The sequence below is a fragment of the Lysinibacillus sp. F12 genome (assembly GCF_057773605.1).
Genome location: NZ_JBYMLP010000002.1, coordinates 922,743 through 1,153,428 on the forward strand (window position 1 = coordinate 922,743; position 230,686 = coordinate 1,153,428).

226 protein-coding genes, 1 tRNA gene, 1 other RNA gene, 5 pseudogenes, 2 riboswitches and 6 other annotated features are annotated in these 230,686 nt (G+C 37.1%); of the genes and pseudogenes, 45 read left to right on the top strand and 188 right to left on the bottom strand.

Translation table 11 applies throughout. From position 1 onward, the window contains the following. Positions 1-159: 159 nt before the first annotated feature. Complete coding sequence (locus AC3CH7_RS11625; RefSeq protein WP_012295349.1) at positions 160-570, bottom strand: hypothetical protein; 411 nt, start codon at positions 568-570, stop codon at positions 160-162. A gap of 536 nt (positions 571-1,106) precedes the next feature. Here AC3CH7_RS11625 and AC3CH7_RS11630 point away from each other — a divergent pair. After that, complete coding sequence (locus AC3CH7_RS11630) at positions 1,107-1,436, top strand: hypothetical protein (RefSeq protein ID WP_031417072.1); 330 nt, start codon at positions 1,107-1,109, stop codon at positions 1,434-1,436. 568 nt (positions 1,437-2,004) lie between these two features. Here AC3CH7_RS11630 and AC3CH7_RS11635 read toward each other — a convergent pair. Together AC3CH7_RS11635 and AC3CH7_RS11640 are read right to left on the bottom strand one after the other, a co-directional pair. Continuing rightward, positions 2,005-2,316: a DUF2834 domain-containing protein gene (locus AC3CH7_RS11635; RefSeq protein WP_031417073.1), complete on the bottom strand. Its 312-nt coding sequence runs from the start codon at positions 2,314-2,316 to the stop codon at positions 2,005-2,007. 271 nt (positions 2,317-2,587) lie between these two features. Further along, positions 2,588-2,770, bottom strand: coding sequence for a helix-turn-helix domain-containing protein (locus AC3CH7_RS11640; RefSeq protein WP_324611252.1), 183 nt, complete (start codon positions 2,768-2,770; stop codon positions 2,588-2,590). Between the two features lie 102 nt (positions 2,771-2,872). Here AC3CH7_RS11640 and AC3CH7_RS11645 point away from each other — a divergent pair, with 102 nt between their 5' ends. Together AC3CH7_RS11645 and AC3CH7_RS11650 are read left to right on the top strand one after the other, a co-directional pair. After that, on the top strand, positions 2,873-3,037 hold the full coding sequence (locus tag AC3CH7_RS11645) for a hypothetical protein (protein WP_012295353.1): 165 nt from the start codon (positions 2,873-2,875) through the stop codon (positions 3,035-3,037). Positions 3,038-3,082: 45 nt separating this feature from the next. Next, positions 3,083-3,760 carry a hypothetical protein gene (locus AC3CH7_RS11650; protein WP_197149905.1) on the top strand — a complete coding sequence of 226 codons (678 nt, stop codon included), beginning with the start codon at positions 3,083-3,085 and terminating at the stop codon, positions 3,758-3,760. A gap of 538 nt (positions 3,761-4,298) precedes the next feature. Here the strand turns inward: AC3CH7_RS11650 and AC3CH7_RS11655 are convergent. Continuing rightward, complete coding sequence (locus AC3CH7_RS11655; protein ID WP_031416922.1) at positions 4,299-4,832, bottom strand: hypothetical protein; 534 nt, start codon at positions 4,830-4,832, stop codon at positions 4,299-4,301. A 594-nt stretch (positions 4,833-5,426) separates the two neighbouring features. Here AC3CH7_RS11655 and AC3CH7_RS11660 point away from each other — a divergent pair. Next, entirely contained in the window at positions 5,427-6,032 is a 606-nt protein-coding gene (locus AC3CH7_RS11660) for a hypothetical protein (RefSeq protein ID WP_031416923.1), read from the top strand. A 50-nt stretch (positions 6,033-6,082) separates the two neighbouring features. Here the strand turns inward: AC3CH7_RS11660 and AC3CH7_RS11665 are convergent, their stop codons facing one another. Further along, positions 6,083-6,340, bottom strand: coding sequence for a hypothetical protein (locus AC3CH7_RS11665; protein WP_197225079.1), 258 nt, complete (start codon positions 6,338-6,340; stop codon positions 6,083-6,085). A 248-nt stretch (positions 6,341-6,588) separates the two neighbouring features. On the opposite strand from AC3CH7_RS11665, the gene AC3CH7_RS11670 reads away from it, so the two are divergent. Both AC3CH7_RS11670 and AC3CH7_RS11675 read left to right on the top strand, forming a co-directional pair. After that, the gene (locus tag AC3CH7_RS11670) at positions 6,589-6,894 is read left to right on the top strand and encodes a site-specific integrase (protein WP_051800292.1); all 306 of its coding nucleotides are present in this window, start codon (positions 6,589-6,591) and stop codon (positions 6,892-6,894) included. A gap of 44 nt (positions 6,895-6,938) precedes the next feature. Next, on the top strand, positions 6,939-7,091 hold the full coding sequence (locus tag AC3CH7_RS11675) for a tyrosine-type recombinase/integrase (protein ID WP_012295360.1): 153 nt from the start codon (positions 6,939-6,941) through the stop codon (positions 7,089-7,091). 83 nt (positions 7,092-7,174) lie between these two features. On the opposite strand, the gene lepA is transcribed toward AC3CH7_RS11675, so the two are convergent. From lepA to gpr, 4 genes are all read right to left on the bottom strand, one after another. Continuing rightward, on the bottom strand, positions 7,175-9,001 hold the full coding sequence (lepA, locus tag AC3CH7_RS11680; RefSeq protein WP_031419709.1) for a translation elongation factor 4: 1,827 nt from the start codon (positions 8,999-9,001) through the stop codon (positions 7,175-7,177). A 258-nt stretch (positions 9,002-9,259) separates the two neighbouring features. Then, positions 9,260-11,143: an acyltransferase family protein gene (locus AC3CH7_RS11685; RefSeq protein ID WP_031419710.1), complete on the bottom strand. Its 1,884-nt coding sequence runs from the start codon at positions 11,141-11,143 to the stop codon at positions 9,260-9,262. Positions 11,144-11,557: 414 nt separating this feature from the next. Then, positions 11,558-12,400, bottom strand: a complete 843-nt coding sequence (gene spoIIP, locus AC3CH7_RS11690) for a stage II sporulation protein P (protein ID WP_012295363.1) — start codon at positions 12,398-12,400, stop codon at positions 11,558-11,560. 86 nt (positions 12,401-12,486) lie between these two features. Beyond that, entirely contained in the window at positions 12,487-13,503 is a 1,017-nt protein-coding gene (gene gpr / locus AC3CH7_RS11695) for a GPR endopeptidase (protein WP_012295364.1), read from the bottom strand. Positions 13,504-13,666: 163 nt separating this feature from the next. On the opposite strand from gpr, the gene rpsT reads away from it, so the two are divergent. Beyond that, on the top strand, positions 13,667-13,915 hold the full coding sequence (gene rpsT / locus AC3CH7_RS11700; RefSeq protein ID WP_012295365.1) for a 30S ribosomal protein S20: 249 nt from the start codon (positions 13,667-13,669) through the stop codon (positions 13,913-13,915). A 203-nt stretch (positions 13,916-14,118) separates the two neighbouring features. Here the strand turns inward: rpsT and AC3CH7_RS11705 are convergent. Together AC3CH7_RS11705 and holA are read right to left on the bottom strand one after the other, a co-directional pair. Beyond that, positions 14,119-14,551, bottom strand: a pseudogene (locus AC3CH7_RS11705) (transposase); the annotation flags it as partial. Positions 14,552-14,849: 298 nt separating this feature from the next. Then, positions 14,850-15,860 (bottom strand): DNA polymerase III subunit delta, encoded by a 1,011-nt coding sequence (holA, locus tag AC3CH7_RS11710; protein ID WP_031419221.1) that lies wholly within the window; start codon positions 15,858-15,860, stop codon positions 14,850-14,852. 275 nt (positions 15,861-16,135) lie between these two features. Between holA and AC3CH7_RS11715 the strand changes: the two genes are divergently transcribed. Next, entirely contained in the window at positions 16,136-16,273 is a 138-nt protein-coding gene (locus AC3CH7_RS11715; protein ID WP_004226902.1) for a YqzM family protein, read from the top strand. A 32-nt stretch (positions 16,274-16,305) separates the two neighbouring features. Here AC3CH7_RS11715 and AC3CH7_RS11720 read toward each other — a convergent pair whose 3' ends face one another. From AC3CH7_RS11720 to AC3CH7_RS11775, 12 genes are all read right to left on the bottom strand, one after another. Further along, positions 16,306-18,462: a DNA internalization-related competence protein ComEC/Rec2 gene (locus AC3CH7_RS11720; protein WP_230586139.1), complete on the bottom strand. Its 2,157-nt coding sequence runs from the start codon at positions 18,460-18,462 to the stop codon at positions 16,306-16,308. Between the two features lie 134 nt (positions 18,463-18,596). Continuing rightward, positions 18,597-19,166 (bottom strand): ComE operon protein 2, encoded by a 570-nt coding sequence (locus tag AC3CH7_RS11725; RefSeq protein ID WP_012295370.1) that lies wholly within the window; start codon positions 19,164-19,166, stop codon positions 18,597-18,599. 107 nt (positions 19,167-19,273) lie between these two features. Continuing rightward, positions 19,274-19,909, bottom strand: coding sequence for a helix-hairpin-helix domain-containing protein (locus AC3CH7_RS11730; RefSeq protein WP_031419224.1), 636 nt, complete (start codon positions 19,907-19,909; stop codon positions 19,274-19,276). Positions 19,910-20,101: 192 nt separating this feature from the next. Further along, the gene (locus tag AC3CH7_RS11735; protein WP_031419225.1) at positions 20,102-20,842 is read right to left on the bottom strand and encodes a class I SAM-dependent DNA methyltransferase; all 741 of its coding nucleotides are present in this window, start codon (positions 20,840-20,842) and stop codon (positions 20,102-20,104) included. Further along, positions 20,843-21,187 carry a ribosome silencing factor gene (rsfS, locus tag AC3CH7_RS11740; RefSeq protein WP_008180916.1) on the bottom strand — a complete coding sequence of 115 codons (345 nt, stop codon included), beginning with the start codon at positions 21,185-21,187 and terminating at the stop codon, positions 20,843-20,845. It lies immediately after the preceding gene. Continuing rightward, a complete protein-coding gene (gene yqeK / locus AC3CH7_RS11745; RefSeq protein ID WP_031419226.1) occupies positions 21,184-21,756 on the bottom strand; it encodes a bis(5'-nucleosyl)-tetraphosphatase (symmetrical) YqeK in 573 nt (190 codons plus the stop codon). The genes rsfS and yqeK overlap by 4 nt, the downstream gene beginning before the upstream one ends. Beyond that, on the bottom strand, positions 21,725-22,315 hold the full coding sequence (locus AC3CH7_RS11750) for a nicotinate-nucleotide adenylyltransferase (protein ID WP_012295375.1): 591 nt from the start codon (positions 22,313-22,315) through the stop codon (positions 21,725-21,727). Before AC3CH7_RS11750 ends, yqeK begins: the two co-directional genes overlap by 32 nt. 9 nt (positions 22,316-22,324) lie before the next feature. Then, on the bottom strand, positions 22,325-22,627 hold the full coding sequence (yhbY, locus tag AC3CH7_RS11755; protein WP_008180921.1) for a ribosome assembly RNA-binding protein YhbY: 303 nt from the start codon (positions 22,625-22,627) through the stop codon (positions 22,325-22,327). A 5-nt stretch (positions 22,628-22,632) separates the two neighbouring features. Next, on the bottom strand, positions 22,633-23,463 hold the full coding sequence (gene aroE / locus AC3CH7_RS11760) for a shikimate dehydrogenase (protein WP_447402463.1): 831 nt from the start codon (positions 23,461-23,463) through the stop codon (positions 22,633-22,635). A 36-nt stretch (positions 23,464-23,499) separates the two neighbouring features. Continuing rightward, positions 23,500-24,603, bottom strand: a complete 1,104-nt coding sequence (gene yqeH, locus AC3CH7_RS11765; protein WP_012295377.1) for a ribosome biogenesis GTPase YqeH — start codon at positions 24,601-24,603, stop codon at positions 23,500-23,502. Continuing rightward, the gene (locus AC3CH7_RS11770) at positions 24,600-25,121 is read right to left on the bottom strand and encodes a YqeG family HAD IIIA-type phosphatase (protein ID WP_008180927.1); all 522 of its coding nucleotides are present in this window, start codon (positions 25,119-25,121) and stop codon (positions 24,600-24,602) included. The genes yqeH and AC3CH7_RS11770 overlap by 4 nt, the downstream gene beginning before the upstream one ends. A 36-nt stretch (positions 25,122-25,157) precedes the next feature. Further along, positions 25,158-25,940 carry a phosphatidylserine decarboxylase gene (locus tag AC3CH7_RS11775; protein WP_031419229.1) on the bottom strand — a complete coding sequence of 261 codons (783 nt, stop codon included), beginning with the start codon at positions 25,938-25,940 and terminating at the stop codon, positions 25,158-25,160. Positions 25,941-26,075: 135 nt separating this feature from the next. On the opposite strand from AC3CH7_RS11775, the gene pssA reads away from it, so the two are divergent. Both pssA and sigK read left to right on the top strand, forming a co-directional pair. Continuing rightward, positions 26,076-26,576 (top strand): CDP-diacylglycerol--serine O-phosphatidyltransferase, encoded by a 501-nt coding sequence (pssA, locus tag AC3CH7_RS11780; RefSeq protein ID WP_051563351.1) that lies wholly within the window; start codon positions 26,076-26,078, stop codon positions 26,574-26,576. Positions 26,577-26,662: 86 nt separating this feature from the next. Then, positions 26,663-27,370: an RNA polymerase sporulation sigma factor SigK gene (sigK, locus tag AC3CH7_RS11785; protein ID WP_008180932.1), complete on the top strand. Its 708-nt coding sequence runs from the start codon at positions 26,663-26,665 to the stop codon at positions 27,368-27,370. Positions 27,371-27,698: 328 nt separating this feature from the next. On the opposite strand, the gene mtnN is transcribed toward sigK, so the two are convergent. The 16 genes from mtnN to recD2 all read right to left on the bottom strand — a co-directional run bounded on the left by mtnN (position 27,699) and on the right by recD2 (position 45,449). Beyond that, positions 27,699-28,391, bottom strand: coding sequence for a 5'-methylthioadenosine/S-adenosylhomocysteine nucleosidase (mtnN, locus tag AC3CH7_RS11790; RefSeq protein ID WP_012295382.1), 693 nt, complete (start codon positions 28,389-28,391; stop codon positions 27,699-27,701). Between the two features lie 59 nt (positions 28,392-28,450). Continuing rightward, positions 28,451-29,110 (bottom strand): YrrS family protein, encoded by a 660-nt coding sequence (locus tag AC3CH7_RS11795; RefSeq protein WP_197149847.1) that lies wholly within the window; start codon positions 29,108-29,110, stop codon positions 28,451-28,453. 154 nt (positions 29,111-29,264) lie between these two features. Continuing rightward, the gene (greA, locus tag AC3CH7_RS11800) at positions 29,265-29,753 is read right to left on the bottom strand and encodes a transcription elongation factor GreA (RefSeq protein ID WP_031419233.1); all 489 of its coding nucleotides are present in this window, start codon (positions 29,751-29,753) and stop codon (positions 29,265-29,267) included. A 175-nt stretch (positions 29,754-29,928) separates the two neighbouring features. After that, positions 29,929-30,567: a uridine kinase gene (udk, locus tag AC3CH7_RS11805; protein WP_008180943.1), complete on the bottom strand. Its 639-nt coding sequence runs from the start codon at positions 30,565-30,567 to the stop codon at positions 29,929-29,931. After that, positions 30,567-31,847: a peptidase U32 family protein gene (locus AC3CH7_RS11810; protein WP_012295386.1), complete on the bottom strand. Its 1,281-nt coding sequence runs from the start codon at positions 31,845-31,847 to the stop codon at positions 30,567-30,569. The genes udk and AC3CH7_RS11810 overlap by 1 nt, the downstream gene beginning before the upstream one ends. A gap of 15 nt (positions 31,848-31,862) precedes the next feature. Next, positions 31,863-32,795 carry a peptidase U32 family protein gene (locus AC3CH7_RS11815; protein WP_036162215.1) on the bottom strand — a complete coding sequence of 311 codons (933 nt, stop codon included), beginning with the start codon at positions 32,793-32,795 and terminating at the stop codon, positions 31,863-31,865. 5 nt (positions 32,796-32,800) lie between these two features. After that, positions 32,801-33,433: an O-methyltransferase gene (locus AC3CH7_RS11820; RefSeq protein WP_447402973.1), complete on the bottom strand. Its 633-nt coding sequence runs from the start codon at positions 33,431-33,433 to the stop codon at positions 32,801-32,803. 284 nt (positions 33,434-33,717) lie between these two features. Then, positions 33,718-34,845, bottom strand: coding sequence for an endolytic transglycosylase MltG (gene mltG, locus AC3CH7_RS11825; protein ID WP_031419239.1), 1,128 nt, complete (start codon positions 34,843-34,845; stop codon positions 33,718-33,720). 301 nt (positions 34,846-35,146) lie between these two features. Beyond that, positions 35,147-35,674: a DUF1292 domain-containing protein gene (locus tag AC3CH7_RS11830; RefSeq protein ID WP_031419240.1), complete on the bottom strand. Its 528-nt coding sequence runs from the start codon at positions 35,672-35,674 to the stop codon at positions 35,147-35,149. A 162-nt stretch (positions 35,675-35,836) separates the two neighbouring features. Further along, a complete protein-coding gene (locus AC3CH7_RS11835) occupies positions 35,837-36,145 on the bottom strand; it encodes a DUF1292 domain-containing protein (RefSeq protein WP_012295391.1) in 309 nt (102 codons plus the stop codon). An 18-nt stretch (positions 36,146-36,163) separates the two neighbouring features. Then, positions 36,164-36,580 (bottom strand): Holliday junction resolvase RuvX, encoded by a 417-nt coding sequence (gene ruvX, locus AC3CH7_RS11840; RefSeq protein ID WP_031419242.1) that lies wholly within the window; start codon positions 36,578-36,580, stop codon positions 36,164-36,166. Positions 36,581-36,582: 2 nt separating this feature from the next. Further along, positions 36,583-36,849 carry an IreB family regulatory phosphoprotein gene (locus AC3CH7_RS11845; protein WP_004226839.1) on the bottom strand — a complete coding sequence of 89 codons (267 nt, stop codon included), beginning with the start codon at positions 36,847-36,849 and terminating at the stop codon, positions 36,583-36,585. Positions 36,850-36,937: 88 nt separating this feature from the next. Next, entirely contained in the window at positions 36,938-39,598 is a 2,661-nt protein-coding gene (gene alaS, locus AC3CH7_RS11850; protein ID WP_031419244.1) for an alanine--tRNA ligase, read from the bottom strand. 146 nt (positions 39,599-39,744) lie between these two features. Then, positions 39,745-39,960 (bottom strand) — a binding site (T-box leader). 68 nt (positions 39,961-40,028) lie between these two features. Then, positions 40,029-40,994, bottom strand: a complete 966-nt coding sequence (corA, locus tag AC3CH7_RS11855; RefSeq protein WP_012295396.1) for a magnesium/cobalt transporter CorA — start codon at positions 40,992-40,994, stop codon at positions 40,029-40,031. A 244-nt stretch (positions 40,995-41,238) separates the two neighbouring features. Next, a riboswitch (M-box (ykoK) riboswitch) is annotated at positions 41,239-41,403 on the bottom strand. A gap of 57 nt (positions 41,404-41,460) precedes the next feature. Beyond that, on the bottom strand, positions 41,461-42,894 hold the full coding sequence (hpaB, locus tag AC3CH7_RS11860) for a 4-hydroxyphenylacetate 3-monooxygenase, oxygenase component (RefSeq protein WP_488381754.1): 1,434 nt from the start codon (positions 42,892-42,894) through the stop codon (positions 41,461-41,463). A 122-nt stretch (positions 42,895-43,016) separates the two neighbouring features. Next, positions 43,017-45,449, bottom strand: coding sequence for an SF1B family DNA helicase RecD2 (recD2, locus tag AC3CH7_RS11865; protein ID WP_031419245.1), 2,433 nt, complete (start codon positions 45,447-45,449; stop codon positions 43,017-43,019). Between the two features lie 189 nt (positions 45,450-45,638). On the opposite strand from recD2, the gene hisA reads away from it, so the two are divergent. The 3 genes from hisA (at position 45,639) to AC3CH7_RS11880 (ending at position 47,693) form a co-directional block, all read left to right on the top strand. Then, positions 45,639-46,418 (top strand): phosphoribosylformimino-5-aminoimidazole carboxamide ribotide isomerase, encoded by a 780-nt coding sequence (hisA, locus tag AC3CH7_RS11870; protein ID WP_012295399.1) that lies wholly within the window; start codon positions 45,639-45,641, stop codon positions 46,416-46,418. Next, positions 46,402-46,689: a hypothetical protein gene (locus tag AC3CH7_RS11875; RefSeq protein ID WP_012295400.1), complete on the top strand. Its 288-nt coding sequence runs from the start codon at positions 46,402-46,404 to the stop codon at positions 46,687-46,689. The genes hisA and AC3CH7_RS11875 overlap by 17 nt, the downstream gene beginning before the upstream one ends. Positions 46,690-46,955: 266 nt before the next feature. After that, positions 46,956-47,693 carry a GTP pyrophosphokinase gene (locus tag AC3CH7_RS11880; RefSeq protein ID WP_012295401.1) on the top strand — a complete coding sequence of 246 codons (738 nt, stop codon included), beginning with the start codon at positions 46,956-46,958 and terminating at the stop codon, positions 47,691-47,693. 96 nt (positions 47,694-47,789) lie between these two features. Here AC3CH7_RS11880 and AC3CH7_RS11885 read toward each other — a convergent pair whose 3' ends face one another. The 5 genes from AC3CH7_RS11885 to cymR form a co-directional block, all read right to left on the bottom strand. Then, a complete protein-coding gene (locus AC3CH7_RS11885; protein ID WP_447402464.1) occupies positions 47,790-49,232 on the bottom strand; it encodes an MDR family MFS transporter in 1,443 nt (480 codons plus the stop codon). A gap of 193 nt (positions 49,233-49,425) precedes the next feature. Continuing rightward, complete coding sequence (locus AC3CH7_RS11890) at positions 49,426-50,085, bottom strand: tetratricopeptide repeat protein (RefSeq protein ID WP_012295403.1); 660 nt, start codon at positions 50,083-50,085, stop codon at positions 49,426-49,428. Positions 50,086-50,159: 74 nt separating this feature from the next. Beyond that, entirely contained in the window at positions 50,160-51,284 is a 1,125-nt protein-coding gene (gene mnmA, locus AC3CH7_RS11895) for a tRNA 2-thiouridine(34) synthase MnmA (RefSeq protein ID WP_012295404.1), read from the bottom strand. Between the two features lie 75 nt (positions 51,285-51,359). After that, complete coding sequence (locus AC3CH7_RS11900) at positions 51,360-52,508, bottom strand: cysteine desulfurase family protein (RefSeq protein ID WP_031419253.1); 1,149 nt, start codon at positions 52,506-52,508, stop codon at positions 51,360-51,362. A 147-nt stretch (positions 52,509-52,655) separates the two neighbouring features. After that, positions 52,656-53,075: a cysteine metabolism transcriptional regulator CymR gene (cymR, locus tag AC3CH7_RS11905; protein ID WP_008181126.1), complete on the bottom strand. Its 420-nt coding sequence runs from the start codon at positions 53,073-53,075 to the stop codon at positions 52,656-52,658. A gap of 205 nt (positions 53,076-53,280) precedes the next feature. Here cymR and AC3CH7_RS11910 point away from each other — a divergent pair, with 205 nt between their 5' ends. Next, the gene (locus AC3CH7_RS11910) at positions 53,281-54,570 is read left to right on the top strand and encodes a replication-associated recombination protein A (RefSeq protein ID WP_036164345.1); all 1,290 of its coding nucleotides are present in this window, start codon (positions 53,281-53,283) and stop codon (positions 54,568-54,570) included. Positions 54,571-54,771: 201 nt separating this feature from the next. On the opposite strand, the gene AC3CH7_RS11915 is transcribed toward AC3CH7_RS11910, so the two are convergent. The 16 genes from AC3CH7_RS11915 to hisS all read right to left on the bottom strand — a co-directional run bounded on the left by AC3CH7_RS11915 (position 54,772) and on the right by hisS (position 69,225). Then, positions 54,772-55,290, bottom strand: a complete 519-nt coding sequence (locus AC3CH7_RS11915) for a hypothetical protein (RefSeq protein WP_012295406.1) — start codon at positions 55,288-55,290, stop codon at positions 54,772-54,774. Positions 55,291-55,502: 212 nt separating this feature from the next. Next, positions 55,503-55,889 carry a hypothetical protein gene (locus tag AC3CH7_RS11920; RefSeq protein WP_031419255.1) on the bottom strand — a complete coding sequence of 129 codons (387 nt, stop codon included), beginning with the start codon at positions 55,887-55,889 and terminating at the stop codon, positions 55,503-55,505. Positions 55,890-56,016: 127 nt separating this feature from the next. Next, positions 56,017-56,778 (bottom strand): tRNA threonylcarbamoyladenosine dehydratase, encoded by a 762-nt coding sequence (locus tag AC3CH7_RS11925; RefSeq protein WP_031419256.1) that lies wholly within the window; start codon positions 56,776-56,778, stop codon positions 56,017-56,019. A gap of 137 nt (positions 56,779-56,915) precedes the next feature. Then, positions 56,916-57,947, bottom strand: a complete 1,032-nt coding sequence (locus AC3CH7_RS11930) for an N-acetylglucosamine kinase (protein WP_230591282.1) — start codon at positions 57,945-57,947, stop codon at positions 56,916-56,918. A gap of 18 nt (positions 57,948-57,965) precedes the next feature. Further along, positions 57,966-59,048, bottom strand: a complete 1,083-nt coding sequence (locus AC3CH7_RS11935) for a DUF871 domain-containing protein (RefSeq protein WP_447402465.1) — start codon at positions 59,046-59,048, stop codon at positions 57,966-57,968. 24 nt (positions 59,049-59,072) lie between these two features. Then, positions 59,073-60,401: a PTS sugar transporter subunit IIC gene (locus AC3CH7_RS11940; protein WP_447402466.1), complete on the bottom strand. Its 1,329-nt coding sequence runs from the start codon at positions 60,399-60,401 to the stop codon at positions 59,073-59,075. A gap of 46 nt (positions 60,402-60,447) precedes the next feature. Further along, positions 60,448-60,768, bottom strand: coding sequence for a PTS lactose/cellobiose transporter subunit IIA (locus AC3CH7_RS11945; RefSeq protein WP_197149840.1), 321 nt, complete (start codon positions 60,766-60,768; stop codon positions 60,448-60,450). Between the two features lie 16 nt (positions 60,769-60,784). Next, positions 60,785-61,096, bottom strand: a complete 312-nt coding sequence (locus tag AC3CH7_RS11950; RefSeq protein ID WP_031419261.1) for a PTS sugar transporter subunit IIB — start codon at positions 61,094-61,096, stop codon at positions 60,785-60,787. 227 nt (positions 61,097-61,323) lie between these two features. Next, complete coding sequence (locus tag AC3CH7_RS11955) at positions 61,324-62,499, bottom strand: GNAT family N-acetyltransferase (protein ID WP_012295414.1); 1,176 nt, start codon at positions 62,497-62,499, stop codon at positions 61,324-61,326. A 108-nt stretch (positions 62,500-62,607) separates the two neighbouring features. Beyond that, positions 62,608-62,877 (bottom strand): HPr family phosphocarrier protein, encoded by a 270-nt coding sequence (locus AC3CH7_RS11960; protein ID WP_012295415.1) that lies wholly within the window; start codon positions 62,875-62,877, stop codon positions 62,608-62,610. Between the two features lie 17 nt (positions 62,878-62,894). Next, positions 62,895-63,614, bottom strand: a complete 720-nt coding sequence (locus tag AC3CH7_RS11965; protein WP_031419266.1) for a sugar isomerase domain-containing protein — start codon at positions 63,612-63,614, stop codon at positions 62,895-62,897. A gap of 4 nt (positions 63,615-63,618) precedes the next feature. Beyond that, complete coding sequence (locus tag AC3CH7_RS11970; protein ID WP_031419268.1) at positions 63,619-64,341, bottom strand: GntR family transcriptional regulator; 723 nt, start codon at positions 64,339-64,341, stop codon at positions 63,619-63,621. 26 nt (positions 64,342-64,367) lie between these two features. After that, positions 64,368-65,528, bottom strand: coding sequence for an N-acetylglucosamine-6-phosphate deacetylase (gene nagA / locus AC3CH7_RS11975; RefSeq protein WP_447402467.1), 1,161 nt, complete (start codon positions 65,526-65,528; stop codon positions 64,368-64,370). A gap of 259 nt (positions 65,529-65,787) precedes the next feature. Beyond that, a non-coding RNA gene (gene ssrS, locus AC3CH7_RS11980) (6S RNA) lies at positions 65,788-65,987 on the bottom strand. A gap of 138 nt (positions 65,988-66,125) precedes the next feature. Beyond that, positions 66,126-67,895, bottom strand: coding sequence for an aspartate--tRNA ligase (gene aspS, locus AC3CH7_RS11985; RefSeq protein ID WP_012295418.1), 1,770 nt, complete (start codon positions 67,893-67,895; stop codon positions 66,126-66,128). Between the two features lie 61 nt (positions 67,896-67,956). Then, entirely contained in the window at positions 67,957-69,225 is a 1,269-nt protein-coding gene (gene hisS, locus AC3CH7_RS11990; protein ID WP_012295419.1) for a histidine--tRNA ligase, read from the bottom strand. A gap of 213 nt (positions 69,226-69,438) precedes the next feature. Beyond that, positions 69,439-69,681: a binding site (T-box leader), on the bottom strand. Between the two features lie 164 nt (positions 69,682-69,845). Here hisS and AC3CH7_RS11995 point away from each other — a divergent pair. Continuing rightward, positions 69,846-71,426: an N-acetylmuramoyl-L-alanine amidase family protein gene (locus AC3CH7_RS11995; protein ID WP_447402468.1), complete on the top strand. Its 1,581-nt coding sequence runs from the start codon at positions 69,846-69,848 to the stop codon at positions 71,424-71,426. Between the two features lie 45 nt (positions 71,427-71,471). Here the strand turns inward: AC3CH7_RS11995 and AC3CH7_RS12000 are convergent, their stop codons facing one another. The 8 genes from AC3CH7_RS12000 to AC3CH7_RS12035 all read right to left on the bottom strand — a co-directional run bounded on the left by AC3CH7_RS12000 (position 71,472) and on the right by AC3CH7_RS12035 (position 80,960). Next, the gene (locus AC3CH7_RS12000; protein ID WP_012295421.1) at positions 71,472-72,878 is read right to left on the bottom strand and encodes a YfcC family protein; all 1,407 of its coding nucleotides are present in this window, start codon (positions 72,876-72,878) and stop codon (positions 71,472-71,474) included. A 143-nt stretch (positions 72,879-73,021) separates the two neighbouring features. Next, positions 73,022-74,329: a MarR family transcriptional regulator gene (locus tag AC3CH7_RS12005; RefSeq protein ID WP_447402469.1), complete on the bottom strand. Its 1,308-nt coding sequence runs from the start codon at positions 74,327-74,329 to the stop codon at positions 73,022-73,024. Positions 74,330-74,434: 105 nt separating this feature from the next. Next, a complete protein-coding gene (locus AC3CH7_RS12010; protein WP_488381755.1) occupies positions 74,435-74,650 on the bottom strand; it encodes a DUF2642 domain-containing protein in 216 nt (71 codons plus the stop codon). A gap of 71 nt (positions 74,651-74,721) precedes the next feature. After that, positions 74,722-75,162, bottom strand: a complete 441-nt coding sequence (gene dtd / locus AC3CH7_RS12015) for a D-aminoacyl-tRNA deacylase (protein ID WP_012295424.1) — start codon at positions 75,160-75,162, stop codon at positions 74,722-74,724. A gap of 27 nt (positions 75,163-75,189) precedes the next feature. Beyond that, the gene (locus AC3CH7_RS12020; RefSeq protein WP_012295425.1) at positions 75,190-77,385 is read right to left on the bottom strand and encodes a RelA/SpoT family protein; all 2,196 of its coding nucleotides are present in this window, start codon (positions 77,383-77,385) and stop codon (positions 75,190-75,192) included. Positions 77,386-77,590: 205 nt separating this feature from the next. Further along, a complete protein-coding gene (locus tag AC3CH7_RS12025) occupies positions 77,591-78,505 on the bottom strand; it encodes a pseudouridine-5'-phosphate glycosidase (RefSeq protein WP_012295426.1) in 915 nt (304 codons plus the stop codon). Between the two features lies 1 nt (position 78,506). Further along, positions 78,507-79,601, bottom strand: coding sequence for a carbohydrate kinase (locus AC3CH7_RS12030; protein ID WP_012295427.1), 1,095 nt, complete (start codon positions 79,599-79,601; stop codon positions 78,507-78,509). A gap of 99 nt (positions 79,602-79,700) precedes the next feature. Beyond that, positions 79,701-80,960: an MFS transporter gene (locus AC3CH7_RS12035; protein ID WP_031419276.1), complete on the bottom strand. Its 1,260-nt coding sequence runs from the start codon at positions 80,958-80,960 to the stop codon at positions 79,701-79,703. Positions 80,961-81,154: 194 nt separating this feature from the next. On the opposite strand from AC3CH7_RS12035, the gene AC3CH7_RS12040 reads away from it, so the two are divergent. Then, positions 81,155-81,613: a MarR family winged helix-turn-helix transcriptional regulator gene (locus AC3CH7_RS12040; RefSeq protein ID WP_036217245.1), complete on the top strand. Its 459-nt coding sequence runs from the start codon at positions 81,155-81,157 to the stop codon at positions 81,611-81,613. Between the two features lie 37 nt (positions 81,614-81,650). Here AC3CH7_RS12040 and AC3CH7_RS12045 read toward each other — a convergent pair whose 3' ends face one another. The 8 genes from AC3CH7_RS12045 to AC3CH7_RS12080 form a co-directional block, all read right to left on the bottom strand. Next, entirely contained in the window at positions 81,651-82,163 is a 513-nt protein-coding gene (locus tag AC3CH7_RS12045) for an adenine phosphoribosyltransferase (protein WP_447402470.1), read from the bottom strand. Positions 82,164-82,193: 30 nt separating this feature from the next. After that, a complete protein-coding gene (gene recJ / locus AC3CH7_RS12050; RefSeq protein WP_012295431.1) occupies positions 82,194-84,515 on the bottom strand; it encodes a single-stranded-DNA-specific exonuclease RecJ in 2,322 nt (773 codons plus the stop codon). Positions 84,516-84,701: 186 nt separating this feature from the next. Further along, positions 84,702-85,496, bottom strand: coding sequence for a tryptophan synthase subunit alpha (gene trpA, locus AC3CH7_RS12055; RefSeq protein ID WP_447402471.1), 795 nt, complete (start codon positions 85,494-85,496; stop codon positions 84,702-84,704). Continuing rightward, complete coding sequence (trpB, locus tag AC3CH7_RS12060) at positions 85,493-86,704, bottom strand: tryptophan synthase subunit beta (RefSeq protein ID WP_031419280.1); 1,212 nt, start codon at positions 86,702-86,704, stop codon at positions 85,493-85,495. The genes trpA and trpB overlap by 4 nt, the downstream gene beginning before the upstream one ends. Beyond that, on the bottom strand, positions 86,704-87,318 hold the full coding sequence (locus tag AC3CH7_RS12065) for a phosphoribosylanthranilate isomerase (protein ID WP_031419281.1): 615 nt from the start codon (positions 87,316-87,318) through the stop codon (positions 86,704-86,706). The genes trpB and AC3CH7_RS12065 overlap by 1 nt, the downstream gene beginning before the upstream one ends. After that, a complete protein-coding gene (gene trpC / locus AC3CH7_RS12070) occupies positions 87,315-88,106 on the bottom strand; it encodes an indole-3-glycerol phosphate synthase TrpC (protein WP_012295436.1) in 792 nt (263 codons plus the stop codon). The genes AC3CH7_RS12065 and trpC overlap by 4 nt, the downstream gene beginning before the upstream one ends. Then, positions 88,103-89,134 (bottom strand): anthranilate phosphoribosyltransferase, encoded by a 1,032-nt coding sequence (trpD, locus tag AC3CH7_RS12075; RefSeq protein ID WP_488381756.1) that lies wholly within the window; start codon positions 89,132-89,134, stop codon positions 88,103-88,105. Before trpD ends, trpC begins: the two co-directional genes overlap by 4 nt. Then, the gene (locus tag AC3CH7_RS12080) at positions 89,131-90,501 is read right to left on the bottom strand and encodes a chorismate-binding protein (protein WP_031419283.1); all 1,371 of its coding nucleotides are present in this window, start codon (positions 90,499-90,501) and stop codon (positions 89,131-89,133) included. The genes trpD and AC3CH7_RS12080 overlap by 4 nt, the downstream gene beginning before the upstream one ends. A gap of 114 nt (positions 90,502-90,615) precedes the next feature. Next, positions 90,616-90,880: a binding site (T-box leader), on the bottom strand. A gap of 319 nt (positions 90,881-91,199) precedes the next feature. Here AC3CH7_RS12080 and AC3CH7_RS12085 point away from each other — a divergent pair. After that, complete coding sequence (locus tag AC3CH7_RS12085; protein WP_012295439.1) at positions 91,200-92,888, top strand: methyl-accepting chemotaxis protein; 1,689 nt, start codon at positions 91,200-91,202, stop codon at positions 92,886-92,888. A gap of 98 nt (positions 92,889-92,986) precedes the next feature. Here the strand turns inward: AC3CH7_RS12085 and secDF are convergent, their stop codons facing one another. Continuing rightward, positions 92,987-95,254: a protein translocase subunit SecDF gene (gene secDF, locus AC3CH7_RS12090; protein WP_207889327.1), complete on the bottom strand. Its 2,268-nt coding sequence runs from the start codon at positions 95,252-95,254 to the stop codon at positions 92,987-92,989. Between the two features lie 346 nt (positions 95,255-95,600). After that, positions 95,601-95,909, bottom strand: a complete 309-nt coding sequence (locus tag AC3CH7_RS12095) for a post-transcriptional regulator (protein WP_031419286.1) — start codon at positions 95,907-95,909, stop codon at positions 95,601-95,603. 93 nt (positions 95,910-96,002) lie between these two features. On the opposite strand from AC3CH7_RS12095, the gene AC3CH7_RS12100 reads away from it, so the two are divergent. Beyond that, the gene (locus AC3CH7_RS12100; RefSeq protein ID WP_031419287.1) at positions 96,003-97,520 is read left to right on the top strand and encodes a putative polysaccharide biosynthesis protein; all 1,518 of its coding nucleotides are present in this window, start codon (positions 96,003-96,005) and stop codon (positions 97,518-97,520) included. On the opposite strand, the gene AC3CH7_RS12105 is transcribed toward AC3CH7_RS12100, so the two are convergent. Continuing rightward, the gene (locus AC3CH7_RS12105; RefSeq protein WP_031419288.1) at positions 97,517-98,152 is read right to left on the bottom strand and encodes a DUF421 domain-containing protein; all 636 of its coding nucleotides are present in this window, start codon (positions 98,150-98,152) and stop codon (positions 97,517-97,519) included. The two genes, AC3CH7_RS12100 and AC3CH7_RS12105, sit on opposite strands and share 4 nt — an antisense overlap. 157 nt (positions 98,153-98,309) lie before the next feature. Between AC3CH7_RS12105 and AC3CH7_RS12110 the strand changes: the two genes are divergently transcribed. After that, a complete protein-coding gene (locus tag AC3CH7_RS12110; RefSeq protein ID WP_031419289.1) occupies positions 98,310-99,149 on the top strand; it encodes a polysaccharide deacetylase family protein in 840 nt (279 codons plus the stop codon). Between the two features lie 89 nt (positions 99,150-99,238). Here the strand turns inward: AC3CH7_RS12110 and yajC are convergent, their stop codons facing one another. The 7 genes from yajC to AC3CH7_RS12145 all read right to left on the bottom strand — a co-directional run bounded on the left by yajC (position 99,239) and on the right by AC3CH7_RS12145 (position 105,634). Further along, a complete protein-coding gene (yajC, locus tag AC3CH7_RS12115) occupies positions 99,239-99,502 on the bottom strand; it encodes a preprotein translocase subunit YajC (RefSeq protein WP_012295447.1) in 264 nt (87 codons plus the stop codon). 263 nt (positions 99,503-99,765) lie between these two features. Then, complete coding sequence (gene tgt / locus AC3CH7_RS12120; protein ID WP_012295448.1) at positions 99,766-100,911, bottom strand: tRNA guanosine(34) transglycosylase Tgt; 1,146 nt, start codon at positions 100,909-100,911, stop codon at positions 99,766-99,768. Positions 100,912-100,967: 56 nt separating this feature from the next. Beyond that, complete coding sequence (gene queA, locus AC3CH7_RS12125; RefSeq protein ID WP_031419290.1) at positions 100,968-102,008, bottom strand: tRNA preQ1(34) S-adenosylmethionine ribosyltransferase-isomerase QueA; 1,041 nt, start codon at positions 102,006-102,008, stop codon at positions 100,968-100,970. Positions 102,009-102,025: 17 nt separating this feature from the next. Then, positions 102,026-103,030: a Holliday junction branch migration DNA helicase RuvB gene (ruvB, locus tag AC3CH7_RS12130; protein WP_031419291.1), complete on the bottom strand. Its 1,005-nt coding sequence runs from the start codon at positions 103,028-103,030 to the stop codon at positions 102,026-102,028. Between the two features lie 17 nt (positions 103,031-103,047). Next, positions 103,048-103,668, bottom strand: a complete 621-nt coding sequence (gene ruvA, locus AC3CH7_RS12135) for a Holliday junction branch migration protein RuvA (RefSeq protein WP_012295451.1) — start codon at positions 103,666-103,668, stop codon at positions 103,048-103,050. Between the two features lie 111 nt (positions 103,669-103,779). Further along, entirely contained in the window at positions 103,780-104,658 is an 879-nt protein-coding gene (locus AC3CH7_RS12140) for a phosphotransferase (RefSeq protein ID WP_308741248.1), read from the bottom strand. Beyond that, positions 104,648-105,634, bottom strand: coding sequence for a LysM peptidoglycan-binding domain-containing protein (locus AC3CH7_RS12145; protein WP_036162243.1), 987 nt, complete (start codon positions 105,632-105,634; stop codon positions 104,648-104,650). Before AC3CH7_RS12145 ends, AC3CH7_RS12140 begins: the two co-directional genes overlap by 11 nt. Before the next feature lie 141 nt (positions 105,635-105,775). Here AC3CH7_RS12145 and AC3CH7_RS12150 point away from each other — a divergent pair, with 141 nt between their 5' ends. Next, positions 105,776-106,309 (top strand): transcription repressor NadR, encoded by a 534-nt coding sequence (locus AC3CH7_RS12150; RefSeq protein WP_012295454.1) that lies wholly within the window; start codon positions 105,776-105,778, stop codon positions 106,307-106,309. Positions 106,310-106,386: 77 nt separating this feature from the next. On the opposite strand, the gene AC3CH7_RS12155 is transcribed toward AC3CH7_RS12150, so the two are convergent. The 22 genes from AC3CH7_RS12155 to AC3CH7_RS12260 form a co-directional block, all read right to left on the bottom strand. Continuing rightward, positions 106,387-106,779, bottom strand: a complete 393-nt coding sequence (locus AC3CH7_RS12155; RefSeq protein ID WP_012295455.1) for a thiol-disulfide oxidoreductase DCC family protein — start codon at positions 106,777-106,779, stop codon at positions 106,387-106,389. A gap of 21 nt (positions 106,780-106,800) precedes the next feature. Continuing rightward, a complete protein-coding gene (gene pheA, locus AC3CH7_RS12160; protein WP_099805926.1) occupies positions 106,801-107,679 on the bottom strand; it encodes a prephenate dehydratase in 879 nt (292 codons plus the stop codon). A gap of 181 nt (positions 107,680-107,860) precedes the next feature. Beyond that, on the bottom strand, positions 107,861-108,316 hold the full coding sequence (locus tag AC3CH7_RS12165) for an ACT domain-containing protein (RefSeq protein ID WP_004226679.1): 456 nt from the start codon (positions 108,314-108,316) through the stop codon (positions 107,861-107,863). A gap of 24 nt (positions 108,317-108,340) precedes the next feature. Beyond that, positions 108,341-109,630, bottom strand: coding sequence for a GTPase ObgE (gene obgE, locus AC3CH7_RS12170; RefSeq protein WP_036162247.1), 1,290 nt, complete (start codon positions 109,628-109,630; stop codon positions 108,341-108,343). A gap of 5 nt (positions 109,631-109,635) precedes the next feature. Next, on the bottom strand, positions 109,636-110,163 hold the full coding sequence (locus AC3CH7_RS12175) for a Spo0B domain-containing protein (RefSeq protein WP_031419294.1): 528 nt from the start codon (positions 110,161-110,163) through the stop codon (positions 109,636-109,638). Positions 110,164-110,505: 342 nt separating this feature from the next. Continuing rightward, entirely contained in the window at positions 110,506-110,805 is a 300-nt protein-coding gene (gene rpmA / locus AC3CH7_RS12180; RefSeq protein WP_004226673.1) for a 50S ribosomal protein L27, read from the bottom strand. Beyond that, complete coding sequence (locus AC3CH7_RS12185) at positions 110,802-111,158, bottom strand: ribosomal-processing cysteine protease Prp (protein WP_031419295.1); 357 nt, start codon at positions 111,156-111,158, stop codon at positions 110,802-110,804. Before AC3CH7_RS12185 ends, rpmA begins: the two co-directional genes overlap by 4 nt. 16 nt (positions 111,159-111,174) lie before the next feature. Continuing rightward, positions 111,175-111,483, bottom strand: a complete 309-nt coding sequence (gene rplU, locus AC3CH7_RS12190) for a 50S ribosomal protein L21 (RefSeq protein ID WP_012295462.1) — start codon at positions 111,481-111,483, stop codon at positions 111,175-111,177. Between the two features lie 14 nt (positions 111,484-111,497). Further along, positions 111,498-111,579 (bottom strand) — a sequence feature (ribosomal protein L21 leader region). A 45-nt stretch (positions 111,580-111,624) separates the two neighbouring features. Beyond that, positions 111,625-112,236, bottom strand: coding sequence for a zinc metalloprotease (locus AC3CH7_RS12195; protein WP_036217258.1), 612 nt, complete (start codon positions 112,234-112,236; stop codon positions 111,625-111,627). Further along, positions 112,226-112,780 (bottom strand): peptidoglycan DD-metalloendopeptidase family protein, encoded by a 555-nt coding sequence (locus AC3CH7_RS12200; RefSeq protein ID WP_447402475.1) that lies wholly within the window; start codon positions 112,778-112,780, stop codon positions 112,226-112,228. Before AC3CH7_RS12200 ends, AC3CH7_RS12195 begins: the two co-directional genes overlap by 11 nt. Before the next feature lie 88 nt (positions 112,781-112,868). Then, positions 112,869-113,666: a septum site-determining protein MinD gene (gene minD, locus AC3CH7_RS12205; protein ID WP_012295465.1), complete on the bottom strand. Its 798-nt coding sequence runs from the start codon at positions 113,664-113,666 to the stop codon at positions 112,869-112,871. Position 113,667: 1 nt separating this feature from the next. Next, positions 113,668-114,336: a septum site-determining protein MinC gene (gene minC / locus AC3CH7_RS12210; protein ID WP_012295466.1), complete on the bottom strand. Its 669-nt coding sequence runs from the start codon at positions 114,334-114,336 to the stop codon at positions 113,668-113,670. A gap of 27 nt (positions 114,337-114,363) precedes the next feature. Then, a complete protein-coding gene (mreD, locus tag AC3CH7_RS12215; protein WP_004226656.1) occupies positions 114,364-114,888 on the bottom strand; it encodes a rod shape-determining protein MreD in 525 nt (174 codons plus the stop codon). After that, positions 114,888-115,802, bottom strand: coding sequence for a rod shape-determining protein MreC (mreC, locus tag AC3CH7_RS12220; protein WP_031419298.1), 915 nt, complete (start codon positions 115,800-115,802; stop codon positions 114,888-114,890). The genes mreD and mreC overlap by 1 nt, the downstream gene beginning before the upstream one ends. A gap of 13 nt (positions 115,803-115,815) precedes the next feature. Beyond that, positions 115,816-116,835: a rod shape-determining protein gene (locus AC3CH7_RS12225; protein WP_012295469.1), complete on the bottom strand. Its 1,020-nt coding sequence runs from the start codon at positions 116,833-116,835 to the stop codon at positions 115,816-115,818. A 591-nt stretch (positions 116,836-117,426) separates the two neighbouring features. Then, the gene (gene radC / locus AC3CH7_RS12230) at positions 117,427-118,098 is read right to left on the bottom strand and encodes a RadC family protein (protein WP_012295470.1); all 672 of its coding nucleotides are present in this window, start codon (positions 118,096-118,098) and stop codon (positions 117,427-117,429) included. Positions 118,099-118,131: 33 nt separating this feature from the next. Beyond that, on the bottom strand, positions 118,132-118,725 hold the full coding sequence (locus AC3CH7_RS12235) for a Maf family protein (RefSeq protein WP_012295471.1): 594 nt from the start codon (positions 118,723-118,725) through the stop codon (positions 118,132-118,134). A gap of 97 nt (positions 118,726-118,822) precedes the next feature. Then, positions 118,823-119,467 (bottom strand): hypothetical protein, encoded by a 645-nt coding sequence (locus tag AC3CH7_RS12240; protein WP_012295472.1) that lies wholly within the window; start codon positions 119,465-119,467, stop codon positions 118,823-118,825. Positions 119,468-119,646: 179 nt separating this feature from the next. After that, complete coding sequence (locus tag AC3CH7_RS12245) at positions 119,647-120,897, bottom strand: bifunctional folylpolyglutamate synthase/dihydrofolate synthase (RefSeq protein ID WP_447402476.1); 1,251 nt, start codon at positions 120,895-120,897, stop codon at positions 119,647-119,649. Further along, positions 120,894-122,174, bottom strand: a complete 1,281-nt coding sequence (locus tag AC3CH7_RS12250; RefSeq protein ID WP_080717373.1) for a bifunctional folylpolyglutamate synthase/dihydrofolate synthase — start codon at positions 122,172-122,174, stop codon at positions 120,894-120,896. The genes AC3CH7_RS12245 and AC3CH7_RS12250 overlap by 4 nt, the downstream gene beginning before the upstream one ends. 137 nt (positions 122,175-122,311) lie before the next feature. Further along, positions 122,312-122,710, bottom strand: coding sequence for a hypothetical protein (locus tag AC3CH7_RS12255; RefSeq protein WP_031419303.1), 399 nt, complete (start codon positions 122,708-122,710; stop codon positions 122,312-122,314). A gap of 251 nt (positions 122,711-122,961) precedes the next feature. Then, positions 122,962-125,607, bottom strand: coding sequence for a valine--tRNA ligase (locus AC3CH7_RS12260; protein ID WP_012295476.1), 2,646 nt, complete (start codon positions 125,605-125,607; stop codon positions 122,962-122,964). Between the two features lie 72 nt (positions 125,608-125,679). Continuing rightward, positions 125,680-125,937: a binding site (T-box leader), on the bottom strand. 102 nt (positions 125,938-126,039) lie between these two features. On the opposite strand from AC3CH7_RS12260, the gene AC3CH7_RS12265 reads away from it, so the two are divergent. Further along, a complete protein-coding gene (locus AC3CH7_RS12265) occupies positions 126,040-126,234 on the top strand; it encodes a hypothetical protein (protein ID WP_080695224.1) in 195 nt (64 codons plus the stop codon). Here the strand turns inward: AC3CH7_RS12265 and AC3CH7_RS12270 are convergent. The 17 genes from AC3CH7_RS12270 to AC3CH7_RS12350 all read right to left on the bottom strand — a co-directional run bounded on the left by AC3CH7_RS12270 (position 126,211) and on the right by AC3CH7_RS12350 (position 148,312). Continuing rightward, positions 126,211-126,891 (bottom strand): hypothetical protein, encoded by a 681-nt coding sequence (locus tag AC3CH7_RS12270; RefSeq protein WP_012295477.1) that lies wholly within the window; start codon positions 126,889-126,891, stop codon positions 126,211-126,213. The genes AC3CH7_RS12265 and AC3CH7_RS12270 overlap by 24 nt on opposite strands. 174 nt (positions 126,892-127,065) lie before the next feature. Beyond that, the gene (locus tag AC3CH7_RS12275; RefSeq protein WP_012295478.1) at positions 127,066-127,512 is read right to left on the bottom strand and encodes an SRPBCC family protein; all 447 of its coding nucleotides are present in this window, start codon (positions 127,510-127,512) and stop codon (positions 127,066-127,068) included. 241 nt (positions 127,513-127,753) lie between these two features. Continuing rightward, positions 127,754-129,046, bottom strand: a complete 1,293-nt coding sequence (hemL, locus tag AC3CH7_RS12280) for a glutamate-1-semialdehyde 2,1-aminomutase (RefSeq protein WP_031419306.1) — start codon at positions 129,044-129,046, stop codon at positions 127,754-127,756. Then, the gene (hemB, locus tag AC3CH7_RS12285; protein WP_012295480.1) at positions 129,047-130,027 is read right to left on the bottom strand and encodes a porphobilinogen synthase; all 981 of its coding nucleotides are present in this window, start codon (positions 130,025-130,027) and stop codon (positions 129,047-129,049) included. It lies immediately after the preceding gene. Beyond that, positions 130,024-130,785 carry a uroporphyrinogen-III synthase gene (locus tag AC3CH7_RS12290; protein WP_012295481.1) on the bottom strand — a complete coding sequence of 254 codons (762 nt, stop codon included), beginning with the start codon at positions 130,783-130,785 and terminating at the stop codon, positions 130,024-130,026. The genes hemB and AC3CH7_RS12290 overlap by 4 nt, the downstream gene beginning before the upstream one ends. Next, complete coding sequence (gene hemC, locus AC3CH7_RS12295; RefSeq protein ID WP_012295482.1) at positions 130,775-131,707, bottom strand: hydroxymethylbilane synthase; 933 nt, start codon at positions 131,705-131,707, stop codon at positions 130,775-130,777. Before hemC ends, AC3CH7_RS12290 begins: the two co-directional genes overlap by 11 nt. 18 nt (positions 131,708-131,725) lie before the next feature. Further along, positions 131,726-132,553 (bottom strand): cytochrome C assembly family protein, encoded by an 828-nt coding sequence (locus AC3CH7_RS12300; RefSeq protein ID WP_031419310.1) that lies wholly within the window; start codon positions 132,551-132,553, stop codon positions 131,726-131,728. A 173-nt stretch (positions 132,554-132,726) separates the two neighbouring features. Then, positions 132,727-134,091 (bottom strand): glutamyl-tRNA reductase, encoded by a 1,365-nt coding sequence (gene hemA / locus AC3CH7_RS12305; protein WP_012295484.1) that lies wholly within the window; start codon positions 134,089-134,091, stop codon positions 132,727-132,729. A 196-nt stretch (positions 134,092-134,287) separates the two neighbouring features. Beyond that, positions 134,288-137,209, bottom strand: coding sequence for an S-layer homology domain-containing protein (locus tag AC3CH7_RS12310; protein ID WP_012295485.1), 2,922 nt, complete (start codon positions 137,207-137,209; stop codon positions 134,288-134,290). Positions 137,210-137,227: 18 nt separating this feature from the next. Further along, positions 137,228-138,676, bottom strand: coding sequence for an S-layer homology domain-containing protein (locus AC3CH7_RS12315; protein ID WP_031419312.1), 1,449 nt, complete (start codon positions 138,674-138,676; stop codon positions 137,228-137,230). Between the two features lie 205 nt (positions 138,677-138,881). Continuing rightward, on the bottom strand, positions 138,882-140,540 hold the full coding sequence (locus AC3CH7_RS12320; protein ID WP_036217267.1) for a hypothetical protein: 1,659 nt from the start codon (positions 140,538-140,540) through the stop codon (positions 138,882-138,884). Between the two features lie 145 nt (positions 140,541-140,685). Continuing rightward, positions 140,686-140,859: a YjfB family protein gene (locus AC3CH7_RS12325; protein ID WP_012295488.1), complete on the bottom strand. Its 174-nt coding sequence runs from the start codon at positions 140,857-140,859 to the stop codon at positions 140,686-140,688. A 135-nt stretch (positions 140,860-140,994) separates the two neighbouring features. Next, on the bottom strand, positions 140,995-141,576 hold the full coding sequence (gene yihA / locus AC3CH7_RS12330) for a ribosome biogenesis GTP-binding protein YihA/YsxC (RefSeq protein WP_031419314.1): 582 nt from the start codon (positions 141,574-141,576) through the stop codon (positions 140,995-140,997). Positions 141,577-141,580: 4 nt separating this feature from the next. Further along, complete coding sequence (gene lon / locus AC3CH7_RS12335; protein ID WP_031419316.1) at positions 141,581-143,905, bottom strand: endopeptidase La; 2,325 nt, start codon at positions 143,903-143,905, stop codon at positions 141,581-141,583. A gap of 229 nt (positions 143,906-144,134) precedes the next feature. Continuing rightward, positions 144,135-145,406 carry an ATP-dependent protease ATP-binding subunit ClpX gene (clpX, locus tag AC3CH7_RS12340; RefSeq protein WP_008180649.1) on the bottom strand — a complete coding sequence of 424 codons (1,272 nt, stop codon included), beginning with the start codon at positions 145,404-145,406 and terminating at the stop codon, positions 144,135-144,137. A gap of 513 nt (positions 145,407-145,919) precedes the next feature. Continuing rightward, complete coding sequence (gene tig, locus AC3CH7_RS12345; protein ID WP_012295491.1) at positions 145,920-147,209, bottom strand: trigger factor; 1,290 nt, start codon at positions 147,207-147,209, stop codon at positions 145,920-145,922. A 119-nt stretch (positions 147,210-147,328) separates the two neighbouring features. Continuing rightward, a complete protein-coding gene (locus AC3CH7_RS12350; RefSeq protein WP_031419319.1) occupies positions 147,329-148,312 on the bottom strand; it encodes a DUF3196 family protein in 984 nt (327 codons plus the stop codon). A 213-nt stretch (positions 148,313-148,525) separates the two neighbouring features. On the opposite strand from AC3CH7_RS12350, the gene AC3CH7_RS12355 reads away from it, so the two are divergent. From AC3CH7_RS12355 to AC3CH7_RS12385, 7 genes are all read left to right on the top strand, one after another. Then, positions 148,526-148,990: a hypothetical protein gene (locus AC3CH7_RS12355; RefSeq protein ID WP_012295493.1), complete on the top strand. Its 465-nt coding sequence runs from the start codon at positions 148,526-148,528 to the stop codon at positions 148,988-148,990. A 237-nt stretch (positions 148,991-149,227) separates the two neighbouring features. After that, positions 149,228-150,070: a DUF2785 domain-containing protein gene (locus AC3CH7_RS12360; RefSeq protein WP_036162262.1), complete on the top strand. Its 843-nt coding sequence runs from the start codon at positions 149,228-149,230 to the stop codon at positions 150,068-150,070. A gap of 818 nt (positions 150,071-150,888) precedes the next feature. After that, positions 150,889-151,794 carry a cytochrome aa3 quinol oxidase subunit II gene (qoxA, locus tag AC3CH7_RS12365; RefSeq protein ID WP_012295495.1) on the top strand — a complete coding sequence of 302 codons (906 nt, stop codon included), beginning with the start codon at positions 150,889-150,891 and terminating at the stop codon, positions 151,792-151,794. 60 nt (positions 151,795-151,854) lie between these two features. Then, the gene (gene qoxB, locus AC3CH7_RS12370) at positions 151,855-153,798 is read left to right on the top strand and encodes a cytochrome aa3 quinol oxidase subunit I (protein WP_031419321.1); all 1,944 of its coding nucleotides are present in this window, start codon (positions 151,855-151,857) and stop codon (positions 153,796-153,798) included. 1 nt (position 153,799) lies between these two features. Further along, positions 153,800-154,399, top strand: a complete 600-nt coding sequence (gene qoxC, locus AC3CH7_RS12375) for a cytochrome aa3 quinol oxidase subunit III (protein ID WP_012295498.1) — start codon at positions 153,800-153,802, stop codon at positions 154,397-154,399. Next, on the top strand, positions 154,399-154,680 hold the full coding sequence (gene qoxD, locus AC3CH7_RS12380) for a cytochrome aa3 quinol oxidase subunit IV (protein WP_012295499.1): 282 nt from the start codon (positions 154,399-154,401) through the stop codon (positions 154,678-154,680). Before qoxC ends, qoxD begins: the two co-directional genes overlap by 1 nt. Before the next feature lie 255 nt (positions 154,681-154,935). Next, positions 154,936-155,793, top strand: a complete 858-nt coding sequence (locus AC3CH7_RS12385; protein ID WP_031419322.1) for a DUF6612 family protein — start codon at positions 154,936-154,938, stop codon at positions 155,791-155,793. An 82-nt stretch (positions 155,794-155,875) separates the two neighbouring features. On the opposite strand, the gene AC3CH7_RS12390 is transcribed toward AC3CH7_RS12385, so the two are convergent. The 7 genes from AC3CH7_RS12390 to AC3CH7_RS12420 form a co-directional block, all read right to left on the bottom strand. Next, entirely contained in the window at positions 155,876-156,295 is a 420-nt protein-coding gene (locus tag AC3CH7_RS12390) for a universal stress protein (RefSeq protein ID WP_012295501.1), read from the bottom strand. A 50-nt stretch (positions 156,296-156,345) separates the two neighbouring features. After that, entirely contained in the window at positions 156,346-157,413 is a 1,068-nt protein-coding gene (locus AC3CH7_RS12395) for a PQQ-dependent sugar dehydrogenase (protein ID WP_036162264.1), read from the bottom strand. Between the two features lie 63 nt (positions 157,414-157,476). Then, positions 157,477-157,641 (bottom strand): hypothetical protein, encoded by a 165-nt coding sequence (locus AC3CH7_RS12400; protein ID WP_012295503.1) that lies wholly within the window; start codon positions 157,639-157,641, stop codon positions 157,477-157,479. 152 nt (positions 157,642-157,793) lie between these two features. Further along, positions 157,794-158,210, bottom strand: a complete 417-nt coding sequence (locus AC3CH7_RS12405) for a YugN family protein (protein ID WP_031419325.1) — start codon at positions 158,208-158,210, stop codon at positions 157,794-157,796. A 225-nt stretch (positions 158,211-158,435) separates the two neighbouring features. Beyond that, entirely contained in the window at positions 158,436-159,626 is a 1,191-nt protein-coding gene (locus AC3CH7_RS12410; protein ID WP_012295505.1) for a Ger(x)C family spore germination protein, read from the bottom strand. Continuing rightward, positions 159,623-160,720, bottom strand: coding sequence for a spore germination protein (locus tag AC3CH7_RS12415; protein ID WP_031419326.1), 1,098 nt, complete (start codon positions 160,718-160,720; stop codon positions 159,623-159,625). The genes AC3CH7_RS12410 and AC3CH7_RS12415 overlap by 4 nt, the downstream gene beginning before the upstream one ends. Then, the gene (locus AC3CH7_RS12420) at positions 160,698-162,368 is read right to left on the bottom strand and encodes a spore germination protein (protein ID WP_012295507.1); all 1,671 of its coding nucleotides are present in this window, start codon (positions 162,366-162,368) and stop codon (positions 160,698-160,700) included. The genes AC3CH7_RS12415 and AC3CH7_RS12420 overlap by 23 nt, the downstream gene beginning before the upstream one ends. 314 nt (positions 162,369-162,682) lie before the next feature. Between AC3CH7_RS12420 and AC3CH7_RS12425 the strand changes: the two genes are divergently transcribed. The 4 genes from AC3CH7_RS12425 to AC3CH7_RS12440 all read left to right on the top strand — a co-directional run bounded on the left by AC3CH7_RS12425 (position 162,683) and on the right by AC3CH7_RS12440 (position 167,227). Continuing rightward, a complete protein-coding gene (locus tag AC3CH7_RS12425; protein WP_099805928.1) occupies positions 162,683-163,690 on the top strand; it encodes a nucleoid-associated protein in 1,008 nt (335 codons plus the stop codon). Positions 163,691-163,972: 282 nt separating this feature from the next. Further along, positions 163,973-165,094: a hypothetical protein gene (locus AC3CH7_RS12430; RefSeq protein WP_488381757.1), complete on the top strand. Its 1,122-nt coding sequence runs from the start codon at positions 163,973-163,975 to the stop codon at positions 165,092-165,094. Between the two features lie 169 nt (positions 165,095-165,263). Beyond that, positions 165,264-166,760, top strand: coding sequence for a serine hydrolase domain-containing protein (locus tag AC3CH7_RS12435; protein WP_325881748.1), 1,497 nt, complete (start codon positions 165,264-165,266; stop codon positions 166,758-166,760). 275 nt (positions 166,761-167,035) lie between these two features. Beyond that, a complete protein-coding gene (locus AC3CH7_RS12440) occupies positions 167,036-167,227 on the top strand; it encodes a hypothetical protein (RefSeq protein WP_031419331.1) in 192 nt (63 codons plus the stop codon). 45 nt (positions 167,228-167,272) lie between these two features. On the opposite strand, the gene AC3CH7_RS12445 is transcribed toward AC3CH7_RS12440, so the two are convergent. Next, positions 167,273-167,590, bottom strand: coding sequence for a hypothetical protein (locus AC3CH7_RS12445; protein ID WP_012295511.1), 318 nt, complete (start codon positions 167,588-167,590; stop codon positions 167,273-167,275). 68 nt (positions 167,591-167,658) lie between these two features. After that, positions 167,659-168,087, bottom strand: coding sequence for an NUDIX hydrolase (locus tag AC3CH7_RS12450; RefSeq protein ID WP_036164375.1), 429 nt, complete (start codon positions 168,085-168,087; stop codon positions 167,659-167,661). A 190-nt stretch (positions 168,088-168,277) separates the two neighbouring features. Between AC3CH7_RS12450 and AC3CH7_RS12455 the strand changes: the two genes are divergently transcribed. Next, a complete protein-coding gene (locus tag AC3CH7_RS12455) occupies positions 168,278-168,742 on the top strand; it encodes a DinB family protein (RefSeq protein WP_012295513.1) in 465 nt (154 codons plus the stop codon). Between the two features lie 156 nt (positions 168,743-168,898). Here the strand turns inward: AC3CH7_RS12455 and AC3CH7_RS12460 are convergent, their stop codons facing one another. From AC3CH7_RS12460 to AC3CH7_RS12550, 19 genes are all read right to left on the bottom strand, one after another. After that, complete coding sequence (locus AC3CH7_RS12460) at positions 168,899-169,414, bottom strand: DinB family protein (RefSeq protein WP_289449646.1); 516 nt, start codon at positions 169,412-169,414, stop codon at positions 168,899-168,901. Between the two features lie 318 nt (positions 169,415-169,732). Beyond that, entirely contained in the window at positions 169,733-171,685 is a 1,953-nt protein-coding gene (ltaS, locus tag AC3CH7_RS12465) for a lipoteichoic acid synthase (RefSeq protein WP_036162269.1), read from the bottom strand. A gap of 336 nt (positions 171,686-172,021) precedes the next feature. Further along, positions 172,022-172,765: a LytR/AlgR family response regulator transcription factor gene (locus tag AC3CH7_RS12470; protein WP_031419338.1), complete on the bottom strand. Its 744-nt coding sequence runs from the start codon at positions 172,763-172,765 to the stop codon at positions 172,022-172,024. Between the two features lie 9 nt (positions 172,766-172,774). Then, positions 172,775-174,076: a sensor histidine kinase gene (locus tag AC3CH7_RS12475; protein ID WP_036162271.1), complete on the bottom strand. Its 1,302-nt coding sequence runs from the start codon at positions 174,074-174,076 to the stop codon at positions 172,775-172,777. Positions 174,077-174,185: 109 nt separating this feature from the next. Beyond that, positions 174,186-174,317, bottom strand: a complete 132-nt coding sequence (locus tag AC3CH7_RS12480) for a cyclic lactone autoinducer peptide (RefSeq protein WP_012295518.1) — start codon at positions 174,315-174,317, stop codon at positions 174,186-174,188. Positions 174,318-174,332: 15 nt separating this feature from the next. Further along, a complete protein-coding gene (locus AC3CH7_RS12485) occupies positions 174,333-174,923 on the bottom strand; it encodes an accessory gene regulator AgrB (RefSeq protein WP_012295519.1) in 591 nt (196 codons plus the stop codon). 157 nt (positions 174,924-175,080) lie between these two features. After that, a complete protein-coding gene (locus tag AC3CH7_RS12490) occupies positions 175,081-175,923 on the bottom strand; it encodes an ABC transporter permease (protein ID WP_200990576.1) in 843 nt (280 codons plus the stop codon). A 19-nt stretch (positions 175,924-175,942) separates the two neighbouring features. After that, complete coding sequence (locus tag AC3CH7_RS12495) at positions 175,943-176,674, bottom strand: SagB/ThcOx family dehydrogenase (RefSeq protein ID WP_227256817.1); 732 nt, start codon at positions 176,672-176,674, stop codon at positions 175,943-175,945. Positions 176,675-176,698: 24 nt separating this feature from the next. Further along, on the bottom strand, positions 176,699-177,532 hold the full coding sequence (locus AC3CH7_RS12500; RefSeq protein WP_289449647.1) for a thiopeptide-type bacteriocin biosynthesis protein: 834 nt from the start codon (positions 177,530-177,532) through the stop codon (positions 176,699-176,701). 11 nt (positions 177,533-177,543) lie between these two features. After that, on the bottom strand, positions 177,544-178,710 hold the full coding sequence (locus AC3CH7_RS12505) for a hypothetical protein (RefSeq protein WP_488381758.1): 1,167 nt from the start codon (positions 178,708-178,710) through the stop codon (positions 177,544-177,546). A gap of 20 nt (positions 178,711-178,730) precedes the next feature. Then, complete coding sequence (locus tag AC3CH7_RS12510; protein ID WP_488381759.1) at positions 178,731-180,404, bottom strand: YcaO-like family protein; 1,674 nt, start codon at positions 180,402-180,404, stop codon at positions 178,731-178,733. Continuing rightward, positions 180,404-181,828, bottom strand: a complete 1,425-nt coding sequence (locus tag AC3CH7_RS12515; protein WP_207890090.1) for a hypothetical protein — start codon at positions 181,826-181,828, stop codon at positions 180,404-180,406. The genes AC3CH7_RS12510 and AC3CH7_RS12515 overlap by 1 nt, the downstream gene beginning before the upstream one ends. A gap of 5 nt (positions 181,829-181,833) precedes the next feature. Then, a complete protein-coding gene (locus tag AC3CH7_RS12520) occupies positions 181,834-182,574 on the bottom strand; it encodes an ABC transporter permease (protein ID WP_488381760.1) in 741 nt (246 codons plus the stop codon). A 12-nt stretch (positions 182,575-182,586) separates the two neighbouring features. After that, entirely contained in the window at positions 182,587-183,312 is a 726-nt protein-coding gene (locus AC3CH7_RS12525; RefSeq protein ID WP_012295527.1) for an ABC transporter ATP-binding protein, read from the bottom strand. 11 nt (positions 183,313-183,323) lie between these two features. Next, positions 183,324-185,801: a lanthionine biosynthesis protein gene (locus tag AC3CH7_RS12530; RefSeq protein WP_036162274.1), complete on the bottom strand. Its 2,478-nt coding sequence runs from the start codon at positions 185,799-185,801 to the stop codon at positions 183,324-183,326. Next, positions 185,770-186,582: a hypothetical protein gene (locus tag AC3CH7_RS12535; RefSeq protein ID WP_422761800.1), complete on the bottom strand. Its 813-nt coding sequence runs from the start codon at positions 186,580-186,582 to the stop codon at positions 185,770-185,772. The genes AC3CH7_RS12530 and AC3CH7_RS12535 overlap by 32 nt, the downstream gene beginning before the upstream one ends. A 348-nt stretch (positions 186,583-186,930) precedes the next feature. After that, positions 186,931-187,104, bottom strand: coding sequence for a thiazolylpeptide-type bacteriocin (locus AC3CH7_RS12540; protein WP_012295530.1), 174 nt, complete (start codon positions 187,102-187,104; stop codon positions 186,931-186,933). Between the two features lie 77 nt (positions 187,105-187,181). Then, entirely contained in the window at positions 187,182-187,355 is a 174-nt protein-coding gene (locus AC3CH7_RS12545; protein ID WP_012295531.1) for a thiazolylpeptide-type bacteriocin, read from the bottom strand. A 72-nt stretch (positions 187,356-187,427) separates the two neighbouring features. After that, entirely contained in the window at positions 187,428-187,586 is a 159-nt protein-coding gene (locus tag AC3CH7_RS12550; RefSeq protein ID WP_080695225.1) for a thiazolylpeptide-type bacteriocin, read from the bottom strand. Positions 187,587-188,762: 1,176 nt separating this feature from the next. On the opposite strand from AC3CH7_RS12550, the gene AC3CH7_RS12555 reads away from it, so the two are divergent. From AC3CH7_RS12555 to AC3CH7_RS12565, 3 genes are all read left to right on the top strand, one after another. Continuing rightward, a complete protein-coding gene (locus tag AC3CH7_RS12555) occupies positions 188,763-189,125 on the top strand; it encodes a hypothetical protein (protein WP_447402478.1) in 363 nt (120 codons plus the stop codon). Positions 189,126-189,251: 126 nt separating this feature from the next. Continuing rightward, on the top strand, positions 189,252-189,617 hold the full coding sequence (locus AC3CH7_RS12560) for a hypothetical protein (RefSeq protein ID WP_230584482.1): 366 nt from the start codon (positions 189,252-189,254) through the stop codon (positions 189,615-189,617). Positions 189,618-189,737: 120 nt separating this feature from the next. Next, positions 189,738-190,271, top strand: coding sequence for a hypothetical protein (locus AC3CH7_RS12565; RefSeq protein WP_036162279.1), 534 nt, complete (start codon positions 189,738-189,740; stop codon positions 190,269-190,271). A gap of 142 nt (positions 190,272-190,413) precedes the next feature. On the opposite strand, the gene AC3CH7_RS12570 is transcribed toward AC3CH7_RS12565, so the two are convergent. From AC3CH7_RS12570 to AC3CH7_RS12605, 8 genes are all read right to left on the bottom strand, one after another. Next, positions 190,414-191,019 carry a hypothetical protein gene (locus tag AC3CH7_RS12570; RefSeq protein ID WP_036217306.1) on the bottom strand — a complete coding sequence of 202 codons (606 nt, stop codon included), beginning with the start codon at positions 191,017-191,019 and terminating at the stop codon, positions 190,414-190,416. A gap of 34 nt (positions 191,020-191,053) precedes the next feature. Beyond that, positions 191,054-191,668, bottom strand: coding sequence for a hypothetical protein (locus AC3CH7_RS12575; protein ID WP_031419351.1), 615 nt, complete (start codon positions 191,666-191,668; stop codon positions 191,054-191,056). A 314-nt stretch (positions 191,669-191,982) separates the two neighbouring features. After that, the gene (locus AC3CH7_RS12580) at positions 191,983-192,669 is read right to left on the bottom strand and encodes a DUF421 domain-containing protein (protein ID WP_012295540.1); all 687 of its coding nucleotides are present in this window, start codon (positions 192,667-192,669) and stop codon (positions 191,983-191,985) included. Positions 192,670-192,975: 306 nt separating this feature from the next. Further along, on the bottom strand, positions 192,976-193,374 hold the full coding sequence (locus tag AC3CH7_RS12585; protein ID WP_012295541.1) for a hypothetical protein: 399 nt from the start codon (positions 193,372-193,374) through the stop codon (positions 192,976-192,978). A 1,073-nt stretch (positions 193,375-194,447) separates the two neighbouring features. Beyond that, positions 194,448-195,365: a hypothetical protein gene (locus AC3CH7_RS12590; RefSeq protein WP_488381761.1), complete on the bottom strand. Its 918-nt coding sequence runs from the start codon at positions 195,363-195,365 to the stop codon at positions 194,448-194,450. Positions 195,366-196,077: 712 nt separating this feature from the next. Next, positions 196,078-196,686, bottom strand: a complete 609-nt coding sequence (locus AC3CH7_RS12595; protein ID WP_198696208.1) for a hypothetical protein — start codon at positions 196,684-196,686, stop codon at positions 196,078-196,080. Positions 196,687-197,873: 1,187 nt separating this feature from the next. Then, entirely contained in the window at positions 197,874-198,143 is a 270-nt protein-coding gene (locus AC3CH7_RS12600; protein WP_198696207.1) for a hypothetical protein, read from the bottom strand. A 105-nt stretch (positions 198,144-198,248) separates the two neighbouring features. Beyond that, positions 198,249-198,410, bottom strand: a complete 162-nt coding sequence (locus AC3CH7_RS12605; RefSeq protein ID WP_207889344.1) for a hypothetical protein — start codon at positions 198,408-198,410, stop codon at positions 198,249-198,251. Positions 198,411-198,938: 528 nt separating this feature from the next. Here AC3CH7_RS12605 and AC3CH7_RS12610 point away from each other — a divergent pair. Then, a complete protein-coding gene (locus tag AC3CH7_RS12610) occupies positions 198,939-199,199 on the top strand; it encodes a hypothetical protein (protein ID WP_426388412.1) in 261 nt (86 codons plus the stop codon). A gap of 452 nt (positions 199,200-199,651) precedes the next feature. Here the strand turns inward: AC3CH7_RS12610 and AC3CH7_RS12615 are convergent, their stop codons facing one another. The 3 genes and pseudogenes from AC3CH7_RS12615 to AC3CH7_RS12625 form a co-directional block, all read right to left on the bottom strand. Continuing rightward, positions 199,652-199,807 (bottom strand): hypothetical protein, encoded by a 156-nt coding sequence (locus tag AC3CH7_RS12615; RefSeq protein ID WP_155272993.1) that lies wholly within the window; start codon positions 199,805-199,807, stop codon positions 199,652-199,654. 78 nt (positions 199,808-199,885) lie between these two features. Then, positions 199,886-200,134, bottom strand: coding sequence for a hypothetical protein (locus AC3CH7_RS12620; protein ID WP_036164410.1), 249 nt, complete (start codon positions 200,132-200,134; stop codon positions 199,886-199,888). Positions 200,135-200,259: 125 nt separating this feature from the next. Next, positions 200,260-200,805 (bottom strand): annotated as a pseudogene (locus tag AC3CH7_RS12625) (ERCC4 domain-containing protein). 82 nt (positions 200,806-200,887) lie between these two features. On the opposite strand from AC3CH7_RS12625, the gene AC3CH7_RS12630 reads away from it, so the two are divergent. The 4 genes and pseudogenes from AC3CH7_RS12630 to AC3CH7_RS12645 form a co-directional block, all read left to right on the top strand. Continuing rightward, positions 200,888-201,073, top strand: coding sequence for a tyrosine-type recombinase/integrase (locus AC3CH7_RS12630; RefSeq protein ID WP_080717375.1), 186 nt, complete (start codon positions 200,888-200,890; stop codon positions 201,071-201,073). 364 nt (positions 201,074-201,437) lie between these two features. Beyond that, a pseudogene (locus AC3CH7_RS12635) lies at positions 201,438-201,689 on the top strand (tyrosine-type recombinase/integrase); the annotation flags it as partial. A 1,026-nt stretch (positions 201,690-202,715) separates the two neighbouring features. Beyond that, positions 202,716-203,147 (top strand): annotated as a pseudogene (locus AC3CH7_RS12640) (flagellin N-terminal helical domain-containing protein); the annotation flags it as partial. 1,287 nt (positions 203,148-204,434) lie between these two features. After that, positions 204,435-204,710, top strand: a pseudogene (locus AC3CH7_RS12645) (flagellin); the annotation flags it as partial. Positions 204,711-205,074: 364 nt separating this feature from the next. Here AC3CH7_RS12645 and AC3CH7_RS12650 read toward each other — a convergent pair. Further along, positions 205,075-205,287 carry a hypothetical protein gene (locus tag AC3CH7_RS12650; protein WP_036164411.1) on the bottom strand — a complete coding sequence of 71 codons (213 nt, stop codon included), beginning with the start codon at positions 205,285-205,287 and terminating at the stop codon, positions 205,075-205,077. A gap of 231 nt (positions 205,288-205,518) precedes the next feature. On the opposite strand from AC3CH7_RS12650, the gene AC3CH7_RS12655 reads away from it, so the two are divergent. After that, complete coding sequence (locus AC3CH7_RS12655) at positions 205,519-206,694, top strand: tyrosine-type recombinase/integrase (RefSeq protein WP_036164412.1); 1,176 nt, start codon at positions 205,519-205,521, stop codon at positions 206,692-206,694. A 94-nt stretch (positions 206,695-206,788) separates the two neighbouring features. Here the strand turns inward: AC3CH7_RS12655 and AC3CH7_RS12660 are convergent. Beyond that, positions 206,789-206,862: transfer RNA gene (locus tag AC3CH7_RS12660), tRNA-Arg, on the bottom strand. 223 nt (positions 206,863-207,085) lie between these two features. On the opposite strand from AC3CH7_RS12660, the gene AC3CH7_RS12665 reads away from it, so the two are divergent. Both AC3CH7_RS12665 and AC3CH7_RS12670 read left to right on the top strand, forming a co-directional pair. Continuing rightward, a complete protein-coding gene (locus AC3CH7_RS12665; protein ID WP_012295550.1) occupies positions 207,086-207,832 on the top strand; it encodes an SDR family NAD(P)-dependent oxidoreductase in 747 nt (248 codons plus the stop codon). A gap of 74 nt (positions 207,833-207,906) precedes the next feature. Next, positions 207,907-208,575 (top strand): hypothetical protein, encoded by a 669-nt coding sequence (locus AC3CH7_RS12670; protein ID WP_227256901.1) that lies wholly within the window; start codon positions 207,907-207,909, stop codon positions 208,573-208,575. A 24-nt stretch (positions 208,576-208,599) separates the two neighbouring features. Here the strand turns inward: AC3CH7_RS12670 and AC3CH7_RS12675 are convergent, their stop codons facing one another. The 13 genes from AC3CH7_RS12675 to AC3CH7_RS12735 form a co-directional block, all read right to left on the bottom strand. Next, positions 208,600-209,262: a YqjF family protein gene (locus AC3CH7_RS12675; RefSeq protein WP_031419368.1), complete on the bottom strand. Its 663-nt coding sequence runs from the start codon at positions 209,260-209,262 to the stop codon at positions 208,600-208,602. 59 nt (positions 209,263-209,321) lie between these two features. Beyond that, complete coding sequence (locus AC3CH7_RS12680; RefSeq protein WP_080695228.1) at positions 209,322-209,486, bottom strand: DUF2639 domain-containing protein; 165 nt, start codon at positions 209,484-209,486, stop codon at positions 209,322-209,324. Positions 209,487-209,595: 109 nt separating this feature from the next. Next, positions 209,596-211,056: a protein adenylyltransferase SelO gene (locus AC3CH7_RS12685; RefSeq protein WP_198695926.1), complete on the bottom strand. Its 1,461-nt coding sequence runs from the start codon at positions 211,054-211,056 to the stop codon at positions 209,596-209,598. 124 nt (positions 211,057-211,180) lie between these two features. Continuing rightward, positions 211,181-211,684, bottom strand: coding sequence for a metallophosphoesterase (locus AC3CH7_RS12690; RefSeq protein WP_012295555.1), 504 nt, complete (start codon positions 211,682-211,684; stop codon positions 211,181-211,183). 12 nt (positions 211,685-211,696) lie between these two features. Beyond that, positions 211,697-212,290: an XTP/dITP diphosphatase gene (locus AC3CH7_RS12695; RefSeq protein ID WP_012295556.1), complete on the bottom strand. Its 594-nt coding sequence runs from the start codon at positions 212,288-212,290 to the stop codon at positions 211,697-211,699. 1 nt (position 212,291) lies between these two features. Further along, positions 212,292-213,038, bottom strand: a complete 747-nt coding sequence (rph, locus tag AC3CH7_RS12700) for a ribonuclease PH (RefSeq protein ID WP_031419371.1) — start codon at positions 213,036-213,038, stop codon at positions 212,292-212,294. A 131-nt stretch (positions 213,039-213,169) separates the two neighbouring features. Continuing rightward, on the bottom strand, positions 213,170-213,967 hold the full coding sequence (gene racE, locus AC3CH7_RS12705; RefSeq protein ID WP_488381762.1) for a glutamate racemase: 798 nt from the start codon (positions 213,965-213,967) through the stop codon (positions 213,170-213,172). Between the two features lie 10 nt (positions 213,968-213,977). Further along, positions 213,978-214,430, bottom strand: coding sequence for a MarR family winged helix-turn-helix transcriptional regulator (locus AC3CH7_RS12710; protein WP_025114538.1), 453 nt, complete (start codon positions 214,428-214,430; stop codon positions 213,978-213,980). 74 nt (positions 214,431-214,504) lie between these two features. Beyond that, positions 214,505-214,726, bottom strand: coding sequence for a helix-turn-helix domain-containing protein (locus AC3CH7_RS12715; protein WP_004226437.1), 222 nt, complete (start codon positions 214,724-214,726; stop codon positions 214,505-214,507). A 187-nt stretch (positions 214,727-214,913) separates the two neighbouring features. Continuing rightward, complete coding sequence (locus tag AC3CH7_RS12720; RefSeq protein ID WP_031419375.1) at positions 214,914-215,378, bottom strand: acyl-CoA thioesterase; 465 nt, start codon at positions 215,376-215,378, stop codon at positions 214,914-214,916. Positions 215,379-215,631: 253 nt separating this feature from the next. Further along, positions 215,632-216,411 (bottom strand): succinate dehydrogenase iron-sulfur subunit, encoded by a 780-nt coding sequence (sdhB, locus tag AC3CH7_RS12725; RefSeq protein WP_012295561.1) that lies wholly within the window; start codon positions 216,409-216,411, stop codon positions 215,632-215,634. Between the two features lie 5 nt (positions 216,412-216,416). Then, positions 216,417-218,171, bottom strand: coding sequence for a succinate dehydrogenase flavoprotein subunit (gene sdhA, locus AC3CH7_RS12730; RefSeq protein ID WP_488381763.1), 1,755 nt, complete (start codon positions 218,169-218,171; stop codon positions 216,417-216,419). Between the two features lie 67 nt (positions 218,172-218,238). Next, positions 218,239-218,847: a succinate dehydrogenase cytochrome b558 subunit gene (locus AC3CH7_RS12735; protein ID WP_031419376.1), complete on the bottom strand. Its 609-nt coding sequence runs from the start codon at positions 218,845-218,847 to the stop codon at positions 218,239-218,241. 272 nt (positions 218,848-219,119) lie between these two features. Between AC3CH7_RS12735 and AC3CH7_RS12740 the strand changes: the two genes are divergently transcribed. After that, complete coding sequence (locus tag AC3CH7_RS12740) at positions 219,120-219,554, top strand: YslB family protein (RefSeq protein ID WP_012295564.1); 435 nt, start codon at positions 219,120-219,122, stop codon at positions 219,552-219,554. 90 nt (positions 219,555-219,644) lie between these two features. Here AC3CH7_RS12740 and AC3CH7_RS12745 read toward each other — a convergent pair whose 3' ends face one another. The 9 genes from AC3CH7_RS12745 to AC3CH7_RS12785 form a co-directional block, all read right to left on the bottom strand. Beyond that, positions 219,645-220,871 (bottom strand): aspartate kinase, encoded by a 1,227-nt coding sequence (locus AC3CH7_RS12745; RefSeq protein WP_036164424.1) that lies wholly within the window; start codon positions 220,869-220,871, stop codon positions 219,645-219,647. A gap of 131 nt (positions 220,872-221,002) precedes the next feature. After that, positions 221,003-221,181: riboswitch (Lysine riboswitch) on the bottom strand. A 95-nt stretch (positions 221,182-221,276) separates the two neighbouring features. After that, the gene (gene uvrC / locus AC3CH7_RS12750; RefSeq protein WP_012295566.1) at positions 221,277-223,067 is read right to left on the bottom strand and encodes an excinuclease ABC subunit UvrC; all 1,791 of its coding nucleotides are present in this window, start codon (positions 223,065-223,067) and stop codon (positions 221,277-221,279) included. Positions 223,068-223,185: 118 nt separating this feature from the next. Then, positions 223,186-223,497 carry a thioredoxin gene (gene trxA / locus AC3CH7_RS12755; RefSeq protein ID WP_008179170.1) on the bottom strand — a complete coding sequence of 104 codons (312 nt, stop codon included), beginning with the start codon at positions 223,495-223,497 and terminating at the stop codon, positions 223,186-223,188. Between the two features lie 119 nt (positions 223,498-223,616). Further along, complete coding sequence (locus AC3CH7_RS12760; protein ID WP_488381795.1) at positions 223,617-224,933, bottom strand: amino acid permease; 1,317 nt, start codon at positions 224,931-224,933, stop codon at positions 223,617-223,619. A gap of 95 nt (positions 224,934-225,028) precedes the next feature. Beyond that, positions 225,029-225,261, bottom strand: a binding site (T-box leader). Positions 225,262-225,410: 149 nt separating this feature from the next. Beyond that, positions 225,411-226,388 (bottom strand): electron transfer flavoprotein subunit alpha/FixB family protein, encoded by a 978-nt coding sequence (locus tag AC3CH7_RS12765; protein WP_031419381.1) that lies wholly within the window; start codon positions 226,386-226,388, stop codon positions 225,411-225,413. 37 nt (positions 226,389-226,425) lie between these two features. Further along, entirely contained in the window at positions 226,426-227,199 is a 774-nt protein-coding gene (locus AC3CH7_RS12770) for an electron transfer flavoprotein subunit beta/FixA family protein (protein ID WP_012295569.1), read from the bottom strand. 116 nt (positions 227,200-227,315) lie between these two features. Then, positions 227,316-228,089, bottom strand: coding sequence for an enoyl-CoA hydratase (locus tag AC3CH7_RS12775; protein ID WP_036217358.1), 774 nt, complete (start codon positions 228,087-228,089; stop codon positions 227,316-227,318). A 14-nt stretch (positions 228,090-228,103) separates the two neighbouring features. After that, complete coding sequence (gene fadR / locus AC3CH7_RS12780) at positions 228,104-228,685, bottom strand: fatty acid metabolism transcriptional regulator FadR (RefSeq protein WP_025114529.1); 582 nt, start codon at positions 228,683-228,685, stop codon at positions 228,104-228,106. Positions 228,686-228,833: 148 nt separating this feature from the next. Beyond that, entirely contained in the window at positions 228,834-230,528 is a 1,695-nt protein-coding gene (locus AC3CH7_RS12785) for an AMP-binding protein (protein WP_031419385.1), read from the bottom strand. Between the last annotated feature and the right edge of the window lie 158 nt (positions 230,529-230,686).

Below are 230,686 nucleotides of genomic sequence, written 5' to 3' on the forward strand. Positions count from 1 at the left end.
TTCCACTTTCCCGGAAAGATGAAGATATACTTATCTTCTATTATTTAAAAAACCCATATCGTTGTTCAACTAAACTACCCCATTAGTTGCATAGCAACCATCTTTTCGAAAACAGCCAATATTAAAAAAGCCACACCTTGTTAGATGTGACATATAGTTTTATTTAACTGTAATTCCAGCTTCAGATAGGTAACTATCAAAATTAAAGCCTATTTCATTTAAAAGTATATTCACGATTTTCCCAATGGAATACTGTTCACTAGTAATCGTCATATCTTTTCTATCCGGAAACGGAATGTAGCTTCTCCCTCCATCTACAGAAGCTGTGAAGAATGGTTCAATCATGTCTCCATTGTAGTTTAAGAAGAAAATTTGTTTTGTTGCTTTTTTATCAGAGTAATTAGTCACCCACGATTCGTAAAACTCTTCGTTAAAGCTTTCCTCACGTCTATCTGCTGTAATGGAAATACTGATGTCATTTAAGTAAATATATTTACCGAACTCATCATCATAGAGCCAATTCTGCGGTCTAGAGTTTACTATTGTTGATTTGAATTCTTCAAAGCTCATAATCCAATACCTCATTTCCGAATAATATATCCTATATTATAGTTTAAAGGGGATAGATTGTCATAAAAAAAGACTATCAATTTAGTAGTCTCAATTGCTTGTTTCCGACATACACGTACTAGCAAACGTGTATTAATTAGATTTTAAGTCATTTATTTTATGTGCTCACTCACGTTCAGCAGCCTCAATAATTTCTTCTAATTGAGCTCCATGGCTTTCTGAAGTTAATTTTACTTTTGTTAAATCGCCCTCCACCAAACGTTTCAATTTTTTTACAACGTTCTAAATTAAATTCGATGTCTGCAATTTCATCCTCTAATTTTTGATAGTTTACTAACCACTTGTAATGCATAGTCAGCACCTACCTTTTTTACTGAAATTTTATTTATTTCTCTTATTTACATGGCAGATATGAATTTACCACCATTAACAACCCAATAATTTACATAGAAATATTTTCTATTTATTGAAATTTAATTCCAATTATGTTAAAACTAAAACTACTAGGGGATATTACTAGAATGGAGGAAAAAATAATGTTAAAAAAGATTAAAAGTAATATTGGTATTAGTTTACTAACAGCTTTACTTCTTGCTTTATTCATCTATCCATCAGGTAACGCTTCGGCTGCAGAACTTACAATTCACAACCCTATTCCAACTATAGATCAATTTGCTTCTAACCCAAGTTCTTATTATGTCACAGTTAATAAAACGTTTAGTTCATTTCCGCCAGGAACTATTTATCATAGTGAGATGAGAGGTAGTTTCCTATATGGAGGAGACTTAAGTTTATTTAATTATGCTAAAGAGGGCGAATTTAATGTCTATTATGCTGTATACAAAGGTTATATTTACGCTAAATAATTTAGCTTAATAAAATCCTAATCCCCTAGTGTTTTTAACTGAGAAACTTTTCGCATTATCATCTTAAATTAAATTTCCAATCCACTAATGCCACTATTGCACTTACCACAGATTTTACATGTTCACTATGGTTAGAACGCCCTCTCTTTGGTGGGAAACCCCACCAATTTGATATAAAATCAATTGTTTAAAACCCCTATAAAGGCTGTCATACCAATATTACTTCGTATCATCCATCTTCAGTACAGCCATGAATGCCTCTTGAAGTATGGCAGTATTAAAATACGTTTTTTTATATCTTTTCATATCCGACAAACCTTTATTTTTCAAGGGTTTGTCGGTTTCTTTATACCATATTATATTTTTCTTTATCTCCTAATGTGTCACGTTTACTCTCTGAACACGGTGGCATGGAGGTGGCAAAAAACATCAAGACCACCCATCACGGAGTGGTCTTTTATGGTTTATTCAACTAAAGCCTTCGTTTGCCATCCATATAACGCAAAATCAACACTACACCACATAATATGTAAGATTTTTACGTTCTTTCATTGAAGTTTAACAACACTTATTTCTTTATGTATGGATGTCTGAAAAACAAAAATAACGGTAATGCCAATGATAAACCAACTGTAAACAAAGTTAATAGACATATCCACTTTTCTTTAATGTTATACTTTCTTGACTCATTGAACATAAAGATTATAAAAACAAAGCATGAAATAAAAAAGTCAACAGCGAAGAAGGTCGATATTGAGTTTATAAATAATAAATCTATTAATAACCCTAAATCAAATCCGTTTTCGTTCAAAAATTTCACTAAAAAATAATACGGAAATACTGTGCCAATAATCGCAAATAACAGGTACACTTTTCTCATTTAAAATAAACTCTCCTCTCTATGATTTTTACAAATATTATACCTCATAAAAAATTATTTTGAACAAATATTTCCATTTATCCTTCAAGCCATTTCCCTAAATTACTTGGTCTACTGCTTATCGATTATGGGAGGCTATCACGTTCCTTTAACCAGTTATAGAAAGGTACTGGACGTTCTTTATATGGGGTTTCTTCTATATAAGACGATTTATTCAACTTTCTATTAGAAAGCTCTACATCCATTCTATACGCCCCTACAAATACGGCTTTTAATGTACTGTACTAGTAACTGTCAGAACGCCTCGATAAACAGCTTTTGTGCTGATTTCCAATGAGGTAGCTATAGTACTCGCTTTCAAGTGGCATACACCTGTGTGTTCTAAGCTGTGTGATGCAAGTTTAAATACGATAGCTCGTTCTGATTCTGTTAAGTTGTAATAGTGACTAGCCATGTGATCTTCGACACTCTTGTTGATCAACTAGTAAATGTTTTCAACATTAATGATATGTACGAATTATTTAAGATTATGGATGACGAAAAAGAGGAAATCTAAATGAATAAATTAGAGCAAACAACCAAGGATTTGTTAGGAGCCGGTTATTCGATAGAAGAAATTAAAACAGCTTTTGAGGAACTCATTGAACAGGCAAACAAACCAACTCTGATTACAGGACAGATAACTAAAAAAGGTTGTCTGTTTTTTTGCATGTACTTTTAGTACATAATTTCCTAAAATAGAAATATAGAGAGGGGTTATTTACTAATGAAACAACTAGTATTTAGTACAGTGTTAGTTTTAAGTTTAGGTTTAGCTGCATGTGGTGAAGAAAAACAAGATAGTGAAATAGTAGGAGCCTATAGTCGTGAAATTACATCAGAAGAAAAAGAATATATTCAATTAGTAATGAATGACGATTTCGATACTTTAATTACTAAAACAGAAGAAAAAGCAAACGAAGTACAACAAGACTATAACAATCTTGCATTAGCATATGAAAAATTCAATGGTATAGATGAAGACCTACCGAGTGTATTCACAACAGCGACTCAACTAAAATACGTTTACGTAGTTGAGAGACTTGAGGAGATAAAATATATACCAGATGAGATTAAAGAAAAAGTTAATGAATTAAAAATTGTAGCAAAGGATAAAGAGGAAGAGTGGAGTGAGAAAATAGAAGAAAATAAAGCAATACGCAAAGCAGAATATGAAAAAAGCGTAGCTGAGTCTAATCTTAAATCTAAAATTAATGAGAGAACTATGTATCCTAAAGCAGTTTATATTGGAATGACAAAAGAAGAAGTTTTGGCAGAAGGATGGGGCAGACCAATAGATATTAACAAAACAACTACTACATATGGTGTAAGTGAGCAATGGATTTATTATGATTATAAATATTTGTATTTTGAAGATGGAATTTTAACTACTATTCAAGAGTAATATATAGGAGGCTAGGACAAAAGGTTTAGTCAATGTAAATTGTTTGAAGGGCAAGCGATTATTACAGCTATAATAGAAAACACAGATTTTCAAGAAGCTATATCTCCTTATAAAAAGTAACAGAATATATTGTAAATGATAAAATTGCCTTTAGTTTTTTTTATATCTTTTCATATCCGACAAACCTTTATTTTTCAATGGTTTGTCGGTTTCTTTATACCATATTATATTTTTCTTTATCTCCTAATGTGTCACGTTTACTCTCTGAACACGGTGGCATGGAGGTGGCAAAAACATCAAGACCACCCATCACGGAGTGGTCTTTTATTAATATAAATTACGCCTTTAACCTTGCTAGTAACAATCAAATATATAAGGAGGTAACGATTATTAGCTATTTTTCCTAAAAAAAGAGAAATCGAATACAATCGATTTCCCCTTTTCTTATCAAGAATGCTTTTTATAAATTGCTCAATATCAATCAACATAGAAATTATTTGTATTCACTTTCAACGAAGTTGCAACCATATCGGTCAAATTATTCAATATATCCAGAAAACGTATTTGGTCCAGTAAATTCAATGTAATAGTTAGAAGACTTATCCAATGTCAAATTAATAGTAGTATCTTTACCTAATGCTAGTTCGTATGATTCTACCGTGTTATCGAAAACAAGGTCCTTACGTTTTACTTTAAATTTCAATGAATATTGATGATCATTATTTCTTACATAAATTTTAACTGAACTTTTCCCAGTTAATAAATAATCTGTGTATAAAGTAGAACTGTTAGAGCTTCCGTTAAAAGAATATCTACCCTTTTTAGAAAGATTCCAAGTAGAAGTTGGCTTTGAAGTACCATAAGGTACAATTTGATTTGGTTCACCTACGCCTGGTCCTATATCATTTACACCTACATTTTCTTGTGTTTCATAAACTACTTCATTCTTAAATTCATTAGAATCTAGTGCCTGCGATTCTAATTCAGCAGCGCTTGCATTAACGCTAAATCCGCTACCTACAACAGCCGTAGCTAAAGCTAGTGAAGATAATTTAGTGAAAATTTTACTCATAAAATCGCTCCTTATTATTGTAAATATTAGAAATTGTATTTCCCAATTATTATCATAACATACTAAATCAGAAAATGGATAATTATTTACATTTTAACCTAAAATTACCTAATTAAAATAACCTAACTACAAATAAAGTCCTACAAATGAAACACTTAAAATATACGTTAGGTGTTGTTCAGAAACTCTAAAACGGTTAATTATTCCTGCCGCTCCATGTATTCAAAATGAGTCAATCTCCTTTTTGTTCTTGAAAATTCAGGTCAGTTAAATTTCAACCACTGACAATCTGTCCATAGTTGGAATACGATGACTTAGTTATATAGATGCCGTCACTATGACGGTACCTGCAATTTACAAGTACCTACATATTGTGTTCAGGTATCCCCTTTTCCGTGGGTACTGAATAAATTACCATTCAAGCCAGTTCTCTAACGATGGTTCACCTTGCACTATTGATTGTGGGAGGCTATCACGCTCATTAGCCGTTATTATTTCGATTACCATGTTTAGGTTTAATATCAGTAAATGTGGTTTAGCCTTTGTTCCCCTTCCATTTACTACATAGGATAAAGACAAAAAGGAGATAATCCTATGAATAACTGTGGATGTAATAATGAATCATCGACATTTAAATGCAATAGGCTCGGAACATTTACAGCTAATGATGTAAACTGTATAAACCCTCCCATTCCTGCTGATAGCTCAATAATTCCTTTTTCCTCTGGAATCTCACTATCTAGAATTACCGATAAATTTGGGAATAGAGAGGTAAGCTTGTTAGGGTTCGGGACCGCAACTCTCTTAATGTTGATGAAAAATAATACAATTGATTTAACTAACCTTTTCAATGAAGCCTTCCCAGTTCCATGTGATGGTAAAATCACAGCGATTTCAGCGTCATTTTTTCCATTTGATGAGTTTATTTTTGAAGGCTCTATTACGATTCGAGCGCAAATTTTCCTTGCACCTAAAGGTAGTAATATTTTTACTGGCACAAGTGCTAGCGTTGATTTAGCTCCACCTATAACAGATCCTTTTCCATTTGGACAAATAGCTTTTGCTTCAGCTAATATCCCACCGGTACCAGTAACTGTAGATGACCGTTTATTAATGGTATTTTATATTTCGTCGGCAACAGATACTTTTGGAATTGCTGATATTCTTGGCAAAGCAAGTGCAGCAATTAATATTGTTTAAACACAAATCCCCTTTCCTCTAACCAATAACAGAAAGGTACAGGACGTTCTTTAGATGGAGTTTCTTCTATAGATAACGATTTTACTTAATCGCTCTACAGCCCTACTATAAGCTCGCACAAATTCCGCTCTTAATGTACTTGCTACTGTTAAAGTACCCTCTTTAATATCCATAGCAATTTTAAATAGCACGTTTTTAGCTTTTACAAATTCCTTTGCACTTTGAACATGAGTACCTAATACAACCTTGTGCAATTCATCTATTAAATTATCTGCTAATGGTAGTGAGTTCATGAAATCAAATAGCATTCTCTAATACTCATTCATGTACTCTTTTTTCTTTTCAGCTTGCAAAGCTAATTCATTGCTAAGACTCTAATAATTAAAAATGCCCGCTGTTTGATTAGCGAGCACTAGTAGTAATGCGATTTATGACATCCAAAATTGCTTATGTTGAAGGCGTAATTTCCAGTTGATTTCTATATTTATAATTTCATTGTGGAGTTCGAGTCGGGGAAATATGTGGACTTGAATGGAAGTATATAAACTTCGATGAAATGACAGTAGCAATTGAACAGCAATTCATTAATAAAAAGATTACAGATGAAAATGGAATTGAATACTTTAAATGGGTTGTTGCTACTCCAAAATCTAAAACTGGATATCGTACTATTCCAGTTGGCAGAATTTTAATGGAGATATTAAAGAAAGCCAAAAAGAAACAAATTGAAAATCGATTAAAGTATGGAGAATTTTATCTTCAAGACCCTGATCATGATTTTGTTTGTAAAAAAGAAAACGGAGAACATTACACCCCTGCTGTTATAAAGTATCAAACAAGAGCTTTAATCAGAAAAAGTTAGGTATCGATTTCAATGATCATTCTTTACGACATACCCATGCAATGATGTTAATTGAAAGTGGACAACCAATAAAAACTGTTCAAAAAAGATTAGGACACAGCAGATCAGCAATTACTGAGGTCTGCTATGTCCATTTAACACAGAAGATGGCAAGAGATGCTGCCGATATATTTGATTCCATCGCTGAGGATTTATAAATTACTGGCAATTCGGTGGCAATCTCCACCCAACTGATACAAAACTATTTAATTAAACCCCTATAAACGCTGTTACATCAACCTTACTTCGTATCATCCATCTTCAGTACAGCCATGAATGCCTCTTGAGGGACCTCGACTGAACCTACTTGTTTCATACGTTTTTTACCTTCTTTTTGTTTATCAAGAAGCTTTCGTTTACGTGAGATATCCCCACCGTAACATTTTGCTAACACGTTTTTACGGATAGCTTTAATAGTTGAACGTGCCACAATTTTTTGTCCAACTGCTGCTTGAATTGGAACTTCAAATTGTTGACGTGGGATTAATTCTTTTAATTTTTCAACGATAATTTTACCACGATCATAGGCAAAGTCACGGTGTACGATAAAGCTTAGTGCATCGACTTGCTCACCATTTAGTAAAATATCCATTTTCACTAATTTTGATTGCTGGTAACCGATTAATTCATAGTCAAATGATGCATAGCCTTTTGTATTTGATTTCAAATAATCAAAGAAATCATATACGATTTCGGATAAAGGCATTTCATAAATAATACTTACACGAGTAGTATCAATATAATCCATTGTCATGAAATTACCACGCTTCATTTGACAAAGCTCCATGACCGCTCCTACATAATCATTTGGTACCATAATTGTAGCTTTTACATATGGCTCCTCTACTCGATCAATTTTTTGTGGATCTGGCATAAAGGAAGGATTATCTACTTTGATGGAAGAACCATCTGTCATATGAACTTCGTAAATTACCGAAGGCGCTGTTGTAATTAGGTCAATATTGAATTCACGCTCAATTCGCTCCTGTATAATCTCCATATGTAGTAATCCTAAGAATCCACAACGGAAACCAAAACCAAGTGCTTGAGATGTCTCAGGCTCATACTGGAGAGCCGAGTCATTTAACTCTAATTTTTCTAAAGCCTCACGTAAATCATTGTATTTGGCTGTATCAATTGGATATAAACCACAGTAAACCATTGGGTTTAAGCGGCGGTAACCTGCTAGCGGCTCAGTAGCAGGACGATTTGCAAAGGTTACTGTATCCCCTACGCGTGTGTCCCCTACATTTTTAATAGATGCTGTTAAATAGCCTACATCCCCAACTGTTAATTCAGTTTGTGGCACAACTTTTGGTGTATGTACCCCAACTTCTATCACTTCGAATTCCGCTCCTGTTGCCATCATGCGAATTTTATCTCCAGGCTTTACAGTCCCGTTGATAACACGAATGGAGATGATAACGCCTTTATAGGCATCATAAATTGAGTCAAAGATTAAGGCTTGTAGAGGTGCATCTGGATCACCAGTTGGTGCTGGTACCTTTTCAACGATTTGCTCTAAAATATCCTCAATCCCAATTCCTGCTTTAGCAGAAGCTAATACTGCTTCAGATGCATCTAACCCGATTACATCCTCAACCTCTTGACGTACGCGTTCAGGATCTGCTGCTGGTAAATCAATTTTATTAATAACGGGTAAAATTTCTAGATCATTATCAAGAGCTAAATAAACATTTGCAAGTGTTTGCGCTTCAATACCTTGTGCAGCATCCACAACTAAAATGGCGCCCTCACAAGCAGCTAAACTACGGGAAACCTCATATGTGAAATCGACATGTCCTGGTGTGTCGATTAAATGAAATGTATATACTTCACCGTTTTTCGCTTCGTACTTTAATTGAACTGCATTTAATTTAATCGTAATGCCTCGCTCACGCTCTAAATCCATTGAGTCGAGGAGCTGTGCTTTCATTTCACGGGATGTTAATGATTTTGTTTGCTCTAAAATACGGTCAGCAAGCGTTGATTTCCCGTGGTCAATATGTGCAATAATAGAGAAATTTCGTATATTCTCTTGTCGTTTTAAACGTGCTTCTCGGTTCATCTTTTCCACTCCTAATTAAACTATAATGAATTATACTATGAACGCTATGCAAAGTACAACAGCAACTAGACTAGAAAGCCTATAATATCAATACTTTCAATGTTTACGCCTGTTATTAAATTTCATAGTTTTAAGTATATAAATACAGTAGGATTGGACGCCTCATAAAGTATGGATGAAAAAATTTATTTTATTCTACAAAATAAAAAAAGTCAGTTACACAGACCGAAGCTGTATGTCCCGACTTTTTTCATTAGTTTAATTGTTGATAGATTGCTGAATAAGATTTGTTAAAACTTCTACACCTTTTTTCTCTAAATGAACACCGTCTGGAGCGAAGTATTCTGGATGATTAAGCGCTTCCGCATGCCAGTCAATTAGTGTAATATTTTCATGTTCCTCTGCCTTTTCAAGTAAAGCTGCATTCACTTTCCCTTCCCATGGACGAGGCACACGTGTATTCACTAAATAAATATCAGCATTGGCAAATGCAGCGAGAAGTGTATCTATTTGGTCATTGGTAAAATAGCCATTTGTCCCCAATTGGATAATTATCGCATTATTAGTTTGGTTAAAACTCGCATAATTTGGTGCTAGTTTAACAGCTTGTGAAACTTGACGACCTATCTTTCCATCAATTGTGATGTTTGGAAAAACCTTATGTAAGCTCGTTGCTATATCGATCATAACGGAATCACCAATTGCTAGTATGTTTTGATAAGTATCATCTTTCTCGGGCACAGCATTTGTTTCGTTTTCTTCTGGCTTTGGTGTTTCTATATTTGGCACTTCAACTACTTCTTCCTTACTAGGCGAAGGATTGTCAGTCGTCTTGTCTGGTTGCTTTATTTGATTAGCAGTAGGTTCATCACCATTAATTTTAACGGCAGTTGGATATGAATCCTTAGAAGTTTGCTGGCCTTCTCCCACGACCCCTGTAATCCCTGTGAAAAATACAAGAAGGAAAAGTGGAACGATGACAGTAGATACTTTTCTTAAAAATGTGAGGCTTTCCCATTTCTTTTTATTGAATACGAAATAGTTCCGATAATATGCCCAGAACCCATCTTTTCGGATTGGCATCTCAATGAAGCGATAGGAACATTCTGCAATTATCACAATCAGTATTATCTGAAGCACTATTCGCCAATAGGAGGGGTTTCCAATCTCATGTATAGGTGTGCCTAATACCATGACTGGGTAATGCCAAAGATAAATTCCGTAGGATCGTGAGCCAATCCAACATAGAGGTTTCCACGCAAGTATTCTTCCTAAGATACTAACGGGATGACAAATACAAGCAATTAATACGGCTGCATTCAAGCAAAACAGGAACATTCCGCCTCTATAAAGGAATGTTTGAAATTCATCCACATACATAATGCAGACAAGAAAAATAGTAAACGTAATAAAGCTAATAGCATTTAATTTGTTCATATGGCTTGTTGATAATTTTTGTGATGATAGTCTTTTCATTGGCCAAACAAGCGCTAACCAGCAGCCAATTAATAATTCAAAACAGCGCGTGTCCGTTCCATAGTAAACCCGACTTGGATCGGCACCTGGCTGGTAAAGTATCGCCATTAATAAGGCCGAGCAAATTGCCCCAATAAAAACAACCTTTGCTAATTTACTTTGCTTTTTTACAACATACAGCCCTATCATTAAAAGCAATGGCCAAATCACATAGAATTGTTCTTCAATGGCTAATGACCATAAATTTTTTATGGGTGATGGAGAACCGAAACTATCAAAATAAGAGAGTTTATGAAAGATGAACCACCAATTACTTGAATAGAAAATAGAAGACAGCGCATCTCCACGTAATGTATGAAGGAGCTCTTTATGAAAGAGCATTGCCCAAACAAATGATGTAATAATCATAACGTAGGCAGCCGGTAGTAACCGTCTAAATCGTCCAATCCAAAATTTCTTTAGACTGACTGTTAATTGGTTGCCCTTTAAAGGTAAAATGGTAGAGGTGATTAAATAGCCTGATAGTACAAAAAAGATATCAACTCCTAAAAAGCCACCTCTAGCCCAACTGAAGTTAAAATGATAAGCAATAACTGCTAATACGGCTAATGCTCGAATCCCGTCTAGTCCAGGAATGTAACGATGATTTAATGACTTGCCTGACATACTATTCCTTCCTTCAATAATCTATAAAACCTATTGTCAAGTAATAAGAAACCTTGATTGAAAACCATCCCCTCTCAAATGATTAGTTTGTTCACTTATATGTTTGACGTTTGAGAAACGATAAAAGTTTTAGAGAAATAGGGAGTGTCATTACTTTTCTAGTCTCTTATAAAATTCATTCTCTACATATGTATTTTCAAAAAGGCATTACCATAAATGGAAGATACTACAAAAGCTATTTTACCCTGTTACCATATGCCTTCATTCATTATAAAATCGTGAGCCAACTTGAAAATTATAAGGCAAGAATGGAGCAATGGAAAGCCCAATAATTAGATTTTTTTCTGGAAATTTTTATTATTAGAGAATATCAAAAAGTGAGCCAATATGAGACTCACTTTTTGAATAATATGTTTATTTTTTTGAATCATTAACAAATGCCTTTGATATGGCTTTCCCGATTACCGCAATCGTTCTATTTACCTCATCTTCTGTATTGCCAATCCCACCGATTTCAATAATCATCATTTGCTTTGCTAAATCTTGATTATATCTTCCATCGACACCATCTCCACTTTTGGAAATAACACCTTTTGATATTTTCGGAACGATGGCATTCAATGTCGATGATAAACTTTCTGCATAGGCTGTGTTCCAGCGATAATTAGGATGCTCTGCCCCAACAACGATAGCAATTTTCGCATAGTTTTCCCCATTATATGAGATCGTTGTAAGATCATGTTTTAAGGAATCACGATGTAAATCTAGTATTAAATCATAATTATTGGTTTCTAAATGTTTACTAAGAAAAGGTCTTATTACATCATAGGATTGATGATAGCCCTTTCCCTGTGCTTGTAATTCCTTCATCGTATCTACATCAAGAACATCAGTCTTTAAACCATTTACATTAAAATGATTCACAATCTTATCCTTCAAACTCATAATGTTAACCGTTTCATGAGAAGTCGCTACCTTACCACTCACAGCTTTCACCATCGGTTCGTATGCTTCATGGGTATGCGTAAATAATACTAACACCTTAAACGGATCTAAATCTGGTTCGGGCTCTTTCGTTTGTTCAAGTACATTCTGTTCTTCTAAATTAGTAGCGGCAAACACGACTTGTTTATCTTCAGGTTGTTTAATCGGAGTCGATGCTTGCTTGTTGAACGGAAGTTGCCCAGCAATGACAGGTAATACGAAAAAAAACAATAATATACCAAATGACCATTGTAGTTTTTTTAGCAAAGTCACACCCTCCTCCCCATATCGTATGGAGGGGGGGTGTCATTTAGAACGTAAAAATTTTTCTCGATTTATGCATATAGCTAGCTTATTTTTTATAAATCGCTTGCCCAGTTCATCAGCATTGAAGCAACTAAATTGGCGTAGCGATCTATCCAGTAGTCCGCTTCTTTAGGCGTTACCATCAATTGTCTATGTGAGGCTGCAAAGGTTTCTTCAAACAATTGTTGACGCTCTTCTCTTGTCCATGTCGCCCATTCACCGAAAATTGGTTCAACTAAGGACATGTCAAGCTCCTTGTCTATATTTGGCTGCCATGAGGATAAGGATAGCTTCGATGAAGGATTACTACGTTCAGCTACACGAGCCGCTATTGATCGCAGCATGACTTCTACCGCATCAGCAATTAATACAGGCGCATCTACCACTGTCGGTATACCAATGGCTGTTACAGGGATACCAAGCATTTCGTAGGAAATTTCTTGCCTTTGATTCCCTACACCTGACCCTGGATGTATGCCTGTATTCGTTAATTGAATGGTTTTACAAAGTCGATTACTAGCTCTTGTAGCAAGGGCATCCACGACAATGACTAATTTTGGCTTGAGTCGCTCTGCAATAGCAGCTACAAACTCTCCTGTTTCATAGCCCGTTTGTCCAGTAACGCCTGGGGCATACATAACAAACTTATCATCAATGACATCTAAACTATGCAAATGATCAATCAGATACGGACCAATCGCATCAGGTGTAATAGTACGATTGCCCAACCCAATTATTAAAATTTTGTCGTTCTCTTGCCAGGAGAGCGATTCATGCAATTTTTTAAAATTCACAAGCAATTCTTGCTCCAGCTGTTCAAATCCGTCCTGATCTTCTAATGTCAGTGTCGGAACAGAAAGTGTAATATATTGGCCTTCTTTTTTGCCAATTTGTTTCTCACCTTCTCTATCTACTAGCACATCCGTAATTTTCACGCGACCGGCTGTTCGATCTTCAATTTGAACGCCACTCGATTGTTTAAGCTTTTCTTTTTGCTCTTTCGTCTGATGGACAACTACCTCTTCAGATTCATCGATTAAATCTGTTCGATACCAGTTTAAATTTTGCATACAAATCACCTCAAGCAGTAGTTTGTTCAAACTGTCAAGTAAATATTCTTTGCATTTATCTATTGCAATTTAGCCTAGCGTTTGTTAAAATGATTTTTGTTGTATTAACACAAGAAATCAATGAGAAGATATCATCTCGTACCTAATTTAGGAGGTGAAATATATGCCAAACATTAAATCTGCGATTAAACGCGTAAAAGTTAACGAAAAAGCAAACATTGCTAATTCTCAAGCGAAATCTGCTATGCGTACTACAGTGAAAAAAGCTGAAAACGCTGTTGCTGAAAATGCTGAAAACAAACAAGAACTTTTACAAGCAGCTTTCAAATCTTTAGATAAAGCAGCTTCAAAAGGACTTATCCACAAAAACGCGGCGGCTCGTAAAAAGTCTCGCCTTGCTAAAAAAGCGTAATTGTTTAAAGGATCAGATGCTCTATTAAGAGTAGCTGATCTTTTTAATTTTTATAGAAATACAAAAGCTGTCGAGAAGTTCATTCTCGATGGCTTTTGTCATTTTTCTTTCTCTTTCATATTCATTATTTGGTATATCATTGCTGTATCCAACATCCTCTTCGAGCATAGATGCTCTCTTAAGCTGTCTGCCATGTCCAAGTAGCTAGTTTTAACATGCGTGGAATCGATAAATAAATGGTCTGCATGGAGGAGTCCTTGATGCATAATCTCTTTTAAAATACGATAGAAAATCTGCTCAAATATATCGGTGTCTTGAAAGCGACGGACATAATTTTTACTGAAGGTAGAGAAATGCGGGACTTCTGTATGGAAGCCAAATCCTAAAAACCAACGATACGCCATATTCGTTTCAATTTCTTTAATGGTTTGACGCATGGACCGAATACCAAAAACGTACTGAAGGATCAATACTAGGACGCCCATTAGGCAAATAGAGCTGTTCGACTAAAGGATAGATAAATGAAAAATCAATAGCAGCCTCTAGTTTTCGCACTAAATGATTGTTGGGAACTAATTGATCAATCGTTAACATTTCTAATTGTTCTCGTTCATTGGATGGATTCTTCGTCATCATCGTTTATCACCTCAAAAATTTACTTTTCAACACTCTATGTAGATAAAGTAAGTACTTTATGTAGAAGTTGATGGGAACGATGGGCGGCGACTCCTGCGGGATAAGCGGGAAAGTCGAGATCCTGGACTGAGCGAGGCGAGGGAAGCAGCTCGACCCCGCCCGCGGAAAGCGTCCGCCCGTAGTGAAAATCAACGACTTTACTTTATTTCATTGTAAAAGAAAAAAGACTGTAGGCAATCTCTCAAATTTTTTGAGTTTGTCTACAGTCTGAGCTGTCCTATAACGGACAGCTTTTGTGTTAAAGTTGACGAAGTAAAAAGAGCTCCAAATATCGTTCTCGATTGCCACCTGTGGATTTCAACTGTAAATCCACCTCTGCTAGTTGATATAATGCTCTCAATAAGCTTTCTTCTGATGGACGATTACGTTGCTCAGTCATTAATTTGACACGATACGGATGAATTTTTAAGTTTTTGGCGATTTGCTGCGGATGGTACCCTTTCTTCAACAAATAAAAAACATTCGACATCGTACGAACATTGGATGCAAGTAGTCCAACAAGCATAATAGGCTCTTGCTTTTGTCGCAATAAATCATGATAAATCGACAAAGCGCTGACCGAATCATTGGCCAAATAGGCGTTGAGCATTTTAAAGGCGTCCTGCTCCAATGTTTTTGCCACTAAATCCTCCACTAGCGATACCGTAATTTCTCCACCTTCACCAAGATAAAGGGTAAGCTTGTCTATTTCCATTTGTAATTGAAGCATGTTCGCTCCAACCATCGTCACAAGAAGTTCGATAGCATCCTGTGTGATGCTATTGCCCTGTCCCTTAACAATACTTTGGATCCAAACGGCTAAATCCTGCTCTTTAGGTGTTGCTGCTTCGATAAGTAATGCATGCTCTTTCATCATTTTTGTCACTTTTTTACGCTCATCTAGCTTTTCATAAGGAGCAATAAAAACGGTTACGGAAAAATCAGAAGGATTGGACAACCATGCCTCAAGTCGCTTCACATCATGGTCGATCTTTTCTTTTCCTTTCTCAGCTGCCTTTAAAAACGAAGCATTTTTGGCAATAATAAGCTTTTGTTCAGAGAAAAAGGGAATGGTATCTGCTTCATCCATAACAGCGTCCACAGGCACTTCATCTAAATCAAATGTGTTCATTTCCAGCTCTTCTTCTGGCCCCATTGCTTCTTTTATACGCTTAATGGTTTCATCTATAAAATAGCTTTCTTCACCAACAAGTAGATATACTGGTGCTAGCTCACCTTTTTTTATTGTTTTCCAAACCGTTGAAATCATAATTTTCCCTCCATCTAGCAATACTATAAGTATACATGATTTTGTCTGGATTGAGCAGGCTCCAACCTCGATAGATACCATGCTTATATGGCATTCATTTGGTAGGTCAATCCAAGATTTAATTTCTGTCGAGCAATATCCAAGCCATTTTAGTTGTCCTGTAGTGAGTTTGACCGAAATGTGTCGATTCCTTGCCAGACGGGGAATTCTCCTTTTGGATATAGCTTTTATGTACATGTTGTCTTATAATAAATAACAGAATTGGAGGGATAACAATGAATCCATTTGAAGGAAAAAACATACAATGTCGACGTAACGATGCAATCGATTCAGGTGTTGGTTTCGGTGTATCATTTGGCGTTTTCACACTAATGTTTATTATCGCGACAATAGTAGAGTTCGTATCACAGTAATCAGACTAAAATACGAAGGAAAAAGACCTTGCTCATTGGACAAGGTCTTTTTCTTTTGCTTTAACTGTCAAACGATTGCCCTGAATACGTATTTCGATCGTGCCATCCACCCCTGTTGTCCAAGTAGCTAAATTCCGATTGGCAAATCGCTCAACTACCTCTTCATGTGGATGACCATAACGATTTTGAAGCCCAGCACTAAAAACGGTGAATTGGGGTCGTACGAGCTCTACAAATGATTCGATACTAGATGTTTTACTGCCATGATGACCAGCCTTCAGAAGGGTTAGATTAGCTATTAGAGGTCCATAATACATCATTAGCTGTTGTTCGCCATATTTCTCTAAATCACCTGTAAATAGCGCTTTAAATGCCTTCTGTTGCATGTATAAAACAAGCGAGTCATCATTGCCTTCATAATGGGTATCCTGCGGCCATAAATAATAAAAGCTTGACTCACCCTTCTGCCATATAGTGCCCTTCATCTTTTCTTTTATAGGGACGTTATGTTTTTGGGCTTCCCTTAGTAAGTCCCTCATAATAGGCTGTTTCAACGATCCAGGTGTCACGTGAATTTCTTTCATCCCAATCTCCTGTAAAATTTCCTCAGCGCCTTCTACATGATCCGCGTCCGCATGCGTAACAATAAAAATATCGATGGTTCGTATTCCCTTCCCTTTTAGAAACGGAACCACAATTTGTTTCCCCACCTCATAGTCTTTATTTGCCTTCTTCCATTGCTCTTGTTCAAAGCGCAACAGTCCACCCGCATCAATGACGTATACAGCCTCCCTAAATGGCAATTCAATCACAGTGCAATCACCCTGTCCTACATTTAAAAACGTTATCTTTGTGTCGCTATAAAGCATTGGGGAAAGATGAATACAGATGGCCGGGAAGAGTAAAACCAAAATCGCATTCTTAAATCGTTTTGTTTCTAAGAAATAGAAACACGTGAGAACGCTTAGCATTGCTAAACAACAAAGCCAAACGGATGGTTTACCTGGGGACCATAATTGAAATGGTAGAGCTTGTATTAGATATATTACATTCGTTAGCCCATTTCGCAGAGGCTCGTAGCCTGCAAATAACAGGTTGGCTAATGGTAAGGAAATATAGGTTAGAGCTAAGGCCACAATATTAAAAGGTAAAATAACGAATGAAAACAAAGGAACGAAGATAATATTGACAAAAAACGAGGAAATGGAAAGTTCATAGAAATGATGAAGTAATAAAGGATAGACAAGTAGCTGACAGACGAATGTGACGAAAAAAGAACGGGATAACCAGTTGCTCGTCTGTGTAAAAATATAACTAGAATAAACAAGACTAGCCGCTGCTAAATAAGACAGTTGGAAACCAATTTGAAAGATTACTCCCGGTTCAAGTAAAACAAAGCCTGCAAAGCTAATAGCAAGTGCATCATCGATTGACAGCGTCCATTTCAAATAACGAAGCAACATCATTAATTCCACTACTGAAACGGCTCGCCATACAGATGGTGCCCCCCCTGCAATGACTCCGTAGATAGGGAGTAAGATGACCAAGGCAATAGTAGCCATCTCTTTGCGAATACCTATGCGTAGTAGACCTTCAATAAATAACCATGACACCAGTGCTACATGTAGACCAGAGATCGCAAATAAATGAGTGATCCCTAGCTTTTGATAGGCTCGTTGTAGCTCATTATCCATTTGATCCTGCTCTCCAATGAGAAGGGCTTGAGCCTCCGCTACTAATGGTTGGGGAAATGTCATTTCTATATGCTGTTTCATTTGTTGTCTTAGCTTAGCGAGAAATATGATGGGGGAATTGCGCTTCTCTATAAAGGTCCAACTAGTGATTTCAACAATACCGGTTGCTCCCTTACTCGTTAAATAATTGGACATGGAAAAGGCGTAATCATGGGCTGATGGAGAAGGGCTCACAAGCTCACCTTTCGCAAGATACGTCATTCCTGCCATAGATGTATGTTCATAATTAATTTTTTCTTGTTCAGAGGAAAATGTATACACTACATATAACTTTTGACCGTTTGTAGTTGTAGCAAAACCACGGAGCTTTTGACCGCTTATTTTATAATCGTTTGACCAAGTTAAAGGGAAAGAGGATGGTAGTGGGGAAGGTTGAACCAGTTGAATTGTAGCAAAAAATATATACGATAATAAGCCAATCGTTAATACTATCATTGCTAAGAACCGTGACTCACCCTTTACGATGAGCCACAGAGCTAAAAGAAGTACTAATAGGAGTAGCCAAGCCGACTTGTGAGCTGCTAAGGAAGCGACAAGTACAGCAAGCGCTAGAAAAATCCATTTTTGCCTTAAAGCTTTATACCGAATAGTGCACTCACCTTCTGTTCATACGGAAGCAATTTTTCGGATGGCAGTCCGTTCTCGCGAAGCTCATGAAGCATCTCTGTATATAAGGCTAGCTTTTCATCTCGTAGAAAATCGATTTTTCGTTCATCAAATGGTACATGAACGACTGTCACGCCTGCTTTTTCAAATAATTCCTGAGCATATGGATTATTTTTATAGTCAGTTGCATAATAAACTCGCTCAATGCCTGCTTGAATAATAGATTTGGTACAAGGGAGACATGGGAAGTGTGTCACGTATAAATCAGCACCTTTTGTTGGTGTACCGTATTTAGCACACTGTAGTAAAGCATTCATTTCAGCATGCACTGTACGGACACAATGGTTGTCCACCACATAGCAGCCATTTTCGATACAATGCTCATCACCAGTAATAGACCCATTATAGCCCCCTGCTATGATCCTCTTATCACGAACAACAGTTGCTCCTACTGCTAGTCTTGTACAAGTACTACGCAATGCGAGTAAATGGCTTTGTGCCATAAAAAATTGATCCCAAGTAATTCGCTCCATATGACTACCTCCAAAATTTTGCCTTACAAGTTTTCGATCTTGTTGCTTTTCTACTATAGTGTAGCTCTTTTGGAAAAGCGGCGTCAATATCTCATAAGCTATTAGCTTTACTTAACGGTAATAGAATCCTTTATTTTTTCAAATGTTTTATCACCTATACCATTAATATTTCTTACATCATCAATGGTTTGAAAGCGTCCTTTTTCCTCCCGATAACTAAGAATACTATGAGCTTTTGAAGGGCCGATTCCTGGTAATGTTGCAAGAGTCTCCGCATCAGCGGTATTGACATTAATCTTCTGACTCTTATTCTGGCTTTCCAAAGGTAACATAAGTAGATTACTAGATATATCTTCAAGCTGTTCTCCCTTGATGGGAATATAAATCACCATTTCATCCTGAACTTTTTGCGCATGATTAACAAGTTGCGTATCCGCATTCTCAATATAACCACCTGCAAGCTGAATAGCATCGAAAATACGCTTGTCTGGTTGAAGCTCATAAACGCCCGGATACATAACAGCACCCTTTATATCAACAAATACCTGCTGTTGAACCGCTTCCTCAGCAGTAGATTCCATGGGAATCGTTTCTTCAATAGGTTGGATGGTTTCGATGAGCTCTTCTTGGGGTCGTGAAGAGTCAGAACTCGATAAAGAGAAGTAAAAAAATAGTCCACTTATTATTAGTACGCCGGGGATTAGCATACTCTTTTTGTACTTTTGCCATAAAGATTGCAACATAGTACCATCCTTTCAATGCAAAAGGTCATCATATGGAGGTACATTCATCATACACTAACATCCATAGATTGCAAACCTGAAAGCGGGAACGAAAAGCTCCCAAGTAATCGGTTAATTTGACTGCACTTATCCACCATTCCGCGGCCTCAAAAAAATCCACACTGCCAATCAGCAGTGTGGTGCTTGCCATATTTATTTTACCGCACGGATAAAAATGCGTTCACTTTCATATTCTGGTGCTTCGTTTGTAAAATCTGCTGTTACTACCACATCACTAAAGCCGATAGCGCGAAGCCAATTCATATATTGTTCGATAGGATACGTACGTTGAATATGCTCCTCATCAAACCGTTCATATAAATCACTCTTTGTATCACGCACATAAAAGGTCATTTGATGAATAATGGAATGCTCGAATTCTCCTGGCTCTGTATGCCATACATAACTAATATCACCATTGTCATACGTAAATGGACCATCCAAAAAGATTTCCGTCATTTTAAATAGTGAATGGACATCAAAAAAAAGTTGGCCTCCATCACGTAATGCATGATAAATCCGTTCTAATGTTGTAAAGACTGCTTGCTCCTCTACAACATAATTCAGAGAATCTATGGCAATTGTGACCACATCTACTGCCTCAAAGCCATCTAGTTCGTCCATGGACATACAATAAAACGGAGCCTCGTATCCTGCACCAGTAAAACGTTCAGTCGCAATGGAAAGCATTTCTTCTGATAAATCAACACCGCTGACTTTGTAGCCAGCCTGTGCAAATAACAAGCTAAGTACACCTGTGCCACACCCAATATCTAATAGTTTTTTGTATTGGTTGCTAGGTGCATGCTGTACAATCCAATCTACATAAAGATTGTAAGGAATATCCGTTTGTAACTCATCATAGACATGGGCGAAGCGTTCGTAACTACTCACTTAGGCCTCTGGCATGTCTAATTGTGGTGCATCGCCCCATAGACGCTCTAAATTATAATAAGCACGCTCATCTTTATGGAATACGTGTGCTACTACATCTCCTAAGTCTACTAGAACCCAACGAGCACCATCAAAACCTTCGACACGGCGAATTTCATAGCCATCTTTTTCAGCTACATCCTGCAATTCGCGTGCAATGGCTTGCACCTGACGATCTGAGTTACCATGTGCAATGATAAAGTAATCTGCTAAAAGGGAAATTCCTTGCATATTTAAAACGACAATATCCTCACCATGTTTGTCGTCAATCGCTTTGTAAGCTGCTTGTAATAAAGTTGAAGTCATCCTTCACTATCCTCTCTGTTCATCATATCGTTATAACATTCTATTGATAACGGATAAATAGGCTGCTTTGTGTCGATTAAAAATGCCAATGTATGACGGACACATGCACTCATGGCCTTATCCAAATTTTTTTGCGCTTTTTTGCGCAGACGTTCCACACCATCAAATTGACGATTCGGTTCAATCATATCTGCGACAAAAATGATTTTTTCTAAACGACTCATATTAGGTCGCCCTGTTGTATGAAAACGAATAGCATTCAAAAGCTCATCATCTTTGATCCCGAATTCACTTTCTGCAATATATGCACCGACTGGGCCATGAAGTAGTTCACTGCCCCAGCCAATGAGTCGTGCATCTAACTTTTCCGTTCGGACGATGTTCTCCATCCACTCTATATCTGCATATTTTGCTATATCATGAAGGATTGCAGCTATTTCAGCCTTTTTCTCATCCTCGCCGTACTTTCGTGCTAGATTGATGGCCGTTTCCATAACACCGATTGTATGAATATAACGTTTTTCCGGCATTCTGGGCTTAATCGCCGCTAAATACTGTTCGCGTTCCATAAAGACCTTCCTCTCGTATGAACGTCTCTACCGCTTCTGGTAGTAAAAGTGTCACCGTTCCTCCAGTCGCCAGGCGTTCACGAATCAGTGTGGACGATAAATCGATTTGAGGCACCTCCACCATGCATATAGGGTACTCTGTAATGGCTGCTGTTCCTGGACGTTTCACACCAACAAATTGGACAAGTTCTACTAGGTCATCTATACAATGCCATGTATGTAGCGAATCAATCATATCGCCACCGATGATAAAGTAAAATTTGACAGTAGGTTCCTTCCTACATAATGCAGAAAGTGTCTCATAGGAATAGGATACGCCACCCTTGTCTACCTCATACGACTCCACTGAAAAATAAGGGAACGGGCGAATGGCACGCTTCACCATTTCAAGTCGTTCCACATTACTAGCATCAAATCGTGCATGCTTATGTGGTGGTATGGCATTCGGCATAAAGCGTATTTCATCGAGTTGCAATGCATGAAATACCTCATTCGCCATTAATAAATGCCCCATATGAGGAGGATTAAACGTGCCTCCAAGTAAACCGACCCTTTTCATCGTCTCACCTTATTTCGTTGCTTTTGGTAATACAATCTTTTTTTGATTGCGTGATTCTTTATATAAAACAACTGTCAGGCCGATTAATTGGACAAGCTCTGCATGTGCACCTTTTGCAAGTGCCTCTGCCACTTCATGTTTGTCCTCCTCACAATTATCTAAAATACGGACTTTAATTAGTTCACGTACTTCTAATGCCTCACGAATTTGTTTAGTCATTTCATCATTTACGCCACCTTTTCCCACTTGGAATATTGGTGATAAATGGTGTGCTTCAGCACGTAAAAAACGTTTTTGTTTACCTGTTAACATAAAAATTAGTTTCCTCCTAATTGCGCATTTAGCTGCACAATCATTGAATTTGTATTTGGATAGTTGCCTAACCAGTGCTCAAAAGCAATGGCTCCTTGATGCACAAACATCCCTAAGCCTGTCACAATTGTTGCCCCTTTTTCTTCAGCCGCTTGTAAAAAAGGCGTCATTAATGGATTATACACAATATCCGCAACAATTGCTCCTTTGGCAAGACGATTTAAGGAAAATGGCATTGAAAAATTGCCTGTAGCAAGGCCTGCCGAAGTCATTTGCACTATAATGCTGAAATGAGCTAATGTTTCTTCCGCTTCCTTTAATGAAATTGCACGGCCAATCCCCATTTCATCCACAATTGCTTGGGCATTGGCTACGGTACGATTGGTCATGGTCAAATCACTGTAGCCTTGCTGCTGAATGGCAAAGGCTATACCTCGGGCAGCGCCACCTGCGCCAACAAGTAACACAGGCTTGTCTTTATGAGACGAACCTACTGCTTCTTCTAGTGAACGCACAAAGCCAACACCATCTGTATTATAGCCTATCAGCTTTCCTTCTGTAGTTCGTACTACTGTGTTCACTGCTCCCATTTTTTGCGCCAACTCATCTAGCTCATCTAAATAGGGAATGATTGCTGTTTTATGAGGAATTGTTACATTCCAGCCACTTGCCCCTAAAGTTTTTAAGCCAGCAACTGCTGCTCCCAATTGCTCAGAAGACACATGTAGCGGAATATATGTTGCCTCTACGGACATTTCCTCAAACCAAGCATTGTGCATGGCTGGTGATTTTGAATGTTCAATTGGATCACCAATAACTGCAAACCACTTCTTCATTTCCTAGTCCCTCTTCTCTTCTCCATCCTTCACCCTCTATATAAGTGATGGACGTATCGAAACTTGTACACCTTTAGGCGCGTATGCTGCTACTACGACATTGGCATGCTGTACAGTAATCCAGCCTAGTCCAGAAAATACAACATCAGTTTTAGCTTCTTTAATGGAGAACTCATGACGAACTAAAGGCGGAAGTTGGTCAATAAACTCCGCAGTTGGCGGTGCCAAAAGGTCTCCCTTATGTTCTGTATACAGCGTATCTGCCTTCTCAAGCTTAGTTCGGTGAATTGGTAAGTCATTTGCCACATGGATTGTAAAGGCAGAACGGTCCCCTTGAATAAAATCAAATCTTGCCAATGCCCCAATAAACAAGGTTTGTCCCGCATTTTGTTGGTAGACCTTCGGCTTGATCTCTTTTTTTGGCATAATATATTTTAATTCACTTGAATCAATATGATGGGCCATTTGGTGATGATTAATAATACCAGGCGTATCAAATAATGCACTTCCATCATCCAAAGGAATTTCAATCATATCTAAAGTAGTACCTGGGAAATGGGATGTAGTAATAACTTCACCTTCCCCTGTTGCCTGCTTAATAATGCGGTTGATGAATGTGGATTTTCCGACATTGGTACAGCCCACCACATAGACATTTTGTCCTTGGCGATATTCATCAATGGCTTCCATTGCTTCAGCCATTCCCTTACCTTTATGTGCACTTACTAACAACACATCAACAGGCTGAAGCCCCAACGCTTTTGCTTCACGTTTTAACCAATTAATAACTTTTTTCGGTTTCACCGATTTCGGTAATAAATCAGCTTTATTAGCTATCAACAGCACAGGATTCTTCCCTACAAAACGGTGTAGGCCAGGTAGCCAGCTTCCATTAAAATCAAAAATATCAACAATTTTCACGATTAAGCCTTGCTGTGTACCAAGGCCATTTAAAATACGTAAAAAGTCGTCATCTGTTAATGACACTGGTTGAATTTCATTGTAATTTTTCAAACGGAAGCAACGTTGGCAAATGACCACATCCTTTTCTAGTGATGATGGGGGTGCATACCCAACTGCTGTTTTATCTTCTGTTTGAATTGTTGTACCACAGCCAATACAATTTGGCATTTCAATCATTCTTGTTCCTCCCAAGTTATAATTCCTTTTCGTTTCAAATCATTAAACACTCGACGTTCAATGAATCGATTCAATTTTGTTACTAACCCATCAGATTGTGCGACAGGTTTGACTAGCACGGTATGCAAGCCTAAGCGGTTCGCACCCATTACATCTGTAAGGAGCTGATCCCCTACCATTACTACTTCATTAGGGCGTAAGCCTAATTGAATAAGGGCATTATAAAAAGCATTTCGCAATGGTTTTTTTGCCTTATGAATGTATGGAATACCTAAAGGCTCTGCGAAACGTTTAACACGTGCCTCCTTGTTATTCGACGCAATAATAACACGAATACCGGATTCCTTCATGATGCGCAGCCAAATGATTAGTTCTTCTGTTGCATCCTCACGATCCCATTCCACAAGGGTATTATCTAGATCGGTAATGATCCCTCTTATCCCTAATTCTTGAAGTTTTTCAGGTGTAATTTCGAAAATATTCGTCACAAATTCGTTTGGTAATAAAAAATTATACAAAATAGCGACCCCTAATCTTAACGTATTATTCGACCATTATAGCATATTTGCAAAGGCTTCACCCATTCGAATTGGGTTGCCCTGTACAACATTTTCCGTAAACTCAATCGCATCCTTTTCAAACAGCATTACCACTGTCGAACCAAAGGAGAAATAGCCAACTTCCTGCCCTTTATACCAGTTTATTGTCCTGTTTGTGAGCACTATTGAATTTACGAAGGTCGCCCCCACTTTTATAAACGCCACTTGCTGATTATGGGCTGTTTTCAACTCTGTTACTAAACGGTAATTGTGGGAAATTGGCTTTTTACCGTATGTAAGGCCTATTTGATTCACAGGATAAGATTTCTGACCAAGCGTATACTGTCTTAGTACTTCTCCATCAATTGGACTGTGAATACGATGATAATCAGCAGGGCTTAAATAAAAAACAATAAAATGGCCGTCTGCATAGTTGGCAGCTCGCTCCGAATTACCAAGTAAATCTTCTAGTGCATAGGGCTTACCCTTTACAAGAAATGTCATATCCCATTCAATTCTTCCAAAGGATTCTACCTTGGCATCTACAGGACTTACATACACCATCGGATTTTTTTCAATCGGGCGTGCATCTTGTAAAAGCTCTCTTGTAAAAAAATCGTGTAAACTTGCAAATTGTTGTTGTTTTTTTGAAACTTCTTCAAGGTTTATATCGTATAACTTCATGTAGCTTGGAATTATACGTTTACTCCACTTGGCTTTCGCAATAGCTTGCAAAAGGTGAGAGGACTGCTTACCATTCGTTAGTTCTATCAAGCGTTGATATAGTTTTTCTTTCATCAGTAAAACCCCTATCCATTAATTTAGACTGTCAATTTTTTCGCATTCGAAGTATAATGGTACAATATCTTAAGTGCAAAGGAGTGATCCCCCTTGTTTTTTTATCACAAGTTGGTGGATACCACGGTTAAGAAAATGAAATCGCACGCAGCTAACTTCATTACAATTAGTAATATGTCCTTTGGAGGCGCGGCTATTATGGCCACTTTACATGAATACTATAGCTATAGTGTCTTGTTTATCTTTATTGCAGCTCTTCTTGATCGCTATGATGGTAAGGTAGCTAGAGCACTCGGACAAGTGTCTGAGTTAGGTAAACAATTAGATTCTATGAGTGATATTATATCATTTGGCGTGGCGCCTGCATTATTAATGTACGAAGTTGTTCTAGTTGATTTTGGTTTTGCCGGCATGATGATGGCCGTCCTGTTTATCGTTTGTGGTGCGATGCGATTAGCCCGCTTTAATATTAGTGAAGCAAATGGCTATTTCACAGGTTTACCTATTACAGCTGCTGGTACGTTCTTAACTTTAACGTATTTTGTAGCCACTACGTTCCATCCGGCCTTTTATCTTTTCCTTTTCCCAATTTTAGCTTTACTCATGATTAGTACATTTACGTTAAAAAAAGTGTAACAGCACAATTGCTGTTGCACTTTTTTCATTTCCCACAGCTTTGAAACATATACTGTCGAAAAATGGGGAAAGGATGAAATCATTCAATGAGCGGAATTTTTACATCAATGTTGCAGTTATGGCTTGAGATCCCAGCGTTACTTGGCTACTTAAAGGGGCAAACATTCCATAAACCCTTTTCAAAAGAAGAGGAAGCTGCTTGTATTGAACGATTTTTAGGTGGCGATGAGCAAGCACGCCTGGACCTAATAGAACGCAATATGAGGCTCGTCGCGCACGTCGTAAAAAAATTCCATCCAAAACATGAACAACTTGATGATTATATTTCCATTGGGACAATCGGGCTAATGAAGGCGGTAGAAAGCTATACCCCGGACAAAAAAACAAGACTTGCCACATATGCAGCTCGATGTATTGAAAATGAAATTTTAATGCATCTACGCACACAGAAAAAAGTGCAGAAAGACGTTTCCTTATTTGAGCCGATCGGAACAGATAAAGATGGCAATGCGCTTCAAATTCGAGATTTACTCCAATGTGATGAAGAAAGTGCAACCGAGAAAATCGAACATAAAGAACATGTGGCACAGCTATATCATTATTTGCATATGCTTGATGAACGCGAACTAGAAATTGTGACGCTTCGCTATGGATTAAATCAACAAGATGCCCTTACGCAAAAGGAAATTGCAGCTCGGCTAAATATTTCTCGAAGCTATGTATCTCGGATTGAAAAACGGGCACTCATTAAACTCTATCAATTATACAAACGAGACCAAAAGTCAATTGAGTAATATATTGTAAAATGTTCACTAGAAAAATTCAATGCATGTTTGCCGGAGAATGTGCCGATTCTATGGCATAAAAAAGTTCCTTTGCGATATAGCTAATGTCGCAAAGGAACTTTTTATACTCTATGAATGTGCTGATTCTGAAAGTTCTGCCGTAATCAATGTACCTATTAAAGTAGTGATAATCACTACACCTACTGTTAATACGAGCATCATGAATGCCTCCCATTCTATTATGAAGAGATTTATTACAGCTAGTGTAGCATTTATACCATTCATTCACTGTGATTTTTCTCACATAAGCAATAACACATTTTGACCGTTTTGTGTATTAAAGTGAGGCAATTGCTTTTAAGACAACTTGTGTCGAATGTTTTGCAGCAACTGGTAAAAACTCATCAAAGCTAATATTCGACTCTTTTCCTGCTATATCTGATAAAGCACGAATTACTACAAAAGGTGTGGCAAATTGATAACAAACTTGTGCAACCGCAGCCGCTTCCATTTCTACCGCCTTCATTTGAGGGAAATGATGACGAACAGCTTCTACACGCTCAGGATCATTCATAAATGCATCCCCAGAGCAAATTAAACCAATCCCATATTGATGCTCTCCAACTGCCTTAACAGCTTCCTCCGCTACTTTCATTAATCGTTCATCTGATTTATAAGCTGCTGGCATACCAGCCATTTGTCCAATTTCATAACCAAAAATTGTGACATCCACATCATGGTGACGAACTTCATCGGAAATGACTACAGCTCCCACCTCAAGGGCTTCATCATAACCACCAGCAGAGCCTGTATTAATAACAACATCCGGCTTAAACTCATGCAAAAGAATGGTAGTGGACATAGCTGCATTGACTTTACCAATACCACTTTTTAATAACACAACTTCCTTGCCTTCATAGGTTCCTGTTGTATATTCACTGCCTGCTATTGTTGTACGTTGTGCATTGTTTAAAGATGCTCGTAGTAATTCTACTTCCTCTTCCATTGCCCCAATTACTGCAATTTTCATGTAATGTTACTTCCCTTCTTTATCAACTCTATTAAAAATAATCAAAAGTGTGATTTTCGTCAATAGGCACCTTCTAAAGTATTCAGCTGCTCAAGCTTTACAGGTAACCATCCTTCATTGTCCACCCATTCCATACTTACACGGTACATCTGTGATTTATCTTTTGTTGACACTGTGGCTATTGAAGAATTAGGACCACCATTATTTTGCATACGCCAAATAATCATATTGTCTTGGTCGATACCCGTTACACCAGAAACAGTTGCTACCTTTTCAGACCAGTCTACTGATGAAGAATCGTAGGAAGACACATGTTGGCCTGTTTGAGTAGTAGCTGTTGGCTGCCAATTTTTATTTGTTATAACTTTCTCTACGTTTGGATTATCTGAAGTGGATTCTTCTGGTGTACCTTGATCCTGCTGCATTTCTTCAGGCTCTGATACATCCTCTTCCTCTGAAGCTTTATCTTCCTCTACAGCCAAATCCTTTTCATCCTCTTTCACAGGCTCTTTATCTACTTCTTTGTTGTCGTCTTTTTCCTCTTGAGCTGGTTCATCTTTCACTGTTTGTTCTGCATCATCTTGCCATTTAAACACATAAGTTGCTGTGATAATAATTAGTACAACCACTACACCAATTAAAACATTCAATAGTTTATCTAGCTTTTTATTACGAGATGGCTGCAAATGACGACTACTACGAGTTTGTCGTTCACTCATATTTCCTCCCCCTCTCTAGCAAATATTCTATCAAGTTCGGCAGTACTTGCAAAATAATTATACTCATTAATTTACTTCGTGGCACTTCAGCTCGAAAAATAAAAGCAGCTAGCCTCTCTAAATTAGAAAGACCAACTGCTTGTCCACTTACATTTTATTTAATTGAAACAATCTTAACTTTCATTTCACCACCAGGAGTTTGAACGGCTACTTCTTCGCCTTCAGCACGGCCAAGTAAGCCCTTGGCAATTGGTGATTCGTTGGAAATACGGAATTCCATTGGATCTGCTTCAGCCGAACCTACAATTGTATAAGATTCTTCTTCAGTTGATGGTTTCCCATTAATAATTTCTACAAATGTAACCGTTTTCCCAAGTGATACAACGCTGTTATCAGTTTCATCCTCAGAAATAATCACTGCATTACGGATCATTGATTTTAAAGTTGAAATACGCCCTTCTAAAAAGGCTTGTTCTTCTTTTGCTGAATCGTATTCAGCGTTCTCAGAAAGATCACCAAAATCACGAGCTATTTTTATACGTTCCACGATTTCTTTACGTGTTTCTGTTTCTAATTTCACTAATTCTTCTTCTAATTTACGTTTTCCCTCAGCTGTCATAGGGTACTGTTTTTCATTTGCCAAAGTCCTTCACTCCTTGTTTCTTCAATATAAAAACATAAAACTCGATTAAATGCTTGCAAGGTGCATTTAATCGAATTTTATTATTTTTAAACGTTTTTCAAATACGCTTTGACCTAATAGTATGCATGCCTTTTTAAAATATGCATGTAAATATTGTCAATACCACTCTATCTTATTACAATACGTTGTCGGTTTCAAGAATAGTTTTAATTTTCGTTACCATTAAATCGATGGCAACCTCATTATCCCCACCTTCAGGAATAATGATATCAGCATAACGTTTTGTAGGTTCAATGAATAAATTATGCATTGGTCGAACCGCTGATAAGTACTGATCAATGACTGAATCTGTAGTACGTCCGCGTTCTTTAATATCACGCATGATACGACGAATGATTCGTAAATCAGAATCGGTATCTACAAATAATTTAATATCCATTAAATCACGTAAATCAGCATCCTCTAGCACGAGAATCCCTTCTAGAATAATAACATCTACCGGTTCAACATGGATTACTTCTGCTGCTCTAGTATGCTGCACGTAATCATAAACCGGTTTTTCGATTGGTTGACGTACTAAAAGTTTTTTTATGTGCTGTATTAATAAATCATTATCGAATGCTAACGGATGATCATAGTTTGTTCCTAATCGCTCTTCAAATGTTAAATGACTTTGATCTTTATAATAAAAGTCTTGTTCAATCACAACAACTGAATGCTCTCGGAAAACATCATAGATGGCGCGCGTCACACTCGTTTTTCCTGAGCATGAGCCACCTGCTATACCGATAACAACAGGACGCTTCACTTCCATTAGTTATTCTCCTTTCGCATCATGTTATGCGGCATTAATGGTGTGTCACATTTAAATTTAACAATTTGTAATGGATGACGTGCTGCATCTAGGCTATTGCCATCTTCATCCCAAATTTCTCCCATTGTCAGACGGAAATTCTCAATTTCTGGGCCAAAGAACTCTACTTCGTCACCAGGTTTAAAATAATTTCGTTGCTGCATAGTGACCATTTTTGTTTCTGGATCATGTTCTAAAATTAAACCAGCAAATTCAAATGTAGTTTTTCGGCCATGTATACCAAACATTTGCTCCTCTGAGCCAGGTGCATCATGGAAGAATGCTTCAGCCGTATCACGGTTTGCACATTTATCTAGCTCCTCTAGCCATTCACGTTTAATTTTAAAATTATCTGGATCTGCGCAATAAGCATCGATAACTTTGCGGTAGACGGATACAACTGTTGCTACATAGTGAATCGATTTCATACGACCTTCCACTTTTAAAGAATCAATACCGAGCTCGATCATATGTGGAATCGCTTCAATTAACTTCAAATCTTTTGGGCTCATAGCAAAAGGTGCATGAGTATCATCAAACAGTGCTTTTTCTTCCCCATCTTCTAATTCATATAAATCGTAATCCCAACGACAAGATTGGCAACAACCACCACGGTTAGAGTCACGAGCAGTCATATGGTTAGATAATACGCAACGGCCCGAATAAGCAATACACATAGCGCCATGAACAAAGGCCTCGATTTCAATATCGACTTTTTCCTTCATCAATTTCATTTCTTCTCCGCCTACTTCACGTGCTAACACAACACGATGTAAGCCTTCTTCCTTCCAGTACTGCACTGCCTTCCAGTTGGACAATGACTGCTGTGTAGAAAGGTGAATTTCAAGCTTAGGAGCCGCTGTGCGGCATGTTTCAATAATTAGTGGATCTGCTACGATGATACCTGTAACACCTGCCGACTCAATATCTTTTAAATATCGCTCCAAGCCTTCCATATTTTCATTATGTGCAAATATATTTGTTGTTACATAAATTTTCGCACCATATCGATTAGCAAACTCTACACCCTCACGCATTTCTTCAATAGAGAAATTATCTGCATTGGAACGTAGACCAAACTCTTGTCCACCAATAAATACAGCATCTGCACCGTAATGCACAGCTACTTTTAATTTTTCTAAGCTACCCGCTGGGGCAAGTAGCTCTGGTTTTTTTGTAATGACACGTTTACCGTCGACAATGTCACGGATTTTGTCATTTTGTTCTAACGCTAATGCCATGTTATTGCCCCCCTCTTAGTAAACCGTTTCCTTGAAGATAAAGCCTGTATCTAATGGTCTAATGGCTGGTTGAATATCTTCAATTTTTGCTAATAATTCATCTTTTATGTCATCATATGCTTCTTCGGATTCGTCAAAATATGCATCGATGGCCTTGCGATAGGCCTCCGTCACAGTTACGACATACTCTGGGGTTTGTAGCACACCCTCAATTTTTAGGGCATCGATGCCGCCTTCGAATAATTCGCCAAGCTCATCAATAACACACATGTCATTAGGACTAAAAATATGCGTACCGTTTACATCTTCATAAATTGGATATTTATTATTGCGCTCATCATCATGTAGGAACATGTTTCGATTATCTTTACGATTTTCAATTTCCATCACTTTATCTTGATATAAGAAATAATGGCCAAGTAGCGGGCGTTTTGATTGGAACATACATGTCATACCATGTACTTGTACTTCAATTTCTAATTCCGCACTTTCTTTAATTTCTAATACCTCATCAAGAGAAAGCTCACGTGCTAACACTGCACGAGTCGCACCGCGTTTTCCCCAGTAATTAGCCGTAAACCAGTTTGTTGCAGTCGTCTCCGGATTCCAATGCAATGGAATCGTTACGCCTTGCTCACGACGAATAATTAATACTGCTGGGTCGCCATAAATTAAACGATCCACACCAATACGTTGCATGTCTTTTAAATAGTCGGCAAGTGCCTCCAGCTTTTCATTATGGAAAAGGGCATTCACTGCAACATAAACTTTTTTACCAGCTGCGTGAATGAGCTTCGTTGCCTCTTCCACTTCATCTACTGAGAATTCTCCTGCTAGACGTAGACCAAATTGTTGTTCACCAATAACAAAAGCATCTGCTCCAGCTTCTAAAAGTGCTTTAATATGTTCTAATGATTGTGGTGTCACAAGCAATTCTGGTTTTTTCATAGTAGTCACCTCTTCAAACATAGTAATAAACCGTCACCTACTGGTAAAAAAGCACTGGTATAATCCGGGTGCTGCATTATCCATTCTGTGAAGTTTTTTAAATTGCGGATCATTGTACGTTTACGACGTGGAACATCCTTCAAATCTAAATCTGACAAGCCATGCATATACATATTGTCGATATACAAGACTCCACCTGATTTCACGAGGGGAGCGTACTTTTCAAAGAAGCGCTGATATTGTCCCTTTGCGGCATCGATAAATACTGCATCAAACTCTGTGTCAATGGCCTTATCGTCTATCTCTAAAGCGTCGCCTTCAATGACCCTAATTCGATTAGATACGGTTGACCGTTCAATATAGGCCTTTGCTTTTGTAACACGCTCTATATCGCGTTCAATCGTAACGATCTGGACATTTGGCAAAGCTTCTGCCATCCGAATAGCAGAATATCCAATTGCCGTGCCAATTTCTAAAATTTTTTGCGGATTTTGAATGCGCAACAATTGATTTAATGCATCAATACCTGCAAGCTGCATAATCGGTACATGATTCTCCTCCGCATAGGCTTCCATTTCTAAAAGCAATTCATTACGTGGCTGTATAAATGATTGTATATATGCATCTGATAATTCCATTGTTCCACCCTCAATTAAATGGCAACGTGCATGTAGACGTTGTCCGTACTTCATCATTTATCAACAAAAAGAAAAAGACCAAACGTGATGTCTTGGTACTTTGCCATACAAAAATGAGCAATTGTTTTTTACATGCTCAAAACAATTGCCACCACGTATATTTGTCCCGAATAACGGATTGATCAAAAATCACACTTTATAATAGCATGAAAATAGAAGGAAAGCTATTTTTCTTTCCTTCTACTTTCTATGTTTGTTCTATGCAATTTTCTCTTCACATACGTCTATTCTTCTTTTTGTAAATATTTCGCTATTTTCTGTAAATGTTCATCATATGTTTTCGAGAAGTGGTTGACACCCTCTTTATCTGCTAAGAAATAGAAATAATCTGTTTGACTAGGGTTCAATGTCGCCTCAATAGAAGTCTTTCCAGCACCTGCAATTGGGCCTGGTGGTAAACCTTTATTTTTGTAAGTATTATAGGCATTATCTACTTCTAAGTCTTCATACAGCACACGATCTTTATGATCGCCAAGTGCATATAAAACAGTTGGGTCTGTTTGTAGTGGCATCCCTTCATCAATACGATTATAGAAGACACTTGCTATTGTTTCTCGATCTGTTTGAGCCGTAGCTTCTTCTTCTAATAATGAGGCAAATGTTAACAGCTGGTGAACGGACATTTGTTTTTCCACTAAAACATCACTATAATTTTTCACCACTTTGTTCATAGCCGCGATCATCTCTTCAACAATTGCTTCTAGAGATGGCTTTTCCTCATAGTACGAGTAAGTAGCTGGATATAAATAGCCTTCTAAATCATAGCGAATATTTTCAGCTAACACTGCATCTGTTACTAGTTCAGGATAGTTAGCCATCATTTGTTGAACAAATGTGTCACTCGTTACTAAATCCATAAATTCTTTTTGTGAATATGGCGTTTTCTTTTCAATCACTTTCCCAATTTGCTCAATGGTTAAGCCTTCGGGGATCGTCATCGTAAAGACAGGTTTTCGGTATACCTTCCCTGTTTTTAAGCTTTCGATGAGTTCATCAAATGTCATTGCTTGCGTTAAATCGTAATTACCTGCTTGGAATTGAGATTCGTTTTTAAATTTTGCATAGTATTTAAAAACACGCGCATCTTTAATAACACCTTTTTTCTCTAATAATGTTGAAATTGAACTCAAGCTAGAGCCGATTGGTACTTCTACTGCAATTGTTTTTGTCGCATCAGGATCCAATGGTTTTAAAGCACCTTTAACATAATTGTACCCAAATAAACCGACAATCCCTATTACGAGGACAAAAACAATTGCCACAATAGCAACGATTTTTCTCACGATTTTTACCTCTGATTTTTTTTCCTGCATTTTTGAAAACATTTCTTGTTTTTTAGTACCGTTATTCACGGGTTTCCCCCCTATCACTATCCAATATCATACTAGAAATCAACTATCACGACAAACAGAAATCGACAATTCAGGAGAATTTGCATATATAAAAAATCAACCAGCTATTTTTGCTGGCTGATTGGCTCGCTAAAAATTTTTACGCTTCAGTATCTTCCTATCGTTTGTTTCTAATTCGCTAGTATCTTATAGGCTTTTGGATCGCATAAATATAAACATTTTGCAATAATAACAGACTGTAATAGTTCCTTCTCTATCTAAAACAAAAAAACTCCGAGTGGCCCCTAACCACTCAGAGTTCTTACAGTTCGTTTAATATATCTTCAACGTACACCCATTCCTCATCTGTTTCAATGGGTAATAATTCTTCGATAGAACCGTCATTGCCAGCCAGGTATTGAGATGCGAAAATTTCACGTTCATCCATTGGTTCATCTGTCGCAGGCACATATAATACATACGATTTACCAAATTGCTCAGATGTAAAAGTATGAATCACCTCACAAACTTGATCGGTTCCATCTTCATTTATCACGGTAATAAGCTGTGGTTCTTCTTCAAATTCATCTAGGAGTGTTAATACCACCTCATTAATCATTTCCCATTCTGCATCCGTTTTGACAGGCTGGAGATTTGTCATCTCGCCATTGTTATCGTCATAATCGAAAGTCATGGCTGAAAGATCGCCTGGAATTTCTTCACCATTAGCATCTAGCATGGAGAATAGCACATAGGATTTATCCGCTGCATCAAATGTAAAGACTACATGACAATGTTGTTCCTTCCCATTTTCATCGATCATCATAAATTCTTGCGTTTCCTCATTCATTCGAATTGCTCCTTCTGACAGTTTTTTGTTATTTACCAAAAAGTTCCTTTAACCACTGTATAATCATTTTTCTAGAAATTTGTTGCCTCTATAAATACTTTCAATAAAAAAGGAACAAGGACTGCAAGCTGCGATCCTTGTTCCAAGCTTTAAGAAAGAAGATTAGTCTTCGTATTCATCTTCTAAAGCGTTTAATACGTCTTCTACCATATCCCATTCTGCTTCAGTTTCGATAGGTGTTAGTTCCCCATCTTCACCGTTATCAGATGGTACGAATGAAGAAACGAAAATTTCAACTGAGCCATCTTCATCTTCTTCTGCGCCTACCATTGAGTAAAATACGTATGATTTTCCAAACTCTGGAGATTCATGTACGTGAATCACTTCACAAAGCTGTTCATTTCCGTTTTCATCAATCACTGTAATGTGTTGAACGTGTAATTCTTCTTCATGGTTATGCTCGTTTGCCATGTATAGTCACCTCATCAATTAATTTTTGCTATCCAAATAGCCTTGTAAAATCATCACAGCCGCCATTTTATCAATGACTTGCTTGCGCTTTTTGCGACTCACATCTGCTTCGATTAGCATACGTTCTGCTGCCATCGTTGTTAAACGTTCATCCCATAATGTAACCGGTAGTGAGAACGTTTCTTCCAATAACTTTTTATAGTTTTCAGAAGCCTCTCCACGCGGTCCAACCGTATTATTCATGTTTTTCGGAAATCCTACAACAAATTGTGTTATTGCATATTCCTTTACTAGCTCAGCGATACGGTCAATGCCGAACTCGCCGTTAGCCTCATCAATTTTTACGGTTTCAATACCTTGGGCAGTCCAACCGAGTGCATCACTGACAGCCACTCCAACGGTTTTCGACCCAACGTCTAATCCCATAATTCTCATTTCTAGTCCTCGTTATTCTTTTTGATATAAAATTTAACAAGCTCTTCTAGAATTTCGTCACGCTCAAGCTTGCGAATTAAATTACGAGCATCCTGATGGCGAGGAATATACGCCGGATCACCAGAAAGTAAGTAACCAACAATCTGATTGATAGGGTTATATCCCTTTTCCTCTAACGAAGAATGAACTTTCAACATTACCTGCTTGACTTCCTGTTCCATTGATTCTTCTGGAAAATTAAATTTCATCGTTTGATCAAATGAACTCATGACCAGCACCTCGCTTTCAGAAATAAGGAGATGTGCGAACAAGCTCATCTCCAATTTCTCTTTATTATAACATGTTTTGGTGAATTAATTAAATGGATTTAACATAATCATACACAGAAAGTAGTGCTTCATCAAGTTTTGAAGCATCCTTTGCTCCTGCCATTGCCATATCTGGGCGACCGCCACCTTTACCACCACAAGCTTCTGCCACCATTTTCACGATATTTCCAGCATGGTAATTGCCACCAACTAATTCTTTTGATACCCCTGCACATAGCATCACTTTATCACCATCCACGGCTCCCAGGACGATGACAGCCTTTGGCATTTTTGCCTTTAAATCATCCATCATCTGACGCAGTTGGTTATTGTCTTTTGCTTCTACTTTTGTAGAAAGAACTGTGACATCTCCAATTGTTTGTGCTGCATCTACAATTGCCCCAGCTTGAGCATTGGCAATTTTTTGAGATAATGCTTCATTGTCACGTTGTAATTCTTTGTAGTCACCCTGTAATGCTTGTACTTTTGTTACGATATCTTTAGGATTTGCTTTTAACAATGCTGCTGCATCATTTAAAAGTGCTTCTTCTTCTTTTACGACTTCATAAGCCACTTTACCTGTAACAGCTTCAATACGACGAGTACCCGCACCAATTCCACCTTCTGAAACAATTTTAAAGAAACCTATTTCAGAAGAGCGTTTTACATGGATACCACCACATAGCTCGATGGAATAGTCTCCGATTGAAACAACACGGACAACGTCGCCATATTTTTCGCCGAATAATGCCATAGCACCCTTTGCTTTCGCTTGATCGATGGCCATTTCTTCAATAACGACCTCTATATCATCCCACACTTTTTCATTTACAATACGTTCAATTTGCTGTAATTCCTCTTTAGTCACTTGACCAAAGTGAGAGAAGTCAAAGCGTAAACGATCAGGACCTACATATGATCCTGCTTGGTTGACATGATCACCTAATACATCTTTTAACGCACGCTGCATAATATGTGTCGCTGTATGGTTTTTAATAATTAGATTGCGATCATCACGATGAACGATTGCTTGGACAGCATCTTCCACATGCATTTCACCAGATTCAACAATTACTGTGTGGAGCGGTTGACCATTTGGTGCTTTTTGAACATCCTTTACCACAGCAGTGAAGCTATCATTAGAAATGATACCGCTATCGGCAATTTGACCACCCATTTCAGCATAGAATGGTGTTTTAGCTAAAATAACTAAAGCTTCTTGGCCTTCAGATGCTACTTTTTCTACTTGACCATTCACAATCATTGCAGCAATTTCAGTATTGGCTACTAATGTATCAAAGCCAACAAATTCGCTGGCAACTGTTAAGTTTGCTAATACTTCATTTTGTACTTGCATAGAGTCAACATCTTGACGAGCCGCACGCGCACGTTCACGTTGTTCCTCCATTGCTGTTTCGAAGCCTTCATGATCGACTTTCATTCCTACTTCTTCTGCATATTCTTCCGTTAACTCGATTGGGAAACCGTAAGTATCATATAAACGGAAAGCATCTGCTCCTGGGATAAAATCATGACCAGCGGCTTTTTGTGATTCTGCCACTTCATTAAAGATTGCAAGACCACCATCTAATGTTTCATGGAAACGAATTTCTTCATTCTTAATCACGCGTTGGATAAATTCACATTTTTCCGTTACCTCTGGATAGAAGTCTTCCATAATTTTACCCACTGTTGGGACCAGTTCAAACATAAATGGTTTCTCAATGCCAATTTGTTTTGCATAACGTACAGCACGACGAAGTAAGCGACGTAATACATAGCCACGCCCTTCGTTTGAAGGAAGTGCGCCGTCACCAATAGCAAACGCTACAGTACGAATGTGGTCTGCAATAACTTTAAATGGCGTATTAATATCTTCTTCTGAGCCAAAAATTTCATTTAAATCCACTTCACTTGGTCGTTTGTATTTACGGTTGGCAAATTCCTCAATTTTTTCAATGATAGGCATAAATAAATCCGTATCAAAATTTGTTGGTACATTTTGAACAACTGAGACAATACGCTCCAGCCCCATACCAGTATCAATATTTTGCTTTGGTAGCGGTGTATACGTCCCATCAGGATTATGGTTGAATTGAGAGAACACTAGGTTCCAAATTTCTAAATAACGCTCATTTTCCCCACCTGGGTACATTTCTGGGTCATTTTCGTCTGAGCCGTATTCTACGCCCCGGTCATAGAAAATCTCTGAGTTTGGACCAGATGGACCTTCACCAATATCCCAAAAGTTCCCTTCTAAACGAATTAAACGTTCTTCAGGAATACCAATTTCTTGATGCCAAACATCATATGCTTCCTGATCTTCAGGATGGATTGTGATTGATAGTAATTCAGGATCAAAGCCCATCCACTTTTTATCCGTTAAAAATTCCCAAGCATAGTGAATAGCTTCTTTTTTAAAGTAATCACCAATAGAGAAGTTCCCTAACATTTCAAAAAAAGTATGGTGACGCGCTGTTTTCCCTACGTTTTCAATATCGTTGGTACGAATTGATTTTTGTGCATTTGTAATTCGAGGGTTGTCAGGAATAACACGACCGTCAAAATACGGTTTAAGTGTAGCAACACCAGAATTAATCCAAAGTAGGGATGGATCATTGATTGGCACTAGAGGTGCAGAAGGTTCATGGTGATGCCCCTTTTCTTTAAAAAATTCCAAATACATTTGACGAATATCTACTGCTTTCATTGGATAAATTCCTCCTAGTTTATATTGTAAAATCACGATATGAATCAAACCTTGACGACCCATCTATTCCCTGCCAGCAATAATTGGCATCAACCACTATAAATGGGTTTCTTTTACTAAATGAAAATAAAAAAGCCCTCATCCCAAAAAGGGACGAGGACTTATCAGCTGTCTCGCGGTACCACCCTAGTTGTAAGTAAAAGCTCTTACTTACCTCTTTAGCACTTGTAACGTCAGTGAACGGCAGGGATTAACTGCACTCCGGAGTAGCTTTCGGCATTTGCACTGTGAGGATTTTTCCAGCCTAGAAATCCCTTTCTACTACACGTGCAATTACGTACTTTTTCCATCATCGTGTTTACTTTTTCTAACGAAAATTATAAGAAAAATATATTCACCTGTCAATTAGCACTCGTATGACTAATTATAACTAGGCAATCATTTTTCTGAAGTATGCCCACATTCCCCATGTAAATAACACTAAAAAGGCACTTAGTGCAATTGTTGTAATAGGTGAATCCTGATAAGGTAAAGGTACATTCATGCCAAAGAAGCTAGTAATAACAGTTAACGGTAGCATAATTGTGGAAATAACGGTTAACAGGTTCAGCTTTTCAATAGACTTGCCGCTAATAATGGAGTAATACGTATCTAGCGTGCTGTTGACTAAATCTCTATACGTTTCAGTGGAGTCGACAATCCGTTCAAGATGATCATTTAAATCCTTATAGAAGGGGATATTTTCCTCTTGTACATCAAATTTCCATTGACCATTAATGGTAGAAAAAATTCTTCGCTGTGGCATGATGGCCTGACGAATTAAAATAATTGTTCGTTTTAATGAAAGGAATTCCTCTGTTACTACTTTCGGTTGATAATCATAAACCTCTTGTTCTAGCTCATCAATCCGTGCTCGAATTCGTTCTAATACAGGGAAATACTCATCTGTTATTCCATCAATGATGGTATGCAATAAAAAGTCAGTGCCTTTTTCCAAATATTTAGGACTATTTAAACAAACTTTTTCTATCTGGCCTAGCCATTGTAATTTTTGTTTATGGACTGTAACAATATAATTTGGTCCCATAAAAATATTCAACTCGACCGTTGAAATTTCATTGTTACTTTTTTCATTATAGATAGGTGCATGGAAAACGAAAAATTTATAATCCCCATAACTATCCATTTTTGGGCGTGAGCCTTCATGTAAGCAATCTTCCACTGCTAGTGGATGAAAGCCAAATACATCTGCTATATTATTTAATTCATTATGACTATACGCATATAAATCTACCCATAGTAAATCCTCGCTATGAATGGGAAGTCGTAAATCATTCATATTGAAATCGTGTTGAACTGTTTTGCTATTGTGATTGAAATAGTGAATTTTAATCATGATACTTCACCTCGTGTTTTATTATAAAAAGTAACAAAAGGTCATCTTTTCAAACCTTCTGTCTGTGCCGGCGATAAGAAACGACGGCTGTCTCCATAAATGCTGACTACCTACCCCATGCTTACTCGGTTCAGGACTACTATCCATTTCTCATCACCTTCCTTTCATAACAAAAACACGCCTTCTACGAATGAAGGCGTGTTGAATACACATATCAAAAAATAGCAAAAAAACTTTGCCTATTTGTTACCTTCAAACGTTGAGTTTTAGCACTATGCGGCATAGGAAATTGCCCAGCTACGTTAAAAAACACCTTATTTCGATGATTTCTGTTGACCCATTGGCGTCTCTCGACATTTTTGGGTAGTAGCGTATCTCCACATAGGAGCCTCACCTAACGAAGGGAGTCTTATTTTTTTGTTCCTGTAAATAATAACGGATAGTTTCATAACTGTCAAACTTTCTATCAATCATTTTTCAAAAAGTCTTCTACTCTTTTCACTAAATGATCGCGTTTATACGATTGATAGAGTAGGCTTGACAGACGAACAGGATCTCCAAAGAAAAATCGTTCATATAGTGTTTGCCTTGTGCCGAAATTACTCATCGTTAAATCCCAAGCTAAACGGAACTTTTTAACTCGTTCTTCCCCTTTGTCTTGAAATGATTGCAGATAATGATCAAGATCCCCATCATCTGTGGCAAAAGCTTTTTCACTCGGTATGGACATTAATCCACTTGCTCCCAATAGCTGGATGATATCTGTAAAGGTAGGATATACTTTCGGGAAAATATGAATAGCAACCTGTAATGTCGATAGGTCTGGTCGTATAAAGCCGAAGGAATCCCTTTGTGCCTCAATTTCTGATTTTAATTGCAGTGCTTTCATCGTTTCTAATGCTACGATGACATCTACCACTTTTTGATGGACATGTTGGTAATCCCCAATATTTATGGTATCTACAATCGTTTGTACAATCCCTAGGATAAATTCTGTTTTAGCAATTTGACGTGATAGCACATGATGCAAAGTATACGATTGGAAGCCACTAACATTCATAAATTGATTGGCTACTTCAACATTTTCGTAATAAAATACCCGCTCCCACGGAACCACTACATCATCAAAAACAACAATCGCATCCATTTCTTCAAAACGTGCACTTAAAGGATAATCAAACCTAGAATCTCCTCCGACAAAAGATTGCCGACATAAAAACTTTAAGCCCTTTGTGTTACTCGGTATAGAAAAGCCAAAACCTTTTCCTTCATCAAAGCCATTTGTGGATAGAACAAGAAGTTCATCCGTTATTCCTCCCTGAGTGGCTAGTAACCTAGCTCCTTTAATGACTAAGCCTTCGCCCGTTTTTGCAACAATTTTGGCAGCTATTGTTACTTCTTCATCCTCATAGTAATAACGTTTACGGTTTACTTGCGGCTCTATAAACGTATGTGTCATGGAAATATCATTCTCACGGGCATATTCATAAAACTTCTGCAAATGGTCTGGAAAACAATTTGGCTTATCTTTCAAAAAGTTCGATGCTGATGCCAAAGCCATCAATGTCGTATTCATGTAGTCAGGACTTCTTCCCATCAAACCGTTTGTTTGTAAAGCCCATTCTCTTGCGGCCATACGTCTTTTTACGAGATCCTCGGGACTCAATACTTGAAGGAAAGACATGCCGACTCTCTGTTTGCTAGTTGGCGATTCATATGTCATTTTTTCAAGGTATGATTCTTGATGCTGTAAATCAAAAAGCTTTGCCTGACTTTGCATGATTCCCTTAAATGCAGGATGTTCTGACACCTTGCCCGTCACCACTTCCCCATCAATTGAAATATACGTGTTTAAAGCATCGATACGTTCAATATACTGCTGTCCTGTCATTATTGGCATGTTGTCACTCCTAAACATTTCCTATGTTTTTGTACTTATGTAGTATATGAAATGTCCAAATATTAGGTGACGACAGCACAGTAGAAAAACCCGATTAGCGAGAATCTAATCGGGTACAATCTTTACATCTCCAAAAAATCATAGGGGGAGACATCATCCATCCCAATCATTGGATGAATATAAGGAGCTGTTTCAACTGTTAATTTATGGTCCTCGATAGCTATTTCTTGCACAGCCTCTTGTTTTACTGGAACTGCCTCAACCTCAACCATTACTTCGTCGACATCCATTGGATTTAATCGAGCACGCAACGAAGTAAAACGCTGTAAATCATCTGTCCGCTGCAAGCCATCTGCTAGAACGTCTGGTTCCCCACATAAAATTAAAAAGTTTTTCGCTCTTGTAATACCTGTGTATAAAAGATTCCGCCGCAGCATTTTCGAATACCCTTTGACAACAGGCATAATGACGGTTTGAAACTCTGAACCTTGAGATTTATGAATGGAGCAGCAATAAGCAAGTGTCAATTGATTGAGGTCACTGCGTTGATAGGTCACTTCAATGCCATCAAAGGATACAATTAGTAAATCTTGTTTTTCTACTGTCTCCTTTGCCTTAATAATACTAATGACCTCTCCCATATCCCCATTAAAAACATTACTTTCAGGCTGATTGACTAGCTGCAGAACTTTATCCTTTATCCGATACGTTACGTCCCCAAAGACAAGTTCCTTTCGTGTCCCTGTATCATTAGGATTAATAAGCTCTTGAATCATCTTATTTAAATTATCAATGCCAGCGGGACCTTTATACATCGGTGCTAACACCTGAATATTACGAATTTCTTGCCCTTTAGCAACGGCACTTTTTACTACCTGTGTCACAACATTTCCAATCTGATCGACGGAAGATTTAATAAACGAGCGATCAGTAGTTTTCGATGTTAAATCTTGCGGAATGGTTCCTTTTTTTATTTGATGGGCTAATTCAATAATGGTAGAACCCTCTGCTTGTCGGTAAACATCTGTCAATTCCACCGTTGGGAGTTGCTTGGATGCTAATAAATCCTTTAATACCTGTCCTGGTCCTACAGGCGGTAATTGGTCCTGGTCCCCTACAAAGACAACCTGTACATCCTCATGTAAAGCTTTTAATAACTGATGAGCAAGCCAAGTATCCACCATGGACATTTCATCTACAATAATAAGCTTACCTGTTACCTCCCGTTCAGTCTCTTCTTCTTTTTCTTGACCTGTAAAGCCGAGTAAACGATGAATGGTCATAGCTGGTAGTTCAGTCGATTCAGCTAAGCGCTTGGCAGCTCGCCCAGTGGGTGCACAAAGGATAATGGGAAAAGGCTCCTCTTTTTGAGCATATTCTTTTGGATTCAATGATAAACCATGAAGCTTCGCATACACCTCAACAACCCCACGTACAACAGTCGTTTTACCCGTACCAGGTCCACCTGTTAAAATCATTACAGCTGAATTTAAAGCCTGTTCAATAGCATTTGCTTGTGTTTCAGCATATGTCACCTGGAGTAGTTCCTCAGTTTCACCAATCGCTTTACGAATCTCATCTTTGCTAAAATGTTCAGTCTTGCTATTTCGTTCAACAAGCGTCAATATTTTGGAGGCAATTCCTACCTCAGAAAAATAAAGTGAAGGCAAATATAACCTTGTTTCTTCTCCGCAAACTTTTCCATCTTCCCGTAGCTCAATACATGCTTTTGAGATGTCTTCAAACGGAATTTCCTGACGTTGACTTTGTTCAAGCATTTCCTTTACAAGTGGTAGTACATGCTCCGCGTCTAAATATACATGCCCGTCAGATAATGCAGCCGTATTTAAAATATGTAAAATCGCTGCTTTGACACGATCAGGATGTTTACCGGTAATCCCTAGCTTTGCACCCAGCTCATCTGCTCGAAAGAACCCAACACCTTCCACATCTTCTATCAAGCGATATGGATTTTCTGTTAGTAATTCAACAGCCTCCGTTCGATAGGTTTGATAGATCTTCATTCCCAGCTGTGGACCAAAGCCCCATTCATTCAACTGTATCATTACCCGTTCTAAACCAAGGTTTTGCTCAATCGTCCGATGAATCACTTCTTTTTTTTCAGATGATAAACGTGGAACAGCATCCAGTGCACTCGGATCTTCTAAAATAAGGCGTAATGCATTAGCACCCAGTTTTTCAACAATGGTTTCAGCTGTTTTTCTCCCAATTCCCACAAATAGGTCACTGGATAAATAATGAATAATTCCTTGTTCAGTAGCGGGTACCTCTTTTGTAAATGTCTCGATTTGAAATTGTGCACCATATTTAGGATGCTGTTTTAATATACCTGTAAAGCGGTATTGCTCATCCATTTGTAACGGTGGAAAATAGCCAACAACAATAATTTCTTTATCTTCATATTGTAAGTTTGTCTCTTGAATTTTCACTCGAATAATGGAATACATATTTTGGGTGTTATGAAAAATAGAGACGATCGGACGTCCGAGAATAAAAAATTTATTGAGTTCAAATAAATCGAGATGATCTGTCATGTTCGGTCCGCCCTTTCTAATTGTTTTCAATCTTTTTATTTTACCATAGACATCTCAAAATATCGTTGATAAAAATATTTCCCATTCATTATTTTTACATTATTTCGACAAATGATAATTCTCTGCTTTTATCCATATTTCCATGCTATGATAAATAAGAATTAATGGCACGGAAGGATCGTGAAGTTCTTGGAATTTAGACCCTGCATCGATTTACATGAAGGCAAAGTAAAACAAATTGTTGGAAGTACTTTAGGTTATACCAATCAAACAGTCGTTGAGAATTTTATTTCTAGTTATGATTCTAGCTACTATGCACAAATGTTTGCACAGGATCACTTAACAGGTGGACACGTCATCATGCTTGGTCAGGGAAATGAAGATGCTGCTCTAGCTGCTTTAGCTGCATTTCCACAAGGGTTACAAGTTGGTGGTGGCATTACTGCTGCAAATGCCCAAAAATATATTGATGCTGGTGCCTCACACGTGATTGTCACTTCCTATATCTTCCATGATGGAAGGCTGGATTTAGAACGTTTACAACATTTAAACAAATTAATCGGTAAAGAGCATCTTGTCATTGATCTCAGCTGCAAAATGCGAGATGGTAAGTGGTATGTCGTAACTGATAAATGGACAAGATTTAGTCACTTCGAAGTCAATGCTGAAACTATTCAAGCTATCGAGAATTATTGTGATGAACTGTTAATTCACGCAGTCGATGTGGAAGGAAAAAAAGGGGGGATGCAGGAAAGATTAGTACGAGATCTTGCTGCCTGGACCTCGATTCCAACCACTTATGCAGGTGGCATTCGTTCAATAAAAGACTTAGAAAAATTTAACCAATTAGCCAATGGAAAGCTTCATATCACAATTGGGAGTGCCCTTTCTCTTTTTGGAGGAGAGCTACCCTATACAGATGTAGTGAAATATTGTAAAAGGGCGGGATCATGTGAATCTCATTTATAAAGATTATATTTTTCCATTTCAAGAAACAAATTTAGAACGAATCATTGATGGCAAATATTTCAAAGTAAATAAAAAGGATCATTCTCTTGCTATCCATGTTCAACTAGATAATGAACAAATGCTGCTTGAGTTTTCAAAATCATTAAAGGCAACTTGTGGTCTCCTACGCGATCAAGAAACAGAGCCTTATATAGGGACATATATTGATCTACAAATATTTGTGGATGAGTTTAATAAACGGTATAACTTAAATGCTGAAATTATTAGTTAACACAAAGGGAGAGTTTTCTCCCCTTTGTTTGTAACACCTCACCTTTCCTTCACCTTTATCAATTCATTTAGCCTTTTTGAAACCTTTTACCTCTTATGTAAGTTATATATGAGGTAGAAATGTTTTATCCTTATGAAAAACTATCTAACATTTAAACCTCACCAATAATTGGCTGCTATTTTATTGAGATGAATGACAATTCTACATAGAATAAGAAGTAGAACATAAAAAAGTGGACACATCATAGAGGAAAGGATTATTAAAATATGAAAACCGAACTCGAAGTAAGCTCTTTAAAATCATTTCAAACTGAGTTAACACGCTTCTTTTTAGCCTATAAATTTGCTTTACAGGAAGTGGAAACGAAAATTAATATTTTGCAAGAAGAATTTAAGCTTATTCATGAATATAATCCCATCGAGCATATCTCCACACGAGTAAAATCACCGAAAAGTATTTTAACAAAGATGTTAAAAAAGGAACTTCCTCCAACGATGGAAGACGTACGCGAAAACATTCGTGATATTGCAGGTGCTCGTATTACTTGTTCATTTGTCGAAGATATTTATAAAGTCAGTGCCATGTTGCAGGCACAGCACGACATTGAGGTTGTAGAGGTGAAGGATTATATTGCTAGTCCTAAAGACAATGGCTATCAAAGCTTACACCTTATTATAAAAATCCCTATTTTCATGTCAGACCATATGGAGAAGGTATATACAGAAATACAAATCAGGACCATTGCGATGGACTTCTGGGCCAGTTTGGAACATAAAATTTATTATAAATATAATAAAGAAGTACCAGAGCATATTCGTATTGAATTAAAAGAAGCCGCACTACAAGCTGCAGAGCTAGATCGAAAAATGGAGCGGTTAAATAAGGAGATCAATATATTAAAGGAAAATGAGGCCGAGCCCACTTTATTAGATAGTACGCCTATATCGCAGCTAGCTAAATATTTTGCGCAACTTCCCAACCTTAATAATATTAATAATAATTAAACACATTCAGATTTTATTGAACAAAAAAATCCACCTATCTTCTAGCATAGACTACAAACGTGTCTGCCTGAAAGTGAAGTGGATTTTCGTTCATTTTTAAGCCTTGTCTTTTAATTTCGTCACAATAAAGAAAGATAAAATAAGAGCACAAATGGCAAAAACTAAGGTTGTTATATATACATAGCTTACACCATTAGCAATGGTTCCCTTTAAAAAGCTTATTTCTTCTAAACTAAAGCCACCTTTTGCAAATTCACCATTTAGCTGAATTTCCCCTTTACCTAATGAGGCCATTTTCTCATTTGTCGCAAGGTTAAAGATCATCCCAAATAGGGCTGCACCAACCGCTTGACTAAATGTATTGGTGAAGGAATTGAGGCCAATTGAAATACCCAGTTGCTTAGGATGAGCGACCTTTTGAATAGAAATCATTAACATCGGCATGATAAAGCCCATACCAAGCCCGATTAATGAAGAGCCAAGATATACACTTATATCACTAGAGCCTGAAGATAATCTAGCAAGCATAATGGTTCCTATAACTAATAAAATCGTCCCCATTTGGATAATTCGTTTATTTGTTAAACGTCCGATTAAATAGCCTGCTGCAATAGAATTCATTGTCCAAAAAATAGACATGGGTGTTAGAAGAAGACCAGCTTGTGTGGCATTTTTACCAAGAACACTTTGCGCATATATCGGAATATAGACTGTCACACCAATAACGATCGACATAGTACTTAACGTTAGTGAATTAATCACCATAAGGCGACCATTTTTAAACAATGTTAACGGAATAATCGGCTCCTCTGCACGTAGCTCCACCCATACAAACACGCTTAAAAATATAGCTGCAACAGCATACATGATGAGCGATTGATTCGATAACCACGCTTGTGTTTTACTATTTTCGATAATTACATATAATAACGAAACCATTCCGATCGTAAATAGGCCAGCACCTAAATAATCAATTTTCCGCTTCACTGCCTCTAGCTGTTCTTTATAGTGTTTAACAATTAGATAAATAGAAGCTAACCCAAATGGTACATTAATGAAAAATATAAAGTGCCATGATACTTGGTCAACAATAAAACCTCCAAATAGTGGACCAACCACGCCTGATACGCCCCATACCATGCTTAAATAGCTTTGTCCTTTAGCACGTGCCTTTTCAGTCGTAAATAGCTCACCAACCATTGTTAATGTAATTGGTAAAATTGAGCCTGCACCTATCCCTTGGATTGCACGAAAGACAATTAATTGTTCCATTGATTGTGCTAACCCACATAACATGGAACCCATTAAAAATATAATGATTCCCGTAATAATCATCCGTTTGCGCCCAAATAAATCAGCTAGCTTACCAAAAATAATCGCAGCGATAGCAGATGCTAATAAGTAAGCGGAATAAATCCAGCTTATTAAGTCTACGCCTAATAAATCTGCCGTTATACTTGGAATAGCTGTACTAACAATCGTCCCTTCAATTGCCGCAAGCGCTGTTACAAGTAATAGTGCTATAAATACTTTATTCATCGTGTCATCCATTCCTTTCCTGCATGACATACACTAACAAATTTAACCTTAAAATAAAAGAGGATGGGATACATTTTACAAAAAATATTGAGTAATCATAAGAATTTGATCCACATTCTTTCTATCAACACCCCACTATAAACTACATAAAAAAGCAGCAAGTTCATCCAATCACACTTGCTGCTTTTATCTATTAGTTAAATCGCTGAGCAATCATATCATAAATATAACGTGCTTGATCGTATTCCGGCTGTAAGGTAAAGGCCTGTTTTAAATGATACATGGCATCTTCTGTTTGCTCTGTAGACACTGCATACAATACCCCTAAATTATAGTGAGCATCTGCATTATTCCAGTCCTGTTCAATTAAAAGATCCAGTTCCTTCTTCCCTTGCTCAAACATTTCTAGTGCGCATAGCACGATTGCATAGGCTAAACGAATCTGTGTGTCTTCGGGAGCAATTTCCACGGCTCTTTGTAAATAAGGCAATGCTAATTTTGAATTTTCCATACGCTCAAAGCATTTCCCCATCATATAATACACATCTGCGCCTTCAATATGATGCTTAAGTGCTTGTTCATAAAGTTTTACAGCCTCTGCATAGCGTTCTGCATTATAATAGAGGTTTGCTAAGCCATAATAAGCTGTAGCCGCTGTCTCATCCACGGTAATAGCCTTTTGGAAAAAACGCTCTGCACGTTCTGTATCCTCTAAGACTGCTAATAAATTGCCAAAGTTTACATAACCAATAGCATTTTCAGGTTCCGCTTCTATCGCCTTTGTAAATAGTTGTGCAGCCTCTTCATAACGTTTATCTTGAAACGCTTGAATGCCCTGTTCATTATAATTCATTATTTGTCCACCTCTATGTAGCGAAAGACTGCTTCCATGAAGCCACATGGCAATAAAAGCAGTCTTAGCGCAAGTTATCCAACATATGTTAGTTTTTCATTACTTTTAAAGACTTCATCAATTGTTCCGCCGCCAATACATTCTTCTCCATCATAAAGAACCACCGCTTGTCCTGGAGTGATAGCACGAACAGGCTCTGCAAATGTAATATGAGTACGGCCATCTGCTAATAGTTCAACTTCTACTGGTGTATCAGTTTGACGATAGCGGAATTTCGCTGTACAAGAAAATTTCCCAGGCAATTTTTTTGTCGAAGTATAGTTCATTTTTACAGCAGATAATGAAGTAGAATATAGATGCTCATTGTCAAAACCCTGTCCAACAAGAAGAACATTACGCTCTAAATCTTTCCCTAACACAAACCAAGGTTCACCGTCTCCACCAATACCAAGACCATGTCGTTGCCCAAGTGTATAATACATTAAACCGTCATGTTTTCCCATGACAACGCCATCCATCGTCTCCATATTACCAGGTTGGGCTGGTAAAAATTGACTTAAAAATTCTTTAAAATTACGTTCTCCTATGAAACAAATCCCCGTTGAATCTTTTTTCTTCGCTGTTGCCAATCCTGCTTCTTCTGCAATTTTACGCACTTCTTTTTTCTCAATATCGCCAATTGGGAACATTACATGGGCCAATTGCTCCTGTGATAGTTGATTTAAAAAGTATGTTTGATCTTTATTATTATCCACACCACGTAACATTTTTACTTCTCCGTCACCACTACGATCGATACGTGCATAGTGACCTGTCGCTAAATAATCAGCGCCCAGGCTCATCGCATGCTCTAAAAATGCTTTAAATTTAATTTCTTTGTTGCACATGACATCTGGATTTGGTGTACGTCCTGCTTTATATTCTTCTAAAAAATATGTGAAAACTTTATCCCAGTACTGTTTCTCAAAATTTACAGCATAATAGGGAATGCCGATTTGATTACATACTTTTATGACATCATCATAATCTTCTGTTGCTGTACAAACACCATTTTCGTCAGTATCATCCCAGTTTTTCATAAAGATCCCGATTACTTCGTAACCTTGTTGTTTTAACAAGTACGCAGCCACCGACGAATCTACCCCACCAGACATGCCGACAACAACGCGAATTTGAGAGGGGTCACGTGTTTCTTTCATTGTGGTCACCTTTTCTTTTATCTATTTACAGTTAATGCTTCATCAATTGTAGAAACCTAACATGTTCTTCACAAATTATCTTTTTGCTAGTCTTTTCACTATTTGTGCTGTTTTTTCAGCTGCGTCACGTATATCTTTTTCTGTTAAATCCTGACCAAAGCTAAATCGTATAGAGTTTCGTAATTCCTCTGTACCTTGTCCAAACATGGCTACTAACACATGTGATGGATCAATCGACCCAGCGGTACATGCAGAACCACTAGATACACAGATTCCTGCCATATCAAGATTTACTAAAAATGATTCTACTTCCATGCCCTCAAAGCTAATATTTAAAACATGTGGCAATGACTGCTCTTCATCACCATTAATATGGAACGCTAAATTTTCCTGTGAAAATACATCAAGCATAATTTGCTTAAAGTGATTGTATAGTGAACGCTTTTCTTCACGCAACTGATTTGCAACTTGCACAGCTGTCGCAAAGCCAATAATTGCTGGTATATTTTCAGTTCCTGCACGACGTTTTTTCTCTTGTGCACCACCTAAGGCATAATTAGCTAAAGGTGTTCCAGCCTTTTGGAAAAGGAACCCAATTCCTTTAGGCCCATTAATTTTATGAGCTGATACACTCAATAAATCTACCTTTAATTGACCCACATCAATTTGTTCTAAACCATATGCCTGAACTGCATCTGTATGGAAAGTAGCTTGATGCCCTTGCAATAGCTCACCAATTTCAGCAATAGGCTGAATCGTACCGACTTCATTATTCCCATACATAATTGTTACTAAAATCGTATCATCACGAAGTGCTTTTTGGACGTCCTCAACAGCTACACGTCCTGTCTTATCCACAGGTAAATAAGTCACATCAAAGCCGTCTCGTTCAAGTTTTTCACATGTATGTAACACTGCATGATGCTCTACTTGTGTTGTAATGATGTGCTTTCCCTCTTTAGCTCGTGCATAGACAGTGCCCAGAATTGCCGTATTATCCGCTTCAGTACCACCACTTGTAAAGATTATTTCTCCCGCCTGAGCACCGATAGATTTGGCTAATATGTCGCGAGCATCATCAAGATATTTGCGCGCTTCTCGACCTGCCCCATGGATACTGGATGCGTTGCCAAATACCTGTTGCATGGCAGTCGTCATCGCTTCTATAACTTGGCCATTCATCGGTGATGTGGCCGCATGATCGAGATAGATATATGAATTCATGTTGAAAACTCCTTTTTAATAAAAAACGCTGGAACCCTCATTTATCATAAGTTTATGAAAAACATTCCGTGTGCACAAACAGTTTCACCATTTATGTTTCAACTCAACTATGATACGTATGGGAAGCAGCGCTTTAGCTTAAACATTTTAAATATAGAACATATAGCCTTCCGCTACATTTTCTTCTGTGTATTGTGCTAAATCTTCAATTGTTGTTGTATCTAACACATTTTTTACTGCGTCACGAATGCGCAACCATAACTCTCGTTGTGGTGCTTCCTCGTTTTCAATGCCCTCTACTGGTTGAATTGGCCCCTCTAGTACACTAATAACATGGGCTGCAGAAATTTCGCTCGGTGGATTTGCTAGCATATAACCACCATAAGCGCCACGTACACTTTTTACTAAGCCTGAATTACGAAGCGGTGACACTAATTGCTCTAAATACGCCTCTGAAAGCTCCTTTTCGGCAGCAATTTTACGTAAAGGAATAGGACCCTCTCCGTAATGCTTTGCTAATTCAATCATAATCGTAAGCCCATAACGGCCCTTTGTTGAAATTTTCATTTTATCACCCTCAATTAGTCTAGTCAAAATTACTACCAACAGTATATCATAATCTCCTCTTGATGAACTCGGAAATACACCTAGAAGGATATGATATACTAAATAATGCGATTCAACATTGTTCAGTGATCCACTATCCGCACTGTATTTTAGTGCAAATAAATGGATGAATGTAAAATGACACCGACTGAAAGGGGGATTTATATTGCACAATGAACCACTTGCTTTTCGAATGCGCCCTTTAACACTTGATGAAATTGTAGGTCATCAGGACTTTATTGGTCCAAACACAGCTCTATATAAAATGATTCAAAATGAACATGTCCCTTCCATGTTGCTTTACGGAGAACCTGGCATAGGCAAAACCTCGATTGCAAATGCAATTGCTGGAAGCTCTCAGCTCCCTTTCTTCGCACTTAACGCGACACGAGCTGGTAAAAAAGATGTGGAAGATATTGTCCAGGAAGCTAGAATCTCAGGGAAAGTTCTACTTTTTTTAGATGAAATTCATCGCTTCAATAAATTACAACAAGACACTTTGCTACCGCATGTTGAAAACGGCTCGATTGTGTTAATCGGTGCAACAACAGAAAATCCTTACCACGATGTCAATCCAGCTATTCGTTCTCGCTGTGGTGAGATATATCAACTAAAACGATTAACCAAGGAAAATCTAATGGAGCTTGTAGAAAAAGCACTTGCAGATGAAAGGCGGGGCTTAGGTAAATATCATTTTATCTTAACAGATTCACAAATTGAGCGTATTGCAGAAGCAGCTAATGGCGATGCACGAAAGGCATTGACTTTGCTAGAATCTATTTATTATGCAAGTGATGAAGTGGAAGGGCAAACGATTGCAGCCGATCATATTATTGATCACCTGATTAGCCGAATTGGTGTTTATGGTGATAAAAAGGGCTCCCATTTTTATAATCTACTTTCTGCCTTGCAGAAGTCTGTCCGTGGCAGTGATACCAATGCCGCACTATATTATTTAGCACATTTATTAGAAACTGGTGATTTAGTGGCTGTCAGCAGACGATTGCTTGTCATGGCGTATGAAGATATTGGCCTTGCTAATCCTGAGGTAGGTCCTCATATGCTAGCCGCAGTTCAGGCAGCAGAACGTCTTGGATTACCAGAGGCACGTATCCCACTTGCAAGTGCCGTTATTGAGATGTGTTTAGCATCAAAATCTAATTCAGCTATTCTGGCAATCGATGAAGCGATAAAGGCGATTCATGATGGCAAAACGGGGGGTATCCCTCATCATTTGCGTGATGCTCATTATGCAGGGGCAAAAGATTTAGGTCATGTTGGGTATCAGTATCCTCATAACACACCCATCGGAACATTCGGTGGCTGGGTAGACCAACAATACTTACCCGATGAGCTTGTTGGGACCGAGTTTTATAAACCTGTTGTTGCAGGTGAGGAAAAACGCATGGCTAGTATCTACGAAAAGCTTAAATCTTTTCATCAAAATAAAAAATAGTTTTCCAGAGCAAAGTCCTTCCTTCTATCTTTAGAAGCGACTTTGCTTTTTTAAATACAAAAAAAGAACCCACGAAACTTGAATGGGCAAATACATCCATTTTTCAACACGTACCGTTGTTGAAAACTAGAAATAATTACAAAAGTTCACGTAGATTCTTATCTATAGTCTATTTTCAGAAAATAGACTTTCTTTAATTGTCTAGATATTCAATTCATGATCAACAAATAATTTAAACTGTTGTAGACATTTCTTTACATCACCCTTTTGTACGAGCACTTCATTACGCAAAGTAGTCACTTTTTCTTTATCCTCTACTACTTCAGCCATGAGGGTAAAAATATCTGTCAATAATTGCTCATTTTCCTCTTGATCGATGCTAGGCAAAGAAGAGGCCGCAATATGTAATAACTTCTCCACTTTATTAGGCGTCTTTTGTAAAGCATTAGATGAATAGAACGTTGAAGCAGCTAAAAAATAGCATAGCTTGGCACTACAGTCGATAAACAAATGCCAATACGTATTTGCACTAGGGATTTCCCCTGACCGATTATCGATATATTCCTTATAAAAAGTTGTCACTTGTGTATATAAAGGATTCAATTCTCGCATCGCTTTCGGATAATTATCAGATGTGTCTAAGTAATCAAATACAATGGCATTCATTTTCTCTTGAAGCTTGACAATATCTAAATGATCTCGAATAATTTGAATTTCCATTTTCCCACTCTCCCATTTGTCATTTGTTGATTTCGCACTTCATGGCTATTTTTGATTAGCTCAAAGCATCCCAAACAAACTGATCGATTATCTATTGGAATTATTCAAATTATAGCAATAAACCAATTAGAGTAGTGGGGACATGAAAAAAATAAGACAATTTCGTGAATTAATAGCATTTTATGCACATAAGAAGAACTATTTTGGTAAAATTATACCCTTTGTACATATTCATCAAATAGCGCTTGTTCCATTGTTCGATCAACAATTTCCACAATACTTCCCTGGACATATTTTTTAATACGTTTATTCGGGATATAAAAATAAGCATTGTTTTTAATTAACCATTCACTCAATGTTAGGTCACTACCTGCTTGTTCATTCGTTAATATTTTCTTATGCCGTAAAATATCGGCCATTTTATAAAACCCATCTGACAATTCATAGGCAGATACATCAAAATTAAAAATGGGGCTTACAACCTGTCCGATATCATAAATATGTATCGTTTGCTTCTCTTCATCTATAGCCAACTCGACAGTGCTTATTTCATCGAATAGATTTAAACCTCTATACTCCATTTGATAAATTTTTTCCATCTGTATATGCCTCCTTTTTATAACGATCTTATTGTAACATAGAAAAAGTAGCCCCTTTAAAAATAATAAAGGCGGCTACTTCTACGAAAATGATTCATTATGCTGTTTTTTGAAATCTTATAGGGTATTAACCTTGTACGCGTGTGATTTTCACATCTTTTAGGATCGTATTAACAACCCAACTTGCTGCAATTAAACCTGCAACTGATGGCACGAAGGCATTGGAAGAAGGTGGCATCTTCGCTTTACGAATTGCAGCATCCGGCTTCCCTACATGTTCAACCACATCTGGACGTACGACAATCGGACTTTCATCCGAAAATACAACTGTCACACCCTTATGGATTCCTTCTTTACGTAACTTTGTGCGTATAATTTTTGCTAGTGGGTCTGTATGTGTTTTTGAAATATCTGCAATTTGGAAGCGAGTAGGGTCCATCTTATTCGCAGCACCCATACTAGAAATAATAGGAATATTACGCTTTAAGCATTCTTTCATAATATGAATTTTATACATGACTGTATCACTTGCATCGATTACATAATCAATGCCTTGTGCGAAAAATTTTTCATACGTTTCTTCCGTATAAAACATATGCATATCAATGACTTCACATTCGGGATTAATATCTGCAATGCGCTCTTTCATAATAGCTGATTTAGATTGTCCAACTGTAGATAGATACGCTACTAATTGTCTATTCACATTGGTAATATCTACATTATCCTTATCGACTAATATAATTCGGCCGATACCACTTCGTGCACATGCTTCAGCAGCAAATGATCCAACGCCACCTACACCAAGAATAGCAACCGTTGTATTTTTTAATTTTTCGAGACCCTCTGTTCCTATAGCGAGCTCGTTACGTGAAAATTGATGTAACATCCTGACACTCTCCATCTATGAAATTTTATTAGTAAACCTAGTTATATACTAAGATAAAATCAAAACCTATATTACATTTTATCATGTTATACATCAAGTGAAAATTAGAAAGAAAAAAATAGAGCAATTGAATCGATTCAATTGCTCTGTACTTCATTATACATATTTTTTTGAAAGGTCTCTATAAAAGAATTACTATACTGGACATTTATTTGTTGAAGGGCGGCAATGACAGCTCCTCCTATTGGGGGTAATGCAGGGGTCTTAAAGCGGAACGGTAATGTCTGCTCCATTGCCATTGCTTGAAGCCTTGGAACAAAGTAATTTTCATTCGTAAATACGCCTCCACATAGGACGACAGGCACTTCTTCTTGCCCCCACGCCATCCGTAAATAGCATGCTTTAATTGCCTTAAAATAGTTTTGACAGGCTTCCTCAATGATTCTCTTGGCTACTAGATCACCATCATCAGCCGCTGCAACAATATAGGCACTCAATGGCGCGATGACTGTGCGCGGATGCTCCTCTCCATAAACACAGGCAATTAATTGTGGTACATCATCTACTGAGAAATGCTTCATTACAGCTTCTGTCAATATAGTACGAGGAGCCCTGCCATCATAGCTTTGTAGAACAGCCTTTAGTAATTGGACACCTAAATCATAGCCACTTCCTTCATCATCAAACAGATATCCCCAACCGCCTACTCGGTGATAATGCTGCTGCTTATCATATCCCATTGTGATAGCGCCTGTCCCCGCGATTTGAACAATTCCTGCCTTTCCCAGTGTACCCGCATAAAGAGCGATTAACGCATCATTGTCTACCGTAATGGTCGCGGAGTCACACACATATTGCCGTAATATAGATTCCACCATGCTCTCAGCTTGAAGCTCCATGACACCCGCCATACCCGCAAAGCAGCTCGTCACCTCTGCTACTATTTGAGGATTTTGTTGCTGTAAACTTTGCATGATTGAATGAATGGTTGCCTCGAAATATGGTTGGTCCATAGCTGTGGGGTTACTGCGAGTTGTGTCTATTTGGGCAAAGCATTGACCTTTTTCATCACAAATAATCGCTGTCGTTTTGGTGCCTCCACCATCAATGGCTAAAACATACATAACACCATTTCCTTTCGCATAAAGAAAAAGAGATTGATAGCTCAATCCCTTCCTCTCTTATTTTCATTTCGTAAAACCAAATGACGACCATGGTTGAATGTGCGCTAGTAAAAATTGTTCTTCTTCGACAACACTTGCGACAACATTACTTGACCCAGCATTTGGAATTTCCTTTAGTACGATTTGTAGCTCACCTTTATATCGAACATCCAAATTATTATCGATTGTGACATCACCCATCTTTAATGGTCGTGTATTATGCACAGGAAAGTCACCATTTTTGTATTTCACGCGAGATTGTGTGCTGCGAATCACATACTCAGATACATCGCCTCGATTAAAATGCTGTTCCTTATAAAGAATTGTTTCCTCTAATATACTCGTATCTGCTGACTGAACAAGCTTTAATTCAAGCTTCTGGCGGTTTAATTGTCCTAAAGCTCGTATTTCTTCCTCCGATGCATACATATTGCCAATGATGCAATCATCAATTAACCCTGTATGCCATAAATCTTTTGCCTGCACCGTAATGGGAAGGTGACGGTGCTCCTCTAATGTTGGTAAACCTTGTTCTGTTATTTCCCATGGTCCAAACTTACCATGCTGAGAGGAAATCATGGCAGCTGTCCGAATATTATTTGCTTTAAACTGTTGAGAGGTTTGTAAAAAATGCTGACGAGATAAACCTGTAAATTGTCTCGGATAAAAATTATGACAGCCGATAATATTTTCTTTATTCGGGCGGTACGATAAAATATTGTCTAGATATTTCGTACCATTACTTATATTTAATTCAATTTTTAGATTACTGGCATCAAGTGACATGAATGCTTCTTCCTGACCTGAGAAACCCATGTCTAAACGCAAAGCAGCTAAATGATAATGCTCTTTCAAATACCCTATATCTTTATAGCTTAAATTTAGCTCTTGAAAAACGGCTGGCGCTATATCTGCAGAAATGTCAAAGCCCAATTGCTGTGCAAATTGATTTATTTGTTGTAATTTCTGTCGTTCTTCTTCCTGCCTTAATGACATCAAACATGTAAAAATACGATCGAAACCATTGTCATGAGCAAGCTGAACATAACGCTTCATTTCGTCTAGTGTACTATGCTGTGGATATAGCGAAATACCTAATCTCTTCACTTCAAACCCTCCGTTAGTAAACGCTTATACTTCTACCTTTTGGCCTTCCGTTTGGGCTACAGGTGATTGTTCACCCTGTGCCGCTGAAACAGCTTTTTGTTCGTTTTGCTTTGCCATGCGATTTGCCATAGAAAGGAATGGCAAGTAAATGCATATAGCTACTACAATTAAAACGATACTTAATACGGCTCCACGCCAAGATTGTGTTACTAGGAAACCATTAATAATCGGTGGTGTCGTCCATGGAACCGCAATGGTTGCCGCAGGCACAAACCCCCATTTTGTTGCGAAGAATGCAATCGTCACATTGACCATTGGTGTCAAAATAAATGGTACAAATAAGATTGGATTTAATACAATTGGTAAACCAAATAATAATGGTTCATTAATATTAAATAATCCAGGAGCAGCTGATAGCTTCCCTACTGTATTATATTGTTTGTTTTTACGAGCAATAATGAAGATGGCAATAATTAAGGCAATCGTTGTGCCTGATCCACCCATATTAATAAATGCATCGAAGAACGGTTTATTAATAATATACGGTGCTACCTTACCAGCAGAAATAGCTGCAACGTTGGCATCAATTGCTTGTAGGTTAATGGATTGCATAAATGGCTCGATAATATTCGCGCCATGTATACCAAATGACCATAAAAACGTAGGAATGAAAGCTAAAATAAGACCAGCTACCCATGTATTTGTTAAGCCCATAAAAGGCTCTTGAATTGACGAATAAAACGATCCAATAATATCTGGTACATCAAAGCCAGCCGAAATAATTGTCCGAACTAATGCAAATAATCCGATCGTAATAATTGCAGGCAGTAATGCAGCAAAAGATTTGGATACAGCCGATGGTACACCTGCAGGCATTTTAATCAGTAGTTTAGGGTTACCCGATAATCGTGAGAACAGCTCTGCGGAAATTAGAGCCGTTATAAGGGCAACAAATATTCCTCCTGTACCTGTCGTTAATCCTGTTAAACCACCTTCCCCAAACGTTCCAAACGTCATATAACTGGCAAGACCGATAACCCCTCCGGATAGTGCATCCTTGTCATAGCTTTTTGTCAAATGGTAGGCAACAGAGAAGGCTAATAATAGTGAGATGATTCCAAATGTTGCGCCCCAGACATTGCCTCCAAACTGTGTCCATGTCTCATGTTTCCAAATGGCATCGAGTGCATTTTGATAAAATTTGATAGGCAAATTGTTAATAAGTACAGCCAGTGATCCTACAATCGTCAAAGGCATGATCGTAATAAATCCATCACGAATGGCAACTAAATGACGCTGATTTCCAACCTTAGCAGCAACCGGTACAAATTTTTCTTCTAAAAAACGGAACATTCTCATACACTCCCTTTGCTTTTTATTGTGACATCAAAATTTGATGTTACTCCCCTTTGATTCGTTCATATAATTCAATCATTTCCTGTGCTAAATCCCGAAATGTAATAGCGTTCATTAAATGATCCTGCGCATGAATTAATAACATCGATACTTCGACTTTTTCTCCCCTTGCCTCTTGTGATAATAAACCTGTTTGAGAATGGTGCGCCTCAATCAATGCCTCATTCGCTAATTTAATCTTTTCCTTTGCTTCGTCTATCTGTCCCTTTTTTGCCAGTTGTAGAGCTTCCATGCATTCACTTTTTGTATGACCACTATGAACAATAAGCCCCATAATGGATTCCATTAATGCTTTTTCTTCCATCCCCTTCGAGTCTCCTTTAACCTATTAATTGTAATGCTTGCTGCAAGACTTTTTCTCCATTCATCATGCCGTAATCTGCCATATTAATGACATCGATTGGGAAATCCATGCCCTTGAATTTTGTTTCATACGAGCCCTTTAAATAGCGTACTTGAGGACCTAATAACAGCACATCAGCTTTTTTAGTCGCCAGTACTTTTTCAACTTCCCCTTCTGCAATTGCATAAATATCTGCCTCAATATTTTGCTCTTGTGCAGCTTTTTGCATCTTTGATACTAATAAACTAGTACTCATACCGGCTACACACACTAACATAATATTTTTCATTCGTAACACTCCTTTTTTCATTTTCCAATCGTGTAATCGCTTACTTAATTTGAGAATAGCACCTATTGGTATATACCACAATATGTTTTTTACAGTAATTTTCTACTTTTAGAACTATTTACAAAATTGGGCTATTGTTCTTGTATAGAAAAATAAACGATTCTACTTATCTGGTATAGTCCACAAAAGAATTCAAAAAAATTTTAATATTCCTGACTATTCATTCCTTAAAAATATTCATAAAATGCTGGTTTTTCGGTAGATAATGCCCACTGCCAATGCTGAATAATCTTCTTATCTATAGGTTGATTTGCATACATAACAGCTTCTTTTACTGACAGATAGCCCACCATCATTGCTGAAAAAAGATTAATTGGTAATGTTAACATATGCATGTCAATGATCGAATTTGTCTTAATTATTGAGACATGACCACTTTTATTTATTTCATAGATTTGTTCATTCCACTGACAAAACTTATCTTCAATACGGACATACAACGTTTCATGAATATCCTTCCAAGGATATTGCTGCATAAATGCATAAACATCGACTACTCTGACCATTACATCCTGTTTAACTTCCTTTTTAAATTGTGGCTCTTCGAAATAAAAGCCAAATGGCATATGGTTGGAAGTAACCCCTTTAATACTACTAACACTCGCTGCATGAGATGTTATGTAACGCCACATTGCTTGCTCTGCTGAATAATTTGCTACAATAAAATCCTGAATTTCAAACGTATTATGCTGAATCGTATATCGGATATATCCCTCTACATAATCCTCGTTTAAATAGGCAGCAAAATGACTATCTGGGCTCCTTCTTTCAATTCTTTTCCACCATGCATCATCTCGGATCATACCACCATTTTGAGAGATAGCCATTGCCTGTTGAAAATCCTTGATCCTCTCGAAAAGCTCGGAGTCTGGCCATTCAAAGCTCATCCGTTTAATGACATCTAATTGCCTTCCCAATGAAGGAAACATTGATTGTGGTATTGTGTAATATAACTTCTCGAAGAACAGCTCCCATCCGAAATGACGGTAGAAGGATACAGAGAAAGGGGCTAATACAGAAATGGTCTGCCCATTCTCACGCATATTTCGTAGGGCTTCTATCATCAGTCTTTTTATAATTCCCTGCTGACGATACTCCGGATATGTAGCGACAAACCCTATGCCCCCCATTTTGTAGCTGATACCGTGCACGGTCATATTAAGTGGTAGGATTAATAGCTGCCCCACCACCTTTTTGGCATCATAGGCACCTAGTGTTGTACTATGCTCGATCCAATAATGAAAATCCTCTCTACGTGGCCCTATATATTTATTTGGAAAACAATAATCCCGTAATTGATGAATCTGCTCATAATCATTCGGTGAAATGATACGAATGTCCAAAAAACCACCCCTTTAAAAACTGAATATTCTTATAATTCAATAGCTACAATCTGTTAAATGAGATTCATCTGCAGTGGCTTGAAAAGAAACCACTGCTTGCTTGAATCCTTAAAGCTCTTCTCCTATTTCCTTCGACACCATAATGTCTGTTATTGTTTGAAATAATTTTTCAACGTCTGAACCATCTGCTGAAATTTCCACTACACTTCCTGGTTTAACCCCAAGTGACATGACGCCCATAATAGACTTTAAATTTACTGCCTTCTCTTGAAAAGTTAAGGTAATGTCACTTTCGAATGGTGTAACCGCAGTGACAAGTAATGCAGCGGGCCTTGCATGTATTCCTTCTGGTGTCGTAATTTTATACATTTTCTTCATTCACAACGCCTCCATTTTCATGTGAAATCTATCCGATCTTGATAATTGGCAATCATTATCTCATTATGTGACCAATCGGAGTCTACATTATTGCTAACAAAAATGGGCAGCTCGGTTGAAGTCTTTGCAATTTCTTCAATAACTTCGCTGAATAAAGCATTCAATAGCAGCGAACCGATAACTGTCGATGCAGGTGCATATTGCATGTTTTGTGCATGTAGAACACCATCGCCAATAGGTATATGAGTATTAATAACGTGATCTACCACTTCTTCCAGTCGTAGCCCACTGTGATGACGTGTAGCCTGCTCTCTATATTCAAGTGATTGGAGAGAGAGGACTAATACGTTAGCATTTTTGGCTAATAGAGCAGCATCAATCGGTGCTGAATTTCTTCCAGAAGTTGAAATCACAATGCAAATATCATTTTCACGAAAGTCAAATTGCTTTTTATGTTGTTCAATAATTGCTGGGTCCTTTTCATTAATTGAAGAGGCTATGGCACCTGCATGTAATGCTAGAGGCTCAATAAAAATCGGACGAACAGGTACTAAACCTCCCGCACGGTAAAAGGCCTCCTGTGCTAATAGCTGTGAATGACCACAACCAAATAATTGGATAATCCCACCTTTTTGAAGGCGTTGCACAATAATTTGTGCTGCTTCTTTTATACAAGCAGACTCCTTCTCCTTCACAACGTGGATCAGCTTTTCAATTTCAGTAAAATATGCATCCATATAATCACCTTTTAATTTCACTTATAAATTTGTAGCGATCAGCACGATACGTACTACGTACAAGCTCAAACGGTCGACCGTCAGATAAATAACTCGTACGTTTAATAATTAAAACAGGTGCTGTTTGATTAATCTGCAAAAACTTACCATCCTCTTTAGACACAATAGCTGCTTCCATTTGTTGAACGGCATTACCAATTTTTTGATGGAACTTCGCCTCAATTAATGCATAGAGAGAGCCCATTATTTGCTTCTCATCTAACTCCGGATATACTTTCACAGGTATATATGTTTTTTCAATCGCCATTGGTTGTGAATCGGCATTTCTTATTCGTACGACATAAAATACTTCTTCTCCTGGCTCCATCATTAAATCCCTTGCGATATCCACTGGTGGTATGATTTTTTCAAATCGTAACACTTTACTACTTGGTTCCATCCCTCTTGCTCGCATATCCTCAGTAAAACTTGTTAAGCCTTTTAACGGCTGCTCCAATTTTGGATTGGCAACATAGGTACCTCTTCCTTTTTCACGATATAACAAACCGCTATTCACTAGATTAGTAATGGACTGACGAACAGTCATTCTACTAACATCAAATTGTGCAGAAAGCTCTCGTTCTGAAGGTATTGTCTCACCAATTTTGTACTCTTCTAAATAAATTCGTTGTTTAATAATCTCTTCTATTTGTATATAGATAGGTATATGAGAATTTTTCTCTAACAATTCTTGCACCATCCTTATCGCCTCATTTATGATTTCTCAAATACAACTTTACCTCGACAAATAGTTTTTTGCACATTTAATTTTCGATCAAGCAATACAAAATCTGCATCAAAACCTTCTTTAATTCGTCCTTTTTTGGACAACCCTAACTGCTCAGCAGCATTCGTAGAGGACATGGCAACTATTTCTTGAAGTGAACAATTTGTAACAGCCTTCATATTTTTTACTGCCTGCTCCATCGTTAAAATACTCCCAGCTAATGCTCCGTTTGCTAAATGAGCACCTTTTTCGCTCACGAACACGGTTTGCCCGCCTAAATCATATTCGCCATATATTAACCCTTTCGCACGCATTGCATCTGTAATAAGTATAATGCCCTTTGCACCCTTCATACGATATGCTAACATCACTGATTGAGGATGACTATGCACAAAATCGACAATAAGTTCAACCTTAATTTTGTCGTCTAGTAATGCTCCTCCCACAACACCAGGGTCACGATGGTGAAAGGGTCGCATTTGATTATATAAATGAGTGACCTGATTTACACCCAAAGCTACTGCCTTTTGGACTTCCTCTATTGAAGCATCAGAGTGACCAATTGATGGAATGACATGAAAGTTCATTAGTGCTTCAAGAAATGTAAAGCCGCCCTCTAGTTCTGGTGCCATCGTGATTTGTCTTATTTGATAGTTACTAATGTTTTGCCAATGAGCAAATTGCTCAATCGTAGGACTAATCATGTAAGCTACTGGCTGAGCACCAGCACGTATTTTCGAAACAAATGGACCCTCCACATGTATGCCCAATAAATTGGCTTCCCCTACATTACGATGGAATTTTGCTACATTCATTAAAGCGCTTTCAATTTTACCAATGGATTGTGTCATCGTTGTGGCAAGAAAACTTGTAACACCTTCTTGCACTAAAGAACGAGCTATGGCATGTAAGGACTGTTGAGTAGCATCCATCGTATCATGACCAGCTGAACCATGAATATGCATATCAATAAAACCTGGGAGCAGAAGCCAATCCTTAGCTGTACCATCTATATATTGAGCGGCTTCCATTTTAAAGTTGCGGCCAATTTGGGCAATTTCACCATCCTGAATATAGATATCACCCTCAAATGGTCTTCCCTCAGGATTAATCATTGTGACATGGGAGATTAATAGCGTATCCTTCAAAATTCCACCTCCAGCTAAATATTAAAAGCTCTGAGAAATTTTCAACATCCTCTTCAAGGTATAGTTGTCTATACCAATTATATGCCGATTTACCAAAAATATAAAGCTGTTTTTTCTATTTTCTAAATTTTTCATACATTATATTTAATTCTTTGAAATCATTCTGAAAAAAACTAATACGCCTGCATGGTAGGTATATATTCATTTTCACATAAAAAAGGAGCTTTTTTATCAGCCCCTTTTCAACCCTATGTATAGGACGAATCCCAATTGTGCCGTAATGCCAAGAAACATTCGTTTTGAACCCGCAATTTGCAGGGGGGTGCCCGCTTTGCAGCTTTAAACGTCCCGCTCCGCTAGGGGCATGTTTGCGACTACAAAATGAAGGCTCCCGATTCGTTAGTGTTCGGTCAAAACTTTGAAGTAGAATTAGCAGTTAGACAAACACATCAGGATTCGTATTACAGTTATCATAGCATTAATTTTCTGATAATTCAAACGATTATATCTAATAATCTATGATTTCTTGAAAAACGCAAAAAATACCTAGATTCCCAACATTTTTTGCTAGGAAATCCAGGTATTTCGTATTATTAATTATTTTCTAAATGGTTTAATCGCCAAACTCAACTCGCTTAGTTGCTCAGGAGATACTTCGCTTGGTGCCTCTGTCATTAAGCAGCTTGCACTTGCTGTTTTTGGGAATGCAATTGTATCACGTAAATTGTGACGGCCTGCTAAAAGCATCACAAAGCGATCAAGACCAAATGCAAGTCCAGCATGTGGTGGCACGCCATATTCAAATGCTTCTAATAAGAAACCAAATTGAGCTTGAGCTTCTTCTTCTGAGAAACCAAGTAATTCAAACATTTTTTCTTGTAGGTCACGTTCGTAAATACGTAGTGAACCACCACCAAGCTCATAGCCGTTTAATACGATATCATATGCCTGTGCACGAACAGCTGATGGATCTGTATCCATTAACGGAATATCCTCGTCAAACGGACGTGTAAATGGATGGTGAGCCGCATAATAACGACCGTCCTCCTCAGAGTATTCAAATAATGGCCAGTCTGTAATCCATAGGAATGCAAATTGTGATTCATCGATTAAATCTAAGTCTTGACCTAATTTCGTACGAAGTGCCCCTAAAGAAGCTGCTACAACAGATGCTTTATCCGCAACGAATACTAGAATATCGCCAACTTCCGCACCCATTCGTTCGATTAATGCTGCCGCTAACGCCTCATCGAAGAATTTTGCGATTGGACCATTTAAGCCTTCCTCTGTTACCTTTAACCAAGCAAGACCTTTTGCGCCGTAAATACCTACGAACTTAGTTAGTTCATCCATATCTTTACGGGAATATTTGTCAGCTGCACCTTTAATATTGATACTTTTTACTTGTTTTCCTTGTGCCACTGTATCAGCAAACACCTTGAAACCACAGCCTTCAAAAACATCATTTAAAGCCACTAATTCTAATCCAAAACGTACATCTGGTTTATCAGAACCATAGCGATCCATGGCTTCTTGGTACTTCATGCGTTGGAATGGTGCAGGGATATCAATCCCTTTCACTTCTTTCATCACTGCTTGGATTAATCGCTCGTTCATTTCTAAAACTTCCTCTTGTGTTAAGAAGCTTGTTTCAATGTCCACCTGTGTAAACTCAGGTTGACGGTCAGCACGTAAGTCCTCATCTCGGAAGCAACGTGCAATTTGGAAATACTTCTCAAAGCCAGCAACCATTAATAATTGTTTAAATAGCTGTGGAGATTGCGGTAACGCATAAAATTCGCCTTCATGGACACGGGATGGCACTAAATAGTCACGAGCACCCTCTGGCGTTGATTTTGTTAAAATTGGAGTTTCGACCTCTAGGAAACCTTCGTTTTGCAAGAAGTTACGGATTGTACGTGTAACATCAGAACGCATTTTGAAAGTATCAAACATAACTGGACGACGAAGGTCAAGATAACGGTATTTTAAACGTAAATCTTCTGATACGTCTGTACGATCTTCAATTTGGAATGGTGTAGTTTTTGCTGTATTAATGACGACTAATCGCGTGGCTTCCACTTCGATTTTACCATTTGGGACATTCGGGTTGATTTGGTCCTCTGTACGTAGGATAACTGTCCCTTCTATTTCAATTACATACTCACTACGCACTTTATCCGCTAATGCATGCGCTTCTGCAACGTCTGGACTAAAGACAACTTGTGTAATACCTGTACGGTCACGTAAATCAATGAAAATTAATCCACCAAGGTCACGACGACGCTGTACCCATCCTTTTAATACGACTTTTTCGCCTTGTAACGTTTCTGAAAGCTCGTTACTAGCATGTGTTCTAGTAGCCATTGTTAAATTCCTCCAAAATAAATTCGATTATGTAGCATTCAACGAGAAATGCCATCTTTGTTTAGGATTGTTGTGATAAATAATTGACTAACTCTGAAAATGCAACCTTGTGCTGCTCACCAGATTCCATATGTTTCACAGCAGCCGCTTGCTCTTCAAGCTCTGTTTCACCAAGGACAATTGTATACTTTGCCCCTAGACGGTCAGCTGATTTCATTTGGGCTTTCATTTTACGATCTAAATAATCCATCTCTGTTGCAAGGCCCTTTGCACGGAAAGTACTAGTTAACTCTACCGCCTTTTGCTTTGCATCCTCACCCATGGCAATAATATAAACGTCTAATCCAGAAGCCGTATCTAATTCAACACCTTCTGCTTCAAGTGCTAATAACAAACGTTCAATACTTAAAGCGAAACCAATACCAGGTACATCTGGACCGCCTATTTCTTGTACCAGACCATTGTATCGTCCACCACCACAAAGTGTTGTAATAGCTCCAAAGCCAGATGCCGTTGACATAATTTCGAATGTCGTATGGTTGTAATAATCCAGTCCTCTTACAAGATTTGGATCAACCACATACGTAATGCCGAGAGTATCTAAATATGATTTCACTTGAGCAAAATAAGCAGCCGATTCCTCTGTAAGGAACTCTGTTAATGCAGGAGCTGTTTTCATTAATGGGTGCTCACGATCCACCTTACAATCTAAAATTCGCAATGGGTTTTTTTGTAAACGATTTTGGCAATCTGAGCAAAACTCATGAATATGTGGCTCAAAATGCTGTAATAAAGCTGTACGGTGCGTATCACGTGTTTCTTTATCACCCAGTGAATTGATCACTAATTTTAAATCCTTTAAGCCAGCTGATTCATAGACATCCATTGCAAGAGCAATGACTTCTGCATCAATTGCAGGATCTGCTGAACCAATTGCCTCTACACCAAATTGAACAAATTGGCGATAGCGACCAGCTTGTTGACGCTCATAGCGGAACATAGGTCCTAAATATGACAGCTTAACAGGTTGATCGGGAGCACCAAACATTTTATGTTCAACATATGCACGTACAACACCAGCTGTATTTTCAGGACGTAGTGTTAATGAACGACCTCCACGATCCTCAAATGTATACATTTCTTTTTGGACAACATCCGTTGTTTCCCCTACACCACGTGCAAATAAATCAGTCTGCTCGAAAATCGGTGTACGTATTTCGTTGTAGCGATAAACACGACAAATATCACGAATAATTGCTTCAACCTTCTGCCACTTTTCAGATTGGCCTGGCAAAATATCTTGTGTCCCTCTTGGCACTTTAAAACTCATGTAATTCCCTCCTATATTGATTGCCTATGATTTAGCCATTTTCTCGCCAAGTTTAGACGAGATTACGCCACATTTAAGACATTTTTATCGAGACTAAGCTGGTTTACCTCATGCAGAGCGAGTAGCGGACATTCTCATACTGAGCACAAACCGGTTCATAAAAAGCATTCCATGTTTTTGGACAACACAAAAAGCTCCCGTCACCTTGCCTATGCAAGGGACGAGAGCTGTATAAGCTTCCGCGGTTCCACCCTAGTTGACACAAAATTTTACATGTGTCCTCCTCGTAATCGGATAACGGCCGATTCCGTTTTTTCCTACTAGGCACTGCCTTTCAGAAAAAAGCCTCTCAAGTGTTATTCACGTCATACATTTTTGTAGGAAAGATTGCAGCCTAAGTCTTTCCCTCTCTGTTCCAATAGAGGTACACGCTACTTGCTTGGTCATAAGCGATTAATCATTTTTCGATTACCCTTTATGTTAGTCACTAGCTAACCTAATGTCAACTATTTTTGTATTTTTCATCAGACAGTAACGAAAATATTAAATTCCATTACCTTTTTACCACGAATTATTATACAAAAGCATGGTAAAATAGCACAAGGAATAGGAGGAATCTGATGAGGACAAAAATTTTACATAGTATTATCATCTTCGTACTAATAGTAACAATTGCGATTCCAAATAAGAACTTTATTCAAAATGCTTCCGCTGATACTAGTGATTTAAAAGTAGCAGGTACGATTCTTCATTTACGTGAGGGTCCTGGATTGTCTTATCCAATTATTACAACTTTAGAAGAAGGTGATCCTTTAACTTCAATTGATCGTGAAGGTGATTGGATACAAGTAAAAGCAGGTAGCTATGAAGGCTGGGTAGCATCCTGGCTAACTGCCTCTACAAGCACTCAAAAAACCATTGATAAAACTGTTATTTCACAGGTTGACCGTTTAAATATTCGCACTGATCCAGATATTTCTTCAGCTGTTCTTGGACAGCTTTCTACGGGTAACCAAGCTAACCTTATAGAGGAAAATAATGAATGGGCAAAAATTGATTGGAATGGACAATCCGGTTGGGTCTCTAAGGATTATGTGACGATTAACGAGAGTCCTAAAAAAGAAACCAAGCCAAAAGAGGATTCTGTAGAGGTTTCTACAACAACTACTCCTGTTAATAAAGATACAACCTTTACTATTTTGGTGGATGCACTGAATGTTCGTAAAAAACCTGACTTGAATGCCAAAAAAATTGGCACAGTTACTAAAGGACAGGCTTATAAAGTCCTTGCGCATGAGCACAATTGGGTACAAATTCAGTACAATGATAAAAAAGCTGGATGGGTCTATAGTTTTTACGGTACTTTTTCAAATAAAGTAAAGAGTACATCTAAATCGTCCTCTTCAAAAGATTTAGAATCCGTTACCATTATTTATAATGGGACAAACTTGCGAACTGATGCGTCAACTGCAGCTGAAGTTATCGAACGAGTAGATGCTGGTAAAACCTATCCAATCGTCGGCGTAAAAAATGATTTTTACGAAATTCAATTAGACAAAGAAACAGCGTTTGTTGCGAATTGGGTTGTCACAACGAGCTCCAATAAAACTTCCATCCCACAAAAGGATCCACAAGAACCTCGTAAAAAAGGAACATTAAATGGATTAACCATTGTTGTAGATGCTGGACATGGGGGCAATGACCATGGGACAACAGGTCAACGAGGAACAGAAGAAAAAGGAATTACTTTGAAAACAGCCACTCTCCTTGCTTCTAAGCTAAGTGCAGCAGGTGCCAATGTTGTTATGACAAGAGAGTCGGACGAATATGTGGCATTACGAAAGCGAGTCTCGATTGCCCATCAGTATGAGGCAGACGCCTTTATTAGTCTTCATTATGATGCAACAGATGATAGTTCTATTAACGGCTTCACGTCTTATTATATGAATAGTAATCAAAAAGGGCTTGCAGAGGCAATACACGATGGACTTTCGAGTAAAATTGATTTGAGAGATCGTGGAACCCAACAAGGCAACTACTTAGTGCTACGTGAAAATCGACAAAAGGCCGTGCTTATTGAATTAGGTTACTTAAGTAATGCTAGTGAAGAGCGTTCCATCACCACGGCTAAATTCCGTGAGCAGGCTACTCTTGGAATATATCAAGGCATCTTAAATTACTTTAATGCGAATGAAGAATAATACAAAAAGCTGTGGAATGATCTTTTCCACAGCTTTTTTCATATTTTAAGAAATACCTAATGCTACTGCAGCTATTAATGCTAAACATGCAATTATTGCCCAGCCAAGTATCATCTTCCAAATGAATTTAATCCACTTTTCATATGGAATACCTGCTACAGCTAAATAGGCCATTAACGCAGATGAAGTAGGAATAATTGAGTTTGTTAATGAATCTCCATACTGGAAAGCTAAGACTGCAACTTGTCGTTCTAATCCTAATAAATCAGTAATCGGAATCATGATTGGCATAGTGGCTGCCGCCTGTCCACTACCAGATGATATAAATAAATTCAAAAGGGCCTGAATAAACAACATACCGATTGCACTAATAGCATGCGGTAAATGCCCGATTGTCTCTGATGCTGCATAAACAATCGTATCAATGATTTTCCCTTGCTCTAAAACGACTGTAATAGCACGTGCAAAGCCTACAATAAGAGCACCAAACGTTACTGCCTTTGCCCCATCAATAAAGGAGTCGAAAATAGTGCCAGGCTTTAAACCGCCAATTAGTCCTGCAATTAAGCCCATAATTAAAAATGAAGCCGTTAATTGTGTTAAAAACCAATCCCAATTAAACACACCATAAATATTAAATCCAATGCCACATGCCATGACAATAAATACTAGCTTATGTTTCCCTGTTAATGAAGGAATGTCGATTTTAGACACATTAGACTTTGCCTGTTGTTCAATCTCATAAATCACACTTGCTTGAGGATTCTTTTTTACCTTAAAAGCATAGCGAGATACATAGAAAATAGCAAAACTTAATACAAAAATATAGACAACTGCACGGAAACCAATCCCCGAGAATAAAGGAACATCTGCTAATGACTGCGCAACACCAACCGTAAAGGGATTAAGCATTCCACCAAAAAATCCACTGGCTGCTCCTAGTGTAATCATGGCAGTTCCTGTTACCGCATCAAAGCCCATAGCACGAGCAATTGCTACGCCAATCGGTACGAAAATAATCGTTTCTTCTGCCATCCCCATTGTAAAACCACCAACAGAGAATAGAATCATAGATAATGGAATTAATAGCTTCTCTCTACCCTCTAATGCTTTTACACCTTTATAAACACCAGCCTCGATAGCACCTGTCGAACGAATAATACCAAATACACCACTAACTAAGAAAATATAGAAGATAATTTGGGCACCTTTTTCAAGTCCCATCGGTATAGCTGTAAACATTTCAAAAATAGAGACTGGATTACTGTCAATATGATGATAGCTCCCATCCACCACAAGCATACGTCCTTCTGGATCTTCTACTCGGTCAAACTCACCTGCTGGAATAATATAGCTTGCAATACCTGCTAGAAAAATAATAGCAAAAATAATCGTATATGTATGAGGTACTTTCAGCCAACTCTTCTTTTTTACACGCTGTTCATTTTCCAAAATATCACCAACCTATTGATAGACTTTGACATTAGCAAACTCTGTCAAAAATCCCCCCTCACCTATTTGTCGCTATATGTCGTTAATTGAAAATAAATATACATTAGTTCAAATTTATTGTAAAGTGTTAATTTTCTATTATTTCAGATTTCCCATTTTGTCGTTGCCTTATAGAGCTTTCTTGGACGCCCTTTATGATAAGGGTGCTCCTCCCCTGCAAATGTAAAATAGTTCTGTTCCATTAAACGATTAATTATCCGTTCAGCAGATCTACGTGACAGATTCATATAGTCTGCTAATTCAGCAGCGGAAAATGGGCGATTATTTGTTACCAACATGAATTGCTTCATAACATTAATATTTTTAGCACTCATTTTCACTTTTTCTGCAATCTCTAAAATATTTTTATTATTAGTACTTAAGGCTACGTTATTATTATTTTCAAATAATGGTCCATGTAATCGATTATGTTCATCCACCAAGCACATTACTGTAGAGGTCTCGCTATATTTGGTTGTAAAAAACAAAGCCTGGGATGAATGCGCTTCTGCCTCATGCAGCGAATAACCATAGCCCACTCCCACTCTGAAAAAAGTGGCAAATTGCTCTTCAAGCTGTTCCTTTAGGGAGCATAAATACGAAGGTTCAAGTTTTTCAATTACCCCTCTAGTTGAAATAATTAAATAAGGCTCGTGCTGTGCTGGCATGACCTTTGCCTGTAACCGATCGCTTAATGTTTCTAAAGTACTTAGAAATACAGGATGCAGGTGAGATAAATTTTCTTGGCTATAAATAGAGACAACAGCAATTTGCGAGGACGCCAATAATTGATGATGATACGCGTCTAGGGCTCTTGTAATGGCTGCTGTAAACGTTTGTTTACTTTCAACCATATACTTCGCAGGTATTCCTAATTGCTGTAGCTCTATAAAAACAGCGTGAAGGCTAGTAAGAGCTAATCTAGTTTTTCCATCTTCATATAACTCCTTATGATAATGGACATAATCAGCCATACTCAAATCTGCTATTTTTTCCGGTTTTTCATGGACCCATGCATAATCTTTTACATACACACCTGTAGATGCAATACCTGCCTGCTTCATCACTTGATAAAAGCTATCCTTTTTAGGCAAATCTATCGACAATTCGCTCAGTTCTATTCGTTCATGATGGTGTAGAGATAATAACGAAAGGGCTAATGACAATTCATCAAAAGGGAGATATGTCGCCTGTATAGAATACGCCTTTATTTTTTCATAGCAGTAGTAATAGGGAATAGAGCCAGCAAATAATACCATATCCGATTGCGATGCCGCTGTGTCCATCAAGTCCACACACTGTTCAGGGTGCGTGTATGGAAAATGAATAAATTGTACTTGAGGAAACGCTGTAAAATGCTCCTTTATATTATTCCAAAAAAACAAAGAACCTAAAATTGCTATTGTTTGCATAATTTTCAACCTCTCTAATAAATCAAATTTTCTAATAATTAAACTCATTCATTATAACGTAAATAAATAAAAAAGAACCTTCCATCAACGAAGGTTCACACATACTCATTTTTTTGTTGTTTCCAATGTAACCCATACAATTTCCTCCAACCGTATGAAGAAAGGTGTACGACTAATCTCTAAAATAATATGGTCAGGTAATATGGATAATAAAATACCTGTTTGAATATTTTTTTCTGTTTGCACTACAATAGCCTGACCAATCATCATTTTAAGAGTTTCGTATAAATATGGATTGGATATACTTCCTGTCTGCGCCATGTATTTGACACTCCCTCCTATAAAACTAACCATACTCTTTAGTATATGAAGGAATTATAGGAAATGTACCATTATTTTGACTCTAGAAGTATTGTCACTGGACCATCATTAATGAGAGCAACATCCATCATTGCACCAAAAATGCCTGTCTCCACATGTAAACCGTGTTCACGTAATGCTTGGTTAAAAGCTTCCCACAGCGGTTCTGCTACTTCTGGTCTTGCAGCACTTGTGAAACTTGGACGATTTCCCTTTTTTGCATCCCCATATAACGTAAATTGCGAGACGGATAAAATAGCGCCACCCTGCTCTAAAATAGAATGATTCATTTTTCCATCAGCATCTTCCCAAAGGCGTAAATTGGCTACTTTTTTTGCTAAGTAAGCGACATCTTCCTGAGTATCTTCATGTGTAATACCAACTAGAAGAACGTAGCCACTATCAATGGCTCCTGTGACAGTTCCGTCAACTGTAACAGAAGCTGCTTTACTACGCTGTAATACTACCTTCATTTCAATAACCCCAATTCTAACTGTTGCTTAATTGATAACTCGTTGTACCGAATAAATATCAGGTGTTTGTTTAATTCGCTCTACTACCTTATGCAAATGCGAAATATTTGAAATAGAGATTGTTAAATGAATCGTGGCCATTTTATCACGATCAGCCCGGCCACTTACCGCTAAAATATTAGTTTTAGTTTCACTAACAATTTGCATAATCTCATTTAGAATACCAGGTCGATCAAAAGCAGAAACCTCAATATCTACTGGGTATTCCTTTTTCTCAGGGATAACACCATGCTCCCACTCGACCTCTATTAAACGCTCCTGCTCATCCTCAATTTGAATATTAGGACAGTCGGCACGATGCACTGATACGCCACGACCTTTTGTAATAAAGCCAACAATATCATCTCCTGGAACAGGCGTACAGCAGCGTGAAAGTCGAATGAGCATATTATCAATACCCTTAACAATGACACCTGATTCCGTACGTTTTTGGGGAATCGGATTTTTCATTTTTTGTTCGATTTTTTCTAAGGCTTCTTCCTGTTCACGCTCTTTTCGGCGTTTTTCAGCTAAACGATTAACAACCTGTTGTGCCGTTATGCCGCTTACACCAACAGCAGCATATAAGTCCTCTTCATTTGTATAATTAAACTTATCACATACTCGTTTGAGATTTTCTGCAGACATTGTTTCCTTTAAATCGAAATCCTGCGAACGGATTTCTTTTTCAATCATCTCTTTACCTTTGACAATGTTCTCCTCACGCAAGTGTCGTTTAAAAAATTGCTTAATTTTATTTTTTGCCTGTGAGGATTGTGCTATCTTCAGCCAATCTCTGCTTGGCCCAAAGGATTGTTTAGATGTAAGTATTTCAATGATGTCTCCCGTTTTCAGCGGTGTATCAAGCGGTACCATTTTGCCATTAATTTTTGCTCCTATTGTACGATTCCCAACCTCAGAATGGACACGATAGGCGAAATCGATTGGCACTGAACCAGCAGGTAATTCAATGACGTCACCTTCAGGTGTAAAGACATAAACCATATCAGAAAACAGATCAAATTTTAAGGATTCCATGAACTCTTCAGCGTTGGAAGACTCATTTTGAAATTCTAATATTTCACGGAACCATGTTAATTTTTGATCAACATTTTGTTTTTGATGGTCAGCCTTTTTCCCCTCTTTATACGCCCAGTGTGCCGCAATCCCGTACTCAGCAATCTTATGCATTTCCTTCGTACGAATCTGTACCTCTAACGGATCCCCATATGGACCAATAACGGTTGTGTGTAATGATTGATATAGGTTTTGTTTTGGCATAGCAATATAATCTTTAAAACGACCTGGCATTGGCTTCCACAGCGTATGCACAATCCCTAATACGGCATAGCAATCTTTAATACTATCGACCAATACACGAATGGCTAATAAATCATAAATTTCATTAAATTGTTTTTTTTGTAGCACCATTTTTCGATAAATACTGTAAATATGCTTTGGACGTCCATATACATCTGCATCAATTTCAACTTCATTCAGCTGTGATTTCATCTCAGCCATGACATTGTCCAAATATGCTTCACGCTCATCTCGCTTTTTCTTCATCAAACTGACAATACGATAATATTGCTGTGGGTTTAAATAGCGAAGAGCTGTATCTTCAAGCTCCCACTTAACAGTCGATATTCCAAGACGATGTGCAAGCGGTGCAAAAATTTCTAATGTTTCTTTCGAAATACGTCTTTGCTTTTCGGCAGGCAAATGCTTTAGCGTACGCATATTGTGAAGACGGTCTGCTAGCTTTATTAAAATGACACGGATGTCCTGCGCCATGGCTACAAACATTTTTCGATGATTTTCTGCTTGCTGCGCTTCTTTTGATAAATATTTAATTTTCCCTAATTTTGTAACTCCGTCCACAAGTACCGCTACTTCTTCGCCAAATTCCCGTACCAAATCATCCCGCGTAAAATCTGTATCTTCGACAACATCATGTAAAAAACCTGCCGCTACAGTTTCTGGGTCCATTTGTAATTCAGCTAGAATACCCGCTACTTGTACTGGGTGAATAATATACGGTTCACCAGAGCTACGGAATTGCTCAATATGGGCATCCCTTGCTAATTCATATGCTTTTTTCACGAATGCGACATTTTCATCATTCATGTAGGATTTGACTAACTCAAAAACGTCCTCAGGAGTCAAAATTTGCTCTTTCGCCATAACATGTCCACCTTGCTCGTCAAATTTTTCAGATTAGATATAAACTTAATTGTATAAAATTTTGTAGCCCATTGTAAAGAGACTGTGTCATTTAGTTTAGTTAATCTCGTGAACAGTATTAAAAATGGAAAATATATTCTCCTTTTTAATGAAAAAGACCCTTTGCGACATGATGTCACAAAGAGTCTTTGTTTCGACAAGGGAATTAGTGTAATTGATTGAAAGCTACAGCAATTTTTGCGCCCACTACTGCATTGTTTTTCACTAATGCAATATTCGCATCAAGGCTTTTACCTTCTGTTAATTCTTTTACTTTACCTAGTAGGAATGGTGTCACGTTTTTACCTTGAATACCATTCTCTTCAGCTTCAACTAAAGCTTTTTCAATTATATTCGTAATAAATCCATGCTCTAAAGCTTCTGCTTCAGGGATTGGGTTAGCAATAACTGCTCCTCCTTTTAAACCTAATTGCCATTTTGCACTTAGCATTTCGGCAATTTCTTCTGGTGTATCAAGCTGGAAGTTTACATCAAAACCACTTTGACGTGTGTAGAATGCTGGTAATTCATCTGTACCATAGCCAACTACAGGTACACCTTTTGTTTCGAGGTATTCTAATGTAAGGCCGATATCTAAAATAGATTTTGCACCAGCACAAATGACAGCAACATTTGTTTGAGCTAATTCTTCTAAGTCAGCAGAGACATCCATTGTCGTTTCAGCCCCACGGTGAACACCGCCAATACCACCTGTGACAAAGATCTCAATGCCTGCTAGCTCTGCACAGATCATTGTAGCTGCAACTGTTGTCGCTCCAAGTTTTTTTGTCGCAAGTAGGTAGCCAAGGTCACGACGTGAAGCTTTAGCAACACCTTGTGCGTTCCCAAACATTTCAAGCTCTTCATCTGATAAACCAATTTTAATTTTCCCATCAATTAACGCAATTGTTGCAGGTACGGCACCATTATCACGAATAATTTGCTCAACTTCACGGGCAGTTTGTACGTTTTGTGGGTATGGCATACCGTGTGAAATAATTGTTGATTCTAAAGCTACGATTGGTAAACCCTTTGCTTGTCCTGCTTTTACTTCTTCTGATAATACGATGAATTCTTTCATATTATAATTCCTCCATTTCACTTTTTAACAAATCTACAGATAATTCAGGTCTCACTGTATACGGAGATGCTAAGGTATTTTTTGCATTAGTTAACCCTGCATCAAGACATGTCGCAAAATCTTGTCCAGTCAGCCAGCCATGAATAACTGCACTGACAAAGGCATCACCCGCGCCTGTCACATCTTCAATCTTTTCAATTACTTTGGCAGCAAAATGACTAGGCGCAATTGTTGTCGAAGCAGCATATACGCCCTTACTGCCAGCCGTGATAATTACATGCTCAGCACCTAATTGTAGAAGCTGTTGTAATGCTTTTTCATAATGACTCACGTTTTCAATTGTATGTCCTACAATTGTTTCTGCTTCATCCGTGTTACAGATAAACCATGTTACGCCTTGTAATGTTTCAGGTAGTCGATTCATTTTAGGCGAGGATACTGGCACAATGACCAGTGGTATTTCGCGAGCAATAGCTACTTGCTGGATATAAGCCACTGTTTCTTTCGGACAATTTAAGTCCAAAATAAAGCAGCCAGCGTTCACAAGCATCGTTTCATGCTTTTTTAACAAGTTAGGCAATAATAAGTCATATACTTCCATATTGGCTACAGCTAGTGCTAGCTCGCCTTGCTCATCCATAATGGCCGTATAGGAACCCGTTGAAGCTTCTGGTATCTGCTCCACATAACGTAGATTCATAAAGGATTCTGAAGCATCTTGGATCACTTGCCAATCCGCATCCTTACCAGCTGTTGTGAGCAACGTCACTTGATGATTTAATCGGCCTAAGTTTTCAGCAATGTTTCGACCGACACCACCTACACTAAAGGAAGAACTAGCAGGGTTAGATGTTCCAAATTGAACATTGCCCTTCACGTGGAATTTTCGGTCTAAGTTAGCTCCACCGATACAAATAATTTCATTTGCCTCGGGTAAAATATAAGCTCGACCTACTATTTTTCCTTCCTTCGTTAAACTAGACACTAAATTAGCAAGCACGGGACGAGATAAATTCATGGCATCCGCCATCTCTTGCTGAGACATAAACGGATTTTGGCGAATTAAAGCAAGCACCGCCTGTTCTCTTTCATTCATAGCATCACCTTTTATTATATTTGTTTATATTATAAACTTTTGTTTGGTTTTTGTCAAAAAAAAGTTGAACCCATCGTAAGGAGGTTCAACTTTTCATGATTAGTTCGTTTGTGCTTGCTGAGACGTTTGCTTTTTAACCATGATAACGAATAAGCCAGCTAATGTACAAAACATCCCTGCAAGAAAAAAAGCCCATGTATAAGAATTGAAAAATTTATAAATCAAACCGCCACCATAAGCAGCGACTGCTGCTCCAGCTTGATGAGAGGCGAATATCCATCCATAAATAATACTACTCTTCTGCACACCAAAAATTTGTCGTGTAATACTAATGGTTGGCGGCACTGTAGCAATCCAATCCAGGCCATAAAATATAGTAAAAATAGTCAATAAAACAAAGGAGCCCTGTGCCAAAGCATATGGAAGTAACAGTAAAGAAGCTCCCCTTAACAAGTAATACCAAAATAATAACCAACGATTATCGAAACGATCTGATAGCCAGCCAGATGCAGTGGTACCTAGTAAATTAAACACTCCCATAAAAGAAAGGAGGGACGCAGCGGTTACTAATGGAATACCAAAGCTAATACAATAAGAGACAAAATGAGTACCAATTAATCCACTTGTTGAAAGACCACAAATGAAAAAACTCCCTGCTAGCAGCCAAAAGGTTTTGACCTTAACCGCTTCTAATAAGCCATTGAAGGCAATACTAATTGGATTTTTCTTTAGTTGCACATGCTGTTTATCAAATATCTCCTCTTGTCCATAGGGTGTTAATCCTAAATCCTGAGGTTTATTTTTTATAAAAATAGCAATCATGATTAGCATCACTATACTCAGAAGAAGAATGAAGCCGATTGCCCACCTCCAGGAATAGTGATCAATGATAATCGCAAGTACAGGCAATAAAATAAGTTGGCCTGTGGCAGTACTAGCGGTCAAAATTCCTACTGCTAACCCTCTTCTTTTAACAAACCAATGATTAGCAACATAAGGGCTAAGCACCGTTAAAAAGAGACTTGCGCCCAGACCAATAATGCCACCCCAAATTATGATTAATTGCCATGATTGATTCATGAAAAATGTTAAAATCATGCCTAACACTAATGTAGACATGGCACTTATCATCATCTTTTTTAAACCAATAACGTCAAGTAAAGCTGCCATGAATGGGCCAGAGATACCATATAAAAATAAACTAACGGCAAATGCTAGAGCAATCGTCGATCGATCCCATTGAAATTCCTTTTCTAAAGAATCAATAAACACGCCAGATGATGACATCGTAATCCCAGCAACGATAATCGAGAAAAACGTGACTACTAAAATAAACCAACTGTAATGAATCCGCTTCATCATTCCACCTACTCTTCTTGTTAAAGTCACTCTAAAAAGCATGTATATACATGTTTTAGAGTATATTCGTTCATTTATATGTATATACATGTATGATGATAGTAACCATTCCATTAGATAGCTGTCAATACGTATTTTTTAGCTCTTAGGTGTATACTTAAAATTAGTAGAATTCCCTCAAAGGAGTACTGACCATGAAAAATCAACAGAATACTATCGATTACACACAAATATGTGTTTGTGCAAACCTTCGAAAAAAAACAAGGGTCGTGACACAGTTATATGATAAATTACTGCAGCCTACCGGTTTAAAAGTGACTCAATATTCTATGCTGGCACACATCGACCTTCAACAAGCCGTTTCCATTAGTCGTTTAGGTGAAATTTTATTGCTCGACCAAACGACCGTGACACGGAATATCAATCTATTAAAGCAATATGGCTACGTCGAGTTAAAGCGCGATCCACAGGACGCACGCACTAAAAATATTATGCTCACTGAAAAAGGGTTAGAAAAGCTGCATGAGGCTGCACCCATTTGGCAAACGATTCAAGATAAAATCATTGATGATATTGGCGTAGAAAAATATGCTGATTTCTTCGATACTTTGCGAACAATGCAGAAGATCATTCAGTCCTATGAGAAACAATAAAAAAAGCGCCCGTTGTTGTGGCGCTTTTTTAACATTTTTAATATTGAATAAGGGTTTTAATATTTAAGTCGCCAAGCTTTTCGCGACCATTTAATTCTAAAAGTTCAATTAAGAAGGCACAACCTACTACCTGACCACCTAATTGTTCCACTAGACGAACAGTGGCTTCTACTGTACCGCCAGTTGCTAGTAAATCATCACAGATTAATACTTTTTGACCAGGCTTAATCGCATCATTATGCATCGTTAATGTATCTTTTCCATATTCAAGACCATAGCCTGCACTAATAACTTTGCGTGGTAACTTACCCGGTTTACGCACAGGGGCAAAGCCGATTTCAAGGGCATAGGCAACTGGGCATCCAATAATAAAACCACGTGCTTCAGGACCCACTACAATTTCTGCGCCTAATTCTTTTGCATATTCTACAATTTGATCTGTTGCATATTTGTATGCTGGTCCATGATCCATAATTGTAGTAATATCTCTGAATGTAATACCCTCTTTCGGCCAGTTTTCAACCGTTGTAACGTATTGCTTTAAATCCATTTTATTGCTCCTCCTACGAAACGTATTCGTCTAGTCATGTATTCGTTCATCAAACCATTGTTTTAATTCTATATAAGGAGCATAGACGAGCATTTGCTCCATTTCAATCTGTTCTGAACGTTGTTTGTACGACGGTGCCTCGGTCAATGCTTGTTTTGGAGCATCCTCGTTGACAGTCGTCAGTCCACTCTCCATTTTAACAAAATCAAGCTCAAAAAACACCTGTGTCATAAATTTTAATGTTTCTAATGGCCAGCCAGTATGCTTAGCTATGTCTGCTATATGCATATCAAGTGGAAATGCTGGTCGATTTTTCAGGAATTTATAATACCATGCAAATTGCTCACGGGTAGGTAAAACATTAAAGTATTGTGAATCTGGCATATAAAAGTGTGCATAGATGCGTGAAGGGGCCGTCTTCTGTAAAACCTCTTCTAGCCTTTGAATAGTTTCAGGCAAATCTAACAGGACAATATATTCACTTTGTCCGATGTTTGAAAGAGTAGGATCAGCTACTATTATAGGAACATCAATTAACGATTGATAATAGGTCATTGTTGCTGGACGAAAGGCAATAAATGTCGCCTCTTCCTTTGGCACTGTATTGAGCCAGCGAGCCGTTTGACGAATACCACGAATATCAAAAAGCTGCCATTCAGTGGTTTGAACATCTTCAATCATAAATTGAGCTTTTTTACGACCCTGCCACTCGTTTATTTGCAAATCACCAATAAAGGACACTTTTATGCCATAGGTTAATTCATCGTGTAAGTGGCCCTTATGGAAACCGACACTATCTAATTTGTCACAGCCATTCGTTAATTCCATTTTTATATGGTTCTCAGCCGCTCCAATTTTTCGCATGGAGGATATTTCAACATCCTCAAGCACATAAACGGGCTTCGGAAAATCGGTGCCAAACGGGCCAAGTGATGCTATTTCCTCAATAGCATCTGCAGAAATTTCATCTAGGCTTAGAGGAATATCAATGTGAACCACAGGAGTTAAATGCTCTTCTGTTAAACATGCTCTTGCCTGTGTATCCAAGCGTGACCGTAGTTCATCCACATGCTCGATTGATAAAGTCATACCTGCTGCCATCGGATGCCCTCCAAAGTGAGGTAAAATATCACGATTTTTGGCCAATTCATTATATAAATGGAAGCCATCAATGCTTCGTGCAGAGCCTTTTGCTGTACCTTTATCAGGGTCAAGTGAAAGGACAATCGTTGGACGATAGTATTGTTCAACAAGACGTGAAGCAACAATTCCTACAACCCCTGCATTCCAGCCTTCTCCTGCTACAACAAGGACTAAAGAATCGCTAATTTTCTTCTCTGATTCAATTAGAGCAATGGCTTCCTCGGTAATATTTTTAACAATATCCTTACGCTCGGTATTGGAGGCATTTAGCTGTTTGGCCAATGCTGTTGCCTTTACACTATCCTCAGCCATTAATAATTCGACTCCAGGCGATGCTTCACCAAGTCGACCCACTGCATTTAAGCGAGGACCAAAATAAAAGCCTATCGTTTCTTCACTAATTTTTGCTTGTTCTGTGCTCGCAATATCACACATGGCTTGTACCCACGGACTAAGAGAACGACGCATTTCTTCTATGCCTCGTTTAACGAGATAACGATTTTCATCCACTAATGGTACTAAATCAGCCACCGTTCCAATTGCAACATATTCTATTAAATGAGTTGGTAGTTCTCCGTATAGAGCATGTGCAAGCTTAAAAGCTACACCTACACCGGCAAGCTCTCCAAAAGGATAATGTCCTTCAGGTAAACGTGGGTGTAAAATAATATCAGCCGGTGGCAGTTCCTCCCCTGGTTCATGGTGATCAGTCACAATAACATCCAGACCAAGTTCCTTTGCTACACGAATAGGTTCAATCCCTGAAATCCCATTATCCACTGTGATAATTAACTGCACACCCTCTTCATAGGCTTCCCGAAAAAGAGCCTCGTGTGGCCCATAGCCATGAATAAAGCGGTTCGGTATTTTAAACGATACATTAGCACCAAGATCCAGTAGGACATTTAACATAACAGTCGTACTTGTCACACCATCCGCATCATAGTCGCCATAGACTAAAATTTTCTCTCCATTATCTAGAGCCTGCTCAATTCGTGCCACTGCTTCTGCCATACCGTGCATAAGAAATGGGTCATGAACATTCGCTTCTGTCATATTTAATAAGCTTTCTGCATCAGCAGTTGTTTCACAGCCTCGCGCTGCTAAAATTTTTGCTGCAATCGCAGAAAGTTGTAAGTCATTTTGTAATGCTTGTACAAGTTCTACGTCTGGGCGTTCCACTTGCCATCTTTTTTTCGATAGAATCATCTTCTCACTTCCTTACGAAAGTTATTATACCGAAATTCTAGACGATACGCACTATCCGTTAGATTGATAGTTTTATCCATCGGTTTAAGAAGGCTATCCGACTGGTTTTGCTCGCTATCTTTCACTTTCTCACTGCTATTCGCCACTCTCCTCTCGCTATCCGTCACACAGCAAAAAAAGCCCACTCTAGTAAAGAGTAGACTTTTCATAAACGTTTGTTGAAGCAGCTATTAATGCTTCTACTGTTGCCATCTTGCCTTCATGTAAGGCCGTCACAATGGCACTCCCAACGATGACCCCATCCCCCAACATTCCCATACTTTTCACTTGCTCGGGTGTTGAAATGCCAAATCCCGCTAGTACTGGGATTGGACTTGCCTGACGTAAGTGGGCAAAATGTTGTTCTAAATTAGTAGCAAAATTAAAGCGTTCCCCTGTAATTCCATTTACAGTCACTGCATAAACAAATCCTTGGCTTGCAGCAGCAATTCGAGCAATACGCTCAGGAGGACTTGTTAATGATACAAGCTGGACCACATCAATGCTATAGGGATTTAAGGCCTCTCGTAAAATTCCGCTTTCCTCTAATGGCACATCTGGCACGATAATTCCTTTGACTCCTCCAGCAATACAAGCTTGAGCAAAGGCCTCCAAGCCATATGCTATTACTGGATTAAAATACGTCATTATAACTAAAGGGACTGTTATTTCCTCTCTAAATGAAGCAAGAGTTTGTAATACTTTCCTCAACGTTACACCTGCTGCCAATGCACGTTCTCCAGCCCGCTCAATTGTTGGACCATCTGCAACAGGGTCTGTAAAGGGAATACCTACTTCAACAGCTGTTACGCCAAGCTGCTGTAGTTTTAAAATCGTTGGCTTGATAGTTTCTAGCCCTCCATCGCCTGCCATAATATACGGGATAAAAGCCTTATGTCCTTCAATCTTTGTCTGGGCAATCGCCTGTTGTAAAGTCGTCATTTCATATCCCCTCCTAGTGCTGCACGAACTGTGTGTACATCTTTATCCCCTCGGCCAGATAAGCACACCACAATAATGCTGTCACTCTGCATTGTTTTGGCAAGCTTTGCAGTATAAGCAATTGCATGGGAGCTTTCAAGCGCGGGAAGTATGCCCTCTGTTCTACTTAATAATTGTAATCCTTCTAACGCTTCAGCATCTGTAATGGCGTTAAATTGAGCTCGACCAATATCGTGTAAATAACAATGTTCTGGCCCTTTTCCCGGATAGTCTAACCCCGCTGAAATAGAGTGCGCTTCTTGAACAAAGCCATTTGCATCTTGTAGTAAATACATGTAAGCGCCATGTAATACCCCTAATTGTCCACCTGCAATAGCCGCTGCATGCCGCCCAGTTTCAAGACCACTCCCTGCTGCCTCTACACCATATAAGGCAACCGATTCGTCGTCAACGAATGGATGAAACATACCAATTGCATTACTGCCACCACCAATACAAGCGACAACTGCATCTGGTAAACGACCTTCCTTTTGCAAAATTTGCGTTCTTGTCTCAACCCCGATAATCCGCTGAAAATCACGAACAATTTTTGGAAATGGATGTGGGCCTAAGGCAGAGCCTAAAATATAATGCGTATCCTCCACATTTGTCACCCAATAGCGCAAAGCAGCATTTACAGCGTCCTTTAAAGTTTTTGACCCACTTTCTACCGACTGAACCTTCGTGCCAAGTAGTTCCATACGGAAAACATTTAACTGCTGCCGTTTAATATCTTCTGCACCCATAAAAACAACACATTCAAGATTTAATAAGGCACATGCGGTAGCCGTTGCTACACCATGTTGCCCAGCTCCTGTCTCTGCAACAATCTTCTTTTTTCCCATTCGTTTGGCAAGAAGTGCCTGGCCAATCGCGTTATTAATTTTATGAGCACCTGTATGATTTAAGTCTTCACGCTTTAGATAGATTTTAGCTCCACCAAGCTTCTTTGTAAGATTTTCTGCGAAATAAAGCGGGGTTTCACGTCCCACATAGTCCTGCAAATAGTAGGATAGCTCTTCTGTAAACGAGGAATCTTCTAAAGCTTCCTCGTAGGCATTCTCTAATTCTAGCAAGGCAGTCATTAATGTTTCAGGTACGAACCGCCCTCCAAATTGACCGAACCGCCCTGCCTTTGTTGGTACACTATTAGCTATCGAAATGGTCATTATTTATCCCCCCTCTTTACTACTTGTAAAAATGTCCTTATTTTTTTATGATCCTTAATGCCATCTGTTTCTACACCACTTGATACATCCACCATATAAGGGTCTACAGCTGTGATGGCTTCTTCAACATTATCCGCCTTCAGTCCACCAGCTAGTATTAATCTTTCTCGTGGAATGCCCACCTCATCGAGTAGAGTCCAGTCAAAAGTTTGACCACTTCCACCCTTAAAAGTAGTTCCAGGAGCATCGAATAAATAATAGTCCACCTGAAAATTAGCAGCAGCTTGCACATCCTCTTTTGTCCTGATAGACAATGCTTTAATAGCTGGATAACCTTGTTCTAAAATAAATGTTGCTGTTTCCTCTCCGTGGTATTGCACGTAATCTAAAGGCACTCGCTCAACCGCTTCCTGTAATTCAGCAGCAGTTGGATTGACAAAGACACCAATTTTCAAAACACCTTGTGGCACTTGCTTTGCTAATAGCCGTGCCTGTTCAATGGATACACGACGTTTACTTGGTGCAAAAACAAAGCCCACAGCATCTGCACCAGCTTGAATTGCTGTTTGGATATGTTCTAATTCTTGTAAACCACAAATTTTAACTTTTGTCATACTGAAGTCTCCTCGGTTTGAACTTGTAAACGCCTGAGTGCTAGCCCTGCATCTCCGCTCCGCATTAATGCTTCTCCAACAAGAACGCCACTAGCGCCCATAGCCGCCACTTGTTTCGCATCGTCCTGGGACCAAATGCCACTTTCGCTAATTAAAATGTGTCCCTCATCAAACGGAAAAGCTTTTGCAATCTCCTTTGTGCGCTGCAAATTGACCTTAAAAGTACGTAAATCTCGATTATTAACGCCGATCAATTTCGCATCTACTGCAAGTGCACGTTCTAGCTCCTCTCTATCATGCACTTCCACTAAAACCTCTAAGCCTAAGCTCGTTGCATAGCTATATAAATCATCTAAAGCTTCATCCGTTAATGCTGCCACGATCAATAAAATAATAGATGCACCTGCTGCCTTAGCAAATCGAATTTGCACTCGATCCACCATAAAATCTTTACAAAGAAGTGGCGTATCCACAGCACGAGCAACTGCGGCTAAATCTTCAAAGGAGCCTTTAAAAAATTCCTTGTCCGTTAATACAGAAATAGCTGCTGCTCCTGCCTGGGCATAAACTTGTGCTTGTGCAACTGGGTCTGCCCCGCCAGCAATTAACCCTTTGGAAGGCGAAGCACGTTTCATTTCAGCAATCACCTGCAATGTGTTTGCTTGCCGTAATGATTGAAATAACGAAGGGCGTTGCTTTTCTGAAAAATTTGCTAAAGGATCGGGCTGCTCTAATAATGCTCCTACCTCTATCCTCTTTTGCTGAAGTATTTTTTGAAGAATATTCATTGTCCGACCTCCACTCCTTTTAATTGCTCACTATAAGCTACAACCGTTTCCAATTTTTGTAGTGCTCGCCCACTACCAATACTGTCTTTCGCCATAGCCACTCCTTCTTTAATCGTTTCTGCCTGACCATGAGCGAATAATCCGATGCCGGCATTTATCAATACCGTATCTAAGTAGGCACTTTGCTCCCCAGCCAGTAAATTTTTCATAATCACCGCATTTTCATCAGCATTGCCACCTCGAATGGCCTCTAATGGTGCCGAGCGAAGACCGACATCCTCTGCGGTTAATGAGAATGGAATCAAATCCCCTTTATCTAGTAAAACCAATGTATTTTGCCCTGCTAAGGAAGCCTCGTCGAGCCCTTGAGGACCTGATACTACAATGGCACGTTCACGTCCTAGCATTTGTAGAACAGAAGCATATTCCATGACAAATTGGGGCCGATTAATGCCTGTGAATTGTGTTGAAAGGGCTACAGGATTTGTTAAAGGACCAACTAGATTGAAGATGGTTGATCTACCAAGTGAACGTCGCACTTCCCCAATCCTCCTTAGTTTGGGATGAACATTCGGTGCATACAAAAAAGAAACTCCTTCCTTTTCCAATAGCTCTACAGTTTGTGGAATTGTCATCTCTGTATGAATGCCTAATGCCTCTAAAACGTCCGAACTGCCAGAGGAGGACGAAATTTTACGATTTCCATGCTTGGCAATTTTAACACCAGCTCCAGCTAGTACGAATGCAGAGGCAGTGCTGATATTAAATGTATGAAGGCCATCTCCACCAGTTCCACAATTATCCATATAACGTCCTTCTTTTACTGGGACATTACTGGCAAATGACCGCATAATTGTTGCTAAGGCCGCTACCTCATGAGCAGTCTCCCCCTTTATAGATAGGGCTGTTAAAAAGCTTGCGATTTCATCTTTAGGTGTGTCATCCTGAAATAGCCATTGCGCCACCTCTAGCATTTCTTCATACATCAAATGCTGCCCTTGTAACACTTTCCGCTGTAAATGTTTCATTTATTTTGCCCTCCATTATTCGCCAATAACTGTAAATATGCACGTTCTTCCTCTTCCAACTGTTGTAAAACTTTTAATACGTCCGTATATTTTGTCACCGCAATAGTGGATTGCATATGCATCATTGTTTGTTTCACCACAATGGATTGCCCTGTTAAAGCAAAATCCAAATGCCCATTAAAACCGATGAAACCGAGAGCTCCACCAAATATACCCGCAGTATGATGCCATTTTTCCAAATAATAGGTTGCCTGTTCTTTAGGTATCCCTGTAGTTGAATATGGTGGTAGCATTGCTGCTAATACATCAAGGGCATGTAGCATCGGCAAAAGTCGCCCCTCTATCCTTGAAGTCATGTGTATAGCTTGCTTCGATCTCTCAATGTGCATAGCATCGATTACTTGAACAGAATCCCGAAAACAAACAGACTGTAACTCTTGCTGCACTGCACTCACAAGGACGGCATGTGATTTTCTAATTTTTAGATGGTTGTATAGTTTACGCTCATTAATTAGGTCATCGCTTTTCGTTTTCCCCCGTGGGTATGTGCCCTCTGTTGGAGTTGCAATCACTCGGTCTCCTTTCACTCGTATTAGACTTTCAGGAGAAGTTCCTAAAACCATATAATCTTCAAACTCTACATAATACATATAGGCAGCTGACTTTTTTTTACGAAGCTGTCTATATAACGAAAAAGCATCTCCCTGAAAGTTTGCAACATGGCGCTTCGGTAATATAACTCTTGTTATTTCCCCATTCAAATTACGTTGAATATTTTGTAGAGCTATTGAAAATTGATCCTGTGTAGAAGTATCAAGTGATTGATACATGTAAGTTGCTTCTTCACTTACATGCCCTTCTAATATCTGTTGTGCTAATTTCTCCAAATCAGGCTCTTGTTTTTCCACATCTATATTTGTATGAATCAACGTCACCTCATCAGTTACATGATCAAAAATAATAATTGTTTCATAGACATGAAAATGAGCTTCTGGGAGATCCTTTCCATCTGTTCGTAGCATCGATGTTGCTCCATGACCTATATAACCAATGGCCCCTCCAGAGAACGGAAAATCAGTTGTATTGGAAATACGGGGCATGAGTCTTTTCAATAGGGCAAAGAGCTCTCCTTTATGGACAGAGGTTTTTCCAGTTTGATAGGAATACTCCTGAATTTCTTGCCCCATCCCCTTATACGTTTTTCTTGGATTAGCACCAATAAAAGAAAACCTTCCTGCTCCCTCATGTTGGGCTGAACTTTCAAGCAAAAACTTATGCTTACCCTGTAAACGTCTAAAAATTAAAATCGGTGTTAAAGAATCGCCGTTGATGGTTTTCATTTTTGTTCTTGAACTCGTTGTTTGCATAGCTTTTAATCTCCTTTTCCAAAGATTCCTTTTGCTAATGTCTAGACGAATGAAGAAAAATGTACTGTTGAATGAAAATAAAAAAATCCCCTGCAAAAAGGATTATTCCTAATTGCAGAGGACGATCATGACCGCGTTGCCACCTCATATTAGAGCATATTGCTCTCACTTTAATGCCTGCTCCTGTACGGTCCATTGCTAATCATATTGATTGCAAGGCCTCTATACGTTCAAGCATTCCCTATAACGTGGGGATTCACGTTCGCTTTTTAAAAGCGACTCTCATAAGTCCATTCACATAAGCTACAAATCAGTTCTCACCAGCCACTGACTCTCTATATTGCACACCTATGCTACTACTCTTATTCAACAATTTCTCAGCTATTCTCATCTACACTCAGCTCATCTGTTCTTAGGTTGACCACGCTCCCGTAGCCTTCTACCTTGACCGAACAAAAAGTTAGCCTTAATTTTATGCTAAATAAATATAATTGTCAATCAATTTTGAAGAATCAAGTGGATAACATGGATTTCAGAAGCCTTTTACATAGGTATATAAACCTTTTTAAATTCCATAAAAAGTAAATAATACTTCTCCTGTTGAAAATTTTCTGAGTATTGACCTTGTAAAAATATCAAGCTATAGTAATTTCAGAACATTTATTTTTTCCATATAACAAAAGAAGGTAGGAACGTCTATGTCCGTTCGTAAAAAACTAAATCTGGGCTTCATTTCATTAACATGTTTACTCTTCATTTCTAGTATTGTGAGCTTTCTGCAATTCAAAGCTACGCAAAATGATCTAGAAGAAGTACTGCAGCACCGTATTGTACAAATGCAATTAACAGTGAAAATTCAGCAAGAACTCGCATCACAAGGTTTATTTTTACGTTCCTATATTTTAAATCCAAAGGATGAAACCGCTAAAGCAAACTTAGCGCGCTATGAAAAGCTTTTACCAGAATCGGTGAATGAGCTTTCTACCCTTGTTCGTTCAGACTACACAAAAAATATTATGCAGCAAATCACAGCATTACAAAAAGATTTACTTACTCATTCCGAAAAGGCAGTCCAAGCCTTCAATAATGGAAATGTCGATTTAGCCCTCTCTTACATAAATAATGATGTGACAAAAGATAATAAAGAACTCTTCCAATTAACGAAGGAAATGTTAGATTATCATAATGAGCAGCTACAAAAGGTTGATGCTGAAGTTAATCAAACGGTTGCAAGAGCAATTATTATTTCCATCACGCTTCTATTGGCTAGTGCCGTTATTGGCGTTTACTTTATGTATTTTGTTAAAAAATCGATTGTTCAGCCATTGCATCTTGCAATTGGAGCGGCTGATACTTTAGCACAAGGAGATTTATCGATTGATGAGCTTACTCACCAATCAAATGATGAAATTGGTACACTAGCCGTGGCAGTCAATACTTTAAAGCAAAATCTAACTGGATTAATGTCAAACATTCAAGATAGCGCCTCCCACCTATCAGCTGTCTCTGAAGAGCTGTCTGCTAGCACAGAGGAAGTGACGGCAACTTCTGATGATATTGCCCAACGAATTCAAGAAAATTCAACACATATCGTTTCATCTGCAAGTGCTTCACAGCAAAGTGCTGTGGCAATGGATGAAACAGCATCCGGTGTTCAACGCATTGCAGAGGCGACACAAAGCCTTCATGCCAATGCAGAAAGTATGACCCAGCTCGCGCGAACAGGAGGAACAACCATTTCCACAGCGAAAGAGCAGATGTCTATCATTTCTGTGGCTACCTCTGAAATTGCTACATTGACAGATAAACTAAGTAAACAATCAGAAGAAATCGGACAAATTACAGCCGTCATCACGGCCATTTCAGAGCAAACAAATTTGCTGGCCTTAAATGCGGCAATTGAAGCGGCAAGAGCTGGGGAGCACGGTAAGGGCTTTGCGGTAGTAGCGGATGAAGTACGTAAACTTGCTGAGGAATCTAATCAGTCTGCCAATCAAATCGTTGCCATTACAAAAGAAATTCTGACAGATACACGCAATGTTGCAGCCGCTGTCGATAATGGTCTAGCTTCTGTAAAAGACGGCGTAAACAAAATTCATGAGGCAGGAGATGCTTTCTACTCCATCACATCAGCAGTGACAGCATTTACGGAGCAAATTGAGGAAATCTCTGCCACATCTGAAGAAATTTCCGCCAGTGCTGAGCAGGTTGCTGCCTCTGTCACGGAAATAGCAAGCGTTTCAAATCAATCAGCCAGCAATTCACAAATAATTGCAGAGTCTGTTGATGAACAAGTTGCGACTATGCAGCAAGTGAATGCGGTCGCTGAAGAATTAAGTCAACATGCTCAGCAGCTACAGACATTGCTTCAGCAATTTAAATTATAACCTATAAAAATCTGCTGCTTTTTAGAAAGCCAGCAGATTTTTTTGCATCATAAAAGCAGGGTATAGAAAACAATTCGTTTTCTATACCCTGCCCATAATTATACAACAGGTTCGTCTGTACCCCATTGTTTTTTCTCTTTTTTGTGTAGCTGCCCATCTGATTTTTTCATTTCACGAATTTTTAATGAATACCAGATTTGAGCTGCGATACAGATGGAAGAATACATACCTGTAATTAGACCAATCAATAACGCAATTGAGAAGTTTTGAATAGATGGTGCGCCAAAAATTAATAAGGCTATAACAACAATAATAACTGTTAAGACGGTATTAACAGAACGTCCCATTGTTTGACGGAGCGACTTATTCACAATATCCGCCAATAATTCACGGTCATTAATGGTATCATATCGATCTAAGTTTTCACGCATACGGTCAAAGGTAACAATCGTATCATTGATGGAGTAACCAACAATGGTTAAAACTGCCGCAATAAAAGTAATATCCACCTCTAAGCGCATAAAGCTAAAGACAGCAACGATTAAGAATACATCGTGTAATAATGACACAATTGCTCCAATACCCATACGCCATTCAAAGCGAATTGCTACATAAATGATAATCCCAAGTGCTGCAAGTGACAATGCTTTAATGGCATTTTTCACAAGCTCCTTACCAACTGTTGGCGATACCGTACTTACAGTAGGCTTATGACCATATTTATCGGTTGTTTCCTTTTGGAATTTTAAAATATCTGCTTGTGATAAATCAGATTTATAACGAATAACTGCAGATGTGCTCTTTTCTCCTGAAAGGACAATATCCTCCGAAGGGAAACCGATACTATCAACGAATTTTGCCACTTCTTCTTGTGTTAACGTTTGTTCTGCTTCAATTTGAATACGTGTACCACTAGAGAAATCGATACCAAGGTTTAGTCGGAAAATACCTATAACCACTAAACCAGCCACTAAAATGGCTAAAGAGAATGTATAAAATTTCTTACGATTGTGAACAAAATCGAAACGATCAAATTTCGTTGTTAAATCTAATGTACCAATGTTTTCTTCCAAACTATGTTGTTTTGATTTAGCAATACCATACCATGCTGGATTATTGAAATAGCCACTGTTAACAAGGAACCCTAATAGAACACGGGAACCCCAAACTGCTGTTAAGAAGCTCAATAGAATACTTATAATTAATGTAGTTGCGAAACCTTTTACAGAGCTTGTCCCGAAGTAAAATAGAATGCCCGCTGCTAATAGCGTTGTCAACTGTGCATCCACAATAGCCGATAAAGATTGTTTAGAACCAATTTGGAATGCCTGCTTAGCAGAATACCCTACTCGAAGCTCTTCACGTATACGTTCTGCCGCTAAAATGTTAGCGTCTACAGCCATCCCTATACCAAGTACAATGGCGGCAATACCTGGAAGCGTTAATACCGCATTAATCCAATCAAATACAACCAATACTAAGAATGTGAATACAACAAGTGTAATGATGGAAATAACCCCTGGTAGACGATAGTAAAATAACATAAATAAGAAAATAATTACTACGCCGACAATACCTGCAAAAATGGTACTTTTCAGTGCCTCATCACCAAACTGAGCACCAACAGAAGTTGAGTAAATTTCATCAAGCTTAACAGGTAGTGCCCCTGCATTTAAAATTCCTGATAAATTTTTTGTTTCATCAACAGAGAAACTACCACTTATCATAACGTCTGTAGTATTTAATGTTTGGCTAACTGTTGCTGCTGATGCATAGCGTGGCTTCGCTTTTTGTGACTCCGCTTTATAAGAGTCTACACCCTCTTCAAAGTCTAACCATACAACTAATAAATTTTGTCCTGCAGGTTTCGCAGCAATTTTACTTGTTACATCAGCAAATTTTCCCGCATCTTTTAATTTTAATGATACGATTGGGCGATTTTGTTGGTCAAAGGAAGCACTAGCCCCATTTTCTTTTAAATCATTCCCATCTAATAATAAATTATCATCCACATCACGGAATGTTAAATTTGCAGAAGTAGATAGTAGCTTACGTGCCGATTCCTGATCTTCAACACCAGCTAATTGCACACGAATACGGTTTTCTCCCTCTACCTGAATGCTTGGCTCACTAACACCAATGGCATTGACACGGTTACCAAGGGCTGTTGCCGTAGCTGCAACAACTTCCGGTGTGATTTTTTGTCCTGCCTTTAATTCATTTACCTCATAAAGCACCTCAAACCCGCCCTGTAAGTCAAGACCAAGCTTAATGTCCTTTAAGACGCCGTTTACAGTCGTACCAATTCCAGCTGCCAGAAGCACTAGAATTAATAGGAATGCAACTATACGACTTTTTAGTTTCATCGAAAATCCTCCTCGAAATGGTGTAAGGGTTGTCCTTACACGCCAAACAAGTAACTAGCAATACCTTTTGAAACGATTAATCCTCCTTTTCCTTAGAATCATGTTACCTGTGTTTCAAAAAGGTTGCCTCACTTAGTTCATTCGTTCATAACGCGCAAGTTTATCTTTGTATTATTAGGTACTAACCTTCCTAATGCAAGTAAAATCGCATAGAAGATTTATGTAAGTAAACAGTTATTCAAAATAAAAAAAGCGCAACACACTTATTATGAAACAGGTTGCGCTTGGTGTCAATTCAACACATGTAGGTTTCTTTGAATTATTACAAGATTTGACACATCGTTATTTACGTTTTGACTGGACCAAGCAGTAATTGTAATTCTTCTGTATTCAATTCTTCAAACCAATTGTCACTTTGTAAAAACTCTACTTGATTGAATGAGACAATATCAGATGGTGATACCGAGAATATGGTAGCAATCACCTCATATAAGCGAAGTTGTTCTACTTTCTTTTTACGCCATTTTTTTTCAACACAGTACCGCCAAAGCTCTTCAGCCGTTATAGCATCATATCGAAAATACTTGAACTCTGCTATCTTACTATCAATGGCAGGACGAATTTTTTCAAACAGTTGCTCATATTGCATACTCATTTTGAATCATCTCCAATCAAAGTCGTAACGTAAGACATGCTTGCATACAAATAGTGTAAATGAATTTTTGCGGCTTGAGAAGGGACGGATGGCATGAGTTCTTTTGTACGAGGTACATTATTTTTAATGTTTGTCATTTTCTTATCTAAACTTTTTGGCTTCTTTTATAGAATGCAATTTATGCGAATTGCTGGTGAGGAGGCAGTCGGTATTTATATGACCGTCTATCCAGCATTTATTTTCTTCATCTCACTCATTCAACTTGGACTACCTATTGCTGTAGCTAAAATTGTGGCAGAATTACTAGCTAAAAATAAACGCGAAAGCATATTTGGCGTCATGCGTACTGCGATTCTTTGGTCGTTTATTGGTATGATCGTTTTTATGCCCCTTGTTGCACTCACTATACCATATATTTCTACAACGCTCTTACATAATGAACATACAACTTTCACTTTATGGATTGCTCTCTTTGCCGTACCAGTATCAGTAGGATCTGGTTTATTACGTGCTTATTTACAAGGTATCGCTAAAATTACACCTACCGCATGGTCACAAATGATTGAACAAGTTGTTCGGATTAGCTTTATTACACTAATGCTTCCATACGTGGCTAATTATAATAATGCCGCTGTGACAGCTGCTGCCGCCATGGGTATTACGCTTGCTGCAGAGGTAGTAGCATTCCTTTATTTATGGCTGCATTATATAGTTTCAAAAAAGAAATTAATTGCGCGCAAAACAAAAATCGAAGGTTATCCTTCATCGCCCATGCTACGTATAGCTCTGCCTTCCGCAGGCAGCAAGCTTTTTGGTTCTTTCACTTGGTTTTTAGAACCAATTATCTTTTTAAAAGCTTTAACAGTAGCAGGCTTAACAGCATCAGCAGCTACCATTCTATACGGTGTCATCTCAGGTGTTTTGGTGCCACTACTACTATTTCCTGCTTTTGTGTCAACCGCTTTATCGATTGTCCTTATTCCGGCTGTTAGTGATGCCGTTGCTAGACAGCATATCCCTTTGTTACAGGAACGAATTTCGGTTTCCCTAAGATTATCTTCTTTAGTGGGCTGTTTTGCCGCTACATATTTCTTTGTACATGGTGATGAATTGGCTATGAAGCTTTTCCATTTAGAAGAAAATCGTGGTTACGTAAAAATTTTAGCACCCATTTTTTATTTTTATTATATTCAAAGCCCTCTGCACTCCATCCTTCAGGCGATTGGCGAAGCTCGGGCAGCGATGATGAACTCCATCTATGGGGGCCTAGGGAAATTATTTGTTATGTTTGTACTTGCCTCTCAGCCCGGTATTCAAGAAAAAGGAGCTGTGGTAGCTATTGGTTTTGGCGTATTGATGACCTCTTTCTTGCATATAGCAACTGTTAGACAACGGAAAAATTTACGAGCAGGCTTTAGAATGTTTGTCGTACCTTATAGTTGCTTTATTGTCGTTTGTATCGCCCAGTACTTCCTAATGCCCTTACTATCACTACCATTTATTTTAAATAGCTTTGTCACATTATTTTTACTATTTACGAGTTTATTATTTACAAATCAATTACGTATAACAGATTTCCGCTATATCCGTAAATTAGCAAAGAAAGTTTAGTTTTCCTTTAATTGAATATACAGTCGCTCGTCTTCCCAAATACAAAAAAATACTTTTTCACTATCTGTAATATTATTTTTAGCTAATTCACTCTTTAACCATTCCACGTCTTTATGCATGGTTAATAAATGTCTCTCTTGAATCTCTCCATCAATAATCAAAGGATAAACGAATGCTTTTTCATCTTTTTTGTAAACGGAAAGGTTTCCCGAAGGTTCTAAATAGGCAAATGCAACATCGGTGACAGAGGCGATACCATTTTCTCGTAATTGCTGACATAAATCATCTAAATTATAACGGTGTTTACGCATTACACTCTCTAAAATCACACCGTCTTTCACTAGTAACGCTGGATCACCATCAACTAAGTCGCGTATACCTTTGAACTTCAACGATAAATAAGCACTTAATATTTGTATAAAGAGCAAAATAATAATGGGTAAAATGGCATTAAAAAGAGGATTCTTATAATCATCTAACGCAAAAGCAGCCACTTCTGCAATTAATACAAAAACCACTAAATCAATGACAGATAGCTCACCCAATTCTCGTTTACCCATTAAACGAAAGACAATGATGATAAACACATATAAAAAACAGGTTCTAAAAATGATGTGGAAATATTCTTCCATCAATAACACCCCCATAATATCAAGGTGACCTTATTTTTGTTTTTTATACAGAAGAATGACTGGATATTGCTAAAAATACAAGGAATAGTCCGTAGTTGTTCGTACAAAATATAAAGAACGAAACAGTTAAGACTATAAACAGCAAAAAGGTGAGAAAATGATAAGGAAAATAATTGCTTTCGTTGTTGTTTATATTGTTCTGTTTACTCATCCATTTCTTACTTATGGATACCAAGAACAGAATATACCCGTTCTTATGTACCACCATTTAGCGGAAAATATAAACAATAATACAGTTATTTCACCCAATAATTTTGAGAAACAAATGAGGTCCCTTAAGGAAGAAGGTTATCATGCGATTTCTGTCAAAGAATTACACGATTACTTGACTAACCAAAGCAAATTACCCGCAAAGCCTATATTAATTACTTTCGATGATGGCTATCTCAGCAATTACGAAATGGCGTATCCGATTTTGAAAAAATATGACATACATGCGGAAATTTTTGTTATTGCAAGCCGAATAGTCGATACAAGTAAAGATTTTGCCTATCCACATGAAATTGCCAAGATGAACTGGGATCAATTAAAAGAAATGCAAGATTATATAACGATTCAAAGCCATACTTGGGACTCCCATTATAAATTACCTTCAAAATTCGGCAGACTGAATGGGGCTATTTACGGTCCAAGCTATTTGAATGGACAATTAGAGAGCCAGCAGCAGTACGAGGCTAGAGTCAGAAATGATTTTATTCACTCCCGAAAAATAATTAAAGAAAAATTAGGCTACGAGCCCATCGCCATTAGCTATCCATACGGTATTCAATCTGCTGCCACCATTAAAATTGCACAGGAGGCTGGTTTTAAGATGGGCTTTGTTATTCAGAATAAAAGTGTTAAAAAGGGCGATGGATTATTCACATTAAGTAGAATTATTGTAAATGGCAATGATTCAGGTCCCGACTTAATTCATAAAATAAATACAATGAAATAGTGACAGGAGGAATATACCCCTCCCTTGCGCTTCAGCGCACAAGAAAAGGCTTACAATATAGCTATTGTAAGCCTTTTTCTTTATAATGTTTAAATGTCTTTCTCAACTCGTCCGATTGCTTGACGGTCAAATTTTACACGTACATTATCAGCGATTTTTAATGTTACTGCTGTGTCCTCAATTGCATCAATGACACCATGCAGGCCACCGATTGTAATGACTTTATCTCCACGTTGCAAACTACCTTGCATATTTTGTGTTTCCTGCTGTCTTTTTTTAGCTGGACGGATTAAGATAAACCACATAGCAACGAACATTAATAATATCGGTGCTAAGCCTAATAATTGATCCATATTACTTCTTGCCCCCTTTCCAAATCTCACTTTTTTAGTATAGACTATTCCACCATTAAAAAGCGATGGACAAGCCCAAAAATTTTCTCATTTACTAATATTTTTTCTATGATTGACAATATTTTGCTAGAAATATTCACTTTTTACAAAGTTTTGAATGATTTTGCCATACTATGGCAAGTAATGTAGGACATTAGAGGTTTTCTAATGTCCCTTTTTATAAAAAAACTCGTTCACTTTATTATCCTTAGAAAAGTAATTAATTAAAAGTTTTTCGCATTTGGTCCATTAAAGCCATATTTCTCGAAAAATTCTTCTCGGAAATCACCTAAGCGATCTTGACGAATTGCCTCACGCACTTGTTCCATTAGCTTTAACAGGAAGTGTAAGTTATGATAAGACGTTAAACGAATACCGAACGTTTCTTCTGTGCGAATCAGGTGACGAATATAAGCACGTGAATAGTTTTTACATGTATAGCAATCACAGTTCGGATCAATCGGCCCAAAGTCACGAGCATATTTTGCATTCTTTACGACTAAACGACCTTCTGATGTCATCAGTGTACCATTACGAGCAATACGTGTTGGTAGAACACAGTCGAACATATCAACACCACGAATAGCTCCATCGATTAATGAATCTGGTGAACCCACTCCCATTAAATATCGAGGTTTATTTGCTGGCATTAACGGTGTTGTGAACTCAAGAACACGGTTCATGATATCTTTTGGTTCACCAACAGATAGTCCTCCTATCGCGTAGCCTGGGAAATCTAACTCCACTAATGCTTCTGCAGAACGACGGCGTAGATCCTCATACTCACCACCTTGAATAATTCCGAATAACCCTTGTTCTTCTGGACGACTATGGGCTTCTTTGCAGCGTTTTGCCCAACGTGTTGTACGGTCTACCGATTGCAACATATATTCATGTGTTGCAGGATACGGTGGACATTCGTCGAAAGCCATCATGATATCCGAGCCTAAGTCATTTTGAATTTCCATCGCTTTTTCTGGACTTAGGAATAATTTATCCCCATTAAGATGGTTACGGAAATGTACGCCTTCCTCTTCAATTTTGCGGAACTGGCTTAGGGAGAATACTTGGAAACCACCTGAATCTGTTAAAATGGGTCTATCCCAATTCATAAATTTATGCAGTCCGCCTGCTTCCTTAACGATATCATTGCCTGGACGAAGCCATAAATGATACGTGTTGGATAAGATAATACCAGCATTCATTTCTTTTAATTCCTCTGGTGACATTGTTTTAACTGTTGCTTGTGTTCCAACAGGCATAAATGCTGGTGTTTCAAAAGAGCCGTGTGGTGTATGCACAATGCCAAGACGTGCTCCTGTTTGTTTACATGTATGAAGTAATTCATAGCGAATAGCTGGTTGTGTCATAAAAATAAAAATCCTCTCTGATCTGAAGTAAAAACAGTACTCCGATTTTTTCTTTTTTATTCTTTTGGTCGAATAAACATAGCATCACCAAAACTAAAGAAGCGATATTTTTCTTCTACAGCTTGCTGATAAGCACTTAAAATAGTTTCACGAGTGGCTAGCGTACTCACTAGCATAACAAGGGTTGACTTTGGTAAATGGAAGTTTGTAATTAAACCATCTACCACGGTAAAAGTATAGCCTGGATAGATGAAAATAGACGTCCAACCTTGCTCTGCTCGTACCTCACCATCATATTTAGAGCCAATTGTCTCCAATGTACGTGTAGAGGTAGTCCCAACAGCTATTATCTTCCCGCCATTACGCTTTACACGATTAATCGTGTCTGCTGCTTCTTCTGTCACACTATAAAATTCTGCGTGCATTTCATGGTTTTCAATAGAATCTACACTAACTGGACGGAATGTTCCAAGTCCTACATGAAGTGTAATAAAGACAACCTCTACCCCTTTTGCCTTTACTTGTTCTAATAATTCTTCTGTAAAATGGAGCCCGGCCGTTGGAGCAGCAGCTGACCCACGCTCTTTCGCATAGACCGTTTGATAGCGATCTTTGTCTTCTAATTTTTCTCGTATATAAGGCGGTAATGGCATTTCACCAAGCTGCTCTAGTATTTCAAAAAAGATTCCATCATAATGAAATTCAAATGTTCGTCCACCATGGTCAAGCTCACCTGTACAAGTAGCTGTTAACAATCCATCTCCAAATGTAATAACTGTCCCTACTTTTACACGTTTTGCTGGTTTTACAAGTGTTTCCCACTCATCTGTACCTGGCAATTGCTTTAATAATAGTACCTCTATATGGGCACCTGTCTCCTCTTTTACACCCATTAAGCGAGCAGGTAAGACTCTTGTATCGTTTAACACAAGGCAGTCTCCAGTACGTAACTCCTCTAAGACATGAGCAAAATGGTGATGCTCTACTTCATTTGAGCCAGGTGTTACGACCATTAATCGACTAGCTGTCCGATCTACTAAAGGTGTTTGAGCAATAAGCTCCTCTGGTAATTCAAAATCAAAATCTTCTACACGCATGAAAAAAACTTCCTTCTTTATGTTTGTTGGGGATACTCATATCCAAAATGTTCGTAGGCTAAATGTGTCGCTACTCTTCCTCGTGGTGTACGTTGAATAAGCCCAATTTGCATGAGATAGGGTTCATATACATCTTCTATAGTCACCCGTTCCTCACCAATCGATGCTGCAAGCGTATCTAAGCCCACAGGACCTCCTCGAAAGCGCTCAATCATGTTAGTGACAAGTTTATGATCAATGTGATCAAGCCCTCTTGGATCGACTTGTAACAGCTCTAGCGCTTGCTTTGCAAGGCCCTCCGTTATCATACCATCTCCAAGCACTTGTGCATAATCTCGTACTCGTTTCAATAAGCGATTGGCAATTCGAGGTGTGCCACGAGAGCGTTTCGCCATTTCCATTGCTGCTATTTGCTCAATTTCTACCTCAAATAAATGAGCACTGCGAGCAACTATTTCAGCAAGGGAAATATCATCATAGTACTCTAAGCGTAATAAAACACCAAAGCGATCTCTTAGAGGTGCTGATAAGGCACCAGCTCTGGTTGTAGCACCTACAAGGGTAAAGGGAGGTAAATCAAGGCGTACAGAACGTGCTTCAGGACCTTTTCCCACAACAATATCTAAACAGAAGTCCTCCATTGCTGGATATAACACTTCTTCAATGGCACGAGGTAATCGATGAATCTCATCAATAAATAAAACATCACCAGGCTCTAGTGAACTTAAAATCGCTGCTAAATCTCCTGGACGTTCAATTGCAGGACCACTTGTCATGCGTACATTGACACTCATCTCATTTGCAATAACAACAGCTAATGTTGTTTTGCCAAGCCCTGGTGGCCCATATAACAGCACATGATCTAAACTTTCCTGCCGAAGTTTTGCTGCCTCAATGAAAATTTGTAAATTTTCCTTTACTTTATGTTGCCCTATGTATTGGGCTAACCTTTGCGGGCGTAAAGATAATTCAAATTGTTCATCATAGCCACTTGCCTCACTAGCCATCATACGTTCAGACATGCCTCTTCCCTCCTTCCTTATTTTAATTTTAATAATAGTTGTAACGCTTGTTTCATATAGGCATCTGTCGTTTCCAGCTTGTCGTTATCCTCAAGCAGTGGGCGAATTTTTTCGAGCTCCTTTTCAGAGTAACCAAGTGCCGCTAAAGCAAGTATTGCTTCTTCTAATTCGTGTTTATAAGGATGAACGCCAAACAATGGCAGCTCATCTTCTGTACTCGGCAGTTCGATTGTCTCTAATAAAGAGCCTAGCTTGCCTTTTAAATCTAATATCATCTGACGAGCAGTTTTTTTACCTACTCCTGGGAACTTCACTAAAAACGTTTCATCTTCCCGTTCAATCGCACTTATAACCTGCTGTGGGTTGCCAGTCGCTAAGATAGCCAGCGCTCCCTTAGGACCTATTCCAGATACTAAAATTAACTTTCGAAAAAGCTCGCGCTGATCTAGATTTGGGAAACCATAAAGCACTTGTGCATCCTCTCGTACATGCAAATGAACATAAATTTGTTGCTCCATGGCTGATGTTCGAAATGCAAACGGATTGGGCGTATTCAATTGCCAGCCAATACCCTTTTGTTCTAGCACAATATATTCTGGTGTAATACGAGTAATTAGTCCTTTTAAATAATCATACATCTATATTCCCTCACAATCATCGTCTTCGATTATAGCATATAGCGAACGAATGCTCGACAGAAAGTCCTGTTCAAAACGCTGTTCAAGACAAAAATGACCGCCAAATGACGGTCATTTCTTCACAAATCTATCAATATCGTACCACAGTTTTGGCCAATAGGTGAGGGCTCGTTTAGTAAATGGTACTAAATAATCTAAAAATACTAGTTGCTGATCAAGGGGTAAATCCACAGCGAAAAGCCATTCCCTTAATAGTTCATTCGGATATTTTAAACGATGAAGCTTTCTTTTATCAAGCCGTTTCAGTTCTGGTAACTCCGCAAAGACTTTGGCTAAATCATAATCAACTGCAGGTAGCACCCGATGCAACCATAAAATATACTCGTCATCCGCTTCTCCAAGATGTGCCAAATCAAAATCAATTAAACGCAATTGTCCATCCGTGCACCATAAAAAATTATGATGCACGACATCCCCGTGCAATAGTGTAATTTCTTTTTCGGCTACATCTTCCAGCGCAATTAACTGCAGCGATTTATCACTATAATGCAATATTTGATCGATCTCTTCTTTTGTTAAGAAAGCCCGAAACTCATTTCTTCTGCTTTTAAAACGCATATGACGCATTTGCCATTTTAAAAGTTGTGAATAGGTATGCAAGCCAGGCAAGCGTTGCCAAGCAACTTTTTTATATGTGTCATGTAAAGCTATTAGTAGTTGAAGAGATTCCCTGCGATCCTTTTTATGAGCAAAATTGGCACCATGGCTACCTTCTTGCCATTCTTGCACAATTAGCTGCTCATCGTCACTTTGGACTAATGGTAGGATAAGATTAGGTTCAATTCGACCTAGCTGGCGATGAATTGTTCTTACCTTCTCTGCAATTTCTAGTTGTTTTGCTCGTTTGACAAAGTAAGTATTCGATCGATACCTATATTTCCAAATATTTGATTTTACCTCTTCGACAATATACGCTTTTTCACCATCGATAAGGCGTCATCCCGCCTGGGAAATAATGCGGTGACATCCAAGGTCCTACTGATGACGGGCATGGCGGTGGACAATGCGTTGGGCATGGTGGTGGTGGACAATGACACGGATCCATTTGCCATGCAGGCATTGGCATCTGCATTGGTTGTGATTGACAGCCACATGATTGTGCTTCACAGCCACATGATTTGCCCATGTTCATGTCAGGCATCATATTAAATTGTGGCTGCATTTGTTGATTAGGCGTGTGGAAAAATGGTGATGTAGACTCTAAGAAGTCTTCCATCTCGCCCATTTTATTTTCTGGCATCTCAAAGGACATCGGCTGCTGCGGCATCATATACTGCTCGGCCTGTGGCTGCATTGGCATTGGCCACCACATTTGATGATAAATTGGTTGATGGCAGCTTGAGCAATGTGGTACTGGATGTGGCATGATATGCATTGGTGGTGCTGGTTGTGGTACTGGATGTGGCATTGGCTTCGCTACTGGTGGTGGTGGTGGCGGTGGCGGCGCTGGCTGTATTTGTACTGGTGGTGGTGTTGTGACTGTTTGCTCTACTTGTGGCATGACTACCTGTTGGTGCCAATTCATTTCTACAGGCTGTGGAACCCACATCGGTTGTTGTGGCATCTGCATTGGCATTGGCATTGGTATAGGTATTGGAATCATTTGTGGCTCAGGCATTGGCATTGGAGCAGGTGGTACAATTGGTGGTGGCGGTGGCATTGGTCTCTGTACCTCTTTTTTCGGAACTTCCTTAGGTGTCTCCTTATGCATTTGTGATTCCTTTTTTGGCATTTCTTTATGTGGCTCTTTGTTTATTTTTTCAGGCAAAATAATTTCCATGCCCGGGACAATATAATCTGGGTTGGCAAGATGGACATTGAGCCGCTTCAAATCTTCAAACGAAATGCCGTACTCTTTCGCAATCTTCCACAATGTGTCTCCCTTTTGAACAATATGAATACGCAATTTTTTCCTCCCTTCCTCTCTACGTATCATATGTTCAATGTTTCATTTGGATACAAAAATTTCAACAAGTTAGAAATGCTTCATGGTACACTAACCTATAGGGAATACTGTTTCCATTATTACGGGCAGAGGTGATCTCTTATGAAAAAAATGTTAGGCGAGGAACGCCGACTGCAACTATTAGCGCAATTAAAAAAAAGTAAAACACCTATAACAGGGACAGACTTAGCTAAATTCGCCAATGTTTCTAGGCAAGTTATCGTCAATGATATGACTTTATTAAAGGCAAGAAACGAACCCATTATCGCTACGAGTCAGGGTTATCTTTATATGCATCAGGAACAATTACAGCAAACTGTTGAACGCACATTTCCATGCATACACACATCTGAACAAACAGAGGACGAGCTAATGACGATTGTAGATTGTGGTGGCACAGTCAAAAATGTTATGGTTGAACATCCTATTTATGGTGAGTTAACTGCCTCAATCATGGTGTCAAACCGTCATGAGGTAACACAATTTATCGAACGGGTTAATGCCACTCAGGCTAATTACTTATCTGCACTAACGGGTGGCATTCATCTTCATGTCATTACAGCCCCCTCTGTTGAAGTATTAACGTTAATTGAACAAGCCTTACAAAAAAAGGGCTATTTGGTAACAGACCAATAAAATAAAAAAGCACAGTATTTGCTCATACTGTGCTTCAATGTGTGTTTCGAGTATTCCTCTCCCTTTACCCCAACCTATTAGGAAAGAAATCGTTGTCTTTGTGAAGGTGTAGGTAATAGACATTCCTTTTTTGTACCAAATAAACGATAGCGGTGCTTAGCAAACCTTCTATACAACGCATTGCGAATAATTGGAGGCACTAGGATGAAAAGATAATAACAAAGCCAAATCTTCTCCAAATTTCTGCATATTTTTAAGGCTGCTGTCGATTCAACATATGCTTTCCCATTTTCAATGAGGATTACACTATCTATATTCTCAGATATTTTGAACTGTCGGAGCAATGTTTGCCCGACATCACTTTGTAACGAAGCAAATTGAAAATAGCCTGCTTGATCATGTTTGATAATAAATTGAACGCTGCTATCACAAAAGTTACAAATACCATCAAATAAAATAATCCCACGCATTCTATTTCCCCCTTATAGCTATTATGCTTCGTCAGACGTAAGATACGTAAAGTATGTACCGAGTGACTTTACTTTGCAACCTAGTGCAGCTAGTTCTTCCATTGCACCGCGCATCATCGGTACTTTTTCATCCGCTAACACATCTATCATGAAGAAATAATCCCCTAGTCCTGTTTTCAATGGACGCGATTCAATTTTACTTAAATTCAGTTGACGCCATGCAAAGACAGATAGCACTTGATGCAATGCCCCTGAACGGTCAGTCGGCAATGTAATCATTAAAGTTGTTTTCGCTTGCCCATTTGAAAGTTCTTGTGGCAATCGTTGGTTTTGCTTAGACAGAACAAAGAAACGAGTATGGTTAAAATGGAAATCATGGATATTGGACTCTACTATTTCAAGGCCATATTTTTCTGCGGCAGCTGCATTTCCAACCGCTGCTATACATTGTTCTGGGTTTTCAGATACGTATTTTGCGGCAGCTGCTGTTGAAGTTGTTTGTTGTAGTGGTACATGACTGAAACGATAAAATAAATATTTATGGCATTGTGCTAGAGCATGTGGATGGGAATAGACCCCTTCAATGGACTGCCAATTATCTTTTTGTGCTTTATTGACCATTAAATGCTGCTGTATTTTCAGTAATAATTCACCTGTTACATATAGTGATGCTTCATGGAATAAATAATCAAGTGTAAGCGTAACTGAACCTTCTAAGGCATTTTCTAATGGTACAACGGCTAGATCTACCTTTCCCTCTGCTACTGCCTCAATACATTCAGGAATCGTTGCACAGGGTACAAGCCACTCATTTGGAAAAGTAGCCTTTGTTGCTAAGTATGTAAATGATGCTTCCGGTCCTAAATATGCGATTCGATTTCTCCATTGTTGCTTTGTCATTGCAAAAACCTCCTTTATGGAATAAGGAGCAGTCCCTAGCGATGATGTATCACTGAGGGACAGCTCCTTATTTGAGCTTTGGTATCGTATTATTACTCCAGTGCTTCAAGAGCATATGGATTATTAAACACGATAATTGTCATTTTTGTCAAAAATTAAAGGATCGAACACCTTACTATGATTATAAAGCACCAGAACTAATGACTTCCGCTGACTCAACAAAATCTAACCGTTTTAATTGCTGGATTAGGTCATCAAGATCACATGTCATACTTGTTACATCTAGTGATAATGTAACATTGGCACGTCCCTGAATAGGGATTGTTTGATGAATCGTCAATACGTTACAATGTGTAATTGTCACAGTTTCTAGAAGCTTAGCAAGTGTTCCTTTTCTATCTTGAAGCTGTAAAAAGACTGTTAAAATGCGTTCCTGCACGATTGAATGAAAAGGAAAAACCGCATCACGATATTTGTAAAACGCACTTCGCGATAAATCCACCTGCTTTACCGCATCCCAAATGGAAGATACTGAACCACTTGATAATAAGTGTTTCGCCTCCAAAGTTTTTTGCATTGCATCCGTTAAAACATCCTCACGAACTAAATAATATCGCTGATTCGCAACATTCTTCATACGCTTCCCCCTAAAACTCATGTCTTAATCGACAAATTCAAATTCAAACTCTTGTAGGCGAACTGTATCGCCATCCTGTGCTCCACGTTCACGTAGAGCCTCGTCCACACCCATTGCACGCAATTGACGAGCAAAACGACGTATTCCATCTTCACGGCTAAAGTCCGTCATTTTAAATAAACGTTCAATGGCATAGCCACTAATAATAAATGTACCATCATCGTCACGAGTGATTTCAAAATCTTCACCTTTTGCCTCATGCTTGTACATAACCGTTGCGTCTGATTGTTCCTCTACTTCATCATACAGTGGGAATTCAGGCGTTACTTCTAATAGATCCGCAATAGCAAACAATAGCTCTTTTAATCCTTGACGAGAAACAGCAGAAATTGGGAAAATCTGAACGTCTTCCCCTACCTTTTGGCGGAATGCTGTTAAGTTTTCCTCTGCATCTGGCATATCCATTTTATTGGCTACAATAATTTGTGGACGCTCTGTTAACCGAAGATTATATTGTTTTAGTTCTTCATTGATTGTTAAATAATCCTCATATGGATCGCGACCTTCCATTCCTGACATATCAATCACATGGACAATAACGCGTGTACGTTCAATATGTCGTAAAAATTGGTGGCCTAATCCTACCCCTTCATGAGCTCCCTCAATTAGCCCTGGTAAATCTGCCATCGCAAAGCTTCGGTGATCATCTGTTTCAATCATGCCTAAGTTCGGTACAATTGTCGTGAAATGATACGCACCAATTTTTGGCTTAGCAGCAGAAACAACAGATAAAAGTGTTGATTTACCAACACTTGGGAAACCAACTAATCCTACATCTGCTAAAACTTTTAACTCTAATATAACATTTAATTCTTGTCCTGGCTCACCTTTTTCAGAAAGTTCTGGCGCTGGGTTGGCAGGTGTTGCAAAGCGAGAATTTCCACGTCCACCTCGCCCTGCTTTCGCAATAACGGCTCTTTGCCCATGCTCGACTAAGTCAGCAATAACAGCATTTGTTTCTTCATTCATAACCACTGTACCTGGTGGAACTTTAACAATTAAATCTTCCGCATTTTTACCGTGCATGCCTTTACTCATACCATGCTCGCCACGCGGTGCTTTAAAATGGCGTTTATAGCGGAAATCCATTAACGTACGTAAGCCTTCCTCTACTTCAAATACGACATTCCCGCCATGTCCACCATCTCCACCAGCTGGACCACCATTCGGTACATATTTTTCTCGGCGAAAGGCAACCATGCCATCTCCGCCGTCTCCACCTTTAACATAAATCTTTACGTGATCGACAAACATTTAGTTCACTCCCTATTTGCACTCAAGACATATTGCCAGCGTGTATTTGTCTGCTCAATTGTTTGAATGTCGAATTGTTTCAAACCTTTTTCGGTGAATGCATCAGCACTCCATAACCCATTTAGCGTGAATGTCACGGCAAATGTATGATCGTCAACACGTACATCAAGCGTTAGGATCTGCTCTGTAAATGGATCTAATGTATCATAAACATGCATAACTGTTTTGTTTAAGTAATCTACAACTTCCTGATCAATCTCATTGGTCACAGGCTTTTTTATCTCGCCGTTTATTTTCCAAGTGAAGGAAGGGAAACGCCATCCTGCTGTTTGGAGCCATTCAATTGTTTGTGGTAATTGTAGTCGATTGAGGATAGAAAACACTCTTAACTGTTCTGAAAAATGCTGAATAAGTTCCTTTGATTCATCAACTCTACCTAAATCTAAATTCATGCGAATCAATTGCAGTTGATTCACAAAATCATGATTTGCAAAACGTAATACTTCACTAATGGTTAGTGATTGATTGTTCATCCCATTCACTCCAATAAAGTTATCTTTACTAGTATAACAAGTTTTGCTGTATTTTTCCCTTAATTCTTTATTCAATTATCCCTGAGCATATTTGAATAAAGAATCAGTTTGCTTTGGACCAACAAGATGTTGATTAGTCCTTGCCTCAAGGCATGGCTACCATAGACAGAATTCCTTTATTTCGATGGTTTTAACTCTACTGAAATAAAATGAAAACCGTCATCACCTTGAGCTATTGATCCACGTTTAATTCTACAGTCGTCTGTTGAAAGAGGCTGAAATTTAGCCAAAAAAAGGACTGCAATAAATGCAGTCCTCCGCTTTATGATATCTTATAAAAGATTAAGCTTCTTGTGGTGCTGGGTATACAGATACTTGTTTGCGATCGCGACCTAAACGTTCGAATTTAACAACGCCGTCAACTTTAGCAAATAGTGTATCGTCACCACCACGACCTACGTTTGTACCTGGGTAAATTTTTGTACCGCGTTGACGGTAAAGAATTGAACCACCAGTTACGAATTGGCCATCAGCACGTTTAGCACCAAGTCGTTTAGACTCAGAGTCACGTCCGTTTTTAGTAGAACCTACCCCTTTTTTCGATGCAAAAAGTTGAAGGTCTAATGCTAATAATAATTTCATCGAGTTCCACCTCCTACTTGGTTGTAGTTGATTTGGATGTATTGTCCGTAATTCTGCACCATAGAATACACTTGGGCAGTCATTACTTGAACAATTAACTGTAGTTTTGCATCTACTTCAGGCTCTAAATCTGTTGGAAGATCCACCTTAAGATAGCCTCCACCTTCAGCAGCTTGTTCGACTTCTGGTTGAATTTGTAATAATGCATAAATAGCATTTACCGTACCAATGGCAATGGTAGATGCTCCTGCACATACTAAATCTTTCCCAGATTCATCGTACCCAGCATGTCCTGAAAATTCGAATGCTGACACATGTCTATTTTCATCATGATGAATCGTAACTTGTATCATTCGCTACACCTCACTATTAAGCGTTGATTGCTTCAACAACTAATTTTGTGTAAGGTTGACGGTGACCTTGTTTACGACGGTAGTTCTTTTTAGCTTTCAATTTGAAAACAACGATTTTTTTCGCACGGCCTTCTTTAACAACTTTCGCTGTTACAGTAGCACCATCTACGAATGGAGCACCAACTTTAACGTTTTCGCCACCTACGAATAAAACTTTATCAAAAGTTACAACCTCGTCAGCTTCTACGCCTAATTTTTCAACGTAGATTTCTTGACCAGCTTCTACTTTGATTTGTTTACCACCAGTTTCAATAATTGCGTACATTTTACTGCACCTCCTCTTAAACTCAGACTCGCCTGTTTTATAAAGGTGATCTTATAGTAAGATACTTATACCTTCCCAGAGCGGTTGTAGTAGCACGGGTGCTACAAACAATAACATTAAAATATTACCACACGGCTTTTTTTAAGTCAATCTATTCATAACATATTTTTCAAAAGCTATACGATATTTTCGGTAACGCCATTCTTTTAAAACTTGTAACCAAATGAATAAACAAATAATTGCTAAAAAAATAGATTGCGGTAGGAAATTTAAAGTTATCAGAAATAATGTAGTGGCCATTATGAAGGACAGCCAATAATACACTTCCACCACTTGAGCTTTTGGAAAATTTAAGAATAACCACGCTAACAATATCCTACCACCATCTAATGGTAGGATGGGGATCATATTCACTAATAATAGCACAAGTTGAACACTAATAAGCTTACCTGCAATTAGTTCAGGCATAAAAAAAGCGAGGCCAATCCCCAAGATAGTAGCGATTGGTCCTCCTAATGCAATCCATAGGAGTGACGATGCTTGCACAACCGCTGGATTTTCAAATTGTATTTCCCCCCCGTAAGGTGTAATAACACATGATTTCACTCTTACGCCGCACAGTAAAGCTACTAATAAATGACCTGCTTCATGCCACAATAGCGAGAAAAAAATAATAGCGTAATAAGCAAGTTGTCCACTAAAAATCATGACAAATACGAGAGGAATACAAAGAAGATGTAATTTAATCTTCATTAGTCTCCATCGTTTCCAACCATTGTACAATTTGCTCTAAATCGTAATGGCTATCTCCCTTTTCAATGGAAAGATAAAGTTGCCCAGCTTCTTTCATACCAATCAAATCATTTGCCTGTATAGATGTATACGGAAGCTGTGCTAAGCTATCTAGCATGCCATAAGAGACGGTTGTACCATCATCATAACTAATGGTCATAGTCTTACCAGTATATTTGGTATGACCTGTGAACACGACTAAACCATTCTGTCCGGCATAAACTGGTAAACCAACATCGTACTGCAATAAATATCCCTCTTTAAAAACCTGGGCATTAGCAAATGTTAAAAGATCTGCTTGCCCGACATCACTAGATACTGTAATGGTTTCATTTTCTTGGTCGAACCAACTTTGCCCTAGCTCACTTAAGTACGTTAAATCTGCCGAGGTTGTTACCATTTTTCGAATAGGAGTATCAACTACACCCTGATCTTCTAAACGAATTACAAGCATAGTTGCTGCCACAAGTAGTATCGTGATAAACCATTTCCATTTTTTAAACAAGCCCTCATCCTTTTTTCCACACTATATGTGATTGCATGTCCAAACATGCAAAAAACCTTCTCGCACAATTGCACGAAAAGGTTTTAATTTATCTTGAAAATAATGATTTAAGTTTTGAAAACATACCTCTTTGCTCATCTTGAATAGCCATTAATGGAACCGATTCGCCCAGAATACGACGTGCAATATTTCGATAGCCCAAAGATGCTTTATTAGCAGGGTCCATTACGATTGGTTCTCCTTTATTGGAAGATGAAATAACACCTTCACTATCAACAATAATTCCTAATAAATCGATAGACAAATGGGTTGTAATTTCATTAACATCCAAAGTGTCACCGCTCTTCATCATATGTTGTCGAATACGATTGATGATGAGCTTAGGAGCAGTTATGTCTTCCTGTTCTAATAAACCAATAATTCGATCTGCATCTCGAACAGCAGAAATTTCAGGTGTTGTGACAACAATCGCATGATCTGCACCTGCTACGGCATTTCTATAGCCTTGTTCAATACCTGCCGGACAATCTATTAATACATAATCATAGTCCCTTTTTAATTCCTCTACTAAGCTCTTCATTTGCTCAGGGGTAACAGCATTTTTATCTGTCGTTTGAGCAGCAGGTAATAAAAATAGTTTATCATCCACGCGCTTATCTTTAATCAATGCTTGATGTATTTTACAGCGCCCTTCTACTACATCTACTAGGTCATAAATAATACGATTTTCTAGGCCTAAAATAACATCTAAATTACGCAGGCCAATATCTGTATCAACTAAACATACTTTTTTACCTTGTAGAGCCAATGCAGTCCCAAGGTTAGCCGATGTCGTTGTTTTTCCGACACCACCTTTACCCGAAGTTATGACGATCGCTTCTCCCACACTAGCTTCCTCCCTTAGACACATTTAACAATGGTCGAATATTTTTTAAGGCGTGAATTTGATCGTACGTAATGCGTCCATCGTAACCAATAAATGCACAAGTCATTTCTGCTTGATTAATTTCTTTCACATGCTCATCTGACATTGCTTCCACTTGATCAGCAATCATAATATGCGTAGCTTCAAATTGAGAGGCAGCAATGATTGCTTCCTTATTGCCCTGTACACCAGCATGCACGATTCCTTTTAGTTTACCTAAGACATACACATTGCCACCAGCTTCAACCCGACCGTTTGGATTGACATTTCCTACAATGATAATGTCCCCAGACGAACGTAGAATCTGCCCTGATCTGACCACACCTAAATATGTATCTTGTTGACTTTCAATCATTTTCTGGTTGCTTTCATGGACAGTCAGTACTTCGCTTTGTACACTCGCTACAATGAGTTGCTCTGTTTCTTGCACAATATGGATAAGTTCATCGATCTGTTCATCAGTACAGTATCGATAGCCTAAGTATAATTGTACATCTACTTTACCATCGATACCGCCTTCTAACACTTTTTTCTTTAATTCTTCTACTAAATCGCTATAAGCACATTGGTCGTCAAGACGCAGTACAAATCCGTCCTTCGTTCCCTTCATATTAACTAATTGTTTTTTCATGAATGCCTCACCTCACGTTGTTCTTTGTTAAGAAACCTCACGTGCTCTCTGTAAGACACGCGCATTAATTAGATACTTGAAGGCCCAACCAAGAATCATTAAAAATAAAGCATTTGCAATGATTGTTGGCAGTAGTCGTGAACGTAAGAAATCTGCTAAAGGTATTGCTGTAAAATCGATCAAGAAGAAAAATTGATAGAGTATAAATTCTAAAATGGCTACTAACACAACTGAAATAGTTGTTGTTACGACTAAGTGCTGATGTATAACTTTCACGATAGACCCTGCTAAAAAACATATAAGTGGATATAGAACTGAATATAATCCAATAATATCAATGTAAAACACATCATACAAGACACCAAAAAAAAGTCCATACATTACCGCGCGTTGACGGCTGTAATAGATGGAGATAAAAATGAGATATAAGATTAAAAAACGCGGTACTAGAAAATACACTTCCCCCTTAATTTCAATTGGAGAAAGCATCGCAAACTCTGGTTCTAGCAAGAATAGTAAAACCGCCACAGAAGGAATGAGAAAACGAACCATCATTCCGCCTCCTCTTCATTCGTATCTTGCGGGTTTGTTAAATCTTCGTTCGTTGAGCTACCATCTGAACCATCAATAACTGTAGATGTACGCTTAGCAATAACAACATGCTCTAAAATCGAAAAATCAGCAGATGGTCTGACATACGCCATTTTTGTTAAGCCGTGATCATCTGTACTAACCTCTGTAATTTCTCCGATAGGGACACCTTTAGGGAAAATACCTCCGAGTCCTGAAGAAACTACCTGCTCGCCTTCTTTAACCTTAAAACTAGAATCGATTCGCTTCATAATGAGTTCATTACGTTCTTCATCAAAGCCCTCGATTAAACCGTATGCTTCTTTTTCACCTAACACCATTGCAGAAACACGATAGTTAGGATTATTTGTATTTAAAAGCTCTACCTCAGAAGTGAAAGGCGTCACTAGTGTAATTTTCCCAACTAGCCCCTTCGCCGTCATAACTGCCATGTTTTTTTGAACTCCATGAGAAGATCCTTTGTCTAAAATGATTTTCTCTTCCCATTGGTCAGGATTTCTAGCAATCACTGTTGCTTGAATAGGATTATACGCCTTTAAGCTCTCACTTTTATCCAAAAGCTCACGAAGCTTTTTATTCTCTGATTTTAAATCCGTAGCCTCAGCTTGTACAACTGCAAAATCTTCTAAGCGTGCTTTTAAACGTTTATTTTCTTCGTACGTGTTTAAGAGGGAGTCAATACTATTAAAAATACCATTAACATAATTCGCCGGCTTCGCAACAAGCGATTGTGCGACGCCGACAGTATCTTTAATAATTTGCTCTGGTAAAGTAGCATTCGTCCGATCACGTAATGAGAAGCTAATCAATGCCACAAGAAAAACCATGCCTACGAGCAGCAAAATTACTTTCTTATTGAAAAAAAAATGTGGCATTGCCTAAACCTCCTTACCCTTTAACCTGTTGTTGACGAATTAAGTCCATATGATCTAAAGCTTTACCCGTACCAATTGCTACACAGTCTAAAGGATCTTCTGCGATAAATACTGGCATATTTGTTTCTTTACTAATCACTTTATCTAAGTTTGTTAATAGTGCGCCACCGCCAGTTAATACGATACCGCGCTCCATCACGTCCGCAGATAATTCGGGAGGTGTCTGTTCTAATGTTTTTCGAACGCCATCAATAATTGATGCAACTGCTTCGCGTAATGACTCAGAAATTTCTTGTGAAGAGATTTCAATTGTTTTTGGTAAACCTGTTAGAAGGTCACGACCTCTAATTTCCATCTTCTCTTCTGGTCCTTCAGCTAATGCCGTACCAATTTCCATTTTTACCGCTTCTGCAGTACGTTCACCAATTGTTAAATTATACGTTTTACGGATATATGAAATGATAGATTGATCCATTGCGTCCCCACCAACACGTACGGACTCACTTGTTACAATACCGCCTAGTGAAATAACAGCTACTTCTGTTGTACCACCGCCGATGTCAACTACCATTGACCCTGTTGGATCCCATACTGGTAAATTTGATCCGATTGCCGCTGCAAATGGCTCTTCGATTGTGAAAGCCTCTTTTGCGCCCGCTTGTCGAGCTGCATCAATAACCGCACGTTGTTCCACTGAAGTAATACCATAAGGCACACAAATCATAACATTTGGTTTTTTCCAATTGCCGCCAGAATTTTTAGAGGCTTCTCTTAAATAATACTGAATCATTGCTGTCGTAATATCGAAATCAGCGATAACGCCATCTTTCATTGGGCGAATTGCTACGATTGAGCCAGGTGTACGACCAATCATATTTTTAGCATCATTACCAACGGCAACGATATCTCCCGTTTTCGTATTTTTTGCTACTACTGAAGGTTCGCGTAAAACGATTCCCTTTCCTTTAATAAACACTAATGTATTCGCTGTGCCGAGGTCAATCCCGACATCTTTGCTTCCTAGTCCAAACAAATTGTGTACTCCCTTTCTATTTAAGCCATACTTTCATTGACATCCATTATCTTTGACAGTCATGTATAGGAATTTGAATTGTATAAAAATACAATTGACTCCTCCTCAAAACCCATAACACTCCGCCAAAGTTTTTATCTTCATCAGTTAGTGTTTCACACCTTGAAAAAACTACACACTTATTTAGCTCACCATCATTTTCGATGGGAGTCTTTCCTGAATCAAGATAAAATTCATACCCTTCATTATAACGGAAAAGCGCAAGAATTTGTAGTGTCACATACTTTATCTCGCAGAAAAGATACTATTTTAATTCCCTCTTAAACTAAAAATAGTACGTATAGATTAGCATATAATTTTTATTCTCATAAGACAATGTGTATCAAGCTACCAATTTTTGTGAAGATAATATCAGTTTCTAGAATACATTAACGATTTGAATCGAAAAAGGTTCGCCATTAAACCACAAAAAAATACAAAAATTTTAGGAAAATGCCTCTATTGTCATAGCGATAAGATATTCAAATTTGATTGTAAAGCTCTCCTAAGACATCTAATCAAACTAAAAAACTCTGCAAATTTCTTGCAGAGTTAAAAATACCCTTTTTCCTTCAAACTAATGAATTGGTGATCGCCGATAATTACATGATCAATTAATTCAATCCCCATAATATAACCAGCCTCTTCAATTCGCTTTGTGACCTCAATGTCCTCCTCACTTGGAGTTGGTACTCCACTAGGATGATTATGCGCACAAATAATTGAAGCAGCAGATCGCTTCACTGCTTCTCGAAAAATTTCCCGTGGGTGCACGATAGAGGCATTTAAGCTGCCAATGAAAATCGTTTGTCTGTGAATGATTTGGTTTTTGATATTTAAAAAAAGAACAACAAAATGTTCCTGATTAAGAGAAGTCATGTCAGGCATTAAATAAGCAGCCGCATCTTGTGGAGAACGAATTGTAAATTTTTCATCATTTTGTTTTTGAGCGAGTCGTCGACCAAGTTCAATGGCGGCTAATAATTGAATAGCCTTTACCTCACCAATTCCTTTAATAGCGACCATTTCCTCAATGGTAGCGTGTTTTAAATAATGGAGACGTTCGAAAACAGTTAATACTCTATTCGCGAGGACAAGAACGGATTCTTCTTTTGTGCCAGTCCTCAATAAAATAGCAATTAGCTCTTGATTGGATAGACTTTCTGCCCCTTGTCGCATTAGTCTTTCACGCGGGCGATCCTCCAAATGAACATCACGTAACATCAAAGTAGGTAAAGCTTTATCTAGCAAAAATGCTCACTCCTTCGCATATTGGACTATTTGTAGGTTGACCAATTGCGAAAACAACGCTGCAAGTGGTAAACCTACAACATTGTTATAATCTCCTTCAATTCGTTTCACTAAAAGTGTGCCTAACGTCTGAATACCATAGCCTCCTGCTTTATCGAAAGGATCTCCAGAATCGACATAGGCTTCAATCAATACCTTCGATAGAGGATGAAAAACAACTGTGGTTTCTTCCACAAAGAGGTTTTCCTTCCCATTAGGTTCAATAATAGCGACCGCTGTCATCACGACGTGTTTACGGTCTGATAAACGTAATAAATGAGCAATAGCTTCCTCACGAGATTTTGGTTTATGTAGCAGCTCATCATTGTCGACAACAATTGTATCAGCACCAATGATTGTTGCATTGGATACTTTTTTCGCTACATCTCGTGTTTTTAAGAGGGCTACTCCTTTTACATATTCCTGCATGGAACTTGCTTGTACACTTGTTTCTTCAACTTCACTTGTCATGACCTCAAACGGAAGTGCTAACATTTCTAACAATTCCTTTCTTCTTGGTGAAGCAGAGGCAAGTATAAGCTTGTGGTTTGTTTTTAACATGATCCGACCATCCTTCCTTATCCTTATGATACAGAAGAATGTTCGATTTGAAAATTTTCTAAAAATCAAGATAATAATGATTTACTATCTTTTACTTTTAAAATTTCACTTGGAGACAAGTATTTTTCGCCTGATAATGAGCAAAAACTTGCAAACGGATGACGCTGACATCGTTAGAAATAGTAGAGGCAGCCGCTCCAATTGATTGCCAATCCTCAGGTAAAGTTGAATCCTTCCCGTTTTCCTTAAAATTTAATTTTGTAGCTTTTTTGTCTGCTAATGCTGTTGGCAGTTCTACAAGAGTTGGCTCCTTACAGCTTTCACCACTAACACTAAATGCTTTTTTAAAGGTTGCGGGTTCCTGTAAAAATTTAAGCTGACTTTCTTCATTTACCATGCTTGTCCAAACATAAAACTTACCATCAACCTCAATAATGGCGCTCTCTTTTAATGCAGGATACTCAGCAACAAATGCACTTGCACTCTCATAGTTAGAATATACGCCTGCTTGACTAGCATAAAACATAGGTGCATTAGATGTACTGGTTGTCTCACCGGCAGTTGGAATGGTTTCTGATTGTGATTGATTAGTTGCCACATCACTACCCTTATTCTTTATCGGTAACTGGGTACTGGCTTGTAAAACACCTAAAAAAATGGCTACACCTAACAAACCCACAAATCCACCAATAATCATTGCCCGAAATATTTGTTTTTTCATCACATGACTTACAATTTTCATCCATCTATCACCTCATCCTTCCACCTATCCGTACACGTTTCAATAAAACGAGATTTCAATATATAAAAGTATATGTAGAATTAGTGGTGTAAATGCGAATTTAATGAGATTTGATTCATAACAAAAGCGGCATACATTCATAAAAAAACTAGGACTTCCTATTAGGAGCCCTAGTCATTTCATACTTTTAAGCTATTTCGTACTGCCGTTAATAAATATAATGAGCCAGATACAACCGTTCTTCGCTTGCTGTCTGATTGTACCTGTAAAAATTGCACATAATCCACTAAGATATTTTTAGATGTTGCTTTGGAAAGACCCAGCAAATTTTGCGCAGCCATCGCTCTTGGTTTATCAAAATCAACAAAATAAAATTCATCACTAACTTGCTCTAACAGTCGAAGAATTTGTTGAACATCTTTGTCTGCTAGTATGCCCACAACAAATGTGATTTGCTCTCCTGGAAACTCATTTTTTATCGTTTCTACTAATGTTTCAGCACTGGCTGGGTTATGCGCCCCATCGACAATAACAAATGGTATGATTTCTTCAAAACGGCCTAAAATAGCCGCTTTTTTCACAGCCTCTCGAACTGCTGTTTTTTTCACAGGCACATTAAAAAATGCTGCCACTTCAAGGAATGCTGAGATAGCAAGTGCCATATTATTGGCCTGATGAGGCCCTTTCATTGAACGTGTTAGATGGGAGAATTGGACATTTCGTCCGTCATTTAAATAACATTCTCCTTCAGTCGATGAGGATATTGAAAAATGTTGACCTATTTCATATACGTTGGCTTTTTTCTGAGCAGCCTCTGCATAAACAACACGCTTGGCATCTTCTGGCAAATTACCGATAATGACAGGGCGATTTTGTTTAATAATACCTGCTTTATGGCGCGCAATACTGTCAATTGTATTGCCCAAAAATTGGGTGTGCTCTAAAGCTATACTTGGGATAATGGAGACGATGGGTATGACCACATTCGTACTATCCAATAATCCCCCCATACCCGCTTCAATCAATGAAAGATCAACATCATTATTCACAAAATATAAAAATGCTGCCACAGTCAAAAGTTCAAAATCTGTTAGTTTCCCACTTAAACCGGCTGCATGCATTTGTCGAAAAACGGCATCCATATCAGCTTCGGTAATAGGTTGACCATCTATTTGAATTTGGTCGTGCACATCGACTATACAAGGTGACATAAATTTACCCACTCGTAATGTATGTTCTTTGGCGAGAGCCTCAAGAAAGGTTAATGTGGAGCCCTTCCCATTTGTGCCTGCCAAGTGTACAACATGTAAGGCTTGCTGAGGGTTTCCAACTAATAGCAAAGCCTCCTCCATCGCCACAAGACCAGGTTTTATGACATCATCACTGTGGACAGCCCACTTCTCTTTATAGTGATTGAATCCCGGTATCATCGTCCTTCCTCCTGTAGCCACTGGCGAACATTCGCTATGAAATATAAAGAACCGGTAATCACAACAACATCCTCTTCAGCTCTTTCACGTAGTACAGTTTGTACAGATTCCATCCAATCCTCATGGTACGATTTATTGGCATTCGTTGATAATATGGATAAATCTTTAGCAGGCATTGCATTGGGTAGGTTAATTTGTGTAAAAGTAATTGACGTTGCAACATCATCCATTAGTGCAATACTATTTGCGTGATCCTTATCTGCTAATGCTGCATACACAAAACGATAATGGCTTTTTGGAAATACATTTTTAAGTGTTTGGATAAGTGCAGCAGTCCCCTCTGAATTATGGGCACCATCTAAAACAATTTTTTGTGGCCATTGTTCGAAGCGACCAGCCCAATGTGCATATAGAAGTCCATGCCGAATGGATTGGTCTGACAGGGTAATGGCTCCCTCTTCCCGTAATGCGAGGATTGCTGTAATGGCAAGGCTTGCATTATTGATTTGATGGGGACCAGCCATTTTTAAAGCTATATCAGTCATTACAATATTACTCTTTTCATACGTGAATTGCTGAACGTCTGTACCTTGTAAAATATCTGAAACAGTAAAATCTTGTCCTAAAATGAAGCATTGAGCCTGTTGTGCATCTGCTGTTTGTTTTATAACAGCTAATGCTTCTTCATTGCTAACCCCTATAACAACCGGAACACCCTTTTTTATGATGCCAGCCTTTTCAGAGGCAACCTTGGCAAATGTATCACCTAAAAAGGCAGTATGCTCAAGTGAAATTGTCGTAATAATTGCTAGTAGTGGCGACACGACATTGGTTGCATCTAAACGCCCTCCAAGCCCCGTTTCAATAAGCGCTATATCAATTCCCTGATCGGCAAAAAATTGAAACATTACTAGTGTTACTACTTCAAAAAAGCTTGGAAAATCTCCATTATACTGTTCTTCTATAATCTTAGCTAGTTTATTGAAATAGTATAAAAATTGTTCATCAGTTATCGGCTCACCATTAATGGTCATCCTTTCATTAACTCGCTCTAAATGTGGGGAAGTAAATGCCCCTACTTGGTACCCAGCGTGTTGTAGCATTTCTCTAAGGGCATTCACTGTAGAACCCTTTCCATTCGAACCGGCCACATGAATCACGCGTAGTTTATTGTGAGGATTCTCTAAATGTGCTAGTACTTCTTTCATTAGTACAAGCGGTGCACGTTTATGGTCAACGGCTTTTAGGGTAAAAATAAATTCCGTACATTCGTTCATTGTGTTAAACAAAAGAAACACTCCCTCTTACTGCAATATCTCTATTTTAGTACAAGTAACATTTAATAACATAGATTAATGACAAAAAAATAGAAAAAACACACAGCTAGCTACTGCGTGTTTGATAAGTAATTCGGTTAATGTACTTGGTGAGTCCCTAGCAGAGCACCCATATTGTCCAAAATAATTCTTGCATCATTGTTTAATAAAGGTATAACATCAGGACGTTGTACTAATTCAAAAGAATTTTTTAATGTTCTTTTTAACATTGAAATATCAAAATTCGAGCAATACTCATTTATTCTATTGATGATTAACATATCTGCCCGTGATAGTTTTGTACACTCCTGTTGAGTTTGCCTATTTGCTAATACATGTTTAATAAGCACACGCGCACTGGTATTTAATAAACGATAATTTTTCGCTTCTGATAATTTTACTAGATTTGTTTCAATTAATACCCTTGCACTAACAAAATCTAAGTCATCACATGCTTTATTGACTTTCGTAATATAGGTTGTCATATTACCTGTCATTTTCACATCTCCATTCATACCTCAAACCCGCAAAAAAACGTTCAATTGCCATAGCTATTTCATTACAGATCATTTTTCTCGATTACACAACATCATATTAGGTTTTGTTTCCTACTACATTAATAAACACCCTAACCTATTAGACTAATTATTCTAAATAGTACTATATATTTTTACCCATTTCAACGCATAACTTTTGCTCCATATAAAAAAAGCAATGGATGACTTTATTGTCATCCATTGCTCAACTATTACATATTTTTTAGTTCTTCTAAACGTTTTAATACAACCGCGTGCTTACTTTCATAATCTGCTAATTTTTCACGTTCAACATTTACTAATGCCTCAGGTGCTTTCGATACGAACTTTTCATTTGATAGCTTACCTGTCACTAACTTTACTTCTTTCGCCCATTTCTCTAACTCTTTTTCAAGACGAGCGATTTCTTCCTCTAAATTAATTAGCCCAACAAGTGGTAGGAAAACTTGGGCACCTGTAATAACTGCTGTCATCGATTGACCTGGTGCCTCTAAACCTTCACCAATTGTTAACGTATCTGGATTACAGAATTTCTCTAAATAAGCTTTATTCGCTTCAAGTACTGCCACTGTTGCAGCATCTTTCGCAGAGATAAACAACGGCACTTTTTTGCTCATTGGCGTGTTTACTTCCGCACGAATATTACGAACTGAACGTATAATATCCATTAGGAGCTTCATATTATCTGATTCGTCAGCAAAATGAAGATCCGTGCGTACTGTTGGCCATGCAGCTACTGTAATTGATTCTCCATCATGTGGTAAGTGTTGCCAAATTTCTTCTGTAATGAATGGCATAAATGGATGTAATAGACGCATCGTTTGATCGAGTACGTACGCTAAAATAGAACGAGTTGTCTTTTTAGCAGCTTCATCCTCACCATAAAGTGGTAACTTCGCCATTTCAATATACCAAGAACAGAAATCATCCCAAATGAAATTGTAAAGCTCACGACCAACTTCACCAAACTCATAGCGCTCTGCCAGAGATGTTACACGTTCAATTGTTTCATTTAAGCGTGTTAAAATCCATTTGTCAGCAACTGATTTTTCACCTGTTAAATCAATTTCATCATATGTCATTCCATCCATATTCATAAGTGCAAAACGGGATGCATTCCAAATCTTATTCGAAAAATTCCATACAGCCTCTACTTTCTCAGTAGTATAGCGTAAGTCTTGACCAGGTGATGAACCTGTTGCTAAGAAGTAGCGTAATGAGTCTGCACCATACTGCTCAATAACATCCATTGGATCTACACCATTGCCAAGTGACTTACTCATTTTTCGCCCTTCACCATCACGTACTAATCCGTGAATTAATACATCCTTGAATGGGCGTTGTTCTGTAAATTCAAGACCTTGGAAAATCATTCGAGATACCCAGAAGAAAATAATATCATAGCCTGTTACGAGTGTATTTGTTGGGTAATAACGTTTATATTCTTCATTTGCCTCGTCTGGCCAGCCCATTGTAGAAAACGGCCATAGTGCTGAAGAGAACCATGTATCTAGTACATCTTCATCCTGTGTCCAATTTTCTGCATCAACCGGTGCTTCTTTTCCTACGTAAATTTCACCTGTTTCATTATGGTACCAAGCTGGGATTTGATGGCCCCACCATAATTGACGAGAAATACACCAATCACGAATATTTTCCATCCAGCGAGAATAAGTGTTTTCAAAACGAGCTGGAACAAAGTTTACTTTACCTTCTTGGTCTTTTTGAAGCTCTAATGAAGAGTCTGCAAGTGGTTGCATTTTAACGAACCATTGTGCTGAAAGATATGGCTCTACAACAGCACCAGAGCGTTCAGAATGCCCTACTGAATGCATATGTTCTTCGATGCGTATTAACACGCCTGCTTCTTGTAAATCAGCAACAATTTGTTTACGGCATTCAAAGCGGTCCATACCGTTGTATTTGCCAGCAAGTTCGTTCATTGTGCCATCTTCATTCATCACAAGGATACGCTCAAGGTTGTGACGATTACCAACTTCAAAGTCATTTGGATCATGTGCAGGTGTCATTTTTACAACCCCTGTTCCAAATTCCATATCAACATAGTCATCAGCTACAATCGGAATTTCGCGACCTACAATCGGTAAGATAACTGTTTTACCAATTAAATGCTGATAACGTTCATCTTTCGGGTGAACAGCTACTCCAGAGTCGCCAAGCATTGTCTCAGGACGTGTTGTCGCAACCTCTACATATCCTGAGCCATCAGCCAAAGGATATTTCATATGATAGAAGGCACCCTGCACATCCTGGTAAATAACCTCAATATCAGACAATGCCGTTTTAGCAGCCGGATCCCAGTTAATAATGCGTTCACCACGATAGATTAAGCCTTTTTCATATAATTGAACAAATACTGTGTTAACTGCCTCTGAAAGACCTTTATCAAGTGTGAAACGCTCACGTGTGTAGTCTAATCCAAGGCCAAGCTTTGCCCATTGATCACGAATATGTCCAGCATATTCTTCTTTCCATTCCCATGTCTTCTCGAGGAATTTTTCACGTCCTAAATCATAACGTGTAATATTATCCTCACGTAGCTTTGCTTCTACTTTTGCCTGTGTAGCAATACCGGCATGGTCCATACCTGGTAACCAAAGTGCATCATATCCTTGCATACGCTTCATACGAATGAGGATGTCTTGTAAAGTCGTATCCCATGCATGACCAAGGTGTAATTTACCTGTTACGTTCGGTGGTGGAATAACAATTGAATAAGGTTTTTTCCCGCTTTCTGGCTGCGCCTCAAAAAATTTCCCTTGTAGCCACCATTCATAGCGACCGGCTTCAATGGACTGTGGGTCATATTTAGTTGGCATTGAAATGTTTTCTGTCATATTGACTCCTCCTAATGTTTGAAGACTATTGATAAAGCAATCACTTTACCAAATAAAAAAACTCCTCTCGTCTAAAAGGACGAAGGAGTTTTAGTTCGCGGTACCACCTTTAATTCCAGCAGCGGTTAAGAAAATGATCATCGAATACATTTCTCAGCCTTATCTACTGGCTCTTAATTCGGTAACGGTGTTTAACCGGCTTTAACTACTGTTAGTTCACTAAAGCTGCTCAAGGGCTACCTTCAATTAAGTACAAATAGAAACTTCTCAGCTACCGTTTCCTCTCTGAAAATGTAAGCATAATTTACTCTTCCCTATCATAGCATCTGTATTTAATTTTCCTTATTGTACCGCAAAAACGTGTAATTTTTCAAGTGATTTAGTCATCTTTTAATAAGAGTAAAGTAAATAGAAAAGGAAGTGAATTTTCAAATGCGTCGACGCAAGTATAACCCCTGGCTTTTACCACCTTGGATAAGGCAAGTTCGTTTTTACTGTAGAACGATTATCGTGCCGATTTGTTGTTTTCAGTTTATTCGTGTCATTATTGTTCCAACATCCGGTGATTTAATTTTCTTATTACTCTTGCTACTTCTCAGCTATTTACTTTTGAAAGACATCATTTGATACACGAACTTTAAGCGGTGTATATTCTTCTGTTAGATCCCAAATCATAGAAGGCACTTCATGCCAAGAGCTGGACTCACGTACAACAATATGACTTGAGGATTCTCTCAAAATTGTTTTTTGGTCAACTGTTGTAGTCTTCTCTTGGTGTGAAGCCGCTACTACTGCGGTAGTTTGTTTTTTCACTTGCGTGCTTTCTTCCAGCACAGCAAGTGTCTCTTCATGTTCAAAGGCACTGGCAGTAAAGGGCTGATTTTCGATCACATGGTCATTTTCAACAACTGGCTCATATTCGTTAAAAACGCTTGTGACTGTCCACTCGAGCTGACATTTCTGATTCGTCAAGCTCGGTCGAATATCTTTGACCATTATATCCTTCAGGTCTGATTCTTTTGGTAAATCGACATGTAATGGCACGGCATACTCAAAATAACCTGTATCTCCTTGGACATCTAGGGCATCAATTGAAATTAAATCCTCATCGCCTGTAAAAGCTTGCATATTTTGAAAATCGAAGCGTACATGTGCGGTGATATGATATATGCCTATTAGTCGAAGTGAATCCTCTAACTGCATTGCTTGCCACTGTGGCTTAATTTGCACTGCCGCTATTTCTGTTGGGCAACCGTACCCAGGAAAACAAAATGTTTCGCTCATGTTCCATGTTTTGTGTTCGATAATAATCCCTCCCTTTGCATCATATGTCTTATAAGGGGATAGTATGCTAGAAAGCTTCCTATTGAACAGTATAAAAAAGAGGCAATTAGTATAAAAATGGCATGCTAGAACATTACTTCTAGCATGCCATTTTTATGAATGTACTAACATCCGTTAAACATGTACTAATTTAATTTTATTCGCTACACGATCTGTTAATATTTGTGTTGCCTTTGGTACAATCGGCTTGAAAATCGGGTTTAAAACAGGGCCAGCTAACCCACCAGCAATCACTTCTAAGAAGCCTGTCATTTTTGTATTTTCAGCATCGATGCTTTCTGCAAGGAAATAGCCATTTCCTGTAAAATTATCAGAAAGACCTTTTAGTTCAAATGTTACTTTAGATGGGGCTACCCACTCCAAAATAATAATTTCTACTTCTACTGTTTTTTTCAGAACTCCAACATTTCCTTTAAAAGTCCATGTTGAATGTTTGTCATCAATCATTTCATGTGCGTTATAACCTGGGACAAGCTTTGCCCATTTCTCCATATCACTGACGAAATCCCATACATGTTCAATTCCTACGGGTACTTCGACTGTATGTGTGCCTGTTGCCATATTAATTCACTACTTTCTTTTATGAATAGCTATATTATAAACGATATCGTCCACATTTTGGCTATGCTGAAAGATATAATTTTGACAAAAGCAGGTCCTTCATCCAGTATAGATGATTGTCCCTGGTAGTTAATATATGCTATATTTTCTCTTTTGTTCTTTTATTGCTCAAGTACTACAATGACTTCTAACTTATATAAAAAGGGCATGCTAGATTTTTTCTAGCATGCCCTATAAAACTTTACTTAGCCAATTGAGCAAACACTTTATGGAATGCAGCTACTGTTTTAGCAATATGTTCTTCCGTATGAGCTGTCGAAATAAATAACCCTTCAAACTGAGATGGTGGTAGGAAAATTCCTTCCTCAGCCATCAATCGGAAGTATTCAGCAAATAAAGCTAAATCCGATGATTTTGCAGTTGCAAAATCAATTACCTCTTCATTCGTAAAGAAGAAGCCAATCATTGAACCCGCACGATTAACAGTGTGAGGAATATTGTATTTCGTCGCCGCTTCGCGGAAACCAGCCTCTAACTGATCGCCTAGTTGTTTAAAGTATTCATAAGTACTGCGATCTAAACGTGATAACGTTTCATAGCCTGCTGTCATAGCTAATGGATTTCCTGAAAGTGTACCTGCTTGATAAATTGGACCGGCTGGTGCTACTTGCTCCATAATTTCTTTTGTACCGGCAAAGGCTCCTACAGGAAGGCCGCCGCCAATTACTTTCCCTAACGTCGTTATATCAGGTGTAACTCCAAAATAACCTTGTGCACAACCATAATCGACACGGAAGCCCGTCATAACCTCATCAAAGATTAATAACGAACCATGTGTAGATGTTAATTCGCGTAAACCTTCTAAGAAACCTGATTGTGGTGGTACAACACCCATATTCCCTGCAACTGGCTCTACAATAACTGCTGCTAACTCGGCACCAAATTTTTCAAAAACAGCTTTAGCGCCTTCTAAATCATTATAGGCTACCGTTAACGTATTACGAGCAACATCTGCTGGTACTCCAGGGCTATCAGGAAGACCTAATGTGGCAACTCCAGATCCTGCTTTAATTAATAATGAGTCACCATGACCATGATACGATCCTTCAAATTTTAAAATCTTATCACGACCTGTAACACCACGTGCTACACGTAATGCAGACATCGTAGCTTCTGTCCCTGAAGAAACAAAGCGAATCATTTCCATGCCTGGTAATCGATCTAATACTAATTGAGCTAATCGATTTTCTGTATAGGTTGGTGCACCAAAGGAAGAGCCTTTTGCCGCAGTTTCAGCAATTGCTTTGACAACCTCTGGATGAGTATGTCCTAAAATGAGTGGTCCCCAAGATAATACATAATCGATATATTCATTACCATCAATATCTTTAATAATAGCCCCATGGCCAGATTCCATAAAAATAGGGTCCATATTTACTGATTTGAATGCACGTACAGGGCTGTTAACACCTCCTGGCATTAACTGAACAGCTTCAGCATAGGCTTGTTTTGATTTTTCGTAAGAGCGTGTCATTTATTTCTCCTCCAACCAACGTGCAACATCTTTTGCATGATACGTAATAATTAAATCAGAGCCTGCACGTTTCATACCTAATAATGTTTCAAGCACAACTTTTTTCTCTTCAATCCAACCATTAATAGCAGCTGCTTTAATCATCGCATACTCACCTGAAACATTATACGCTACTAGTGGTAATGGATAATTATTTTTCATATCTCGGATAATATCTAAATAACTTAGGGCAGGCTTAACAATTAAGAAATCCGCCCCCTCTTCAATATCAGATTCTGCCTCACGGAATGCCTCTAATCGATTTGATGGGTCCATTTGATATGATTTACGATCACCAAATTGTGGTGCACCATCCGCCGCGTCACGGAATGGGCCATAGTAACTTGACGCATATTTCACCGCGTATGACATGATTGGAATATGTTCAAAGCCGGCTTCATCAAGCCCAGCACGAATCGCCGCAACAAAACCATCCATCATATTAGACGGAGCAATTATATCTGCGCCTGCCTTTACTTGTGATACTGCAGTGCGAGCTAAAACATCTAATGAAGGGTCATTTAAAATTTGATCGCCTTCAATTAGGCCGCAATGACCGTGATCCGTAAACTCACATAAGCATGTATCCGCAATGACCAAAAGCTCAGGGTGACGCGTTTTAATTAAGCGAGTCGCTTCTTGGACAATACCATGATCATGGAATGCACCAGTTCCAACAGCATCTTTTTCAGCTGGTAAACCAAATAAAATGACAGCTGGGATTCCTAATGCAACAACCTCATCAATTTCTGCTTCTAGTTTATCTAATGAAAATTGAAAAACACCAGGCATAGACTGTACTTCATTTTTAATATTTTCGCCCTCTATTACAAAAATAGGATAAATCAGGTCCTCTTTATGTAAGTATGTTTCTTTTACCATTGATCGCATCGTTGCATTGGCACGCAAACGACGATGTCTTTGAAATTGTAGTTTTGTCATGATTTGTCCCCTACTTTCATTAATTCTTCGATGACTGCTTGCATTGTATATACACTCGGCATAATATCCACAGTTGCACCGTATTGTTCAAGAGCCGCTTCCGTAATATGACCGATGGCTGCAACCCTTGTAGCCTGCCATCCAACATGTACCGCTACACTTTTTGCATATACATCTACAGCTGAAGGACTAGCAAAAATCACTGTGACGTCCTCATTGTGCTGAATGCAATTAATAATAGCTAACGTTTGATCTTGTCGTTCTATGGTTTCATAAACTGTCCATTCTTTTAAATTAAAGGGCAGTCCATCCTTCAACGTACTTTTCGCCTTTTCTCCACGAATAAACAGACAACTTGGATGGTCACCAGCTATATTTGGAAATTCCTTGACGAAAATATCAGCACTAAATACGGAAGGCATAAAGCTCACTTGAAATCCTAGATTTTCTAACGCTGTAGTTGTTTTAGTGCCAATGGAAGCAATTTTTGCGCGAAAATTTTTGGCACTTATTTGATGCCGTCCCATTTTATTAGCAAAGGCATCAACAGCATTTTGACTCGTAAAGATAACCCAGTCAAATTGAAGCGCACTATTCATTAGTTTTGCATCATTGTTGTCCATACGTTCGCATGTTTCAATTAATGGGGCAATTACTGCATGGCCACCTAAAGCTGCAATATCATCTACAATAGCTGTTGTTTTAGATGTACCTGTTAAAAGTACCGTTTTACCTCTTAAAGGTAAATCATTTTGCATCTTGCTCTGCCTTCACACGTTGAATTAAATCGAAGGCTCCTTGCTTCGTTAAAATAGTAGCGAGCTCTTCCCCTATTTTTTGTGCGTCCGAACCAACTACTGTTTCTTTATATACAACTGATGCATCAGGTGCAGCAACAAGGCCTGTTAAAGTAATTTCTTCCCCATTTGATGTGGCATAGCCAGCGATTGGTACTTGGCACCCGCCATCCATAGCCGCCAAGAATGCTCGTTCTGCATGTGCCTCTTGCCATGTTAATTGGTCTGTTAATTTAGCTAACTCGTCTAGTAGCTCGGTATCATCTTCACGGCATTCAATACCAAGAGAACCTTGTGCTACGGCTGGCAGGCAATCCTCCACTGATAAAAATTCAGTGACAACATCTTCACTCCAACCAAGTCGTTTTAAACCGGCTGCTGCTAAAATAATCGCGTCATATTCTTCGGTCTCAAGCTTAGCTAAACGTGTATCAACGTTCCCTCTAATCCATTTAATTTCAAGGTCAGGACGTACTGTTAGTAGCTGCGCACTACGACGTAAAGAACTTGTCCCGACTACAGCTCCTGCAGGTAGTTCAGAAAATTTAACATGTCCCTTCGAAATAAATGCGTCACGTGCATCTTCACGTGGAGGAATACAGCCAATTACTAAACCTTCCGGCAATACAGCAGGCATATCTTTCATAGAATGGACAGCAAAATCAATCTCTTTTTCGTAAAGGGCTTGTTCAATTTCTTTAACGAACAATCCTTTTCCGCCTACCTTTGAAAGCTGTACATCTAAAATCTGATCACCTTTTGTCACAATTTCTTTTACTTCAAATTCAAATGGAGCACCAGCAGCCTTTAATTCATTAATGAACCAATTTGTTTGCGTTAGTGCTAGCTTACTTCTCCTAGAACCTACAATAATTTTTCTCAACAGTCTCCAACCTTTCCTCTAATACCATAAATGGAATCGCGATAAACTACTTCCTAAGAAGAAATTCACAACAACTAATAGATAGGCATAAATATGTACCCATGCATAAGTTGTACCTGTCAGCTTGCTTTTGCGATTCACATATAAGATAAAGCAATACAAAATTAAAATAATGAAGGACCCTATGATTTTTGCATCGAAAATCGAAAGACTTTCTAATGTTAATAATGCCCATTCAAACCCTAATATTAAACTTATAAATAGCATTGGGATCCCAATAAAGAATGATACATTCATCCAGTTGCTCGTTTGCTGTAAAGATGGCAGTCTTGTCCATAGATGCGACCACTTTTTCTTCTTCAATAAACGATATAAAACTAGATATAATATGGCAAACACAAATGTTAAAGTGAATGCTGCATATGACAAAATTGCAAATGATATATGAATAAAAAGCATTTCCGAAATTAAAGTATCTCCGACAGTCCCAGTAGGACGTTTAGGCATAAACGTAAATATACTAGCGAACAAAAATCCTAATATATTTATAATAAATACCGGCAAGTCTACTCTTGCAATACAGTGCAGGATAATGGATAACGTCACAAGTAACCAGGAATAAAAGAGGATCCCCTCAGACAAAGATAAGATCGGAAAGCGTTTTGTTTCCACAAACGTTAAAATAATAATGGCACCTTGAATCATCCATACAAATGAAACAAGCCAGAAAGCAATGCGCCTTGCTCGTACTTGCTTATAAAAATAATCAGTAAAGTAAAAAACTAGACTGATTGCATACAAGACGATCATCACCTCATAAAGCCTTGTCATGGTCAAATCCGCCAATAGACATCCCTTCTTTGTAGTGAAATTGTAATGCTGAAATAAGAAAACAAAAAACGTTTTCGTATCCTAAGTTTACCATACAGATACGAAAACGCCTCATGTAATATCAGTAGAGAATCCAATTGCATAAAACCACTTCGTACAGCTTCAGTGTACAAAACGCAATAGATAATTTAGAAAGAATACTTTGGTTCAGCAGAAGTTTGAGTTGCCTGTGCGCGTTCTTTACGCTCAAGCTCTTGCTTCGTCATCTCTTGAACTTCAGCTTCCACAGCTTCTTCTATACCAAAAATTTGTTGGAATAAACGTAACTGTTCATTTGCTTTTGGAGAATTGGCCATTTCTTTAGCCTGTAAGATTGGCTCTTTTAATAATTGATTAATAATTGATTTTGTATGTTTACTTAAAATTTTACGTTCACGTTCCGTTAAATCTGGCATTTTGTTCTCGATACTAGTCATCGTCTCTTCTTGAATACGATTTGCTTTTTTACGTAATGCAGAAATCACAGGTACGACACCAAGTGTTGACACCCAGTCTTTAAATTGAATCACTTCATGCCCAATCATATCCGTAATATCAGCAGCAGCACGTTCGCGCTCAGCTAAATTGGCTTCGACAATTCCTTGTAAATCATCAATATCATACAAGAACACATTTGGTAAATCGCCAACACGTGGATCGATATCACGAGGAACAGCTATATCTACCATAAATAACGGTTTTCCTTTACGCAAACGTTCGACAAATTGCATGAGCTCATAATCAATGACATAATCTGTTGCACCAGTCGATGTAATTAAAATATCTGCTTCTAATAAGGAACATTGTAATTCCTTCATAGATTTAGCTTGACCATGGAATTTTGCGGCTAAGCTTTCCGCTTTTTCAAACGTACGATTAATCACGGTTACTTTTCCTACTCCACTGCCGTAGAGATTTTCAATCGCAAGCTCCCCCATTTTCCCTGCGCCTAGAATAGCTACATGCTTACGTTGTAAAGAGCCAAAAATTTTCTTTGCTAATTCTACTGCTGCATAAGAAACGGATACCGCATTCTCGCCGATAGCTGTCTCATTATGTGCTCGCTTTGCAAATGTTACCGCTTGTTTAAATAGTTGATTGTAAACCGTCCCTGTCGTGCCAATCTCTTGTCCACTTAAAAAGCTTTTTTTTACTTGCCCTAAAATTTGTGTTTCACCTAGAACCATTGAATCGATCCCAGCTGTCACTTTAAATAAATGTTCGACTGCCTCATCCTCTTCACGAATTGTTAAATACGAAGAAAATGTCTCCACAGGCAAGTCAAACCAATCTGCTAAAAATTGTTTCACAAAATGACGTCCAGTATGCAATTGATCCACAACAGCATAAATTTCTGTACGATTACATGTCGAAACAATAACGTTTTCTAATATACTTTTCTGCTTTTGCAGCGCTTCCATTGCCTGAGGTAGTTCACTCTCAATGAATGATAACTTCTCTCTTATTTCAACAGGCGCTGTTTTATAATTCAAGCCTACTACGATGGTATGCATGAATAACACCTCACACGTTCTAATTCACAAATCTCATTATAGCACAGTTCGACAATAGTTCATCTATAATTTGTGAACATGTCATGAAGAACCGCATTCCGTTACCTACATTAGAATTATTATAAACTAAGTGTAACAAATTATACGTTTTGTTTCAAATTAAAAAACTGCCCCTAGATGGCGGCAGTTTTTTCCATTAATTTGTGATGGAAACAGTTTTCATTGAAATAATATTTCCATCTTTATCGTATGCGATTAAGTCAATCTCATTGCTAACTTTAAAGTCCTGCATAGTTTGTACTGTTTTCGTTAACATAAACACATGATCACTACGTTTTAGCAACTCGAATTGTACATCTCCACTAATTGATTTGTAACGTACATTAATCTTCGCAACGTTTGGACAATTACCATCAATACGAGCGCTCATTGTGAGATAGCCTTTTCGTAATGACACATTGGCTTCTTCAAATAAATCATCAGGATTGATACAGCTTGATGCTGGAGTTTTACATAAAATAGCATCAATCAACTTTTGGAACACCTGATGCAATTGTAAATTATCAAGCGCATGATAATAAGCTCCGCCTGTTTCTGTAGACAGTTGCATTAACGTAGCATCATTTATTTGTGATTTCTTGCCCATACTCACGGTATATATTTTTACACCTTGCTTTTTCGCATCATTAATAGCTTTTATCATTTTTGATTTGCTTGTTTTCCCATCAGATACAACCACAATAGCCTTAGCTGTTTTTGTATCGTTTGAGAATTTCGTTAATGCAATATCAATACCTGCAAAAATATCTGTAGCACCTTTATCTTTAGATGCTTTATAGAGGTCCTTCTTCAATACCGCATCTGTTGTACCCTCACCAAGAATTGTTGCCTTTGTGTTGGTTTCGATAACAATGTTATTTTTCGCCTTCAATTGATTGATGAATTCAATCATTTTCTTACCACGATAATTCGTTGGATCAACAGCCTTCATAGAAGAAGAATAATCCACTACATAAGCCATTTCTGTTGCTAATGAGCATGAATTTTTACTGAAGTTCGGATTAGTGAAAATATCTTTCGTCACTGTTTTATCTTTTAAACCCTTCAAAATCGTTGCATAGCGAGGGTCTATTGGATTGACAAGGGTTGCTTCTACTTTGGATTTCCCATAAATAATGGAATCAAAGTATGCAACAGCCGTACCTGGACTACCTGTATTGTTTAATGGATCTGAAGTATTCGTAATAAATGAAGCTGTTTTTTCTACTCCATCAAACTTAATTTTCACTGTTCCTTGATAATCCGTAACAGGTTCTCCACCAGGACGAACTAAAGTCACCATGACTTTTGTATATCGATCCTTGCCAGATGGTCTAGAAGCTGCATCTGCACTTTCTTTCAATGCCTCTACTCGTTTTTTATAGGCCTCTACTTGTCCTAGTAGCTTCCCGCCTTGATATTTTAATAGTACCGTACGATCATAGTTACTTAAGTTTGTAAAGATAGAATAAATTTTCATGACACTATCATAATGTTCTAGTGTCAATTTTTTTTCTTCTGGCATATGGTTCATAAGCTGGATGATGGCTCCAACTGGGTTAATGTTCTCTACCTGAGAGGCGATAGCATCATCAATACCTTGAACACGATAAATCGGACGACCATCTTCAGAAATCATATACATAATTTCTGTTTTAGCTGGGGATGTTACAGAGTTATCCAAACGACGATTTAAAAGTTCCTCAAATAGATAAACAGAAATATTGTAGTTTTCAAATTGTAAAATAGCATTTTCATAGCCTAGGGCTGGATATCTAGAATCTGAGCCTCCGTAACGTAAATAGACATTTTGTACATTACCTAAAGCGTCTGTTACATTAGTTTGCTGCCCAATACTAAATAGCTTTTTATCCCCATCATACTTCAATGGAACTGGTGCGTACACATCAATTAAGTTTTGTGTGAAGAACTCTGGCAATTTCTCATATGGGACATATGGTGGTGTCACATTGCCATTATCATCATCTGTATTTGTAGGATCATATACTTGGTAATCAATACGCAATTCTGGTTGTGGTGAATAACGCACCTCTGCTTTTAATTTTTGCCCAACAAGACACTTCATTGCTGGATCAGTGTTATTAACTAATTCAAAGGAAATAATGTCACGAGCAGATTTCATTAATTTTGGTGCTACAACAATAGCTGACACAGTTGAACCATCAGATTGGACAGTTCTAACTGCTTCACCGGAAGTATCGATAATCGTACCGTAATTTGAAGTCACACGGAATGTATAGGATTTATCATCCGCAATAGGATCACCATTACAAGCCTTTAACGATACCGTCACAAGTGTTGAATCCACTTCATTCGCAATTAAATCAGGTTTTTCCACCACAATACTTTGCAATGCATTATTTACATACTCGGGTCCAGTAAAATCATTGGAATTATCCTTTGGTTCTTCAAAATCAGCACTATTGGAGCCCATAAACCCTGGTGGTAACGTAATGCTATCATTATCACGGCCAGCCGCACTACGTGTTAATCCTTGTACTGCAAAGTTACCATTTTGAACTGCTCTGTATAAGAATGTTGCGACATCACCACGCGTTAATTTTGTTGATGGATTAAAGCTTGCAAATGTCTTTTTGCCTGAACTACTTGTAGATAAATTATTTGAATATAAATATTGAACTGCCTGTGGTTCATCTAAATCCACACCTTTAAAAGCAGCATATATTCGTGCAAATTGACCCCGAGTAATCGCTTTTGATCGATTAGCATTTACGTGCGTTCCATTAAACGGTAAATAAAAGTCACTATAAAAGTTATAAGCCACACTATCGATATAAGATAATGCGTAGTTGCGGTCTAGCTTAGCAAACATAAGGACAAGCTCTCGATCTGTCACTTGCTCATTTGGTAAAAAGTTATTGGCATTGTTCAAAGACATCAATTCATTGTCAACAGCCCAAGAAATGGCTTTATAGTTGCTACTATTTGTCGGAACATCTCTAATTGTTGTTGCTGCTTGTGTAACAACAGGTGTTGCTGTCATCAAGAGAAGCATGAAGCACAGCATAGTAAGCCATGCTTTTTTTATATATGTCATGGTAGTTCAGCCCTTTCTTTAGTTAAAGAACAATATGTCATCACGATAGTTTTGTTTTAAGTCGTCCTCCAAATATTTCAGGAATCGTTCTAGGACAACGGAAGCTTCTGCACGAGATAGCGGCTTATTTGGATTAAAACGTCCGGCAGAATCGCCAATCATCAATCCAAGCTCATTGGCGATATAGATACCATCTCTTGCATAGTTCGGAATTTGATTGTCATCAGTAAATTTCGTTAAATAGCCAGGATTCGGCGCTCTATTTTCTAGTCCTAAGGCACGAACAAAGATAGTAGCAGCCTGTGCTCTTGTGATAGCACCATCAGGCATGAAATAATCGGCAGAAACCCCTTTAATGATTCCTTTATTTAAGGCTGATTCAATATAGGAATAGTCTTTAGTCGATCGTTTTAAATCCTTAAAGACACTTGCAGTAGGAGCCTTTCTTGATTTCTTCTCTTCAAACACGCGTAAGTCAACTGCTTTACCAATAGCTGTAGTAAAATCAATACGTTTCATTGGCGTTTTAGGTGAGAAGAAATTGCTTGAATCCGAATAAATACCTAGAGAATAAAGTTTTTCAATTGCTTCTTTCGCATAATGGTTTGTTAAATCCCGGAATTTAGGAATAATAAGGCGTTCAATAGTTGGCATATATTCTGTATCTAAATCTAGTGTGCCTTTTTGTCCTGAAGCTAAATTATAAGTGTATTCCGATATAACATCCTTTTCACTGACAACAGCATATCCACCTTCGAAGCTGCCTAAAGTACCTAGATTCTCCTCGTAATTCAAGACACGTGATTTACTTGTAGATACACGATTTTTCACATGGCTTGTCTTACCATCACTAAATGTATAAACAGACTCTGAAATTTGTGTTTCAGTTGCACCCCAAAAGTTTTCATAGCCTGCATGTCTGCTATCAGTTTCAATTGTAATCGTGTTTTTAACCGCATTTTTCCCTTTGCCAGTTTCATAAGCATAGGTCTTTCTCGAAATTACATTTCCCGAGTAATAATCAGAAGCTGCGCGATTATCTGTAACAGTTCCTTGGGAAAATTGATAATCGACTAAAGAATAAGTAATCGATCCGATAGTAATTTTTTCAGTATATTTCTTAACCTCTCCATTAGAAGTTTTCTGACCAATACTTGCATAATCCACAACATCTGACTCATAGGCAATGTTTCTTGTTAATGTAGCGCCATTGTTGCCAGTTAACTTCATACTATACGTTTCAGTTAGTTTGCCCTTGGATTCTTTTTGTGAAATTTTAATATCTTTGCTTGTCCCTTTAAAAATAACAGGTGACCCTGAAAGAAATATCGCTTCCTCATATGTATATTCATTTTTCACGGCACCCGTTGTTTCTAATGAAGCAGCAGAAGCACTGAATGGCGTAATCGAATTAATGACAAAAATAGCCAGAACGACTAACACTAATTTTGACCAATGTTTTTGCATGCGTTTATCCTCTCTTTCACTGTACATAAAGTGAATCATGATGCTAGCTTTAAACTCTAAAACAAAAATCTGCTTATCCTTCGAAAGTATTGACAATTTTAGCCTATAAGCCTAAGCGAAGAATTCTTTTTAATCAGGAATACATCGCCTTTTTTGCTAATACTGTTCGCATTAGACTCGCAGATTTTTTAATTTGTTATTTACATTAATCTACTAAAATAAAATGTCCCTTCACAAAGCGATCCGATAATACAACTAAACGATCCGATGGCTGTAAATCAGAGGCCTGAATCACTTTGCCTGCTTTTATCAGTGTCGCTTGGTCAATATTCATATTAATCATCTCACCTGCTTCATACCAACGGCCATTTTGCCATTGACTAACACTCTTAACATTAATGACAGCAGGGTACGTTGATTTCACAGATTGCAACTTCCCTGTAAGCATTAATGGTGCAACAGGCTTCGCATTATCTAAAATATGAAGTGCTTGTACATGGCCATCCTTCACATAGAAGTAACCATAATGGCCCTCGGATAAATAAAGTTCAATATCAGGCATAACACTATAGGTTCTATTTCCGTCATCAACTTTTGCCTTTGTTGAATTACTTACAGAAAGTACAGTACGATCCGTTTTCTTGAAAACATTGGATTCAATTTTCATAGCATCATCAATTTCAATCAGATATCCATCAGCTTGAGATAATCGTCCATAATATAATTCATGACCAGCTAAGTTTGGTGACATAAAGCTATCACTCGTCACTTGCACTACCTGTGCATAATGATCACGGGCAGCACCATCTGCAATCACAAATGCAGTACCATAAGCCATAAGCCCCGTTGGTTCAATTAAACGTCCATTACGAATTAAAATAGTTCCGTTATGGAAATACATTGAACCCGCTGTTTTAAGCTTTAACAGTTTGTAATCTGTATCCACAGATAGCATTGGTTCATAATAAGTGCGTTCATTGTTTTTTAATACTACAATTTTCTCTATAACTTCTTTTCCAAATTGTTTTACAGTCGCGTAGTATGCTTCACTACCAATATAATTTTTAAGTTGACCCTTCTCTACTTTAGTATTTCCAACATATATTGGCACCTTGGAAGTAAAAGGCATCGTTGAAAGGTCTGTAGTAATTTTAGAGCCAAACTGCCAGTTAACAAAAGCATGTTGATTTTTGACAGTTAATTTATTGGCATTAGGGTTTACCGCTTGTATTTCGCCTTTATATAGGTTTTCTACTAGAGTACCCGTTTCACTTATCGCTATTTTAGTAACGATAGAAGTATTTTTATTCTTCAAGCTCAATTTAATTCGATCTCCAACATACAGTGCACTGATATCTGTTGCTGATGAGCTTTTTTGATAAACGGTTTCTTTATTTATATAATAGATAGATTCTGCACCAACATCTGGTTTTACCATAATAAATAATCCATTAGGATCAATACTCGTTACAACACCAGCAATTGTTGTACTGTTGCCTCCAGTCGATGGAACATTCGTTTCTGTTGGTAAATTTGATTTCCCTCGTAGTTCCACCACACTTCTTAAAGATATGTCAGCTTCCACTTCCATACCCAGTTTAAAACCTTCTATAGTTGTGGACGTATTATTAATAAATAATCGAGTGTTCTTATTGATATTGTAGGTTACAGTACGCCCTCGATCATTTTGCAATGTCACTTTACTAAGCTGCTTTTCAATCGTGCCATCTGGTTTTGTATATTCTGAATATGTTACATCGACAAAGGTACCAGTCACTAGTTGGGCTGCCTTAGCTGTTTGGTTAAAGGAAAAAACTAGAACCATTAGTAACATAATCGATAGTATGTATGAATACTTTTTCAAAACTGCTGCCTCCTTGCTAAAATTTAGTCATGAATAGTATATCGTATTATTGGTAGTTTTTCTCATTCATAAAGTTACAATTTCTATCGCTACCCGTTAATTTTTAAAAGTAGAGGTAGCTTTCAATTAAAGCTACCTTTCCTGCTCAGACCTGAACATCAATTGTATGTCCAGCTGTCGGATGTGGAGCATCTAACATTTCAACTAATTGTTCTGTGTTTTGCTGTTGCATCTCCATCGCTTGTTTTGTTACAGCTAAAGATACATTTTGCATAAGTGTTGCTTGATTCATTGCCATCGATAAAGCTGCTATATCCATACAGTCCACCTCCTATCTACCTTATCGGTCAAATATTTAATTTCTCAAGTATATTCTCCAACTTTCTCTCCATACCTTATACAAAAATAAAAAGCATCTACAGTCCTAATCAATAGAACCAATAGATGCTTTTTTTTACATTCTATTTTCGATAGTTCGCCAAGCCTCTTCAAAACCAAGGCCTGATTCTGAAGAAAAGACAATAAGTGGATCATTTTTTTCCATCTCCAATGTCTCTTTGACAATTTTTTTATGCTTATCCCATTTACCTTTTGGAATTTTATCTGCCTTTGTTGCAATCACAATGCAAGGAATATTATAATGCTTTAAAAAATCATACATCATGCGATCATCTGCCGTTGGAGGATGACGCAAATCAACAATTTGTACAACTGCTTTTAATTCTTGGCGCCCTGTAAAGTAACGCTCAATCATTTTTCCCCACGCTTCACGCTCTGATTTCGAAACCTTAGCATAACCATAACCTGGAACGTCTACAAAAAATAATTGTTCTTCGATTTTATAGAAGTTAAGTGTTTGTGTCTTACCTGGTTTTGACGAAATACGCGCTAAAGCTTTACGTCCGATCATTCGATTAATGAAGGAAGATTTCCCTACATTTGAACGACCAGCTAATGCAAATTCTGGCAGTCCATCTTCTGGATATTGGTCTGGTCTTACCGCACTAATGACCATTTCGACATTATGGACTTTCATTTTTCTAAATACCTCCGTCCAGTGCATAGGCTAATACTTCATCTGCCGATGACACTAGTTTAAATGTAAGTTGCTCACGGACACTGTCAGGAATATCTTCTATATCGCGTTCATTATCCTTTGGACAAATAATAGTCGTTAATCCTGCACGATGAGCACTTAATGTTTTTTCTTTCAAACCACCTATAGGTAGTACTCGACCACGTAATGTGATCTCGCCTGTCATCCCTACTTCCCTGCGAATCGGTCGGTTAAGAATTGCAGAGACAATGGCTGTTGCCATTGTAATACCTGCAGATGGTCCATCTTTAGGGACAGCACCTTCTGGAACATGAATATGAATATCATGTGTATCAAAGTATTCTGGATCTACTTGAAGCTGCTCCATTTTTGTTCGAACATAGGATAAAGCAGTTTGAGCTGATTCCTTCATGACATCTCCCAGCTTACCTGTTAGTTGCAATTTGCCTTTTCCAGGGGTTAAGGATACTTCAATTTGTAACGTGTCGCCACCAACTGTTGTGTAAGCAAGACCAGTTGCAACCCCTACTTGATTTTCCTTTTCAGCCTGTCCATAACGGAAACGGTGTTTACCAAGCAATTCTTGTAAGGATTTTGAGCTAACCGTCACTCGTTTTTTCTCACCAGAGACAATTATTTTGGCAATTTTACGACATAGCGTAGCAATTTGACGTTCTAAACCACGTACCCCAGCCTCACGTGTATAATAACGTATTATATCAATTACTGCTTCATCTTTAATAACAACTTGTGTCTTTTTCAAACCGTGTTCTTTCAATTGCTTAGGAATTAAATGATTATTTGTAATTTGCGCTTTTTCAATTTCTGTATAGCCCGCTATAGAAATTACTTCCATACGATCTAACAATGGCCCTGGAATACTACTTAAATCATTGGCAGTGGCAATAAATAGGACATTAGATAAATCATATGTTTCCTCGATATAGTGATCACTAAATGTATTGTTTTGCGCAGGGTCTAAAACTTCTAGCATTGCTGCTGCAGGATCTCCTCTGAAGTCATTAGACATTTTATCAATTTCATCTAATAAAAATACCGGGTTAATGGTACCAGCCTTTTTCATTCCTTGGATAATACGACCTGGCATAGCGCCGACATACGTACGACGGTGCCCACGAATTTCAGATTCATCACGAACCCCACCTAATGAAATACGAATAAATTTACGATCTAAGCTTTCCGCGATGGAGCGAGCTAATGAAGTTTTCCCCACCCCTGGTGGTCCCGCTAAGCAAAGTATTGGGCCACGAAGTGAATTTTTCAACTGACGTACAGCTAAATATTCAAGAACCCTTTCTTTAACTTTTTCTAAGCCAGCATGATCACGATTCAAAATGTTCTCAGCATGATCGATACTCATACGATCCTCAGTTGCATTTGTCCAAGGTAATGAAATGAGCCAATCGATGTAATTTCGGATAACGCCACTCTCGGCACTAGCACTTGGAATTTTTTCATATCTATCTAATTCTTTTAGTGCCACTTCTTTTGTCGACTCTGGCATCCCAGACTCATCAATGGATTTTCGTAATTCGGCTACTTCACCCGTTTTTCCTTCACGATCGCCAAGCTCTGTTTGGATAGCCTTCATCTGTTCACGTAAATAGTACTCTTTTTGCGTGCGCTCCATCGATTGCTTTACTTTTGAATTAATCTTCTTTTCCAGATCGAGTACTTCTTGCTCATCATGCAAACGAATAATTAAGTGATCTAGTCGTTTTTTTACATTTAGCATTTCCAATACTTCTTGCTTATCTGCAATTTTAAAAGGCAAATGTGATGCAATAATATCTGCTAAACGTCCAGGTTCCTCAATATCTGCAACAGTGTTGATGGTTTCGGCTGTTATTTTATTAGATGATTTGGCATATTTTTCAAAATACGTTAAGAGTGTACGCATTAAAGCTTGCGTTTCCACATCCTTATCCAACAAATCCTCTTTTACATCAATATCAACCAATGTATAATTTTCTAGCGCATGATAGTTTTTCCAAGAAGCACGCGCAACTCCTTCAACTAAAATTCGCAACGTACCATTTGGTAATTTTAACATTTGTTTGACATAAGCCATTGTACCAATCGCATATAAATCTTGTTCTTCTGGCTGTTCATCGTGCATTTCCTTTTGTGTTACCAATAAAATCATCTGGTCCTCTAACATTGCCTGTTCTAGCGCCGCTACAGAACGATTTCTACCCACATCAATATGTAACACCATCGATGGGAATACTAAAAGTCCACGTAAAGGTAATAATGGTACATTTGTTGTTTTTTGTATAGTTACCATGCGGGTATTCACCTCCGTCAAAATTTTCATGTTCAATTCCCGCGCTACTAGTATGTGTTTAAAAAACTGATTCACACTAGTTATTGAAACGAGCCAAAAATTTCTACAAGTCAGTTGGCCAATATGTAAGAATGAATAAAAAGCTGACTGTCGATATGTGCGAACATTGCACAATCGAAGTCAGCTAATTACTCTTTATCTCATAACGGTAGACAGCCAATTCTATACGCTATGCTGAAGTTTTTGTGTCGCTACCTTCATCGAGTTCAGTGCCATCTTCAAGAAGCAATTTCGGTTTTTCTTTATCCGTAATTGTTTTTGCAGTAATGATACATTTTTTTACGTCTTCACGTGAAGGCAGTTCGTACATTACATCAAGCATCGTTGACTCAATTATTGAACGAAGACCACGTGCACCTGTTTTACGCTCGATTGCTTCCTTCGCAATTTCCGCAAGCGCACCTTCATCAAACTCAAGCTCAACACCGTCTAGTTCAAGCATTTTCTGATATTGCTTAGCTAGTGCATTTTTAGGCTCCGTCAAAATTTGTACAAGTGCAGCTTCATTTAATTGCTCTAGGCTAGCTAGTACTGGTAATCGACCAATGAACTCTGGTATTAGACCAAATTTCAGTAAATCCTCAGGAATCAGCTTAGACATGATAGAACCTTCATCTACGTCCACTATATTCGGATCTGATCCAAATCCAATTATTTTTTCACCTTGGCGACGTTTAATGATGGATTCAATACCATCGAATGCTCCACCTACAATGAATAGAATATTGGTTGTATCGATTTGTAAAAACTCTTGATGAGGATGTTTTCGGCCACCTTGTGGTGGAACACTTGCAACAGTTCCTTCTAAAATTTTAAGAAGTGCTTGTTGAACACCTTCGCCAGAAACATCACGTGTAATGGATGGGTTTTCTGACTTACGTGCAACTTTATCAATTTCATCAATATAGATAATACCTTTTTCAGCGCGTTCGATATCATAATCTGCTGATTGGATTAGCTTTAATAAAATATTTTCAACGTCCTCACCAACATATCCTGCTTCAGTTAATGAAGTAGCATCCGCGATGGCGAATGGAACATTTAATATACGTGCTAACGTTTGAGCTAATAAAGTTTTACCGCTACCAGTTGGGCCGATTAACACAATGTTCGATTTTGCCAATTCTACATCATCAATTTTACTGTTTGTATTGATGCGTTTATAGTGATTATAAACCGCAACTGCTAATGCTTTTTTAGCACGCTCTTGTCCAATTACATACTCATCTAAAATCGTTAGAATCTCTTTTGGTTTTGGAATATCTTGAAATTCGATTTCCTCTTCTACACCTAGTTCCTCAACAACGATTTCTGAACAAAGCTCAATACACTCATCACAAATATACACACCAGGACCTGCTACTAATTTACGTACTTGTTCTTGTGGTTTTCCACAGAATGAGCATTTTAAATTGCCTTTTTCATCATTAAATTTGAACAATATGTTTCACCCCTATTCAAGCAACAATCTTACAAGATTATTGAACCTTTATCAAATAAATTGTCTGCATCATTTACGCCTTCGCATTCATGCAAGTAGATTATAACGTCATGTTGTTTACTTCCTTCGCCGTCTGCAGCATATTTTTCAGGAACCCATTTGCGTAACCTTTCGTTACCTAAGGTCTCGGTTCTTCACTACTGACACATAAGATTCAAGCTGTCATCAACTACTGATTTCTCGATCAGCTACATAGCTTTTTATTTATAAATCTACTACATTCATCTACAAAGGCTTTGTTCATTCGAAGATATGTTGATTGTTAATGTCCTTATGATCTTACAGAATGAAGTTAAATGAGCATCGTGTAAAAATAAAAACAATACTATGTATGTGAAGTGTAAAGTGAGTCGTACTAAACTTTAAGGGGACTGATTTTTAGTTGATGTGATAAAACAAGGCACGGTTTAATGCCGTACCTTGTTTTTTTTAGCTATCTAATTACATAAAATCTTATTCAGTAATTTTAGCGTTTTCTACTAAAAACTCAACTGTTTTTTGGATTTTGATGTCGTTTTCAAGTACTGCCGTACCACCTAAAGCACCTGTGATTTGCTCTTTAGTCATGTTGAATTGAGCAGCCATTTTTTCTAATTCTGCTTCAATATCAGCTTCAGTTGCTTCAATTTTTTCAGCTTCAGCAATCGCTTCTAGTGTTAAAGATACACGTACACGGCTTTCTGCTTCTTCTTTCATTTGACCACGTAAATCTTCTTCTGATTGACCAGAGAATTGGTAGTATAAATCTAAGTTCATACCTTGTGTTTGTAGACGTTGGCCAAACTCTTGTAACATACGATCAGTTTCAGAGTTAATCATACCTGCTGGTACTTCAAACTCAGCATTTTCAGAAGCTTTTTCTACTAGCTCATCACGAAGAGCTGCATCAGATTCAGCTACCTTTTGTGCTGCAGTTTGTTCTTTAATTTTAGCGCGTAAAGCTTCTACGCTTTCCACTTCTGAATCTAATTCTTTTGCGAATTCATCATTTAATTCAGGAAGAACTTTTGTTTTAACTTCTTTCACTGTTACTTTGAAAGTAGCTTCTTTACCTGCTAATTCAGCCGCATGGTATTCTTCTGGGAATGTAACAACTACATCTTTAGATTCGCCAGCTTTCACACCAGTTAATTGCTCTTCAAAACCAGGAATGAAAGAACCTGAACCGATTTCTAGTGGGTAGTCTTCACCTTTACCACCTTCAAAAGCTTCGTCACCTACGAAACCTTCGAAATCAATTACTGCTGTATCGCCTTCAACGATTGCTTCATCTTCTTTAATTTCTAGTTCAGCTTTACGAGCTAATTGCTCTTGAATTTGAGCATCTACTTCTTCATCAGTTACTTCAACTGGAAGCTTAGCTACTTCTAGACCTTTGTAGTCACCTAGTTTTGGTTCTGGTTTAACTGTTACTTGTGCAGTGAATGAGAAATCTTGACCATGTACAAAGTTTTCTGTACCTGCGATTTCTGGGTAATCAACTGGCATAATTCCAGCTTCATCGATTGCCTTTGCATAAGAATCAGGAACGATAATTTCTAATGCATCTTGGTATAAAGATTCGATACCAAAACGCTGTTCAAACATTTTACGAGGCATTTTACCTTTACGGAAACCTGGTACATTAATTTGTTTTACAACTTTTTTGAACGCTTGGTCCATTGCTGCATCTACTTCTGCAGCTGGTACTTCAATTGTAAGAGTACCGATATTACCTTCTTGTTTTTCCCATTTTGCTGACATGTATAAATACCTCCAAATAAATAATCAAGTTTAGGATGTTAGACAATTCATTCGTAACTACGATTTTGACAACCATTTTAGTATAACATAGATGTGTATAGTTTCAACTTTTTTCATGCCTAATGTAGTTCTGTTAGCTTTTCTAACATTTGTAAAAAGTCTACGATTTCATCATCCATTTCTTTCACATTTCCTAGCATTGATGATACAAAATCTATATAACTATAGGCTACATCCTCTGCCACAAAAGGATGCCATTCAAAGGGAAATGTGACAATAGCATGTTTCGCCATTAAATATTGTACCATTTCTAACGTCGTTGGGTCTTGTGCCAACTTATCTTCAATTATATTTTTTATTTCACCATATTGTGGTAATTGATTAGGTAACGATAGTTGTGCTGGGTTTATCGTTTTTGAATGCCCTAATTTCGAAACCATAATATCCATTGAAACTTCCTGTTCAACTAATAAGATTAAAGCCAAGCTCTGGACAAAAGGATGAACGGTCGAACTTTCAATAATTTCTTGCAATGCCGTTTTTAATTGCCTTACATTGGTATCCATCAGACGATGTAATTTTATAGATTGCTCATTGGCTGTTAGTGCACTGAATTTTTCTAGTTCATATTCCTGCTCCTCAATAAACTGTTGCACATTTTCTTTTTTTTCAAGATTTTTAGATACTTCTCTATTAAGGTTTTTTAATCGTTCAAATTTCTCCACTTGATCACTTGGCAGTACGCTTTCCTCAAGGAGGGTTGTGATTAACGTCTCTACTTGATGGTATTCCTTCAGCTGCATACAAATTGTAATGTACAATTCCATGACTTCCACATACATGGTTGTCCCCATGGCAAAAAGCTGTTCACAAACACCTTTCGCTTTGTCATAATCCTTTAACTCGTATAGAGCAAAGGCATAAGCACTAAGTGCAAATTCATCACCCGTTTCATAAATAAAGGCCTTTTCAAAACTTGCAATAGCTTTCTCATATTGATAATTTTCTGCAAACATATGCCCTTCACGTATTAATGTTTGGACAGCTCCTGGAAAAACAACAATATTGTCATGTTTAATGACATGACGCTTACGTTTTGTCATTCCCCTCACCTCCTCCGTTCTATTCTTCTTTTCAATTATTTACTAAAAATATCCACAAGTTTCTTATTTTTTACAAAAATAATTGTTTTTACATTCATATTTTGTAATAAAATGTATTATAATTACATTAGTCGAAAATCTATTACAACTTGCAGACTTTCTACACGGTTGTCTGCATCCAGAAAATCAAGTTCTTAACAAGGAGTGGAATACATGCAATTACTAGATACAATCACAGAATTTGACCATTGTATCTCACCTGCATTCGAGGCATTATCGATTAAAGTCATTTCATTTTCTACAGCGGACGGACCTACTCAAGATAGTCCGATTGAATTTGAATTTTTAACACGTACAAAAATTGATGTTTACACGCAAGAGGCTAGCACTTATCTTTTACGTATTCTTGGAACAATCCCCGGTTCTATTGCAATTGGACATCAAAATGAAACTCTTTCCATAATTCCTCAAAAAGTAAATATTGAATGTAATGACAAACTGTTACATGTTGACAAAAAAGATATGCATCAAATTTTACAACATCCTGAGCCGAATCGTCATTACAGTGAATGGCTTATTGATGCTATAAAAAATACCAATATTCTCGTTGAGCTGAAGACAAACCAACACTCACTGATTGAGTGGCCAATCGGTATAAAGTCAGCCGCCATAATATAGGTAGAGATAGACATACTTCATCGGTATGTCTTTTTTTGTTACTCCTATTTAAGCATTTCCATTTTGTTGCGTTTCTATCATAACAACTTTCTATAGCTTCTGGAAATAATATTATAGCAACTCTCAACATTAAAGTATTTGTATACTTACCGTCCATCAGGATTGCAAATTGGTCGATTTGCTTAAAAAAAGAGCTATAATAATAGAACAATCCTTATGATGGAGGCACATTTAAATATGAATTTAAAAGAAACACTACAATCTTTTTCTACCATGACACTGCATGAACGTCAGGCAATGATGAAGGACAAAGGAGAATGGCTCTTACAGGAAATGATGATTCATATTGGCTCAACTGATGCTGAATTGCGCGATCATTTAATTTATCGTACGTTTATTAATTTACTGAGTGATAATTTATTAAGCACACAACAATTACAATTTTTATTTGAAACAGCAACTAGTGATAACTCCTTATATTTACATATCGGAGAAGCGCCAACAGACAGTGTCTTTACTAGGTCATTCTCTGCATTGCTTATTGCAGGTTTGCTTGCAAAGGATGCCGAGATGCTTGTTTTAAAGGACGATGAGTTGCAACCGTTTTTTAAAAAAATTGGACGTTATCTATTATTAGAGCAAGATACAAGAGGTTACGTACAGGATAAAGGATGGGCACATAGTATTTCACATGGAGCTGATTTAGCCGCCATGACCATTAAACACCCAAAATTCGATTTGCAATATGCTCCGTCCATTTTACATGCACTAAAGCTTGCCACTTGGAAAGGTACAGTCTATGTTAACGATGAAGAAGAGCGATTAATTAACATCGTAGATGCTTTATTACAACAAAATTACTCGGAGAAAGCTTTGATTGAATTTGTTGAACAAGCCTTTGACAAATTTGAAATGCATTTAATGACTCAAGGTTATAACGAAAGCTTTTTTAGTGGGCGTACTTGTACATTAAACTTCATGAAGACATTATATTTTTCTTTAAAAATGAATAATAAAGCCCCTCAATTACAAAATACAATTTATGGACAAGTAGCCAAATGGCTAAAGCTTGGTGACTGACTAAAAAATGCTGATTCAATACGTTTCTTTCTCAAAAACATGAAAAATTTCTACCATACTAGCAAACTAAGACTTTTCTTAGTTTGCTTTTTGTTTTTCAAACAGAATATGAATATGTAAATTTATGTATAATCAAGAAAACTATTTGTTATATTAACATAATTAATAACACTCCCCATTTATTCCCTTTTCAATCATTCCTTTCATTGATAGTTCATCCTAATGTTTCCATACAAAGACTCTTTAGCTACTCCTTTTATATAAAAAAGGCAAATAAAAAACATTATTATGCCCGATGAGATACTGATTTTATTACAAAACAGCGTCCAAAATGTGAAATGCAATTTTTCATAAAAAAAACTATTTACTTAGTTAAACATGAAGAATCCAGTGTTTTCAACGTTTCCACAGTGTTTAATGAACAAAACCTTAAAATACCAATACTAAAATAACGATTTTTGTTCAAAAAATGTTCAAATTCAATGTATCTTTACTATCTTTTTCATAACAAAATTATGTTTTTTCTTAAAAACTGGGCGTATAATCCAATGTGCAAACAACGACAAGATGTGACAATCGTTATAGACATGTACGTATGTGAAACGATTGCACAAATCATTGATTTTGCTAACGCTTGCATTAGACCAATCAACTTCAAGATTTATGTTTCATATTGAACCATGCCATTGTAAATTCTTAAGTTGTTGATTGGTACGCCAAGATAAAAGAGGTGACCTCAGTATCCACTATTTATAAATGTGAACTGACAAAAAACACATGAATTTTATGAATAGCCGTTCTATAGAAAGGAGTCAAACATGAAGAAAAAATTAAGTTTAATGTTTGTAGCATTGGGTGCTCTTGCACTTCTTTCTGGATGTGAGCCATTAACAGTGTTCAATCCTAAAGGGCCAAATGCCGAAACATTATCAAACACAATTATTTTATCCATTATTACAATGGCCTTTATATTACTAGTCGTGTATGTGCTTTTAGCCTTTATGCTAACTAAATATCGTGCATCTAAAACAGCTGCTGATTATGAGCCACCTCATGAAGAGGGTAGCCATCTTCTAGAAATCACATGGACAGTAATTCCAATTATTATTGTTGCATTCTTGGCCGTTGTAACTGTAAGAACAACATCTACTGTAGAGGCTCAGCCAGCAGGATATGACGATAAAGAACCTTTAGTAATTTATGCTTCATCATCAAACTGGAAATGGCATTTTAGTTACCCTGAAGAAGGTGTTGAAACAGTTAACTATGTCAACATTCCAGTGGATCGTCCAATTGAGTTTAAATTATACTCATTTGGTCCGATCACAAGTTTCTGGATTCCTCAATTAGCAGGTCAAAAATATGCCATGAGTGATATGTTAACAACCATTCACCTTGCTGCAGATGAGGTGGGTTCATTCATGGGACGTAACTCTAACTTCAATGGACGCGGATTTGCAGAAATGGAATTTGAAGCACAATCTATGACACAAGAAGACTTCGACAAATGGGTAGCTGATGTTAAAGCAAAAGAAAAACCATTAACAGAAGAAAAATTTGATGAGCTTTTAAAGGCTGAGCATGTTGGTCGCCAAAGCTTCTCATCTACACACTTAGAATTCAGCCCTGCCCCAATGGAACATGGTAAAAACATGAAAATGGGTGACATGGATCATGGTGACATGTCTGAAGAAGATATGAATAATGAACATTCAGGTCATTAATTTACATTTAACTTGAACGAGTAGAATATTAATTTTTTAATTTTGAAAGGAGCGCATCCAATGAGTATGGAAGAATTATTCCATCCAATGCAAGAACCGATGATTTTAGCGGCAGCTATTAGTATCGTAGTTGGAGCAGTCGTTATCGTAGCTGGCCTTACTTATTTCAAAAAATGGGGCTATTTCTACAAAAACTGGCTATCAACTGTTGACCATAAAAAAATCGGGATTATGTATATCGCTGTAGCATTATTAATGCTATTCCGCGGTGGTATCGATGCACTGTTAATGCGTGCACAAACAGCAGTTCCGGATAACGGACTTCTTGATGCACAACATTATAATGAGATTTTTACAACACACGGTTTATTAATGATTTTATTTATGGCTATGCCATTTGTTATTGGTTTAATGAACATTGTCATCCCCCTTCAAATCGGTGCACGTGACGTTGCTTTCCCACGTCTAAATGCTGTCAGCTTTTGGTTATTTGCAGCAGGTGCGGGTTTATTAAACTTATCATTCATTATCGGTGGTTCGCCAGATGCTGGTTGGACAGCCTACTTCCCACTTGCAAGTACGGATTTTAGTCCGACTGTAGGGAATAACTATTATTCTTTAGCACTTCAATTATCAGGTATTGGTACATTGATGACAGGTGTTAACTTCATCACGACCATTATTAAAATGCGTGCACCTGGTATGAAATTAATGAAAATGCCAATGTTTACGTGGTCGATTTTAATTACAAACGTAATTATTGTATTCGCATTCCCAGTATTAACTGTAGCGCTTGCTCTTATGATGTTAGACCGTCAATTCGGTACAAAATTCTTTGCTATGCAAGACGGCGGTATGGATATGCTTTGGGCCAACCTATTCTGGGTTTGGGGACATCCTGAAGTTTATATCGTTATTCTACCTGCTTTCGGTATTTTCTCAGAAATCATTGCAACATTTGCACGTAAAAACTTGTATGGTTATAAATCAATGGTTATGAGTATGGTTGTCATTTCTTTACTATCATTCTTAGTTTGGGCTCACCACTTCTATACAATGGGTCACGGGGTAATGGTAAACAGCGTATTCTCTATTACGACAATGGCAATCGCCGTTCCTACTGGTGTTAAAATATTTAACTGGCTACTGACGATGAGGCACGGGAAAATTCAATTTACAACACCGATGCTTTATGCACTTGGCTTTATTCCAATTTTCACAATTGGTGGGGTTACAGGGGTAATGTTAGCGATGGCAAGTGCTGACTATCAATATCATAATACGATGTTCCTAGTTGCCCACTTCCACTACGTTTTAATTCCAGGTACAGTATTCGGTGTACTTGCAGGTTATCACTACTGGTGGCCAAAAATGTTCGGTTTCCGTTTAAATGAAAAATTAGGGAAAACTGCGTTCTGGTTTATTGCAATCAGCTTCAATGTAACATTCTTCCCATTATTCATTTTAGGTTTAGATGGCTATGCTCGTCGTATGTACACTTACTCAGAATCAACAGGCTATGGACCATTGAACATGTTATCATTCGTTGGTGCTTTAGGACTTGCAGTCGGCTTTGCGTTGATCGTTTATAATATCTACTACAGCTGGAAACATATGCCTCGCAATGAAAAGGCAGATGTATGGGATGGTCGTACACTTGAATGGGCTACTCATTCTCCAGTACCAGAATACAACTTTGCAGTAGTTCCAACTGTTACTCGCTTAGATGAGTTCTGGTTCGCGAAAAAAGAAGGTCGCGATATTACAGCAGGTAAAATTGAAAAAATTCACATGCCAAATAATACAGGCACACCATTCTGGATGAGTGGATTCTTCTTCCTTGCAGCATTCTTCGCTGTATTTAATCTATGGGTTCCAGCCATCATTAGTATGCTTGGTGTATTTGGCTTCATGATCCATCGTTCTTTCGAAAAAGACCATGGTCGTTATATTTCAGTTGAGGAAGTTATGGCAACTGAGAAAAGCTTGAGAGGTGATAAATAATATGAAAATCGATTCTTCACTTCCATTAGAATATAGTACAGAGGAAAATCGCCTAAAAATCTTTGGTTTCTGGATATTCCTTGGCGCCGAGATCGTGTTATTTGCCACATTGTTTACTGTGTATTTCACACTTCACACACGGACAGGTAATGGCCCGAATGGTGCCGAAATCTTTGAGTTAACACCAGTACTATGGGAAACATTCTTATTATTAACAAGTAGTTTCACCATTGGTCTGGGTGTTCATGCAATGCGTATTGGTCGTAAAAAGGCAATGATGACTTTCTTCATCATTACCCTTTTACTTGGACTAGGTTTCTTAGCTATTGAGATTGATGAGTTCATCACTTATGTACATGAAGGTGCGACAATTCAAACAAGCGCATTCTTGTCATCATTAATGACTTTACTTGGAACACACGGTGCCCACGTAACATTTGGTTTCTTCTGGGGACTAGCTATCATTATCCAAGTAGCTAAACGTGGTTTAAATCCACAAACAGCGAACAAAGCGTTTATCTTCTCATTGTACTGGCATTTCCTAGACGTTGTTTGGATTTTCATCTTCAGCTTCGTCTATTTGAAAGGACTGATTAGCTGATGAAGGAATTATTCCCAAAACAACATGTCATGGGCTTCGGCTTCTCACTATTACTGACACTTGTCGCTTTAGCCGTTGTAACCTTTGATATGAGTTATAAAATGGCATTCGCTATTTTACTTGTCACTGCCCTTGCACAAGCAACTGTACAATTAGTGTTATTTATGCACATCGGTGAATCTGAAGATAAGAAAACGTTATATACAACGATTTTATATTCAGTATTTGTAGGTGTTGTAACAATCATTGGTACATTGTTCGCCATGATCTGGGGTTACTAAGTAATTAATTTCATTTAGATATTTTCGAGCTTGTTGAAGAAAAGCTCCTCTAAAAGCTGTCACGGCCTTTCGCATTATTCGATTGGTCAGTGACAGCTTTTTTAATAATTTTCATGCTTGTCACTGGTCGTTGTTGCAAGATTATTGTTTTATTACTAAGGAATTAGATTCATTTTATAAAATAACGAAACTTTTCCTTTTCTTGGGCGTATACTAGTAGATAGTGTTTTTTACCAAGAATAGGAGATGAAAGTAATGAAGAAGATTTTTAAAGTATTAGCAGTAGGAACACTAGCATTAACGCTTGCTGCTTGTAATTCAAGTGCCACACCTACGAAAGACACAACCGAAAAAAGCAAACTCACTTTAGAACAAGTGTATGACAAAGCAGTGGATCGCCAGGCTGATATTAAAAGTGCTAGTGCTAATATGGACATGACACAGGTAACAAAGGTTGGAGCTGGCGAAGAGGCTATGGAATTCTCTATCAACTCTAAAATGGAAATGGACATTATCGTTGATCCACTTGCTATGCATTTATCAGGCTCAATGTCAATGCCAGATATGATGAGTGAAGGCCAAGAAACAACGGACATGCCTATTGAAATGTATATGAAAAAAGACGCTGGCCTTTTCATGAAAGATGTGACTACAGACAGTTGGTTAAAACTTCCTGATGAGAATTTTGATGCTATTTTAGATCAAACAGCTGCTTCTGCTGATGCAAAGGAACAGTTAGAACAACTTAAAAAGTTCATCAAAGATTTTACATTTGAACAAACTGATAAAGAATATGTCCTTACATTAGAAGCAAAAGGTGATAAATTTAAAGAGCTAATTGATTCTGAGATTAATAAATCAATGCAGGATATGGGATTAGAAGAAAACCCTATGGATCAACTAACAATTGAAAAAATCAACTATGTGCTACACATCGATAAAAAGACTTTCGATACAAACAAAATGGATATGAATTTTGATTTGAAAATGGCAGTAGAAGGTGATGAATTGTTAATGAATACAAAATCAGTCGTTACTTATACTGATTTCAATCACCTTAAAACAATTGATATTCCTCAAAACATAGTAGATAACGCACAAACAATCGAATAAAAAATAAACCTGCTTGTATATAGATGACAAGCAGGTTTGTTGTGTTATTATCCATATAAATATGACGAAGATTTCCGTAAAATTATCGAACGATTAATACATCACAATGAGCATGACGTACTACTTTTTCTGCTACAGACCCTAGCATCATTTTTTCCATTCGATTTAAACCTGTTGCTCCACATACAATCAAATCAACATTCGTAAGCTGTGTCAAAATCCCCTTTGGCGAACCCGTTTCTACAACTGACTCTACGCTTTGAACACCGGTCTGAACCACTTGCTCTTCCAAGCTTGCCATTTTGCTCTTGTTTTCTTTCTTCAATTCCTCTGCATATTTTAAATCATAGGCTGACACCGCACCAAAAGATTTTGTATCAATCACATTCACTAGTTGCAAAGTAGCATTGTGTTGCATCGCTAATTGACTCGCTCTTTCTAAAGCCTTCAATGATTGTTCTGAGAAATCAATTGCTACTGCGATTTTTAGATAATTAGCCATATTAGTCCTCTCCCTTCAACATGGCATTCCATGTTTTCACAAATATTATATCATAACGGTGTTCTGTATAGTTTATCGTCATCGGGTTGTGGATTGCCACGTCCATCCGTATTATTGCTGATAAAGTACAAATAGCTATCATCCATAAAGACATCTCGTATTCTTCCGAAATCTGATAATAGTACATCTTGTTTATGCTTGCTCATATCAAATGTTAGCACCGCTGTCCCCCTTAGTGCCGCAACATATAATCGATCATTCACTACGGTTATGCCAGAGGGTGCCCACGTTTTTGATGGGCCTGAAGTAAATAGAGGTGTAACCATTCGTTGCTGTTTGTCTGTTCCCTCCATGAGCGGCCAACCATAATTCTTCCCTTTTTCAATCACGTTGATTTCGTCATTTGCTGCATTGCCATGTTCGCTTGCGTACATCGTACCATCCGTTGCCCATGCTAATCCCTGCGGATTTCGATGCCCATAGCTATACACATAAGAACGAGGAAAGGGATTATCATTCGGTATGGAACCATCCAAATTGAGACGTAAAATTTTTCCTTCCAACGCATCTAAATCCTGTGCTAAAGATGGCTGGGTTGCATCGCCCACAGTAACATACAATTTGCTATCGGGACCTATTTTTAAACGTCCACCATGATGATATGTACCACTCTGTATTCGATCAATTAGGAGATCCGTTTCCTGCCACTTATTATCGATTAACGTTAATGTCACAACCCGATTAAATTGCGCTGATTCCTCTTCATACGTATAGTACGCATAAGCAATATATGTTGTTGTAAAATCAGGAGCTAACACAAATCCTAGGAGACCTGCTTCTGGAGCTGACGACAAATCCTTCTTTAATAAAACCTGTTGTCTTTCAACTACATCTTCCGTAATCTTCACAATATTCCCTGGTCTTTCTGCTACATATAACGCTGTATCACTCTTTTCAATAGACCATGGTGTATGTAATTGCTCTGCTATTACTTCAACGTTTGGAGTGACTTTTAAGGGTTCCTCTTGTATGACCTTCCGTTCATCCTTCCCCTCTGTAGATGTACAGCCCAAACATAGAAAAATGACTAGCAGTAAAATCGGAATCATTCGCCTCATTTTGTTTCCTCCTTTTCTGTCATAAAAATAATACTATTTTTTGAAATAGAAAAAGACGTCGCCCTAGACGTCTCTTTTACTTACTTTTATACTTTCGAACATAATTATTTCACCAAATGTTTTTGTGTGCTCTAGCACTTTAAGATAAGCTTCTTTTCGATGGATGAGTCGTTCTTGTCGTAATTTTAGATAGGAATAATAAAAGTCATCTATAGCTATTTTATCCATAAACTCACCTCTTATAGTAGTTGTCTGCTACCACTATTATAAGGTTGGTAAATTCTTACGACAATTCTATTTTCTATTTTTGATTATAAGTTCCCAAAAATGGAAGGATAAAAGACATAAGAACGCTCGAAAGAATATACATATTTATCTAATTAGTTGATAAAAAAAGGCAGTACTTTTTCTTCTACAACTTGTTCACCCGCCTGAATCCATCTACTTTTATCATGAATATGCCCATCCTTATCAAGCGGTGTCTGGAACTGGCTAGCTCCTGTAGCATCCAGTAGAGAACCTTCATCATAATCTAAACCAACGTTAGCAACATGTTTAATGACAAACGGCTTTTGAAATCGAATTTGGGCATCTTCATTGTCTAATTCCCCTGCTGTTACGATAAAGGGCACGCGTAAATATATTGTTTCGCCGCCGCCTCTCCATAGTACCGCGTCGAAGCTCCCTTTATGATACTCCCAATTCCCACCAATTGTAAAACCGCGATGAATAATATGATCTCGCAAATAACCATAGCCTATCTCTTTTCCAACTATTTTTGAATCAAACTGTAGCATGTTGAAACCTCCTCCTTTCACTTGATAAAAGTCTATCCTAAAAAGAGGAATTACAAACTATTTAAAGGAACTCAGATTGTTCAATTTAAAACATATTTAGCGGCTTCTACATATTCTGTAACAGCTTTGCGGCAGTTGGCACCAGTCTTTCAAAGACATTATTGAATATTATAATCCTCCCTATAATTCCAATATATAGAAATAAATAAAAAGGTGATTAATACGTTAATCACCTGACGTTCCATAATCCTTGATGGTTATGGAAACTTCACATTTTATAGCTGCTTCACTAAATATTTTATCCCAATCCTTTTTTATCTTTTCCCACTCTTTTGGATACTTTATTCTTAATTTATTGCCGAATCCTGCAACATCTGTTTGATATTCCTGTTGCAGCTTTTCCGACGTTTTCATCACTAATCGTTGAATTTCTTCCTCAATTGTTTTCTCTGCTTTTTTTAAAAATTTATTATTAAATGCTTTGTCTGACAGTACCCAATGTTCAGCAATTCTTCCTTCCGATTGAATGTTCACTGTAAATGAAATACGATCACCATCTATTTTTGGTATGATTTTACTTTTCATAGACATTATTTCATAAACGATAGGTGAATCCGATTCTTTATCAAACCCCTTTACTAACCCCCCTTCCCCTTTCCCCGTGATCCATGCAATGCCCCCTAAGTCGTTTTCATCCAGAAAGCCTCGAAGTTTTTTAGTTTTCCCATCAATGACAGCAGCACCTACAAATTTTACTTCTCCATCTTCTGAAACGACGTTTTGTAATAAAAAGCTTGAATCAGAATATAATTTCCCCTCTAATTTTGCAATGGTCATAGGTGGCAAAATTTTGGTTGTTCTTTCATTCCCCTCCATCATCTCTACCAATTGAAAGGCAGGAATTTTCGTTGGTTCATTTGTTTCAAGTGTCTCACTTGCCCGCCCCTGAGCAATAAGAAGCAATCCGCTTGGCCGTATCTCCAGCTCTCTTAGAAAAAAGTCCAACAGCTGTTGCAGGTTAATGGTGCTGGCAAGTTCTTCGCCAATAATGGTAACCTTGGAATGCTCCGCGAATGAATGTTTGTCAGACTTTAATAGCATATTTCGTAATGTAGGCAAAACAACATCCCCTGTTTCAGAAACATTTTTATATGCCTTTTCTCGTAATGTTCCATCTTTCATTCCTGTAACAGTTGTCTCAGAAGTGACCATTTGATTCGTAACGGTGAGTAACGTTCTATTAGCATATTTAGCCTCTTTTTGTTCCTCAGTGGTAGCCTCTTCTGTTGCTAAATCTAATGAGGTACCAACAATCAATCCTAAATCCTCAATCTCTTTACTACTCCAGCAACCAGTAAGTAGGAGAGATACAATCATTACTAGAGAAATACGTAAAAATGGATAGAGTTTCTTCATGTTTTATCGCCCTTCAATTTTGATATAAGGAGTAAGGTTATGGGTAGTGCACCAAATAAAAATAAAGCAGCATGACCGATCTTATCGCCAAATTTAAAAAGGTCATTTATATTTTTGGGTGTCATCGCGATAATATAAATAATCGGTAATAATCCATATAGAAAAGGGTGCATACTTTTTTTAAAAAGCTGAGCTAACCCTAGAGCGGCAGCATAATAGGTAATGGTAAAGGTGGCGAAAATTTGCATAATCCATATAACAAGTAAAAATGATTCAAAGCGCTCGAAAATTAATCCTGGAATTTCAAAACTCCGCATGAGTTCGATTGTTGGCCATGTTCTTGTCATGACCCCTTCGATGGAAAGAGCGCCAATCACCATTACGACAGTAATAACATAAAAAAGTAATGGAATCGCTATGCCCACTAAGACGACTTTGACTGCTTTCTTTTTATCAGATGGGTACATAAATGCCACTAAGAGCAACATAATCTCAGGACCTAGAAATGCTAATGTCGCCGTTTTTATTCCTTTCAGCATCGGAACGACTCCCAGCCCTAAAACTGGTCGAAGATTATCGATTTCAAAGATTCCTAAGCTTAAAAAAGCGACAAGTAAGAAAATCACAAAGGTAATGGGAAATATAATTTCGAATAAACGACCGATCGAATTAATTCCACCACTCACCAAATAGAGCCCCACCCATAAGAAAGGTAGAATAATAGCCCATGTGGGTGTTCCCTCCAATAAAAAGAGGGAGGTTACTTCAGCCATTATTCGAACCTCAAAAGCAGAAATCGTAAAGAAATAAGTAATGACAAGTGCACTAATCAACCATCCTAGCCATTTTCCAACAATATCTTGATTGTATTGATAAAATGTCTTGTCTGGATATTGTTGACTTAGCTTGACGATAATCACTCCAGCAATCATGGCGATAAGACCACCTAAAAAAACACTAATCCAAACATCTGGCGTTTTTACCTTCTCTACCGAGGCACGAGGCAAGGTGAGGATGCCAGTTGCAAGAATATAATTAATAATAATGACCATTGTTTGGGACGTCGTAATGTTATCTTTTGGACTGGTAATCATGGCTACTGTTTTCCTTTCCTCGTATTTCCCCTTTACGAACAGAATCTTTTGGCTGTAATAATTTTGGTCGGCGTTTCATCATCATTAATGGCATACGTACCATAAAATCTTTCCAATCCCCTGCTCTATATGGGACAGTCGGACTAACATAAGGAACACCAAAACTCTTCAGCTTTACTAAATGACTGCCCAGGAAAAGGAAAAATAGAATGACCCCGTAAAGACCAAATATGGCAGCAAAAAACATAGCAACAAATCGTAGCATTCGTAATGTAATCCCTGCGTTATATTGAGGGATAGCAAAGGACGAAATAGCGGTTAAAGCAACGACGATAACCATAATCGGACTTACAATTCCAGCCTGTACAGCTGCTTCTCCAATAACAAGACCCCCGACGATACCCATTGTGGGACCGATCGGCTTTGGCAAACGAAGTCCAGCTTCTCGTAAAATTTCGATGGCTACCTCCATAATAAGCGCCTCGATTAACGCTGGAAATGGAACTCCTTCCCTTGTGGACATCATGGACAGTGCTAGCTTAGTTGGGATTAATCCCTGATGGAACGACACAAAAGCAATATACATGGATGGACCAAAAAGTGTTATCGCAGCAGCCAAGTATCGTAGAAGCCGAATGAGCGAACTTGCAAACCAGCGTTCATAATAATCTTCCGGAGATTGTAGTAGCATATTAATTGTAACTGGTACAATTAAAGCAAATGGTGTGCCATCTAATATAATGGCAACCCGCCCCTCCATTAATGCCCCATATACTCGATCAGGACGCTCCGTGTTCTGCACTTGTGTAAAAGGGCTCAGAAAATTATCTTCAATTAACTGCTCTATATAGCCCGATTCTAATAGGTTATCAAGGTCGATTGTTTGTATCCGATTTTTTACTTCATCCACCAACTCCGGATCCACTATCTCATCCATATAGGCAATGACTAACTCTTTTTTTACCCTCTTCCCCACTTTCATCTGAATGATAGATAATTGCTGATTTTCACCTTGCTGTCTTAGAAGAGCTGTATTGTCACTTAATCTTTCTGTAAAGCCTACCCTTGGCCCTCTAACAACCGCTTCTGAAATAGGCTCCTCTATATTACGCGTCTTGCCATTTATCGTACAAAGTAATAAAGCATTAGGCATACCATCTACAAATAAAGCTGTATAACCTATTAATACCTTACTTACTATTCCTTGCATCGTTGATTCTTCTAGTACATCCCCGATAGGTATATTATTTTTCATGAGGTTCTGCATGTTGCCGTTTTCTGTTAAAGCAGTGGCGGATGTGTCCGAAAAACGCTCCATCATCGAAGTCAAAATATGCTCTTCGATTTGCCCTTTATCTGCTAGACCTTCAAGATAAACAATAGCCGCACGAATATGAGTATTTCCTATGTGAAATTCTCTAAAGTGGGCATCCCAATTATGCCCAAGTTCTTGTTTTATTCGTTCAAAATCTTTGATAAAATCACCCGTTAGTGAGGCAACTGTTTCTTGGCTAGATGGCTGATCTACTTCCTTTTGATTCGTGTATTCTTTCATGTCGATCTTGCCATTATTCTTTTTTTCAAGTATTAAACCATTAAATAATTTGAAAATCAAAAATGGAATAACGAATGCTAAAAAACCCTGCATAAAAACTTGCCATTGTGGTATATAGGATATTACCCTTTCCCACATGATGATCACCCTCTTTACCAATCCACAAGGAATTAATTACTACATATTTTTATCTAAGCAGTCCTATTTTAAACTTCTAAACATCAACATCCTCCCATGACAAAAAATCATCCTCAATATGCCTGAGTGCTGACATTGGGGTATATTTTTTGTTTTCTAATCCATGAATTTCCAAGTCCTTACATCCCGTTTTATTATTTCTAATCATTGAAATTTAGAAAATAAGATATGGTATACTAGCTACTATGAAAAATTAGAAGGTGAAATAAATGTTAGAAGTTAATGAAAGTAAATTAGCTCACTATAGTATCCATTTTTTGAGCGAGACGACACTAATTTTAGGAGAAGAGGATTATATACAGCCAGAGCTCATGCTAGAAGCAGCCTTTACACAGCTTGCATTTAGTAAAGTAGAGCTTGAGCAGCAATATGAATTTTTCCATGAAACAGATACTGCGCTTAATGAAGTTTTTACCTATTCAAAAAAAATATTCGAACAGGACAGTAGCTTTCTTGAACAATCTCAAAATATGGCGAAGCACTTACACAGTGTATCCCAGCACCCAAATATTAAAAGCGGAGAGCTATTTATTGGCTTGTTTGAAAATTGCTTTCTATTAAATGAAGTTAAAAAGGTCCTTGCCATTGTCAAAATTGATGAAAAAGAGATGTTTTTAGATGTCAAAAATGACAATAATAAGATGATCATTCATGGTGTTGATGGCATAAACGTGAAAAAAATTAATAATATGGCCATCATTGTAGATATGGGGGAAGAGAAACCCCCTGTTGTTTTTATAAAAACGAAGCGAAAAGAGGATATCGTATACTGGCAGGAACGATTTTTAAACATTAAAGCAGCCGATGAACATTATCACAATACAGATTTAGCGCTAAATGAATGCAAAAAGTATATTTTAAAAGAAGAGAATTATTCGAACACAGAGAAGCTAGGCTTTTTAAATAAAACATTGGACTACTTTAGAAACGAAGATGAGTTTCAAGTGGACCATTACATCGAAACCGTATTTGATCAAGCGGATGCTACCCAAAAAGATATCCTCGTCAATGCAGTCAAACCTTATGAAACAGTTATTTCTGATAGTGCACTAGAAAAAGCTGAAAAAAAATACAAACGTAAAATAAAGCTTGATTCCAATATTGAAATTCAAGTCAATATTCAGCATATCGATCAAATAGACGAACTGATTGAAGTTGGCTATGATGAGGCAACAAATCGAAAATTTTATAAGATTTATTTCCAGGATGAAATATAAAGGAGGCTCACTTAAAAATGCCTCAAATTATTGACCAAAACCATCGAAAAGTTCACGCTCGATGGTTTTTATCTTTTTAGAGTGCTACAGCTCGACCGCTGTAGTGAAAATCAACGCTTTTATTTTTTTGTAAAAGAGACATTCCCATTTTAGGAGTTGCTCTTTTGTCTTAAAAAAAACACTATTTCTTTTCAAATTTTTCTTAAAAAGATAAAACTTTTTTGTTTGGTAAAACGTCTAATAATTGGTAACAGAAGTTAACCTAAAGGAGAATGAATAAAGATGAAAAAACCGTTTAAGAAAACATGGATTTTAGCTTCCGCATTAACACTAGGAATGGCCGTAATGACCCCGCTTCAAGCTGGTGCAACTTCAGTAGATACAACTAAACAAGTCACTATACAAGTAGAACAAAAAATAAAAGGTACTATTAAGTACTTTGATGGCGATGGCATCTCAATTAAAGGGTCTGACGGCAAAAATTATTTTATTGGCTTACACAAATTCTCTGACAAGCAAATCGAAAAATTGAAGCTAGTGGAAGGACAGGAAATCGCTGTTGAAGGAAGCATTGTAGAAGATTATTCAGATTTCTATACTTTTGATGTGTATAAAAAAAGCTTACCTAAAGAAGTCACAAAAGAAGAGTTAGTTCAATTAGAAAAACTCTTTACTGACATGAAAAAAGCAGAAAAAGAAGAGAATTATGAAGAAATGGATCGAGTTTATCAGGCCATGAATAACATTACAAGACCTTATGAATTAGCAAATTGGCAGCCTGAGCCTTTTGAAGATTTTATTAACGAAACTGCATTTTCTGAGCAAAACATAGTCATCAAAAAACAAGATAAAGAACAGCTTAAAGCACTTTATAATGACTGGGTAAAATTCACTAAAGAAGATAAAACAGATGAGGCAGGAGAAAAAATAGATAAAATCTTTACTATTTTAGAGCCATACTTCCAAGAGCTATATCCTCCACTAACTTTTGAACAATATATGGCTGATATGGACTTAGACATAACAAAAGAGGATCTCGTAAAGCTTAAGGCGTTCTATGAGGAAGCTCAAAAAGCAGATAAAGATAAAAACGAAGAGCTCTCAATCAAGTTATGGGATCAATTCTATGAAATAATTAATTCATATTACAAACCTGTTTCCTTTGAAGAATATATGTCAGATATCGAATTTGACATTAGCGAATCGGATTACACAAAATTAAAACAGCTCTATGAGGAAGCAAATGCCTTAGATCAAAAAGGTGAAGATGAAAAGGCTGCTGCCCAATGGGAAGCCTTCTATCAAATTTTAGATCCCTATTATTCGGCAAATAGAGACATTCTAATCTCAGCATCGAAGTTAATCATTCACGGTAACGATTTACTTCCAGAACAAACAAAATAATGTTTTTGGGGCTCTCCTATTCACTATAAGGAGTAGCCCTTTTCTAGTACATGACAAAATTGTCATGTACTCCATTGAATAGTCATGTGAATCGATGGTTTGACCATAATTTGCTTGTTATAGTAATCGTTGTTGAAACAAGTAATTTATAAGTTAAGGAGAAATGAGCATGACACAATTTATTAAAAAAACTGTGATGATGACTGTAATGCTAGTATGTTGTACAATGCTACCAGAATTTGCGCATGCAGCATCTGATGACAAAATTCGTAACATTGAACTCTTTATTGAGGAGCAACAAGCCATTAGTAAAATCCCCGGCCTTTCTGTCACTATTGTCGATAAGGGGGTAACCGTATATCAAAAGGGATTTGGGTATGCAAATATAAAAACAAAAACACCCGTCACTTCAGATACTCTTTTTGAGCTAGGCTCCACATCTAAAGCCTTTACAGGCCTTGCCATTCTTCAATTGGAAAAACAAGGGTTACTAAAGCGTTCGGATGATATTCAAACGTATATCCCATGGTTAACATTGACCTATAATGGAAAAAAGGAAATCATAACAATTCAGCAGTTACTGTCGCATACAAGTGGAATTCCTTCTAATTCAATTGTTCAAATTCCAGAAAGCACAGCCAAAAACGCCCTTGAATTAACGGTCAAAACATTACTAGATCAAACATTAAATAGAAAACCAGGAAGTTCTTTTGAGTATGCAACTATTAATTATGATGTGTTAGGACTAATCATAGAGCAAGTAACTAAGCTGCCCTATGATCAATATGTCAAACAGAAGATTTTACAACCTATTGGTATGTATCAATCGTTTGTAGGAATTCATCAAGTAGCATTCCCTCATATGGCTTCTGGTTATAAAATAGGACTTATGAGAGAGTTACCTTTTACACCACCTATTTACCGTGGAAATATCCCTGCTGGCTATATTATCAGTAACGCAAATGATATCGCAAAATGGTTGAAATTACAGTTAGGCAATAGTGAAATTTATTCAATTGATGCTACAACCATTAAAGAATCACATAACCCTGACCAAACGGTAGAACCTTTTGATACAAATACTTATTATGCTACCGGTTGGGCAGTGGTTGAAAAAGAAAACAAGCCATACATTTACCATGCTGGAGAAAATCCAACCTTTACATCGTATTTCATCATGCAGCCCGATGAGCAAATAGGGGTAGCCATCTTAGCCAATATGAATACAAGCTCGACAACTGCTATTGGACAAGGGATTATGGATTTGTGGAAAGGTAAAACAACAACTCCTCTACATACTAACAGCTATCAAAAGTTGGATAAAATCGCCACGATTATAAGTATCATTATTATAGGAATCAGTCTAATCTTTTGCTATTTTGTAATCAAAATGACCTCAAGCATTTATAAAAAACAACGCCAATTGACAAAGCTTGCTTCCAAGAGAATACTATTATTAACTCTCCATTCAATGCTTGTTGCCAGCATGTTAATCGCAATTTTTCTGGCACCAGAAGTTTTACTTGGCGGTTTAAATTGGGCATTTATTAAGGTGTGGGCACCGACCTCTATATCGGTATTATTGTATAGCACTATATGGGCTTGTATTCTATATTTAACATGGGGGATTATACTCATTATGACAAAAAGGAAAGCGCTAGATTAATTGTCTATGGAATGTTTTAGTATGTAGATAATCAGGATGCCCGACTCTTTTTAAGATGAATTTAATAGGATTTTCTACATAGGCCACTCTAAACGAGAACAAGTTTTAACTCAACTTCCTTTTATAGCTTATTCATATAGCCAGTTACTCGAATAGTGAGTAACTGGCTATGACACTTGTGAATACAAAGGCAAACGTTCCAAAAATGAAACTAAATCAAAGCTAGCACGTAAATTTATTTAAATTCGACTATTTTTAGAAAACGAGGTTGTTTGATGAAGGAATGGTGGCAAAGTAAGAAAAGAAAAACAACAAAAAGGAAAGTAAATAATAATTACTCCCTATTTGAATTATTACTTGATGTGCTTTTTTGGTTACCAGAGCTCTTTCTAGTCCCATTCAGATTAGTATTTTGGTTGCTTAGAGGTATAGGTAGATTAATTGCAGATGTATTTGAATATCCGTGAATTCCTTACCCTGTAAAATTAATGTTGAACATTCAAAGTGTTTCGTTATTTCCCCCATGGCTGTTCACCATATCTTTTAAGCTTCACGATTTCACCATCATTATTGACCAAACGATTATATACATAATTAATTTTATATTCATTGTACTTTTCTAATTGTATTTTTTCGTAAAACTTCTTTGATAAAGTCAACTCTCGGTCATCAATTAACAAATAGTATTGACCATTTTTTTCCATAATGTTTTGTTCGTCAAGAAGATAGGTGCTTTCAACTTGTACATTATTAAGAGAATAAACACCTGCTACAAATAAGGCTACAAAAGCAAATAAGACGAACATCACAAAAAGTCTTGTTTTACTCATATCCTCACCTCACTAAACTTAGCCATCATAAGATCATTACATTAGATTTTACAAGTCATTATGTAAAGCTAGAGCAATTCAAATAATCCATTTGGAACTAATACTAATTTATTATTTGAGAAGTCACTAATGGGCTTCCAAAGCAATTTGAAGCGTGTGCCATTATCTTCTTCCCCAAAAAAAGAAGCATTTTCATAAAAGGACATTTCAATAAAATCCGCTTCATAAACAAACACTACTTCATGTCCATTATCACCATTATATGTAAATATATTTTCAATTGTAACTACATGCTTTAGGTTAGTAATACTCGCCTCGATTTCCTCCAATATTTCTCGCCTTATTGCCTTTGAACTCGTCTCACCATATTCAATTTTCCCACCAATTGGTCGATAATAAAATGTCTGCTTTACTTCATCAAAGCCTTCAGAGACAAGTATTGCATCTTCTTTCCTAAATATACAAATAGCTTTTGCTATAATTTGCTCTTTCTTCATCTGATTCCTCCAATCCCATTTCAAGCTGTGCGACAGGTGCATTTTTTATTATATCAATGCACTCACGATAATAAAGAATGTTTTGTACAAATTTAGCTCGTATTTACATATTTCATCTGGCACAATTTCCTTGCCATTCATTAAAATGATAAACTAGTAAGAAGCATGATAGGAAGGAGATGGAATGTGAATGATGGATGCTAAGACCATTTTATTGGACCAACTTCTAGCAAATGCAAATGATCGTAGCTGGTATATTTCATTTCATGAGGCAGTTGAAGGACTATCTGAGGAAGAAGCATTTTGGAAACCCGATAATACCAGTCATAGTATTGCTGAAATTGTCCAACATCTCATTTATTGGAATGAAACTTGGCAAATCAGATACATTGAAAATCATGTTCAAGCTAGTCCACAAGTCCAAAGCAATCATGATACTTTTCTATTGAGAGATAAGGTGACTTTTTTGGAGCTAAAGGATAAATTATTAAAAACGCTACTTCAGTGGCAGGAGCTTCTTGAGGAGGAGCAACTTCTATCTGTTGTAAATGGTTACCCAGTGAAGGCGGAATGGTGGGCTATCATTTCCAATGCCACAACACATAATGCCTACCATATTGGACAATTAGCATATATTCGTAAGATGAAAAGATAGACATTTGATGGATGATTTTGGCCTAAGCCATTCTGTAAAAAAGTTCGAAACTCTATAAAAACCTCACCCAAATGAGCGAGGTTCGTCTGCTTTTCTTTGTTAGAAATTCATCCATTCAAAGATTATCTTGAAATTGTCACTCAACTGAGTGACTTTTTATTTTGAGTCTGCTTGGAGTGCATCTACTGAATCCACAAATGCTGAAGAAAGACCTCGTCTAATTAGGTTTGCAGAAACTGGCTTTCTCCCAATTTCCCTAGACCAAATTGATAATTGTCCTATATGGTGAATTTCATGTGCAATGGTATGACGAATGATTTCACCCCATGTATGCGTTTCAATTGTTCCATCCTCTAATGGAAGATGAAGTAAACGCTCTTCCATACTAGCATCCCATTTGTTTACAAAACTTTCTACTTCTAAATGAAATTCAGCTGTTAATTTTCGAACTTTCTCAAGGCTTTTATAGTCATCAAAATTCTCCTGAAAATCCTCTTTACCTTGTAAAACGCGTATCCAACTCCACTCTACATCCGCTATATGGAAGAGTGTATGTAGTATATTTCCCATACCACCTGTTCGATTTTCTAAAAGTTCTTCTTCACTCAACTCTTCACACCAACGAAACCAATCTTCTCTTACCATCCAATTATATTTAAACAATAATTGCAAAATAATCCCCCTCTAAAAAAATATAATAGCCCTCTACTACTTCTTCCTTTATGGATAGTTTCCCTCCATTTTCTCAGAATTTTTTTAGGTTATTACTGCTGATACTCGTTAGTTTCATTAAAATTGCAGCCCCCTTTCTGCAAAAAAAAGCCTTACAACCGTAATGGCTGTAAGGTTTAACTGATATAGTTTGCTTAATGTTGAATCACCAAACATAAAAAAACAGGTCAAGCTAACGGTAAGATATCATTAGAGTACTTTATATACTCTCCTAGATACCTTACTCATTTTCTTAACCTGCCTAGCAAAGGCTAACCATTAATGCGATTCTACATCGTCTTCTTTGGAGTAATTAAATTGGGAAGGATCAACTGGCGTATAGCCTGTTGGCTTATAAAATCTTAATAAGTCGCCATTCACGACTTTATCAGATAGTTGCAATTTAAGATCTACTTCATTCTTAATTGTTCTCGCAGACTCTAATTGACTATCATCTAGTGGTAAACCTGTTTCATTATCATAAAATTTTTCATTAATTGAATAGATTTTAGGGCTGACAAAATCGCCATTTCTAAAAGGCACAATTTCATGATGCTCTTCTGACAATAGGTCAGAGCCAAATTGAACAAATTGTTGCGAATCAATTCCAAGTAAATGTAATAGCGTTGGAAGAAGGTCTGTTTGCCCACCATACGTATGGTTAGCTCCACCCTCCATACCTGGAACATGTATGAATAATGGAACGCGTTGTAAATTAGCACTTTCATATGGTGTAATATCTTTTCCAATTACTTGGCTCATTGCAGCGTTATGATTATCTGAAATACCATAATGGTCGCCATAAAGAACAATCATCGAATGATCATATAAACCAGATTCTTTTAATTGTTGGAAAACTTGTTCGATTGCTTCATCCGCATAACGAGCAGTTTGGAAATAATTATCAACACTTGCATCTCCAGTATTTGCTTTATCGATTGTTACTAGGTCTTGATTCATTTTATATGGATAGTGATTCCCAACCGTAATTAATTTTGTATAAAACGGTTGTGGTAAAGAACTTAAAAGACTTTGCGATTGTTCAAAGAACGGTTTATCCAATAACCCATATTCAGCCATGTCACCTGAAGTGCCCGTATTATAATAACTAGCATCATAGAATTTATCAAAGCCAAAGGATTTATAAATCACATTTCTGTTCCAGAAGCTTCCGTTATTACCATGGAATACAGCCGATGTATAACCATAATCTTTTAAAATGCTAGGAGCTGCCTGGTACGTATTTTGTGCTTTTGTAATATAAGCAGAACCTTGTGGTAGCCCAAATAAAGAGTTTTCTAGCATAAATTCTGCATCGGATGTTTTACCCTGCCCAGTTTGATGGAAAAAATTATCAAAATACAATGTATTTTGATCTTTTGCTAATGAATTTAAAAATGGTGTAACTTCTTCACCGTTTAATTTATAGTCGATAAGAAAGTTCTGGAATGATTCTAAATGTAAATAAATAACGTTCATTCCTTTTGCTTTACCAAAATAGTTTGCATTTGGCTTTGCATAGTTAGATTTAGTATAGTTAATCACTTCTGTAATATCACTACTATCCGCCAAAGCTCTTTGTGAGGATGCTTTCATCGTTTCGACTGAATCATAAATCGTATAGTTATACATCCCTAAATATTTCACAATATAGTTTCTATCAAAACCTCTTGTTAATAGCTGCGGACGATTAGCCTCAGCTAGCCCTAAATTAAGGATTGAAATAGCTAAAGCACATGTAATGACCGTCATCGCTTTTTTATATCCAAAGCGTGTAGTATCTTTTTGAATTCTTTTTGAGAAGCGTAGATAAAACATTACGAATACATCTACAAAGAATAAGATATCATATGGTTTTAATAAAGAAAGAACACTACCACCTAAATCACCAAAGTTCTGCGTTTGAGAAAGTGTAGGTAATGTAATGAAATCACTAAAAAATCGGTAATAAACAATATTAGCATACAAAAGGATTGACATCAGCATGTACACTACAACGAGTGATGTATATTTTCGTTTTCCTCTAAAGATAAATGAAAATCCTAGAAATAGCATTGCTGAGCCTAATGGATTTAATAGTAAAAGAAATTGTTGAATAACTCCTTCTACGCCTAAGTCAAATTGTGTTTGTTGCGAGATATATGTTTTAATCCATAACATTAAAACAGCTACTACATATATTCCAAAAAAGTTGTTCAATAGGTCGTCTTTTTTACTTATTAGATTTCTCATTTCTTGCACCTACCTTTTACTTATTGAATTGAATCTTGATGTATATTAACTTAGAGATTATAAGTATTAACGTTGCATTTAAAATAATGTTAGGTCACGATAGCTTTTTTCGCGACCAATGTATAGTACTCCCCATTTAGACTTATGTCAAGTTGTTAGGTATCACAATAGACAATTCGTATAATCATTACTAATTAACACAAATGCTGTCATAAAAATATCCAGTAAATGTTAGTTTTTTTAACTATCATTTACCGGATATTTTAAATAATAACTGTATCTTTTTTAATTTCTTTAAGTTCATCTATTTTACATTAAGAGAGGGCCAAGCAACCTTTATTCGAAAACATTGATTTCTAATTTTTTCTGTACAGCCTTTATCATTCGTGCTGACCCATAACAAATTTCTCCATTTTTCATTAATATTTCTTTCCTCTTAAAATCTACTTCCTGAATATTGTCGATATTAACTACAAAAGAATTATGGCAACGTATGAAACCTTCATACTCTTTTTCTACGTCTTTCAGTTTCCCATAAAACTCCACTTGACGATTATCCAAATGTAAAACAACTTTATGTAATGGAGAGGACTCAAAAAACATAATTTCATCAAAGTTGACACTAATAATTTTATCAGCAATTCTTTGAACGAATTTTTTATTGGATGCCTTGTTCGTCACTTGCCTTCTTTCATTCGTCACCTTCAAACAGCTTATAATTTTACTCTGTATAGAATCAACATCATCCTTAATAATAAAATCCATCGCTGCTACTTTATAAATGAAATTTAAATAAGTAAGCTCTGAGTGTGTTGTGATAAAAACAATATCACCTATAGGATCAATTTTTCTGATTTCTGCGCCAAGTGTGATTCCATTCATCTCATGATTTAGGTCGATATCAAGAAAATATAAACCAGATCGTTGACTCTCATTAATATAGTGTAATATCTCTTCTGGATCTGCGGTTGTTAGTACCAGCTGCATATCCAGATTTTCAATCATTATATAATTTGACACATATCTGGCTATTCTTTCTCTTTGTTCCTTTTGATCTTCGCAGATAAAAACATCAATCATCTCAATCCCTCACTTTAAAATTACAATTTCCTGTTTAAAAAAACCATCCTCTATTACTGTATCCAACTGTGTCATATTTTCTTGATCAACCATCTTCTTCAGACTGTTCAGCCCCAATCCGCGATTTTCTCCTTTTGTCGAGAAACCTTCTTCGAAATATTGAAAAAGCTTATGACCGGTATCTCTAAACGTATTCCAAACTACAAAGGACACGGATTGTTCGAGCTCTACAAACCCCACTCGTATCATACCCTTCTCTATCTCTTCTGCTGCTTCAATGGCATTGTCTAAAATAATTCCAATACAGCGACACAACAGTACACTATCCATATTCAAATAATGTATTTCGTTAGGGCATTCAAAAACCACATCTATCCCCTTTTCTTGTGCTGTAATCAGTTTGGAGGAAACCAAACCTTTTACTTCTGGAATTTTAATTTCAGACAAACCCCTCATTTTAAAATCATTATCACGAATCTCTTGACTGACACGCATAATATTGTCATTAAAATAGCTTTCTAAAGCATCCATATCACGATTATTAATATATTCGGACATAGAAGATAGGATATTAATGTAATCATGGCGAAAAGTTCGCATTTCATAATAGTTTTTTTCTAGCTGTTCCGTGTACATTTGTATACTGTTCAGCTCAATTTCCTTCTCCCTCATCTCTAACTGCTTTCTGAAGGTGTATACTAGGAACGACAAGCTAACAGCAAAAATGACGAAATAGATAAATAAGTATAGCGTATTCATCAATACTAGCGTTTTTTGATTTCCTGTTAATCGTACATAAACAATCATTGTAAAATAAATTGTATACGTAAAAAGACCCAAGAAAGCTAAAATACGTTTTGTAATCCTATCTTCTGCATCCTTTTCAAAAATTCTAAAAGTGATTTTTTTCCAAAACTTTATAAATATAATACCAATGATGAGGGTAATAAATTGATGAAGTAATACCGCTGAAAAAATGAGTTCGTTTGTTTCTGAGGAGATTGTATCAATATCTAAAACTTTTCCCAAAATGAAAGTAGTTATATGATCAATGAGGATCATCCCAATCATTATTGTTGATGCGTAGTACAGTGCAGGTATCCACTTTAGATATGTATACTTAAACATACCAAGAACAAACGCAAATATTAAGAGCGAACCAAAAATATCCAGGTATGGATATAGCCAACCCATTATTAGACTAAACAATATGACTGCAAAAATAGTTTCCTTTCGAAAAAAAGGTTTACCTATGACAAAAGCTACTAAAATACACTGAATGGCAACTTGAACAATAGCTAATAGAATCACTCACTAATCCTCATCTCTCTTTAGTCATCTATTATGAATATTATACTATAGATAATGGAATTAGCAAAATTTAGAATTTTTAGTGAAAATCTATCATTTCACACATAAATTACTTCTTCAATTCTTCTGGAATTGTTGGTTCAAAGGAATACAATACACAGAAATTATGAACACTCAACCCTCCTACTACAACAAACAGCTTTGTTAGACCTTCTGCAAACATATGTTGGATTTTTTTCATTTTCTTCTTCCTCCCTTATTTTTTCAATAATTTATATGTCAACGGAAGAATACAAAATACAGCTAGTAGACTTCCAAAAAATACTTGATTGATTACTATTTCTGAGCTTGTACTAATCATTACTGCTACACAAATCGAATAGCCAATAATGGCTCTATTTCTCAGTTTTACTCTCAACGCTTTATCATTAACACGGTTCTTTTCTGTATCTTGAGGGGCATATTTATAAAGACAGATATATACAGCTAGAATGCCAATCCAGAAAATCGATTCTGAAATTGAAATATCTCGTATGATGATCGGTAGTATTCCAAAAAGGAAAATGCTTATCAACGTGCAGGTACTGCTTTTTTTAGCATGAATACCTCTAGCATAGAGCCGTACTAATAAATAAGCACTGTGAAAGATAAATGTTAGCCAAACTGAATGAAGTAGAAATGCAGTTAAATAAACAGGAATGGCCTTCCCGAGATTAATGAGGCAGACTTCAATACCCAATTTACACTTCAGTTCTTGAATCCTGGTTAAATCTTGTCTTGCTTTTAATTTCCTAACCATATATTCTGCCAACACGTCTTCCCTAAATCCTTTTAGCAGTATTTCCATTTTTCCCCCTCCTTGTTTGTCTTTACAATAAAAGTATAGCTTTGTTATCTAGCATTTTTTCAAATGTTTAGTAACTTACTACTCTGATTACTTATATGCAAAAAAAAAAGAGGAAAATACACAGTTACGAGTATTTTCCTTACAATCATGAAATTTATCATACGACAAACTCTACAAAATATTTGGGATAAAGCGTAACCGCTTCACTGTATCCTTGAAGATTCATACGATTGATACAGACTTTGTTTCTTGTTGGGAAAAATTCATTTTGCCGCATTTTATTATACAAATTAAATAACTGAATAAATAGAATTCTTTCTAGGAAGAAACATATCAATAACTCTTCATGATGCATTATGGCTGCATTCTGCTCGCCTTCTATTGAAAATTTTGGGATTTCGAACTTTGTTGTATTAATTAATGGACCAATCTCCAAACTTTTTTCCTGACAACTCAATGCCAGTACATACTTTGAAAAAGACTCCACTGGATTCATTTCTGCGATTTTCTTTTGTGTTCCAATTAGGAGATCAATATTGTCCTGAGGCTTATCATCATAGACAGTTTGTACAAACGGCGATTTTTCCAGAAACTCTTGAACATTTGGGAATTTATCTTCTAATATGACTTGAATGTTAAAGATTTTCCCTGTATCAATAATTTTTTCTGCAAAAATCAAGTATTCAACAATTGCTTCCGTGGAAATGAAATAAGGTGTAAAAAATTCTGTATAGCTCCTAACTAGATTCAAAAGATCTCTGGATTTTTGTTTTTCATAGGAGATAAACAATGTAGGGTCCTTTTCCAAAAGCTGTTTTCCAAGCTTATTCTCCGAAGAGTCTGTTGTTTCATCTATTCCATGATAGATAATCTCTTTTAATTTATTAAACTCAATATCTTTGACTTTAAAGGCCATGACTGTTTCTAATGTTATACAATCCTGAATCATAAAGAAATCGTTCATTTTTTTTACTTGATATTTTAATTTTAAGCAATACATATTCTACCTCAGCTCCTTTCTATCCTATCAGAAATGCATACAAGGATGTTTGATGATCACTCAAAAGTTTTGATAGCTCAATATCATAAAAACCACCCAGGGGAACACTTTCCAATCCAAGGTAATTCGCTACTAATTGGATATTTTGTCCAATATGTCCAGCCTCCTGTTGAACTAGCTTATAGGAGATATCTGTATACTTTCCAGAGATTCCAGACATATCACAGCTCAAAGCAACAGCAAACTGAGCGGTATTAGCCAAATACTTTTGGATAAACGCTTTACTAATTTCATCCCACGACACGTACTGTTTAACTAATAGCTTTTGAGTATCACTATTCAGTAGCATAATATTTCCCTGCTCTATCAAATCCATGTCAACCAATTGCTCATTGAATAAAAAATAAATGTTAACATAGTACTGTGCCCCCCCAGAAGGGTATGTACGATTTTCTTTTTCACCACCAATCATAGCCAATTGAGTAAATTGCGCCATTAACTTTTTATTGACTTTGACATTCGCTTTGAATGGTTCCCTTGCCGTATATCTTGTCCCTAAAATTTTTTCAAATATATTATTTTCGTCTATCGTATACTCTAAATCTATTAACGGATAATGTCCATTTGCCTGTAATTCCCTCGGTCTATGAGCATATACTTGAGTATTGGTAAATTCAGGTTCATTGATTGACATCATATGATAATCCATGAATTTTTTCTCTATATTCCGCTCACCTTTAAAATTCCACAAATTAATGTCCTCCTTTTTAAGAAATCATCCAGCTTTAAGAAAAGCATCTGAAAAAATGAATTCATATTCCGGAGATACTCCTAATCGATTATTCAACATATGGAGATGAGAAATGACAATATAAAAGGCGTACTTTGGCTCCATTGTTGTTTGACATAACTTTATTTGAGCAAGCAAAGATTTGAACACCTTAAGATATGGTTGATAGAATTCAATTGCAAGCTCGCCATTTTTCAATTGATCAATTCTGTTGTTAATCACTTTGAATATATGCTCCGGGGTCTTATTCTGAGAAAATTGCGTCCATATTTCACGATATGCATGAAACATTGTCTCATGCTTCTCGATATACCCTAATTCTTGAGCAATTTTTGTACAGTTGTACATGAGATCAATCGCTAACACATAACGCTGAGTTCGATTAAGGTTTTGAATTATTTGTCCAGCAAATTTTGACGAGTGGACAAATAGTTCTTCGGATAGCGCCATTGCTGTCTCTCCCCCATAACGGTTTAGCTCTGGTACATACTCAATCGTCTGAATTGAAAAATTCGGATATGGAGCAGTTGGTACAATACCTTCTGTCTGAACAATCGCCTCATCATAGGAAATAGCTTGAAATGAATGGCTCTTATGTTTTTGGTGAAAGCTCTCTAATATTTGCTCCAAATCTTTATCAACTTTCTCTGCTATATCTTGTGCAGTTTGGTATCTCAAACGGATGTGGGGACCACCATCCCAATAACGAATGAAAAAATATCGAACCTTTTCTCTTTCTAAAAATGGCAACAAATACTCTTTTAAAAACTCTTCAATTAACACATAATCATGAATGAATAAATGTTTAGATATCCACATAAGGCTCTCCTTTATTTTAAAAATATACTGTGACTTGTATTCCAGCTCTTAAAAAGATTTAATGAGTAGCCAAGCTGTACATTGTTCTCTAAATTGAATTTCTCTTTTATTATTTTGTCATTGTAATTTTTAATCCCTCGAGCAGCCATTCCATACTTCGCAGCAATAATAGATAAATGTTGTGCAAAATGACCAATCCTTAAAAAAATGTCATCATAATCTTGTCTTGTTTTCTCAAAGGTAAAAAATATCCAATAATACATGCCTTCCAAATTAGTGAAATCTTGATATTCTTGCAACATCTTCTTATACATAAGTTTTTCTTTCGGTTGAATAAATTCACATGTTTCTCCAATCCGATAAAATCCACTTTTGAGATCAGCAATATTATCTATAAAGGTCCACAAACCTATTTCAGGATAGTCCTGTGCTGCTACTAGGAATTCCTTTAGGAATTGATGATGTGTAGTAGCTAACATTAACTTTTTTACTATTGAATCGCCTTTAATATTTTGCTCCGATACTCTTCTCCTGAAAAATTCGGTTTCCGGTTGCTCTTTTATATCTACTGTACTCAAATGATATTCTTGGTCTAAAGCTATTTCCAGTACAAGCGGAATTGTTACAAAATCACGAGCCTTTTCAAGTGAAGCTGTTGTTAGTTTTCGGTGACGAATTCGATGGCCCTTTAAAACATAGTCAAGATTATAAAGATAATGACCTGTATTCAATAAACCTAGCATCAAAGAAAATTCACCATAGAATTTTTGGAGCTGACGATTGTCATTTACGATTACTAGATAATCTCTTTCAGCATTCAACCCTTTAAAATACTCTTGGTTATATACATAAATTTTGTCTGTTAATGCTTTGTATACAAACATATGCGTTTTATGAACGAATACCAATTTGAGACTATCTATATTTCTAGCTTTTGGAGAAAAAGAATGGAAATAGTATTTGCTGAAAAAATCTATCCGCTGAATCATTTCTAAATAATAATAGAGATCGTAAATAATGGAACTCCAGCCATCACTTTTACCAAGCTCCTTCAAAAATTTCATGTCAATCACATCTAAATGATTTTTAAATAGCGGTTCATCATCCACTTGTGCGACAGACAATGTTTGCTTATAACGATTCTCTCCGAATCGATCTAAATATTGTTGATCAATCATCCTTATTCCCTCCCGTTCAATTATGGAAATGGATGTGGTGTTTTCTCTATCCAGTTTTTATCTAGCTTCCCTTTCTTCTTATATTGAATAGCCTTTTCAATTCGCTGACTGACAACTCGTCTATTTTGATGCCCAAAAGTCATTGTCAGCATGCCAGGCACTACATATTTCACATTAACAAATCCTGCAGAAAATAAATTCGGGTTTTCCATCGTAGCCCGATACGCTTTACCAGAAATATCGACCAATTGCTTCTCAAGCGTTCGAACAACCTCGGAAAATTTCCCTTGATATGCTGTATATCCTGTTTCCAATTGCTCATAGGCAGACACCATCTCTGTATTTAATGCAAACGAAAATGCATACTTCATCTCCTTATTTGAGTAAAGCAGCAAGTGGTCTTCCAACTTGTGAACCGATTGAGGATTCATCAATAATTGTCTCTTTCTTGTCTGATAATCCTCGTTATTAAATACATTTGTAAATACAGTAATCGCTGTTGTAGCTTCAATTAATGCTCGTTCTATTGACTCTTCCAAATCAAAGGAAGCTGCCGCAGCTGTGTAAAAGGCCATTTCATTTTCCCTAGGCTCCTTTTTTTCTAATAGGACCCAGATAGTCGGAATTTTCACTTCCATAGATATATCAAACAAATGTACACGAATATTTTTTTGCTTTAGGGATTCCAAATAAGCTTGGATTTTTTTAGAATGAATGCTTGATTCATCAATTCTGACAGGTGGAATTTGTCCATACCAAGTAGCTAAAAAGGCATCTCGTTCTATCAGTTCTAGCATCGCATGAAGGCTAGCTTCTGCTTCTGTTGAACCGAGAGCACTGCCATTAGAACTTTCATAAATAAATCTTTTTTCATCAGAAACAACATGAGAGTTATAATAAATTAGCTGCTCGGGAATTAAAACATCTTTTTCACTATGCAATGCCCAAACTTTCTCATAATTCAGTGGCTGATCTTCTGAATAATTTTCTGGATTGCCATAATTGCATTGCGCCATTACTTCACTTAGCGTTAGGTCGATCACTTCTGAATCCTTTTCTCGCATTGACCTTTTTTGCTTTTTATAAGGAAACGCTGTAGCATAGCGCTCTAACGATTCCAAAATAGAAATATATTTTGACTTCTCATACGTCCCTGTCCGACCATAGGAAAGCATTGAAATCCCCTTGTACAATACTTCTGTCTGAACCATTGGTGTACCATAAGAATCTCCAGAACGAGCCAATGCATTCACGATCGACGATGGATGCGCATAGATTAGTTTTTTGTTTCTTTCAATCTTCTCTCTTACCTGTTCAAAGCTCAATTGCCGATTATCCTTTGCATCGAACATCGTATCCAATTCCTGAAGTTTATGTGGAGCAGTATCTTCATTACAGTGACAATCTCCTCGCTTGAAAGTTGCTTTCGCTTGAATTTCCAATGTATCTCGATTTATTTCATAGAGGTACGGTTCATTACTTGTTTGAAGCTTTTGCAAGAGAGTAGCAATTATTGCTGCTTCTAAGTGGCTAGGCTCATCTTCTTGCCAACCAAAATATTGTTGGTAGCTTTTCAGTTCTTTTGTTCGCTCCTTAAAGCAGTTTAGGCAAAAGAATGAATCATTCTTGGATGAATGTACAAAAATATACTTTTGGTTTGTAATAATCGTAGCAACGTTTGTTAGTATGGTCATCACTCCACCTCCAAAAGTTCATATTCAAAACCATGATCATTGAGAATTTTCCCCACAGTTGTCTGCTGTCCACTTACTAGATTTTGTTGATGAGATATGTCCCAATTGAAAGAGCTGCCTTCTTTTAGGTGGAGCTCATTTACGTCTATGGATTGGAAGAATGATTCTTTAATGGATACATCATTCATATGCATACTAATCCAAGTCAGTAAAACTGTTATCAACTGGGCTGCTGTTCTTACGGGTAGCTGAAAAATGAATGCTTCTGAATTATGATTTACAGCATACAAGTAATACCCCCCACTAATACATGCCTGAAGGTAGAAATGAGTAGATAGCTTTTCTTGATTCATTAAATTAATAATAAGCTCTGATTCTTCCAGCTCATTCAGATATAATCTGGACAGTTTCCCTGCTTTATTATGTTGGGTACTATAGATAACTTTTTCCTGTTGCTTCAATAGAAGATCTTTTGAATAGCTATTTTTTAATATTTCGATAAATGCTGCCTCTGAGAGAAACTGTGCGAGTCTTTCATAAGAAATATCTGCAAAGTAATAATTTTCTTTGTCTTCTGTTTGCACGGTAATAATCTGCAACGGTGATTGGTTGTAAGTAAAATACTCTTTATTTTTATTAAAAGATACTATCTTTGAATCATATTTTTTCACAAAATTTTCAAGTGAATTATAATTCTTGATAGCATCTTGAGGCGCTCGTCCTGAAATTTGATAATCCACCTTTTTAATTCCGTCAAACGCCAATTTCCTCTCAACTTCCATAAGAGAATTAATATTGAATACCGGGGCACTTTCCGCAACAATAGATATAATGACGCCATAATAAAGGAAGCCTGCAAGAAGTTTCTCTGAAATATCCTCAGCGGATACGGACTCAAAATTTGTATGCTTTCTTGTGGTAATCCATATTCTCTCTTCTTTTTTCCCAATATAATAATTTACAACGGTTTTCCCGTCTGCAAAAACTTCTATATTCTCAACTTCTACAATTTCATGTTGAATATGATTTTCTGCCAATAATTCACTGAGACAAATTGCACCAAAATAGGATGTGGGAATTTTTACATAAATTTTCTCAATGTCTCTCAAACCTTTTTCTACTGATAGACATTGCTCTTCTACCCATGGTAAATAGAGGCTGCTTTTGTGAAGATCATAGACCTTCGGATCAATTAAATAAAAAACATGTTTCTTTATAAGAAATTGAATAAGTTTTGTGTAGCGGCTAAACTCTTCAAAAAGTGCTGTTTCTTCACTTCCCTGATAGGCATTACTAATCAAGGAAGTGATATCTTCATATTCTGAAACACTTAGTTTTAATTTTATTAGTTCGTTTGGCCCATATATAAATAAGTCTGGTTCATTATAATGATAACGAATATTTCTTCGAGCCTTTATTAGCATATTACTCACTCCTTCTTATTGTTGAACTTAATGACAACTAATGAAATAATCAGAAGAGCTGACGTGTACCCGATTGAAATCAACATATCTTGATTGAATTCAAATGTCTCATTCCAAATTGAAATATAAATATTATTTAAATGATAGAACGGATTCACATAAGATACATACTTCACAAAATTCGGGAGACTTTCCACTGGAACAGAGAAGCCACCAGTGAACATAACAATTTGGAATAACACAATAGACAAAATAAGTGCTGTTTTAACTTCCTTAAAGTTTGAATAAATTGCGTGAGAATAAACCAGCATCACCGCATTAATGAGTAATAAGCTTAAATATGAAACCAAGAAATTAACAATGGAAAGCTGCAAATCATAAACAAGTAAGCCGATTAAAGTTATTAAGAAAAATCCTACAGTAGCAATAATGAATGACTTAGCAATGCTGGACATGAGAAGAATTTTATCAGTGATGGGCGTAATGAAAAGTCTTTTTTCAATTCCAGCTGCACGATTCATTACCTGATCAAAACCAAAGGCAAAAAATACGACTGAAAAACTAATCAGGACAATAAACGAAGGTGTATACATTTGAACATAGTTCATCCCTCCGCTATAGGTTGCATTACTAAACATTTGTCCCATTAAAATATATGTGACAGGCGGTACAACAACCGTGAAGACTAAATAAAATAACTCTCTAAAGAACATTTTTAAGTCATATTTAATTTGTGTTAATAACATATTTACTCCCCCTTATTTGGCAATTTTATCAAGATAGAAGCTATTAATAGATTTATGACCGGATTTTAGTATATTTTCTGGCGTATCAAATACTTCGGTTACACCGTCATTAATGAAAAGAACTTTATCACAATAGAGTTCGATTTCGTCCATATAATGCGTCGATAAAATCACTGTACTATCATTTTTTTTAATATATCCTGTGATGCTTTCCCATAATATATTTCGCATATGAGGATCCAGGCCAGTAGTCGGTTCATCCAAAATAATCAAACGCGGTTTAGAAGAAAAAGCAATTGCTAGGCTAACCTTTTGCTTCCAGCCCCCAGATAAATTATCAAAGAATGTATTGAGATGCTCCTGCAATTCAAACTCTTCAATAATTTCATTCAGATCTACTTTGCTACCATAATAGGATCTAAAAAGATCTAGTAATTCTTTTACTTTTAATTTTTTATAAAACTGTGTAGGTTGCAGAACCGCGGATATATTGCTTTTAATTTTTCCGAGCTGGGCTTGATCAATTTCCTTTAAATTATTACCAAAGACAACAACCTTCCCATCATTGAAGTCCTTAATGGTCATTAAAATTTCTAAGAATGTCGATTTCCCCGCACCATTTTTTCCAATAACACCAATAATTTCACCTTTTTCAGCAATAAAATCTATTCCTTTCAGAACAGCTTTTTTTCCATAGTTCTTTGTTAGTTTTTCTACCTTTACATTAAAATTCTGCATTGTTCACCCTCCTAATTGTCAATCGTATATTCCACAACATATTCCCTAAGGTCATTCTTAAATTCAGGTAACACCTCTTCGATAAAGAACGTAGGATCTTGACTTTCTTCATTGGTAATTTCATTCATAAAATGTTTGAATAGTATTGGTACTGTAATATCAATAAACAATGGCTTCATCGCAGAAATTTCTTCACCCATACGATATTTCTTTAAAAAGAAAGTTTCAGGTAAATGCCGATCTTTAAAATAGTTATTAATGCATGAATATAGCTCTACTTCATCTGCGGCTTCTTTACTGATACACTTTAAATCTTCGTGTTTGATAGTCCACTTCTTTCTATACATCACAATATTTTCAAAAATAATTCTTGGCATATCACTTCTTTTTTTCAAAAAGTAATTTATATCAAAGTTGATTCTTCCGCTTTGAAACAAAAGTAGCAATACAGATAAAACTCCCGGGAGAAACACTGGAACTAATGATGATTTATAGGCTACTCTCGCTTCATTCTTCTGATGGTCAAGCACTATCAATTTTTTCTTTTTCTCATCATATTTAACCGAAAAATCTGATATATGAGGATGCCCAACATCATGGAATCTCTGATATCCAAATTCCAGATTTAATTTTTGACTATAATTTCTATCATGAATGCCGCCATTAAATCCAAACAGCTCTGTTACTTCGTAATAATTTTTGTCATAATAATTTTTCCCTATATATTCTTGATACTGTGTATCTCTATTTAAGTCCTCGAAGAAGTCTTTAAATCTAGATAAAAATTTCTCCTGACCATCATAAATATCGTTTAAAATTACTTTCTCCTGAAAAAGCTGATAAAAAAAGGTCATACTAAATTCATTGCCGTATTTAATATATTTAGGAATTTTTTTAGAAAAAGGTTGTATTAGTTCCTGAAAGTCTATTTCTCCAGCTTGATTTTCATCTAAGTATTGAGAAAAGAATGCCTTAAATTCATCTCTAAGATCATCCAAAATCTTTACTTCAGGTGCAATCGCTTCATCATATCGGTAATCCATGTCCTGGAAATAAGGGAAGAAGTATCTCAATTTTTCGAAGAATACATTGTTTAATAAATTGCTGTCAGACAAACTGATTTCCGAATGGCCATATAATTTTTTATATAGCGCTGCCACTTCGTATTGCACACGAATATTCACATCAAATAACAGTAAAAATGCCGTAATTTCTTCAAAAAAACGATTAGAAAACTTATTTTCAATATCTTTGAGACTGCTCTTATTGCTCTGAGCATCAAACAAGATATCTTCATATAGAATTTCCGTACCAAAATTCGGAATGGTTTCACTCAAACTTTTAATCATATCCTCAATCTTTCTCCAAAGGACTAACCGCTCATTTGTATCTGCCTGCTCAAACTCCTTTTGCATTTCATTCATTAATTGAAGCTGGCGTGATAGCTCTTCGCAAATACCATGTTCGTTTAAAAAGGAAATCATTTCTTTTACAAGATTTCTTTTAGCATTTACTGAAATTTTTTGTACTACTATTTTTGTGGAAACAAGTTTTTTAAATACATCCAACTCATGCCCCGAATAAAGTTCTTTTTCCCTTAGAAATTGAGCAAATTCTTTATAAAATATAGTTTGCCCTTGTTTTTTCTTTAGAAATTGAATTACTTCTTCCGCAATCCCCATTTCAACCAGCTTATCTCTTGTTTCATATATTTTCTTAGATTGTGGAACATTCTCTTGCGTGACAAAGAAAATCTTAGAATTCCTTTGCCCAAATTTAGAAACATGGACAGGGATTTTTTCTAATGATTCCTCGTCGGTACGAATAGCTTCCAAAAATATTCTAAAAAGTAGAGCATGATTTAATTCGATGTTTGCCTTCTTTTTTATTAAAAATCGATTACCAGAAGAGCCCGTTTGGGTAAGGTAAGAAAACGGACTAGTTTTCATAGAGCTGCGCATTAATAAATTGATAATAAAATTGTCCAACTTTTTTTCTTTTTTATTATGTGTTTGTACCGGTTTGGATAAATACTTTTCAATGTTCTTATAAATAGTTTGATTAAAAAATAAAACGGTCTTTTGCAGTTGTTCATCCGCTATTTCTCTTTGAAGAATCTCCCTCGATTTCAATACGGCTTCCTCATAACGTCGATGCAGTGCTTCTTGGTACAACTCTAATTGATCTAAAAGGTCTACTAGTTGCTTCAACAAAATTGGCCCTGAGTATTTTCTTAAACGAATGCTACGTAAATTATGAACATCCCGTTTCAGATTCAATAGCTTAGGATCCTTTTGTAGAGAGAACTCTTCTTCAATTTGACTGACTACAATTTCTTTCTCTCTTTCAATTTGTTCATGAACATTGTCAATCTCGTCTTTAGCAGACTGAATTTCCTTCGCTTTTTCTCGCATTTCAAAGTACCAATAATCAGAGGTATTGGTTCCTCGATAAATACTAAATGGATTTTGAGTAACTGTTATAGTCAAGTCCTAACTCCTCCCTCCAAGTCATCCCTTTTTTACTTTCCACTACTCTGTAAGCCATATAAATATACTTTTGCTTCTTCAAGGCACTTATATTAAAGTAAGGTAATAGTAAATACAGCAGATTGACTGTAAATCTATAGGCCGTTGCTTCAGGTTTTTCCATAAAGTTATTTTTCTTTGAATAGGCAACAAAATTCCTATGAAAATCATTTTTAAAATTTTTTTCTAATTCCTCTATAGTACGAGCCAATTCAGCTTTATAATGATCGTCTAATAATTCGTCCACCTGACTTAAACAACATCCATAAAACTCTGAAAAATATTTATACCATCTATTAATTAGCTGAGAATGTGCTTTCTCTGCAATTTCAAAACCTAATTGCCTTTCTACATAAAGTGTCTCAAATAAATTTTCGTTGTAGGGTTTCTCTTGCTTGGCAGAAAGCTCAAAGAAGCCATGAACATGCGAGACAAATGAAAAGTAACCTTTATTATTATTTTTTTCATGATAGACATCTGAAATTCTTGAAAAAATAAGTGGAAACAGCTCATCTAGCTTAATATTCTGCGCTTCTATATATTTTCTAGTATCCAGTAGCAATTGGTAATGTCTGAATCGTTCGTTCATAAATAAATTAGTTAATCGTTCATTATGAAATTGCAAAAAATAAGGATGTATGTCTATTTCTCCGTGTTCTCGAATTGCACGTTCACTTTTCTTATTTTCCAAATTAGAAATCAATAGGGAACTTTGTTCATATTTTTTCTTCACTTGATCCATATAGGATTTATCCAATGGTCTCTCTTCGATTAGCTGGTGCACTCTCTTTTTCAGAGTTTTATATTCAGATTGCGATATTTTATTTTTTGTAACTAACTGAATATGAGGTCCACCCTCCCACCCCTTTGACACAAAATATTGATTTGTATTCCACATATCATCAATAAGTAATAGCAATGATTGTTCTAATGAACTGTCATAGTTATAAATACAGGTTTGATACATTGCAACACACCCTTATGTATTTTTTTTACCCTGTTGGATTCTCCAAATACAACTCTTAGATAGAAGATAATCGGGCGGTTGTCACAATAGTTTGTTTCAACCGCTCCATTATTTTTCAAGTCATTAACAAGAACCACAGCATGACGTTGAGCCACATGTTGATGATGCTGAACAGCTTGTCGAGCCACTGCTTGCTGTTGTTTCCGGAATTGCTGACACCTCGTCTAAATCTAGTAATTCCACTTCTAAATCGAATTCATTTGTATTTACTTCCTGAGTATGCATCTCTTTTTTCATCCTTAGTTCCTCCCATAAATAGTAATTAGTTGTTTATACTATTTTCGAAACCGACTCTACATCTTCCAAACAATTTATTAACAAGAACCACAGCATGATGTTGAACCGCATGTTGATGATGCTGAACAACTTGTTGAGCCACTGCTAGCTGTAGTTTCTGGGATCGCTGACACTTCATCCAAATCTAATAATTCTACTTCTAAATCAAATTCTTTTGCATTTACTGTTTGAGTATTCATCTCTTTTTTCATCTTTAGTTCCTCCTATAAATAGTGATTATTTGGCTACTACAATAAAAACTTACACCAATTCCTCTAAATGATTTAACAAGAACCGCAGCATGATGTTGAGCCACATGTCGATGATGCCGAACAGCTTGTCGAGCCACTGCTTGCTGTTGTTTCTGGAATCGCTGACACTTCATCCAAATCTAATAATTCTACTTCTAAATCGAATTCATTTGCATTCCGTTCTTTTTCCATTTTTCTTTTCTCCTTTCATTTATTTACATACACACTATAACTCGAGAAATCTACAGTTATTCATTCTTTTCATACAAACCGCTCCTCTATACTTAGGTGTCCTAGTTAACTAAAATAGGTGTTCTAATTTCCATCTTAACTGTCAATAAAATGGGGTGTATCTGCTGATTCATACCAACGTAAACCTGATTGTTTTTTATAAAAAAAACCGCTTAAGCACTATTCTTAAGCGGGTCTTTTTCATTTAATTAAGGGATGAACGGGACAATCGTGTAATGTTAGAATAAGTAAAAATAAAAATTCAACAATAAGATTATCTTGACTCAACATTGACATTTATTTATTTTTGTAAGTAATACAAATCCCTTAACAACACGAAAAGAAATTGGCATAAAGAGTAATTTTTAGAGATGCAAATCTTTTAAATTCACTTTCTACCCTAAAATAACTTAACCTTACATTGGAGGAATATATACTGAAAATAAATACTTTAGAAAATTTACAGGGAAGGCATGATGTTTTTGAATTTATGCAAGGTCCTTTTAAAAATAAACATTGGCATGATACTTCTATTTATCTAACAACAGAAGCCTTTGATTTTTTACATTTATTTATAGAAGATGTATTACCTGCTTTCAATTACTTTGGTCCCAACTGCGTTAATCAAGAACAATGGAATCAAATCGCTTTCAATGCATGTTCACTAAATAATACAGCGGATATCCAATTCTTACGACTTTTCAATAAAATTGATTATTGGGTGAATGAAAATTTCAAGGAGCACAATTGTTTCTCAATTTGTGGACCATAAAAAATTTTTTAAAATGAATTTAACTATTCGTCAACATAAAAGGATCAGCCTCACTATTAATTGAGTAGCTGATCTTTTGTTGTTCATTAGCCAATACTTAATATGTTTTTAGTTTGTGTAGCTATATATAAAATACTTAGCAATTATCACGGGCTCCTATTAATCCACTTAGATAAACTGACCGCCCCACCTTATCTCCAAACTGCCATTGCTAAAACCTCCGTAACTCCTGCCAATCTTCAGGTTAGGTGCATCAATAAATTTACATCATTATATTAAATTTTCTTATATTACCATATACATTATTATTCATTTAGGTTTTATAAGCGAAAGGTCAAAGTGTGAAAAAAGAAAGGATGATTCGTATGAAAAAGAAAAAATTTATAAGCAAGATGACCCCTATCATGGTGGTTTCTGGAATTATATTTTCAAGCATTCCTGCCTTTGCCACAGAATTGCCAGAGTCAAATACTATGGTAGAATTGCCAGAATCAATTACTATGGATGGGAAAGTGTTGGTAATGGATAAGTCCGCTGGCGGTGGAAGTGATAGTGCGTCACAAGACAACAACACTATGAGTATCTCTAGAAATTCTTATAAAGTTACAGGTAGTGATGTTCGGTTGTATGTGGATTCTTCACATGGGCATGGCGGTGACCATTTTGCATCTGGCTGGGTAGCCACGATTTACTGCACGTGCAGAAGTTTGGTCCAATGGTCGACTTAACACTACTGGTAATAACCATTTGAATAGTGGGATTAGAGCCAATGCAACTTCTTATCTAGCTACAGGCCTAGTTCCAGATGCGACACCTCGTATTTTCTATAATTGGTAATGAAGAGAAAAAACTTATTGCTACGCTTGATAAGACCTATTTATACAATTGTCGAAATTCTATTCCTCGTCGTTTTAACTGCATGTAGCGCAACAGATGAAGTAAGTATACCAGATGTACAACAACCTCAAACCAACACAGTTGAACCAGAAAAATCACAAACGACGACACCTAAGCCTGAGTCATTTGATGATTACGAGGATTATATTAATTACGTCTCCGATATACCTGAATTTGAACCGTACTATAAAACCGTTTTTGCTTTTGAAGAACTTCCAGATGGCATCAAATCTGTGCCAATTGAAGAAGTAAAGGCTATGTATAACGAAATAAAAACAGCTTTTGATTATATTCTTGTGAATGAATACCCCTTAGTTTATTGAGGACATTATGAAGGCGAAACAAGTTTTGTAGAAGGATATGAAGAGTATCAAGCCGCTGGCAACGATAAAATTATTTCAAACCCAGTGAATGTTGTTTCGCTTGATCAGGAAGGTAATGAAGTGTTGACAACCCCATTAAAAACAATTTTATTAGGTGAAGGCACTTTTAATCACTTCGATAATAGTATTGAAGAAGGCAGAAACCTTCAAAAGTCTGATTTTTCGCTTGAGGCACCCAACAAACCTATTAGTGTTGTGTTGGGGAATGCGTATAAGGATATTTATAAAATTGGCGATATATTTTCCTTGGAATTAATTTCTGAAGTAATGGATTTTCAAGTCGTTGGTTTTTATCATTCAGGTGTTGGTTTTTCAATGAACGTTGGTGCCCTACAAGATGTGAACTTGGATCACACCATCGTTATACCTCATTTTATACCTCATTACAAACCTGTTGGAGAAGCAGCTGTTTTTCAACATGCTTACCATATCGGTGAATTGCTATCAGGCTATATCCGTATTCCAGAGTCGGTCGAGAAAATAAACGAAGATACCTATGCTTATACAATGGACAAAATGGAAGAAATGGCGGAAAGGCATGATATTTCCGGCCTCTATAAAATGCCATATTGGCCAGTCGGATTTGTTTGGTAAGGGGAAATTACTACTAATAATTTCAACAGATAGTGCTCCTCGCTTTGAATAGTTTGGTTGTAGTAAACCTTGTTCTACTAAAAGTGAGGAGTACTTTTACTCTCTTGGCTATTGAAATAAAAAAGAACAGTATAATTTCTATTTACCTAATTATTTGTTCATACTTTTTCCCTTTTACTGTAATGATTGCTTTTAATGGTTTCCCATCCTTCTCCACTTGTTCTGGTACAGAAGCTATAAAATGTAGAGTACCCGTTTTCAAAGGCTCGATCGATGTAATATTGGTAAACGTGAAATCTGCTCCACCTCGATCTTCTATTGTTGAGAAAGTTGTATATTCATATTTTCCATCATAAATAATTTTCACATTTAAAAATTCATCAGATGATTGACCTGTTGTTAGTAAACTTTTTACCGAAATAATAGTATCTAAGTACACTTCACCCTCCTCTTCATTTTTGTAATATGTATACATAGAGTTTGGATTTGGCGGTGAAATTTGTTTACCGAAAACATTGTTGTTAATAGTGATTTCTGCGTAATTATCAACTACCAATGCGTTTCCTTTAGTAATCGTCAGAACTTCCTCTACCTCTGTTTCATTTTCATTATTATTTTCAGATACTTCTTCTTCTGCATTTTTTCCAACAGATTCTTTTGGATTACTATCTGAATTGTTATTTTTATCGCTTTGACCACAAGCCACCAATAACATAGACACCCATAATAATAATGCTAATTTTTTCATGAAAACCCCTCCTATATTATAGGTGCTCTTCAACTTACTTATTGTTATTTTCATTTAAGGAATCTGGATAAACCATCGTGTCAAATATCTCTCCATTTGTTTCATCTTTTAAATTTACTGTGACTTTATAATCTTCAATGTCTGCACCGTTAAATAGCTGGTAGTACATGCCTGCTAAAGCTAGTCCAAAAGATGCAATTGCATCGAAACTACCTTCAAACTTTTCTTTATTTACTGTCAGTGTAAACTCAGAAAAAGATTTATTATAAGTTACATCATTTATGGAAACAAAATCTTCGCTTGTTTTAAGTTCTTCTACACTTTTTACAATTCTTTCTTTTAATTCCTTCATCATCTTTTTGTGCTCGGATTTAGACATTTTATAAGTTAAAGATCCGTCTTCATTCTTAATAACTTCCTTAATGCCACTATTTTTTGCCTCAGAAATAATAGAATCTATGTCTTGCCCCTTGTATAATGTAGCTGGTATTGTGACTTCAACATTTATAAGACCTTTATCAACTTTTAATGGTTCTTCGGATGCTTTATCAGCACCATCTGTTTTCTTCCCACTATCATCATCCTGATTACAAGCTATTAACAAAATACTTAATAGCAATGTAAGTGGTAAAATAAGAAATTTTTTCATTTTTTTCAATCTCCCTTCTCCACAAATATACATGGATAATGAAGGAATATCTATTACTATTTTCATATTTCTACATATTTTACGCTTTACAATAAAAAACACCCGTTCCGAAATGGAGGAAGCTGTATCTATATGGCTAAGTAATTATTAGCAGGTTTCTTATATGGAATGGACGAAGATTGAGAAGGAATTCCTAACCCTTCGATCCATGCAGCATTAAAATACTTCAGCGTTTAGGTATCATTAACAAACAGCAATAAAAACAAAAAAGTGACCAGATACTCATTTTTAATTGAGCGCCTGGTTACTTTTGTTTAGAATTTTTGTATAAATAAACTTCCATCAGATTGAATTTCAGCATAAAACACTTCTTTGACCTCTTTTATATTTGCCCTGCTTAATTCGTTTTCTAACCAATCTCTACTTTTACCAACCTCCAATAAATTTTTCGGTAATAATTTTCCATCAGCAATTATTTCAATAGGTAAATAAGTCGGCGGCGAAGGATATATTTGTAAGTCGCTTTTTTGTGTTCCTTGATATTCAGGTTTTTTGAGAATACTAAGTCTACCATTTGGTTCTAGAATGGCGAAATCTATTTCTGCTATTGAAAAGATTTGATATTGCCTAATCAACATCGTCAGGTCATCGATATTAACACCTGTTCTTTTTAATGCTTTTCTGTCTATCTTTCCATGTTTTATAATAATGGTAGGTTGACCATCAAAGATCACTCTAATTTTTCCAGACTTAAGACTTATATAACTGACTATTATAGTAAGTGAACACCAAATTACTAGGCTGAGTAAATCCTTTGTGTAATCTTTTGTACTAAGAACAACCATATTTGCAGCCATTGATCCTATTGTTATTCCTGTTACATAGTTAAAAAAAGTTAAATGACTTAATTGTTTTTTTCCTAAAAGACGTGTAAGAGCTAGAAGGACAAAAAAAGTAATAACTGTTTCACTCGCTATCTGTAAGTAGCTTACATCGTTCATTGTTTCACCCCTATCTATAATAGAATGGTCAAGTATTTAAGAAATTACACAAATAGCCTAGGCTCAACAAAGATAAAATGGCAAAGGAATTAACAAGGAAAGTTTTTTAGAATATGGTCTAAGGGTAATCGTTTTGCCTCCTAGTAGTGATATCTAACACGAATATTCCTCCCGCCTATTTTTTATAAGAATCAAAACTTTTAAGTTTTGCACTGTATAAATAAAAAAAAACCACCTCGTATGAGATGGATACATCATTCTAGCTATTCAATTAAAGCACCACGTTTGTTGAACAAGTTATTTTGTTTACCCTTCAACAATTGCAAGATATTTTTTGATTTCTCCTTTAGATTCTACAATTAAAATCTCTCCTCGTTCTTTGGTGGAAAAAATCTTTGTACCAACAGGAAGTTTATTCGACATCCCATCTCTAAAATCTGTATTAGCATCATTTTTTGTTTTTATTTCACCGATTTGAACATCTTTTGTTAAAGACAATTCTTCAACCCAATCAATATTAGCTTTGTAGATAACTCCATCATACTGAAAAATATCAGCATCAGAATCTAATGTTAAAACTTCTTCGGCATTTATCCTGTCAATTGATACGGTTGTAGTTCCCCCTTGAATATTGCATCCTGTAACCATGAATAAAGCTAATGCGACCAAACCATAGAATAATTTTTTTATTTTCAATCCACCCACCTCTTTTATATAGACACCAATTGTCTACCAAAAGTTACATATTCAACTACATGTGGATTCGACTAAAAAGAATCTCAAAAAAAATTACATTAAAATGTAAATAAAAAACTACACTTATTACAACTAATAAGTGTAGTTTGAACTTAACAGTGTTCTGTTTGGGCAATTGTGAGAAATGTAGATTCAAGAATTTTTTTAATTTTATCAAATTATTAAATTATTCTATTGATGGTATATTGTTGTAGAAGTTATATACCCCTTTATATGTGCTGTATTCATAAAAAGTTACTTCTAATTTATAGTTTTTGTATACTAGTGGCCAGTTTTAGTCTGGTTGCCAATATCTTCTTCAATACAATATATAGTTTTCTTCTCGTTGTTTGTCATTGTAGCTATTAGTGCTGTAGCAATTGTGGCTAGAATTCCTATAACAACAGAAGTAGTAATACTTGTTAAATTAAAAGAACCGGGATTTGTATACTCATAAATCCATGAGACCCCTACACCACCACCTTGATTATTGGAAACAGTCGATAGCCTATCTTTAACTTCAAAGAAACAGTTTCTTCATCGTCAGTTACTTCTACACTTTCAATTTAACAAAATCATTTGAAATTTTCTCACCATTTACATAAGTAACAGTTAATGACATGTATCGCAGTATCTGTTGTATGACCATCAGTTACTGTAATCATTTTAAAATTACCTGCGATATTTATGCTTACACCATAAGTTACTCCTTAACTATTGTTTAGTATTGGCATGACAAATGTTAATATAAATCATTGTAAACATCGTTGTATATGAAAAGGAGAGAATAATGGTGCCTGATAACAAAACATCTGAAGCACAAAAACGACCTACACAGGCTTATCAAGAAAAATAAAGAGATAAAACAAGGAAACAATCAGCGAAGAGTTCTGCTAAGACGAATATTAATAAGTACTGTGATTTAATGACTTGGCTGAATTAAAAGAGATCATTGCGGCTCGTGAACAGGAATTAAAAGGAGTAAATTAATAAAGACCAGGTACTCTCTTTCAATTGAGCGCCTGGTCATTTTTGAGAAATCTCTAATCGGAAAAATCCTTCTTTTCATTCTTATTCAATAAATATATTCCTGTGTCTGTTTGAATAACAAATTGATTTTTATATTTTAAAAACTCAAACGGTTTAGAATTCAGAGCTATATACTGTTCAATTTTTCCACTGTTTGGATTCAACGTTACAATTCGTTTATTTTCCATATCACAAATATATAATTGCTCATCAATATAAGAAATATATTCTGGGTAATTTAAACCTGTTAGTTCATTTTCACAATAAATTACATTGATTTCATTACTTATACCTTCTGTCTTTCGTGAGAGTTCTTCATCAGGCATATAGTGGTAGATTTTTTCTATTTCAAAACTCGGAAATTTATATTTTACAACAGAATTCAAAGTGGGAGATACGCCCCAGACTGCTTGTCCATCTGAACAAATTTTATACAATGTATCATAATAGTCAGAGGTTTCCAACAAAATATATTGAACAAGCTTATCATCCTCATTAAAGTGCAGTATGATATTATGAGGCCACAGAAGACAAATTGTTTCATTTCTTATAACACATGTCATAAAATTAGTAACATCAGAAAAAATATGATTAGGTATGATATTAAAACCATAGTTATCTCCCCAATTTTCTCCAAATGTATTATTATAGTATTCACTAAGACTAATTAATTTTCTTTTTCCTTTTTCATTTATCCAGCATTTCGCTATACTTTCGATGTATGAATAATTTGACTCCTCTAATTGACTAGATATATTGCCCCATTTATCACCAAATTTACTTTCCACATACGTTATTTTTGATATTTCTCTTAGATTTTCACCATTATATTGATAATAGTAAGTCTTATCCTCTTCTTCAGAAAAACTTGCGAAAGATAGTGTATTTTCATTTTGTATAAGTGAATGTCCGTTCGAATGCAATTTTTCCATGAAATTTTTCATCCTCGCCTCTTAATCAATAATCAAATTTGCACCTGGTTTAGGTGTACTTACCGCACGAAAAATATTCACTATGACTAGTATACTTTTTTACCCACCTTTTTAAAACTGAGGTACTACTAATCTCGTATTTCGCTAACACTTCCATCTGTGAATAATTCCGTTGAACGTAGTCCTCCATGGCCGCTAACTTTAACTCTTTTGAATAGAATTTACATGAAGTAGCTTTGTGTAATCCATCACGTCCACTTGCCTCGTATTTCATTTTCTAGCTATATAAAGTTTGATGATTTAATGAAAATTTTTCACACAATTCGTTGATAGAATAGTTACCTTCTTCAAACAATTGAAGGATATGTCATTTTAACTCGAGTGGATGTTTGCTTCGCCCCCAAAAAAAGACTCCCCTTAGATAAACAGATTTTATTTTTTCATCTGTCTACCTAATAGGGAGCATATCAATTAATTGAGTACCTGAGCTTTTTGTCTATACTCCGAATTAATTACTGAGTATCATTTTTTTTGATTTGATAAGTGACACCTGTAATAAGATTAAATATAAAAAGTAAATTTAAAGGATTAAAAATAATCCATTTTAAATCTGCTTCTAATGCAAATTGTAAAAATATAAACAGAATCCATATTACAAGATAGCTCAATATCATCGGTCTAGAAAACCATTCATTCAAAAATCATCACCTCATTAATCAGTACAGAATGTAGCAAATCCAGCCATACCGCCACCTATAGCACCAACTATAGCACCTCCAACACCTGTTACAGCTTTACCATTTGCACCCGATTTTTCGCCTATAGCAGCACCAGTACCTGCACCAGCAACTCCTCCACTTATCCAGGCTCCTGCAGTTCCAAGTGCGCATTTTACTGGATTAAAACTCCTTTTGCTTCTTGATAACGATACTTGATTTGTTTCAGTATCATTTTGTAATTCAACTAATAACCCATTTTCAATTTCATTATAGACTAAATTAACAGTATTTCCATTTACATCAATTGCAGTTGTCGGTAAAACTTCTGAATTTTCACCGTTAGTTAATGTCACTACTCCATTTTCATTGAAGTCAACGTTTACATTTTCATTAGTGATATTAATCTGTAATGAACTATTATTTAACTTTATTATATCAACATCATTTGCACTTGTATTTGTTTCTACTGTATTAGAAAAAAATTCTTGGTCTGCAAAATTTGATGGATTACTTATTTCATATGCTGATGCATCCTGTATGTTAGAAAAAGAAATCATTGATAGAGTTAAAGTCGATGCTAAGATTATATTTTTAAATTTCATAATGAACCACCTTATTTTCAGATAATAATATTTTGAATAGCTATAGCTAAACTTACCTCGAGTAATTATTATCCTATAATTGCCAACAACGCCACTTCAAGGGTGTATTACCACCGAATTCTTGGTGGTCATATTCCAATTATATGGCGTGCATTTCATATCACGCCAGTTCACGCCAATTATTTCTTCATTTACTGGCGTGAATTGGCGTTGTTTTATCCCTTCATAAGCCAAAAGATACATTTTTGCTCCAAAGTAAAAACTTAAAATTATTTCTTGAAATTTCTTGTTTTAAAATGATAATAATATTTTATTTCAGGATAGCTAGTTATTTCGCTATTTAATGATAACCTTCAAAACTTTCAAAATTACCACTTTTCATTGCACCTGAATCGAATTTTTCTAACCATTATTTATCTATCCTTCCTTTTCCTGTAAATTTTTTAATATAATCATGTACCTAAGTCTTAGTTGTTAAGTTTGTAAATTTCATAGTATCCTCATCCTTTTCTGTTGGTTTTTTTATTTCCATCGGCTTCATTGCTTCTGCAATACGTTTCAAGAAACTATTCCAACGATTTTCTGCCAATATACGGTGCGGACAATATTTGCCGTTCCAATCCTGATGCTTCTTAACTCGCTCAATGACCCAACCAAGTTGCTTTAATAGCTCAGATATATATTGAACAGCGTTTTCCTCTGCAATCCTATAGCGACATCACCACTTTTGCTGTAACAAATTTCTACACCAGTAGAAACACGATTACCTTTCATTCGAAAAAGATGAGATACATGCATCTAACCTCCTGGATGATATCAGCACTTTGAATTTTGAAAAATCGAAGGAAATCAAAACATAATGATTTTGGGGTACATGCCTTTTCCTACTTCCCCCTCTCCCTATTACATTCAGCATTAATAATTTAATGAACTAACACAAACATTGATATATCAACGTTTTCCCACAAAAAAACACCCGTTTTGTAAACGAGTGTTTCGAATCTTTTATGACAACCACTTCGGTGGTGATATTATCCCCTTTACGTATAATGTTATCTACAGCGTACTGTAGTTTTTTTAACATTGTCTACCTAAAGGGGATGATATCAGACAACAATTAAGTTATCTTAGTTTTTATTTTGGTTCGTATTTTATCAAGTGAAATCTGTGGTAATAAAATCTATATATTATTGCATGCAACACGAAATGGCTTTGTCCATAACTTTTATGTTTACAAACACAGATCCTTGATTATCAATTACATAATCTATATTATTGTCATCTAAATTCTCTAATAATGCTTTTTGCGACTTTTTTGTTAAATTTTCATACTTAGCCAATAAGGTTACGCCTTCTTCAGTGACGGTTGCTTTTCCTTTTTCTAACTCATCATGCTTGCTACATCCATTCAATATACTCAAACTTAAAATAATATATAAGAAGTATTTACATTTCATAAATTCACATCCTTAATTTCCCTTTAATACCTATATTATACCATCTTATAAGTAATAAAAAAAAGCCAATTACCAATTAAGGTAACAGGCATCTGCTGTTAAGCGCTACGTTGTGAAAATGATAATCTTCAATCCTTCAAAATCACCACTAGTCATAGTTCCATTATCGAATTTCTCCAACCAAGATTCATTAATCAATCCTTTATCGACTGCTTGTTGAATATAATCATGTACTGCAGCTTTTGCGGTTGTGCTTGTGAATTTCATCGTATCATCATCCTTTTCTGTATGTTGTTCAGAAATTTTAGGAGTATCAAAAAGCGCGCCGAATATTTGCTAACAAAATTACAAAAAAACACGTTCGCTTGTCCGTATATATCGGAAACAAGTGGTAGGTCACGCTCAATGTGAGTCGTGACTTTTTTGCTAGAACACTAGTGAATTAACTTATAACTAAACAATTGAATTTATTACCAAGAATGTGGTATTAAGATCCGATCCATACAATTAAACAACATTTATTACATAATTTAGTGTATAATTAATTGGGTATTTATTATATTAAAATGAGGTGATTTTTAGTTGAGCTCTATAAAAAGTATAATAAAAAATAAAGTGTTTTGGGCATCTGTTTTTTTCTTTGTAGCATTATTACTTATTATGCAGCTACAAACAAATATAAATTTGTTTATACAAATTATTATTACAATAATGTTGTCTACACTATTTTTCTTATTTAATTATTCATTGAATATAAAAAAATGAAATGGTATTATATACAACAATAGGTATAATATGACATTTATAATAAAAGATGGATTGTTCGAAATTATTATGGTAGTAGCAATCGCTATGTTTTCAATCCTAGGGGTATTTAGTGAAAACACTAATGCAAGAGAAAATGAGAATTTAGAAGAGATTGCATTAATGGAAGATTCCTTAGGGTTAATTTATGAGAAAGGTGTAGTTACTAACGAAAAAGGTTATTTCTTGGGGTATGATAGAGAAGTTTTGAAACAGTATTTAAAACACCCAATTTTATTTTTCTATATTTGAAAGGATCATTTTTTTCTTCTGCTTTTATTTCAATAAAATCAACAAATGTTAGTAGAAGTGCAGAAAAAGAAAACCCAAGTAAAAACAAAGGTTTGAAATTCGTAATTTCCAATACTTCCAAAACAGCTAGTGCAATTATTGCGAATCCGATATATCTTGTTATTGGGTAATCATGCAATATTTATCAACCTTCACTACAAAATTATATACTAGAAGGTTGAATAAATTAACAATTTTAGTTAAAGAAAAAGACTACCAATTTAGTAGTCTCCATCTTTTACATTCTATTTTGCCACACTATCTTACTCACAATTACTTTTCCCTGGGAATTTTTTATCCATTTCTGCTGCACACTCTACCTGAATTATTGTAAGGGTAGTTATAACTCCCCAAATATTTGACTTTAAACCTAATTTAACTATTTTCTTGTACAGTATCTGATTATCTAACCCTCAGAATGTATTAATCAGATTTTTCATTTCATCTAAATCATTCATTTTATGTGCTAATTCACGTTCAGCAGCTTCAATGATTTCATCTAATTGAGCACCATGGCTTTCTGAAGTTAATTTAACTTTTGTTAAGTCGCCCTCCACCCAACGTTTCAATTCATTTTTACTACATTCTAAATTAAATTCGATATCTGCAATTTCATCCTCTAATCATTCCTTGCTACACTTTTAGTATTATAATCTTATCCATTCAACTTTAAATGCATCTTGATCACCATCTTCATCAATAAAACAATATTCAACGTAGCCAACTCGATCTATAACTTTGCCTTCTATATCATAAAGTACATAAACATAAGTTATGATAATGTCACATTCTAGGCTATTTTTCTCGATGGTTTCTTCTTCTATATAACCTGCTTCAAATAAATACTTTTCAGCACCCGAAAGTGATAAACCTTGTAAAATAAATAAACTTACCATTATATCCTCCAAATACTTTAATTAAATTACCTAAGATATATTTTAAATTATTCGAGGTTATTAGCCAGCTAAGAAATGTATTTTTTATCATAAATCCTCGTTCTCATTCCACATGTTCATGATAGTTAGAACACCTCTCTCTTTAGGTAGTTCTTCATTTGGTAATAGAAATGGTAGTAAATAAAATTCCCACTAAACTTATTATTTAAGTACGTAATTCCAAAGCCGTAACGAGCTTTGAAAGTATTCAATGAGCAAAGTAATGCAAGTCGATCGTATTTACTTCTGTAGGTCCCATTTAGAATTTTTTTATATCCTTCTGGATCTTCAAGTAAGATTGTGAATGGCATATTCTGAGTTAGAATTAATTCATTTTCAAAGCATGTACGCTCGTCCTTACCTAAGTTTCCTACTATCTCGTCTACACTAGCTTTCCGTTCAACTCTCTACTGTTTAAATAAATATCTCGCATGATACCAAGTTCCTCATTTTTCGGCAGCATAGCTGTGTAATCGCCAGGCAGGGTAGAGTTTTTTTAATTTAATAGATACATCCTTGCTGCGTAAATATTCAAGAATATGGCCGTTTACTTGTTCGCGAGTATCAACCACTATCGTCATGGTTTTCATGATTTTGTTTAACTCTGTATCGGTGTAAGCATAATGAATCATTCAAAAGGTGGTTTTGCGACTAAAGGAGAAGCACAAAGAGAAGCTGCAGAAAAAGTATTATTATTAAAAAGGTAATCAAGTAATTGTTAAAGAAAAAACATTTGCGAATTATTTTGAAGAATGGATTGAATTGTATAAATCCAACAAACATATTAACACCTATAACCGGTATTCAAATTCTGTTGAACGGGTCAAGGAACATTTTAAAGATAAACCGATTCAAAAAATTACTCGAGCTGATTACCAAATGTTTTTAAATGAATGGTAAAGGTAAATCAAAGGAGACTTTTAGAAAGCTCAATACACATATAAGAGCGTATGTAAGGGATGCAATTGAGGAAGGATATTAGAATTAAACGCTACTAATAACGCTAAAAAGAGTGAAGATAAACATTTGAATTACAATGATTGCGCAAAATTATACAAAGAACTTTTTTTTATCGCCTTTCGCCTTCCACAAGCACATACCATTTAATTTTATTGGGGCTTGTATCATGATTGCGGTTTGGGGAGTTAACAGGACTCACTTCAGATGTTTGGATTTTAAACTAAACCAATTAAAAGTTTACCGAGGATAGGACTATAAAAGAGGAACTGGTTTTGGACCATTAAAAAATGAACAATCCGAAAGAAAAACATCTATAAATAAGAAAGTTATGAATGAATTTAAGAAACTAATATTGGCGGTACCTGAAAATGAAAACAACTTGGTTTTCTATAGACAATCTTCCATAAAAACAGTAAAAAATGAAGGAGCTAATAAATTATTACGAAAAACATTAGATGCATTAGGAATCGAACATATCTCCATTCATGGTTTACGACACACGCATGCCAGTGCCTTAATCTATAAAAGAGCTAATAATCATTCTGTTTCTAAATGATTAGGACATTCAGATATTCAAACAACCCTTGATCACTATTCGCACGTATTAAAAGAAATGGAAGAACGAGATGAAGCAATAGCGATTAATGTTTATTCATCTTAATTTCTTTGTTCACCATGTTTACATTTTGTTTACCAAATTTATTTTTTATATGTCATTCAATACGATTCTTATAAATATCCATACAAACAAAAAACGCTCAAAACCCAATTTTCATAAGGTTTCAAGCGCTTTTTATTTCGGTTAAACATCAACCTTTGATTTGTTATTGACGTCCCAGGAGGGATTCGAACCCCCGACCGACGGCTTAGAAGGCTGTGGTAATAGGTTTTTAAACTTTTATACATTACTATAAAACCTGTATTTATAGCTTTTTATCAACCGATATATTAAAAACTTATTGAATATTTCCTTCTATTTATACGTTTTGGTATTTGTTTGGGCACCCCTTGGGCACCTACCTTTAATCCTCCAATGATACATTTGACCAGATGCAATATGCAGTACTTCAACCTGATTCACATTCATTGAAACAGCCTTGTACATTACTGGTTCAAACGATCTTTGATGTGGAATAGCTGTGTGAATATCGAGATAATAAAAAGCATCCTATCTTTAATTAAAGGATGCTTTAATCAATGAAAAAACTCCATCAAATGAAAGCGTATTTCAACCACAAAAAAAACATTTAAAAGACTCTACTATATAATCATAGCCAGTGAATCCTCAAGGTGTCCCTGTAGGTATAATTAAAATATCTTTTAAAATTTAGTTTTTATTTATTAAAGCTTGTTTAGCATTAACCCTAGTATTTGTTAATTAATAAGTGCGGAAAAGTTCTTAGGTGACTCAATAAAGTAATAGCAAGTTACTATTTCTTCATATCAAGTTAGGAGTCCTTCTCGTTATTTCTTTCAACCAAATGAGGAGATTTCTTATAAATTAGGAGTTTTAATCTAATAGTTACAAAAATAAAGGGTAAATGGTAATATTATCTTAAATTAGAAATATACTTTATTTTAAATGAAAGTTATAAACGGAGGATCTGTTTTGATTATTAGACACAACATCTCATCTCTAAATGCAAATAATAGATTAACTCAAAATAATAAAAAGACTAATAGTGTATTAGAAAAACTGTCTTCTGGATATAAAATTAATAAAGCTGGAGACGATGCTGCTGGTTTAGCAATCTCTGAAAAAATGCGTGGTCAAATTCGCGGTCTTAATATGGCAGGTAAAAACATTCAGGATGGTATTTCACTCTTACAAACTGCTGAAGGTGCATTAAACGAGGTGCATTCTTTGCTTCAAAGAATGAGAGAATTGGCAATACAAGCAGCAAACGATACTTCGGTCTATGAAGATCGTTTAAAAATTCAACATGAAATAAATCATTTGAAAAACGGAATCGACGAAATAGCAAATAACACACATTTCAATACAATAAATCTTTTAAATCAAAAGGTGAGTGATATTACCTCCCCAGAAAATCCTAGCGATGAAGTAGCTACTAAAATAATTTCTTCACTAACTTATAAACCAATATACACTGTTCTAGCTAACGTTAATGACACTTTAGAAGTAGAAATAAATGGTGTATCTAAAGTAGTTCAAATACCTGCAAATACTTATTCTGCAAATAACTTTATACAAGAACTTAATAATGTATTTAACAATAATCAGATAGACTTAACAGCTAAATTCTCAGATAAAACTAATAACATTGAATTTGTTAGTTCAAACAAAAATCTAATCTTTAATAGTATCAAAGGGAATATCGGAGCTAATTTTTTATCACCTATAATTTCAGCTTCCAATAGAACTGGCAATATCAAAATAGATGGATACCCTACTCTAAACCCAGGTATTACTATAACCTCTGGAGTGAATGATACTTTAACATTTGATATAGATTCACAAACATATTCAATTACTTTAAGCCCAGGCGCATACACAATTTACGGACCTAATCAAAGTGGCCAAAATATAAACTCTCAATTTATAAACGAATTAAATAAACAATTTACTGCTGCTGGTGCTCCAGTAAAAGCACAGTTTTTATATCTAAGAGATTCTCCTCCTCTAGATGGAACTGTACTTACATTAATCGCTTCATCAGATCAAGATGGGTTATACCAACTTACTGATGGCAATCATACGTTTGGAAATTTCGGTGGAAATGCTAAAGATACTCTTTTTCAAAACATTTTAGATGGGTGGACACTTATTGATTCCTCTTCATTAGTGAATGGTAGTATTACTTCTTCGAATACTACAGTTCAAGGTAGAGTAGACCTATCAAACGGGATGAATATCCTATCTGGTGAAAACGACACGCTTAATTTTGATATTAACGGAGTCACTCACTCAATTGTTCTTTCTATAGGTAGTTATAGTCCAAACCAATTAATAAATGAGATTAATAACCAGTTAATTAATAAGGGTATTGACTTATTCGCTGAATTCGACACTTCAAACCATCTGGTATTTACTAAACATGGTGATGGTATCATTAACAATTTCTCTGGTAATGCCGTAGGAGAATTACTGTTCGAGACAAAGAATTTATCTTTTAGTATAGAAAAAAATCCGGATGAATCAAACCAAAGCAGTTCACCTAATGGAATTTTACATTTTCAGTTAGGTGCTAATAGTAATCAGAATATGAAAATTAATCTATGTGATGTTAGAATTTCAAATTTAAAATTGAGTGATTTAGATTTAACTTCACAAACAAGCGCAGGTTCAGCAATATCTATAATAAATAAAGCAATTGAAACTGTATCCTTTCATCGAAGTGAATTTGGGGCTTATAATAATAAGCTAGAACAAGCAATGAATAATCTTAGTAATACATCCAATAATTTAACTCAAGCTGAATCACGTATTCGTGACACTGATATGGCTAAAGAAATGATGATATTCACAAAAAATAATATTTTACTACAAGCTATTCAATCAATGCTGGCTCAATCAAATAAACAACCAGAAGGAATTTTACAACTTCTACAGTGATCTACCTTGGAAATATAATTGTACATTAATAATGACTATAATTTCTCATTATATAACAGTGACCTTTACAAATAAAAAAGACTAGCCTGGCAAATTGCTTGGCTAGTCTTTAATCTTATTAAAATATCTTTTAGTTCTAGTTTTTAGTTACTAATACATGATTAACATTAACCCATGTATTTGTTAAATAATAAGTGCTGAAAAATCCCCTCTTATATCAAGTAATAATATAAGCAGATTACTATGTCTTCATATTAAAATTAGGATCTCTTACTTTCTCTACTATGCTAGCTCTCAATTTAACAATCGTAACAGCTTATTAATATTGAAAAACACAATAAAATGTGTGTCATTTAATTGTAGATCAGCTAACTTTTTCACTGTACTCAAATAAACTTATTAATTTAGAAAAGCTCGGCATATTCTTAAATTTAATCTTTTCCATTGAAGTTATAATTAACAAATTTAACTCTTGTTCCAAATCTTCTCTATTGTCAATAGACGTTTGATATAACAGTTTCTTAATTTTTGGTTGCATCATTTCGATTACTTCTAATGAATCTATTTTATTTTCCATGGTGATACTCCTTATTTACTAGCATTTAGTCTAATTTCATCAATAGCTTTATTTTTTGCCTTGTTGACTGCTTGTTGAGATATATTCATTGCTTTTGCAATATAAAATTATGCTCGATTGGAATAATACTTTATCACTAACTATGAGATGATTTAGAAAGAAGGATAATTTAATATAATAGGTTATTTTATTAACATAACGTTGTACTCTGTTTCGAAGGAGCTGTTAGCAATGGGATATGTACAAAAAATCAGTAAGAATAAATTCAAACTTATCGCAGATTTAGGTTATCGAGGTAATCGCCGTATTCGTAAAACTAAAAATGTAGAAGCCAAAAGCGAAAAAGAAGCGATGCGCCAACTAATACTGTTTGAAGAAGAAATGAAGCAAAATAAGGATGTTTATTTTAGTGATATTGAATCAATTACATTAAATCATCTTTTTCCACGATGGAAAGATAATTATGCTAAACAACATTATAGTGCACGATCATTTCATGATAATTGTACGCATTTAGAAAAACGCATCCTCCCTATTTTCGGTGATATCAAATTAAAGGATATTAAAAAAGTAGATGTAGTATTTTTTGTAGGTGATTTACAGAAGAAAAAACGAAGATTAGACGGCAAAGAAAGCGAGTTAGCCCCTTCCACTATTCATAATATTTACAAGGCGTTCGCTAGTATTATGAATGTAGCAGTTGAGTGGAATTTAATCGAGGAGAGTCCTTGTAAAAATATAAAGCTACCAAAACTCAAATATGAAGAAGGTAAGGCCTACAGCGAGGAACAAGTTAAATTATTGTTTGAACGATTAAATAATAGAGAGACTGCTGAAAAATGGTTGTTAGTTGAACTAGCCGTGGTAAGTGCTGCTCGACAAGGTGAACTAGTTGCCATTGAAGAAAAACATTTAAACGTCGAAAACAATACCTTATTAATAGAACAAGCTTTAGTTAATTTAACTGGGGATGGAATTATCGTAAAAGAAACAAAAGGTAAAAGAAAACGAGTAGTTACTATTCCTTCAAATATTATGAATGATTTAGTAACGCTGGCTGCAGTGAAAAAATATCAACTAGAAGAGGCTGGCGATGAACGAGTATGGGAAGGACATACTTTTCTTTTTTCAAATGATTTTGGTAAACCTTATCGACCAGATTCAATAAGTCAGTGGTGGGATCGTTTTATGAAAAAGAATCCTGATTTACCTAGAATTCGTTTTCACGATTTAAGACATACTTCTGCTACCCTCTTGATTCATGCTGGTGAACATCCAAAAGTTATTCAGTCGAGATTAGGTCATTCTAATATCACAACTACCATGAATACTTATGGACATCTTTTACAAGAAACGGATCAGCGAGCCAGTTCCCACTTTGATAAACTTTTTGATGATAAAGATTGATTTGGGCACCTCTTGGGCACCAAACAAAGAATTATACATTCTTGCATAAAAATAAAAAGCCTTACAACCGTTGTGGCTGTAAGGCTTTTATTGACGTCCCAGGAGGGATTCGAACCCCCGACCGACGGCTTAGAAGGCCGTTGCTCTATCCTGCTGAGCTACTGAGACATGATGTCGTTTCTTATGTATTCCATAGGAAGGACAATATTTATTATATGTATTTTATGGCGTAATGTCAACAATAATTTTACTATGTAGGCAAGGTTTCCCTCATCTATGTTTTATCATATGTTTTCGCCATATAAATTATACCACGTCTTTGCCTTATCGATAGCAAGAACATAAAAATTTTTGTTAGAATATTGGCTAGAAATCAATAGGAGGTATATAGATGTTTAAGGATTCTGTTGTAGTTGTTACTGGTGGTGCACAAGGGATTGGTAAGGGGATTGTGCTAGCATATGCACGACAGGGTGCGAATGTGGTGATTGCTGATATCAATAAGGGCTTAGGTGAGCAATTAGAGAGAGAGTTGCTCGAGCAGGGCTTCTCTGTCATCTTTGTTCATACGGATGTGGCGAAGGAACAGGATATTGTTTCATTAATGAAACAAGCAGTCGAACAGTATGGGTCGATTCATATATTAATTAATAATGCTGGAAAGTTACAACATACATCTCCTTATGATATTACGTTGGAGGCATGGAATGATCTTTTGCAAACGAATTTAACGAGTGCCTTTTTCTGTGCAAGAGAGGCTGCGAAGGTGATGAGGCACAATGTCAAAGGTGGCTCGATTGTATCTCTAGCGTCTACACGGGCTGAGATGTCTGAGCCTTTTACTGAAGCCTATGCTGCTACAAAAGGAGGGATTGTGGCATTAACTCATGCTTTAGCACGATCGTTTGGTCCTGATCAGATCACTGTAAATTGTATTTCGCCCGGGTGGATTGAGACTGGCAATTATGAGGAGCTTCGTCCGATAGATCATGCGCAGCATTTGTCAGGGAGAGTGGGTGTACCGGAGGATATTGCTCAAGCATGTCTCTATTTAACAAATCCGCTGAATGATTTCGTTACAGGTATTAATTTAACGGTCGACGGTGGGATGACAAAGAAAATGATGTACGAGGATTAATGTCATACCTTCCCTTTGTCTTCATTGCTTTCATACATAGAGCTGCTTAGGAGTATGCTAATGTAGGAGAACAAATGAAAAGGAGCGAGGTTTTGTACCCTTATTCAAGTAGGTTTTCATTAAGCCAGTTGTACCAATCACCCTCTACACAATATACAGCACCGATTCGTCATTTTTTACGTTCAACTGATCATCGACACTGCATTAGTAAAACTGAGGCAGATTATATGGCGATGAATCAATTACTATGGATGGAGCATGTGAATTGGACACGGATGACGATTATTAGCATCGTTTTCAATTTGCCAGATTTACCTTTTGTGCAGCAGCGTTTGTTAAGAAATGCGACTGATTTGGGCAATTGCCTTCGCCCTTTTTATGGCGACTCTATAGCAGATCGTTATGCGGCTTTAATTAAAGAGCATCTTGTTATTGCTGCTCAGTTAGTGACTGCTGCGACTAAAGGGGATACTGCCACGGCTGAGGCAAAAGAGAGAGATTGGTATCGTAATGCAGACGATATTGCACAATTTTTGCATACGATTAATCCATACTTAAGTATGGAGGCCGTACAAAAGATGTTTTATATGCATTTGTCTTTAACAAAAAACGAAGCTGTGACCATGATTCAAAAAAATTATCAAGCCGACGTGGACATATTTGATGAAATAGAGGCAGAGGCGCTTGCCATGTCAGATATGATAGCGGGCGCTATCGTCATGCAATTTTGTTATCTCTTTTAATGCTCTCACTTACAATATTTTTTATCATTCAATCACTGGAAGAAAAATCTTTGTCTCCTTTTTCTTTGCATAATGCGCAATGGGTTGAATTCCCTGAAAGGTTCCCTTCATAAAAGAAGCTAACGTATTACTTTGAATTTTCACATCAGCCTGTTGTAAATCCCACGGTGTATGTTGAATATCAATACGAAATAATGTATGGTTCCATTTTGCCCATGAATGATAACGTTCGACTAGCCATTGATCAAAATTAGTTTGAGTGTTATCCCCTATTGTATAGGACACCCTTAATCTTTCGTCCAACGTTTTGTAATAGCTGGTATAGGTATTGTCATTGTTCCTTTGCGTTCCTATAATTTTTGAGTATCGATATGGTAAACTGCCCAATGCTGTTATTTTTGAGAAGATAAAATTGGTCACATCTAAATGAAAAAAATAGATGCCTTTCTTGCCCTCATACTCAATATATGTTCGTACGTTCAATTGTAAGGAGGTATTCAAGCCCGGAATAGGTGGCAGAAATCGCAAGCGATGCCCATGCACTTTAAAAAGAACCGCACTCACCCAGGCATCATGTGCAAATAAATCTAGCTCTACTTCTGGAGGTAAATGCTTTTCTAATTCTAGGGGTGATACCGGCCAATGTAAAAATAGTACATCCTGCCATGTCTGTGCTATCATCCACATAGTAAAACTCCTTTCTACCCTCATTTTTTCCTAGAAAGGAGTTATTCAAACCATAAAGGCTATTTTTGTTCCTGCTCTGTCGTTTCTATTTCTACATAGCGATAATATAGATTTCGTAATTCAGATTCTTTAAATAACCCTAAATGACTTTTAAGTTGTGGATGTACTAGAATGCCATATGCTCGTAACTCTTTTACAAACCAACCTTTTGAATATTTGTGCATCGAATCCATTCCCCTTTACCTTTATTCATACATAGGGTATGCGCCTGGTTTGGGTATGGTGTCATGGCATAATAAAAAAACGAGAGGAGCATTCCCTCTCGTTGTCTTCTTATGTGCCGCAAAAAGTACGGTATGGTTGACTAGACGTCTCTGGTAATGAAGCATATTCCTGTTGTTCATTTGTGTGGGCAAAGGGCTGGGACAGGGCTGTTACTAATTTATTCATCACACTAAAGTCTTCCCGCTCTACAGCCGCTTCCAATGCCTCCTCTACCCTATGATTACGTGCAATAACAGCAGGATTATGCTGGCGCATCAATTGTTGGGACATGTCTTTTGTTTGTGGCTGTCTCGCTAATCGTGCGAGCCATTTTTGATGCCACTCTTTAAATGCTGAAGTCCGCCATAATGAGGTTTTGTCGATATGGTCAAAACTTAGGGCGATAAACGTATTTGTATAGTCTGCTTTGTCTTGTTGCATAAGCTGCAGAAGTTCTTCTATAAGCTTCATATCGTCTTGCTCTTCATCAAATAATCCTAATTTTGCTCGCATTCCTTTTAGCCAGTTTTGAACGTACAACTGAGGGTATTGTTCTAGGGCAGCTTGAGCAAGTTCAATGGCCTGCTCTTGATTTTCATGAATTAAAGGAAGTAACGCCTCTGCCAACCGTGTTAAGTTCCAGCCCCCCATGCTTGGCTGGTTACCATATGCATAACGTCCTTGTCGGTCAATGGAACTGAACACGGTTGCTGGGTCGTAGGCATCCATAAACGCACATGGTCCATAATCAATGGTTTCCCCACTGATGGTCATGTTATCTGTGTTCATGACCCCATGAATAAAGCCCACTAACTGCCACTTTGCTATAAGGGATGCTTGTTTTTTTATGACTTCCTGTAGTAAATAAAGATAGGGATTCGTGTTCCCAAGATAATTGGGGAAATGTCGTTCTAATGTATAATCTGCTAAGGTCTGGAGCTCCTCGTCTGTTCCCCATTGTGCAGCATATTGAAAGGTCCCTACCCGTAAATGACTGCTGGCAATTCTCGTAAGGATAGCACCAGGTAGGTCAGTTTCACGGATAATCGTTTCACCTGTGCTCACTACCGCTAAACTTCGAGAAGTAGGAATCCCCAACCCAAACATCGCTTCACTAATAATGTACTCCCTAAGCATAGGTCCCAATGCGGCTCTTCCATCCCCACCACGGGAATAAGGTGTTCTTCCAGATCCTTTTAACGCGATATCCATGCGTTCGTTTGAGGGTGTTATTTGTTCACCATATAAAAGGGCCCTTCCATCGCCTAACATATTAAAATGCCCAAACTGGTGACCTGCATACGCTTGCGCAATAGGATTACTACCACTAGGTGCTTTATTACCCGCTAATACAGCTATGCCCTCTTCTCTTTTTAAAGCTTGACTATTTAATCCCAATGACGCAACAACCGTTTCATTTAACAGGACTAATTTAGGTGAAGGAACGGGGTTTAATGTCATTTCGGAATAAAAAATACTTGGTAATTGTACATAACTATTGTCTAGATTCCAGCCAATTGTCTTTTCCATATTTTCTCCTTTGTTACCTTTTCCATTTATTTTTTCTATTTCAACATCATTCATTCCTAGTCAATTTTACCATCCAACCTAAAAATCCGCTTACTTTAAGAGTAAGGCGGATTTTTAGGTCGTATTAATTTCGTTGGAAAGTATGACGTGACATACACTGCTGATCATCCGTCCAAAATTCCACTGTAAAAGTCGAATCTTCTATTTTTAGCATAGCAAAGCTTTTTTCTTTGCGACCCCTAGGCTTTAGTAGGCTTCCTGGATTGATAAATAAAATATTATCCAACATTTCAGCACCGAGAATATGAGAGTGCCCAAAACAAACAATTTGGGCATTCAATTCTTTTGCACGATAGGCTAATGACAACATGGAACTTTTTACATTAAATAAATGGCCATGAGTCACCAAAATTTTTACATCCTCGATCGTAAAAAATTCTTCCTCAGGAAAAGCTTCCTCCCGATCACAGTTCCCTCGTACTTTTTTCATTCCCTTTAATGCATCATGCACATAAGGAAGCTCACTATCTCCACAATGTATCCGAACATCTATTTCAGGATAAAAATTTCTGACCTTGTCGATCACATGACTGTCGCCATGTGTATCGCTCATGATTAGTATTTCCATGTATACCACCTCTTATTTCATAAGATTCGGCAATTGCTCCTTCAGCTTACGAATAGCATTACCTCGGTGAGAAATGGCGCCCTTTTCTTCTGGCGTAAGCTCAGCCATCATACGATTTAGACTTGGGACAAAGAAAATGGGATCATAGCCAAACCCATTCGTGCCACGTTTTTCATGTGCAATGACGCCCTCGCATGTGCCAAATACTGTTGTCGTGTTAAAATCTGGACCTGCAATGGCAATACAGCAGCAGAATCGAGCTGTACGTTTGTCATCTTCAACACCTTGTAGATTTTCTAACAGCTTCACCATATTAGCCTCATCATCATGATCACCAGCGTAACGCGCAGAGTAGACCCCTGGCTCACCATTTAATGCATCCACTGCTAAACCACTATCGTCAGCAATAACAATGGTGCCAAGATTTTTCGCTAAGGCTTCTGCCTTTAAGATTGCATTTTCTTCAAATGTTGTACCTGTTTCCTCTATTTCCATATCTGGTGCTACTTCAAACATTGTGACAACTTCATAACCTAGTGGGCCAAATAATGCTTCGAAATCTTTTGCTTTCCCTTTATTTTTGGTTGCAATGACTACCTGTTTCATATTATTTCCCTCCGACCATGTTTGCTTGTTCAGCAAGCGCTGTTTTTTGGAGCTCAACTAATTGCTGGATGCCTTTTTCACCTAAAGCTAATAATTCATTCAATTCTTCCCGAGAGAATGTTGCTTCCTCGCCAGTGCCTTGTAATTCTACAAAGCGACCTGCACCTGTCATAACAATATTCATATCAACAGCAGCAGCCACATCTTCTACATAATTTAAATCTAAAACGGCACCTTGCTCTTCTACAATCCCTACACTAGTTGCGGCTAAAAAATCTGTTACAGGGAACTTAACGAACGGCTTTTCTTCTGCAAATTTAGCAATTGCCTGTGTCATTGCTACAAATGCTCCCGTAATGGAAGCTGTACGAGTGCCACCATCTGCTTGAATCACATCACAATCGATCCATACTGTACGCTCTCCTAGTGCCTCTAAATCGACCACAGCACGTAATGCACGCCCAATTAATCGTTGAATTTCCATCGTCCGTCCATTAACCTTCCCACGAGATGATTCACGTGGTGTACGTTGAGCGGTTGCACGAGGTAGCATCGAATATTCTGCTGTGATCCAGCCTTTCCCTTGCCCACGTAAAAAGCCAGGAACTTTATCTTCAATTGTTGCTGTACAAATTACTTTTGTATTTCCTACTTGAATTAAAACCGAGCCTTCTGGGTGTATTAGGTATTCACTATCCATTTTTACAGATCGCAGTTCATCTGCCATTCTTCCATCAAATCTTGTCATATTTATTGTTCCTCCTAAAAACTTTCGCGCCCTCATCTTATCATAATTTATTTCTTCAAAAAAGTACTCAACGTTTATGTAAAATGCTGAAAACGGCAAAAATCAGCCTAGCCCATTGCTAAGCTGATTTTTTATTTTAATGTAATGCGTTTTATGTCGAGAGTACCTTGCTCCAACCAATTTTCAGCGATTGAACGGAAAATTGGAACAGAACCAGTTGCAAAAAATTTATGAGCAGGCACTGTATTTGTATTTGCTAAAGTGCCATTATAAGCTAGCATTTCTTGAGCATCCTTTGCTGTTTCCTCCGCAGAAGATAAAACATTCACTTCTTCTCCTACGACAGCTTCAATTTGTTTTTGTAAAATAGGGTAATGTGTACACCCTAAAATAACCGTGTCAAATTGTTGATTTTTCAACGGCTTTAAGCCTTCTGCTATTAACTTCGTTGCAAATTCACCTTTATATTCGCCACTTTCTACAAGTGGAACGAAGGTTGGACAGGCTAGTGGAATAATATGTGTTGACGTATTAAGTGACAGTAAGGCCTCTTCATATGCACCACTTTTTATTGTTCCTTCTGTTGCAAGCACAACGACTTCATGTCGCTTCGTTTTCTTTACAGCTGCACGTGCGCCAGCATTTATAACGCCTAGTACCGGAAAAGGCATATTTCTTTGTAAACTTTCGAGTGCTACTGCAGTCGCTGTATTACAAGCAATAACGAGCATCTTAATATTCATTTTTTCTAGCGCTTTCGCCATTTGCCAAGTGAAGTTCCGTACTTCCTGACGGCTTCTTGGACCATATGGACATCTTGCTGTATCGCCAATGTAATAAATCGTTTCGTTTGGCAATCGCTTTATAATTTCTTTTGCTACGGTTAACCCGCCTACTCCTGAATCAATAACGCCTATCGGGGCATTCATACTTTCCGCCTCAATCCTGTTTCATGTGTACATGTAGTTTTTCTAGGTAGCTTGATAATTGCGCGACTTCTTGCTCATTAAAACCAACAAGCATCTCTTGCAAATATTGCTGTCTTTTTTCTATAACCTCTTGAATAATACGTTCGCCCTTTTCGAGAAGATGAACAACAACGACACGGCGGTCATTTTCATCACGCATACGCTTGACTAATTCATTTTTCTCCATCCGGTCCACTAAATCTGTTGTCGTGCTAAAAGCTAAATATAAACGGTTTGATAATTCGCCAATTGTAATATCACCAAGCTCTTCTAACCACTGTAACGCAACAAATTGTGGCGGCGTAATCGCATAGTCGGAAACAATTTCTCTTCCCTTTTGCTTCACGATGGCCGCTATATAGCGTAATTCCTTTTCAACCGTTGCAACGGTTTCAGGTGAGTGTTTTGTTACTTCATCCGACATATAACTATTTCACTCCTAAAGATACGTTGAATAGTTCTATTTTGTCGTTTTTTTCACGAAATAGCAAGTGTCCATTAGTCTAATTTAAATTCTTCTAAGCGTAACAGCTCAATTAACGCCTGAGATCGATTCGTTACACCTAGCTTTTGAATTGTATTGGAAATGTGATTTCGCACTGTTTTTTCACTAATACCAAGCTGCTCTGCAATATCTCTCGTTGTTTTTTCAGCTAATAAAAGCGCAAATATTTCACGTTCTCGGTTTGTCAATAGAGAACGATGATGAGAGCCATTCATTCAGTTACACCCTCCTCCCCCGCACGTATTGTAACTTATGTTAAGGGGCTTGAAGCGGTGACGGCTATTTGCATGATTATTACATGTTTCCTTAAAAATTTCGGAAATTGCTTCGACATTTTCAACAATTTTATGTAAAACAATATTCCTACTATGTTCATAATTTTTTACGTTGTAACGCAACTCACTAATTGGGTATAATCCCCAAATCAATCAAGTGCGCTCTTTCTTCTTTAGAAATCGGTACACTCTTGCCTGTTCGAGGGTCCATTTGCACAATTGTCCCACGACCTGTGAAGCAAACTTCGTCCTTTTGATTTTTTGCTAGATAATGAAGGTCCATTGATGAACTTCCAACTTTCGCTACCTTTGTATAAATTCTTAGTAGGTCATCAAAGAAAACCTGCTTTACATAATCACATTGTAAATCAGCTACAATCGGTATACTCCTCACATTCTCATCAGCTACTGATGGCATTAAAATACCTATATGTCGAAAATAATCAATTCTCGCCTGTTCAAAATAAGTAAAGCTTACAGTATTGTTCATATGCCCATACATATCTGTTTCTGAGAATCGTACACGTGCCTCACTATAAAAGGAAAACCCCTTTTCCCACTCTTGTAAATTTCCAATATAGCTTGCTTTCATAATAACGCCATCCCCTATCATTTATTTACCATCCTTTTCAGTCAGTTTAGACTGTCAATCAGCAATGAATACTTATTCATTATATAAGAAAACACTATATTATCATAGGAAAAACCGAATTCCCCTTATTTTATTACTAAAATCCCTTTTTCTTTAAATAGTATGGTTTTTTCTTGAAACATGTTAACTATGTTTATATCACTATAAAAAAACTCCCTCACACTAAGTGTAAGGGAGTTCAGCTTGTCCGATATTAATCTACGTAGTGGTCAGAACCGAAGAAGTTACGGAACATTTGCACTGTAGTAGCACGGTTTAATGAAGCGATTGATGTTGTTAAAGGAATACCTTTTGGACATGCAGCAACACAGTTTTGAGAGTTACCACAGTTCGCTAGGCCACCATCGCCCATAATAGCATTTAAACGTTCGTCTTTAATCATTGCACCAGTTGGGTGAGTGTTGAAAAGACGTACTTGTGATAATGGAGCTGGCCCGATGAATGAAGCTTTTTCAGACACGTTTGGACATGCTTCCATACATACACCACAAGTCATACATTTAGATAATTCATAAGCCCATTGACGTTTACCTTCTGGCATACGAGGACCTTCACCTAAATCATACGTACCATCGATTGGTACCCATGCTTTCACTTTTTTAAGCGCGTTGAACATACGTTCACGGTCAACCTGTAAGTCACGAATAACAGGGAATGTTTTCATTGGCTCCAATTTAATAGGCTCAGTCAATTGGTCAACAAGTGTTGAACATGATTGACGTGGACGGCCATTAATAACCATTGAACATGCACCACAAACTTCTTCTAAACAGTTCATATCCCATGAAACTGGTGATGTATTTTCACCATTTTCAGTAACAGGATTTTTTTGAATTTCCATTAAAATAGAAATTACGTTCATACCATGACGGTAAGGCACTTGGAATTTTTGCCAGTAGCTATTGCCGCCCTGTGTATCTTGACGTAAGATTTCTACTTTAACCATTCTTCCAGTATTAGCTGCGATTTGCATAACTTTTAGTCTCCTTTCGCAGAGTAGTCGCGTTTACGTGGTGGGATTAAAGAAACGTCGACTTCTTGGTACGTGATGATTGGATTACCACTAGTTGGGTCAAACTTCGCCATTGTTGTTTTCAAGAATTGCTCGTCATCACGATTAGGGAAATCAGGTTTATAGTGCGCACCACGAGATTCATTACGTAATAATGCGCCTTTTGTCATTACTTTCGCAAGCACTAACATATTTTTAAGCTGACGTGTAAAGTGTGCGCCTTGATTACTCCATTTTTGCGTATCGTTAATGTTGATGTTGTTCCAACGCTCAGTAAGGTCATCAAGTTTTTTCAATGTATCTTCAAGCTGATCATTGTAACGTACTACAGTCATTGTAGCAGTCATCATTTCACCAAGCTCTTTATGCAGTAAGTAAGCGTTTTCTGTGCCTTCCATTTTCATGATAGCATCCCATTTCGCTTGTTCTTCTGTTACGCGAGCATCGTAAATCTCTTGTGGAATATCTTCTGCATGCTTTTTAAGATGTTTTACATAATCTACTGCGTTTGGTCCTGCAACCATACCGCCATAGATAGCAGATAATAATGAGTTCGCACCAAGACGGTTGGCACCGTGTTGAGAGTAATCACACTCACCTGCTGCAAATAGACCAGGAATTTCAGTCATTTGGTTGTAGTCAACCCATAATCCACCCATTGAATAGTGAACTGCTGGGAAAATCTTCATAGGTAATTTACGTGGGTCATCTCCTACGAATTTTTCGTAGATTTCAATGATACCACCAAGTTTAACGTCTAACTCATGTGGATCTTTATGTGAAAGATCTAGGTATACCATGTTTTCGCCATTGATACCAAGTTTTTGGTTTACACAAACGTCGAAAATTTCACGTGTTGCAATATCACGTGGTACTAAGTTACCATAAGCTGGGTATTTCTCTTCTAAGAAGTACCAAGGTTTACCGTCTTTATAAGTCCAAATACGACCACCTTCACCACGAGCTGATTCTGACATTAGACGGTTTTTGTCATCTCCAGGAATCGCTGTTGGGTGAATTTGGATGAACTCACCATTCGCATATGAAGCACCTTGTTGGTAAACGATAGAAGCAGCAGAACCTGTGTTAATAACAGAGTTTGTTGTTTTACCGAAAATAATACCAGGGCCACCAGTCGCCATAATAACAGCGTCTGCACGGAATGATTTAATTTCTTCTGTACGCATATCTTGCGCTACGATACCACGGCACACGCCGTCTTCATCGATAATAACACCAAGGAATTCCCAGTGCTCATATTTATTTACTAAACCAGCTACTTCATGAGAACGAACTTGCTCATCAAGCGCATATAGTAATTGTTGACCAGTTGTTGCACCAGAGAAAGCTGTACGGTGCATTAAAGTACCACCAAAACGACGGAAATCTAATAATCCTTCTGGTGTACGGTTGAACATAACACCCATACGGTCCATTAAATGGATAATCCCAGGGGCTGCATCACACATACCCTTAACTGGTGGTTGGTTCGCTAAGAAGTCACCACCATATACTGTATCATCAAAGTGGATCCATGGAGAATCCCCTTCACCTTTAGTATTTACCGCACCATTAATTCCGCCCTGCGCACAAACAGAGTGTGAGCGTTTTACAGGAACTAATGAGAATAAATCAACTTCAGTACCAACTTCAGCTGCTTTAATCGTTGCCATCAGACCGGCAAGACCACCGCCGACAACAATTATTTTGCTTTTCGCCATGATTATTTCTCACTCCTCTTAAAAAATTGCATTGATTGCATTTGCTCTATCGTAGCTTTCTATGGAATTATACAAAAGCTAAAATAGCAGCAATACCAACTACACTTAGAATTACGAAAATGATGTTTGTTACGTAAGTAGCAATCTTTTGAGCCTGTGGAGATTGTGTAATACCCCAGCTTACTAGGAATGCCCATAAACCGTTAGATAAGTGGAAAGTTGCTGATAAAATACCAACAATGTAGAATCCAAGCATGAATGGATTAGCAACGATATTCGCCATCATGTCGTAATCAACGTGTGTGCCAAGTGCTTTTTGAATACGAGTTTGGAAAATATGCCATGCAATGAAAATCACTAGGAATACACCTGTGAAACGTTGTAATGAGAACATCCAGTTACGGTATGTGCTGAAACGTCCTGTGTTTGGTGTAGCAGTGAATGCAATGAACACTCCATAAAATGCATGGAACATCAATGGAATATAGATGACAATCCATTCAACTAGGATAAGGAATGGAATCTTCTCCATTACTGCGGTAGCATCGTTATAACTATCTGCCCCGCCTGTTGCTGTAAAGTTAATGAACAGGTGCATCGTTAAAAACAGACCTACTGGAATGATCCCAAGTAGAGAATGTAAGCGACGCCATAAAAACTCTCGATCTTTCGACAAGACTGTTACCCCCCTTAGTACTTAAAATAGCACAACAAAAGAAGTCATCATTTTGTAAATGATACTTCATTGACTGTGTATTTCATCATGGTACAATATTATGACATGTTTATTGTACTCTCAAGAGCTACGAGCGTCAAGGCAACTCGAAGTTTTTCATAGAGCTTATTAAAGAACTAATCTAGTGCATAATGCGTCGTTTTTTCTCGAAAAATCTACCATTACTTTATTAACGTTAAATTTTAAGAAAATTCTAAGAAAGAAGGATAACAATGTTAAACACTCCATCTCCTACAATCTCTTCCTTTGGTTATGAGATCATTCGCGATCATATTCTATCTTCTATACTCGGTAAACATGAGAATGATGTCCTTTATTGGGCAGGCAAAGAGCTTGCGCGTAAGTTTCCATGTAAAAGTCAAGACGAACTTATCGCATTTTTCGCAGATGCCTGTTGGGGTACATTAGAGCTCATGAAAGAATCGAAAGACGGACGCATTTTCCAGTTGACAAACGACCCTGAAATATTACAAATCAAACAACGTAGCTTTAGACTTGAGGCAGGATTTATAGCTGAACAAATTCAGCTAGCTAAAGGCTATTTAACAGAATGCTATGATGAAAAACGTGAAAAGCAACATTACGTTATGTTTACAGTCAAATGGGACGTAAAGGAACGGATCATGCATACGATCCCAACAGAGTAACAAAAAAGGATTGTCTCCCCAATCAATAAACGGGATGACAATCCTTCCTTTTATTTCGGACAATGACAGAAAATGCTGTTTCTTCTATTATTATATGTAAAGAGCCTGCTCTAAATTAAATTCATCATGTAATGCATTTGCCGCACGAATCATTTCATCCTGCGGAACTACAACAGACACTTTAATTTCCGAGGTGCTGACCATCTTCACAGGGATATTTTCACGACGTAACCGGTCGAACATACGGGCAGCGACACCTGGATTAGAAACCATACCAGAGCCAACAATAGAAACTTTTGCTAATCCAATTTCGAAATCAGCAAAGCTAAAGCCAAGCGATACTTTACTGTCCTCTAAAACACGTAATGCTTCCGCAAATTCTTCTTTCAAAATTGAAAAGGACACAGTTGGTTTTAATCCATCAATAATGGCTTGAACAATAATATCCACGTTGATGCGATTTTCAGCAAGAGTTGAAAATATATCCGCTAATGAAGCACCCGAATATGCATCATAGCCAATTGTTAAACGAATAACATCTGATTCAAAGGCAACACCACGAACTATTAAATTTTTCTCCATCTCTACTTCCTCCTTCAATAAAGTACCTACTGACTCCACTAAACTAGAGCGTATGATAACTGGTATTTGAAACTTTTTAGCTAACTCAACTGCACGTGGATGTATGACCTGTGATCCTAAATGAGCTATCTCTAACATTTCATCATAGGAAATTTCCTGTAGTTTTTGTGCCTGTACAACAAAGCGTGGATCTGCTGTATACACACCGTCAACATTCGTATATATGTCTGTCCGCTCGGCATCTAATGCAACAGCAAGTGCGACGGCTGTCGTTTCGGTCCCACCTTTCCCAAGCGTTGTTATATTGTGGTCATTGTCAATGCCTTGATCTCCAGCAATAACGACGATTTGTCCTTGCATTAAATGTTCTTCGATACGACTAACATCGATATGATCTATCCGTGCATGACTATACATATGATCCGTGTAAATACCAGCCTGCCAGCCTGTTAATGACACCGCATTATAGCCAGCTTCTTGTAACGCAATGGCAAAGACTGAGCTTGATAGCTGAGAGCATGAAGACACAACTGCATCTAATTCACGTTTTGACACATCATCTGTGAAATGAAGTACGCTCATTTTCACGTCTTGTATCGTTTGTCTCATTGCAGCTACTACTACTACCACATCGAAACCTCTATCTTTTTCAGCAATCGCTTTTCGTACAGCCTCTTGAATTTGTTCGGGTGATGCTAATGCAGCCCCTCCAAATTTCATCACTATTCTAGACATTTCTTTTGTTCTCCTTTCCAGTCTGGTAATTCACCTAATATAAGGTGTAAAACAGCCTCTAGAAAACTAAAAGGCAGCCTTCACAAAACGTGAAAGCTGCCTCTAACATGTACAATAAATGAAACTTGCGCATGTGTGATAGCTCTCCGAAACTAGTAGAATCGACAGTCTTACATTTCTTAAATGCAAAACCAGTACAACAGTGGAAACAACATTACTGTACTTCGGCAAGCTCCCCTTTCACGCAATGTCTTAGGATTTGTTCATCCTCTATTGCGCTACTTTTGAATCTTGCACCTCTATCATCACCTTAAAAGTGAATGTATTAAATTTATGTTCGCCCTCATTAAAACAAGTGGGCTGTTAACATTGGACAACAATGTTATTTATAACCTTAGCATATGTCTATTCCTTTGACAATGACTCCTGCTGAAAATAGGCATAAATATGACTTGCTAAATTAGCTGGCATCCCGGCTTCCTGTAAAGCCAGCTCACTAGCCTCACGTATTTTCTTAACGGACCCAAAGTGTTTAAGTAGCTGCTGTTTTCGTTTTGGACCGACACCCTCAATTTGATCCAGCACAGATTGGATAGCATGCTTTTCATGCTGTTGACGTAAAAAGGTAATCGCAAAACGGTGGACTTCATCTTGAATTCGTTGTAATAAATAAAAACCGTCACTTGTACGTTTTAAGGCAATGACCTCGGGCGGATCACCAAACAATAGTTGCGATGTATTATGCTTGTCATCCTTTGCTAAACCAGCAATAGGTATAACAAGTCCTAGCTCATCCTCTAATACTTCTCGTGCTACTTCCATTTGACCTTTACCACCATCTATTAGCACTAAATCTGGTAGTGGAAGACCTTCCTTCAAAACACGAATATAGCGCCGGCGAATGACCTCTTGCATAGCACCATAATCATCATGCTTAGCTGCTGTCCGAGTTTTATATTTGCGATATTCCTTTTTGGCAGGCTTGCCATCAATGAAAACAACCATTGCAGATACTGCGTCCGTTCCATGCATATGACTATTATCAAAAGCTTCAATTCGTAATGGTGTCGTTATACCCATTGCATCGCCTAGTGCCTCACATGCACCAATAGTACGTTCTTCCTGCCGTTCGATAAGCTGGAATTTAGCGGCAACTGCAATTTCAGCATTTTTCGTCGCTAAATCCACCAACTCCTTCTTTTGACCTCTTTTTGGTGTAAGAACTTTAATGCCTAATAATTCCGTTAAAATCGCACCATCAATTGCTTGTGGAATAAAGACTTCTTTTGGCTTAATATGTTCTGGTTTTTCATAAAACCGTCCTACAAAGGTTAGGAACTCTTCCTCTGGATCTTGATAGATGGGGAAAATAGAAACATCCCGTTCGATCAGCTTCCCTTGGCGAACGAAGAAAACCTGTACACACATCCATCCTTTTTCCACAGCATAGCCAAAGACATCGCGGTTGGTCGTATCACTTGATACTATTTTTTGCTTTTGCATAACCGTATCTATATGAGCAATTTGATCACGAAACTCCTTAGCTCGTTCAAACTCCAAGTTTTCAGCAGCCGCAAGCATTTTTACTTCAAGCTCCTTTTTGACTGCCTCAACTCCACCGTTAAGAAACTTCGTCATATCCTCAATCATTTCCTGATAAACGTGACCTTCAATTTCTTTCACACATGGTGCTATACATTGGCCCATATGATAATACAAACAAACTTTTGAAGGTAGTTGCACACATTTTCGTAGTGGATATAAGCGATCCAACAGCTTCTTTGTTTCACTTGCCGCATAGGCATTAGGATACGGTCCAAAATATTTAGCTTTGTCCTTTTTTACTTTACGTGTCGTAATTAGACGAGGATGTTTTTCATTCGTAATTTTTAAATACGGATACGTCTTATCATCGGTCAACATGACATTGTATTTTGGGTCATGCAGTTTAATGAGATTCAGCTCTAAAATAAGTGCTTCTATATTTGATGATGTCACGATATACTCAAAATCTTCTATTTCGCTTACAAGTCTTTGCGTTTTACCTTCATGTGTTCCTGTAAAGTATGAACGGACACGATTTTTCAGTACCTTCGCTTTCCCGACATATATAATGGTCCCCTGTCGATCCTTCATCAAATAGCAGCCAGGCTGATCTGGTAGAATATCCAGTTTACGCTTGATTAAATCGTTCATTACCTACCTGCCTCCTACTTAAAATTCCCCTCAATAAATCATTTTATCTTTCTATAGTATATAACGAAAAAAAGCCGAACACATCAATTGATGGTCCGGCTTTTGTGAACTTCATTCATTACGCATGTTTTGCGATAAATGCTTCTAAAGCTTCTTTTGGTTGGAAGCCTACAGTTTTGTCAACTAATTCTCCATCTTTAAATAATAATAATGATGGGATTGACATGATTTGATACTCAGCTGCAGTACCTTGGTTATTATCTACGTCAACTTTTACAATTTTAGCCGCGCTACCTGCAGCATCCATTTCCTCAAGAACTGGCCCGATCATTTTACAAGGTCCGCACCAAGCAGCCCAAAAGTCCACTAATACTAACCCTTCTTTAATATCACTTTGGAACGTAGCATCTGTTGCATGTACAATTGCCATTTGAAATCCTCCTTAAACTTACTATGATTGTAGTATAGCATGGATAAATTCACTTGAGCGAACAATCTGCCTGTAATGTATTTTTTATGAAAATCCTTGTCGAAAATTAAACGTACCGATTAATTTTGTTGATAACGGCCTTTCCATAAATAAGTTAACGTAATAAAAATGTAGATGGCTAATGTAATACCCGTCACGATTATTGAAGTGGTAAAAATAATACCAATTAAGATCGTACTCAGTGCAATAATCGCAATCCATGTAGTATAAGGGTACCATTTCACTTCATACACACTTGAGTTTGCTGATTGTTTTTTTCTTGATTTCAGATGAGCTATGGCAATAATTAACCAAATAAATAGCACAGTATATCCAAGTGATCCCATCAGAAAATCAAATGTCTTGCTTCCAGCATATAACGAAACGATGACACCTAAATATAACGCTAATGTACACATCAAAATCGCATATACGGGAACATTTCTTTTGGATAATTGAGCAAAAATTTTAGGAACACGCCCGTCTACTGCTTGTGTATAAAGTACACGTGACGAACCATAAAGGCCCGAATTCATAGAAGAAATAATAGCAAGTAACACTACAGCATTCATTATATGATCCGCACCAGGAATTCCGATCATTTTAAATACCATTACAAATGGACTTTCTGGTACTCCATTCACTTCATTCCAAGGAATCAAACTAACGATAATAAAGAATGGCAGTAAATAGAAAGTAACAATCCGTACTAATGTACTGCGCACAGCTTTTGGTACTACCTTTTCAGGATTTTTTGTTTCAGCTAATGTAATCCCAATGATTTCAGTTCCACCATAGGAATAGATCACCACAAGCATAGCTGCAATTAATCCCATTGATCCATTTGGGAAAAAACCGCCGTGCGAGGTTAAGTTAGAAAAACCTACAGCACTATGTTGACCAAATGAGACAAGCAATAAAATGATTCCTGCAATAATAAATACAATAATAACCGTAATTTTAATCAATGCTAGCCAGTATTCCGTTTCAGCAAAAATCTTCACGGATAACAGATTAATAGCTGTCACTAGCACCGAAACAGATAACGCCAATATCCAAATTGGGTATTCAGGCAACCAATATTGTATAAAAATAGCGGCGACAACAGATTCTGCTGCAATATTTAATACCCACATCTTCCAATAAATCCAGTCTAAAAAATAAGCAGGATATTTGCCTAAAACGGATTCGACTAAATCTCTAAACGTTCTTGCTTCCTTATTGCGGACTGCCATTTCTGCGAGACCTTGCATAACAAATAATAAAATAATGCCCCCTAATAAATAGGCTATAAGCACCGATGGACCTGCCATATCAATGGCTGCACTACTTCCTTTAAATAATCCTGCGCCAATGGCACCACCTAATGCCATCATCGTAATGTGACGCGAGGTCATTGTTCTTTTTAATTGTTGTTGATTGTTCTTTTCCACTTTCTTACCTCCTAAAAATCAAAAAAGGCATACCGTCTGTTCCTTCATCATCAAATGAAAGAAGAGACGATATGCCATAAGCAAACCGCGGTACCACTCTAATTGGTTCTTTATGAACCCAACTTAAAACCTTGTAACGAAGGTCAATCGTCAAACAAATAGAATAATCCGACAATTCTATTTATCTTACCACTCCTAGGCAAGTTCAAAGTCTTATTGGTCTGCGTTGCACCAACCCGCAGCTCTCTTTACCGAATAATGAGCTTTTACTACTCCTAATCTTTGCGTTTAAAAACATTATTTGAATATTTAATGATATTCAACACTATAATCGTATCTGTTAATTATGTCAATATTTTATTTTGCAATAATTTTCAAATAGCAGCTACTTTCTTAGAAAATTAAAAAAGCAGGAAGGATCATCCCTCCCTGCAATAACGTTTATGCATTCACTTTTAGAGCCTTAAATTCCTCAATTAATAACGGAACTACTTCAAATAAATCTCCAACAATTCCATAGTCTGCTACTTTGAAAATATTTGCTTCAGGATCTTTATTAATAGCAACAATTACTTTAGAATTTGACATTCCTGCTAAATGCTGAATTGCCCCTGAAATACCAGCTGCAATATAAAGGTCTGGAGTTACAACCTTACCAGTTTGACCAATTTGAAGTGAATAGTCACAATACTCAGCATCACATGCACCACGAGATGCTCCAACCGCACCGCCTAATAAGTCAGCAAGCTCTTTCAGTGGCTCAAATCCTTCTTCAGATTTCACACCGCGACCACCAGCAACAACAACTTTTGCCTCTGATAAGTCAACACCTTCTGAAGATTTACGAACAACCTCTTTAATAATTGTGCGAAGGTTTGTAATTTCTACAGTTACTGCCGAAACATCTCCTGTTTTACCATCAACTTTTTCTAAAGGTGCAATGTTATTTGGACGAATAGATACTAATACGATACCGTCTTTTACCTTCACCTTTTCAAAAGCTTTACCAGAGTAGATTGGTCGAATGAATACAACATCATCGCCTGCGCCTTCAATTGTAGTAACATCAGATACAAGACCTGCCTGTAATTTACTTGCGATTTTTGGCGATAAATCTTTTCCATTTGCCGTATGGCCAAAGACAATGCCAGCTGGCTTTTCTTGCTCAATAATAGCTAGTAGTGCTTGACTATAGCCATCAGATGTATATTGTTTTAAATGTGGGTGTTCCACCGTTACAACACGATCAGCACCATATTCAAATAATGGACCTGTTAAATTTGCTACAGCATCCCCTAAAAGTACCCCTACAACCTCGCCACCATCAGCAATTTGTTTTGCAGCTGCAATTGCTTCGAAAGAAACATTACGTAAGCTTCCTTCACGAACTTCACTTAATACTAATACTTTTTTTGACATAGCATATTCCCTCCGTTACCCTTTAAGATTCGATTTTTTAAACTACTTTTGCTTCCGTATGAAGTAGATTTACCAGTTCTTTTACTTGTACAGAAAGGTCGCCTTCAAGCACACGGCCTGCTGCTTTTTGAGCTGGTAAGAAGATATCAATCGTTTCAATCTTCACTTCTACATCGTCTTCATCGATATCTAAATCATCTAACTCAAGTTCTGCAAGCGGTTTCTTCTTCGCTTTCATAATACCTGGTAGGGATGGATAACGTGGCTCATTTAAACCTTGTTGAGCTGTTACTAACAGTGGTAAAGAAGTTTCAATTACTTCTGAATCCCCTTCTATATCACGAACAATTTTCGCAGAAGTTCCATCAATTTCAAGTTTTGTAATCGTTGTTACATAATTAATATCTAGTAAGTCTGCAACACGTGGACCCACTTGACCTGAACCACCATCAATCGCAACATTTCCTGTTAAAATTAAATCAGCATCTTTATCTTTTAAGTATTCTGCTAATAAATAAGCAGCAGCATTTTGGTCTAATTCGTCTAAATCATCTTCCGTATTGATGAGCACTGCCTCATCTGCGCCCATTGCTAAAGCTGTACGTAATTGCTTCTCAGCATCCTCGCCGCCAATTGTCACTACTGTCACTTTTCCACCTGCAGCGTCACGCACTTGGATTGCTTCTTCGATGGCATATTCATCGTAAGGGTTAATGATGAATTCTGCGCCGTCCTCTTGGATTTTACCACCCGACACAACGATTTTTTCTTCTGTATCAAACGTACGTTTAATTAATGCAAAAATATTCATATATCCATACCTCCTGGAACGTTTTATAATTCTAAGTAAACTTATAAATATTATATATATTTAGTTTCAATAACATCGATAACATACTTGTTTGTTGCTATCGACATATGGGAAAATTATTTGCCAGTAAACATAGGCTCACGCTTTTCAATGAATGCTTGAATTCCTTCTTTTGCATCTTCTGTGACGAACACTGTACCAAAGGATTTTGCTTCCGCATCAATACCTTCATAAAATGAAGCATGCTTTGCATATTGCAATGTTTGAATAGCTGCCTTCAAAGCAATTGGACTCTTCTTTGCAATATTCTTTGCAATTTTTAGCGTTTCCTCTAAAAGTGTCTCTTCTGAGAATGCACGGTTTGCTAAGCCCCATTGCACAGCTTCTGTACCAGAAATCGGTTCGCTCGTAAACATCATTTCAGCAGCCTTTGCTACACCAACATAACGTGGTAATCGCTGTGTACCGCCAAAGCCAGGAATAAGACCTAATTGTAACTCTGGTAAACCTAGTTTCGCTGATTCCGTAACAAAGCGCATATGACAGCTCATTGCTAGCTCAAGCCCACCGCCTAATGCTGCACCATGAATAGCTGCGATAACTGGCTTAGGGAACGATTCCACACGCTCAAATACTTGCTGTCCATTGCTAGCTAGCTTCGTGAACTCTTCTCCAGATTCTACCCCAATAAATTCTTTAATATCTGCACCTGCAGAGAAGAAACGGCCTTCACCATGAAGTACAAGGACTCTTACAGCATCATCATGTTCTACAGCATCTAGCACAGAATTTACTTCTGCAATAATACCGCGTGATAACGCATTTGCTGGCGGACGTGCAATTGTAATATTTGCTACCCCATCTTCCACTTTCCAACTTAGAAATTCCATTTCTCCACATCCTTTTAACCTTTTATGGCGTTCAGGATTAATGCCTGAACCTTCGGAACCTGTTCCATCAAATCATATCGATAGTCATTCATAACCCACGACGTAATAGTTTCATCGATTGTTCCAAAAACCATTTGACGTGCCAAGCGTACATCCATCGTTTGATTGAACTCACCTGAAAGCATACCTTCGATTAAAATTTGATCAAGTAAATGTAAATACTCACGTAATACCGAATTAATTTTTAGTCGTAAGTCTTTGTTTGATTGGCGAAGCTCTAATTGCGTGACGGTTGCTAGGTATCGATCTGTCGCTAGAACATTAAAATGATTTTCAATCATTCGGGAAAGTTTGTCTTTAGACGTATTCCCATTTTCTATTATATCTTGTAATGACTCTACAAAAACAGCCATTTTTTCATTAAAGACAGAAATTAATATATCTTCTTTATTTTTAAAATATAAATAGATAGTTCCATCGGCCACCCCAGCCTGTTTGGCGATTTTCGATACTTGCGCTTGGTGATACCCATTCTCCGCAATAACGATGACAGCTGCATCAATAATTTGCTTATATTTTGGCTTATCTCGTTTCACTTTTATATCACCACCTAAAAAACATGCGCACGTCAACATAATCACGTATGACGTGAGAACCTAAAAAAATATGAAAATATGAATGGTCATTCATTCATATTTTCATATTATATTTTACACCATTGCTTGTCAATACTTTAACACGTATTTATTTCGCTTCTTTATTCGCCATTTTCGTTTTTTCTTCTTCCACTAATGTACGACGCAAAATTTTACCTACGGCTGTTTTTGGCAACTCCTGTTTAAATTCATAATACCGTGGAACTTTAAATGCCGCTAGATGCTGACGGCAATATTTATTTAATTCGTCTTCTGTAATCGAATACCCTTCTTTTAAAACAATATAAGCTTTTACCGTTTCACCTCGATAAGGGTCAGGTATACCTGCTACAACGCATTCTTGGATTTCCTCTCGTTCGTATAGCACTTCCTCAACCTCTCGAGGATAGATGTTAAAGCCTCCAGCAATGATCAAATCTTTTTTACGATCCACTACATAGAAAAAGCCTTGCTCATCCATATAGCCAAGATCTCCTGTTAAAAACCAGTCATCTGCAAATGTAGCGGCAGTATCCTCTGGACGATTCCAATAGCCCTTCATCACTTGTGGCCCTTTTACTGCAATTTCACCAACTTCTCCAACTGGCAATTCTTCAGTATCCCCTGTCCGCAAAATAACTGCTTCTGTATTAGGCCAAGGTAATCCAATCGAGCCAATCACCCGCTTGCCCCAAATGGGAGTAGCATGTGTCACTGGCGATGTTTCAGTTAATCCATAACCTTCTACTAATTTTCCACCTGTTACTTCTTCAAATTTCTCTTGCACTTCAATTGGCAAAGAAGCTGAACCACTTAGGCAGGCCTTTATAGATGATAAGTCATAATTAGCAATGTCTGGATGATTTAATAAACCAATGTATAGGGTTGGCGCACCAGGGAAAAGGGTCGGCTTTTGCTTATCGATTGTCTTTAATGCTGTTTCCGCATCAAATTTCGGTAAAAGCACCATTTTATTTTGAGTGAAAACTGATAAAAGCATAACCGTTGTCATACCATAGACGTGGAAGAATGGTAGGATACCCATAATAACCTCTTCACCGTGTACACATTTATACATCCATGCATCACACATTGTCGTATTGGCTATTAAATTTTTATGGGTAAGCATGACTCCTTTCGGGAATCCGGTTGTACCACCTGTGTATTGAAGTAATGCTAGGTCTTCTTCAAAATCAAAAGGAATATGATCCATTACCTTGATTGGTGCAGAGCGCATTATTTCTGAAAACAAATGATTTTGTCCACTATGTTCAACCTTGACACTAAAGCCATATTGCTTTTTTTGAATAAATGGATAGACTAAATTTTTTGGGAATGGTAAATAGTCTTTGATGGCTGTCACAATGACATTTTCTAGGGCAGTGTCTTTGATAATTTTCATAACTCTTGGGTACAAAATATCCATCACAAGTATAACTTTTGCACCCGAATCTGCCATTTGATATTGAAGCTCACGTTCAGTATAAAGTGGATTTGTTTGTACGACAACAGCACCCGCATACATGGCACCGTAGTAAGCGATTACACTTTGAGGCGAGTTAGGTAACATAATGGCCACCCGGTCTCCCTTTTCCACACCTAATGATTGTAAATAGTTTGCGAATCTTAAAGCAGATTCATATAGTTCGGTGTACGTCAAATCCTTCCCCATAAAATGAATCGCTATTTTTGATGGATTCTTTTTATAGGCGCGTGTCAAAAACTCTTGCACTGGAATTTCCTCAAACGTTAAAGACGATGGTACTTCTTCAGGATAATTTGCTAGCCATGGTTTTGCTGTCATACGTCCTCTCCCCTTTGTCCCAAACTTTGTCAATTCTTAATTTTATTATAATGAAAAAGAAATGCACTTTCAAACAGAAAATAGAAAATAAACGTATTTTCGATTAATTATTATGCATTTAACAACATTATTATGACTTATTCTATATAGTATTTGTG

Bases quoted from the DNA above. Each gene is read 5' to 3' on its own strand.
- AC3CH7_RS12675 (WP_031419368.1), bottom strand. From the start codon at position 209,262: ATGTGGATGATAGCACAGACATGGCAGGATGTACTATTTTTACATTGG.
- AC3CH7_RS12695 (WP_012295556.1), bottom strand. From the start codon at position 212,290: ATGAAACAGGTAGTCATTGCAACCAAAAATAAAGGGAAAGCAAAAGAT.
- AC3CH7_RS12555 (WP_447402478.1), top strand. From the start codon at position 188,763: ATGAAAAAGAAAAAATTTATAAGCAAGATGACCCCTATCATGGTGGTT.
- udk (WP_008180943.1), bottom strand. From the start codon at position 30,567: ATGGAAGTGAAGCGTCCTGTTGTTATCGGTATAGCAGGTGGCTCATGC.
- AC3CH7_RS12085 (WP_012295439.1), top strand. From the start codon at position 91,200: ATGTCCGTTCGTAAAAAACTAAATCTGGGCTTCATTTCATTAACATGT.
- trpB (WP_031419280.1), bottom strand. From the start codon at position 86,704: ATGACCATTTCGATAGCTAATAGTGTACCAACAAAGGCAGGGCGGTTC.
- AC3CH7_RS12655 (WP_036164412.1), top strand. From the start codon at position 205,519: ATGGGATATGTACAAAAAATCAGTAAGAATAAATTCAAACTTATCGCA.
- AC3CH7_RS11630 (WP_031417072.1), top strand. From the start codon at position 1,107: ATGTTAAAAAAGATTAAAAGTAATATTGGTATTAGTTTACTAACAGCT.
- rph (WP_031419371.1), bottom strand. From the start codon at position 213,038: ATGACAAGATTTGATGGAAGAATGGCAGATGAACTGCGATCTGTAAAA.
- AC3CH7_RS12290 (WP_012295481.1), bottom strand. From the start codon at position 130,785: ATGCAAAATGATTTACCTTTAAGAGGTAAAACGGTACTTTTAACAGGT.
- AC3CH7_RS11965 (WP_031419266.1), bottom strand. From the start codon at position 63,614: ATGGATGCATATTTTACTGAAATTGAAAAGCTGATCCACGTTGTGAAG.
- AC3CH7_RS12310 (WP_012295485.1), bottom strand. From the start codon at position 137,209: ATGACATATATAAAAAAAGCATGGCTTACTATGCTGTGCTTCATGCTT.
- queA (WP_031419290.1), bottom strand. From the start codon at position 102,008: ATGCGTGTAGAAGATTTTGATTTTGAATTACCAGAGGAGCTTATTGCT.
- AC3CH7_RS11625 (WP_012295349.1), bottom strand. From the start codon at position 570: ATGAGCTTTGAAGAATTCAAATCAACAATAGTAAACTCTAGACCGCAG.
- AC3CH7_RS12745 (WP_036164424.1), bottom strand. From the start codon at position 220,871: ATGTCTAGAATAGTGATGAAATTTGGAGGGGCTGCATTAGCATCACCC.
- AC3CH7_RS12105 (WP_031419288.1), bottom strand. From the start codon at position 98,152: ATGGAAGAATATTTCCACATCATTTTTAGAACCTGTTTTTTATATGTG.
- AC3CH7_RS12250 (WP_080717373.1), bottom strand. From the start codon at position 122,174: ATGAACGAATGTACGGAATTTATTTTTACCCTAAAAGCCGTTGACCAT.
- mreC (WP_031419298.1), bottom strand. From the start codon at position 115,802: ATGCCACATTTTTTTTTCAATAAGAAAGTAATTTTGCTGCTCGTAGGC.
- rsfS (WP_008180916.1), bottom strand. From the start codon at position 21,187: ATGACTTCAACTTTATTACAAGCAGCTTACAAAGCGATTGACGACAAA.
- AC3CH7_RS12240 (WP_012295472.1), bottom strand. From the start codon at position 119,467: ATGAAAATTGTAAGTCATGTGATGAAAAAACAAATATTTCGGGCAATG.
- AC3CH7_RS12610 (WP_426388412.1), top strand. From the start codon at position 198,939: ATGACATTTATAATAAAAGATGGATTGTTCGAAATTATTATGGTAGTA.
- recD2 (WP_031419245.1), bottom strand. From the start codon at position 45,449: ATGACAGATCATCTCGATTTATTTGAACTCAATAAATTTTTTATTCTC.
- AC3CH7_RS12505 (WP_488381758.1), bottom strand. From the start codon at position 178,710: ATGATTGATCAACAATATTTAGATCGATTCGGAGAGAATCGTTATAAG.
- AC3CH7_RS11900 (WP_031419253.1), bottom strand. From the start codon at position 52,508: ATGAATTCATATATCTATCTCGATCATGCGGCCACATCACCGATGAAT.
- AC3CH7_RS12175 (WP_031419294.1), bottom strand. From the start codon at position 110,163: ATGAACAATCAATCACTAACCATTAGTGAAGTATTACGTTTTGCAAAT.
- AC3CH7_RS12500 (WP_289449647.1), bottom strand. From the start codon at position 177,532: ATGTGGATATCTAAACATTTATTCATTCATGATTATGTGTTAATTGAA.
- AC3CH7_RS12360 (WP_036162262.1), top strand. From the start codon at position 149,228: ATGAATTTAAAAGAAACACTACAATCTTTTTCTACCATGACACTGCAT.
- AC3CH7_RS12080 (WP_031419283.1), bottom strand. From the start codon at position 90,501: ATGCAAACAACGAGTTCAAGAACAAAAATGAAAACCATCAACGGCGAT.
- AC3CH7_RS12035 (WP_031419276.1), bottom strand. From the start codon at position 80,960: ATGAAGCGGATTCATTACAGTTGGTTTATTTTAGTAGTCACGTTTTTC.
- AC3CH7_RS12765 (WP_031419381.1), bottom strand. From the start codon at position 226,388: ATGTCAAAAAAAGTATTAGTATTAAGTGAAGTTCGTGAAGGAAGCTTA.
- AC3CH7_RS12525 (WP_012295527.1), bottom strand. From the start codon at position 183,312: ATGCAGAATTTTAATGTAAAGGTAGAAAAACTAACAAAGAACTATGGA.
- AC3CH7_RS11995 (WP_447402468.1), top strand. From the start codon at position 69,846: ATGAGGACAAAAATTTTACATAGTATTATCATCTTCGTACTAATAGTA.
- AC3CH7_RS12350 (WP_031419319.1), bottom strand. From the start codon at position 148,312: ATGACAAAACGTAAGCGTCATGTCATTAAACATGACAATATTGTTGTT.
- yhbY (WP_008180921.1), bottom strand. From the start codon at position 22,627: ATGTTAACAGGTAAACAAAAACGTTTTTTACGTGCTGAAGCACACCAT.
- AC3CH7_RS11650 (WP_197149905.1), top strand. From the start codon at position 3,083: ATGAAACAACTAGTATTTAGTACAGTGTTAGTTTTAAGTTTAGGTTTA.
- AC3CH7_RS12650 (WP_036164411.1), bottom strand. From the start codon at position 205,287: ATGGAAAATAAAATAGATTCATTAGAAGTAATCGAAATGATGCAACCA.
- AC3CH7_RS12100 (WP_031419287.1), top strand. From the start codon at position 96,003: ATGAGTTCTTTTGTACGAGGTACATTATTTTTAATGTTTGTCATTTTC.
- secDF (WP_207889327.1), bottom strand. From the start codon at position 95,254: ATGAAACTAAAAAGTCGTATAGTTGCATTCCTATTAATTCTAGTGCTT.
- AC3CH7_RS12150 (WP_012295454.1), top strand. From the start codon at position 105,776: ATGAAAAAAATGTTAGGCGAGGAACGCCGACTGCAACTATTAGCGCAA.
- AC3CH7_RS12065 (WP_031419281.1), bottom strand. From the start codon at position 87,318: ATGACAAAAGTTAAAATTTGTGGTTTACAAGAATTAGAACATATCCAA.
- radC (WP_012295470.1), bottom strand. From the start codon at position 118,098: ATGTTACGTGATGTTCATTTGGAGGATCGCCCGCGTGAAAGACTAATG.
- AC3CH7_RS12390 (WP_012295501.1), bottom strand. From the start codon at position 156,295: ATGGCTAATTATCTAAAAATCGCAGTAGCAATTGATTTCTCAGAACAA.
- mtnN (WP_012295382.1), bottom strand. From the start codon at position 28,391: ATGAAAATTGCAGTAATTGGGGCAATGGAAGAGGAAGTAGAATTACTA.
- AC3CH7_RS12195 (WP_036217258.1), bottom strand. From the start codon at position 112,236: ATGAAGATTAAATTACATCTTCTTTGTATTCCTCTCGTATTTGTCATG.
- AC3CH7_RS12020 (WP_012295425.1), bottom strand. From the start codon at position 77,385: ATGGCGAAAGAGCAAATTTTGACTCCTGAGGACGTTTTTGAGTTAGTC.
- AC3CH7_RS12430 (WP_488381757.1), top strand. From the start codon at position 163,973: ATGAAAAAACCGTTTAAGAAAACATGGATTTTAGCTTCCGCATTAACA.
- AC3CH7_RS12315 (WP_031419312.1), bottom strand. From the start codon at position 138,676: ATGCAAAAACATTGGTCAAAATTAGTGTTAGTCGTTCTGGCTATTTTT.
- AC3CH7_RS12740 (WP_012295564.1), top strand. From the start codon at position 219,120: ATGTTAAACACTCCATCTCCTACAATCTCTTCCTTTGGTTATGAGATC.
- tgt (WP_012295448.1), bottom strand. From the start codon at position 100,911: ATGACACAACCAGCTATTCGCTATGAATTACTTCATACATGTAAACAA.
- hisS (WP_012295419.1), bottom strand. From the start codon at position 69,225: ATGAGTTTTAAAGTGCCAAGAGGGACACAAGATATTTTGCCAGGCCAA.
- AC3CH7_RS12590 (WP_488381761.1), bottom strand. From the start codon at position 195,365: ATGGAAAAATTGCATTCGAACGGACATTCACTTATACAAAATGAAAAT.
- AC3CH7_RS12665 (WP_012295550.1), top strand. From the start codon at position 207,086: ATGTTTAAGGATTCTGTTGTAGTTGTTACTGGTGGTGCACAAGGGATT.
- AC3CH7_RS12540 (WP_012295530.1), bottom strand. From the start codon at position 187,104: ATGAAAAAAGAGATGCATACTCAGGAAGTAAATACAAATGAATTCGAT.
- AC3CH7_RS11915 (WP_012295406.1), bottom strand. From the start codon at position 55,290: ATGGAAATTCAAATTATTCGAGATCATTTAGATATTGTCAAGCTTCAA.
- rplU (WP_012295462.1), bottom strand. From the start codon at position 111,483: ATGTACGCAATTATTGAAACTGGTGGTAAACAAATCAAAGTAGAAGCT.
- ltaS (WP_036162269.1), bottom strand. From the start codon at position 171,685: ATGAGAAATCTAATAAGTAAAAAAGACGACCTATTGAACAACTTTTTT.
- rpmA (WP_004226673.1), bottom strand. From the start codon at position 110,805: ATGAAATTATTATTAGCATTAGACCTTCAACTTTTTGCATCGAAAAAA.
- AC3CH7_RS12275 (WP_012295478.1), bottom strand. From the start codon at position 127,512: ATGGCAACAGGCACACATACAGTCGAAGTACCCGTAGGAATTGAACAT.
- AC3CH7_RS12325 (WP_012295488.1), bottom strand. From the start codon at position 140,859: ATGGATATAGCAGCTTTATCGATGGCAATGAATCAAGCAACACTTATG.
- AC3CH7_RS12770 (WP_012295569.1), bottom strand. From the start codon at position 227,199: ATGAATATTTTTGCATTAATTAAACGTACGTTTGATACAGAAGAAAAA.
- AC3CH7_RS11920 (WP_031419255.1), bottom strand. From the start codon at position 55,889: ATGGAAAAAATTTATCAAATGGAGTATAGAGGTTTAAATCTATTCGAT.
- trxA (WP_008179170.1), bottom strand. From the start codon at position 223,497: ATGGCAATTGTACATGCAACAGATGCTACGTTCCAAAGTGATATTAAA.
- yqeK (WP_031419226.1), bottom strand. From the start codon at position 21,756: ATGGAACGCGAACAGTATTTAGCGGCGATTAAGCCCAGAATGCCGGAA.
- AC3CH7_RS11720 (WP_230586139.1), bottom strand. From the start codon at position 18,462: ATGATAGTATTAACGATTGGCTTATTATCGTATATATTTTTTGCTACA.
- AC3CH7_RS11890 (WP_012295403.1), bottom strand. From the start codon at position 50,085: ATGAATTATAATGAACAGGGCATTCAAGCGTTTCAAGATAAACGTTAT.
- AC3CH7_RS11945 (WP_197149840.1), bottom strand. From the start codon at position 60,768: ATGGAAGAAAAAGCATTAATGGAATCCATTATGGGGCTTATTGTTCAT.
- hemB (WP_012295480.1), bottom strand. From the start codon at position 130,027: ATGACAAAACTACAATTTCAAAGACATCGTCGTTTGCGTGCCAATGCA.
- AC3CH7_RS12600 (WP_198696207.1), bottom strand. From the start codon at position 198,143: ATGAAATGTAAATACTTCTTATATATTATTTTAAGTTTGAGTATATTG.
- AC3CH7_RS12455 (WP_012295513.1), top strand. From the start codon at position 168,278: ATGATGGATGCTAAGACCATTTTATTGGACCAACTTCTAGCAAATGCA.
- AC3CH7_RS12235 (WP_012295471.1), bottom strand. From the start codon at position 118,725: ATGTTAAAAACAAACCACAAGCTTATACTTGCCTCTGCTTCACCAAGA.
- AC3CH7_RS12385 (WP_031419322.1), top strand. From the start codon at position 154,936: ATGAAGAAGATTTTTAAAGTATTAGCAGTAGGAACACTAGCATTAACG.
- AC3CH7_RS12255 (WP_031419303.1), bottom strand. From the start codon at position 122,710: ATGACAGGTAATATGACAACCTATATTACGAAAGTCAATAAAGCATGT.
- obgE (WP_036162247.1), bottom strand. From the start codon at position 109,630: ATGTTTGTCGATCACGTAAAGATTTATGTTAAAGGTGGAGACGGCGGA.
- AC3CH7_RS11795 (WP_197149847.1), bottom strand. From the start codon at position 29,110: ATGAGTGAACGACAAACTCGTAGTAGTCGTCATTTGCAGCCATCTCGT.
- AC3CH7_RS12595 (WP_198696208.1), bottom strand. From the start codon at position 196,686: ATGAAATTTAAAAATATAATCTTAGCATCGACTTTAACTCTATCAATG.
- AC3CH7_RS11665 (WP_197225079.1), bottom strand. From the start codon at position 6,340: ATGCTATTTGATTTCATGAACTCACTACCATTAGCAGATAATTTAATA.
- AC3CH7_RS12095 (WP_031419286.1), bottom strand. From the start codon at position 95,909: ATGAGTATGCAATATGAGCAACTGTTTGAAAAAATTCGTCCTGCCATT.
- racE (WP_488381762.1), bottom strand. From the start codon at position 213,967: ATGAATGCCCCGATAGGCGTTATTGATTCAGGAGTAGGCGGGTTAACC.
- qoxD (WP_012295499.1), top strand. From the start codon at position 154,399: ATGAAGGAATTATTCCCAAAACAACATGTCATGGGCTTCGGCTTCTCA.
- AC3CH7_RS11820 (WP_447402973.1), bottom strand. From the start codon at position 33,433: ATGGAATTATCAGATGCATATATACAATCATTTATACAGCCACGTAAT.
- AC3CH7_RS11675 (WP_012295360.1), top strand. From the start codon at position 6,939: ATGTTAATTGAAAGTGGACAACCAATAAAAACTGTTCAAAAAAGATTA.
- AC3CH7_RS12245 (WP_447402476.1), bottom strand. From the start codon at position 120,897: ATGATACCGGGATTCAATCACTATAAAGAGAAGTGGGCTGTCCACAGT.
- AC3CH7_RS12410 (WP_012295505.1), bottom strand. From the start codon at position 159,626: ATGAAGAAACTCTATCCATTTTTACGTATTTCTCTAGTAATGATTGTA.
- qoxB (WP_031419321.1), top strand. From the start codon at position 151,855: ATGAGTATGGAAGAATTATTCCATCCAATGCAAGAACCGATGATTTTA.
- AC3CH7_RS11725 (WP_012295370.1), bottom strand. From the start codon at position 19,166: ATGGAGCGAATTACTTGGGATCAATTTTTTATGGCACAAAGCCATTTA.
- ruvA (WP_012295451.1), bottom strand. From the start codon at position 103,668: ATGTATGATTATTTAAAAGGACTAATTACTCGTATTACACCAGAATAT.
- AC3CH7_RS11660 (WP_031416923.1), top strand. From the start codon at position 5,427: ATGAATAACTGTGGATGTAATAATGAATCATCGACATTTAAATGCAAT.
- minC (WP_012295466.1), bottom strand. From the start codon at position 114,336: ATGAAAAAACAATTAGTTAATATGAAGGGAACGAAGGACGGATTTGTA.
- hpaB (WP_488381754.1), bottom strand. From the start codon at position 42,894: ATGCCAATAATGACAGGACAGCAGTATATTGAACGTATCGATGCTTTA.
- mnmA (WP_012295404.1), bottom strand. From the start codon at position 51,284: ATGAAAGAAACACGTGACCCCTCTCAAATTCGCGTTGTTGTCGGCATG.
- AC3CH7_RS12270 (WP_012295477.1), bottom strand. From the start codon at position 126,891: ATGAGCGAAACATTTTGTTTTCCTGGGTACGGTTGCCCAACAGAAATA.
- AC3CH7_RS12605 (WP_207889344.1), bottom strand. From the start codon at position 198,410: ATGAAATTCACAAGCACAACCGCAAAAGCTGCAGTACATGATTATATT.
- AC3CH7_RS11885 (WP_447402464.1), bottom strand. From the start codon at position 49,232: ATGAATAAAGTATTTATAGCACTATTACTTGTAACAGCGCTTGCGGCA.
- AC3CH7_RS12535 (WP_422761800.1), bottom strand. From the start codon at position 186,582: ATGGATCAAGTGAAGAAAAAATATGAACAAAGTTCCCTATTGATTTCT.
- yqeH (WP_012295377.1), bottom strand. From the start codon at position 24,603: ATGATTGAAATGCCAAATTGTATTGGCTGTGGTACAACAATTCAAACA.
- AC3CH7_RS12415 (WP_031419326.1), bottom strand. From the start codon at position 160,720: ATGATTACCAGTCCAAAAGATAACATTACGACGTCCCAAACAATGGTC.
- AC3CH7_RS12685 (WP_198695926.1), bottom strand. From the start codon at position 211,056: ATGGAAAAGACAATTGGCTGGAATCTAGACAATAGTTATGTACAATTA.
- uvrC (WP_012295566.1), bottom strand. From the start codon at position 223,067: ATGAACGATTTAATCAAGCGTAAACTGGATATTCTACCAGATCAGCCT.
- AC3CH7_RS11950 (WP_031419261.1), bottom strand. From the start codon at position 61,096: ATGAAAAATATTATGTTAGTGTGTGTAGCCGGTATGAGTACTAGTTTA.
- AC3CH7_RS12450 (WP_036164375.1), bottom strand. From the start codon at position 168,087: ATGAAGAAAGAGCAAATTATAGCAAAAGCTATTTGTATATTTAGGAAA.
- AC3CH7_RS12785 (WP_031419385.1), bottom strand. From the start codon at position 230,528: ATGACAGCAAAACCATGGCTAGCAAATTATCCTGAAGAAGTACCATCG.
- AC3CH7_RS11830 (WP_031419240.1), bottom strand. From the start codon at position 35,674: ATGAATGAGGAAACGCAAGAATTTATGATGATCGATGAAAATGGGAAG.
- AC3CH7_RS12575 (WP_031419351.1), bottom strand. From the start codon at position 191,668: ATGAAAAAATTTCTTATTTTACCACTTACATTGCTATTAAGTATTTTG.
- qoxA (WP_012295495.1), top strand. From the start codon at position 150,889: ATGAAGAAAAAATTAAGTTTAATGTTTGTAGCATTGGGTGCTCTTGCA.
- sdhB (WP_012295561.1), bottom strand. From the start codon at position 216,411: ATGCAAATCGCAGCTAATACTGGAAGAATGGTTAAAGTAGAAATCTTA.
- AC3CH7_RS12110 (WP_031419289.1), top strand. From the start codon at position 98,310: ATGATAAGGAAAATAATTGCTTTCGTTGTTGTTTATATTGTTCTGTTT.
- AC3CH7_RS12760 (WP_488381795.1), bottom strand. From the start codon at position 224,933: ATGACCTCGCGTCACATTACGATGATGGCATTAGGTGGTGCCATTGGC.
- AC3CH7_RS11670 (WP_051800292.1), top strand. From the start codon at position 6,589: ATGACAGTAGCAATTGAACAGCAATTCATTAATAAAAAGATTACAGAT.
- pheA (WP_099805926.1), bottom strand. From the start codon at position 107,679: ATGACAAAGCAACAATGGAGAAATCGAATCGCATATTTAGGACCGGAA.
- AC3CH7_RS12620 (WP_036164410.1), bottom strand. From the start codon at position 200,134: ATGGTAAGTTTATTTATTTTACAAGGTTTATCACTTTCGGGTGCTGAA.
- AC3CH7_RS12420 (WP_012295507.1), bottom strand. From the start codon at position 162,368: ATGCAGGGTTTTTTAGCATTCGTTATTCCATTTTTGATTTTCAAATTA.
- AC3CH7_RS12040 (WP_036217245.1), top strand. From the start codon at position 81,155: ATGAAAAATCAACAGAATACTATCGATTACACACAAATATGTGTTTGT.
- AC3CH7_RS11640 (WP_324611252.1), bottom strand. From the start codon at position 2,770: ATGGCTAGTCACTATTACAACTTAACAGAATCAGAACGAGCTATCGTA.
- alaS (WP_031419244.1), bottom strand. From the start codon at position 39,598: ATGAAAGCAGTAGATATTCGTCAAATGTATTTGGAATTTTTTAAAGAA.
- AC3CH7_RS11775 (WP_031419229.1), bottom strand. From the start codon at position 25,940: ATGAAAGAAAAACTATATCAACGCTTGATAGAACTAACGAATGGTAAG.
- AC3CH7_RS12260 (WP_012295476.1), bottom strand. From the start codon at position 125,607: ATGACAGAAAACATTTCAATGCCAACTAAATATGACCCACAGTCCATT.
- tig (WP_012295491.1), bottom strand. From the start codon at position 147,209: ATGTCAGCAAAATGGGAAAAACAAGAAGGTAATATCGGTACTCTTACA.
- dtd (WP_012295424.1), bottom strand. From the start codon at position 75,162: ATGAAGGTAGTATTACAGCGTAGTAAAGCAGCTTCTGTTACAGTTGAC.
- AC3CH7_RS11715 (WP_004226902.1), top strand. From the start codon at position 16,136: ATGAATCCATTTGAAGGAAAAAACATACAATGTCGACGTAACGATGCA.
- AC3CH7_RS12155 (WP_012295455.1), bottom strand. From the start codon at position 106,779: ATGCGTGGGATTATTTTATTTGATGGTATTTGTAACTTTTGTGATAGC.
- aroE (WP_447402463.1), bottom strand. From the start codon at position 23,463: ATGAAGAAGTGGTTTGCAGTTATTGGTGATCCAATTGAACATTCAAAA.
- AC3CH7_RS12510 (WP_488381759.1), bottom strand. From the start codon at position 180,404: ATGACCATACTAACAAACGTTGCTACGATTATTACAAACCAAAAGTAT.
- AC3CH7_RS12490 (WP_200990576.1), bottom strand. From the start codon at position 175,923: ATGTATTGCTTAAAATTAAAATATCAAGTAAAAAAAATGAACGATTTC.
- pssA (WP_051563351.1), top strand. From the start codon at position 26,076: ATGAAATCGCACGCAGCTAACTTCATTACAATTAGTAATATGTCCTTT.
- AC3CH7_RS11815 (WP_036162215.1), bottom strand. From the start codon at position 32,795: ATGAAAAAACCAGAATTGCTTGTGACACCACAATCATTAGAACATATT.
- AC3CH7_RS12265 (WP_080695224.1), top strand. From the start codon at position 126,040: ATGCGTCGACGCAAGTATAACCCCTGGCTTTTACCACCTTGGATAAGG.
- AC3CH7_RS12005 (WP_447402469.1), bottom strand. From the start codon at position 74,329: ATGCAAACAATAGCAATTTTAGGTTCTTTGTTTTTTTGGAATAATATA.
- AC3CH7_RS12515 (WP_207890090.1), bottom strand. From the start codon at position 181,828: ATGCTAATAAAGGCTCGAAGAAATATTCGTTATCATTATAATGAACCA.
- AC3CH7_RS12710 (WP_025114538.1), bottom strand. From the start codon at position 214,430: ATGTCGGATGAAGTAACAAAACACTCACCTGAAACCGTTGCAACGGTT.
- AC3CH7_RS12470 (WP_031419338.1), bottom strand. From the start codon at position 172,765: ATGATTGATGTTTTTATCTGCGAAGATCAAAAGGAACAAAGAGAAAGA.
- AC3CH7_RS11750 (WP_012295375.1), bottom strand. From the start codon at position 22,315: ATGAAAAGGGTCGGTTTACTTGGAGGCACGTTTAATCCTCCTCATATG.
- AC3CH7_RS12680 (WP_080695228.1), bottom strand. From the start codon at position 209,486: ATGCACAAATATTCAAAAGGTTGGTTTGTAAAAGAGTTACGAGCATAT.
- qoxC (WP_012295498.1), top strand. From the start codon at position 153,800: ATGAAAATCGATTCTTCACTTCCATTAGAATATAGTACAGAGGAAAAT.
- AC3CH7_RS12720 (WP_031419375.1), bottom strand. From the start codon at position 215,378: ATGAAAGCAAGCTATATTGGAAATTTACAAGAGTGGGAAAAGGGGTTT.
- AC3CH7_RS11960 (WP_012295415.1), bottom strand. From the start codon at position 62,877: ATGAAGAAAATGTATAAAATTACGACACCAGAAGGAATACATGCAAGG.
- lepA (WP_031419709.1), bottom strand. From the start codon at position 9,001: ATGAACCGAGAAGCACGTTTAAAACGACAAGAGAATATACGAAATTTC.
- trpA (WP_447402471.1), bottom strand. From the start codon at position 85,496: ATGACGACTTTACAACAGGCGATTGCCCAGACAAAGATTGAAGGACAT.
- corA (WP_012295396.1), bottom strand. From the start codon at position 40,994: ATGATTAAAATTCACTATTTCAATCACAATAGCAAAACAGTTCAACAC.
- hemL (WP_031419306.1), bottom strand. From the start codon at position 129,046: ATGACACGCTCTTACGAAAAATCAAAACAAGCCTATGCTGAAGCTGTT.
- AC3CH7_RS12670 (WP_227256901.1), top strand. From the start codon at position 207,907: ATGAAAAGGAGCGAGGTTTTGTACCCTTATTCAAGTAGGTTTTCATTA.
- AC3CH7_RS12030 (WP_012295427.1), bottom strand. From the start codon at position 79,601: ATGAATGAAAGAGAACAGGCGGTGCTTGCTTTAATTCGCCAAAATCCG.
- AC3CH7_RS12690 (WP_012295555.1), bottom strand. From the start codon at position 211,684: ATGGAAATACTAATCATGAGCGATACACATGGCGACAGTCATGTGATC.
- lon (WP_031419316.1), bottom strand. From the start codon at position 143,905: ATGGTAACTATACAAAAAACAACAAATGTACCATTATTACCTTTACGT.
- trpD (WP_488381756.1), bottom strand. From the start codon at position 89,134: ATGAAACATTTACAGCGGAAAGTGTTACAAGGGCAGCATTTGATGTAT.
- trpC (WP_012295436.1), bottom strand. From the start codon at position 88,106: ATGAATATTCTTCAAAAAATACTTCAGCAAAAGAGGATAGAGGTAGGA.
- rpsT (WP_012295365.1), top strand. From the start codon at position 13,667: ATGCCAAACATTAAATCTGCGATTAAACGCGTAAAAGTTAACGAAAAA.
- AC3CH7_RS12480 (WP_012295518.1), bottom strand. From the start codon at position 174,317: ATGAAAAAAATCCAACATATGTTTGCAGAAGGTCTAACAAAGCTGTTT.
- AC3CH7_RS12165 (WP_004226679.1), bottom strand. From the start codon at position 108,316: ATGAAGAATGTTGCGAATCAGCGATATTATTTAGTTCGTGAGGATGTT.
- AC3CH7_RS12715 (WP_004226437.1), bottom strand. From the start codon at position 214,726: ATGAATGGCTCTCATCATCGTTCTCTATTGACAAACCGAGAACGTGAA.
- AC3CH7_RS12440 (WP_031419331.1), top strand. From the start codon at position 167,036: ATGAAGGAATGGTGGCAAAGTAAGAAAAGAAAAACAACAAAAAGGAAA.
- AC3CH7_RS11880 (WP_012295401.1), top strand. From the start codon at position 46,956: ATGAAAACCGAACTCGAAGTAAGCTCTTTAAAATCATTTCAAACTGAG.
- ruvB (WP_031419291.1), bottom strand. From the start codon at position 103,030: ATGTCTGAACGTATGATGGCTAGTGAGGCAAGTGGCTATGATGAACAA.
- AC3CH7_RS12435 (WP_325881748.1), top strand. From the start codon at position 165,264: ATGACACAATTTATTAAAAAAACTGTGATGATGACTGTAATGCTAGTA.
- AC3CH7_RS11940 (WP_447402466.1), bottom strand. From the start codon at position 60,401: ATGTTCCGTTTTTTAGAAGAAAAATTTGTACCGGTTGCTGCTAAGGTT.
- AC3CH7_RS11810 (WP_012295386.1), bottom strand. From the start codon at position 31,847: ATGGCATTAGCGTTAGAACAAAATGACAAAATCCGTGACATTGTCGAC.
- ruvX (WP_031419242.1), bottom strand. From the start codon at position 36,580: ATGAGAATTATGGGATTAGACGTTGGGTCGAAAACCGTTGGAGTGGCT.
- AC3CH7_RS11635 (WP_031417073.1), bottom strand. From the start codon at position 2,316: ATGAGAAAAGTGTACCTGTTATTTGCGATTATTGGCACAGTATTTCCG.
- sigK (WP_008180932.1), top strand. From the start codon at position 26,663: ATGAGCGGAATTTTTACATCAATGTTGCAGTTATGGCTTGAGATCCCA.
- AC3CH7_RS12485 (WP_012295519.1), bottom strand. From the start codon at position 174,923: ATGGAAATACTGCTAAAAGGATTTAGGGAAGACGTGTTGGCAGAATAT.
- AC3CH7_RS11730 (WP_031419224.1), bottom strand. From the start codon at position 19,909: ATGTTGCAATCTTTATGGCAAAAGTACAAAAAGAGTATGCTAATCCCC.
- AC3CH7_RS12405 (WP_031419325.1), bottom strand. From the start codon at position 158,210: ATGCTACAGTTTGATTCAAAAATAGTTGGAAAAGAGATAGGCTATGGT.
- AC3CH7_RS12045 (WP_447402470.1), bottom strand. From the start codon at position 82,163: ATGGATTTAAAGCAATACGTTACAACGGTTGAAAACTGGCCGAAAGAG.
- yajC (WP_012295447.1), bottom strand. From the start codon at position 99,502: ATGGATCAATTATTAGGCTTAGCACCGATATTATTAATGTTCGTTGCT.
- hemA (WP_012295484.1), bottom strand. From the start codon at position 134,091: ATGCATACCATCGTAGTAGGCTTGAATTATAAAACAGCGCCTGTTGAA.
- AC3CH7_RS11845 (WP_004226839.1), bottom strand. From the start codon at position 36,849: ATGAGTTCATTTGATCAAACGATGAAATTTAATTTTCCAGAAGAATCA.
- mreD (WP_004226656.1), bottom strand. From the start codon at position 114,888: ATGGTTCGTTTTCTCATTCCTTCTGTGGCGGTTTTACTATTCTTGCTA.
- gpr (WP_012295364.1), bottom strand. From the start codon at position 13,503: ATGCAAAATTTAAACTGGTATCGAACAGATTTAATCGATGAATCTGAA.
- AC3CH7_RS12580 (WP_012295540.1), bottom strand. From the start codon at position 192,669: ATGAACGATGTAAGCTACTTACAGATAGCGAGTGAAACAGTTATTACT.
- AC3CH7_RS12025 (WP_012295426.1), bottom strand. From the start codon at position 78,505: ATGAAAGAATTCATCGTATTATCAGAAGAAGTAAAAGCAGGACAAGCA.
- AC3CH7_RS12550 (WP_080695225.1), bottom strand. From the start codon at position 187,586: ATGGAAAAAGAACGGAATGCAAATGAATTCGATTTAGAAGTAGAATTA.
- AC3CH7_RS11835 (WP_012295391.1), bottom strand. From the start codon at position 36,145: ATGGCAAACGAGCATAACCATGAAGAAGAATTACACGTTCAACACATT.
- AC3CH7_RS12395 (WP_036162264.1), bottom strand. From the start codon at position 157,413: ATGAGGCGAATGATTCCGATTTTACTGCTAGTCATTTTTCTATGTTTG.
- AC3CH7_RS12445 (WP_012295511.1), bottom strand. From the start codon at position 167,590: ATGAGTAAAACAAGACTTTTTGTGATGTTCGTCTTATTTGCTTTTGTA.
- AC3CH7_RS12355 (WP_012295493.1), top strand. From the start codon at position 148,526: ATGCAATTACTAGATACAATCACAGAATTTGACCATTGTATCTCACCT.
- AC3CH7_RS12400 (WP_012295503.1), bottom strand. From the start codon at position 157,641: ATGGATAAAATAGCTATAGATGACTTTTATTATTCCTATCTAAAATTA.
- holA (WP_031419221.1), bottom strand. From the start codon at position 15,860: ATGATTTCAACGGTTTGGAAAACAATAAAAAAAGGTGAGCTAGCACCA.
- AC3CH7_RS12185 (WP_031419295.1), bottom strand. From the start codon at position 111,158: ATGATACAAGTTACGATTCATCATGATGAAAATAGACATGTGTCAGCA.
- AC3CH7_RS12425 (WP_099805928.1), top strand. From the start codon at position 162,683: ATGTTAGAAGTTAATGAAAGTAAATTAGCTCACTATAGTATCCATTTT.
- AC3CH7_RS11655 (WP_031416922.1), bottom strand. From the start codon at position 4,832: ATGAGTAAAATTTTCACTAAATTATCTTCACTAGCTTTAGCTACGGCT.
- sdhA (WP_488381763.1), bottom strand. From the start codon at position 218,171: ATGGCGAAAAGCAAAATAATTGTTGTCGGCGGTGGTCTTGCCGGTCTG.
- recJ (WP_012295431.1), bottom strand. From the start codon at position 84,515: ATGATTCTATCGAAAAAAAGATGGCAAGTGGAACGCCCAGACGTAGAA.
- AC3CH7_RS12570 (WP_036217306.1), bottom strand. From the start codon at position 191,019: ATGAAAAAATTAGCATTATTATTATGGGTGTCTATGTTATTGGTGGCT.
- AC3CH7_RS11685 (WP_031419710.1), bottom strand. From the start codon at position 11,143: ATGTCAGGCAAGTCATTAAATCATCGTTACATTCCTGGACTAGACGGG.
- aspS (WP_012295418.1), bottom strand. From the start codon at position 67,895: ATGGCTACTAGAACACATGCTAGTAACGAGCTTTCAGAAACGTTACAA.
- AC3CH7_RS11645 (WP_012295353.1), top strand. From the start codon at position 2,873: ATGAATAAATTAGAGCAAACAACCAAGGATTTGTTAGGAGCCGGTTAT.
- cymR (WP_008181126.1), bottom strand. From the start codon at position 53,075: ATGAAAATTTCAACAAAGGGCCGTTATGGGCTTACGATTATGATTGAA.
- yihA (WP_031419314.1), bottom strand. From the start codon at position 141,576: ATGAAAGTCCATAATGTCGAAATGGTCATTAGTGCGGTAAGACCAGAC.
- AC3CH7_RS12010 (WP_488381755.1), bottom strand. From the start codon at position 74,650: ATGGCGCAGACAGGAAGTATATCCAATCCATATTTATACGAAACTCTT.
- AC3CH7_RS12775 (WP_036217358.1), bottom strand. From the start codon at position 228,089: ATGGAATTTCTAAGTTGGAAAGTGGAAGATGGGGTAGCAAATATTACA.
- AC3CH7_RS11925 (WP_031419256.1), bottom strand. From the start codon at position 56,778: ATGTTACATCAATTTTCACGTAACGAGCTCGCTATAGGAACAGAGGGT.
- AC3CH7_RS12545 (WP_012295531.1), bottom strand. From the start codon at position 187,355: ATGAAAAAAGAGATGAATACTCAAACAGTAAATGCAAAAGAATTTGAT.
- AC3CH7_RS12520 (WP_488381760.1), bottom strand. From the start codon at position 182,574: ATGTTATTAACACAAATTAAATATGACTTAAAAATGTTCTTTAGAGAG.